Here is a 230,686-nt window from a genome sequence, read left to right as displayed (position 1 = left end):
GCGGCGGTGCGCACCGTAGCCGATTCGGAGATGGTCGTTTTCGCCAGTCCGACGTTCAAAGCCACCTACACCGGGTTGCTGAAGCTGTTCCTCGAACAGTTCGACGGCGGCACCGGATTGGCCGGTGTGCTCGGCGTCCCCGTAATGCTCGGCGCCGGGCCCGGGCACGCGCTCGCACCCGACCTGCTGCTCAAACCGGTCCTGGTCGAACTGGGCGCCACCGCCGCGCTGCCCGGCCTCTACCTCTCCGATCGCACCTTCCAGGAGGACGGCGCGATCGACCGCTACAGCGACCGGTGGCGCCCCGTCGCCCAGGCGCTGGCCACCGTGAAGGCGACCGATCATGCATGAGCTCTTCGAATCTCCCGCCGACGGCAGCGGCCTACGCCGCGCCTTCGCCAACTTCCCGAGTGGTGTGGTCGCCGTCTGCGCCGATATCGACGGCGCCCCACACGGTCTCGCGGTGAGCACCTTCGTGCCGGTCTCCCTCGATCCGCCACTGGTGTCGTTCTGCGTGCAGAACTCGTCCTCGACCTGGCCGAAACTCGCCGCCGCGGGACATCTCGGCTTGAGCCTGCTCGGCACCGACCAGCAGGACGCCGCCCGCTCGCTCGGTGCCCGCAACGGCGACCGTTTCCGCGGCACCGCACTACATCGCGGCACCGGTGAGGCGGTCTTCATCGACGGGGCGTCGGCGTGGATCGAAGGGGTGCCGGAGGCGGAGGTGCCCGCGGGCGATCACGCGGTCGTCATCCTGCGCATCCACCGCATCGCCACCCGCACCGACGTCGACCCGCTCGTTTTCCACGGCAGCAGGTTCCGTCGATTGCATGCCGAGGTCGACATCGCGTCGTGAGGTAGCCCGCCGGATGTGCGAGACTGGTGACACATTCGTTCGGAAGGGTCTGTCATGACCATGGGTATGGTTTTAGGGGACGGCTCCGCGCGCACGTCGACGCGGGAGCGCTAGCCACACCCACTCGCAGTAACTCCTCGTCGAGGTGCACTCCGTGCCCCTGACTGCCCGACCACGAGGAGTTGTCCGTGTCCACCGTGACCTGGACCGAAGCCGAGACCGTCCGATCCGCCCGCTGGCATTCCGAAAGTGCGACACCGGCACCCAGCCGCGTCCTGATCGCCGACGACCGGCTGCCCGCCGCCACCGCGTACCGGCTGGCCTGCGAAGGCACCGCACTGCTGTGGCGGGGCGACTATCACAATGGCCGCCAGCTGCTGCGGGCGATGGCGCGGCGTATCGATCGGAAAGTGCCTGCGCGCCAAGATGATCCGGCGGAGATGTTTCGCGCGCAGCGCCGGGCCCGCAACCAGCGCGCCCGGGTGCTCGGGAAGCTGCTCGTGCACCTCGAGCACGACCATGCGCTCGCGTTGCGCCGCGCCCCCGACGTCCGTGCGGCCTGTGACCAGGCGTACGGACCGGGCCGCGGGCCCGTGCTCGTCGCGCTCACCGAACTCCTCGGCGTGCTCAGTGCTGCGCAATGGCGCGAAAAGGGTGTCCCCATAACGGCTCTCGGTGACCGCATCCATCCGCACTACGGCGTGTTCGCGCCGGTCCGCGGTGAATATGTCGACCTCGTCGCCGGTGCGCCCCTACCGGCCGGTGCGGCGACTGCTTTCGATCTCGGCACGGGCACCGGCGTGCTGGCCGCGGTACTCGCGCGGCGCGGCATCCGGCGGGTCGTCGCCACCGACGACAACCCCCGCGCCCTGATCTGTGCCCGCGAGAACACGGACCGGCTGCGGCTCGCCGACACGGTCCACGTCACCGGGCCCACCCTTTATCCCGAAGGCCGCGCCGACCTGATCGTCTGCAATCCGCCGTGGCTGCCCGCCCGGCCCACCTCCGCCCTCGAGCGCGGCGTCTACGACGCGGACAGCGCGATGCTGCGCCAGTTCCTCGCAGGCCTGCCCGCCCACCTCACCCCTGGTGGGGAGGCCTGGCTCGTCCTCTCCGACCTCGCCGAACGGCTCGGCCTGCGCACCCGGCCCGAACTCCACGCCCACATCGCCGCCGCCGGTCTACACGTCCTCGACCGCCTCGACACCATCCCCCACCACCCCCGCACCCGCGACACCACCGACCCGCTACACACCGCCCGCACCACCGAAATCACCTCCCTCTGGCGCCTGGGCTGACCACCGCCGCGCACTTCCCGTCACCCCGCGCGCGTGTCAGTCGACCGACACGCGCGCGGGACACCGAAAGGTGCGCGGGGTGCTGAGAGGTGCGCGGGATGCCGAAACGCGCAGCGGGGTACTGAAAGGTGTGCGGGGCGCTGAAACGCGCGGCGGGACGTCGAGAAGTGAGCGGGATGCGCCGGACGCTGCGGCGCGGGAGGGCAGGGCGCGTGCACGCGGCCCGCGCCGCCAAGGTCAGCTAGCTCTGGCGCCTGGAGTCAGCACTGCCGCGCACTTTTCGTCACCCCGCGCGCGTGTCAGTCGACTGACACGCGCGCGGGACACCGAAAGGTGCGCGGGACACCGAAAGGTGCGCGGGACACCGAAAGGTGCGCGGGACACCGAAAGGTGCGCGGGACACCGAAAGGTGCGCGGGATGCAAGGGACGCTGCGGCGCGGGACGGCGGGGCGCGTGCACGCCGCGCGCGCCGTGGAGGTCAGCTTGCTCTGGCGCCTGGGTTCAGCGCTGCCGCGCACCTTTCGTCACGCCGCGCGCGTGTCAGTCGACCGACATGCGCGCGGGACGCAAAAAGGTGCGCGGGACACCGAAAGGTGCGCGGGGCGCTGTGCGCGTGCGGGGCGCCGAACCGCGGCGGATGTCGCGAGCAGGTTGCGGATGTTGTTGCATTGCCGCATCATCCGCGCTGTACGGGTTTGCTCACCGGGGGTGTGGAAATTATCCTCGGCAAGAACCGCACCGGGCCGGCACCTACCGTGGTGGAACTCCCGTGGCGGAGTATCTGATGAGGGTTGGTAAGGAGTGTGGCCACGATGTCGGCCGAGATGGTGAAGTGCCGAGGCTGCCACCACCAGTGGCCGTTGAGCGCGCACAACGTGTGCCACTGCGCGCAATGCCATCAAACGTTCGCCGACGAAGCGGCGGCCCTACGCCACCAGGACGTCTCTTACACCCGCCGCAAGCCCTACGTGCGCTGCCGCACCCCCGCCGAAGCGGGCCTGGTCGACGGTGCGCGAACCTACGCGGGCAAGCCCTACCTCTGCCTGGTCCCCGCCACCGAAACCCCCACCCCCTGAACAACATTCACCGCAGTGGACACCCCCGAAACGCAATCGGCTCCGACCTGAACTACCAGATCGGAGCCATGCTGAGCCGATGACGGGAATCGAACCCGCGCTGTCTGCTTGGGAAGCAGAAGTTCTACCATTGAACTACATCGGCGAAGCGGTGAACCGCTTGTCGAGACTCTAGCAGAGTCAGCGCGGGAGCGGGAAAAGTCCAGGCAGGAGTGTTTGACCTGCGGTGATGGGTAGGTACAACCGCCGGGCGGGAGGCCGAGACTGATCCGGGTTCGATCACTTTCGGCGGTCCTCGGTGGCGTTCAGGCGGCCTCGATCGGGTCGATTTTTCCCAGATTTTTCCCAACGAGGGAACCGAGCCCGTCGCGCCGCCGACGCCGGAACCAAGTGCTCGACTTCCGTGTGACGACCTCGCTTTGCAGCGGCGTCGCTGTGCGATAACCGGCCCCCATCAAGTCATGGGCGTGTCCTACGGGTGGGCGTGTCGCAGATTCTCGGCTGGACGGCATTTGCCTTGCGGCGCAACGGGTTCACTGGCTATGCTGCGGTTGACCTGCTGGCAGTCTTGCTGCAGGGCGTCGAGGGATGAGATCGGCGCGAATCCGGCAACAACAACCACCGTTGTGGTGATCCTTGCCGTCCCATTCCCAACCTATCCCTCGCATACGCCGACCACGGCGCACGCTGCGCCCGAGAGGTCATCATGACGCAGCACGACCCGATGGCCGAGCGCCGAGTACGGGCTGTCACGTCGGGCACCGACTGCCGGCGGAACCAGGTGCGGGAGCTGAGGTATCGGCACACAGTCGATCAGAGATGTGCGGCGGCGGGCGGGTTGAGCCGGGCTCCGGCGCGAGTCCACCTGCTGAGCAACCGATCATGAGCGCCGGGTTCGCAATGCAGCACCACCTGGAACCCCCTCGGTGTCGGCGAGGCGACGCCGGTGCCGGTGGAGACCAGCCCTGAGGGTTCCGCGAGTTCCTGATGAATGAAGTTCAGACTGTCGACGAACGCCTCCAATGCTGACTTGTCCTCGACCAAGACGGCGTCAGCGTTCCACACGGCAAGGGCGTATCCCTGCGTTCCTGGAGGAAGCCATTCGTCGAGATCTCTCATGCATTCGTCGAAAGCGGCCCAGTTCTGCCCGAAGTACCAGGGGAATTGGAACACTCGGCCGCAGCCGTTGTGTTGTCGAGTTGACGATCAGCCGTAGAAGACACCGAAATCCGCTACCCCCGCTTCTTTGGAAGCTCTGCTGCTACTGCGTCACCGGCGGGGGTGTTTTTCGGCCAATACAGATAGCCGTCGGACAGCTTCCGGCCTCACCGCAATTTCTCACGCGATTGATGGGGAAGCAGCCGTGTAAACCAGCCTGATGCTGGACTCCCAACTTTGAAACCCGGTTCTCGGTAGCACTTTGCCTTCCAACGTTGGTGGCACCTCGCCGATGCCGTCGACATTGCCGACATGAAAATAGGCTTGACCGCCCGAAATGGATATCAAGGAGCTTGGCATACAGGCAATCTCGATGCCATAACCTGCGGAAGAATTTACGCGCGGAACCGATCCCACAATGGTTCGGACCATTGGCCCGTGCATTTTTTCGGTTGATATTTTCAGGTCGAGATCTTGTTCGACAACAAGCAGCCCTGTGTTTCCTTCGTCAATCTGAAGCGCGGTGCGTAGGTCCAGAAGCAACCCGACCGATGAAATATGGGACATATAGCGAACATCTATAACGCATGCTTCCAGCAGTAGATCCTCGGTAGTGAGCGGATTCCATTGAATTTCTTCTGGGACACGGCCATGGTCGCCGGAAAGGAGCGATTCGAGTCGTACCACCCGAGCTTCATGATCGCTGGTCAACTGGGCCTACCTAGGTGGGAGTTCAATGTGGGCGTAAGGATCGGCATTTGAAACCGTTCGACCGGTCAAGGGATTTACAGTCTGGCCACTGTTGTTCATGTACACCACGTAACCATTAGGGTATTGATACTTTCCGGTACTGACAGGATCCATCACACGAATGGACGTTACCTTGGCGTCGAGTCCGGCCGTACCCTGCGGAATCGGGTACTCGATACCCTTACCTGTCGGCGTTGTTGTTCCTGTGGCCCCAGGCGGAACGGCTGGAATGGTTTCACCTTTGGGACCGGTTATCGTCGCAGGCTTCGGCGGCCCGCTGGGGCCTGGTCGAACCCGGGGGCCGTCACTGCGGCCACCGCCTCCCGTTCCGGGTGCCGGTCGTTGGAAGCCCCACATGGCCAGGCCGGCGGCCATGGCCGCGGCGGCACCGCTGCCTTTGGCGGGTGGGTCGGTGACTTGGTGGTAGCCGTTCTGGTCTTGGACGATCAGCGCGTAGGGCAGCCAGCCGTCTTTGTCTTTCGCGCCGGGGTCGTCCAGGCGTGGGTTGATGTAGGTGTAGGCGACGTACCAGTTGTGGTTGTCGCCCTCAGGGCCCGGCACGCGGGATAGGTACATCTGATCGTTGGGGTTACTCGGGAAGGTGATGCCGCCCTCGATCGTGGGTGGTAGCCCTTTGTCTTTCAGGCTCGGGTTGTCAGCGGTGACCTGAGGTTCGGGGAAGATGTGCACCGAGTTCGCGGTCCCCATGCTGGGGTCGCTCCAGCTCGGTGTGATGAAGCGGCCGTCGGCGTCGAATTCGACCACGGTGCCGTCGTTGAGGCTGTAACTGGTCCCTGTCTCGTCGCGCGCACGCCGACGCAGTCCTGCGCTCAGGAACGCGGTCAGTCCGGTCAGCAGTAGCGCCGGAACGCGGTTGTCACCTCGGCCGGTGTCCGTGCTGACCGGGGTGCCAGGTTGCGGGCGTTGCGGTGGTATGGCCGGAGGATTCAGGAGTCGTTGTTTGAGGTCGGCGAACTCCTGATCGGACAGCAGACCCTGCTCGTGGAGTCGGGCCGCGCGTTCGAGCTGAGAAACCAGGTCCTCACCTCCGGCTGCCGGAACCGGCAGCGGCGCTGGTTGACCGCCGTCGGCGGGCGCGGGCACCACGGGCAGAGTCGGGTTGTTCGGAGCCAGGGGATTCGCGGATCCAGGTGGGAGCCGGTTTCCGGGCAGGACGGGTGGGGTGAATCCGGGAACCGGCACGATCGGTGTGCCGTTGCCGGGCCCAGGGTCAGGCGGGATGACGCCACCGAGGGTAGGCCCGTAACCGCCGCCTTGGGGCTGGTTCGGCTGTCCCGGCAGCACCGGTGGCGCGGTGGTCGGTGCTTGACCGGGATCGGACATCCCAGGTGGCGGCGGTGGCGGCGGTTTGGGGACCGGGATGCACGGCCAGCCCGGATGCAGCTGCTGCCACTGCTCGCAGGGGATATCGGGTTGTGCGGCAACCGGATACGTCCACAACGCGCCGCACCCACCAGCCAGGGCGAGCAGTGCGGTGGCAGTCGCGGCCCGACGAAGCAGCCGGTCGCGGCGCACGGTCACCGACCGGTGCCGCGCTGGGTGCGCAATCGGTCCAGGAGTTGATCGAGCCCCCACCAGAACAGCCGTCCGGCGATGGACATATAGACGAAGAACCCCAGATACACCCAGACAGCGCCGTGCTGGTCAGCCCAGCCCGGTATCCGGTTCAGATACGCGAACGCGGTAATCAGCATCACCACGCCGACCACGATCGCTCCCAGCACACGCAGCGAATCGGTCGCACTGCCGCCGGCGAAGCCCTGACGATCTCGCGTGGTAGGAGCCGTGGTCATGTCGAACCCCCTTCGCCGAACCGATACCGGACCTGAACAAAGGCAGAGAGCATCAAACTCGCACAGCGTCACGCTGGCTATATGCGGAAGCTATCACATGGAAGGAGCTGGCCTTCGGCAAGTACCGTCGTCTGCCGCACGAGCAGTTCAGCGTGCGCGATGCTCAGAGATAGACCGGGTCGCCGTAGACCGAGAACGAGTCGGTACTCGTCGGTGTGGCGAGTGACACCGTGACCACCGAACGCACCGAAACCGGTCCGCCACAGGCGTCGACCTTCATCTCGGCCTCCCGCGTGGCGATCGAACCATAGGCGCCATTCAGTGATTTCGCGCCGAGAACCAACTGTGTGATGCCGCCGGGCTTGAGTGTCCCCGACACGCTCGGATTCACACCGGCGTTGCCGCCCACCAAGCCCGACGGATACTGCGACACCGTCACCACTCCGTTGACACCGACGTTGAGTCCCAACCCCGCGGTGAGACCGGTACTCACATCGATCTGGCACCCGAGTTGCAACCCGATCTGCACGGCCGCCGCGTTGACCGGCGCACGCCCCTCCCCCTCGATCGACACAGCGCCTTTCACGCTGTAGAAGCCCTCGCGTGTGTAGGCGGTGGCCGCCAAATTGGGCCAGCGGTCCAACTTTTCATCGGTTTTGAATACGTTGACGACCCATCCGTCATCAGTGGTGAACGACCCGAACTTGTCCGCCACCGGTTCCGCGGCCGCCACTCCGACGCCCAACAGCACCGCTGGCAAACCCATCACGAACGATAAGCAACCCAACAACGCCCAAACGCGCCTGAACACGAATCCGCCTCCTCGAAACCCCCAGTAGGAACAGCGAAACAAGAAACCTGGCCGACCCTAGACCAACCGACCCGACCATCGCACCGACACGCCCACGACCACACTCCTTCGACCACACCGGTCGAGTACGACGTTCGCTCTGACCGAACACCGCCTGGCCGTCCGCGCAGGTGGAGCTGGGCCGCCCTCGGCTGGCCACGGTACGACCTGCGCCGATCCCTGTGGCGCCAGAACTCGTGGTGCTCACACCGCCCGCAGCATTCCGCGCAGGACCACGTGCTGCGCGACAACCAGTTCGCCGGTGGGGCGGAAGCCGTCGTGCTCGGCGAGTGCGGCGCTGTGGTCGTTTGTGGCGATGACGAAGACGTCGACTCGGCTGGCCTCGATACGCGCGCGCACCAGTTGGGCGGTCACGCCTTTCGCGCGGGCGTGGGGCAGCGTTCCACCGCACGCCAGGTATAGGTGTGGATGCTTCGGGCGGAGGCCCTCGATCTGGCGGGAGGTGGCCAAGGCCCGTGGTGCCGTCCAGCCCAAAGCGCGGATCAAGCTGAGCGGCTTGGTCATTGGCGTAGCAACACCCGGTAGATCCCACAGGACGACGCTCACGATCCCGGTGTCGTCGGACGCGGTGTCGACAATCCCTTTACGTCGTCGCGCCTCCACCCGAGAGTGCCAGAAGTACGGCAACGCGCGCCGTCGGCGATCTGGATCCGGCCAGAAGAAGGTCATCAAGGGTTCGTCCGCGAACGCCTCCGCGAGAACTCGGGCTTCCGGTGTCACGGGATCAAGGCTACGGCTGTCGCGGGGACGGTTCCCGTCAGACGAGGGCTTGGCGGAGGGCGGTCAGCCAGGGGGTCCAACGCGGATCCGGCCCTACGGCGACGTCGGCGGTCATGTCGGTGCAGGTGTAGCCGACCGCGGTGCCGGAGGCGGGGTGGGCGAAGCCGATGCGGCCGCCGGTGCCGACGTGGCCGAAGGAGGTGGCGCCGAGCATGGGGTTGCCGGTTTGCGGGAGTTCGTAGCCGTTGGCGAAGCGGTGGGTGACGGGGAGGAGGTCGATGGGGGCCGGGTGGATGAGGTGGTCGGTGCCGGGGCGGCAGGCACGCTCGACGGTGGCGGGGGTGAGCAGCCGGATGCCGTCGACGGCGCCGATGGTGGCGGCGTACATGCGGGCCAGGGCGCGGGCGTTGCCGATGGCGTTGCCCGCCGGGACCTCGGCCGCGTGCCCGGCGCGGGTGTTGAGCAGTTCGATGCCGTCTTCGCGGGTCGCCACGGTGTCGAGAAGGTTGCGCACCAGGCGGGATTCGAGATCGATACCCATCCTGGCGAGCACGGCCGATACGTCGGCGGCCGACGGTGAGGGCGTGCGGGTGAACTGTGGAACAACCCGGGGCTCTTCGGTTTCCGGCAGACCGATCCACAGGCTCAACCCGAGCGGTTCGGCGATTTCGGCGGCGAGGAAGTCGCCGACGTTCTTTCCGCTGACCCGCCGCACCAGTTCGCCGGCCAGGAAACCCCAGGTGATGGCGTGGTAGTAGAACGCGGTTCCCGGTCGCCACAGCGGCGCCATCGTTTCGAGCGCGGACACGCACCGCGCCCAATCCGTGAAGTCCGCTGCGCGGATACCGGATTCGGGTTCGAAGCCGCACAGCCCGGCCCGGTGGGTGAGCAGGTCGGCGACCGTCACATCCGCTTTGCCGTTGGCGGCGAACTCCGGCCAGTACTCCCGGACCGGCGCCTCGAGGTCGAGCTGTCCACGTTCGACGAGCAGGTGCACGCAGGTTGCCGTCACCCCTTTCGAGGCCGACATCAACACCACCAGCGACTCTGCGTCCCAAGCTTTTCCGGTGATCGGATCGTGGCCGGCCCACAGGTCGACGACGACCCGGCCGTGACGATGGACACACAACTGCGCGGCACCCGCGTCTTTCTCGTGCGCCTGCCCGAATGCGACCCGAACGTCCTCGTATCCACGCTCGACGAACCCCTCGACCAACACCACAACTCCTCCTCGCGATCCGGCGGCACCGCCTGACCCGGTGAAAACCCTTCGGTGCCAGACAGTATTGGACGGCATGGCAGGCGCGGCGTCGTTCAGCCGGGGTTCACCAGCTGGACGTCTGGACGGACTGTTCGCGCGCGAGGTTGCTGGACACGATCTTGATACGGACTCTCGGGTTCTCGCGTTCTCTTTCTCGACCGACACCGAGCCGCGCCCTGGGCAACGAAAGCCGGGTCACGCGAACGGTATTCGCGCGCTACTGTCAGATCTCGACCGAGGAGTATTGACGTGACATCATCGCGGATCGATTCGAGGCACGGCTGGGCGGCGGGCAGGCCCGATACCCGCCCGGCTGCTACGGCGCAGCACGAGCGGTTGCGGCGGCCGCCGCGGTTACGCACGATTCGGCTGGGTCGGATGGAACTGACCTATGTGCCCGACGGCGCGGTCTTTCTGAAGCCGTCCGGGTGGTTGCCGGACGCCACCGCCCAGGACTGGGCCGCCTACGCCGACCATCTCGACGAGAACGGGCACCTGGTCGCGGGCATCGGCGCGCTGCTGGTGCGCTATCGCAGGCGCGCGCTGCTCATCGACGCGGGGATCGGCCCGGTCGTCATGCCGGACGAGCCGGACAACCCGATGACGGGTGCGACGCACGGCGGCGCGTTGCTGCGCAACCTGGCGCGGCTCGGCGTGGCCGGCCGGATCGACGCGGTCGCGTTCACCCACTTGCACACCGATCACTTCGGCTGGACGTTGTATCCGGGTCCGGGCGGTGTGCCGCCGTTCGGCACGGCCCGGTATCTGGTGAACGAGTCGGAGTGGGACTGGTGGCACGCCTTGCCGCCGGAATTGGTCGCGGCGCTGCCGGATTGGGCGCGCAACAGCATCACGACGCCGCAGATGCTGGCGACCATCACGGCCAGGGTGCAGCCGTTCGTGAACGGCGCGGAGGTGTTCCCCGGCGTGCGGGCACAGGAGATCCCCGGGCACACCGCGGGGCATACCGCGTTCGCGCTCAAGTCCATGGGCCGGCGCCTGGTGATGATCGGTGACGCGCTGCACAGTCCGGTGCAGGTGCGGCATCCGGAGTGGGCGTGTGGCTCGGATTTCGATCCCGCCGAAGGGATTCGCCGACGCCGGATGCTGGTCGACCGGCTAGCCTCCACCGGCGATCTGGCCTTCGGAATCCACTTCGCCGACGTGCCGTTCGGCCGGGTGCGCCGGGACGGGGACGGCCGCACCACCTGGATCCCGTACGGCTGACCGGTGTTTCGCGCCGGCGCGCACGGCATCGTGTTCGCGCGCTTCGAGATAGCGGTAGCCGCTGAAGGTCGCGATCACCAGCAGCGCGCCGATGGCCCACCCGCCGAGCACGTCGGTGGTCCAGTGCACGCCGAGGTAGATGCGGGAAAGACCCACCGCGGCAACGAAAGTGGCGGCCGCGATCGCCGCGATCCAGCGTGCGGCGCGGCGTCGCAGGCGGGGAATCAGCAGCACGGACACGATGCCGACGATCGCCATCGAACCGAGGCTGTGCCCGGACGGGTAGGCGAAGTTGGTCTTGACGACGACATGCAGGTCGACCGGCGGGCGCGGCCGGGCGATCAGGTTCTTGCCGCCGTCTACGAACAGCCAGGACAGCAGACCGGTCACGATGACCAGTCCGGCCGCGCGCCAGTACCCGAACCAGCCGAAGGCGATCACGGCGAGGGTGGCCAGTGTGGTCATCGCGACCGTGCCGCCGATATTGCTGACCGTGATCGCGATCGGGGTCAGTACGCCGTTGCGATGCGCGACCGCCCAGTCCGCGATATCCGGGTCGATCGAGGTGAGCCCGTCGCGGGCCACCACGTTGGCGGTGAGTCCGACGATGAACACGATGAGCAACCCGGCCACCACCGCGAGCGGCGGTACCCGGCGTCGAGTCGGGACGAGCGTGGGATTCGGGGTCACCTTTCCCAGGATGTCATTGCCATGCTGTGTATTCGCTGAGTACGAGAAAATCGGACAAAACGGACCAGCTCAGAACATGCTGTAGCCGCCGTCGATCAGCAGCGTGTCCCCCGTGTGATAAGCGCTGGCCGGGCTGGCCAGATACACCGCGACGGCCTCGAAATCGGTGGCCGTACCCCAGCGCTTGGCCGGGATCCGGGGCTGCACGCGCTCCCGGAAGCGATCCCAGGCGAACACGCCGTCCGTCATCGGCGTCTCCACCCAGCCCGGCAGCACCGAGTTCGCGCGGATGCCGTATTTGCCGAGCTCGACCGCGATCGAATTCATGATGGCGATCAGACCCGCCTTGCTCGCCGCATAGGACTGGCCGCGCGGCACACCCTGTTTGGCGGCCAGACTGGCGGTGCCCACCAGGCTGCCGCCCTCGCCCTGCGCGACCATCACCTTCGCCGCCTCGCGCAGCGTGACGAACGCGGCGTCGAGGTTGATCGAGGTGACCCGCCGGAATTCGGCGAGATCGGTCTCCAGGAACGGCAGACCACCTTGCGGTACACCGGCATTGGCGAAACAGGAGTCGATCCGGCCGAGTTCGTCCATTACCCTGGCCATCGTGTCGCGCACCTGCTGCTCGTCGCCGACATCGCAGGACAGGGTGAGCACCCGTCCGCCGTAACCGCGCAGGATCTCCGCGGCGTCGGCGTTGCGCTCGGTGTTGCGGCCGACGACGCACACGTCGGCGCCGGCTCGCGCGAGCCCGCGGGCGAAGCCGAGACCGATCCCGGAGTTGCCTCCGGTCACCACGGCCACGTGGCCGCTCAGGTCGAACAGTGCGGGCTCGGTCATCCGGTTCATCCCTTCGGTCACCGGCGGCGCCGGGCGCGACTGCCCGGTGCCGCCTCGAACGAGTGGAGGATATCGCCGCGGCCGCATCGATGTGCGGCTGAAGACCGGCGGCGAGCAGGCGCTACGCTGCTTGCCGTGCTGCTTTCCGATCGTGACATCCGTGCGGAGATCGCCGCTGGGCGTCTCGGCGTCGAGCCATTGCTGGAGACGCTGATCCAGCCGTCGAGTATCGACGTGCGCCTGGACGGGATGTTCCGGGTGTTCAACAACACCCGCTACACCCATATCGACCCGGCGCAGCAGCAGGACGAGCTGACCAGCCTGGTCGAACCGGCCGCAGGTGAACCCTTCGTGCTGCATCCCGGCGAGTTCGTGCTCGGCTCGACACTCGAGGTGTGCACGCTGCCCGACGACCTGGCCGGACGACTGGAGGGCAAGTCGAGTCTGGGCCGCCTCGGCCTGTTGACGCACTCGACCGCGGGTTTCATCGACCCCGGTTTCAGCGGACACATCACACTGGAACTCTCCAACGTGGCCAACCTGCCGATCACCCTGTGGCCCGGCATGAAAATCGGCCAACTCTGCCTGCTCCGCCTCACCAGCCCCGCCGAACACCCCTACGGCAGCGCCACCGCCGGCTCGAAATACCAAGGCCAGCGCGGCCCCACCCCCTCCCGCTCCTACCTAAACTTCCCCCTCCCCACCGCGGCGGAATCACGATAGTTCCCCTCACGCCAGTTGTTCTTCGGACAGCTCCGGGGCGCGGTGGCGGAAGTGGAGGCGGGTGGACGGGGGTGTCCAGAGTAGGGCGAAGACGATCAGGGAGAGGGTCCAGCCGGCCAGGAGGGCCAGGTGGGCGCCGGTGGTGGGGAACAGCACCCAGACCACGAATCGCCCGAGGAACTGGCCGCCGAGCAAGACGGTGATGGTGATGCGGGCCCAGTTGCGGCCGCGCAGGACGGGGAGCAGCAGGGCGGCGTAGAGCGGGGCGCTGATCAGATGGAACACGGTGCCGACGTGCCAGCTGAACGGTGAAAACACCAGGACGAGAACGTGATTGACGGCGTGTATGCCGATGCCGAGGGCGGCCAGACGCACGGTGAGCGGTGCGGACATCGCGGGAGTCCCTTCGCGGTGGAGGTGCGGGGAACGCTACGGTCCACGCGCGCCGCGGTATTGGACGAATAGGACATGGCTGTGTGCGACAGTGATCGGCGTGAACCAGGATTGGGAAGATCGGGTAGCGGCCGCGTGGACCACGATCGATGAGCACGACGCCGCCGACTTCCGGGCCGCGATCGACGCCCTGGTCGCCGAATTGCCGGACGCGCATCCGCGCGGGGCGTTCGAGCGGGCGTGTGCCTGGGATTCGACCGGCCACTCCGACCAGGCGGTGCCGCTGTACCGGGCGGCGTTGGCGGGCGGACTCGACGACTACCGGCGCAGGCGCGCCACGATCCAGCTGTCCAGTTCGCTGCGCAACATCGGTCATGCCGCGGAGGGTGTCGAGCTGCTGACCCGTGAACTCGACGCGCCGTCGGACGAGCTGGACGACGCCGTCCGCGCGTGCCTCGCCCTGTGCCTGTCCACCCTCGGCCGCGACCGAGAGGGACTGTCCCTGGTACTCGGCGCATTGGCCGCCCACCTGCCCCGCTACCAACGGTCCATGGCGAATTACGCTCGGCTGCTGGTAGAACCGGCGCAGTAGCGTTCAGCCGAGCAGACGTCCCGGCGCGGTACCCGCGAAGCGGCGGAAGTCGCGGATGAGATGTGATTGGTCGTAGTAGCCGAATTCGGCGGCGAGGCTGCTCATGTCGCGTTCGGGTCGGCTGGTCAGGGCGGTCAGGGCGGCGGAGAATCGGAGCAGGGAGCCGTAGTCCTTGGGCGGCAACCCGATCTGCTCGGCGAAGCGGCGCCGGAAATGCCGTTGGCTCCAGCCGCTTTCCGCCGCCAGCGTGGTGACCGGCCGGGTTCCGTTGGACCGGCGCAGTTCCCGTACTGCGTGCACGATCGCCCGGTCGGCGTGGTCGTCGCAGTCGCGGACGCGTCGGCGCAGGTAGTCGCCCAGTAGCGCGAATCGTGCCGGCCAGGTGCGGGATTCGGCGAGTCGCTCGGTCAGCTGCCGCACCGGCGGCCCGAGCAGTTCGGCGAGCGGGACCGCCTCGTTGCGTAATTCGTCGAGCGGCACACCGAGCAGCCGGCGCGCGCTCAGCGGATCGAGTTGCAGCTGGACGCTGCGCATCCGTCCGGCGTGCCCGGCGCTGCCCGCGCGGTCGTGCAAGCCGATGACCAGCGCGGTCGGGTCGAGACCGCGTCCCTCGAAGATCCCCTCCAGCGCGAAGACGAGTTTCACGGTGCCGCCGGGAATCTTCCTGCGGCGCACCGGGTTCGGTTCCAGCACGTCGAAACCGAAGCAGCGCAGCACGTCGAGGCCGGCGAACGCGGCGGGCGGCGCGGCCACCACCTGGTGCGCACGCACCTGGTAGGTCCCGCGCAGATCGCTCAGCCGATCACCGCCCATGTTCCGAGCCTACGACCCCGCGCGCACCGAAGCACCGGGTCGAGTCCGCCCCGCCGACTGCCAGAATTAAGGGGCGGACTCGACCCGGTTTGCGCCGGGCGGCAACGGGAACCGATCGCGGCGCGTGATCAGTCCCCGCCGCCCGCACCCACCGCCAGTGCCGTCGTGATGATGACGGATAACGGTGGGAGCGTGTCGCCGCGTCTCGGTGGGGATACCCAGAAGCACCCTTCCCGGGTCCACCGCCCGAGACCGGTCGGCAACATCACGGCACTACCTATGGCGGGGATGCCGATATCGAGACGATTGAGCACGTCCAATACCTGCACCCCCGGCCTGCTGTCCGGTTCGGCGAGGAAGCTCCACCGGATCTGCCTGGCCAGCATGGGCCCCCTGGTACCCTGCTGTTCCAGTGCGGCCCGGACCTTTTCGGCACGAGCGGTCGGCAAGTGGACGACGCAGACGCGGTTGGTGATCGGCAGCATGACGAAGCCGCCACGTTCGGTTACCGGTAGCCCGAACTCGTGCCGATAGAACGCCACCCAATCGTCGACAGTCCTGAGTTTCTCCACATTCACGGCGAACTCCTTGCCTCCCGCCTCAAGGTTCCAGGTAGGACCCCCGTTTCGGTATCGCCCGCACGCCCACTTTCCGCTGCCTTTCCGCTGCCTCTGGTACCAGCTCTGTTTCGTATGTAGCCGTGCCAACGAACCACTCGTACCCTGGGAGGAGTTCGTTCGGAAGGGATGACATCGTGGTCCGGCAATGGTCAGGTAAAGAGGCCCGTGCCCTTCGCGATGCCAAAAGGATGAGCATCAGGCAGTTCGCGGCTCATCTCGGGGTGCATGAACGCCTGGTCTCGAAGTGGGAGGCCGGTGGCGTCCGGGTGCACCCACGTCCGATCAACCAAGCCGCGCTCGATACCTCCCTGGCCAGGTCCGACGATGTTGTGCGGGCACGGTTTGCGGCAATGATCGATCAGCCGATGGCCGATCGACCGACCGCGCCCGGATTCGATGCGCCCGCCGATACCTCGGCGCGCGCCCAATATTCGAGCGACGCGGACCTTTTGGCTCTCATAGACGCCGGTGCGATGAGAGGGGATGCGTTAGCAGCGATTTCGGAGAGGGATCTCATCATGGCGGCTGCCCATGAGGCCAGCGAGCACGCCGGCCAGGCCGAGAGCACGAATGTGGGTGCGACCACGTTGGACCAGCTCGACGCCGATGTCAGACGCATCGCGAACGACTATGTGCACGTGCCACCGGTGCCGATGATGGTGGAGATGCTACGGGTGCGCCGCCGGGTGTACCGGCTGCTGGAAGGCCATCAGCGCCCCGCCGACACCAGTCATCTGTACCTGTTGGCGGGCACCCTCTCGGGTCTGCTCGCCAATGCGAGTACCGATCTGGGTTATTACGACGCGGCGGGTGAGCAGATCAGAGCCGCGTGGGCCTATTCGGAATTGTGCGGCCACAACGGTTTACGGGCCTGGACCCGGGGCATGCACGCGCTCATCGAGTATTGGTCGGAACGGCCGCGCCGCGGTGTGCTGCTGGCGCAGAGCGGCCAGGAATTCGCCGAATCCGCTACGGCGAAGGTGCGTTTGCTCAATATCGAGGCCAGAATCTGGTCGCGCCTGGGCAATTCGAACGATGCCGATCGCTGCATCCGGGCGGCCGACGACGCGCGTGAGGTCACCGAGACCGACACGCTGCACGACGAGGTCGGCGGCGTGTTCGGCTTCAACGACGCGAAGGCGCAGTACTACGCCGGCGCCACCTACATCCATCTCGGTCAGGCGACGCCCGCGCTGGCGGCCACCCAGCGCGCCATCGAGCTGTACTCGAACGGCCCGTCGGAGCAACGTTCCTATGGTGCCGAATCGCTGGCCCGGGTCGACTGTGCCGCGGCGCACCTGATCAACGGCAGTCTCGACGGCGCCGCCGAGGCGTTGCGGCCGGTGCTCGGGCTGGCCGAGGACAAGCGGATCGCGCAGCTGGAAGAGCGGTTGACCGGGGTGCGCCGGCGGATCGCGGGCCCGGACTTCCGGGACGCGGTCGGCGCGCGCTTCCTGGACGAGCGGATCGAGGAGTTCTGCGGCACGACGGCGGCGAAGGGGATACCTCCTGGCAACCCCGCTTCCTGAGGTGCTCGTCACAATCGCCCGCCCGGCGAGGGGTCGGTTCGCGTCGTCCCGGTGAAATACCGGCAATCGGCGCGAGCTGGACGTTTATCGGCTTGCGGTCACCTGGCACCATGGGACGGGTGAGCCCCAGTCATCTACCGCATCGCCCGCCGCGCGTACTCGAGCAGTCCACGAAGCTGCAGAACGTCGTCTACGAAATCCGTGGACCGGTACACGCGCAGGCGGCACGGCTGGAGGCGGAGGGGCATCGCATCCTCAAGCTCAATATCGGCAACCCGGCGCCGTTCGGTTTCGAGGCGCCGGATGTGATCATGCGCGACATCATCGCGTCGCTCCCGTATGCCCAGGGCTACTCCGAATCCAAGGGCATCACCTCGGCCCGGCGCGCGGTCGTCACCCGCTACGAACTGGTGCCCGGCTTCCCCGAACTGGACGTGGACGACGTCTACCTCGGCAACGGCGTCTCCGAGCTGATCACCATCACCATGCAGGCGCTGCTGGACAACGGCGACGAGGTGCTGATCCCGGCGCCGGACTATCCGCTGTGGACCGCGATGACCAGCCTGGCCGGCGGCACCCCGGTGCATTACCTGTGCGACGAGTCCAGCGGCTGGCAGCCCGATATCGCCGATATCGAATCGAAGATCACTGACAAGACCAAGGCGCTGCTGGTGATCAATCCGAATAATCCGACGGGTGCGGTGTATTCGGCGGAAATTCTGCAGCAGCTCGCCGATATAGCGCGCAAGCATCAATTGCTGCTGCTCGCCGACGAGATCTACGACAAGATCCTCTACGACGACGCCAAGCACGTTTCGATGGCCTCGGTAGCGCCGGATCTGCTGTGCCTGACCTTCAACGGCCTGTCCAAGGCGTACCGGGTGGCGGGCTATCGCTCCGGATGGCTGGCGATCACCGGCCCGAAGGAGCACGCGGCCGGTTTCCTGGAGGGGATCGACCTGCTCGCCTCGTCCCGCCTGTGCCCGAATGTGCCTGCGCAGCATGCGATTCAGGTGGCGCTCGGCGGTCATCAGAGTATCGAGGATCTGATCCTGCCCGGCGGGCGCCTGCTCGAGCAGCGCGATGTCGCGTGGGAGCGGCTCAACATGATTCCCGGTGTGTCCTGCGTGAAACCGAAGGGTGCGCTGTACGCGTTCCCCAGGCTGGACCCGAATGTGTATGAGATCCATGATGATTCGAAGCTGATCCTGGATCTGCTGCTGCAGGAGAAGATCCTGATGGTGCAGGGGACCGGTTTCAACTGGCCGAACCACGATCATCTGCGGATCGTCACGCTGCCGTGGGCCAGGGACCTCGCGGTCGCCATCGAGCGCTTCGGCAACTTCCTGTCCAGCTATCGCCAGTAGCTTGCTCGCCACCCTCCGGCAACGGGATCGCCCTGGTTTCGGCCCCTAAACATACCGAATGTATGAATACATGCGAGGTTTGGAGACTTCTCTAGCGCAAACGAAGTACTTTTGTGTACAGTAGGAATCGGCACTTTCGAGTGTCCGACCGAGTTGCCTACCCCCCTGGGTTAACTCGGTCTCGGGTTCGGCCGCCTACCCCCCTGGGCCGCCAGCCCTGTGGGCGGCGGAGACATCCCCCTGCTCTCCGCCGCCCCCTCCCGAACCTCTCCGCAAGTCAGCGGCATACCCCCTCGGCTGTTTCCGGTCGCAACTTGAAAATGAAATCCTTTAAGCTCTGCGCGTGACCGATCACCACCACCATCACCACGATCACTCCGGTCCCATCGCGATCGGCGACACCGCCGCCCGCGTGGTCATCGGACTGCTCACCGTCATCGGCATCGTGGTGCTGGCAGGCGCCTTCCTGCTCTGGCCGAGCAAACAGCACATCGACATCCCGCTGCCCATGCAGAACGCCGGCGGCGGCGCGGTGCAGACCGAGGCGGGCACGGTGGTCCTGCAAGACATCGGGCCGTGCGGCAGCGCCTCGATCGGCAAGGTCTTCGTGGAGCAGCCCGACGCCCCGCGCAACAACGCCTACACCTGTCAGCGCAGCCTGATCGAGATCGAATCCGGGCCGCACAAGGGCAACCGCACCCTGCTCGAAATCGCCCCTGGCCCTGGCCAACCCGATCTGCACGCCGGCGACAAGCTGCGCCTGGTGCGCCAGACCGACCCGAGCGGCACGCCGATGTACTCGTTCGAGGACTACGCGCGCGGGCTACCGCTGACGCTGATCGTCGTCGCCTTCGTCGTGGTGATCGTGGCGGTGGCGCGCTGGCGCGGCCTGCGCGCGCTGCTCGGTCTGGTGTTCGCGTTCGCGGTGCTGGTGCTGTTCATGCTGCCCGCGCTGCTGGACGGCAAGCCCGCCATCCCGGTCGCGCTGGTCGCCGGCGCCCTCATCCTCTACGCGGTGCTGTACCTGGCGCACGGGGTGAACCTGCGCACCAGCTCGGCCCTGCTCGGGACGCTCACCTCGATGATCGTCGCCGCGGTGCTGTCCTGGGTGGCGATCAAGATGACCAACCTCACCGGCCTGTCCGAGGAACAGAACACCAACGTCGCCACCTATATCGAACACGTCAGCATCACCGGGCTGCTGCTGGCCGGCTTCATCATCGGTTCGCTCGGCGTGCTGAACGACGTCACCATCACACAGGCCTCGGCGGCCTTCGAGCTGGCCGCCATCGACAAGGGCGCGTCGCGGCGGGAGGTCTTCACCGCGGCGATGCGGGTCGGCCGCGACCATATCGCCAGCACCGTGTACACGCTGGTGCTCGCCTACGCCGGCGGCGCGTTGCCGCTGCTGCTGTTGTTCAGCGTCGCGGGGCGATCCATCCGGGACGTGCTGACCGGCGACGCCGTGGCCATCGAGATCGCCCGCTCGTCCGTCGGCGGTATCGCCCTGGCCCTGTCCGTCCCGCTGACCACCGCCATCGCGGTGATGCTCGCTCGTCCGTTCGGCAGCCACGCGCCGGTCGAGCCGCCGCGCCGGGCCCGGCACGCGCGGAACTGAGGACGACGCGGCCAGGTGACGGGCTGAACCGCGGCGCATCCGGCCGGACTTCGAGACAGGCCTAGCGCGGCGGGGGCGGTGGGAAGGGGAAGACCTCGGGCGGGATCGTGGGCACCACGATCGGCGGAAGCCCCGGCACGACAATGGTGTTGGGGCCCGGGGCCGGTGGCGGCGGGGGCTCGGTGGTGGCCCGGCGCGGCGGCGGCGCGGCCACCGATTCCGCGGGCGTCTCCGAGGGTGTCGCGGGGGCGACGGCGATCTGCGGGTCGAGCGTGGTGGTGCGCGGCGACGTGGTCGTCGGCACGGTGGGTGATCCTTCGCTGTGCGAATCGCGTTGCAGTACTTGGGGACCGTAGCCCAGGCCCAGGCCGATCGCGGCGACCACCGCGAGCGCGCTGACGGTCAGCACCGCGCCGCTGATCTCGCGTTTACCGCGTTTCTTCGGGGGCGTCGATAACCAGGCCGGGGATAATTCGTCATCGAGCACCGCGCCGGCCGCCGCCGCCTCGGGCTGCACCGGCCGGGCGAGCAGCGCGGCACCGCGGGCCACCACGGTCTCCGGGCTCTGCGGCACGATCACCGGCACACCCATCCAGCGTTCGAGTACCTTGGCCACCAGCGGAATCCGGGCGCAGCCGCCGATCGCGAGCACGCCGTGCACGGGGCGGTCGGAGCGGGTGATCACGTCGCGCGCCATCCGCGCCGACGATTCGATCGCCAGCATGATCAGCGACTCGAAGTTCTCCTGTGCCAGTAACACCAGGCCCTGCTCGCTGGGGAGCGCGACCGCGGTGTTGGTGGATAGCTGTTCCTTGGCTTCGCGGCACAGCCCGTCCAGTGCGGCCAGGCCCGCCGCGTCCGGCGGATGCGCGATCCGGCCGGAGGCGATCTGCTGTTCGCGGATCAACGAGTCGAGGTAGTCGCCGCTGATATCGCTGGTGCGCTCGCTGTAGCGGATCTCCCGCGACTGGGTGTCCACCACGCTCACCGACAGACCCGAGCTGCCGAGGTCGTAGACGACCAGCGAGGAGATGCCGCGGATATCACCGGTGGACTGCGCGAATTCCAGCGCGGCGACCACCTCGGGGACGAGTTCGTAATTGGTCAGCTGCTGGCGGGCCATGGCCGCGCGCACCGCGCGGGCGTGCTGCTCGCTGCGGTAGGCGATCGCGGTGGCGGCGATGCCGGGCGTGGTCTCCAGCGTGACGCCGATGGCCTCGGCGGCCAGCTCCTCGACCGTCTGGCCGGCGACCGGAACGGTCTGCAGATCGAACGAATGCGGCTCGACGTGCCCGTGGGGGTTCGCGGTGTGTGGTCGCGCCATACGGACAGCGCCGGCCCCCACCGAAACTCCCAGTACCGAACTCATCAGCTGCCCATCTCGTTCACACTTCACGACATGCGAGCCAGCGCGAAGGCCCGCTCCCCGGACCATACCGTCGGCGAGCGTCTGTGGATACGGCAGGACCATGCCTACCGCCGCAGACCGCGCCGCCGCGACGCAACTCTACGGGGTACCCAGTCCGGCGTACACCCATCCGGCTTCTCGCCAAATGGCACGATTGAGACAATTCCTCCCGTCGATGATCGACCGGGACCGCACCACTCGCTCCAGATCGGCCGGACGCAATGAGGTGAACTCGTCCCATTCGGTGAGCACCAAGACTACATCGGCGCGTTCGCACGCTTCCGCAATCGAGGTGGCGTAGTTGAGCGTCGGGAACACCCGGCGCGAATTCTCCAGTGCTTTCGGGTCATACACGGTCACCACCGCGCCGTGCAGCTGGATCATGCCCGCCACATTCAGCGCCGGGGAATCCCGCACGTCATCGGATTCGGGTTTGAACGCGGCGCCCAGCACGGCCACGTTCGCGCCGAGCAGCGAACCGCCGCAGGCGCGGGCCGCCATGTCCACCACCTTGGTGCGGCGGCGCATGTTGATGTTGTCGACCTCGCGCAGGAACGCCACCGCGTGATCGGCGCCGAGCTCACCGGAGCGGGCCATGAACGCGCGGATGTCCTTCGGTAGGCAGCCGCCGCCGAAACCCAGTCCGGCATTGAGGAATCGGCGGCCGATGCGGGCGTCGTAGCCGAGCGCGTCGGCCAGCATCGTCACGTCGGCGCCGGTCGCCTCGCACACCTCGGAGACCGCGTTGATGAACGAAATCTTGGTCGCGAGAAAGGCGTTGGCCGAAACCTTCACCAATTCCGCGGTGGCCAGGTCGGTCAGCAGGAACGGCACCTCGGCGGTGATCAGATCCGCGTAGACCTCGCGCACCAGCTGCTCGACCCAGGCCGCGGCGTCGCGCTCCCGATCCACGCCCAGCACAAGGCGATCCGGGCGCAGCGTGTCCTTCACCGCGAAGCCTTCCCGGAGGAACTCGGGGTTCCACGCCACCTCGACCTCGGCGGAGGTGAGCGCGCGAGCCCTGGCCCCGAGCGCGGTCGCGGTGCCGACCGGCACGGTGGACTTGCCGATGATCACCGACGGACGCTCCAGCATCGGGACGAGCGTATCCACCACGGCGTGCACATATTTCAGGTCCGCGGCGTACTCACCCTTCTTCTGCGGCGTGCCCACACCGAGGAAGTGCACCTCCGAATGTGCCGCGGCTTCGGCGTAAGACGTGGTGAATCGCAACCTGCCCGCGTCGAGGTTGCGCCGCAGCACTTCCTCGAGGCCGGGTTCGTAGAACGGCACCACACCATCGGACAGCTTCGCGACCTTGCCCGGGTCGACGTCCACCCCGATCACGTCGTGCCCGAGTTCGGCCATGCACGCCGCGTGCGTGGCCCCGAGGTACCCGGTTCCGAAGACTGTGCATCGCATGATCGATTGATAAGCCTCCCCGGTGGCCACACCACGTCACCGAGGCAAGGGTCACGGCAACGGTAGGTGTACATGTGGCGACGCAGCCCGGGTTGGCCACCCTGACCTGCGACGACACGGCTAGCATCGACGGGATGCGACGCTTGCGGTGGGCCGTGCTCGGCCTGGTCGTCGCCGTGTCGGTCGTGGCGGCGCTGTGGCCGGTCTATGTCCGGCCGCGCACCGACACCCCCGTTCCCGCCGACGCGATCCTGGTCCTCGGCGGGGCGCACGACGGCCGCGAACAGCTGGCGCTGCGACTGGCTGCCGAAGGCTTCGCGCCCCGGGTCCTGATCTCGGATCCGTACGAGCACAGCACCCTGATCAATCGAATCTGCCACGGCAGCTACAGCTTCCAGGTGATCTGTTTCGATCCTGCGCCCCGCACCACCCGCGGCGAGGGCCGCTTTCTCGCGCGGATGGCGCGGGCCGGCGGTTGGCAGCGCGTCATCGTGGTCACCTTCACCCCGCACATCTCCCGGGCCCGCTACATCCTCGGCAAATGCTGGTCCGGCGAGCTGCTCTTCGTCGACCCCGAGCCCGCCCTCTCCGTTCCGCGCTGGGCGTGGGACTACGCCTATCAGTCGGCGGGCTACGTCCGGGCCTTCTTCGAGGATTGTGACGCCTAGCTGGGGTTTCATCGGGGATCAGCGCATGCTTCAGCTAATTGCTGGCAGGTGACATCAGTTTGCTACAGTGGCGGGACACACGTAGGTCCTGTCTCGTTTCGGCTCCGGCCGATGGCGACGCACTGGTGCACACCCTCCGGGAGGGCTGATGGAATTCGACTGGTCAGCGGCCGATCTGGCATTTCGGGACGAGGTGCGGGCGTTTCTCGACGCCGAACTGACACCGGAGTTGCGGCGCGCCGGACGATTGGCGACAAGCGTCTACCCCGATCACGAGGCCAGCATGCAATGGCAGCGGATCCTGCACGAGCGCGGCTGGGCGGCGCCCGCCTGGCCCGTCGAATACGGCGGGTGCGAATGGAGCCTCACGCAGCACTACATCTTCGCGCGGGAATCGACACTGGCGGGAGCGCCCGCGCTGTCCCCGATGGGGATCAAGATGGTGGCGCACGCGATCATCGCCTACGGGACCGCGGAACAGAAAGCGTTCTACCTGCCGCGCATTCTGACCGGCGAAGTCTTCTTCTGCCAAGGCTATTCGGAGCCGGAAGCGGGATCCGACCTCGCCGCGCTGACGATGGCGGCGGTCGAGGACGGCGACGACCTCGTCTGCACCGGCAGCAAGATCTGGACCACCCACGCCACCGAGGCGAATTGGATCTTCTGCCTGGTGCGCACCGCACGGACGGGAAAGAAGCAGCAGGGCATCACCTTTCTGCTGATCGATATGACCTCGCCCGGCATCGAGATCCGCCCGCTGGTGATGACCTCCGGCGAACAGGTGCAGAACCAGGTTTTCTTCGACAACGTCCGGGTACCGAAAAGCAATGTGCTCGGGCAGATCGACGACGGCTGGACCGTCGCCAAATATCTGCTCGTGCACGAACGAGGTGGTGCGATGGCGCCGTACCTGCAGGCGATGGCACAGGAAATCGGCATCGAAGCGGCGCAACAGCCAGGACCGGACGGCAATCCGCTGATCGATGATCCGGCATTCTCGGCGCGCCTGGCGGAGGCGCGGATTCGCACCGAGGTGCTCGAAATACTGGAGTACCGCACGATTTCGGCGATGGCGCGGGGCAAGAACCCGGGACCGGCCTCCTCCATGCTGAAGATCCTCGCCACCGAGCTGAGCCAGCAGCTGACCGAACTGGCCTTGACCGCCGCCGGTCCGCGCGCGCGGGTGTATCAACCGCATGCCACCAAACCCGGTGGGCCGATCGCCGAATTCACGCCGCCCGCGGACGGTTATCACAGCGGCAGCGAATGGCAGGCGGTCGCGCCGCTGCGCTACTTCAACGACCGGGCCGGCTCGATCTATGCGGGCAGCAACGAGATTCAGCGAAACATCCTCGCCAAAGCAGCATTGGGGCTCTGATGGACTTCACACTCACCGAGGAGCAGGAACTGCTCCGCACCGCCCTCGCCGGCTTCCTCGGCGCGCGCTATGACCTGGAAAAGAGCCGCACCGCGGTCAAATCCGGGCCGGGCTGGCAGCCCGCGATCTGGCGCGCGTTCGCCGACGAACTCGGCATCCTCGGCGCGATCCTGCCCGAGCGGGTCGACGGCATGGGTGGTGGGCCGGTCGAAATGATGGTCATCGCCGAGGAACTCGGCCGTGCGCTGGTCGTGGAGCCGTTCGTGGACACGATTGTCGTCGGCGCCGGACTGCTGAACCGCTCCGGTGGGGAACGCGCCGACGCGGTGCTGCGCCAGATCGCGGCGGGCGAGGCGCGCACGGCTTTCGCTGCGCTGGAACCGACTTCGGGCCAGACCCTGCACGATGTCAGCACCACCGCACGGCGTGATGGTGACTCGTGGGTGCTCGACGGCGCGAAGACCGTGGTGACCAGCGCACCGCTGGCCACGCACCTGCTGATCACCGCGCGCACCGCGGGCAATCGGCGCGATCAGCGCGGTATCTCGTTGTTCTGCATCGATTTCGATGCGGACAACCCGCCCGCCGGTATCGCGGTGCATCCGTACCGGACCATCGATGACCGAGTCGCCGCCGACCTCACGTTCACCGATTTCCGCGTGCCCGCCGACGCGTTGCTCGGCATCGAAGGCACCGCCTGGGTCGCGATCGAACCCACCGTCGACACCGCCATCGCGGCCATCGCCGCCGAAACCGTCGGCTGCCTGCGCACCGTGCTCGCCGACACCCTCGAATACGCCAAGCAGCGCAAGCAGTTCGGTCAGCCGATCGGCAGTTTCCAAGTGCTGCAACACCGCATGGTCGACATGTACATGGAACTCGAACAAGCCATTGCGGCCACCTATCTCGCGATCTACTCGCTCTCCGCCGAACCCCCGGCTCGCGCCCGCGCCGTCGCCGCAGCCAAGGTCACCGTGGCCCGCGCCGCCCGCTTCATCGGCCAGAACGCCGTCCAACTACACGGCGCCATGGGCATGACCGAAGAACTGGCCATCGGCCACTACTTCAAACGCCTCACCGCCATCCACCACGAATACGGCACCCCCGACCACCACCTCACCCGCTACGCCACCCTCACCCGCCCCTGAGCCGAATCAGGCGGTCGAACCTACGCATTCGATATCAGTTCGACCGCCTCATACATCCCGTACCGCGTCGAGAGGACCTCGAGCAGCTCCTCGACCGACTGCGGGGGATTACAGTGCCGACGCGAGAGTCCCTGTAGAGAAGTCAGCGCACGGGCCGGATCGACGGCACAGGTATTCGCGGCGAATTCCGCGGCGCCGATCACCTGCAGTCCCGCGGGTAGCAGGCCGCCCGGAAAGTGGCGCCGATTCTCGGTGACGATCGCTCCCGCCGCGCCGACCACGGCCGCGGCCACAACGTGCTCGTCATCGACGTCGGGGAGCCCGAACGAGCCCTCGAGCGGCTCCCACCCGCAGATGAGTGCGTCGTCGAACGCCGTCGTCATCCTCGCGACGAGCCTGGACGCCGTGGCCTGTGCAGTGTTCGGATCTTGGCCACGGCGAACGAGTTTACGAGCTTCGTGTCGTTCGAGTTCCTCGAGGATCGGACTGCTCCAGAGTGGCCGATAGAGGTTCTCCACAGCCAGCGAGAGCAGGAAGTCACGTTGCAGGCTCGGCCACAGTACGCAGGTGTCGAGCAGGGCGCCGAACATCAGCTGCGACGTTTTCGCGCAGCTTCCTTTCGGATCTCACGTAGCTCTGCCAGGACCGCTGCCGGATCTTCTTCGTCGTCCAGGCCGAGCGCGGTCGCGGCGAGTGCTTCGTACTGTCGGTGACGCCGCTGTTCTCGATAAGCCAGGACATCGGTGAGCAGTAGCCTGCGCCGGGATCCGGCGCGTTCCGCGGGGATCTTGTTCGCATCGATCAAGCGGACCACGGTCGGCCGGCTGACGCCGAGCAAGTCCGCGGCTTGCTGGGTGGTCAGGGTCATGCTTTGCGGCGCGACCGTCACTGCCTTCCCGTCGCGCAGCGCGGACACCACTTGAACCAGGACGCGGTGCAGGGACTCCGGCAGCTCTACTTGATCGTGCTCGTCGGCACCGACCAGCAGGTAACGCGGCCGTACCGTGTCGCCATGACGCGCCTCGTGCGCGGCCAGGAAACTGACCACGGGGGCCAGCTCCTCGGCTGGTTCGGGCAGGTATGTGTGCTGGCTCGAGGCCTCGGACGGCATGCTGCCACCTCCTTCGAACAAATCGTAACCTATTTCGAAACGTTCGAAAGATGAATTCGGGACCGCTCGCGTGCCGGGATCCCAAAAAGAATCGGCCCGGACGTGATGCACGTCCGGGCCGATCTTGTTGTTCAGTTGTTCAGTTCTTGCGTCCCGGGGCCTTGGCGCCGGACTTGAAGCCGAGGCCGCCTGGTTTGGCGGTGGGGGGTGTGGCTTCGCCGTTGCCGGTGCCGTTGGTGGGCTGGGGCGGCTCGGGGGTGGGGTCCTCGGCGGGGGATTCCGCGACGGGTTCGGGGTCGGCCGGGGGTGCCGGGTTGGCCGGGGTCGCGGGGGTGCCGGGGGTCTTGGGGCCGGGGCGCTTGAAGCCGGACTTCATGGCCAAACCCTTGGCGGGGATGGTCGGCTTGGTTTCGGTGGGTTCCGAAACCGGTTCGGCTGCGGGCGTTTCCGGGGTGGCCGGGGACTCGGCCGCCGGAGCGGGCGCGGGTGCGGCCGGTGCCTTCGCGCCCGGTGCTTTGGCGCCCGGTGCTTTGGCGCCCGGTGCTTTGGCGGCACCCTTCATGCCGAGTCCCTTGACCGGCTTCGGCGCGGGAGCCGGTGCGGCGGACTCGGTGGCGGATGCGGATTCGGCAGGGGCGGATTCGGTGGGAGCGGATTCCGCGGCCGGTGCCTTCGCGCCCGGCGCCTTGGCCGCGCCCTTCATGCCGAGTCCGCCGGGCTTCTTGGCGGGGCCCTTCATGGCGAGACCCTTGACCGGCGGTGCGGCGGTCTCCGCGGCCGACTCTTCCGCCGCGGGTTCGGCTTTCGCGCCCGGCGCCTTGGCCGCGCCCTTCATGCCGAGTCCACCCGGTTTCTTGGCGGGGCCCTTCATGGCCAGGCCCTTGACCGGCGGTGCCGCTTCCGCGGCGGTCTCCTCGGCCTTGGCTCCGGGCGCCTTGGCCGCGCCCTTCATGCCGAGGCCGCCGCCGGGTGCCTTCGCCGGGCCCTTCATCGCGAGTCCGCCGCCGGTCGGCGCGGCCTTGGCGGCCGGGGCCTGCTGCTCCGGTTCGGGTTCGGGCTCGGCGACCTCTTCCACCGCAGGCGCTTTCGGCTCCTGCACGACGGTGAGGTTCTCGGTGAGCCGGGCCGGGTCGACCCGGTCGATGGCGTCGAGCATGAGCTGGGCGACGTCGACGACCTCGACCCCTTCGCCTTCACCCTTTTCTTGCCGGGCGGTGACGCCGTCGGTGAGCATGACGCGGCAGAACGGGCAGCCGGTCGCGATCTTGCCCGGCGTCGCGCCACCGGCGCCGGTGAGGGTGTTGAGGCCTTCGTCCACGCGGTCGACGTTGATCCGCTTGCCGAGCTGCTCTTCCATCCACATGCGCGCGCCACCGGCGCCACAGCACATGGAACGTTCGCCGTGGCGCGGCATTTCGACCAGCGTGGAACCGGAGGCTTCCATCAGTTCGCGCGGCGCGTTGTAGACCTTGTTGTGCCTGCCCAGGTAGCAGGGGTCGTGGTAGGTGACGTTCTGCGACACCGAGGCGACCGGGATCAGCTGCTTCTGCCGCACCAGGCGGTTCAGCAGCTGGGTGTGGTGCACCACCTCGTAGGTGCCACCCACCTGCGGGTACTCGTTGTTGAGCGCGTTGAAGCAGTGCGCACAGGTGACGACGATCTTCTTTTTCTGCTGTTCGACGCCCTCGAACACCGAGTTGAGCAGTTCGATGTTCTGCGCGGCCAACTGCTGGAACAGGAACTCGTTGCCCGCGCGGCGGGCCGAGTCACCGGTGCAGGTCTCGTCGGCGCCGAGCACCATGAACTTGACGCCCGCGGTGGCGAGCAGTTCGGCGACCGCCTTGGTGGTCTTCTTCGCGCGGTCTTCGTAGGCGCCCGCGCAACCGACCCAGAACAGGTAGTCGTACCCGTCGAAGCTGTCCGCGTCCTGGCCGAAGACCGGGATCTGGAAGTCCAGCTCGTTGATCCAGTTGAGCCGGTCCTTGGAGTTCTGGCCCCAGGGGTTGCCCTTGTTCTCCAGGTTCTTGAACAGGCCTGCGAGCTCGGACGGGAACTCCGATTCGATGAGCACCTGGTAGCGGCGCATGTCGATGATGTGGTCGACGTGTTCGATATCCACCGGGCACTGCTCGACGCACGCACCGCAGGTGGTGCACGACCACAGCACTTCGGGGTCGATGATGCCGTTGGCCTCGAGCTCGCCGACCAGCGGGCGTTCCGCCTCCGCCTTCGCCGCGTCGGAGATCTTCGCCAGCGCGGCCTCGTTCGGCGCGCCTTCGGCGTCGACCAGGCCGACCTCGTCGCCGCCCATGTCCTTGCGGCCACCGGCCAGCAGGTACGGCGCCTTGGCGTAACCGTGATCGCGCAGCGACATGATCAGCAGCTTGGGCGACAACGGCTTACCCGTGTTCCAGGCCGGGCACTGCGACTGGCAGCGGCCGCACTCGGTGCAGGTGGTGAAGTCGAGCCAGCCCTTCCAGGAGAAGTCCTCGATCCGGCCCGCGCCGAACGTGTCGTTGTCCGGGTCGGCGGTCTCCATGTCGATCGGCTTGCCCTTGGACATCATCGGCTTGACCGCGCCGAGCGCGACACCGCCGTCGTCCTCACGCTTGAAGTAGATGTTCGGGAACGCCGAGAAGCGGTGCCACGCCACGCCCCAGTTGAGGTTGCGGCCGACCAGGAACAGGAAGGTGCTGCCCGACATCAGTTTCACGAACGCGAACAGCGCGACCATCGTCGCGTTGGCCGGCAGCAGCTTGGCGACCTGCATGGTGAAGAAGTCGGTCCACGGGTTCGAGTGGCCGTAGACGGCGATCTTGCCCGCCTTGACCAGCACCATGCCGAGGCCCTCGATGAGCACGATGGTCTCGATGATGTAGGCGGGACCGAACCGCGAACCGCTGAACCGGGACAGCCGCTCGGGCAGGCGCGGGTGGTTCAGCTGGCGGATCACGATCAGCACCAGGATGCCGATCACGGTGCCGATGCCGAGGATCTCGTCGGCCAGGTGGTAGATCGCCCAGTTGCCGATGATCGGCCAGTGGAATTCGGGATCGAAGGTCTGCCCGTAGGCCTCGAAGAAGAGGATGAACCCGGCCAGGAAGCCGATCATCACCAGCCAGTGGGCCCAGCCGACGGTGCGGAACTTCACCATGCGCGTGTGCGCCAGGAATTCCACGATCATCGTCTTGAAGCGGGGGAAGAACGGTCGCCAGCGGTCCGGCGCGCTCTGGCCGATCATGATGGTGCGCGCGATGTTTCGAACGCCGCCGACGAACGAGGCCCAACACAATAGGCTGAGCGCCGTCCCAATCGTGCCCAGCGTCACTGTCAGGGCATTCATGTCGCGACCTTTCTCTAGAGAGGCAACACGAGCGGGGGCAGTTCGGCCGCCCCGGTTGGCTCGTATCCTAACCGGCGGTAAGTTACCCACCGGTAACAACCACTGTCTACCGTACGATCAGCACCTGAGCTATGCCCCATCTTCCTGGGGCTTGACGCAGAATTTACCTGTGATGAACGTCACAAAAGGGTTGCCAATCCAACTGCACGTTCGGGTGATCACCACCGTAAACGTCGAGCGAATCGGTTCTGTCGCTAAGGTCAGGCTTAGTCCGCAAGGCGCGTAATGCATCTCGCATCTGAGCGGCCGTTCGATTACGCTCACGACGTTCTGTCTGCTGTGCCCGTCTCCGCACTGCTCGGGGAGGATCCGGGGCGACCGCCCGGATTTGATGAAGAGCTCTCGCGTGACGCAGACCGGCCGGTAGACGACCTGATGATGGATTGGAAACTGAATGAACCTCCGCAGAACCACCGCGGGTGCCGCGTTGGTCATCGGCGCGATGACCATCGGTCTCGGGACCGCGCATGCCGAGCCTGTCGCCGCACCGGCCGACTCCGGCATCAACTACTCCGTCAAGCTGGTCGACAAGACGGTTGTCGCGTCGCTCAAGGGGGGCACCTTCTCGGTTACCGAGGAGAACGGAGCGACCGCCGAAGATCCCAAGCTCAGTGTTGCCAACGTGCGTGACGGTCAGGGCAACACCCTCGTTTCGTTCCCGCTCGAGGTCGACGTCGACGGCACCCTCGTCCCGGTCAAGACCGAGGTGAAGAAGGACGGCACCGTCCTCGAGATCACCCCGCAGAAGCCCGAGGGCCTCGTCGTCTCCGGCAAGCCGGTGGCCGCCCGCCCGTCCGTGGCGCAGGACATCGCCTCGCCGATCGAGAACCAGCGGGCGCAGAACGAGTTCGCCAGCAAGTTCGGCATCGCGACCGCGATCGGTGGCTTCATCGGCACCGCGATCGGCGCCGTCGTCGGCTTCTTCCTCGGCCTGCCGATCTTCGGTGTCGGCGGCCTGCTCGGCATCCCGGTGGGCGCCGGTATCGGCGGCATCCTGGGCACCATCATCGTCGGTGGCCCGGCGCTGGTCGCCGCGGGCCTCGAGCTGATCAACACCATTCAGGCGCCGGACGGCACCACCCAGTGGGCGGACAAGCCGCAGCCGGTGAAGTAAGTTCTTTCGGTTCCATCGACTCGGCCCGCTCTCTTCGGAGGGCGGGCCGAGTCGTCGTTTCAGGCGGGCAATTCCAGCGTGCCGCGCAACGACACCGTGCCCTTGGGCCGCCCGAACCGCCCGAAGGTCCGCTCCGCCATCTCGAACGAACCGTCCTCCCGCACCAGCAGCACCGTGCTCGCGCGGGTGCCGTGCACGCCGTCGGCGATGAACCGGGACGACAGCCTGCGCTCCATCCGCTTGGGCACGCCGGTGTCCGGCAGTTCCGCGTCCGTGGCGCGCGTGCGGTCCGCGAGCACCGCGAAGTAGCGGTCCATCGCGCCGGGTTCGGACGAGACCACGGCCCGCAGGTCGGCTACGCCGCTGCGTACTTTGGGCCAGATGGGCTGTGGGGCGGTCAAATCCATATCCTGTGGGTTCGGCCCTACCGAGCTGACGAACGGGGCGTTGGAGAGGCCGTGGAAGCCGGGCGTGAGTTCCTGCGGCGGCGCGGCGCTGCGGTTCGAATGCCACCACAGCGCGTCCAGGTCCGACACCACCAGGTTGTAGCCGTTGTAGTCGTCGGGCGCGGCCGCGACGTCGAGGACGTACTTCTCCGGGCCGGGAAAGTCGGCGCCGGCGCGCGGCTGCGCCGAGCCTCGCAGGAAATCCATCAGCAGCGCGCCGCGGGAACGAGCGTCGGCGCGCTCATTCTTCGGGTTGCGCACGTTGGTCACCGTCGCGAATCGGTTGGGGCGCAGCGGTTCCTGCTGATCCGGCGCGGCGACACCGAAGCCGAGCCAGGTGCCGGGCGGATCGCCTGCGGACTTGTTCTTCGCGCCGAGGTCGCGGCCCGCGAGCAGGCCGGGCAGCTCCGGCCACCAGCGCATGGACTCGGTCGGCCGGGTATAGAACTCGTCCCGGTTGGCCGCGACGATCAACCGATACTCCGGATGGGCACGCCAGCCGATCAACACCAAACACATGCAGTCCAGGATGCCGCAACGGTGCCGGGGACAGCACCGCCTTCGCCGCCGGAACGGGTCCGCAAGGCCAGTGGAAAGGTGCCCGGGACAGCGAAAAGGCCGGCCGCGCGAACGCGGCCGGCCTTTTCGCCGGGAAAACTAGTTGGTGCGCAGCTTCAGACCGGGGTTGTCCGAGAGCACCACGTGCACCGGCTGCGCGAACAGCTGCGGTGCGTTGCCGGTGAGGGCGCCGATCAGGTTGGGGATCTCGCAGATCGGGTAGTCGGCCACCGACGACGCGCTGGAGATGCCGAGCGCCAGACGGCCGGTCACGATCGGGCCGCCGCTGTCGCCGGGCAGCGCGCAGATGTTGGCCGAGAACGCCTGGGTCAGTTCGCGCTCGCCCACCTGCACGGTCTGGTCGACCGCGTTCACCACGCCGCAGCTGAAGCCGGTCCGCGAACCGGACTTGCAGACCGGCGCGCCGACGACCGGGGTCGCGACGCCTTCGATCCGGATGGACGCGGCACCGGGCACCCGGACCTCGTTGTTGCTGAAGCGATCCCGGGACTGGTCGGCGATCCGCACGATCGAGTAGTCCTGCTCGCCGAGCACCGACTTCTGGAACCGGCCGAGCTCGGTGCCGAGCCGGTCGCCGTTGAGCTCGTGGATCCGCGCGGCGTTGTCGTTGCCCGCCGACGGCAGATCCGGGTTGCAGTGGCCCGCCGTGACATTCACGATGTTGCCGTTGCGGTCGGTGCCGTTGAAGCCGAGCGAGCAGCGCAGCGAGGTGCGGCCCGCGACCGAGGCGTAGCCGTCGCCGCCGGCCAGCACACCGGTTCCGGCACCGGCGATTTCGCTCGCCTGCGGCAGCGTCGCCTGCTCACCGGCCACCGGCGGGGCCATCACGATGACCCGGGACGGATCGATGAAGTTCGGCATCGGCAGGCCGATCTTGTCGACGCGCACCGCGATGCTGTTGTTGACGGTGTCGACCACGACGCCGCGCACCAGCGAGGAGACCGCCTCGGGCTGGCCCTCCAGCCACCGCTCGAACGCGCTCTTCTCGCCACGCAGCGCGGTCTCGCTCTTGGCCACGTTGCGCACCTCGAAACCGGCTGACTGCGCGGCCTTTCGGGCTTCGTCGGCACCCGGCCCCTGCGCCAGCGCCACGACCGCCTTGCCGCCCTCGTCGAGCCACGAGCCGCCGAACACGGCGGGGTACTGCCGCTGGGCGGTGGTGGCGAACGCGGCGACCTGCTGGGCCACGTCGGCGCGGTGCAGGTACTCCTCCGGCGAGATCTTCAGATCACGGGCGATCGCGCTGACGAGCTCTGCGGGCAGATTCGGCGCGGGATCGGGTTGTGCAGACGCTACTGCCGTCGGTCCGAACAGCAGTATCGCCGCCGAAGCGGCGATCACTGATTTTCGGACCCGGGTCTGTCGCGCAGCTGATCGGAGATGACCTATACGTGGCAGGAGCATGCCCAGACTATATGGGCTCGAGCCCGCTATGCCTACTTATACCGAGCCTCGGGTTCGCACCGAGATGCCGCTACCGACGCCGCCGCCGGACGAGGCGTCGATATCGGCCAGGATCGGCCGGATCGGAATGCCGAGGCTGGCGGTGCCGCCGTACTGTGCCAGCGCGATATTGGCCTCGTTGCAATCGGGGGCCTCGGCCGCGTTGGAGCCGCTGGTGATGCCGAGGGCGAGCGTGCCGGACACGATCGCGCCGCCGCTGTCCCCGCCGAGGGTGCAGGCCGAGCTGGCGAAGCCGCGCACGACCTTGCTCTCGCCCTCCGCGGTGTAGAGCTGGGTCTCGACCCGGTCGGCCACCACGAAGCCACAGGTGAAGGTGGAGGACTGCCCGGTCTTGCACACCGGCGCGCCGGTGATCGGGTCGGCGGTGCCGGTGATCGACAGCGTGGTGCCATTCGCGCCGCGCACGGTCGGCTGGTCCATGCCGGCGCGGACGGCGCGCTCGTTCAGCTTGATCACCGAGTAGTCCAGTGCGCTCTGCCCGCCCAGCTTCGCCTGGACGAACGTACCGAGCTCGGGGCTGGCCGGGATGTCCTTGACGTTGGGGAAGTAGACGGTGGCCGTTTGGCTGTCCTTGCCGACGTTCGGATCGCAGTGTCCCGCACTGATGTTCAGCGCGTTGCCGGCCGCGTCGACGCTGTTGAAGCCGAACGAGCAGACGTCGACACCCTTGAGCGAGGCGTCGCTCAGCGGGATCGGAGCGCTGATGTAGGTGTCGCCACCCATCGGCCGCCGCTCCACCGCGCCGCCGCTGCCGGGCGAGAGGATGACCTTGACGTTGGCGATCAGGGTCGGCAGGTTCAGCAGGTGGCCCGCGGGGGTGTTGGCGACGCTGAGCACCAGCTGGCTGTTGAGGAAGTCGATGGCGACCGAGTTGATCGCCGTCGAGATCTCGCGCGGCAGGCTGGTGATCCACTGGTTCAGCTGCATCAGCGAGCCCTCCAGTCCGTCCGCGGAGACGGGGGCGAGCCTGGTCTGGTAGCCGTCGGCGGAGGCGATCTTGGCGGCGTCGAGCGAGGTGACCGCGACGATGGGCTTGCCGTCGGTGCCGATCCACGCGCCGGCGAACGACTCGGGACGCTCGGAGCGGAAGTCGCGGGCGTAGTCGCGCAGTTGCTGTGCGCGGGCGGCGCGGTCCAGGTATTCGGTCGGCGTCATCTTCAGGTCGCGCGCGATGGCCTGCGCCAGTTCGGGCGGCAGCGTATCGGCGGTGAGCTGCGCGGGGGTCGTCGGCGCCGCCGCGGCGGTGGTCGTGCCGAGCAAGGGAGCGAGGAAAACGGTCGAAGCGATAGCGACAGCTTTGACCGCGGCGCGGCGCGCCACCAACTTGCGCATGAAATCCCTTCGTGGCACACGAGTGCCAGCTAAATCCGCGGCAACGGGCCTGGAATCCGTTGGCTCACAGTCGTCCTCCAGCAACAGACCGAGCGCCGGGAATTCATCCGACAACACCGGTCAGCGCATCACTTTAAGGCACAAACCGGGGAAGGGCTCTACTAATCACCGACTGCCCGGTATCTGCAGGCCAGGGATGGACGGGATCTCCGGCAACGGCTGGAACGGCGAGGACTTCGACGGCTTCGGGCGCGTCGTCGGCGTCGGCGTGGTCGTCGGCGGTTCGGTGGTCGGCGGCGGGGGTGGCGGAGGCGGCGGCTCGCTCGTTTCCGGCGGTGTGGTCGCCGTGATGGTCACCGGCGGTTCGGTGGTCGGCGGAGTGGACGGCACGGTCGGGAAGTTGACCGGCGGCGCGGCCGGGGTCGGGCTCACCGTCACCTGATCGGATTTGGCGTCGCGCAGCGGCGGCACCGGAGTGTCGCTCTGCTCGCGGAACAGCACGGCCACCGCGAAGCCGCCGAGCACGAGCCCGATCAGCGCCGCCGCCCCGATCAGCAGCGGCAGCTGCTTGCGGTCCTTCTTCGGTTCCGGCTTTTTGGGCTCGGGTTGCTGTTCCGGCTCCGCGGCGTCCGCCGTCGGCAGCGGCTCGGCCAGCGGGATGGCCGCCGAATACGCCTGCGGCTGCGCCTCGGACGCGGGCACCGCCGGAATGATCACGGTGTCCACCGTCGAGTTCTCGGCGTGCGTCGGGTCGGGCGGCGTACTGCCCGCGGGCGTGGACAACACCGCGGCCAGCGCGGCGCGGGCCGCGTCGTAGGCGTACGTGCCGCCCGGCTCCGCGGTCCCCGCGCTCGGCAGCTCGGCCTCGCTGACCAGCAGCACCGAACGCAGTCCCAGGTAGTCCAGCGCGTCCCGCAGCGCCTGGATGTATTCGCGGGGCCAGTCGCCCGGATGCGTGGCGTAGAACTCGGCGGCGCCGTTGAGATACTCGGCCGTGAGGTTGATCAGGCAGAACAACGCGGTCGCGACGAGGTCTTCGGCCCGGTAGGCCTCACCGTCGTCGACCGCGAGACCGGCCGGATCGCCGACGGCGCGCACGAAACCGGTGATGGCGTGGGCGTTCCCGTCCGGCGGCGCTTCGCCGAGTGCGGCATCGCCGTCGTCGGACATGTACAGCACCGACTCGCGGACGATGAGCAGCGGCTCATCGCCGCTGTCGGTGACGATCGCCGCCGTGCACTCGTCCTCGGCGATGCGCAGGCCCACCCCTGTGGCCATCCTCAATACCTCGCTTCGGCGTCCGGCTGACGAATCCGCACTCTGTGCACCAGTGCTGGATCACACCAGCAGTGAGCCGTGTCCCATGGCACGGAGCATCGACAATAGCTCCGATCGGGACCGCGCACCGATCCGGCGTCGAATACGGGCGACATGATGCTCCACGGTCTTGGCGGAAATGTACAGACGTGCGCCGATCTCACGGTAGGTGAGGCCGAGTAACACCAGTTCGGCGACTTCGCGTTCGCGCTCGCTGAGGATCGCGGCCGGCTCCCCGATCGCCGGATCCGGGACGGGCGGCGTGCCCTCCCGCACCACGGGCTGCGGCGGCGCGACGCTCGGTTCCTGCGGCTTCGCGTCGGCGCGGACCGTGCGGGCCAGCTTGAGCAGCGCGGTGGCCGTGGCCGAATCGGCGGCGCCGAGCGCGGCCTCGCTGGCGAGGCGGGCGGCGTCCCAGGTCATACCGATCTCGCTCAGCCCGGCCACGGCCGTCGCCACCGGGGTCGCCGAGACCTGTCCGCGCAGCACGAGCACCCAGGTGCGGCCCGCGTCGGCGAGGATCGCGGCGTGCCGGTCGCCCGCCTCGGCGGCGGCCTTCAACGCCTTGGCGTGCGGCAGCAGTTCCTGCGGGTTCTCGTGCAGGATCGCGGCCTGCACGCCGTACCAGTGGAAGGCGTTCGCCCAGGGCGGTGGTTCGGCCACCCGGCGCAGCAGCGCGAGCGCGGCGTCGACCAGCGGCGCGATCCGGCGTTCGTCGCGTAACCGGATGCCCGCCAGCCACAGCTCACCGATCGGCAGCAGTGTGAGCAGATCGGCCTCGACGTCGTCGAACATCGGATGCGCGGCCTGCCAGGCCCGGGCCAGCGCGACGTGGTCGCCGGTGCGCCGGGCCAGGCCGACGGCGACACCGTGCGCGAGCAGCCGGTCGCGCGGGTCGAGCGAATCGTGTTCGAGCGTGGCGACGGTGGCCGCCGCGGCGCGTTCGTCGCCGCCCAGCATCGCCGTCCAGGCGGCGAGCACCTGCAGTTGATGGCAGCGCAGGCCGCTGGCCGTGGCGCGGCGCAGTGCGTCCCCCGCCCGGCGCGGCTCGCCCGTGCCGAGGCACAGCAGCGTCGCGATGGATACCGCGGTGCACGGGAGGAAGCGGTCGACGCCGGAGTCCGCGTGCGCGGCCTGCACGAGCGCGGAGACCGCCGCGGCGGAGCGATTCGCGGATCGCGGTGCTGCGTCCGGGGTTTCGTGCCCGGTCAGGGTGTCCGCGAGCGCGCCCGCGATCAAGCGGGCGTGCGCGGTGGCCTCGGTCGGCGGCCACTGGGTCGCCGAGGCGGACATCTCCGCCGCGCCCGCCACGTCACCCGCGAGCGCGAGCACGGTGGCGCCGACCGCCCAGTCCGCGCCGACCCGCTGCGCGCCGAGCCACGAATACAGTTGTGCCGCACGGGCAACCAGACCGCGCCGGGTCAGCACGGCGGCGCAGATCCGCACCGCGTCGGCGAGATCCGCGCCGGAGACGCCGGGGCGGGCGAGCACCGGCTCGGCCAGGCGCATGGCGGTCTCGCCATCTCCGTTGCGGCCCGCGGCCTCGGCCCAGCGCAGCGCGATGCGGTCCGGGTCGGCGCCGGTCGCCGCGGCCGCCGCGTAATAGCGCACCGCCTCCCGGCCCGCCTTTTCCGCCGCCGTGGTGAGGAATTCGGCCAGGCGCGGGTCGCGCACGCCCGATTCGGCCAGCAGCAGCGCGGTGTGGTCGCGCAGCAGGCCCGCGTCCAACCGCGCGCCGAGCAGCTTGCGCTGCACGCCGACGAACCGGCGATCGCCGAGCAGGGTGCGCAGCGGTCCGACCGCGGGCGTGAGCAGCAGGTCCGCGTCGGTGACCAGGGCGCTGGCCCGGGCCCGATCGATGAGGTGCTGCGCGACAGCGGGTTCCACGCCCAGCACCTCGGTGAGCTCGCTGGCGTCCAAGCCGGTGCCCGTGGTGGCGACGACGAGGGTCTCCAGCAGATCTGGCTCCAGGTTGTCCAGCAGAGCTCGGGCCCAGGCGGCGACGGCGGCGTCGACCGCGCCGATGCCCGCGTCCAGGCGGGCCGAGCAGGCGGCGGTCAGCGCGGCGACGACGCCACCGCGGATGCCGTCGGTCTGGCGGTGGATGTGCTGAGCCACCTGGCGCGGCACCATCATGCCGAGCTCCCGGGCGAACGGCGCGATATCGGTGACGCCGAGCGCGCGCAGTTCGACCACTCGGCCGCGCCGGGCGACGGTGTCGGCCAGGACGCGCAGGCGCGGATCGTGCGGACGCTGCTGGGTGGCCAGCACCACCGTGCGGGCCCCGGATTCGATGGCGGTGCAGAGGAAGTCGAGATCGGACCGGCTCAGCGTGTGTGCGTTGTCGATGACCAGCGCGGGGCGCGGCGCCGTGACCGTGCGGGCGCCCCCGAAACCGTTGCGCGCGACGGAGATCGGGTCCTCGGCCGGCGCGGCGGTCTCGGTCTCGTTGACCAGCGCGTCCTGTAGCGGGATGCCGCGAGCCCGCAGCCTGGTGCGAATCTCGTTGAGCAGGGTCGACTTACCGGTCTGCGAACGGCCGCGGATGAGATAGACGATCGGCTCCCGATCGGCGGTCTCCAGTTCCCGCAAGATCTCCCGTGCCGACGGGAGGGTGTCGAAGGCAATATCAGCCACCGTTTCCTCCGAGGATCTGGCCGGGCGCGCGCAGGACGGTGCCGACCGTGCCGCCGACCTGATCGACGGTGTCGTTCAGGACGCCCGTCGGCAGGCTCGGCACGGTGGGCGCGGTCGGCGGCTGTGGTTTCGGGCCGGGACCCGGTGCCGGCGCCGGGGCGGGCTGGGGTTGCGGGGCCGGTTGTGCCGCACCGGGTTCCGCGGGCGGCGCGGCGGGCTGGCCCGTAGCGGGCCGGCTGTCCACCACGGCCACCGTGGTCGCCGCCGGTGTGCCGGACTGCCCCGCTTCGGTTTTCGGGCGATTCGAGGTGGGGGACGCCGGATCCGCCACGGCGACCGGCGCATTCGGATCTGTGGGGTCGCCCGGCTGGGCGCCGGCGGTCGCGGCGATCTCGCCGGCGCGTGCGGGTGTGGAGGTATTCGTGGAAGCCGGATTCGATTGAATGCCGGTGCCGATCGCGACGGTGCCGGTGGCGAGCAGGCCGAGTACGACGACCGCGCCCGCGACGACGGCGAGCCGTCGCTTGCCGCTGCGCGGCCCGGCGGCCGTCGTCGGCAAGGGCGGCGCCGCCGAGGCGGAGGCGACCGCGGGCGTGGCCGAAAGTGCCACGGTGGGCAGCTCTTCGGTGTCCGACCCGATCGAGGCCGGTGGTGCGGCGGGCACCCGGGCCGCGGCGTCCGCCAGGTCCGCGGCCAGCAGTGCGGCACCACGTGCGCTGGTCTGCGCCGGTGCGGGCGCGGCCACCACCGGAAGCCCGAACTCGGACGAGATCAGTTCGGCGACCAGCGGTATCGCGCCGCCGCCACCGGTGAGCAGCACCCCGCCGATATCGCCGATCGCCAAACCGGCCCGGTGCACCGCGTCGCGGACCAGATCGGTCGAACGCTGCAGCGGCGCGCGGAGCAGATCCTCCAGCTCGCCACGGACCAGCCGCACATTGCTGCTGTGCGGGTCCGCCGGATTCACCCGCACCCGGACGACCGTGGCGGTATTTATCGACAGCTCTTCTTTCGCCGTTCGGCAGCGTTCGCGCAATGTTGCCAATTCGCGTTCCACCGCCGGGTCGAACGGATCCAAATCATTTGCGTCCGTAACGTTTGCCAGAACGTAGCGCATGGTGAGCAGATCGAATTCCGCACCGGCGATGTCCGTGCTCCGCAGCGGTGCGCCGAGCAAACCGGCGTGATCGCCGGTGCGCAACACCGAGACGGTGAGGCCGGTGGCGCCGAGGTCGTAGACGACTACCGCGCCGTCGGTGCGCGGACCGTGGCTCGCGGTGAGCCAGCGCAGCGCGGCAAGCGGTTCCGGGACCAGGGTCACCGCGTGCAGGCCGGCCCGATCGAAGGCGGCGCGCTGGATGTCGACGGTGTGCCCGGACCACCACGCCGGGTGGCAGGCCACGGTCGGGCCCGGCGCGCGCGACCCGGTGTCCATCTCGTCCATCAGGCACGTCACGGCGGCCGCGACGAGGTCGGCGGCCGAATGCGCGGTGCCGTCCTCGGCGAGCATGTCGACCGGATCGCCGACCCGGGCCAGGAATCCTTCGAGCAGGACCTCGCGGGAGTGTCGTCCGTCGCCGGCCGCGGTGGCGCCGAGGGCGGGCGGTGCGCCGGCGCTCAGTCGCAGCACGCTGGGGCACGTGCGCACGCTGTCGCTGTCCTCCCCCGCTGCCGCCACGGCGACCGAATTCGACGCTCCGACAGTGATGCCGAGCGCCACACGCTGTGTCATTCGTGAACCCCGTTCGAAAACTCTGTGGTCGGGTCTCGCTGCTGTGTAGTCCGGGTGCGAAAGGCAGTGCGGGCACGCCGATGCATCAGTTGTTTCGGTAGCTGGCGGTCCGCCGTTACCTGCGTGGGGGAACTCGCGGGGAAATTCCCCTAATGCCGAGGCCGCCCCTAACGGCCGCGCCGGGGGAGCAGTAGGGGTCGGCCCCGTTCCGCGTAACGAGTTGCGCCCCTAGCGTGAAATTCATTCCAACGACGCGGATCGTGAAGGTCCGCCAGCTCTCAGGAGATGTTTCCGATGACACCCAACGCGATTCTCGAGTTCATCCTGAATTTGCTTCGCGATCACGAGGCGGCGGTCGGCTACTGCGCCAACCCGACAGAGGCGCTGGTGGCCGCGGGTTTGCCTGCGGTGACACCGGAAGACATCGCCGCCGTCGCCCCGATGGTCGCCGAGTCGGCGCTGGTCGCCGGCGGTTCCCAGCTGTCCGCGATCGTGGCCGCGGGCGCTCAGACCGGTGTCGCCGCCGGGCTCGGCGCGGCGGGGGCGGTCGGTGCGGCCGCGGCCGCCAACGCGGGGCTGAACGTCGGCGCCGACCTCGGCCTCGATCTCGGCGGGCAGGTCGGAACCGGCATCGATATCGACGCCGGGTTGCACTCCGCGATCGACACCGGCGTGCAGATCGGCGCGAATATCGGCGCCGGGTTGCAGACCGGACTGGAGACGGCCGCGAACGTGGGCGCGGATCTGACCGGCGCCATCGGCGGCGCCCTCGGCGCGGGCGTGCAGGTCGGCGCCGACCTCGGCACCGGACTGCAAGGCGCGGTGAACAACGCGCTGCACCTCGGGACCGGGTTGGAGACGAGCCTGTCCACCGGTGTCGGCGGTGCGCTGGACGCGGTGGCCGGCCTGCAAGCAGGTGTGGGCAGCCAGCTGGGGACGGATTTGAACGCCGGATTGCAGGGCGCGGTGCACACCGCGTCCGATCTGTCCGCCGGTCTCGGCGGCACGGTGAACGCCGCGACCGGTCTCGGCGCGGATCTCGGCGCCGGGCTGTCGACCGGCTTGAACGGCGCGGTCGGCGCGGCCGGTGATCTGTCGGCCGGGCTGGACAGCACCGTTGACGCCGCGGCGAACCTGTCCACCGGACTGACCGGCAATGTATCCACAGCCCTTGGCGGCGTGGGGAATTCGGCTGCGCAGGTGAGCGCCGGCCTGGGGACGACTGTGGATGGTTTGGTGCATGCGGGTTCCGGCCTGGAGACCGGACTGTCCACCGGCCTCGACGGTGCGTTCGACGCCGGTGCCGAACTCGGTGCGGGCCTGGACACCGGAGTGGGCGGCACCGTCTCGGCCGCCCTTGGCGGCGTGGCGGATTCGGCCGCGCAAGTGAGCACGGGCCTGGGGACAACTGTGGATGGCGCGGTGCACGCCGGGGCGCAGGTGGGCTCCGGTCTGGAGACCGGCCTCGGCGCGGGCGCGGATCTCGGCGCCGGTCTGGAAACCGGTTTCGGCACGACGATCGGAGCGGCCGCAGAGGCGGGCGCCGGTCTCGGCGGCGGGCTTTCGGCCGGACTCGACAGTGCCGTGCAGGCGGGTGGGCAGGCGGGCTCCGGTCTCGAAACCGGTCTCGGCGCCGGGCTGGACGCGACTGCGCAGGCGACCACCGGTCTGGAGACCGGGCTGTCCACGGGCCTCGGCTCCGCCGCCGATCTCGGCGGCGAATTGTCCGGCAGTCTCGGTGGGGCGGTGGATACCGCTGCGGGACTGGGCGGTTCGCTGGATGCCGGTACGAATCTCGGTGGTTCGCTCGGCGGTGCCGTGGACGCGGGTGCGAATCTCGGTGGTTCGCTCGGCGGGGCTGTGGACTCGGGTGCGAACCTGGGTGGTTCGCTCGGCGGCACCGCACAGGGTGCGGTGGATTCGTCTGCGGGACTCGGCGGTTCGGTCGGTTCGACGGCGCACGGCACGGTGGACACGGCCGCGGGGATCGACGGAAGTGTCGGCTCCACGGCGAACACCTGGTCGTCGCTGGATGTGTCGAGCGCGTTCGGATCGGGGCTGGACAGCTCCACCGACAACGGTCTGTTCGCCGATACGCACGCGAACACGGATCTGACCGGCGCCGCGGGCGCGGATCTCGGCGGCGACGCACTGCTGCACTGATCGCGCACCCGCCGAAAACCGTTCCGCACCAATCGAAAGAGGTCCGTCCGCGATGGGGACGCCAACACCGAACGCCACACCACCGGCGGTACCGCTGCTCGCGGTACTCGGCGAAACCATCGCGGCGGCGCGGGCCGCGGGCCGCACCGATCTGGTGGGCACGCTCGAGGTGGCGGCCGATCGGGTCCGGGATCCGCGGCGGCGCATCATCGTGGCCGGACAGCTGGACCAGGGCAAGAGTCGGTTCGTGAACGCGCTGCTCAACCTGGATATCTGCCCGGTCGGTGACGACGTGACCACCACGTTCACCACGGTGCTCGCGCACGGTCCCGCACCGAGGGCGGAGCTGGTGCTCGCCGCCCCCGGCGGTGACGCGGGCGGCCCGGAAACCCGGGTCGCGGTGCCGATCGACGAAATCGGCGGACTCGCCGCGCGGTCGCCGCTCGCGCACGGACGCCGCATCCTGCGGTTGGAGCTCGAGGTGCCCAATCCGCTGCTGGCCGACGGTATCGTGCTGGTCGACACCCCGGGCGTGGGCGGACACGGAAGTTCTTACGCGGCAAGCGTCTTGGGCATGGTGCCCGCCGCCGACGCGGTGCTGGTGCTCTCCGACGCGTCAACCGAACTCACCGAGCCGGAACTCGCCTTCCTGCGGCAGGTCCGCGAACTGTGCCCCACGGTGGCGTTGCTGGTCACCAAGACCGACCTCTATCCGCACTGGCGACAGGTTTACCAGGCCGATCGCGGCCATCTGGCCAGGGCGGGTGTGGACGTGCCGATGATCGCGGTGTCGTCGTTGCTGCGTAGCCACGCGCTGCGGTTGCAGGACCAGCAGCTCGGCCTCGAATCCGGCTTCGGACCGCTCTATCAGTTCCTGCGTGAGCAGGTGGTGGCGCGCGACCAGCTCGCCACCCGGGCCGCGGTCGCCCGCGATATCCGTTCGGCGGCAGAGCATTTGGCCCTGGCGCTGGGCAGCGAGCTGGTCGCGGTGCGCGATCCGGCGCGCGGCGCCGCCGCGGTGCGCGAACTGCAGGCGGCACGTAACTCGGCGCAGGAGCTGCAGCGCCGCACCGCGGCGTGGCAGCAGACGCTGGCCGACGGGATCACCGACCTGGCCGGCGACGTGGACCACGATCTGCGAGATCGGTTGCGCGGCATCGCCAGAACCACCGAAGAGTGGATCGACGAGCACGATCCGGGCCGGCACTGGGACCGGATCGCCGAACATCTCACCGGCACCATCGACACCGCGATCGGCGACAACCTGCTGTGGACGCACGCGCGGGCGCTGCAACTCGCGAAACGGGTGGCCGAACACTTCACCGAGCTCGGCACGGTCGAACTCCCGGAGGTGCGCTCGGACGCCGCCGAGGGCACGCCCGCGAGCGCGGGCACCCTCGCGGATCTGGAACCCGATATCGGCTTCGGCAGCAAGCTGCTGGTCGGCATGCGCGGGTCCTATGGTGGCGTGCTGATGGTCGGCCTCGCCAGCACTTTCGCCGGACTCGCATTACTGAACCCGATCTCCATCGGCGCCGGACTCGTGGTGGGCGGCAAGGCGTTCCGGGACGACAAGCAGGCGCGCCTCGGTCGCCGCCGCAACGAGGCGAAGGTCGCGGTGCGCCGCTTCGTCGACGATGTCGCGTTCCAGACGGGCAAGGAGTCGAAGGACCGCCTGCACCGCATTCATCGAGCGCTGCGTGATCACTACGCGGGCATCGCCGACCGGAGCCTGCGGTCGATCGACGATTCGCTGCGCGCCGCGCAGGAGGCGGCGACCATGGCGAATGCCCGCCGAGCCGAACGCTGCACGGTGCTGGAACGTCAGCTCCGGGTGGTCGCCGAATTGAACAGATACGCGGAGGCGATGCAGGCCGCGCTGCCGGGCGCGCCCGTCGGTACGGTTGCCTCGTGACACGAGAGGTCGGCGCGGCACCGGGAATTGTGGCCGAGGCGCATCGTCTGGTCGGCGCCGCACGGGCGGCCCTCGCGAGCGAGCCGCGGCCGCGGGCCCTGCTCGCCGACTGTGCGCGGCGGCTCGATCAGCCGTTGCGCATCGCGCTGGCCGGATCGCTGAAGGCAGGAAAGTCCACGCTGCTCAATTCGCTTGTCGGGCAGGACATCGCGCCGACCGACGCGACCGAGTGCACCAGGGTGGTCACCTGGTACCGCTACGGTTCGACGCCGAGCGTGACGGCGCACGCGGGTGACGGCGCGCGCGCCAATGTGGTGGTGCGCCGTGGCAGCGGTACCCATGGACTGACCTTCGATCTGGACCGGTTGCGGTGGAACGCGCCGGCTCCGCGCGAAGTCGACCATCTCGAGGTCGAATGGCCCGCAGCGGCGCTGGCGCACACCACGATCATCGATACTCCGGGCACCTCGTCGCTGTCGCGGGAGGTGTCGCAGCGCACGGCTCGCTTGCTCACGCCCGGTGCGGAAACGGCGCCCGCCGCGGCGGGACCGGCGATCCCCGGCGCCGACGCGGTGGTCTACCTGCTCCGCAGGCTCGACGCGGCCGACGTCCACTTCTTGGAGCGGGTCGGCGCCGGAACCGGTGCGGCCTCGGGTGTTTCGGGACCGCTCGGCGTGGTCGGCGTGGTCTCCCGGGCCGACGAGATCGGGGCGGGCCGGATCGACGCCCTGCATTCGGCGCGCGATGTCGCCACTCGATTCGCGGGGGAGCTGGAGCGTACCGGCCTGTGCCAGGCGGTGATTCCGGTCGCGGGCCTGCTCGCCTTCGCGGCCGCGACACTGCGGCAACAGGAGTACGCCGCATTCGAAGCGCTCGCCGGTGTGCCGGTAGAGGAGCTGAGCGCGGCGCTGCTGTCCGCCGACCGCTTCGCCCGGTCCGATATCGCGCTGCCGGTGCTACCCGAGGCCCGAGCGCAGCTCGCGGAGCGGTTCGGGCTGTTCGGCATTCGGATGGCGGTCACCCTGGTGCGGCTCGGCGTGCGGGATTCGGCCACGCTGGCAGCGGAATTGACCGCGCGCAGCGGCGTGGACGAGTTGCGCTCGGTGCTCGACGTGCAATTCGGCCAGCGGGCAGACCAACTCAAGGCGCACTCGGCGCTCACCGCCCTCGCCCGGGTGCTCACCGCCTACCCGGGCAGCGAGGCCGACGCCTTGCTGCCGCGGGTGCGCACACTGCTCGCCGACGTGCACGGGTTCGCCGAGTTGCGGCTGCTCGGACGGCTGCGGACCGACGAATTGTCCTTGCCGCCCACCGATCTCGCGGAGCTGCACCGCCTGATCGGCGGCTCGGGCGTCGCGCCGCACCTGCGGCTCGGGCTGCCGGTCGACGCCGCTCCCGCCCTGCAACGCGAGCAAGCCATGGCCGCGGTCCGCAAATGGCGGGCGCGTGCCCGCCATCCGCTGGCTGACCAGTTCACGACGACGGCGTGCCTGACGGCGGCGCGCAGTGCCGAAGGAGCGCTCGGCGTCCTGTCCGGATAGGCCGGATCAGGCAGCGCGGCCGTGGATTTCGCGGCTCAATCCGTGACCTCCCGAATTGCCGCGGCCAGGTCGGCACCGGTGGGCGCGTGCTCGGGGTCGATCAGGCACTGGGCCGCCAGGCCGGTCAGCAGGATTTGATAAAAACCGCCGAGCGCCTGCGCTTTTCGCGGATCGGCTGCGTCGGCGTCGGCGTCGGCCAAGAGAGAGGCGAGACCGCTGCGGGCCTCGGCCATACGGGCCGCGAGCTGGTCCTTGGTCGTCGGATCGTGTCCGGCCTGGGCGATGGTGTCGAACGTGGCCGCCCAGAGGCCGCGATGGGTACCGATCGAGGCGATCACCGCGCTCCAGCTCGCCGCGAATCGATCCAGCGGCGCGCTGTCGGGCCGGCGTGCCTCGGTGAGCGCGCGCTCGAGTTCCACGCCCCACTCGCGGTTGGCTTCGGCGAGGGCCTCGTTCAACAGGGCCTCTTTGGAGCCGAAGTGGTAGCCGATCGCAGCCATGCTCACCCCGCCCGCGGCGGTCGTGATATCGCGCACGGTGGTGCGGGCGTAGCCCTTCTCGAGCAGGCAGCGGCGGGCGCCGGCCAGTAGATCCTCGCGATTTCCCATGCTCGTCAGGGTAGCGCAGACGCCTTAGGCATATGTCTTGTGCGTTTGCCTAAGACAAATGTACAGTTCTGTGCATGAGCAATCCCCAGCCGCCGCGCAATCGGAACGTCCTCATCTCCGGCGCGAGCATCGCCGGACCCGCGCTGGCCTTCTGGCTGAGTCGCTACGGTTTCGCGCCGACGATCGTCGAGCGCGCGCCCGCCCTGCGCACCGGCGGGCAGGCCATCGACGTGCTCGGGACCGGCACCGACGTGGTGCGGAAGATGGGTCTGCTGGACCAGGCGCTCGAGTCGAGCACCGGTAAACGCGGCACCTCCTACGTCGACGCGTCGGGCCGGTCCCGCGCCGATATCAGCAGCGAGATGTTCAACGGGGTCGGCGCGGACGGCGACACCGAGATCCAGCGTGGCGATCTGGCGCGGGTGCTCTACGACGCGACCCGCGACGATGTCGGATACCTGTTCGGGGACAGCATCACCGGGCTCACCGAGGATGCCGAGGGCGTGCACGTCACGTTCGCCCGGGCCGAGTCACGCACCTTCGATCTGGTGATCGGCGCCGACGGCGTGCACTCGAACACCCGCGCGCTGGTCTTCGGTCCGGAGCACGAATTCCTCCGGCACATGGGCTATTACCTCGCCATCTTCACCACCCCGAACCTGCTCGAGCTGGATCACTGGGAACAGGACTACAACGTGCCCGGCAAGATCGCGGGTAGTTACAGTGCTCGCGAAAACGCCGAAGCGAAAGCGGTTTTCGCGTTCGAGTCCGGTCCGCTCGACTACGACCACCGAGATGTCGCGCAGCAGAAGCGGATCCTCGCCGACACCTTCGCCGGGGTGGGCTGGGCGGTGCCGCGCCTGCTCGCCCACCTCGACGCCGCCACCGACTTCTATTTCGACGCGATGGCGCAGATCAAGATGGACACCTGGTCGAAGGGGCGGGTCGCGCTGGTCGGGGACGCGGGGTACTGCGCCGCGCCGCTGTCCGGTCAGGGCGCGAACCTGTCACTGGTCGGCGCCTATATCTTGGCCGGCGAACTCGCCGCCGCCCGCGGTGACCACACCGTCGCCTTCACCCGCTACCACCAGGAACTGCGACCGATGGTCGATGCCTGCCAGCGCTTCGCCGAAGGCGTCGGCAAATGGTATGCGCCACCCACCAATTCGATGATCCGCCTCCGCAACCTCAACGTCCGCCTCCTCCCGTACCTCCCCTGGCGTGCCCTCATCGGCGGCGCGCCCCAAAAAGTCGCCCGCACCATCCCCGCCAAGAACTACCGCCCCCACGAACTCGTCACGCCGCCGAGCTGACCGAGCCCGTCTGGTCAGGGGTGGGTGGCGGGGCTTTTGGGGTCGATGAGGATTTTGGCGTGGTGGTCGGGGGAGGCGAGGGTGGTGAAGGCGGCTTCGATGCCGTCTAGGCCGACGGTGCCGGTGATCAAGGGGGTGGGGTCTACTTTGCCGTCGGCGAGCAGGTGCAGGGTGTCGCGGAATTCGCCGGGGTCGTAGCCGAAGACGAAGTGCAGGGTGAGTTCTTTGTTGATGGCCATAGCGGGCTGGATGCGGTCGGCTTCCATGCAGACACCGACCACGACGATGCGGGAGCGCGGCGGCGCGGCGGCGAGCAGGCCGTCCAGAATTCCCGGCACGCCGACACATTCGAAGATGACCGGACCGGAAGGTCCCGCGTCGAACTTGTCCGCGAGTCGGAAGACGTACCACCAGGGCAGTTTCGGCACCCGGCGCAGCCGCTCCATGGTGTCGAAGCCGAGATCGAGGATGTCGGTGACGCCGCCGATGCGGCCGTGTCTCGGCGCCGCGGTCCACGGCGAGTCGACGGCCGGGTCGACGACGACGTCGGCGCCGCAGGCGCGCGCGAGATCCCGGCGCCGGGGCGAGAAGTCGCTGGCGATCACCGTGCGCACGCCCGCGGCCTTCAGCATGCAGATCACCGCGAGGCCGATCGGCCCGCAACCGATCACGAATGCGTTCTGCCCCTTGCCGACTCGGCCCTTGCGGACCGCGTGCCAGGCGACCGCCATCGGCTCGGTGAGCGCGGCGTGCTCGGCGGACAGCCCGTTCGGCACCGGCATCGTCATCGATTCCTGGACCACTACCTGTTCGGCGTAGCCGCCGGGCGCCGCGGCCGACAACCCGGTCAGCTCGGATTTCTTGCCGTGCCGCACGATCGGCAACGCCACCACGGGCGTGCCTGTCCGCCAGCGCTTCCGGCAGTCCGGCCCGTATTCGACCACCTCGCCGCTGAATTCGTGCCCGAGCACGACCCGCTGCGTCGATCGCATGAATCCGTCGTAGCCGGTGGCGTCGGCCAGGTCGGCCATGGCGTCGGCGTGCGCGCGGGCGTGCAGGTCCGAACCGCAGATGCCGCAGCGGGATACCTCGATCAGCAGCTGTCCGCGGCCCGGTACCGGCGTCGGCAGGTCGGTGACCTCGAACTTCGTCTCGGTGACGACGGCGGCGCGCATGGGCGGACTCCTCGGGTCGGCGGCGGGTCCACGCTACTGCGTCGCCCTGCCCTCAGGAAGGTTCAGCGGGCGGCGGTCAGTTCCTCTGCCGCGGCGGTGCGGCGGTCGTAGGCGTTGCGGGCCGCGATGATCTCGGGCTGATGGGTCTCGGTCCAGGTGACCAGCGCCTTGATGGTGGTGTGCAGGCTCGCGCCGAGCGGGGTCAGCGCGTAGTCCACCCGCGGCGGCACGGTGGGATAGACGGTGCGTTCGACGAGCCCGTCGCGCTCGAGGTGACGCAGCGTGCGGGTGAGCATTCGCTGGCTCACGCCGTCGATCTTGCGCTTCAGCTCGGTGAACCGCAGGCTCTGCTGATCCAGCAGCGCGATCACCAGCAGCGACCATTTGTCGGCGACGCGGTCGAGGATCTGGCGCACCTCGCAGTCGACGCGGGTGTCCCACTGGTAAACGTCGTAGTCGGCGTCGGTATCCCCGCAGTCCCCGGGTGACTTCAAAGTGCCGTCTTCCATGGTCGTCGATTCTGCCGGAAACTGGCTCTCGGTATCAAGAGGTAACCGACCCCACTGTGGGGAACCGAAATTGGGGAGTCGTGATGGTGAAAGCCAGAGCCGCCGAGGTCTTTACGGAGATGAACGGCCGCGCCTGGGGCGTGCTCGCGGTGCTGTGCGGCGCGATATTTCTGGAGGGCATCGACGTCGCGATGCTGAACGTGGCGTTGCCGTCGATCCGGGCCGAGCTCGGGCTGTCCACCGGCATGCTCAGCGGGGTGGTCTCGGCCTATGTGCTCGGCTACGGCGGTTTCGTCCTGCTGGGCGGCCGGGCCGCCGACCTGCTCGGCCGCAGGCGGATGTTCCTGTTCTGGTTGACCGTGTTCCTGGTCTTCTCCGGGCTCGGCGGTTTCGCCACCACCGGCTGGATGCTGTTGACCGCGCGCTTCGTCACCGGGGTGGCCGCGGCGTTCCTCGCTCCCGCCGGACTCTCGTTGATCACCACGAATTTCGCCGAGGGGCGGGTGCGTGACCGGGCGTTGGTGGTGTACGCCGGTATCGGCGCGGGCGGTTTCACGCTGGGCATGGTGGCCGGCGGCCTGCTGACCGCGCTCGGCTGGCGCTGGGTGTTCTTCGTGCCGGTCCTGGTCTCGGCGTTGCTGCTCGCCGCCGCGTATGTCCTGGTCCGGGATTCCGGTGTGCCGCAGCGGGTTCCCGGACTCGCGGGCTTCGACCTGCTCGGCGCGTTGAGCGTGACCGGCGCCATGCTGCTGCTCGTCTACGGCGTCGTCCGCCTGGAACATCTCGCGGACGGACCGCTGCTCACCGCGGCGGTCTTCGCGGCCGGGTTCGTGGCGCTGGCCCTGTTCGTCCGCAACGAACGCCGCGCGGCCGCACCGCTGGTCCGCCTCGGCGTCCTGCGCTCGGTGTCGCTGGTGCGCACGAATCTGGTGGCCGTGCTGTTCATGGGCGCCTTCATGGGCTTCCAGTTCGCGGCGACGCTGTACTTCCAGGAGCTGCGCGGCTGGTCCACGGTGCAGACCGGTCTGGCGATGGCGGTGCTCGGCCTGGACGCGATCGTCGCGCCGCTGCTGACGCCGTGGCTGGTACGGACGTTCGGTACCGGGCGGGTGATCTTCGGCGGCGTGGTGCTGGCAGCGCTAGCCTACCTGCTGTTCTTGCCGAGCGGACTGGACCGGGCCTACCTCGCCCTGCTGCCCACGCTGCTGTTGATCGCGCTGGCCTTCGCCCTCGTCTACGGTCCGCTCACCATCGCGGGCACCGATGACATCGACGAGGCGGAGCACGGTCTGGCGGGCGGATTGCTCTACACCGCGATCCAATTCGGTGTCGCCCTGGGCGTTTCCGTGGTGACCGCGGTGAATGTCGCCGCGGTGGACGCGGGCAAGGTCGGCATGGACGCGCTGCGCACCGCTTTGATCGTGCCGGTGATCGCCGCGGTCCTGGCGGGCGTGGTCGCCGCAACCGGCTTGCGTCGCAACGCAAAACCCGCGGTCGTGCCGAAACCGGAACAGCTCGTACACATCTGACGCGTCCGAAAGAACAGGCCGGAGTGGGTAACCCGCTCCGGCCTGCGCGCGTGCGCGCGACGGCGGCTCAGATCAGTACGCCGGGATTGAGGATGCCCGCCGGGTCGAGGGCCGATTTGGTCGCGCGCAGGGCGAGGGCGAACGGTTCCGGTCGCTGCCGGTCGTACCAGGGGCGATGATCGCGGCCCACCGCGTGGTGGTGCGTGATGGTGCCGCCCGCCGCCGAGAGCGCCTCGGAGACAGCGGCTTTGATGTCGTCCCACTGGGCGAGCGTGCTACCCCAGCGGCCTGCGGCGTAGACGCCGAAGTAGGGGGCGGGGCCATCCGGATAGACATGGGTGAACCGGCAGGTGAGCACGCCCGTGGCGCCGACGGCGCGGATCGCTTCGTTCGCCGCCGTCGTCACCGCGGCCTTCAGTTCCTCGAATGCGTCCCAGGTGCAGGCGGTTTCGAAGGTCTCGGTAATCATCGACTGGGCGGCGAGCGCGTCCCGCTGGTACGGCATGCGCAGGAACGACGAACGCCAGGTGTCCGCGGCCCCGGCTCCGTCGGTGTGCGCGTCGGAATCGGTGTAGCGCACCGGCTCCGGCAGCGTGCCGCCGTGCGCGCGGACGATATCGACGGCCCGCTCCATCCAGGGTCGGGTCGGGTGGTCCGCGGATTCGAAGCCGAGTACCAGCACCCCGCCCGCCGTCGCCGCGCCCGCGTTCAAGAACGCCTCGGCGGGGTCGAGCAGACGGCAGTTCGTCGGGTACAGCGCGGACTGCGCGATCGCGCGGGTCGCCGCGACCGCCTTGGTGTAGTCGTCGAAGTGCACGGAAGCCGTTGCGCGCCAACGCGGCCGGTCCTGCAATCGCAGCCAGGCCTCGGTGATCACGCCGAGGATGCCCTCGGAGCCGAGGAACAGCCGGTCGGGGGAGGGCCCGGCCCCGGACCCGGGCAACCTGCGCGATTCGCTGACGCCCGCGGGCGTCACCACCCGCATGGCTTCGACGAGATCATCGATGTGGGTGTAGAGCGTGGCGAAGTGCCCGCCGGCCCGGGTGGCGAGCCAGCCGCCGAGCGTGGAGAACTCGAACGACTGCGGGAAGTGCCGCAGCGTCAGATTCGCTTCGCGCAGTTGGTCTTCCAGGGCGGGGCCGAGCACTCCGGCCTGAATGCGGGCGGCTCGGCTGGTGTGATCGATCTCCAGCACCCGATCGAGCGCGCCGAGATCGAGGCTGACCGCACCGGCGAAATCGCCGTCCAGTCGCGGCTCCACGCCACCGACCACCGAGGTGCCGCCGCCGAACGGGATCACGGCGACGCCGGACCGGCTCGCCCAGTCGAGCACGTCGACGATATCGGCCTCGGTGCGCGGACGGACGACGAGGTCGGGCGGTGTGCCGATGTCGCCCATCAGGTTTCGCACCACATCGCGGAAGGCTTGGCCGTGTGCGTGTGCCGCGCGATCGGCCGGATCCGCCGACGCGAGGTCCGCGAGCGCATCGGGCACGGTGACCCGCGGCGCGGGCAGCGCGAGCGATTCGATCGAGGGCGGTTCGTGCGCGGTGAGGTCGGCGTCGGGCAGGATGGCCGCGACCCGCCGGGTCAGCGCCGCTCGCTCGGCCCCCTCGACCGCGTCCTCGACGTTGCCCCAGCCCCACCACGATCGCGTCTTCGCCGACACCCCGACTCCTTCCCGCCGGGCTCGGGCCCGTCGCGCGGCTATTGCACCACGGATGCGCGCCCGGGGCAGTCGCCGTAGCTACCGGTAACCCCTGCTCAGGGTGGTGTCGTTATCGGTAAGTGCTGGTAGGCGGGGGTGCCGGGGACGAGAATGGCGGACGGACGAAATTCTTGCCGGGGTTCGGGAATGATCCGCGCCGGTCGTCCGTTGAGCTATTCGACAACGTTGAGTGCAACGGGCTCAAGTTTGAGTTGACCCGAGCGAAGATCGGGTGCAGGATTGAGCCGACCACGCTCAGCGTTGCTGGGATCGTGCTCCGTCAGGTGCTTGGGGCGAGGTCTCGCGGCACGAACGGTCCTGATGCGGACAGCCGGCCGCAGGGCGACAGCCCGCCCAGGCACCGACACCTGTAGGTACGTCAATAGGAGGAACCACAATGGCTCGTGCGGTCGGAATCGACCTCGGGACCACGAACTCGGTCGTCGCCGTTCTCGAAGGCGGAGAGCCGGTCGTCGTCGCCAACTCGGAAGGATCGCGCACCACCCCGTCGATCGTCGCGTTCGCGAAGAACGGCGAGGTGCTGGTCGGCCAGCCGGCGAAGAACCAGGCCGTCACCAACGTCGACCGCACCATTCGCTCGGTCAAGCGCCACATCGGCACCGACTGGAACGTCGAGATCGACGGCAAGAAGTACACCCCGCAGGAAATCAGCGCGCGCACCCTGATGAAGCTGAAGCGCGACGCGGAGGCCTACCTCGGTGAGGAGATCACCGACGCTGTCATCACCGTGCCGGCGTACTTCGAGGATGCCCAGCGTCAGGCCACCAAGGAAGCCGGTCAGATCGCCGGCCTGAACGTGCTGCGCATCGTCAACGAGCCCACCGCGGCCGCGCTCGCGTACGGCCTGGACAAGGGCGACAAGGAACAGACCATCCTGGTCTTCGACCTCGGTGGCGGCACCTTCGACGTCTCGCTGCTGGAAATCGGCGAGGGCGTCGTCGAGGTCCGCGCCACCTCCGGCGACAACCACCTCGGTGGTGACGACTGGGACGAGCGCGTCGTCTCCTGGCTGGTCGACAAGTTCAAGGCCAGCGCGGGCATCGACCTGACCAAGGACAAGATGGCCATGCAGCGCCTGCGTGAGGCCGCGGAGAAGGCCAAGATCGAGCTGAGCTCCTCGCAGAGCACCTCGATCAACCTGCCCTACATCACCGTCGACGCCGACAAGAACCCGCTGTTCCTCGACGAGCAGCTGACCCGCGCCGAGTTCCAGAAGATCACCTCGGACCTGCTCGACCGCACCCGCGCGCCGTTCCAGTCCGTGATCAAGGACGCGGGCATCAACGTGGCCGATATCGACCACGTCGTGCTCGTCGGTGGTTCCACCCGCATGCCCGCCGTCTCCGACCTGGTCAAGGAACTGACCGGAGGCCGCGAGCCGAACAAGGGCGTGAACCCGGACGAGGTCGTCGCCGTCGGCGCCGCCCTGCAGGCCGGCGTGCTCAAGGGTGAGGTCAAGGACGTCCTGCTGCTCGATGTCACCCCGCTGTCGCTGGGTATCGAGACCAAGGGCGGCGTGATGACCAAGCTCATCGAGCGCAACACCACCATCCCGACCAAGCGCTCGGAGACCTTCACCACGGCCGACGACAACCAGCCGTCGGTGCAGATCCAGGTGTTCCAGGGCGAGCGCGAGATCGCCTCGCACAACAAGCTGCTCGGTTCGTTCGAGCTGACCGGCATCCCGCCGGCCCCGCGCGGCGTGCCGCAGATCGAGGTCACCTTCGACATCGACGCCAACGGCATCGTGCACGTGACCGCGAAGGACAAGGGCACCGGCAAGGAGAACACGATCAAGATCCAGGACGGCTCCGGCCTGTCCAAGGAGGAGATCGACCGGATGGTCAAGGACGCCGAGGCGCACGCCGCCGAGGACAAGGCCCGCCGCGAGGAGGCCGAGACCCGCAACCAGGCCGAGTCGCTGGTGCACCAGACCGAGAAGTTCATCAAGGACAACGAGGACAAGGTCCCGGCCGAGATCAAGACCAAGGTCGAGGCGGCCATCGCCGAGGCGAACGAGGCGCTCAAGGGCACCGACATCGCCGCGGTCAAGGCGGCCGTGGAGAAGCTGGCGACCGAGTCGCAGGCGCTGGGCCAGGCGATCTACGAGGCGTCGGCCAACGAGTCCGCCGCGTCGAGCAACGGCGCCTCCGCGACCCAGGACGATGATCAGGTCGTGGACGCCGAGGTCGTGGACGAGCCGGTCGACACGGAGAAGAAGTGACCAACGGCAAGCATTCGGAGCAGCGCGACACCGAGCAAGAGCCGGTCACCTTCGTGGACAACCGCAAGATCGATCCGGAGACCGGTGAGATTCGTGAGCCCGCGGCGGAGCCCGCCGCGGGCCCCGGGCCCGAGGACGGGAACGGGACGGCGGCGGAGGCTCCGGCCGAGGCCGCCGGCGGTGAACTCGCCGAACGCACGGCCGATCTGCAGCGGCTGACCGCGGAGTACGCCAACTACCGGCGCCGCGTCGAACGCGATCGCAAGACCGCGATCGATGCCGCCAAGGCCGCCGTGGTCACCGAATTGCTCGGCGTGCTCGACGATCTCGATCGAGCCCGGGCACACGGCGACCTCGATGCCGGACCGCTCAAGTCGGTGGCCGACAAGCTGGCCGCCGCCCTGCAGAAGCAGGGCCTCGAGGAATTCGGTTCGGCGGGTGAGCCGTTCGACCCGACCCTGCACGAGGCCGTGCAGCACGAGGGTTCCGGGCACGAACCGGTGATCGGGCTGGTCATGCGCAAGGGCTATCGGTTCGGCGACCGGGTGCTTCGGCACGCGCTCGTCGGGGTAACCGATGCGGTGGCCGAGCAGACCGGGTCTGCGCAGACAGAGGCATCGGATGCTGATGCCGGTGCGAACAAACAATAACGGCGCGGCGCGCCGCAACCCCAGGACTGTGAGAGGAGGAGATATCCGGTGAGTCAACGGGAGTGGATCGAAAAGGACTTCTACAAGGAGCTGGGTGTCTCCTCCAGCGCCTCACAGGACGAGATCAAGAAGGCGTACCGCAAGCTCGCTCGCGACTTGCATCCGGATGCCAACCCCGGCGACAGCAAGGCCGAGGAACGGTTCAAGACCGTCAGCGAAGCGCATGCGGTGCTGTCGGATCCGGCGAAGCGCAAAGAGTACGACGACACCCGGAAGTTGTTCGCGGGTGGCGGATATCCGCGCGGCGGCGGGTTCACCCCCGGTGCGGGTGGCGGCTTCTCGCAGGACTTCAACATCGGTGACATCTTCGGCAACGCGAACGCGGGCGACGGTGGCCTCGGTGACCTGCTGGGCGGCCTGTTCAACCGGGGCGGCACGCGGACCGCGAGCCGCCCGCGCCGCGGGGCCGACGTGGAGACCGAGACGACCCTCGGTTTCCGGGAGGCCGCGCAGGGCGTCACCGTTCCGCTGCGGATGACCAGTCCGTCGCCGTGCACCACCTGTCACGGCAGCGGTGCCAAGCCGGGCACCAGCCCTCGGGTCTGCCCGCACTGCAACGGAACCGGCATCATCAGCCGCAACCAGGGCGCCTTCGGTTTCAGCGAGCCGTGCGATGACTGCCGGGGCACCGGCTCGATCATCGACGACCCGTGCGTCGACTGCCATGGCAGCGGCATCCAGAACCGGACTCGGACCATCACGGTGCGGATCCCGCCGGGTGTCAGTGACGGCCAGCGGATTCGGCTCGCCGGTCAGGGCGAGGCCGGGTTGCGCGGCGCGCCGTCGGGCGATCTGTTCGTCAGCGTGCACGTCAGCCAGGACAAGGTCTTCGGCCGCAACGGCGACGACCTGACCCTGGTGTTGCCGGTCAGTTACAACGAATTGGTGCTCGGCACAACGGTTTCCGTGCCGACACTGGAGGGGCGCGTCGGTGTCAAGGTGCCGCCCGGCACCGCGGACGGCCGCATCCTACGGGTGCGCGGCCGGGGCGTGCCCAAGCGCGGCGGCGGCGCCGGTGACCTGCTGGTCACCGTCAAGGTCGCGGTGCCGCAGAAGTTGGATGACAACGCGGCCGAGGCGCTGCGGCGCTACGCGGACGCGGAAAAGGCCAGCGGATTCGATCCACGGGCAGGATGGGCAGGTGCTTGATGTCCAATGATCCGAAGCGGGCGTCCGGTGGGGCGTCACGAGCCGAGTTCTTCATGATCTCGGTGGCGGCTCAACTGGCGGGCATGCACGCGCAGACGCTGCGCACCTATGACCGACTGGGACTGGTTACGCCACAACGTACTTCGGGTGGCGGGCGACGCTACTCGACCAGGGACGTCGAACTGCTGCGCGAGGTGCAGCGGTTGTCCCAGGACGAGGGCGTCAACCTGGCGGGCATCAAGCGCATCATCGAGCTCACCAATCAGGTCGAGGAACTGCAACAGCGCGTCGCCGAGCTGGCGGCCGAGCTGGATCGGCTGCGGGCGGGCTACCGGCCCGATCTCTCGCCGCCGCAACGCAGTACCGCGCTGGTGGTGTGGCAGCCCCGTAATCGTCGCGGAAGCTAGATCTCGCGCAACAACGCTGAATACGGCTGGCTAACCATCGGGCCCCTTGTCCCGGCACACAATTCGTGTTCCGAGGTCAGGGGGCCCGACGGCGTTGCGGGAGCATCGTTCGCAAGGTTTGCCAAAGGTAAGCCGAGAGCCGGTGTGCGGCAGCGCTTCGCGTATTCGATCCGCGCGGTCCTGCTCCGCGCCGAATTTCGCCGCCGACCCCCGCGGTCCCGCCGTGCCCGGTGTCTGCTCGGGTGACCAACGGACTGTCCAGAAGTTGCCGCGTGATCGCTCCAGGCCCGAGTTTTTCAAAGTGGGCCTTGCAAATTCAGTGTGTCTGTGACCGATTTCACCTGTTTTTACGGTCTTTCAGTCTGTTTGCTCGGCGTTTCACGCTGCGGATCCTCGTTTCAGGGGAATTACACGCTTGATGTTTAAACGGAGGATTCCGTAGCTGGCAAACCTCGCATACACTCCTTGGCAACGGCTGCTGACGAGTGTCCCGCAGCACCTCACTCGCCGGCACAGCTTTGTGTTCGAGTGCGAAATGGGGTTGTGACACAAATGGATTCGCGGACTGTCGCTTTGATCAGAACGACGTTCAAGGCGGTTGCTGCGGAGGAAGGGGGGCAGGAGAAATTAGCGAGATCGTTCTATTCGATCCTCTTCACCGACTACCCCCAAGCCCGCGATTTCTTCCCGGCAGCCATGGACGCACAGCGTGATCGCCTTGTCAAGGCCATCGGCTACGCGCTGGACCGGCTCGAGGAGCCGAACAAGCTGTTGCCCTTCCTCGCCCAGCTCGGGCGCGACCATCGCAAATACGGTGTGCAGCGCGAGCATTACGCCGCGGTCGCCAACTCGCTGAAGACCGCGATGCGGCTCTACGCGGGCACCGAGATGTGGACCGACGAGGTGGACCGGGCCTGGGACGAAGGCCTGACGATCATCGGCGACACCATGATCGGCGCCGCGGAGAAGGAGACCACGCCGCCGGTCTGGACCGGTACCGTCGTGGAAAGCCGTGCGGTACTGCGTAATCTGTCCATCGTGCGGCTCCAGCTCGACCAGCCGATGCAATACGCCGCGGGCCAGTACATGAGCGTGCAGGTGCCGTCGCGGCCCCGGATGTGGCGCTATATGTCGCCCGCCGTGCCGGCAAATGCCAACGGCGAGATCGAATTCCACATTCGCAGCGTGCTCGGCGGCTGGGTCAGCTCGGCCATCGTCGGCCACACCGCGATCGGCGACAAGTGGCTGCTCGGCGCGCCGCTCGGCGGGCTCGGCATCCCGCGCAACGCGAAACGCAAGATGCTGATGGTCGGCTGCGGCACCGGTATCGCGCCGCTGCGCGCCCAGTTGATGGCGATGGCGCAGCGCCGGACCAACCCGAAGGTGCACCTGTTCGTCGGCGGCCACCATCCGTGCGACCTCTACGATCTCGACACGCTCAACAGCCTCGCCGTCGCGAACCGCTGGCTGACCGTGACGCCGGTGACCGAACACGAGGAAAACCCTTGGTGGTACCAGGATTCCGGCGCGCTGGCGCCGAACTGGACCGGTTTGGAGCCCCGGTTGACCGGACAGATCGGCAAGGTGGTCTCCGGCTACGGCGCCTGGGCCGACCGGGACGTGCAGATCGTCGGTTCACCCTCGATGGTGCAGACCACCAAGTTCCGCCTGATGGCCGCGGGGACGCTCACCAAGAACATCCGCCACGACCCGCTGTTCTGACCGGCCGTCCGGGATTTCGACCCCTCCCGTAATCCCGGACCGATCCGGAATCCGGCCGTGCCCAGTACCGCGGCCGGATTCCGGTCTCCCGGGCGCTCGGCGGGTGACAAACCCGAGCCGGGTTACAAACCCTCGAATTGGATGAGCTCCGGCGGAGTTCCGGTTTCCAGCAGGCGGTCGACGGTCGCGCTGACCATCCGCGGCGACCCGCAGACCAGCACCTGGTGATTCTCGAAGGCGCCGTGCGAGCCGACCACTTCGGCGAGCGTGCCGAACAGCATGTCGTCCGGCGGGAAGCCGATGTCGACGCGGCTGTGCTCGTACCACTCGTCCACCCAGCTCGGGTCGTCCGGGCTCTCCACCACGGGAATGACCGTGAGCCAAGGCAATTCATCGGCGAGCAGGTACAGCATGTCGGAGGCGTAGAGCTCACGCGGGGAGTGCCCGCCGAAGAACAGATAGGTGCGCGGCGGTTCCGGCGCGCGGGCCAGGTCCAGGATCTGCGCCCGCATCGGCGCGAGTCCGGTGCCGCCCGCGATCATCACCACCTCGTCGCCCTCGGGGTCGACCGTGAAACCGCCGAGGGGCGCCCGGATCTTCCATTCGTCGCCCGCTTTGGTGTCGGCCACGATGGAACCGCTGCACCAGCCGCCCGGCACGGTGCGCACGTGGAACTCCAGCTTGCCGTCCAGCGAGGGCGGCAGCGCCGGAGACAACCTGCGCCGCATGCTCGGTTGCTGCGGCACCGTCACCTCGACCGACTGCCCCGCGACGAACGGGACGAACTCGCCGATCAAGCGAATCACCGCCAGGTCGTGGCGGATTCGATGATGCCCGACCACCGTCGCGGTCCACTCGGGCGGCTGCGGTGCGCCGTTGCCACGCGCACCAGGGTCCCCCACCATTGGGGCCTCCTTCATCACACAGGATCGGAGCTGATGATGTGCTCCGGAGTACCGACCGCGATCAACGCCCGGCGGGTATCCGCGATCATCTTCGCCGATCCGGCGATCTGGATCTGCCGGTCCGCCCACGCGCCGAAGCTCGCGACCACCGCGCCCAGGTTACCGATCAACCGCCGATGCATGCCGTACGGCTCTTCCTGCGGCGGATGTGGATACCACCACGGATTGGTCTTCTGTTCGCAGACCGGCACGATGGTGAGCCACGGATTGCTCTGCGAGAGCTGCCACATGTTCTCCACGTCGTAGAGATCGCAGGGGTAGCGGCCGCCGATGAAGAAATGCACCCGCGGATTGATGCCCCGCTGGCCCATCTCGATCAGCTGGGCGCGCAGCGGCGCGATGCCGGTGCCCGCGCCGATCATCAGCACATCGCGGCCGCTTTCCCGATCCACGTGCAGGCCGCCGAGCGGACCGGCGATCTGCCAGCGGTCACCGACCCTGGTCTCGTTGACGATGGCGGGGCTCACCCAGCCGCCGCGGATCTTGCGGATGTGGAATTCGATCTCGCCGTACGGGTTCGCGGGAATCGCGGGCGAGAAATAGCGCCACATCTTGGGCCGCTGCGGCACCGTGAGCGGCACGTACTGACCGGCCTGATACGGAATCGGGCTCTCGGACTGCAATCGCACGATGGCCAGATCCTCGAGCACCCGCCGGTGCCCGACCACGGTCGCCTCCCAGAACGGCTGCGATTTGTCGGAATTCGCGCCGATCGCCATGGACGCCGAGATCAGGATCGTGATGTCGCGCCAGCCCTCCTCCAGGCCACGGTGCCAGGCGGCGCCGTTGTAGGCGCGGAAGGCGGACAGCAGCGCGCGGCCCGCCGCGTCGTAGTGCGCCGCGTCGACGCCGTACTTGCGGTGATCCCGCGCCAGCTGCTCGAGGAATTTCTGCGCCCGTCCCCAATCCTCCAGATGGTCGAGCACATACTGGATGGCCGTGACGATCCGCTTCGCCTGCATGTCCATCGCAGGCGGGAAGAGTTCACGCAGTTGCGGGTTCTCGGCGAACAAATGACCGTAGAACGCACTGACCAACCGCTCGGATCCGTTCGGCGCCTCTATCACCGAACGGAAGTTGGCGCGGACCAGCGCAGCCGAACGCGCATCCACGACGCGGTGTTTCCTTTCCCTCAGTTTCTGCCCGGGGACCTACCCGTAACCGGCTGTCCTCCGCGGACCAGTATCCCTGAATTCCCCGTGGTCGGGGCGGGTATGTCCCTGAAGCCCAGACCAAACGGTAACCGTCGGGCTAACGCCCGCTGTTACGGCCTTGATGCGGAAATCACATCATGACAGTCGCGGCTTGTCGGGAGCGCGCTGCCGCCGTCGAGGGTACTCAGATCGCGAGGACGGTTTTGCCGCGGGCACCGGTGGCGCCGAGCACACTCACCCCGTCGGCGAGGGGGATGGTCGCGTCGATCGGCACCACTACGTCACCTTCGGCGACCCGGTCCAGCAAACGGGCCAATTCCGCTGCGCCGCCGCTGGATTGGAGGTTGCCGCCGCGCAGTCCCTTGGCCCGCAGCGCGTTCTCGTCGGTGGACCAGATGGTGGAGTACACCGCGCCGCCGGGACGCACGAGGCCGAGCAGGTAGGCCAGCGCCGCGGGCGGGCTCACCAGGTCGTAGAGCACGTCGATGCCGTCGGGGTGCGCGGCGCCGACCTGCGCGCCGATCGAGCCCGCGGCGTAGTCGACGGTCTCGGCCGCGCCCAGCCGGGTCATCTGGTCCGCGACCACGGCGCGGGCGGTGGCGATCACCTGCGCCCCCGCCATGTTCGCCAGCTGGACCAGGAAGGAGCCCACCCCGCCGGTGGCGCCGACGATGAGCACTGTCTGGCCCGGTTCGATCCCGGTCGCGTCGACCAGGTCCTGTGCGGTGACGCCCGCGGTAGGCACCGCGGCGGCCGTCGCGGTCGGCACGCCGTCGGGGATGGGCACCAGGATGCCGCTCTCCGGAATCACCGCGAACTCGGCGAAGCTGCCGTGCCCCGCGGGCGGCGTCAGGAACTTGCCCACCACCCGGTCACCGACGGCGAAGCGGCTTACCCCGGGCCCGACGGTGGCGACGGTGCCCGCGCCGTCGACGCCGAGGATCATCGGAAAATCGTGGGGCATCTTGCCGTCCAGGATCCCGTCGGCCATTTTCGCGTCGAACGGGTTGACGCCCGCCGCCTCGAGCTGCACCCGGACGGTCCCCGGTCCCGGCTCGGGGACCGGCATGTCGACCAGCTCGGGTGTCGCTCCGAACTTCTGTACCACGATCGCGCGCATGCATTCGCTCCCTCGGTCGGGTGAAGAGTGATGCATCAACTAACGGCCAGGCTCATCGTATGCATCCATACCCCGCGGACACTGTGATTCATCGCATTGGCGGGTGTCGCGGCGTTCCGGTTCGAGCCGTCCCGCGGTCGGCTAGTAGTGGAGCGGTGGACACGTTCAATCCGACCAGCAAGACCGAAGCCGCCCTGACCACCGCGTTGCAGACGGCATTCGCCGCGGGTAATCCGGAGATCGCACCCGCGCACCTGTTGATCTCGATGCTCGATCACACCGACGGCGCGGTCGCCGCGCTGCTGCAGGCCGTCGGCGCCGACCCGATTGTCGTGCGCCGTGGCGCACAGGATCTCGCGGACCAGCTGCCGACCACCTCCGACGCGAGTGTCGTCCCGCAGCTCGGTCGCGACGCGCTCGCGGTGTGCACTGCGGCGCGCCGGGCCGCGACCGAGTCGGGGGTGGCGCACGTGTCGACCGAGCACGTCGTGCTCGGTCTGGTGGCAAGCGATACGGCGGAGGCGGGACTGCTCGCGGCACACGGCGTCACCGCGGAGACGCTGCATGCCGTGCTGCCTGCCGAACCGAGCGGCGCGATCGCCGATGCGGATCCGGCGAACAGCCGCTGGGCGCTGCGCGAGTACACCACCGATCTCACCGAGCTGGCCCGAGGCGGCGAACTCGACCCGGTCGTCGGGCGATACGCCGAAATCCGGCAGCTGGCCCTGATATCGAGCCTGCGCGGCAGAAAGGCCGCGGTGCTCGTCGGCGCGGACGGCGTCGGCAAGACGTCGATCATCGCGGGCCTCGCGCAGCGGATCGTGGCGGGCGAGGCGCCGGACCTGTTGCGCGACAACCTCGTCATCGCCCTCGATCTGCTCGCGATGGTGGCCGGGGCACGCGGTTTCGGCGAGTTCGAACAGCGGCTCACCGCGGTGCTGGACGGCATCGAGGACCGGGCCGGACGCGCTGTCGTCGTGATCGATGAACTGCCTACGCTCGCCACGGTGGCCGACGCATACGCGACGACCGTCACCACGGTGCTCGCGCCCGTACTCGCGCGTCCGGCGCTGCGCCTCGTCGGTACGGCGACGCCCGAGCGGTACGCCCGGCTCGTCGCGCACGACAGCGCGCTGACCCGGGTCTTCCAGCAGGTCGAGGTGCGGGAGCCGAGCCAGGCGGACGCCGTCGCCATGCTGTGCGGCGTCCGGCCGCGCTACGAGGCGCACCATCAAGTGCGGATCACCGACTACGCGGTACAGGCCGCCGTGGTGCTCGCCGACCGCCATCTGCCCGGGCCGTTGCCGGACAAGGCAATTCAGCTGATCGACGTGGCTGCCGCGCGGCTGCGCATGGCGACGCTCGATCGGCCGGTCGACGTCGACGAGCTCCAGGACACGATCCGCCGCCTCGAAACCGAACAGACGGCGCTGAAGCAAGAGCCGGCCGAGCAGGTTGCCGAGCGTTCGAGCCGGCTGCGGTCCGAACTCGCGACCGCTCGTGCCCGGCTTTCCCAGCTGCTGACCGAATGGCGGGATCGGCAGCGGACCGTCGATCGAGTGATGGACCTGCAGGACGACCTGAACCGGATCACCGGGAGATGGCTGGAGGAGGACCGCATCGTCGATCGTGACCTCGCGCAGCAATTGGCCGACGCCCGGACCGACTACGAGCGCGCCGAACGCGCCGGTGATTTCGGCCGGGCGTCCGAGCTGCGCTACCGCACGATCCCGCACCTGGAGCGGCGAGTAGTCGAACGAGCGGAATCTGCCGGAGCACCCCTGGCGGTATCCGTCGGACAGATCGAGGACTGGCATATCGCTGCCGTGGTCTCGGAGTGGGCGGGTCTCCCGGTCGACCGGTTGAACCTGAGCTGACCGCCCGGCATCGATCCGGCGCGGGCGGCGCGATTCGTCCTGTTCGCCCGCGTCCCGGCGTACCGTTTCACCGCACGGGAAAACAACTGAACTTGAGCGGAACAGACTCAACCTTTCCGACGTTGGACGTTAGGAACGGCACGGAGCCGTGCGAAGGGTTTCGTGCGGATCAGGCTCCGGAGCCGCCACATCGACTAGCAGGAAGGTGACTTGTGGACTCGTTCAATCCCACCACCAAAACTCAGGCGGCCCTGACCGCCGCACTGCAGGCGGCCTCCGCTGCGGGCAACCCGGAGATTCGTCCGGCCCATTTGCTGGTGGCGTTGCTGGATCAGACCGACGGCATCGCCGCCCCGCTGCTGAAGGCCGTCGGCGTCGACCCGGCGTCGGTCCGGCGCGAGGCCCAGGACATCGTGGAGCGGCTGCCCAAGGCGAGCGGCGCCACCACCACACCGCAACTCGGCCGCGAGGCGCTGGCCGCGATCACCGCCGCCCAGCACCTGGCCACCGAGCTGGGCGACGAGTACGTCTCCACCGAGCACGTCATGGTCGGCCTGGCCAAGGGCGATTCCGACGTGACGATGCTGCTCGTGAAGTACGGCGCGAGCGCCGACGCGCTGCGCGAGGCGTTCACCACCGTGCGCGGCAGTGCGCGGGTGACCAGCCCGGAACCCGAAGGCAGTTACCAGGCGCTGGAGAAGTACTCCACCGACCTCACCGCGGCCGCCGAGGAGGGCAAGCTCGACCCGGTGATCGGGCGAGACGCCGAAATCCGCCGCGTGGTACAGGTTTTGAGCCGTCGCACCAAGAACAACCCGGTGCTCATCGGCGAGCCGGGTGTCGGCAAGACCGCCATCGTCGAGGGTCTCGCGCAGCGCATCGTCGCCGGTGACGTGCCGGAGTCGTTGCGCGGCAAGTCCGTCGTCTCGCTGGATCTCGGCGCGATGGTCGCCGGCGCCAAGTATCGCGGCGAGTTCGAGGAACGGCTCAAGGCGGTGCTCGAGGACATCAAAAACAGTGCGGGACAGATCATCACGTTCATCGATGAACTGCACACCATCGTCGGCGCCGGCGCGACGGGCGAGTCCGCGATGGACGCGGGCAACATGATCAAGCCGATGCTGGCCCGCGGTGAACTGCGCCTGGTCGGCGCGACCACGCTGGACGAGTACCGCAAGCACATCGAGAAGGACGCCGCCTTGGAGCGCCGCTTCCAGCAGGTGCTGGTCGGGGAGCCGTCGGTGGAGGACACCATCGGCATCCTGCGCGGGCTCAAGGAGCGTTACGAGAACCACCACGGCGTGCGGATCACCGACTCCGCGCTGGTCGCCGCGGCCAGCCTCAGCGACCGCTACATCACCTCGCGCTTCCTGCCGGACAAGGCGATCGACCTGGTCGACGAGTCCGCGTCCCGGCTGAAGATGGAAATCGATTCCCGCCCAGTGGAAATCGATCAGATCGAGCGCGCGGTGCGCCGGCTCGAGATCGAGGAACTCGCGCTGACCAAGGAGACCGACGAGGCCTCCAAGCAGCGCCTGGAGAAGCTGCGTTCCGAATTGGCCGATGCCCGTGAGGAACTCAACCAGCTGACCACCCGCTGGCAGAACGAGAAGAAGGCGATCGATCAGGTCCAGGTGCTGAAGAAGGAACTGGAGGTGCTGCGCGGCGAGGAGGAGCGCGCCGACCGCGAGGGCGACCTGGAGAAGGTGTCCAAGCTGCGCTACAAGGACATTCCGGAGCTGGAATCGCAACTGGCCGAGGCCGAACGCACGTCGAAGACCGCGGGCGACGGCGACGTGATGCTGAAAGAGGAAGTGGGCCCGGACGATATCGCCGAGGTGGTCGCCGCCTGGACCGGTATCCCGGTGGGCCGGCTGCTCGAAGGCGAGACGCAGAAGCTGCTGCGGATGGAGCAGGAGCTGGGCAAGCGCGTGGTCGGCCAGACCGAGGCGGTGCAGGCGGTATCGGACGCGGTGCGCCGGGCGCGCGCCGGAGTCGCGGACCCGAACCGGCCGACCGGCTCGTTCATGTTCGTCGGGCCCACCGGCGTCGGTAAGACGGAGCTGGCGAAAGCGTTGGCGGACTTCCTGTTCGACGACGAACGCGCCATGGTCCGGATCGACATGAGCGAATACAGCGAGAAGCACGCGGTGGCTCGCCTGGTCGGCGCGCCGCCCGGATACGTCGGTTACGACCAGGGCGGTCAGCTGACCGAGGCGGTGCGGCGCAGGCCGTACACGGTGGTGCTGTTCGACGAGATCGAGAAGGCGCACCCGGACGTGTTCGACATCCTGCTCGCCGTGCTCGACGAGGGACGGCTCACCGACGGCCAGGGCCGCACGGTGGACTTCCGCAACACCATCCTGATCCTGACCTCGAACCTCGGTGCGGGCGGCGAACGCGAGTTCGTGATGAACGCGGTGCGTTCGGCGTTCAAGCCGGAGTTCCTCAACCGCCTCGACGACGTGGTGATGTTCCACGCGCTCGACGAGGAACAGCTCGAGCACATCGTCGACATCCAGCTCGAGCAGCTGCAGAAGCGGCTCGCGCAGCGCAGGCTGAAGCTGGACGTGAGCGATTCGGCCCGGTTCTGGCTGGCAGTGCGTGGTTACGACCCGGTCTACGGTGCGCGGCCGCTGCGCAGGCTGGTGCAGCAGGCCATCGGCGACACGCTCGCCAAGGAGCTGCTCTCGGGTGAGGTCGCCGACGGCGACACCGTGAAGGTGACCGTCACGCCGGACGGTGACGGGCTCATCGTCGGCAAGTAAGGCATCACGGCGCCATCGGTCCGGTCGGACCGATGGCGCCGTGACGCTGTTATCCGGGCGCAGTCCGAATTCCTGTCGCGCATGACCCCGGCGCGGGCCCGGTAACGCCTAACCTGGAGTCCATGACCAACCCGAACGATCCGTGGGGACAGCGGCCGGAGGATGCGCCGACCGAGCACCTGGCGGGCAAGTCCGGGTTCGAGCAGCCGCTGCACACCACGGAGTATTCCGAGGCGTACGGGTCCGGCGCGCCCTCGGCGTATCCGGCGACCGAGCAGTTCGAGCCGTGGTCACCGCCCCCACCGAACGCAACCCGCGAATTCCCGCCCGCCGACAACCAGTGGGGCGGCTACGAGAGCACCTACGGAAACCAGTGGGCCGCAGCGCCGGTGGACGCGCCGCCGGGCGGTCCGGTCCCGCCCGGTCTCGGCATGCCGCCGGAGCCGCCGAAGCGCAACACCGGTCTGTGGATCGCGTTGGGTCTCGCGGTGGTGCTGCTGGTCGGTGTCGCCGGCGTGGTCGCGGGTGTCGTGCTGAGCGGCAAGGACTCCGATTCGTCCACGGCCGCGAACACCTCGGCCCTGCCGACCGCCAACCGGACGCCGGTGACGCCCCGCACCGGGCAACCCAATCCGACCGTGCTGCCGAGCCTGCCCGGGCTGCCCGGCATCGATGCGCTCGGCACCACCATGGGCACCATCACCGCCAACGACGGCGGCACCCTCACGGTCAGCACGCTGACCAACGCCACGGTCACCGTGCGTACCGATGCGAACACCCAGGTGATCTCGGTGTCCGGCACCAAGGTCTCCGACCTGCCCAAAGGCGATATCGTCCTGATCCAGGGCGATAAGGGCGCCGACGGGACGATCCACGCCAAGGTCATCATCAGCACGTCGCTTCCCGGAGGCCCGAGATGAACCGGCTCGCTTTCACACGCTCGGCGCGCGGCCGAGAACAGACCGCCTCCGGCCGCTTCCATTAGGCTGGACGGCGATGACGGCAATGTGGTTCGGCTTGGCGGCGATCGCACTCGTGGGTGCGATCGTGCTGCTGTATTTCGATCGGATCCAGCGGCAGCGGACCGGTCACGCGCGGCAGGTCTGGGCGAAATCCCAGGGCTACACGTATGTGTCGGTGGAGCCGGCGCTCCCCTCGACGTGGCGGCGCGGTGCGCTGGCCAAACTGGGCTACCTGTCCGCGGTGGACGTGGTGTCCGGCATTCGCAAGGGCGAGAAGTTCGTGCTCTTCGATCTGGAGGACGCCGCGACGCTGATCGCGGTGCGGCGCCAGATCGGTTCGGATATCGACGTGGACATGCGGCTCAAGACGGCCTCGCCGCCCAAGGACGCCGACCTCGAACTGCTCGGCGCGATCGGCGACCGGGTGGTCTTCGCGACCAACCCCGAAATCGCCAGGCACGCAGTCGATCAGCGGATGGTCGCGTTCATCGAGACGCTGCCCGACACCGTGCAGATGCTGTGGAGCGAAGGCAACTGGACGCTGGGCATGCTGTCGGTGGGCACCTCCTCGCGCGAATGGGAGACCTCGATCGACGCGGTGCTGCGCCTGTCCGGCCTGCTGCACGTACTGCCGCCGGTGAGCGAGCCGCGCTTCGACAGCGGTGATCACGATCCGGGCCGGCCGCGGCCGCGGGGCCGAGCCCGCGACGAGGAACTCGACGACGAACTGGACGAGCCCGTGGGCGCCGCCCGCGTGCAGCCGCCGCGGCTGCGCAAGGACGAGGACTACGACGAGCCGCCTTTCGTCGAACAGGACTACGACGGGGACTTCGACGAGCGCGCCCCGCTGTCCGCGCCGAACGAACCGGAACCGCCGCGCCGCCCTTCGCTCGCCGTCGTGCCGGACGCGCGCGCCCGGGTCCGGGAAGAACCACGGGTCCGCGAAGAGCCGCGCTTGCGCGAGGAGCCCGAGGCCGCCGACGACTGGTCGCCCGCACCACGCGACACCTGGTCGCCCGCGCCGCGCGACGAGCACGCGGACAACGACTGGGCCGACGAGCAGCCCGACCGCCGCCAGGTTCCGCGCGAGGACGATCGTGCGGCCGAACCGCCGGGTGGGCCGTTCCACCCCGGGTTCCGTCCGTACCAGGGACCTGTGCCGCAGTGACCGGCCGTGTCGGCAGGGTGACCGCCGTCCGACCGACCGAGCACCGATGACCGAACACCCCGTGCCGCCGCGCCTGCCCGGCGCGAGCAGGCCCGTGGCGTTGATCACCGGACCCACCTCGGGTATCGGGCACGGCTACGCGATGCGCCTGGCCTCGCTCGGCTATGACCTGGTGCTCGTCGCCCGGGACGAACAGCGCCTGGTGACCCTCGCCAACGCGCTGCAGCACCGGTTCGGCACCCGGTGCGAGGTGCTCGTCACCGACCTGACCAGTCCGGCGGCCCGGGAGCGGGTGGCGGCCCGGTTGCGGGCCGGCGTCGAATTCCTGGTCAACAACGCCGGATTCGCGCATGCCGAGCCTTTCTGGGCGCTCCCGCCCGAGGAACTGCAGGCCGAAGTGGACGTCAACGTCACCGCGGTGGTGCAATTCACCCGGGCCGCGTTGCCCGCGATGATCGCGGCGGCGAACGGCTCGGTGATCAATCTGGCCAGTGTGGCCGGGGTGATCCCCGGACGTGGATCGACGTATTCGGCGGCCAAGGCCTACGTCGTATCCTTCACGGAAGGGTTGGCAGGTGGACTGGCCGGAACGGGTGTCCGGGTCCAGGCCCTGTGCCCGGGATTCGTGCGCACCGAATTCCACGAGCGAGCCGGCATCGATAAGTCGTCGCTGCCGAAAGCCTGGTGGCTCAGCGTCGACCAGGTGGTTGCCGGTTCCCTGCGTGATCTGGAGAAAGGCCGGGTACTGAGTGTGCCCGGCATGCAGTACAAAGCGCTCACCACCGTCGCCGGAATGATCCCGCGAAACCTGGCGGCCCGACTGAATCGCGGCTTGTTCAACGCACGCGGAAGGACTTAGGAATGATCGACGAGGCAACCACCAACGAGTCGGCGCTGGGCACCACCGCCGGTTCCGACCGAGATAGATTGGCCGCGCTGGTGCGCGAGCTGGCCGTGGTGCACGGCAGGGTCACCCTGTCGTCGGGCAAGGAGGCCGACTACTACGTCGACCTGCGCCGGGCGACGTTGCACCACGACGCGGGACCGCTGATCGGCAAGCTGCTACGCGAATTGGTGGCCGACTGGGACTTCGACGCCGTCGGCGGACTGACCATGGGCGCCGACCCGGTCGCGTTCGCGGTCATGCATGCGCCGGGCCGGCCGATCGACGCGTTCGTGGTGCGCAAGGCCGCCAAGGCGCACGGCATGCAGCGCCAGATCGAGGGCCCCGACATCGTCGGCAAGCGGGTGCTGGTCGTCGAGGACACGACCACCACCGGAAACTCCCCGCTCACGGCCGTGCGCGCGCTGCGCGACGCGGGCGCGACGGTGGTCGGCGTCGCCACCGTGGTGGACCGGGAAACCGGGGCTGATCAGGTGATCGCCGCCGAGGGCCTGGAGTACCGCTCCATCCTCGGATTGAAGGATCTGGCGCTGAGCTAGCCTGGACAGCGGTCTAGTTCTGCAAAGGTGAAGGGTCATCTTCAGTGGTGAGCATTGCAATCAACAAGAATCGCGACAACGTTGCGATGCTCGGTATCGGCGCCTATCGGCCGGAGCGCATTGTCAGCAATGCGGACGTGTGCGAGGTGCTGGACTCCAATCCTGAGTGGATCTACGACCGCACCGGCATTCGCAACCGCCGCTGGATCAGCGGTGACGAGACGCTGCGGTCGATCGCGGCCGCGGCGGGCGAACGCGCGCTGGTGAACAGCGGGATCGATCGCTCGAAGATCGGCGCGCTGATTCTCGCGACGTCGAGCTGGCTCATGCTCACCCCGCACGGCGCCCCGTCCATTGCGCATGACCTGGGGATCAACGGCATCCCGGCGTTCGACCTGACCTCCGGCTGCGGCGGTTTCGGCTACGGACTCGGGGTCGCGGCCGATCTGATCCGGGCGGGTTCGGCCGACTACGTGCTGCTGATCGGCGCCGAGACGATGACGGTCGGACTGGACCCGACCGACCGCGGCACCGCGATGATCTTCGGCGACGGCGCGGGCGCGGTGGTGATCGGGCCGAGTGAGGAGAACGGCATCTCGCCGACCGTGTGGGGCAGCGACGGCGAGAACGCCGCCGCGATCGCCCAGGACGTGAACTTCCTCGACTACATGGAGAAGGCCCAGGCGATGCAGGGCACCGATCCGGCGGTAGAGCCGATCGGCCGGATGTCGCTGCGGATGGAGGGCCCGCGCGTATTCCGTTGGGCCGCCGTCACTTTGCCGCGCGCACTGTCCACCGCGCTGGAGGTGTCCGGGGTGGCCAAGGAGGACATCGAGGTGTTCATCCCGCACCAGGCCAACGCGCGGATCAACGAGTTGATGAAGAAGAATCTGGGCCTGGCCGACGATATCCCGATGGCCAACGACATCGAGAACACCGGCAACACCTCGGCCGCGTCCATCCCGCTGGCCATGGAGGAGATGCTGGTCACCGGCAAGGCGAAGGGCGGTCAGCTGGCGCTGCTGCTCGGGTTCGGCGCCGGCCTGAGCTACGCGGGGCAGGTCGTCACCCTGCCGCCGAAGCCGGTCGAGCCGAGCTTCTGAGCCATGCGAAAGTTCCGGGCCGGGTTCCTGGCCGCGGCCGCGGTCACCGTCTACGGTGCGGTGACCGGCCGTGAACGGGCGCAGTGGCTCGCGAAGCCACTGCTGATGCCGCTGCTGGCGGCAGACGTCGCCACGAGCGACGTGGCGCTCGACAAGACCGATCGCACCGTCCTGCTCGGTGCGCTCGGCGCCGCGACACTGGGCGACATCCTGCTCATCGATCCGGACGACGACCGGCGCCTGATCGCCGGGGCGTCGTCGTTCGCGGTGATGCAGGCCGGGTACACCGCGCTGTGGTTGCGCAAGGGCGCCCGGCCGCGGGCCGTCATCGCCGGACCGCGATTGGCGGCCTGGCTCGGTGCGGCCGCGTTGTTACGGGCCAAGGCGCCCACCGTGGCGTTGCCGCTCACCGCCTACGGCGCGACATTGGGCACCGCGGGTGTGCTCGCCTCCGATCCGGCCCTGGCCCGGGACGCGAAAAACGTTGCGGGCGTGAACATCCCCAATGCCGATCCGCGCAGCAGGCTGGCGCTCGGCGCGCTGCTGTTCACCGTCTCCGACGGGCTCATCGTGGCGCGCAAGCTGTTCGCGCGCGGCGAGCGCAGCCGCCGGATCACCGAGGGCGTCATTCTCACGACCTATGCCGCCGCCCAGTTCCTGCTCGCCGATCCGGACGCGCACGCCTGAACCGCCCGCTCACAGCACGACGATGATCCGGTCCCGGTTGGCCGGGTCGACCCGGATCGAAATGGTCTCGCCGACCGCGAGTTTCGGCTTGTCCGCCGGGGTGACATCGAAAACTATGGTGCCCCGGTAGGTTTCGGATCCGGGCACGGTGAGTTCCAGGTCCAGTTCGGTGAGCTCGCTGTGATGGTCGGTGGGCCGCAACGGATGCACGCCGTGCACGGTCGCCCAGCCCTCCAGCCCGTGCCGCCAGAGTCGCCGATCCGCCTTGGACGGGCGGGCCGCCAGCATCATCCCGATGCCGAGGCAGGTGCCGAAAAGCCCGACCAGCGCCACGATCTGGTACGGCAGCGTGCCGGGCGGCGTGTGGTGGACCAGCCACCCGAGCCACAGGCCGAGCAACACGAGGTAACCGGCGGTGACTCCGAGCACCGTGCGCAAGATTCGCCCGTGGTCCATACCAGCCTCCACCCCGACTGTCCGGCTTCCAGGATAGGCCCGCACTGGTGCTGACATGCGCGGATCGGGCTCGATAGGGGCGGCCGCGGTAAGGGGTTCAGCCCTTGAGGCGCAGTACCGCGAGCACGCGGCGGTGGTGGGTGTCCGACGGCGGCAGATCGAGTTTGGTGAAGATGTTGCCGATGTGCTTCTCCACCGCGCGTTCTGTGACGGTGAGGCTGGTCGCGATGGCGTTGTTGGACAGGCCCTGCGCCATCAGTTCGAGCACCTCGCGCTCGCGCGGTGTCAGGCGGGTCAGCGAATCCTGCTGTTTCGAGGCGCCCATCAGTTGGCTCACCACCTCTGGATCGAGTGCGGTGCCGCCGGTGGCGACGCGGTGCAGGGCGTCGACGAAATCGCGGACATCGGCGACCCGGTCCTTGAGCAGATAACCGACGCCGCTCGCGCCGCCGGCCAGCAGCTCGGTGGCGTAGCGGGTTTCCACCCACTGGGAGAAGACGAGCACTCCGGTCATCGGATATTTGCGGCGCAACTCGATGGCGGCGAGCAGGCCCTCGTCGGTGAAGCTGGGCGGCATCCGCACATCCACCACGGCGACGTCGGGGTTGTGCGTGCCGACCACGTCGCTCAGCGTCGTCGCGTCGCCGACCATCGCGACCACCTGGTGGCCGCGTTCGGTCAGCAAGCCGGCGAGTCCGTCGCGCAGGATCGCGCTGTCCTCGGCGATCACGATGCGCAGTGACTCCGTCATCGTGAGCCTTCCTTCGGTAGCAGGATCGTGATCACGGTCGGGCCGCCGGTGGGGCTCTGCACGGTCAGCGACCCGTCGACCGTGCGTGCCCGCGCGGCCAAGCCGGAAAGCCCACTGCCCGCGGCGAGTTGACCTTCGGCCGGTTGCAGCACGCCGCCGATGCCGTTGTCCCGCACGGTGATCGCGATGGTGTGCGCGTCGTTCGGCAGCACCGACACCCAGGCACGGGTCGCGGTGGCGTGCCGGACCACGTTGGTGAGCAGCTCCGCGACGGAGAAGTAGGCGATCGCCTCGACCGCCGGGTTGGGCCGCTCGGGCAGGTGCACCCGCAGTTCGGTCGGCACCGAGCAGCGCGCGGTGAGCGTTTCCAGCGCCGGCCCGAGGCCGAGTTCCAGTGCGGGCGGATGGATTCCGCGCACCAGCTCGCGCAGCTCGGTCAGCGCCTCCTTGGACGATGCGTGCGCGTCGGCGATCAGATCGCGTGGATCACCGCCGGCCTCGAGCCGGTCCTCGGCCCGGCCGAGCGCCATGGCGATGGTGACCAGCCGGGCCTGGGTGCCGTCGTGCAGGTCGCGCTCCAGCCGGCGCAGGGTGGCGGTGGAATCGTCGACCGCGGCCTGCCTGCCCTGCTGCAGCTCGGTGATCCGCTGATCGCGCGCGGTCGCGGTCAACAGGGCCATGGCCAGCAGCCGGTGCAGCCAGCAGAGCGCGCGCAGCAGCCAGGGCAGCGCGAAGCAGCCGAGGACGCCGAGCGCGGCGAAGCCGAGCACCCGGGGCCAGGTGTCGATGTAGAAATCGCCGAACTGGGCGAACGAATGATGTTCCACGCCATCGGCATCGACGTTGATCGGATCGAAGAGCACCCACAGGATCGGCGAGACCGCGACGAACACCGTCATCGCGACCACGATGAGCGCTAGGTATCCGACCACGACGCCGAGCACCGCCTGCGCGATGAGGAACAGCGTGGCGCGCCAGCTGGCCAGATCGGTGAAGGCGCTCTTGAGGAAGCCGACGAGTCCCGGCGTCGGCGCGAACGTCGGCGGCGGCGTCAGCGGCGTGCCGAGCAGGTCCTTGACCAGCGCCCGGTAGATCCGGCCCCAGAAGCGGCCGCCGAGCAGGACCAGCGCGAGGATGGGCAGGCCGATGACGGTGAAGGAGATCAGCAATCCGCCGCCCCACGCCGCGTACAGGTAGACCACGGCGATGCAGCCGAGCACGAACGCGGTGAAGACGTAGACGAGTTCTTTCCAGAATCGCGCCTGGAACGGCGCGCGAAGGACGGCACGAAACGCCTGCTCGGCCGTCGACCGGGTTTTACCGGGCATCGGGTCGAGCACCAGCGTGGGTTCGGCGTGTGTCTCGGTCATGGCTCCATGGTTGTCGGCGCGGCGTCGCGATTCGATGGAGCTGTCCGCCGGATGTGTGGTGTAGCCAGCTACACCCACTACCATCCTGCTGATGAGCTACCCGCCGCAGCAGCCGCCATACGGCTATCCAGCCTACGGGGCCTACGGTCCGCCGCCGGATCACCCGCAGGCCACCACGATCCTGATCCTCGGCATTCTCGGTCTGGTCTTCTGCCAGATCCTCGGCCCGGTGGCCTGGGTGATGGGCAAGCGGGCGCTCAACGAGATCGATGCCTCCGGCGGCGCGATGGGCGGCCGGTCCAACGTCATGGTCGGCTATGTCTGCGGCATCATCTCCTCGGTGCTGATCATTCTCGGCATCCTGTTCGTCGTGCTGTTCGTGGTGCTGGGCCTGCTCGGCGTCTGGGCGGGGTCGAGCACCAGCTACTGAGCCGGGCGTTTCGCGGGTCGGGCCCGGAATTAGCATCGGCGGAGTGAATCACGCAGTGCCGGACGCGGCGGAGCAGGACCCACCGGGGCCCACCGAATGGGGCGAGCACCCGCACGGTGTCGGGCCGTGGTCCGACGAGCACGCCGAGCCGCCGCCGGAGGACCCCCGGTTCGACGCCGAGTTGCTGGCGGCGGGTGATCGCCGCAACGTGGTCGACGCCTACCGCTACTGGTCGCGCGAGGCGATCGTCGCCGATATCGACCGGCGCAGGCATCCGTTCCACGTGGCGATCGAGAACTTCGGGCACGACGCGAATATCGGCACGGTGGTGCGCACGGCCAATGCCTTCGCGGCCGCGGCGGTGCACATCGTCGGGCGCAAACGCTGGAATCGGCGCGGCGCCATGGTCACCGACCGCTACCAGCACATCGAGCACCACGAGTCGGTGGCCGAGCTGCTGGCGTACGCGGCCCGCACCGGGCTGACCGTGGTGGCCGTGGATAACGTCCCCGGGTCGATCCCGTTGGAGACGGCCGAACTGCCCCGGGACTGCCTGCTGCTGTTCGGTCAGGAGGGCCCCGGCGTCACGGCCGACGCGAAAGCGGCCGCGGCCATGACCGTTTCGATCGCCCAGTTCGGGTCGACGCGCAGCATCAACGCGGGCGTGGCCGCGGGGATCGCCATGCACGCGTGGATCCGGCGGCATGCCGATCTCGCCGACGCGTGGTGAGTCGTGGCATATAGCCCAGACCTGAGAATTCGGCGGATATTTCGCGCGCTGTGTCATTCGAGCATCGTCTTTGTAACAAATCGGGCGCGTAAAAGCGTTCCAAACTGGCACCATTGACGCATGACCACGCGGAAGGCCGAGGACCCGCAGCATGCGACAGCACGGTCGCTGGGTGAGCGCTCGCGGGCGAACCGGGATGCGGTCGCGACCGCCGCGGTCTGGTCCGAGCGCGCCGATATGGCCGAATCCGCGATCATCTCCCGGCATCTGCGCGCGCTGTGGGCGCTACCCGGCACGCAATTGGGCGTGGTCGGCTGGCCCGCGACCAAGCGTGAACGCGCGTTCGGGTCCTGGCACTACTGGTGGCAGGCGCATCTGATCGACTGCGCGGTGGACGCCGCGAACCGCACGCCGACCCCGGTGCGCCGCAAGCGGATTGCCGCGATCGCGCGCTCGCACCGGATCCGCAATCTCACCGGCTGGACCAACCGGTACTACGACGACATGGCCTGGCTGGCCATCGCCCTGGAACGCGCGGAACGGATCGCGGGCGTCACCGAGGCGCGCAGCGGGCTGCTCGCGCTGGAGAAGCCGCTGTACGAGGGCTGGAATCCGGAGGTCGGCGGCGGTCTGCCGTGGCGGATCGGCTCGGACTACTACAACGCGCCCGCCAACGGCCCGGCCGCGATCGCGCTGCTGCGGCTCGGGCGGCAGCTGCGCGCCCAGGAGATGGCCGACTGGCTGGACGAGACGCTGCGCGATCCGGAATCCGGGCTGATCCTCGACGGCATCCATCTGCCCGCCGGCGAGATCGAACGTCCGGTGTTCACCTACTGCCAGGGCGTGGTGCTCGGCGTGGAAACCGAGCTCGCCGTGCACACCGGCGAGGCGCGGCATATCGAGCGCGTGCATCGGCTGCTCGGCGCGGTCGAGGAGCACATGACGACCCGCGGCGTGATCAACGGCGGCGGTGGCGGTGACGGCGGTCTGTTCAACGGGATCCTGGCCCGCTATCTCGCGCTGGTCGCGCTGATGCTGCCCGGCGAGGACGAGGCGCGGGCGGCCGACCGGCGGGCCGCGGCGGCGATCGTGCGGGCCTCCGCGACGGCGGCGTGGGCGAACCGGCTCCAGGTCGAGGGCGAGCCGCTGTTCGGCCACGATTGGAGCCGGCCGGCGACGCTGCCCGGCGGTACCGCCGGGGCCGGTCACTTCACCCCGGGCGGTTCGGTCACCGCGTCCCGGGTGCCCGAACGCGATCTGTCCGTGCAGCTTTCGGGCTGGATGTTGATGGAGGCCGCCTACCAGGTCAGCGCGGCCGGTCTGTAGACCGGCCGCCGCTGTTCGTGGCGGCCGGGTACGTCAGCTCTCGGCTTCGACGACCCGGATCGGCACGGTCTCGAAGTCGAAATCCTCGGCGGGCTTGGCCATTTCCTGCCGATAGTGCCGAATGCCGAGCGCGGTGCCCACGATCAGGCCGAGCACCAGCGTGCCGATCACGATCGGCATCAACCACGGCACCCGATCGAGGAAGCTGCCCGCGTAGTAGCCGATCAGCAGCAGCACCGGCGCCCAGATGATCGCGCCGATCGTGCTCGCGATGGTGAACTTGCGATGATCCATCCCGGCCGCGCCCGCGACCGTCGGGCACAGCGTGCGCACCCACGGAATCCAGCGAGCGACGAGCACCGCGACGAAGCCGTGCCGCTGCAGCAGTTCGGTGACCCGCTGCAGATTCCTGGTGTTGATGTAGCGCCCGTTCTTGCGGGCCACCAGGTGGTGCCCGGTGCGCTGGCCGATGACGTAACCGACCTGATTGCCCGCGATGGCCGCGAGCATCGTGCCGACCGACAGCGCCCACACCTGGGTCTCGCCGGAGGCGTGCGAGGCCATCACCACGCCGGCCGTGATCAGCATGGAGTCGCCGGGCAGGAACAGCCCGAGAATCACCGCGCATTCGAGGAAGACGAAGGTCAGTACCACCGTCCAGACGAGCGCTGGGCCCGCTGACATCAGCGGATCGAAATTGCCCACTGCTAGGGGCGAGGACGCCACGAACACGCGCTCAGCGGGTCGGCTCGCTCGTCGAAACGGTCAGCTCGGCTTCGGGAGCGGCCACCGGCGCCCCGCCGCCACGATTGAGCAGCCGCTTCGCCACCGCGAAGACGCCGGGCAGGATCGAGACGAACACGATGAGCAGGAAGATGGCCTCGACGTGGTCGCGGATGAAGGCGATGTTGCCGAGGAAGTAGCCGCACACCGTCACGCCGCCGCCCCACAGGATCGCGCCGACGATGTCGAAGGCGACGAACTTGCGGTAATCCATCTTGGACACACCGGCCAGCACCGGCATGAACGTGCGCACGATCGGCACGAACCTGGCCAGGATGATGGTCTTGGGCCCGTGCTTCTCGAAGAACTCGTGCGTCTCGGTGACGTAGTGCTTCTTGAAGAACCGGGTGTCCTCCTTGTGGAACAGCGCGGGTCCGATGCCGCGGCCGATCCAGTACCCGGACTGGTCGCCGGCGAAGGCGACGAGGGTCACCAGCGGCAGCAGCCACCAGATCGAGACCGGCGGATTCGACTGCGCGGCCAGCAGGCCGCCGGTGAACAGCAGCGAATCGCCGGGCAGGATCGGGAAGAGCAGGCCGGTCTCGATGAAGACGATCGCCAGAATGGCGGGAAGCACCGCGTTCTTCAGCCACGTCTCCGTGAGCAGGTGCATCGGGTCGAGCAACTGGGTCAATGCGATGTTGCTCGTCACCGATTCTGTCGCTGCCAGCAGAATCACGCGGTCTCCTGTTCTGGGTACGGCCGGCCTGATCGCTCACCCTCGCATCGGGAGCCGCCAGCGCAATTACCGGCACCACAGTACCGGGTTCGGCTGAGAATGCCCGTGCTGTGCGCGAAACTACCGGCTGGTCACCTGATGGTTCCGCGGTGACCACGGCACGGCCACCTGTGGGTCCGGCGGCGGTACGCGGTGGCGACGGCCCGCGGGATCTTCGTCTGCCTCCCTGGATACCAGGCGAAACCCCGCTGTCCTAGGGTGGTGGCTGACAAAATAGGTCTTTGCCGCAACAACACGGAGGTCTTACTGTGCCCATCGCGACTCCGGAGGTCTACGCCGAGATGCTCGGTCGGGCCAAAGCGCACTCCTTCGCCTTCCCGGCCATCAACTGCACGTCGTCGGAGACGATCAACGCGGCCATCAAGGGCTTCGCCGACGCGGGCAGCGACGGCATCATCCAGTTCTCCACCGGCGGTGCGGAATTCGGCTCCGGCCAGGGTGTGAAGGACATGGTGACCGGTGCGGTCGCGCTGGCCGAGTTCGCGCACGTGGTTGCCGCGAAGTACGACGTCACCATCGCGCTGCACACCGACCACTGCCCGAAGGACAAGCTGGACGGGTTCGTCCGGCCGCTCATCGCGATCTCCCAGGAACGGGTGAAGAACGGGCAGCACCCGCTGTTCCAGTCGCACATGTGGGACGGCTCCGCGATCCCGATCGACGAGAACCTGGAAATCGCCAAGGAGCTGCTCAAGGCCTGTGCCCAGGCCAATATCATCCTCGAGGTCGAGATCGGCGTCGTCGGCGGTGAAGAGGACGGCGTCGAGGCCGAGATCAACGACAAGCTCTACACCTCGCCCGAGGACTTCGAGAAGACCATCGACGCGCTCGGCGCGGGCGAGAACGGCAAGTACCTGCTCGCCGCGACCTTCGGCAACGTGCACGGCGTGTACAAGCCGGGCAACGTGGTGCTCAAGCCCGAGGTGCTGGCCGAGGGTCAGCGGGTCGCCGCGGCCAAGCTCGCGCTCGGCAAGGACGCGCAGCCGTTCGATTTCGTCTTCCACGGCGGCTCCGGCTCGCTGAAGTCCGAGATCGAGGATTCGCTGCGCTACGGCGTGGTGAAGATGAACGTCGACACCGACACCCAGTACGCGTTCACCCGTCCGGTCACCGGCCACATGTTCAGCAACTACGACGGTGTGCTGAAGATCGACGGCGAGGTCGGCAACAAGAAGGTGTACGACCCGCGCAGCTACCTGAAGAACGCGGAAACCTCGATGGCAGCGCGTGTCACCGAGGCATGCAATGATCTGAAGTCCGCGGGAAGGTCGATCAGCGCCTGACCCGATCATCAACCCACCGGGGGCTCGACAGCTCATGTGTCTGGATGTGCGCGTGCTCGGGCCCGTCCGGTTGCTCGTCGGCGGTGAGCCGGTGGCGGTCGGCGGGCCCAAGCCGCGGGCGTTGCTCGCCGCGCTCACTGTGAATCGACGGCGCGCGGTCTCTTCGGCCGCGCTGGCCGACATGGTGTGGAACGAGGATCCACCCGATTCGTACGCGGCGAGCCTGCAGGTATTCGTCTCGAATATTCGTAAAGCCCTGCGTAATTCGGGTGTGGACCCGGCGCAGGTGTTGCGCACGGAATCCTCGGGCTATCGGCTCGAAGTGGCCGAGACCGCATGCGATCTCGGCCGTTTCGAGACGGCACGGGAGGCGGGCAGCCGCGCGGCCGCGCTCGGCGATCACGCCGGCGCCGCGCAGCTGTTCGGCGCCGCGCAGCGTGAGTGGAGCGGCCGCGCGCTGGCCGATCTCACCGGGCTGCAATTCGCCGACGGCTTCGCCACCGCGATGGAGGAGGAGCGGCTGGCGGTCGCTTCCGCGCGGATCGACGCCGAAATCGCCCTCGGGCGTGCGTCATCGGTGATCGGTGAGCTGGTCGCGATGACCACCGAGCATCCGCTGCGCGAGCCGCTGTGGGGTCAGCTGATCACCGCGCTGTACCTGTCCGGTCGGCAAGCCGACGCACTGGACGCGTGCCGCCGGGTGCGGACCGTCCTTGCCGACGAGCTCGGCATCGACCCCGGCCCCGCGCTGACCGAGCTGGAACAGCGGGTGCTACGGCAGGAGCCGCTGAGCACCGTCGAGTTGCGGCAGGCCGAGCGGATGGCCGCGGCGATGACCGAGACGGTCACCGAGGCGCCGCGCGCGGTGCGCAGCGGGCAGTTACGGCTGCCCGACGGCCGGGTGGTCTCGATTGCCCAGGGCGGCTTGCGGATCGGCCGGATGACCGACAACGACCTGGTCCTCGACGACCCCAAGGCCAGCAGGTATCACGCGCACATCATGCCGAGCCGGGCCGGGCTGCTGATCAAGGACCTGCATTCGGCCAACGGCGTCTACGTCAACGACGATCCGATCGAGAACGGCGCGCTGCTGGCCGACGGCGATCAGATCCGGATCGGCGCGACCATGCTGACTTTTCAAGCCGCGCAATAGCACCGGCTACTCGTTGCAGGCGATGCCGTCGTTGTCCTGATCGAGGTAGGCGTTGTAGCCGCGTTCCCCGCGGTACAGCGGGCCCGCGCCTTCGGCCCGGACCTGGTCGCAGTTGGTGTAGATCCGGCGCTTCTTCTTGTCCTTGCCGGCGTCTTCCGGATCGTCCTTGGGCAGCGAATCCGGCCGGGCGGCACTGGCGATGGTGGGCGCGGTCGCGGCGGCGGCGGTCGGCGGCACCAGCGTGAGTGCGCCGACCATCAGACACGCGGCGCCGAGCGCGGGAGCCACGCGGCGTACTACTGAATTTCTCACGCCTCCATCCTGCGCCGAAATCGCGTAGTTGTGGGGTGCGAATTTTTCAGACCGCGTGGGCTCTAACTGAAACGGACCTCGGCGATCGCGCGCCCGAAGAGCTTTCGCTCCTCCGAGGTGCCGCCGAGCACGATCGTGGCGGTGCGGGTGCGCGGGTCGAGTGCTTTGATCCGGCCGGTGAACTCGACCGTGCTCGCCGCGTTCGGGGCGACCGGGACGAAGCCGGCGAACCGCACGCTGAATTTCTCGATGGCCGTGGGGTCGCCGAGCCAGGCGGTCAGGTAGCCGCTCGCCAAACCCATCGTCAGCATGCCGTGCGCGACGACGGTGGGCAGGCCCACCAGCTCGGCGGCGTGATCGCTGAAATGGATGGGGTTGGCGTCGCCGGACACTCCCGCGTAGTTGGCCAGGTCGCCGCGGGTCAGCCGGAAGATCCCGGGCTCGAGCTGATCGCCGACCGAGAGCCGGTCGAACTCGGGCAGCGTGTGCACCGGCGCGGGCACCCGATCGGGCGCGGGGCCGGGCAGCGCGCCCGTGCCGAGCGGGATCAGCGCCGAGCCTTCGGCCGATGCGCCTCCCGCGCTGGGGAATTCGACGACCTGACCGTGCATCATGATGTTGTCCACCACGTCGGCCACGCTCGGATCCACGTCGACGCCGCGGCGGGCCACGATCGTGGTGGACCCGATCAAGGCCAGCTCGCCGTGCTGGTTGACCAGGGCCGAACGCACCACGACGAAATCGTTGTCGCCGAACTGGCGGATGGATTCGATCAGGATCTCGCTGCTCAGCCGGTCGCCCGCCTGGATCGGCCGATAGGCCTGGAAAACCTGATCGGTCTGCAGGATCTGGGACAGGTCGTATTCGGTGAGCACCGATTCGAGCAGGGAACGAGTGCCGGCCGAACCGATCACCGAGGCGAAAGTCGGTGGCGCGATGACGTTCTCGTGACCCAGTCGCAGCGCATCGGATTCCTGCTGATGTGCGCCGTGGTGGTTCTGCACCGCCCGCGCGAATTCGCGGATCTTTTCCCGGCCGACCTCGTAGTGATCGCGTACCCGGAACCGCTGTCCGGACAGTGTTGCCGTCTGCTGCGTGCCATCGGTTTCTAGCGAAAGCGTTTGTTCCCTGACCATGATGCGGACACGCTACTAATGAACCGGACCCGTGACCAGCTGTGTGTGAGCAGCGCTACCGTCGATCGATATGGAATTGCTATCGAGTTTGCCGGTTCTTCATTTGCGCCGCGGGTCCGAGGTGTGCGTCACATCCGGACAGTAATTCGATATAGCTATAAAAGATTTCGGCGTCTCGATTGCTCCTGTGAGGAACAACCGAGACGCCGAACGGAGTCGACGACGATTCCGAGTCGCCGCTACTGCGGGCTCGTCGGCGGATCGCAGACCTTCCAGCCGCCGTCGGTGTCCTGCAGATCGAACGTGCGGGCCGAGCGTTTGGCCGGATCCGCCTCCGTATAGACGGTCGCCTGGGCGATCGCCGTCTTGTCGGTGATCCGGATGGCGTCGATGCCGTCGATCACCGGGATATTGCGCCGATCCATCGACAACTGATGCACGCCGGCGAACTGATCGGCGGGAATGCCCTGGTAAAAGTCGTGCAGTGGGCCACACGTGGTGCTGCGCAGTGCGTTCAGATCACCCTTTTTCAGCGCCTGCGTGTAATCGGTGATCGCGGCGCGCACCTTCTCCTCCGCCGAATTACCGCCCGAACCCGTGATCAACACCACGGCCACGCCGATCAGCACCACCACCAGCACGGCGGCACCCGCCACCGCCAGCAGCCAGCGCTTGGAGCGGCCCGCCTGCGGGGTGGACTCCGGGGCGGCGGGTGCCTGCCCGGCGGGCGTGATCCGCTGCGGTTGCGCGATCGGCCGCGGTTGCGGTGGACGCGGACCGGCCAGCGATTGCGCGGGCAACGTCGGCTGGATATCCGCGGGCGACGGGGCCGAACCCGGACGCTGCTGCGGGGGAGCAGGCCGGGCATCCTCGATCGGTGCCGGACCGCTCTGCGGCGGTGCCGAAGGTCCTTGCGGGCCCGGCTGTTTCGGCCCGGCCGCCGGACGCGGGGTGCTCGGCGGTTTGCTGATCGGAACGCGCCCGGGGCCCGGCGCCACCCGATCGGTGCCCGCCTGCTTCGGTGCGTCAGGCCGCTGGACCGGCAGCGCAACGGTTTTCGCGTCATCCGGTTTGATCACCGGCATGGCGACCGTCACGTCCTCGGACGCAGGCGGATTCTGGCCCCCATCCTTCGCCGTCGACGCCGTCTGCATCCTGACGGTCTCGTCCTCCGCCCCCGCCCCCGCGTCCGCAGGAGGCACAGGCTGCTGCACCCGCATCACCGTCGTCGGCGCATCATCCGAACCCGCAGACGGCTCCGGAGCGCCCGCTCCCGGAACACCCTGCGCCGAAGCAGCCGGCGCCCCACCCTGCCCCGCCGGACCGCCTTGCGCCGGAGCGGCTTTTGCCCCGCCCGGCGTTGCGGGAGTGCCTTGCGCCGGAGCGGCTTTTGCCCCGCCCTGCGTCGCCGGAGTGCCTTGCGCCGGAGTGGCTCCGCCCTGCCCCGTCGGAGCACCTTGCGCCGGGGCGGCCGCTGCCCCGCCCTGCGTTGCCGACGTGCCTTGCGTCGCAGCGGCTCCGCCCTGCCCCGTCGGAGCACCTTGCGTAGGAGTAGCTTGTCCGCCACCCGGCGCCGCCGGAGTCGCAGCGGCACCGCCCTGCGTCGACAGAGTGCCTTGCGCCGGCGCAGGTTTTGCGCCACCTTGCCCCGTCGGAGTGCTTTGCGCCTGGGCGGCTTCTTCCCCGCCCTGCGTCGCTGAAGTGCCCTGCGCCGGAGTGGCTTTTGCCTCACCCTGCGCCGCTGTCCCGCCACCGAACCAGGGACTGCGCTTCTGCTGCGCCCCCTCTTGATCCCCCCTGCGAATCTCCTCGGTTTCCGCCGCGGCGCTTCCCGCCGCCTCCGCACTCGACTGCCCCGGCGCCGCCTGCCGGACGCCCGGCTGCGTAGCCGCTGCCGCAGCACCGGCCTGCGCTACCGCACCTTTGGCATCACCCTGCCGCCCGGTTTGGATCGGTGCGCCAGGAACTGTGGGCTCCGCCGCTGCCGCGCCTGTGGTGCCTGCCGTGCCTGTGGTGCCTGCCGCGCCTGTGGTGCCTGCCGCGCCTGCGGTGCCTGCGGGGCCGCCAGGTTGCGCAGCTGCTCCCGAGGTACTCGCCTGCGCTGCCGGACCTTTCGCGTCGCCGGGCTGCCCGCTCCGCGCCGACGCGGCCTGGGCCGCAGCGCCTTTCGTGTCACCGGACGACGCGGGCGCGGCGTCGGCTCCGGCGGGCCGTCCGGTTCCGGGTGCACCTGCCGGGCTACCAGATGTGCCTACCGGGGCACTGGCGGCACCGGCCTGTGCGCTCGCAGCTGCTGCACCGGAGCCCGCGCCTGGGTGGGCCGGATCAGACTGTGCTGCAGCATCTTTCGTGCCGCCAGGCAGTGTCGATGCGCTGTCGGTACCCGCACCCTGGCCAGGCCGCTGCGAACCTGCCGGTCCCGTCTGTGCTGGTGCGGTGTTCGCGACTGATCCGGGCTGGTCGGCGGCCGTGCTCGGCTGATCTGCGCGTTTCATCGCGACCGTTTCGGCCTCGGCAGCCTTGGGTGCGTCTGGTGTTCCCGCTGGGCTGCCCGGCTGTCCCGTCGCGGCGGCCGCGCCCGGTGCTGCTGCGGGCCTGTCCTGCCGTGCGATCACCTCGGTTTCGGCGGTGCCGCTGTTCGGTGCGCTGCTCTGTTGGTTTCCTGCGGCTTTCGGCGTACCCGGCACGGTGGGGTCGGCGGTGCCCGAGCCGCTTTGCCCACCTTGACTTGCCGACCCGCTGCCGTGACCGGATTTGTCCGTAGTGGCGGACTGTGCCGTGGCGGGAGTCGTCGACCCGCTCGGCGCGGACTGCCCGGGCGTGCTGATCGTCGGCGCGCCCGAACCGGGCCGACCTGTGGCGGGGGTGCCCGCGCCCGGCCGGGCTGCGCTGGTGGCCGCACTGCTCGACGCGGCGGGGTCCTGCGTGCCGGGGCGCGGTGTCGCAGCGCCCGGAGTACCGGAGGTCGGGGTCGCGCCCGGCGCAGTGCCGGGGTTTTGCGTGCCACGCGACGCCGAACCGGTGCCTTGGGCATTCGGCGTGGGCGCGCCCTGTTCGGTGCCGCCGTCACCCGCGGCGGGGATCGGGCGGGTCGCGCCGGCGTCGGCCGGGCGGTCTCCGCTGTTCGCGCTCGGGTTGCTCGCCGTGTCGGCGCCGGGGCGTGCGTCGGGTCCGGCCGGGGTTGCCGGGTCGGCGCTCTCCCGCGCCGGGTTCTTGTTGTCGTTCGGGTCGGACACGCACTACCCCTCGGTCAGGCGGAACATCTTGAACTCGACGGCCAGCTTAACGGCCAGGGTCCGGCGAAGTCCGACTTCAGACCCCGCACGGCGGCAGGGAATGCGGCGGTACGCGTCACCGGCGAATATCGCGTCGGTGCACAATGAACCGCATGACCTCGTTCGGTGATCTGCTAGGCCCGCAACCGGTACTCCTCCCCGAAATCTCCGACGCGGAAGACGCGTTGCTCGAAGGCACCGATCCGGTGCGTGTCGCCGCCGACCATCCGGCGGCCTCGATCGCCTGGGCCTATCTGGCCGAGGCCGCGCTCACCAGGGGTGAAGCCCAGGACGAGCCGATCAATCACGACATCGTCGCCGCCTACGCGTTCGCCCGCACCGGCTACCACCGCGGCCTCGACCTGTTGCGGCGTAATGGCTGGAAGGGTTTCGGCCCGGTGCCGTGGAGCCACGAGCCCAACCGCGGCTTCCTGCGCAGCGTCGGCGCGCTGGCCCGCGCGGCCAAGGTGGTCGGTGAGACCGAGGAGTACGCGCGCTGCCTGGACCTGCTCGAAGATTGCGATCCCCGCGCGGCGGCTGAGCTGGGCCTGGACTGAATTGTCCCTGCTCGACTTCAAACCGCGCGTGGATGTCGCGCGTACGAGCACGATGGACCGGCTGCGCGCTTCCTGGGCCCGGCTGCGCCTGTCCGCGCTGCCGATCGTGCAGTGCGCCGTCGGCGCGGCCCTGGCCTGGTTCATCGCGCGGGAGATCGTCGGCCACCCGCAGCCGTTCTTCGCGCCGACGGCGGCCGTGGTCTCGATCGGCATCTCGTTCGGCGCCCGGTTGCGGCGTTCGGTGGAGCTGGTGGTCGGCGTCGCGGTCGGCATCGGCATCGGCGACCTGTTCATCACCAACGCCGGGACCGGCGTGTGGCAGATCGCGCTGGTGGTCGCGGTCGCCATGGCGGCGGCGGTGTTTCTGGACGGCGGCTCGATCATCACCATGCAGGCCGCGGGTTCTGCGGTGCTGGTCGCCACCCTGCTGCCGCCGTCGGCGGGCGGCGGCTTCTCCCGGATGATCGACGCGCTGGTCGGCGGTCTGGTGGGCGTGGTTGTGGTGGCGTCGATTCCGCTGCATCCGGTGCGGCGCGCCCGCGAGCAGGCCGCGGAAATCCTTGGCGTGATGGGCAAGTCGCTCACCGAGTGCGGCGACGGCCTGCTGGCGCAGGACCCGGACAAGCTGCGGTCGGCGCTGGCCGCGGTCCGTGCGACGCAACCGCAGATCGACGCGTTGCGCGCCACGTTGGAGGGCGGCCGGGAGATCAGCCGAATCTCGCCGCTGTACTGGAACTCTCGCGCCCGCCTCGAACGCATCAAGGCCACCGCCGATCCACTCGACAACGCGGTGCGCAACACCAGGGTGCTGTTGCGCCGTTCGCTGACGCTGGTCCAGGACGACGAGATCCTCGATCCCCGGTTGATCGACGAGGTCGAAAGGCTCGGCCAGGCAGTCGATGTGGTGCGCCGGATGATGCTCGCCGACCCGGGGGAACAGCCCGATCAGGCGGAGGGCGCCCGGGTGCTGCGCTCGGTCGCCAAGGAGGCGCGCCCGGAACTCGTTGAGGGTGCCGGTCTTTCGGCGCACGTGGTGTTCGCGCAGGTGCGTTCGATCGTGGTCGACCTCATGCAGGTGTGCGGGATGAAGCGCATCTCGGCGATGGCGCTGCTCCCCCCGACCGTCCCCAAGCCGTGGGTGGTCCCCGAGGACTGAGCCGGCTACGTAGCCGGCGCCGCGTGCGAGTGCTCCGGCCGCCGGTGTGCGGGGGCTCGATGATGATCTTTGGGTAGTGCGCTACTCGTGTTCCGGCGGAGGCCGCGCCCTACCTTGATCATGAGACCGCAACGAAGCGAGGGGTGTTGCGGTCGCACACTTCGCACATCAGCGAACCACCCCGCCGGCCATGGGTGTGGTGGCCGGGCGGGTAGGGGTGGATTCGCCCGCTGCGAAGAGCAGAGCCGTCCGGTCAGGGGAGGTCAGGCCGGGCGGCCCTGTGTGCGTTCAGGATTCCCCGACCGCGGAGACCCGCGGCGGTGCCGGGCGCAGCGTGAACCGGCGCCGGTCGAAGTCCCAGAATCGATAGATCGGCCACTGCACGGTGTGCGTGAGCCAGGCGCCGACGATGATCGCGCGATGCAGCGGCAGCACCTGGTATCCCTGCTCGGCGATGGTGCGCAAGCCGGTCAGCTGGAAATGCCACCATTCCCGCGGGTTGGTCCGGCGGCGCCGGGCCGAGGTCGCGGCCCGCATGCTCTTCAGCTGGTCGATCCGAAATCCGCGTTTGGTCAGGCACAGCGCGAGATCCAGGTCCTCGGCCACGTCGGCGCGGGTGGTGGTGTCCGCGCCGACCTGCAGCCAGGCCGCCCGGCGGATGGCCATGTTCGGACCGTGCAGATTGCCGACCCGGCCGCCGAGCTTGCCGCGCCGATCCTGTAGGTAGTAGCCGAGTTTCAAGAAGAAGCCGACCGGTGAGTCGTGATAGGTGGTGATCCCGGTGACCGCGGCGGTGTCGGGGTGTGCGCTCAGATGCGCGCGGACCACCTCGCCCCAGTCCGCGTCGACCAGGGTGTCGGCATCGGTCCTGGCCAGGAAATCGCCACGGGCCCGGTCGAATCCGGCGTTGCGCGCGGCCGGGATGCCGGGCGTGGTCTCCTCGATGAGCGCGACCTCGGGATGGGTTCGCGCGTAGTCGTGCACGATGCGGCGGGTGTCGTCGGTGCTCCCGTTGTCGACGACGATGATCTCGTCGACGGCGTCCTGGCGGACCAGGCGATCGAGGGTGCGCTCGATCCGGGTTGCCTCGTTCAGGGCCGGGATGATGACGGAAAGCACCGTCGCCGAGGGGTTGTCGGTCATGCTGGTGTGCTCCAACGTGTGCTGAGGGCAGCGTGCGCGCCGACCGGTGGGCCGGGATCACGCTCGTACAGGGCGCACGTACGCGCCCGGGTCGACTGGCCGGGGGTTACCCGATTCGGCCCGGGGCGATCATCGAAATCCGCTCTAAGTCCAGAAGCGGGTCAGGTAGCTGCCGTAGCGCGACCAGTCGGCGGGCACGCCGGACACCTCGAACAGCGCGTACACCGCGTCGAAGAAGACACCGTTGATCGCGGGCGTGAACAGCAGCGCGAACAGGATCAGCATGCCGAACGGCTTGAACTGATCGAGCGAGCGGCGGGTCTGATAGCTCAGCGACGGTTCGAGAATCCCGTAGCCGTCCAGACCGGGCAGCGGAATCAGGTTCAGCAGGGTCGCGGTGATCTGCAGGAACGCGAGGAAGCTCAACCCGAACCACAGCGCGGGATGCGAACTCGCACTGCCGAACAGCTGCACGACCACCAGCAGCAGCACCGCGCACAGCGCGTTCACCGCGGGGCCCGCGCCACTGATGAGCCGCTGGGTGCGCGGGGCGAAATTGTGGGTGTGCACGTAGACCGCGCCGCCGGGCAGGCCGATGCCGCCCAGCGCGATGAACACCATCGGCAGCACGATCGACAGCAGCGGATGGCTGTACTTCAGCGGGTTCAACGTGAGATAGCCGCGCAGTTCGACCTCGCGGTCCCCGGCCCGCCACGCCGTGAATGCGTGCGCGAATTCGTGCAGGCACAGCGTGATCACCCAGCCGAACACGACCAGCACGAACACCCCGGCCTTGGCTCGGGTGGAGTCCAGCGGGGCGTCCCAGGCGAGCACGCCGCCGACGATCGTGATGACGACGACCAGCAGGAAGATCGGGCTCGGGCGCACCGCGCGCGAGCGCCGTTCGGCGAAGAACGCGGACGTCATCGGACCAGCAGCCAGGGCTCGTGGTGCCGGTAGAAACTGGACCGCGGCACCGTGCGGTCGCTGCGGATACCGTCCCGGGTCACCACCGCGCCCGGGGTGCCGAGCTGGGCGGCGCGACCTTCGGCCCAGCGGCGCTTGCGCATGCCCTTCTGCACGGTGGCCCGGACCCCGGGCTGGTGCAGCGTCGGCGAGATCAGCATGGCGGTGACCTTGCCGGAGAACAGCTGGAAGTCGTCCACGTAGGCCTCGCCCTCGAGCTTCTCCTCGCCCGGGCCGGTGATCTTGGCGCGGCCGATCAGCACCTTGCCGGTGTCGTCGCGGATGAGCGGCACCTCGGTCGCGCGACCGTCGATGGCCCGTTTGGCGGCGGCGTTGCCGGTGCCGGTCTGGTAGGCGCGGGAACCGTAGGTCTTGTCCACCGGCACGTAGCCGATCTCGACGTGCAGTCGTTCGGTGCGCATCAGGTGGGTCAGCACCGCGGCGAGCGCGGCGTCGTCACCGAGCACGATCAGCCGCGGGAGGCTATCGGCGGCGAGCACCGGAAGCAACTCGTCGATCTCTGCGGTATCGGGAATGGCGGCCGTCGAACTGGTCGGCAGCGCCGCGAGGGCGATAGGTACCGGTGCGCCGTCGCAACGGAGAACGTGGGTACTCAAACTGCCGTACACCCTCCTCGGTTCGAGCCGACGTCGTCGGACCAACGGGTGCAACCTTAGCCCTGCCCGGCATCGGCCACACGGTTGTCGAGCCTACGACGAGATCCGGTCCCACGCTGTTGACGACGCGTCGACTAGACTGTGCTCCCGGCCACCGCCTCGATACGGCAGGTAGCTGCAACACCGGCGAATACCGCCCGGTCGGCTCTGCCGACTGCCATCTGCCCGGGTGTTGCAAGTCGAACCGTAGGAGACACGACCATGCCGGCAATCGTCCTGATCGGCGCCCAGTGGGGCGACGAAGGTAAGGGCAAAGCGACCGATCTACTCGGTGGCCGGGTGCAATGGGTGGTCCGATACCAGGGTGGCAACAATGCGGGCCACACCGTGGTGCTGCCCAATGGCGACAATTTCGCGCTGCACCTGATCCCCTCCGGCATCCTGACTCCCGGCGTGACGAATGTCATCGGCAACGGCGTCGTCATCGACCCGGGCGTGCTCCTCGACGAACTCGCCGGACTGGAAGAGCGCGGGGTCGACACCTCCGGGCTGCTGCTCTCCGCCGACGCGCACCTGATCATGCCGTATCACGTGGCCATCGATAAGGTCACCGAACGCTTCCTCGGCAACAAGAAGATCGGCACCACCGGCCGCGGCATCGGCCCCTGCTACCAGGACAAGGTGGCCCGCGTCGGGGTGCGCGTCGCCGACGTGCTGGACGAGAAGATCCTCACCCAGAAGGTCGAGGCCGCGCTGGAGTTCAAGAACCAGGTGCTGGTCAAGATCTACAACCGCCGCGCACTCGACCCGCAGCAGGTGGTCGACGAGGTGCTCGCGCAGGCCGAAAGCTTCAAGCACCGGATCGCCGACACCCGGCTGAAGCTCAATGTGGCCTTGGAGCGCGGCGAGACCGTGCTGCTCGAAGGTTCGCAGGGCACCCTGCTCGACGTGGATCACGGCACCTACCCGTACGTCACGTCGTCCAACCCGACCTCGGGCGGCGCGGCGGTCGGCGCGGGCGTCGGGCCGAACAAGATCAGCACGGTGCTCGGCATCCTCAAGTGCTACACCACCCGGGTCGGCTCCGGCCCGTTCCCGACCGAGCTGTTCGACGAGTCCGGCACCTACCTGGCCAAGACCGGCGGCGAGGTCGGCGTGACCACCGGACGCGCCCGGCGCTGCGGCTGGTTCGACGCGGTGATCGCGCGCTACGCGACCCGGGTCAACGGCATCACCGACTACTTCCTCACCAAGCTCGATGTGCTGTCCAGCCTGGAGACGGTGCCGATCTGCGTCGCCTACGACGTGGACGGCGAGCGGGTCGAGCAGATGCCGACCACGCAGACCGAGTTCCACCACGCGAAGCCGATCTACGAGGAGGTGCCCGGCTGGTGGGAGGACATCTCGGGGGCGCGGACCTTCGAGGAACTGCCCGCCAACGCGCAGGCGTACGTGCTGCGGCTGGAGGAGCTGTCCGGGGCGCGGATCTCCTGCATCGGCGTCGGGCCGGGTCGCGATCAGACGATCGTCCGGCACGACGTCCTGGGCTGATCGGGGCGGCTCTCGCCGTGACCTAAACGGCCGCCGTTCAAAGGGTTTGGCGGACCGGTGCGTCCACTTCACTGCCGCGCGACCGCCGCGGTGAGACGCAGCGTAATAGCTGCAGGGCTTCGATCATGAACCTCTGGCAACTACAGTAAGAGCTATGGCTCGGAACTGGCCGATGATCGAGCGCGAGACCGAGTTCGAGGCGATCCGCGCGGCCCTCACCGGCAGGGCGCATGTCGGCGCGGTCCTCACCGGTGATGCCGGTGTCGGGAAAACCACGCTGGCCAGGCAGGCGACCGCGGCGGTCGGCGGCAACATCCGCTGGGTGGCGGGCACCGAATCGGCGCGCAGCATTCCGTTGGGGGTGTTCGCGCACATGGTCGGCGTTTATACGGCGCACGATCCGGTCACGTTCATGTCCGCCGCGCGCGAAGCCTTGCTCGCGGACGGGCACACCATCATCGGCGTCGACGACGCCCACCTGCTCGACCAACTGTCGGCCACCCTGCTGCTGCAGCTGGCCATCGACAAGGCGGCGCACATCGTGGCCACGGTGCGCAGCGGGGTGCAGGTGCCCGACGCGGTCACCTCGCTGTGGAAAGACGGTCACCTGCTGCGCATCGACCTGAATCCGTTCAGCCAGCGTCAGAGTGTGGACCTGGTCGAATCGATGCTGGGCGGGCAGCTGGAAGGCTTCACCGCCAACCTGATGTGGGAGTCCTCCGGCGGAAACGCGCTGTTCCTGCGGCATTTGGTCGAGGGCGCGCTCGAGGCGGGTTCGCTGCGTCAGGTGAACGGCGTCTGGCAGCTGCGCGGCCGGGCCGCGGTCACCTCGGAACTGGCTGCGCTGCTGGAAGATCGGGTCGAGCAACTGCCCGACGACGTGCTGCACGTCCTGGAACTGCTCACCTTCTGCGAGCCGATCGACCTCGACGTGCTGTCCGAACTGGCCGGCGAGGAAGCGGTGGAGGCCGCCGAAACCCGGGGCGTGATCCGGGTCGTGCAGAATTCGCACCAGCTGATCGTGCGGTACAACCATCCACTCTTCGGTGAGGTGATCCGGCGCAGGCTCGGCATCGCCTCGGCGCGGCGGTTGCGCGGACGGCTGTACTCCTCGCTGAAGGAGCGGCCGATCAATTCCGCCGCCGATCGCATCCGGCTCGCCGAATTGGCTTTGGACAGCGACAAATCCGCCGACCTCGAATTGTTCGAGGCGGCCGCCGCCGACGCCATCGGCTTGGCGAACCTGCCGCTCGGCGAGCGCTTCGCCCGGGCCGCGGTGGAACGGCGCGGCGGGGTCGAGTCCGCCGATCTGCTCGCGCGGGCGCTGCTGTGGCAGGGACATCGGATCGAAGCCGAACGCATGCTGGCCAGCTTCGACCCCGACGAGCTCAGTGAGGTGCAGCTGGTCCGGTGGGGCAGCACCCGGGTGGCGAACCTGTTGTGGGCCATGGGCGATGCCGATCTCGCCGACGAGGTGCTCACGCTGGTCCGCGGCAAGGCCAAGCATCCGAAGAACGTGGCGCTGCTCGACGGACTCGCCTCCGCCTGCGCGGTGAACGAGAACCGGATCGATACCGCGATCGCGGAGGCGGAGCGGGCGATCAACGTCAAAGGCGCACCGGCCTGGGCGGTCTGGTGGGCCTCCTTCGGCGGCAGCCTGGCCTTGGCGCTGATGGGCAAAGGCGATGCGGCGCAACAGTACGCGGTCCGCGGGCACGAGGTGGAGACCGAGATCGACGGTCTCAACCGCTTCATGTCCACCCATGCCGAGGTGCTCGGTCTGGTGTTGACCGGACAGCTCGACGCCGCTCGCCGTTGCGCCGCAGACTATTTCGGCTATTCCGCACCGGGACAGTACCTGGCGTGGGGGATGTCGAAGATCTTGCAGGGCACCGTCGACGTGGCGCAGGGGCACTTCCCGGACGGCATCGAGAACCTGGAACAGGCGTTGGCCGCGCTCGCCGCGGAAGGCGCGGCGGCCTGGATGTTCCCGGCGAGAATCCGTCTCGCCGAGGCGTATTCGGCGCTCGGCCGGGCGAGCGAGGCCGCCGAGGCGATCGCCGAGGCCACCGCCCGCGGCGGCAGGCACAGTGCCGTGTACGAGCCGCAGCTCGAAGTCGCCCGCGCCTGGCACGCGGCCGCGGAAGGCACCGTCACCCCGGCCATCCGGCTCGCCATGGGGGCGGCCGACGCCGCCGCCCGCTCCAATCAGCACGGCATCGAGGCCATGGCGCTGCATGCCGCGGCCCGCTTCGGAGAGCATGCCGCCGCAGGCCGATTGGCGGATCTGGCGGCCATGGTGGACGGCAAGCTGGTGCAGGTGCAAGCCAGGCACGCGGTCGCCCTCGCGGCGCACGATGGACCCGGATTGGACGCTGCCGCAGTGGAATTCGAACGGCTCGGGGCTTTGCTCTCCGCCGCCGACGCCTCGGCGCAGGCCGCGTCGGCGCACGAACGCGCCGGGGATCGTCGTCGCCTGCTCGAGTCCGCCGCCACCGCGAACCGGCTCGCGGCGGCCTGCGGTGGGGCGAGCACCCCCGCACTGCGGCAGGCGGCCCAACCGCTGCCGCTCACCGCCCGCGAACGCGAGATCGCGAACCTCGTCGCGGCCGGCCTGTCCAACCGCCAGATCGCCGACCGCCTCACCGTTTCCGTCCGCACCGTCGAAGGCCACCTCTACCGCGCCTGCATCAAGATGGACGTCACCGACCGCGAATCCCTCGGCGCTCTGATGCGCGGCGAATCCACCCCCTGAGCCGAGCCCGCTGCTGGGCAGTGCGTATGGCCGGAGCCGTGCGGATGCTGTGCCGTGTGCCAGCGCTGCGCGGGCGCGAGAGGGCCGGAGCCGTGCGGATGCTGTGCCGTGTGCCAGCGCTGCGCGGGCGCGAGAGGGCCGGAGCCGTACGGATGCTGTGGCCGTGGTGCCGGGTCGGCGCGGGCGTGGGTGGGCAGGACCCATACGTATGCTGTGCCGGGCGGCGCGGGCGTGGGTGGGCTTGAGCTGTGGGAAGTTACGCGTGGTGCCGGGCCGGAGCGGGCGCGGGTGGCCGGTGCGGAAGCCTATGCCGTGGTGAGGAATTCGCCTGCGGGTGGGGCGAGCAGGCGGATGTTGGGGTTGTGGCTGAGACCGGGGATCTCGGTGAACTCGGCGTCGGGGAGGACGGCGGCGATGGCGCGGGCGCCGGTGCGGAGCAGCGCATCGCTTTTCGCGCCCGCGATGACCAGGGTCTGGGCTTTGACGCCGGACCAGTCCTCGGTGCGCAGTGGCTCGCCGCGCATGAACTCACGCATGACGGCCCAGTCGTAGGCGGTCGAGTGGGCGGTGGCGCGCAGGTCGCGCCAGAACGGGGTCCAGCGCATGAGGGCGACGAAGCCGCGCGGAATGCCCATCGCCTTGGTCATGTAGAAGCGCACCGTCTCGGACCGCTTATCGGCGGCGATCAATTCGTGCAGGGTGGTCTCGAGGTCGGCGGCGGGCACGAAGTTCTCGTGATCGACCACGAACGGCGGCTCGAAGGCGACGACCTTGGTGATCCCCGGGATCTGTCCGGACCCCGCGGCCCGCAACGCCAGCCCCGCCCCGGAGGACCAGCCGAACAGCATGGCCGACCCGCCCGCGACGGCCACCAGCGCGGCGAGGTCGTCGATCTCGTGCCGGACGTCGTACCCGGCGGCCTGGTCGGTGCTGTCGCCGCGACCGCGCCGGTCGTAGTTCAGGACGGTCAACCCGTACTGCTTGTGCAGCGTCTCGGCCAGCGCCACCATCTTGGGGAACTTCCGGTAGCCGAACGCGCCGCCGACCAGGATCACGGTTCCGGCGACGCCGTCGAGCCGGTCGTAGGCGAGCACGGTGCCGTCGGCGGAGGTCACTGTCTGCACAGCAGTCTCACTTTCGAAGAGGTGACCGGCCGCGGGTCGATGCGGCCTGTACTCGTGTAGACGGGGTGGGCGCAGGGAATTCATCGCGGCCTTCGACCGGCCACGGCGGCGCTCAGAACAGCGTCGGCTCGCCGAAGCCCGGGGTGCGTTCGATTTCCAGCAGATGCTGTTTGGTGCTGACGCCGCCGGGGGCGGAGAACCCGGTGAGCGCGTTGTCCGCGGCGAGCACCCGGTGGCACGGGATGATGAGGGGAATCGGGTTGCGGCCCAAGGCTTGTCCGACGGCCTGCGCGCCACCGGGCTGCCCGATGCGGTGCGCGACCTGCCCGTAGGTGAGGGTGCGCCCGGGGTCGATGGCGCGGGTGACCTCGAGCACGGCCCGGTTGAACTCGGGAATCCCGCTGAGGTCCACCGGAATCCAGCGCAGGTCGTCGAGTTCGCCGGCGAGGTGGGCGCGCACGCCCGCGACGGCTTCGGCGATCACGCCGGTGGGGGTCTCTTCGCGGACCTCGTCGTCCGGCAGGCCGGCGCGGCGGCGCGTGATGCGCGCACGGGTCGCGGCCGGGCTTGCTTCGGGGAGCTGGAACCGGATCACGGCCGTACCGCTCCAGGCGATGGCGCAGATGCCGATCGCGGTGTCGAAGAGGGTTGCCTCGGCGGACAGGCAACGCGGGTCGCTCATGTAGTCAGTGTGCACCGTGCCACCGACAGGTCCAGTAGGACAAGGCCAGTTTTATTCAACTGGCCTTCCTGTCGAAGGTGGTCGGGTGCCCACCGCTCCGGTGCCGGGTGGGGGTCTCGGACCGGACCGAGGTCAGCTTCCGCTCGGTGCGTCCCAGTTCGGCGACGGTTTCCGGCGCGACCGGGCGGACCGGTTCGGTGGGGGTTTCCGGTGTGTCGTTGCGCCCGTAGATCGCGGCGAGATCGGCGTAGCGCCGCTGCTCGTCATAGTAGGACTGCGAGTGCGCGCCCAGCCTGCGCAGCGCCGAGCGCATCATCAGCGGATTGGGTTTGCCGATGTAGTACGGGTCGCGACCGGTGGCGCGGGTGATCAACGCGGCCACCGAACCGGTCGCGGGCAGCGAGCCGTCCCGCGACGGACCGGTCGGGTCCGGGTTGGTCGCGATGAAGCTCGCGCCGCGCTCGACCAACCGGATGGCGGTGGTGATCGCCTCGAACGAGTAGTTGCGGGTCTCGCCGAGCACCACATAGTCGGGCTCGATCTCGGTGAGCACGTACCCGATCTCGTGCAGCGCGGTGGTGAGACCGGATTCGCCGACCACGTACGCGGTGCCGTTCGGGCGCTGCTCGTTCAGGAACGTCGCGGTGGCCAGCGCCGAGGTCCAGATCGATTCCTCCGGGATGTCGAGCCCGGTCTGGCGCAGCCTGGCCTGCAGGTCACGCGGCGTGCGAATGGAGTTGTTGGTCAGCACCAGGAACGGGGTCTCGTTGGCGCGCAGCTCGGCGAGGAACTCGTCGGCGCCGGGCACCAGCTGGTCCTCGTGCACCAGGACACCGTCCATGTCGGTGAGATAGGACAGGATCGGTTCATCAGTCACCAGACAATTGTCCGCTAACGGACGCGCAATCGGGGGCAACTCCGGGTCGATGCGACCCTTCGCACAACCGGGCCCCGCGCTGACTATGGTCGAAGTCGGCCGTCGAGGCGCGCCGGACGCACTCGGACGATCACCGCCGCGCGGGAACGTCCGCGGGCGGGTGGCGGTTGTAGCGAGACATGACCGCAGCGCGCCTGCGGCCGACGACGGTGCGCGGGAATGCCCGCGCACAGGTGTGCAGCGAAGCGACAGGAGTGGCGCACATGGGTGAACTCAAGCTCGGATACAAAGCCTCGGCAGAACAGTTCGGACCACGGGAACTGGTGGAGATCGCGGTACTCGCCGAGGAGCACGGCCTCGACAGTGCCTCGGTGAGCGACCATTTCCAGCCGTGGCGGCACAAGGGCGGCCACGCGCCGTTCTCGCTGGCCTGGATGGCCGCGGTCGGCGAGCGTACGAAGCGGATCCAGCTCGGCACCTCGGTGCTCACCCCCACCTTCCGCTACAACCCGGCGGTGATCGCGCAGGCCTTCGCGACCATGGGCTGCCTCTACCCCGAGCGGGTCATGCTCGGCGTCGGCACCGGCGAGGCGCTCAACGAGATCGCCACCGGCTACAAGGGTGACTGGCCGGACTTCAAGGAACGTTTCGCGCGCCTGCGCGAAGCCGTCGAACTCATGCGCGCGCTGTGGACCGGCGACCGCGTCGACTTCCAGGGCGAGTACTACAACACCGTCGGCGCGTCCATCTACGACGTGCCGAAGGGCGGCATCCCCGTCTACGTCGCGGCGGGCGGCCCGCTGGTGGCCCGGTACGCGGGTCGCGCCGGTGACGGTTTCATCTGTACCTCCGGCAAGGGTATGGACCTCTACACCGACAAGCTCATGCCCGCCGTCGCGGAGGGCGCCGCCAAGGCAGGCCGCACCGTCGACGACATCGATCGGATGATCGAGATCAAGATCTCCTACGACACCGATCCCGAACTGGCGCTGGAGAACACCCGCTTCTGGGCGCCGCTCAGCCTCACCCCCGAACAGAAGCACAGCATCACCGACCCGATCGAGATGGAGGCCGCCGCCGACGCCCTCCCGATCGAGCAGATCGCCAAGCGCTGGATCGTCGCCAGCGACCCCGACCAGGCCGTCGACCTGATCAAGCCCTACCTCGACGCGGGCCTCAACCACCTGGTCTTCCACGCCCCCGGCCACGACCAGCGCCGCTTCCTCGACCTGTTCCAGCGCGACCTGGCGCCGCGCCTGCGCGCTCTCGCCTAGCTGGTCCTGCCCGCACAGACTTTCCACGCGCCGCACAGCAGATACAGCTGCTGTGCGGCGCGTGGATCATCTGTGGACTCTGCGAGATCCGCTCGTGACGTGGTTATCCACAGGCGCGAGTTGTGCACATTTCGGGGTTCGGCGGTGGTGCGCGGAGCACATGGGGGCCGATCATCGCGGTATGGATCTGCCCTTGCCTCTGGCCCGCCGGGACGCACTCGCCGCCGGGTTCACCGATCGGGAGTTGCACGGCATCGGCTGGCAGCGAGTTCGGCGCGGTTCGTATACCGCGTCCGCGTCAACGCTCGCTCCTTCTGCCGAGCACCGGCACCTATTGCTGACGCAGGCAGTTGCCGCGGTATCGAGCGACGAAGCGATTGTCAGCCACGTCTCGGCGGCGCTTGCGCACGGATTGCCCTGCTGGGCAATACCATTGACGCGTGCGCACCTCATCCGGGCCCGTTCGAACGGCGGTCGGGTGACCAGGCAGGTCGCACTGCATTCGATGCAGATCGAACCGGACGAGATCGTCCAGGTCGGTGCCTTGCGGGTTACCAGCGTTGCCCGCACGGTCATCGATCTTGCCCGCACCATTCCGTTCGAGCAGGCCGTTGTCGTCGGCGACGGGGCACTCCACTCCGGGAAGACAACCTGCGACGAACTCCGCGCGCAGATCGCGCGCGTCGCGGGACGGCAGGGGAATCCGGCAGCGCGGCGGGTGGTGGCATTCCTCGACGGCCGTTCCGAAAGCGTCGGCGAATCGCGCAGTCGAGTCGCGCTGCGTGCGGCCCGTTATCCGGAACCCGAGCTGCAAGCGCACATCACTCGCGACGACGTAGCCGTCGCGCGGGTGGATTTCTTGTTCCCCGAGTTCGGTGTCATCGGCGAATTCGACGGCCTGGTGAAGTACCGTGCCGACCTGGCCGGTCATCGCCCGCCAGCGGAGGTGGTGATCGCGGAAAAGGCTCGCGAAGACGCGTTGCGCGCGCTCGGCTGGCTAGTCGTTCGCTGGACCTGGGGTGAGCTCGACAACCCACGACCATGGCTGGCCCGGCTGGCCCGCGCCGCCGAGATCGCCCGCCGGATACCGCGAAGCGGGAGCTGGGTTCCGGCGGACGTGGTGTAGCCACAGAGTTTCTCCATGCCGCACAGCCGTTGTATCTGCTGTGCGGTGACCGGAAACTCTGTGGTCTACGCCCGGCGGAGGGCGAAAATGCGGAGGTCGCGGGTGGTGCGGTCGCGGTAGGCGGCGTAGGCGGCGGCTACGTCGACGAAGCGGCGGAAGATGGCGTCCTTCTCGGCGGGGTCGACGACGGGGGTTGCGGTGACAGGGATGCGTTCGCCGGCGATGGCGACCGTCGCGGTGGGGGTGGCCAGCAGGTTCGCGGTCCAGGCGGGGTGGTGCTGCTGGCCGAAGTTGCTGCCGATCACATAGAGCACGTCGCCGTCGTGCACGTAGAGCAGCGGCTGAGTGCGTGGCGCGCCGGACTTGCGGCCGATGGTGGTCAGCAGGATCACCGGTGCACCGATCGGGCCGAGCACGGTGTACTTGGCGTCGGTGCGTTCGAGTATCGCGCGGTCCAGCGGAGTGAGCTTGCGGACGCACCAGGAACCCGGTTTGGTCGCGGCGAATTTGCTTGCTACCCGGGACAGTCCGCTGTCCCGCGAACCCCACTCCCGATGCGGGAACTGCTCAACCATGCCCGGACTATATCGGTCCGCCCCCATCCGTCGCGCCCTGCGTGAGCCGTCACCGGACGTGCGTTGTCTGCTGCCGCTCGCTGCGCAATGTGAGACGGTCATCCGCTGGGCCTTGCACGCGATGTTGCCGAGCAGCGGGCTTACTGCGCCACGCGCGGACCGCTGCGAGGTGAGTCGGCCGCGGCCCACTTGCTGTGCCGTGCGTTGGCGGTCACCGGAGGCCGTGGACATCCGTGGGCCATGCCGGAGGCGTCGGCGAATAGTGGCCACTTACCGCGCCAGGGTTGTGCTGGGGGCGGCGTCCTTTGCTGTGTCATGCGCGAGGTGGCGCCAGGTAGCGGCTCCTTGCCACGCCAGGCGTGAGTGGTGGCCGGTGTGAGTTAGGTGCCGTCATGCGTCAGGGCCGTGCACGAGGTGTTGCCGAGCAGCGGGCCGCTTACCGCGCCAGGCGCGGACCATCGCGGCCACTCGCCGTGCCATGCGCGAGACGTTGCTTGCGCGAGCGGCCCGTGCGGTGCGGGGCAGGCGCCGCTTCCCGTTCGGCCGCCGCGCGAGGGCCGGGCTGGTCGCCGGGTTGTCCGATTCGGTCCAGTTCGTGATGACGGTCTCGCGACGCAGCAGAGATAGCGGCGGGTTCACTAAGCTCTGGGCATGGCCGATCACGCTCCATCCACCGTGTACATCGCCTCGCCGGAGGGGGACACCGGGAAGTCGACGGTGGCCCTCGGGGTGTTGCAGATGCTGTGCGCGACCACCGCGCGGGTCGGGGTGTTCCGGCCGATCACGCGGTCGACCACCGAACCGGACTACATCCTGGAGCTGCTGCTCGAGCACAGCACCGCCGATATCGACTACGCGCAGGCGATCGGTGTCACCTACGAGCAGGTGCACGCCGACCCGGACGCCGCGATCAGCGAGATCGTGATGCGCTTCCACGAGGTGGCGAAGGTCTGCGACGCGGTGGTGGTGGTCGGCAGCGACTACACCGACGTGGCCAGTCCCAGCGAGCTGCGCTTCAACGCGCGGATCGCGGTGAACCTCGGCGCGGGCATGCTGCTGGTGGTGCGCGGCTCGGGCCGCACACCCGCCGAGGTGAAGCATCTGGCCGAGCTGTGCGCCAACGAGCTGGCCCTGGAGCACGCGCAACTGGTCGCGATCGTGGCCAATCGCTGCGATCCGGAGCAACTCGATGAAGTGCGTTCCGCGCTGGGCGGTTTCGCGGTGCCCTCGTGGACGCTGCCCGAGGTGCCGCTGCTGATCTCGCCGACGATGGCCGAGCTGTGTAGCGCCATCGACGGCGAAATGTACAGCGGCGACCAGGAATTGCTGCAGCGAGAGGCGTTGAAGATCATGGTCGGCGGCATGACCGCCGAACACATCCTGGAGCGGCTCACCGACGGTGTGGTGGTGATCGCGCCCGGCGATCGCTCCGACGTGCTGCTCAGTGTCGTGAACGCGCATGAGGCGGAAGGCTTTCCGTCCCTGTCGGGCATCATCATGAACGGCGGCATGCTGCCTCATCCCGCGGTGGCCCGGCTGATGACCGGCCTGAAGCCGAAGCTGCCGATCCTCACCACCGAACTCGGCACCTACGACACCGCCAGCGCGGCCTACCGCACCCGCGGCCGGATGTCGGCGGGCAGTCCGCGCAAGGTGGACACCGCGCTCGCGCTGATGGAGGAGCATGTCGACGCCGCGGAGTTGTTGCGGCGCATCGAGGTTCCGATCACCAACGTGGTGACCCCGCAGATGTTCGAATACCAGCTCATCGAGCGAGCCCGCGGCGACCGCAAGCGGATCGTGCTGCCCGAGGGCGACGACGACCGCATTCTGCGTGCGGCGGGCCGGGTGCTGCAGCGCAAGATCGCCGATCTGGTCATTCTCGGTGACGAGCAGTCGGTCCGGGCGCGCGCCGCGGAACTGGGCGTGGACATCTCGGCCGCGCAGGTGCTCGATCCGCGTACCTCCGGGCACCTGGACGAGTTCGCCAAGGAATACACCGAATTGCGCAAGCACAAGGGCATGACGGTCGAGCGGGCGCGCGAAACCATGTCCGACATCTCGTATTTCGGCACCATGATGGTTTACAAGGGGATCGCCGACGGCATGGTCTCCGGCGCCGCGCACACCACGGCGCACACCATCCGGCCCTCGTTCGAGATCATCAAGACCGTGCCCGGGGTGTCCACGGTGTCGAGCGTGTTCCTGATGTGCCTGGCCGATCGGGTCCTCGCCTACGGCGACTGCGCGGTGGTACCGGACCCGTCCTCGGAGCAGCTGGCCGATATCGCGATCTCCTCGGCGGGCACGGCGGCCCGGTTCGGCATCGACCCGCGGATCGCGATGCTGTCCTATTCGACCGGTGAGTCCGGCAGCGGCGCCGACGTGGACAAGGTGCGGGTGGCCACCAAACTGGTCCGCGAGCGCGCGCCGCAGTTGCCGGTGGAGGGGCCGATCCAGTACGACGCCGCGATCGAGCCGACGGTCGCCACCACCAAACTGCCGGACTCCGAGGTGGCCGGGCGCGCAACGGTGTTCGTGTTTCCCGACCTCAATACCGGTAACAACACCTATAAGGCGGTGCAGCGCAGCGCGGGCGCCATCGCGATCGGCCCGGTACTGCAGGGCCTGCGCAAGCCGGTCAACGACCTGTCCCGCGGCGCACTGGTCGCCGACATCGTCAACACGGTGGCGATCACCGCGATCCAGGCGCAAGGGGACTGAGATGTGTCTCGTCGGCCACAGCCGGTGCCCGCTATGGAACAGGCGTGCGGCGGCGGTGGTTGCCGAGGGAGTGCGGAGCACCCGCGGAACATAGGAGGACCGATGAGTACACCTGCCGACGACCTGGTGCTGGTGATCAATTCCGGCTCGTCGTCCATCAAATATCAACTCCTGGACCCGGAGTCGAGCGCGGTGACCGCGTCCGGCATGGTCGAGCGGATCGGCGAGGAGAACGGCGGGATCGAGCATCACGCCGACGGCGAGACCACCGAGCACCGCGGTCCGATCGCTGATCACACCGCCGGATTGCGCCTGGTCTTCGAGATGTTCGCCGATACCGGACACGACCTGGCCGAGGCGGGCGTGCGGGCGGTCGGGCACCGGGTGGTGCACGGCGGTGAGGTGTTCTATCGGCCGACATTGATCGATGACAAGGTGGTAGCGGCGATCTCGAAGCTGTCTTCGCTTGCCCCGCTGCACAATCCGGCGAACGTGGCCGGTATCGAGAGCGCGCGCACGCTGCTGCCCGGTGTGCCGCAGGTCGCGGTGTTCGACACCGCGTTCTTCCACGGCCTGCCCGACGCCGCCAAGACCTACGCGATCGACGCGAAAGTCGCTGCCGCGCATGGTATCCGCAAGTACGGGTTCCATGGCACCTCGCACGAGTACGTGTCCGGGCAGGTCGCCGAGCTGCTCGGCCGCGATTCGGCGGAGCTGAACCAGATCGTGTTCCATCTGGGCAACGGCGCATCGGCCTCGGCGATCCGTGGCGGCCGTCCGGTCGACACCACGATGGGTCTGACCCCGCTGGAGGGCCTGGTGATGGGGACCAGGTCCGGTGACCTCGATCCCGGCATCGTCGCGCACCTGGTGCGTTCGGCGGAAATGGATATCGATCAGATCGACACCCTGCTCAACCGGGATTCCGGCATCAAGGGTCTGTCGGGGGTCAACGACTTCCGCGAATTGCAACGCCTCATCGACAGCGGGGACAGCGCCGCGCGCCTCGCCTACGACGTCTACATTCACCGGCTGCGCCGTTACCTCGGCGCCTACCTGGTCGATCTGGGCGGCGTCGACGCGATCACCTTCACCGCGGGCGTCGGCGAGAACAGCCCGCAGGTGCGCGCGGACGCGCTGGCGGGCCTGTCCCGCTTCGGCATCGAGGTCGATACGGCCGCGAATACCGCGAAAGACCGTACGGCGCGGCGTATCTCACCGCCGGATGCCGAGGTGGCGGTACTGGTCGTGCCGACGAACGAAGAGTTGGCGATCGCCCGCGCGGCGCACGGCGTCGCCGAGGCAGAAGCGCCGCGCTAGCCGAATTGACTTGCCGGTGTCCTGTTTTCGGCTCGCGTGGCAGCCGATATGCCGCGGCGAGCGCCCGGTCGGGAGGGAAGACCGACCGGGCCGGATCCGCCGCTCGGCGCAGCCGGCCCACCGGACGCATCGTCCGCCGCGACACGGGCCGGAGGGCAGTCCGGTGCCGTGTGTCGGGTCCGCGAGGGCATCGGGTCCCGGGAGGGTTGCGGCGGATCGGCGCCCGGCAGGCCGGATGAACCTGATCCGCGGCTGACTCTGCCGGACACAGTGTGAGTTTTTCGTGAGAGTGCGGCTCACACCCAGGTTTTGGCGCGGATCGAGTTCGCCAGGTCGACGAGTGCGTAGCGGTGGTTGCGGCCCGGTGCGCTGCGGGCGAGGGCGCGCAGGCCTGCCTCGGTGCCCATCCGCAGGTCGCGCTCGGTGAACGGAGCGCCGAAGAGCGTGGCGTCCGCTCGTTTCGGCGTGTTGCCCGCCTGCAGCCAGGCCAGTGCCGCACCGAGCACGAGCACGCGCATCTGAACTGCGCGACCCTCGCCGGCGGGCAGGCTCGACACTCGCGACGCCGAGATGTGCAGGGTGGCCTCGTCCAGCTCGGCCACCGGGGCGGCGGTGAGCAGCAACAGCACCGCGGTCATCCGTGCGGTGGTGAAATGCCGTGAGGCGGCGGGCACTTCGTCGAGCGCGTGCACGGCCTCGGTCACCCGGTCGGCCGCGGCCAGCTGCCTGGCCAGCCCGAAGGCGGCGCTCACCACCGCGCGGTCGGTGCGCCACACGGTGTCGTAGAACTTCTCGGCGTAGCGTCGCCATTGCTCGGGATCCGGCGAATCCCACTGCTGCAGTATCAATTCCGCGGTAGCAGCCAGGGCCAGTTTGGGCCCGATCTCGCCGGGCAGCACCCGCAGCACCTCGTCGAAGCTGGCAAACGCCGGCTCATAGGCCAGGTCGAGTAGTTGCGCCAGACCGCGATACCAGTCGACCCGCCAATCGTTCTCGGGTAATCGGGCGAGCAGGGGCAGCACGGCCGCCGACTCGCCGAGGTCCAGCCGCACCCGGGCCTCGGCCAGCGTCAGCTCCAGATCCAAAGTCTCCGGGACATTGCCGGGATCGGACTCGGCGCGGGCGCGGGCGGTGCGCAACGCTTCGAGCGACTGTTCCGGCTCGGGATGCACCGTCGAGGCGAGCAGCGGTGCCGACGGGTCGGCCGAATCGAGCAGCGGAGTGGGCAGTGCCGCAACGACTTCGCGCGCCTCGAGCTGTTTGCTGCGACCCTGGCCGTCGGCGTAGGCGTCGGTCTGGCTGATCACTTCCTCGGTGCCGAAACTGCCGCGCTGCGGGCCGAACACCGTCGACAGCTGCGGATGCTCGGTATCGGTGTCCAGCGCCAGAATTTCCCGCAGCACCCCGGACAGCTGTGCCGACATCGCGCGGGCGGACGGGAAGCGGCGCTCGGGATCGGGATCGGTGGCGCAGAGCAGCAGGCGGTGGAAGAACTCGTAGCGCTCGAGCAGGGGATGGTCGGCGGGGTCGGGGATGCCGTCGAGGTAGCGCCCCTGCTCCATCGGCATCTCCAGGGTCAGCACGGCCAGGGTGCGCCCGACGGTATAGATGTCCGAGGCGACGGTGGGCCCGGTCTTGGCGATCTCGGGTGCCTGGAATCCCCTGGTGCCGTACAGGTTTCCGTACGACTCGATCGTGGCGACGGCACCGAGGTCGATCAGCTTGACCTGGTCCTCGGTCACCATGATGTTGTCCGGTTTGAGGTCGTTGTAGGTCAGCCCGATGTTGTGCAGATAGTCCAGCGCGGGCAGGATTTCGAGCAGGTACGCGATCGCCTCGGCGACCGGCATCCGATGCGGCCGCGCATAGGAGTTGAGAATGTCGCGCAGGGAGCGCCCGCCGACGTACTCCATCACGATGTAGCCGATCGGCGCGCCGTCGTCGTCGGTGTGCTCGACGAAGTTGTGGATCTTCACGATGCTGGGATGGGCCACCTCGGCGAGGAATTGGCGTTCGGCGACGGCCACGGCCTGCGCTTCCGCGTCGCCGGCGTGCAGCAGGCCCTTGAGCACCACCCAGCGATCGCTGACGTTGCGGTCGATCGCCAGGTAGATCCAGCCGAGCCCGCCGTGCGCGATACAGCCCTGCACCTCGTACTGGCCGGACACCATGTCGCCCTCGTGCAGCGACGGCCGGAAATCATAAGGAGCGGAACAGGTTTCGCAGGTTCCGGCGGTGACCGCGGGGCGGGTCGCACTGGCCCGGCCGACGGGGCTGCCACAGCGCCAGCAGAACCGCCTGCCCTCCGACACCACCGGGTCGGTGAGCACCGCGGCCCGCGGGTCAGCGGGGGTGACCGATTGGATGGGCACCAGCCCGCCGCCGAGCCTGCGCACCGTCGGCCGCGAGCGCGCGGTCCGGAAGCTGCGGCCGGAGGTGCGCATGGTCGCGGCCGAACCCGGCTCTGAATTGGGCCGTTCCACGCCGACCACGGTTTCCGCGGCCGCGGCGGACTTGGCCGGACGGCTCTCGGCCCTGGCCAATTCGGTGTGCGGCGGCTCGGCGGCCGGGTTCGCCGCGGGGGCAACCGGTTTCGGCGTGCGGTTCGAGTACACCGTCATATCGGACGAAGCGGTCGAACCGCCCGGAGCGGCGGCGCTTTCGTCCGCGTCGAGGGAAGGATCGTCGGAGTCGTTCATCGGCGGTCAGTCCAGGTAGTTCGGTGCGGGCGGACCGGGCGACGGGCCGAGGACGGACAACCACTGGCGGTAGAAGCGATCCCAGGTCCCGTCGTTGCGGATGCGCTCCAGGGTGCCGTTCACGAACCGCACCAGATCGTCGTCGCCCTTGGGGATGCCGATGCCGTAGGGCTCCACGCTGATCTTGTCGCCGACCACCTGCGTGTATGGGTCCTGTGCGGCCAATCCGGCGAGGATGGAGTCGTCGGTGGTCACCGCGTCGACCTGGCCCTGCTGCAGCACGACCAGGCAGTCGGCCCAGTTGGGCACGGTGAGAATGGTGGCGGCGGGCTGCTGCACCCGGATGCGATCCAGCGACGTGGTGCCGCGCACCACGCACACCCGCTTGCCCGCGAGGTCGCCGACGCCGTTGATCCCGGAGTTCTTGAACGCGAGCACCCGCTGGTAGGAGTGCAGATAGACGGTGGAGAAGGTCACCCGCTGCCGCCGCTCGCAGGTGATCGTCATGGTCTTGGCCACGATGTCCACATCGTGGCTCTGCAAGGCGATTTCCCGGTCGGCGGAGCCGAGCATCCGGTACTCGACCAGGTCCGGGCTGCCGAGCAGATCGCGCGCGACCTCGCGGGCGATATCGGAGTCGAAGCCGACAATGGACCCGGTGATCGGGTCGCGGAAGCTGAAAAGGTTACTGCCCGCGTCCAATCCGACGAGCAGGCGACCCCGGGCCCGGATCGCGTCGATGCTCGGACCGCGCGCCCCGGCAGCCGCGCCGGTGGGGCGCAGGCTCAATGTCGGGTCGCCGCATTGCGGCGCCTTATCCGAGGAGAACGGCGAATCCGTCAGCACCGGAATGGCTTTGGCCGGATACGGCGGCTCGGTGTATTTGGTCGTGTTGGTCGGCAGCGGTGCGGCGGATTGGCTCGTACAACCGCCGAGCAGTGCGACAGCGGCGAGTGTGGCGGCGAGCAGGCCGCGGCCGGGTCTCATCGGTACTCCCGTAATCGAGGCCAGAGGCCGATTCCGACGCAGCCCGCGGCCACGATGCCGAGCAGCAACGCCCCGGGACCCATGAAGTCGAGCACCCACGCGGCGCGGAATATCTTGTCCCGTAACGTATTACGCGTCTTGTCGATGCCCTTTTCCAGTGCGCTGTCCAGCGCCTCGACCTGCGCCGCGGCGTCGGCCGCGCCCGGGCCGGTCGCCACACTCGCCGCACCGTTGAAGTCGCCGCGGGCCAGGGTGTCGTTCATCCGCTGGTGCGCCACCCGCCAACGGGACAGCGCCGGAACGGCATTGCGCACGTCCTCGGCGGCGGGCGCGGAACTCGGATATCCGCCGAGCAGATCGGCGAGGCGGGCGATGTTCGCGTCGAAGGTGCGGTCGTAGTCGCCGGTGGCATCGCGGCGGGCCAGTTTCAGTGTCTCCGCGGAGCGGGCCTGCTGGGCCAGGATCCGGCTCTCGGTGAGCCGGGAGGCGGGTACCGCGCCGTCGTCGCGGGCACGGATCATCGAGGTGGCCGAGATCGCGCCCGCGACCACGGTCCACACCAGCAGCACGACCACCGCCGCCGAGGCGAGCAGCAGCCCGGGGTTGAGCACCCGGCGCCAGCGCTTCGCGAGATCGAACTGCGCCCATACCAACGCCGCCAGCGCGAGGATCAGCAGCACGATCGCGGTCCACGGTGGGCGGACATGATTGCGCTGGGCCTCGGTCACCGCCGCCGAACGCCGGTTCTGTAGTTCCTCGGCCATCGGCAGCACATCGGTCTGCATCTGGTTGGACGCTTCGCTCAGATACGCGCCGCCGACCGGGTAACCGCTGCGATTGTTGGTCCGCGCGGTCTCGATGACGCCCGTGTACACCGGCAACCGGGTGGCAATTCCGATCCGGAGGTTCGTGTCGGTCGTGTCGGCCACGCCCGTCCCGGCGCCCCGGGTGTGGCCGGTCTGCGCGACCAGTTCCGCAGCCGCCTCACCGATGGCCTGGGTATAGCGATCGCGCACCGTCTGCGGCTCCAGCCCGCCCGCGATGAACGCGGTGCTCGCGGCCGCGTCGGCGATGGACAGCGAGGTGTAGAGGCGGTGTGCGGAGTAGGAATCCGGTTCGGTGTCGTCGAGCAGGACATTGAGCGCCTGCTGGCGCTCGCCCACGGTCGCGCCGGTCACCCAGCCCGCGGCCACGCACAATCCGATGAGCAGCAGCCCGATCGCGATCAACCGGCCGGGCGAGGAGCGGGCGAACAGTCGCAGCCGGGCGGGGTCGAACTGTTCGCGCACGAGCGCGACCCGCAGTGCCGCCGGACTGTCCGCAGCGGCCGGCTCGGCGATCGGCGACGGTCGTAGTGCCGTCGTTGTCTGCCCGGTTCGAGCCATGTCCACCTCCTCAGTCTGGGCCGTATTCGCGGATTTCTCGACGGCGCCACCGGCCGGTCGATCGCTCCGCGTGTGCTGGTGCGGAGTTTATTGTGGTCGTAGTGACGCCGTGGCGTGTGAAATACCCCTGGTTGGCAGTCAGCGGTAGGTCCGGGGACGGCTGGATGAAGATGGGTACGAGATGCGTGGTGACGGTGACGGGTGGTCGCGGGGGCCCGACGGATTGAAACATTGGGGCCGCTTCGGCGCCGCGGGGCTGCTGCTGCGCGCGCCGCTCACCGACGGCGGCTCGGCGGTGCTGATGCAGCATCGGGCGGCGTGGAGTCATCAGGGCGGCACGTGGGCACTGCCCGGCGGCGCCCGAGACAGTCACGAGACCCCGGTGCATGCCGCGGTGCGCGAGGCCTGGGAGGAAGCGGGCATCAATCCCGCCGATGTCCGGGTGCGCGGCGAGCGGGTGACCGCGGCCGCGCAGAGCGGCTGGACCTACACGACGGTGATCGCCGACGCTGGCCGCACGCTGCCGACCAGCCGCAACCGCGAGAGTGCCGAACTCGCCTGGATTCCGGAGGCCGAGGTCGAAGCGCGGCTGCTGCATCCGGGCTTCGCCGCCGCCTGGCCCGGCCTGCGCGCCGCGCCGGCCCGGGTCTGCCTCGACGAACTCGACGAGGACCGGGCCGTCGCCGCGGCGCTGCCGCGCACCGTCGACCTCGCCGCCCGCGGCTTCTTCTGGCTGCACACCGATCCCGACGGCCCCGGTGACTGCGCGCGCATCACCGACGCCCCGTCCGACGCCACGGCGGCGGGTACCGTGCTCTCGCTCACCAGGGGCCAAGTGCTCTCCTGAGGGTGCCGAGCATCGAAACTGCCACCGTCGCACGCTGTTCGAACGGTCAGGCGTTCGCGAGGAGCGCGGTCTTCAGCGCTCGGGCCGCCGATTGCGGATCGTCTGCCGCGGTGATCGCACGAACCACCACGATGCGGGTCGCGCCCGCGCCGAGCACCTCCGGCAAGTTGTGCGCGTCGATGCCGCCGATCGCGAACCACGGCCGGGTCGGGTGGGCGTCGGAGGTGGAACGGACCAGGTCGATGCCTGCGGCCTGGCGGCCAGGCTTGGTCGGTGTCGCGTACACCGGGCCGGTGCAGAAGTAATCGATGTGCTCGTCGATCGCGGCGAGACCGGCCTGCGCGCGGTTGTGCGTGGAGCGTCCGATCACCACGTCCTGGCCCAGGATGCGACGGGCGTACCAGGGCGGCAGGTCGCCCTGCCCGAGGTGCAGGATGTCGGCGCCCGCGGCCAGCGCGATATCGGCGCGATCGTTCACCGCGACCAGCGCGCCGTGCCTGCGGGCCGCGGCCTTCAGTTCGGCCAGCGCGCCGAGTTCGGCCCGCGCCTCCAGCGGGCCGAACTTCGCCTCGCCGGGCGAACCTTTGTCGCGGAGCTGGATGATGTCGACCCCACCCGCGAGCGCGGCTTCGGCGAACTTGGCGAGGTCGCCTTTCTCCCGCCGGGCGTCGGTACAGAGATAGAGCCGAGCGGTGGCCAAGCGCTCCCTGGGCGATGCGGGTCGATTGGGGTGGGACGGTTGCACGCCTTCGACCGTAGCCGCGCTACCGTGGGGAAGCGAACGGCGGCACGAGCGCCGGGCCCGCCGGCCGCTCGCGCGGTGGCCGCGCACGGCGGCCCGCCGGGGCTCGGGCGCGGGTGACCAGGAAGGCGCCCGGAACGTCGCCGACCAGATACAAAGGCAGGTGGAACGGATGCGGACGCTGGCCGTCGTCGGTGGCGGCGTCATCGGACTCGGCGTGGCCTGGCGGGCCGCCGAGGCCGGCTGGTCGGTCACCCTGTGCGATCCTGCCGTCGGATCCGGGGCCTCCTGGGTGGCGGGCGGGATGCTCGCCCCGCTGTCGGAAGGCTGGCCGGGCGAGGACCGGGTGCTCGATTTCGGCGCCGCCGCACTGGCCCGCTGGCCCGAGTTCGCCGCCCGGATCGAGGCCGCGACCGGGGTGGCGGTCCTGGTGGCCGATGCGACCCTGACCGTCGCGCTCGACGCGGCCGATCTCGCGGACCTGCGCACGGTGGCCGACTGGGTCGGCGGCCGCGGCCACGACCTGCGGCTGCTGGATCGCGCGGGCGTCCGCGCGCTGGAGCCGTCCCTGGCGCGCACGGTCCGTGCCGGACTGCACGCGCCCGCCGAGCCCGCGATCGACAATCGACGGCTCGTGGCCGGATTGCGCCAGGCGGCCGAGGCGGCCGGGGTCCGGATCCGCGCCGAGCGGGTCGACTCGCTCGACGCCCTCGACCACGATCAGATCGTGCTCGCCGCCGGTGCCGCCTCGGCCCGGCTGTGGCCCGCGCTGCCGGTCCGCCCGGTCAAGGGCGAGATCCTGCGGCTGCGGCAGCGGCCCGGTGTGGCGCCCGCGCCGCAGCGGGTGATCCGGGCCAGGGTGCACGGCCGGGCGGTGTACCTGGTCCCGCGCGCCGACGGAATCGTGGTCGGCGCAACCCAATACGAGGCGGGTTTCGACACGACGGTGACCGTCGCCGGGGTCCGCGACCTGATCGCCGACGCCGAGGCGATATTCCCGAGCATCGGCGAATACGAGCTGGCCGAGGCGAGCGCAGGCGCGCGCCCCGGCACACCGGACAACCTGCCGCTGCTCGGCAGGCTGACCGACCGGATCATCGCGGCCACCGGCCACGGCCGCAACGGCATGCTGACCATGCCGCTGACCGTGGACGCGGTGCTCGCCCAGCTCGCCGGAACCCCGTTGCCCGAGGCGGAACACGCCGACCCGCAACGCTTTTCGACGGCCCACCCGCCGTCCTTGTCATCCGCAGGAGGAGTTCGATGACTTCGACATCCGTCCCCATCGGCGTCACCGTGAACGGTACCGATCACGAGTTCGCCGACACCCTCACCGTGCGTGAGTTGCTGAGCCGCCTCGAGCTGCCCTGTCAGGGCATCGCGCTCGCGGTGGACGGCGCGGTGTTCCCCAAGTCCCGCTGGGACGAACCGGTCGGGCGGGGCTGGCAGATCGAGGTGCTCACGGCGGTCCAGGGTGGCTGAGGCGCACGCTCCGCTGCGAATCGCGGACCGCGAGTTCGGTTCCCGGCTCATCATGGGTACCGGCGGGGCGGACAACCTCGCGGTGCTGGAGGAGGCGCTGATCGCCTCGGGCACCGAACTGACCACCGTCGCCATGCGCCGGGTGGATGCCGCGGGCGGCACCGGCGTGCTGGACCTGTTGAAGCGCTTGGACATTCAGCCGCTGCCCAATACGGCCGGTTGCCGCACGGCGGCCGAGGCCGTGCTCACCGCGCAACTGGCCCGGGAGGCGCTCGGCACCGACTGGGTGAAGCTCGAGGTGGTCGCCGACGAGCGCACCCTGCTGCCCGATCCGGTCGAATTGCTCACCGCCGCCGAACAATTGGTCGACGACGGCTTCACCGTGCTGCCCTACACGAGCGACGACCCGATCCTGGCGCGCCGGCTGGAGGAGGCGGGCTGCGTCGCGGTGATGCCGCTCGGTGCGCCGATCGGCACCGGCCTGGGCATCGGCAACCCGCACAACATCGAGATGATCGTCGCCGAGGCGAAGGTCCCGGTCATCCTGGACGCGGGCATCGGCACCGCGAGCGACGCCGCGCTCGCCATGGAACTCGGCTGCTCGGCGGTGCTGCTGGCGACCGCGGTGACCCGGGCGCGTCAACCGGAGTTGATGGCCGAGGCGATGGCCGCCGCGGTGCGGGCCGGATACCTGGCCAGGCAGGCGGGCCGGATCCCCAAGCGGTTCTGGGCGCAGGCTTCGTCACCCGCGCTCTGACCAGGACCTATCCCTGAAGGATGACCCCCGTTGCGCGATCGTCAGGGGTCCGTCAGGGTGTGGGTATCAGCTCGTCAGGGTGTGGATCATCCTCGAGGATGATCGAAATCGACACCTTCTAGTGACGCGCGTCGCCCGATTTTCGGGAATGCTGGTCGTCATGATCGAGCTGAGAGGGCTGACCAAGCACTACGGGCAGACCGTCGCGGTTCAGGATCTCTCCTTCACCGTTCGACCCGGACAGGTGACGGGGTTCCTGGGCCCGAACGGCGCCGGTAAGTCGACGACGATGCGAATGATCCTCGGGCTGGACAAGCCCACCGCGGGGACCGCGCACATCTTGGGCAAGCCGTACCGTGAACTGGACCATCCGCTGCGCACCGTCGGCGCGCTGCTCGATGCCAAGTGGGTGCATCCGAACCGTTCGGCGCGCGCCCACCTCGAGTGGATGGCCGCCTCCAACGACATCCCGAAGTCGCGGGTGGAGGAGGTGCTGCGACTGGTCGGCCTGTCCGAGGTGGCGGGCAAGACCGCGGGCGGTTTCTCGCTCGGCATGTCGCAGCGGCTCGGCCTGGCCGGCGCGCTGCTCGGCGACCCGCAGGTGCTCCTGTTCGACGAGCCGGTCAACGGCCTCGACCCGGAGGGCATCCTGTGGATCCGCCGGTTCATGCAGCGCCTGGCCGCCGAGGGCCGCACCGTGCTGGTCTCCAGCCACCTGCTCTCGGAGATGGCGCAGACCGCCGAACATCTCGTGGTGATCGGGCGCGGACAGCTGATCTCCGACACCACCACACAGGAATTCATCGAGCGCGCCTCCGAACAGTCGGTGCGCGTGCGCAGCCCGCAGCTTGACCAGTTGCGCAGCCTGCTCACCTCCAACGGCATGACCGTGCGCGAGGACGGCAGCGGCCAGGACGGGCCCGCGCTCGTCGTGGCGGGAGTGGCCAGCGACGCGGTCGGCAAGCTGGCCGGCGCGAACGACATCACACTGTTCGAGCTCGCGCCGCAGCGCGCCTCCCTGGAGGAAGCGTTTATGCGGATGACCGGCGGCGCGGTGCAGTACCACGGCGAAGGCCTCGACCAGGCGATGGGAGGTGCGCTCTGATGGGCGTGCTGGCAGCAGAACGAATCAAGCTCACCTCGACCAGGTCGCCCTGGTGGTGCTCGGCGGTCGTCGTCGCACTCGGTCTCGGCCTCGCCGCGCTGTTCTCCCTGGTGGTCAAGTCCTCCGGGGACGAGCCCGCGCAGGGCACGCCGAACCTGGACGTGAGCACCGCGACCTCGGGTGTCGTCGGGTTCGGCGTGATGGTGCTGATGATCATGGCCGCGTTGACCGTGACCAGCGAGTACCGTTTCGGCGTCATCCGGACCACCTTCCAGGCGGTGCCCAATCGCACCAAGGTGCTGCTGACCAAGACCGCGCTGGTCGGCGTCTTCAGCGCCGTGCTCACCACGATCCTGGCCTTCCTCGCCGTCGGCGTGGCCAAGGCGATCGCGGGCTCGGCCTCGAACGCCGATCTGGCCCTGGACGGACAGTGGCGGGCGGTCTACGGGATCCCCATCTACGCCTTCCTCATGATCGCGGTCGCGATCGGCGTGGGTGTGCTGGTCCGGCAGTCCGCGGCCGCGATCTCGCTGATCGTGCTCTGGTCGCTGCTGATCGAGCCGCTGCTCGGGGCGTTCGGCAGCTTCGGGCGCAACGTGGGTCCGTTCCTGCCGTTCCAGAACGCCAGCCACTTCCTGAGCGTCTCGGATTCCGGCGCCAACTGGCACTGGGGTCCGTGGGGCAGCCTGCTCTACTTCGCCGCCTTCACGGCGATCGTTTACGGCGCCGCACTGGTCCTGGTGAACCAGCGCGACGCCTGACCACGAACTACCCGAGTCGCCCTCCCTCGCCACTCGGGTTGGGGCGCCGACCTTGTCGGGAGGTCCGCGCGCCCAGGCACCGCCCGCCACTGCCCGGTGGACGGTGTGATCATCGGCCCGGTGCGAATCCCCTTCGTGCCGGGCCGATGATGTTTCGGCCGAGGGCATTATGGCCGGTCGGCGGGCCCTGTGAACATCGCGGAAACTGTGAATCGCGTCGCTTCAGCGGGGGCGGATCCGCGAGTACAGTTCGAACCAGCAACCAGCTCGTTATCCATCGGCGGCCCCAATGTCGTGCCCGCTGCGTCCGTCGGGAGGTAGCAAGGTGGCCATGATCAGCGATCCACCAGCCGCGGGACGGCTGAGATACCCTCTGCACGTGAGCGAAACACCTTCCGGCGGTGCTGCGCCCGGGTCGGATTCGGAGGGCGAGAATGCCCTTCCGCCCGAGGTCGTCATCCCGCTGGTACCCGCGGACGCGGACGGGCCGATCCGCCGGTCCCGCGCGGGGCTGCGCAAAGGTCAGCTTTCCACGCTGATGAACGCGGCGAACAACCGGAAAGATCTCATCGGCGTGCTCCGCAAAGCGCGTGAGCAGCTGCCCGGTGACCCTTCTTTCGGTGACCCGCTGTCGGTTTCGGGCCCCGGTGGCGCGCGGGCCGTCGCGCGCGCCGCGGACAAGCTGGTCGGCGACACCCCCAGCGCGGCCAGGGAGATCGGCTTCGGCGCGTTGCAGGTCTGGCAGGCGATGCTGGAGCGCGTCGGCCGCGGCAAAGGTAACCAAGAGATAACCGTCATGTTCACCGATCTGGTGGCGTTCTCCAATTGGTCGCTCTCCGCGGGCGACGAGGCGACCCTGGAGTTGCTCCGCCGCGTGGCCAAGGCCATCGAGCCGCCGATCGCCGAGCGTGGCGGTCAGGTGGTCAAGCGGATGGGTGACGGCGTCATGGCGGTGTTCCCGTCCGCCGAGCGCGCGGTGCGCGCCGCGATCAACGCCAAACGCAACCTGGCCGACGTGAAGGTGCGGGACTACCGCCCGCAGATGCGGATCGGCCTGCATACCGGCTCGCCGCGGGAAATCGGCGGCGACTGGCTGGGTGTGGACGTCACCATCGCGGCCCGGGTGATGGAGGCGGGCGGCAACGGCAACACGATGCTGTCCGAGGCGACGTTGCAGTCGCTGAAGCCGGAGACGCTCGCGGAACTGGGTTACGCCGTGAAGCCGTATCGCCGTAGCTTCTTCGCCGCGCCGCTCAGCGGTGTCCCCGAGGACCTGCGCATCTTCCGGCTGTCCGAGAACTGAGTCAGGACCCGATCCACCAGGTGATGCCGCCCGCCGCGGCGAGTACCGCGCAGACCCCGAGTGCGATCGACAGCGGTCGCGCGGTCTTCCACGTCGTATACGCCCCGCCGAGCAGGAATCCGGCCAGGGCGATCAAGAGAATCACGGTGACATCAGTAGACACGGGGCCCATTGTGCTCTGTCCTGATGACTCGCTTTCCACGCGCTTCCCGCGGTGATCTGACCCACAGCCGATTAACAAGCACGCGCGCTTGCTTTTTTCTGTGTGCGGTGTGATGCTGAACCCCGGAACGCGGACTTCACGGGTGCGGCACGCGGCTGCGCCCTGCCGGTCCGGCACCGCAGAGGAGGCATACCCGCTGATGAGTACGCTGGCCGTGAATCCGGAGGTCCTCCGGATCGGCAACTGTTCCGGCTTCTACGGCGATCGGTTCAGCGCGATGCGCGAGATGCTCGAAGGTGGGCAGCTCGACGTGCTCACCGGGGACTACCTCGCCGAGTTGACCATGCTGATCCTCGGCCGGGACCGGATGAAGGACCCGAGCCTCGGTTATGCCAAGACCTTCGTCAAACAGCTCGAGGACTGCCTCGGGCTGGCGTTGGAACGTAATGTGCAGATCGTCGCCAACGCGGGCGGTCTGAATCCCGCCGGCCTCGCGGAGCGCCTGCGCAAGGTGGCCGCGGACCTCGGTCTCGACGCCAAGATCGCTTACGTCGAAGGCGACGATTTGGTCGGTCGCGCAAGCGAACTCGGCCTCGGCTCCCCGCTCACCGCCAACGCCTACCTCGGCGCCTGGGGCATCGTCGAATGTCTGCACGCCGGCGCCGATATCGTGGTGACCGGCCGGGTCACCGACGCGTCGGTGGTCGTCGGCCCGGCCGCCGCCCACTTCGGCTGGGGCCGAACCGATTACGACCAGCTGGCGGGTGCGGTGGTGGCCGGGCACGTGATCGAGTGCAGCACCCAGGCCACCGGCGGCAACTTCGCCTTCTTCACCGAACTCGCCGATCTCGGCCGGCCCGGCTTCCCGATCGCCGAAATCCGCAGGGACGGCAGCAGTGTCATCACCAAGCACGCGGGCACCGGCGGTGCGGTCACGGTCGACACGGTCGCGGCGCAGCTGATGTACGAGATCCAGGGCGCGCGCTATGCCGGGCCGGATGTCACCTCCCGGCTGGACACGGTGCGACTCGCCGCCGACGGCCCCGATCGGGTACTGATCAGCGGTGTCGCCGGCGAGGCCCCGCCCGACACGCTGAAGGTCTCGCTGAACACCCTGGGCGGCTTCCGCAACGAGATGGCCTTCATCCTCACCGGGCTCGATATCGAGGCGAAAGCCGAACTGGCACAGCGGCAACTGGAGTCCTGGCTGCCGACCAAGCCCGCGGAGCTGGACTGGACACTGGCCCGCCTGGATCGGCCCGACGCCGACACCGAGGAGCAGGCCAGCGCGCTGCTGCGCTGCGTGGTGCGCGACGCCGACCCGAACAAGGTGGGCCGGGCCTTCTCCAGCGTCGCCGTCGAGTTGGCGCTGGCCAGCTATCCGGGGTGCAGCTTCACCACGTTGCCCGGCAACGGTTCGCCTTACGGTGTGTATACGCCGGGCTACGTCGCGGCCACCGAGGTGCCGCACGTCGCGGTGCTGCCGGATGGTTCGCGCACCGAGATCGCGCCCGCCGCGGACACCCTGGTGCTGGCCGAGGTGAGCGAGCCCGCGCTGCCGGAACCGTTGGTGGGCAGAGAGACTCGACGCGTTCCCCTCGGCAGCATCGCGCTGGCGCGCAGCGGCGACAAAGGTGGCAACGCCAATGTCGGCGTCTGGGTACGCACCGAGGACCAATGGCGTTGGCTGGTGCACACACTCACGGTCGATCGGGTGAAAGAGCTGCTGCCCGAAGCCGCCGCGCTGACCGTGACCCGGCACGTGCTGCCCAATCTGCGCGCGGTCAACTTCATCATCGAGGGACTGCTCGGACAGGGCGTCGCCTATCAGGCCCGATTCGACCCACAGGCCAAAGGACTCGGCGAATGGCTGCGGTCCCGTCATCTCGACATCCCCTTGGAGTTGTTATGAGCTGGAATACGCCGGAGCGGCGCGAATTGCGCGCCACGGTGCGCAGTTTCGCGGAGCGTGACGTCCTGCCCTATCTGGACGAGTGGGAGCGCGACGGGGAGATCCCGCGTGAGCTGCACAAGAAGGCGGGTGCGCTGGGTCTGCTCGGCATCCAATTCCCGGAATCCGCCGGCGGTGCCGGCGGTGACGGCATCGACGCGATGATCGTCTGCGAGGAACTGCACCAGGCCGGGGCCTCGGGTGGCTTGTTCGCCTCGTTGTTCACCTGCGGTATCGCGGTGCCGCACATGATCGCCGCGGGCAATCCCGACCAGATCGAGCGGTGGGTGCGCCCGACGCTGGCGGGGGAGAAGATCGGTTCGCTGGCCATCACCGAGCCCGGCGGCGGTTCCGATGTCGGTCACCTCACCACCACCGCGCGCCGCGACGGCGATCACTACATCGTCAACGGAGCCAAGACCTACATCACCTCGGCCTGCCGCGCCGACTACGTGGTCACCGCCGTCCGCACGGGTGGGCCCGGCTCGCAAGGGATTTCGCTGCTGGTGGTGGAGAAGGGCACACCGGGCTTCACCGTGAGCCGCAAGCTGGACAAGATGGGCTGGCGCGCCTCCGACACCGCCGAACTGTCCTACGTGGACGTCCGGGTGCCCGCCGAGAACCTGGTCGGCGCGGAGAACTCCGGCTTCTTCCAGATCGCGGGCGCGTTCGTCAGCGAGCGGGTCGGCCTTGCGGTGCAGGCGTATTCGAGCGCGCAGCGCTGTCTCGATCTCACTTTGGAGTGGGTGCGCAGCCGGGAAACCTTCGGGCGCCCGCTGATCAGCAGGCAGGCCGTGCAGAACACGGTTACCGAGATGGCGCGGCGCATCGATGTCGCCCGCGTCTACACCCGGGATGTGGCCCAGCGCAGCGCGAACGGCGAGACCGACCTGATCGCCGAGGTCTGCTTCGCCAAGAACACCGCCGTCGAGGCGGGCGAATGGGTGGCCAACCAGGCGGTCCAGCTGTTCGGCGGCCTCGGCTACATGCGCGAATCCGAGATCGAACGCCAATACCGCGATATGCGCATCCTCGGCATCGGCGGTGGCACCACCGAAATCCTGACCGGCCTTGCCGCCAAACGATTGGGGTACCAGTCTTGACCACCCTGCGCAGCACGTTGGATACCGCGTCGCCGGATTACGCGGCCGCGGCGGAAGCCATGACCGCCAAACTCACCGAGGTGGAGGGGGAGTTCGCCAAGGCGATCGCGGGTGGCGGGCCGGAGAAGCTGGCTCGGCATCGCAAGCGCGGCAAGCTGACCGCGCGCGAGCGGATCGAGCTGCTCGTCGACGAGGACTCGCCGTTCCTGGAGCTGTGCCCGCTGGCGGGGTGGGGCAGCGAGTTCCACGTCGGCGCGAGCACCATCGCGGGCATCGGGATCGTGGAGGGCGTCGAATGCATGATCGTCGCGCCCGACCCGACCGTGCGCGGCGGCACGTCCAACCCGTGGACACTGCGAAAGACGTTGCGGATCAACGACATCGTGCGGGAGAACCGGTTGCCGGTGATCTCGCTGGTGGAGTCCGGCGGCGCGGACCTGCCGACGCAGAAGGAAGTCTTCGTGCCCGGCGGTCGCATGTTCCGCGACCTCACCCGCGCCTCGGCGGCCGGAATCCCTACCATCGCACTGGTTTTCGGTAACTCGACCGCGGGCGGGGCCTACATCCCCGGCATGTCCGATCACGTGGTGATGATCAAGGAGCGCTCCAAGGTGTTCCTCGGCGGCCCACCGCTGGTCAAGATGGCGACCGGGGAGGAGTCCGACGACGAATCGCTCGGCGGTGCCGATATGCACGCCCGCGTCTCGGGTCTGGCCGACTACTACGCGATCGACGAGCAGGACGCGATCCGGCTCGGCCGCGCCATCGTCCGCAGGCTGAACTGGCGCAAGCAGGGCCCGGCCCCGCGCCCGGCGGTGCTCGAGCCGCGGTACGACCCCGAGGATCTGCTCGGCATCGTGCCCTCGGATCTGAAGATCCCGTTCGACCCGCGCGAGGTGATCGCGCGCATCGTGGACGGCTCCGATTTCGACGAGTTCAAACCGCTGTACGGCAGCAGCCTGGTCACCGGCTGGGCGGAGCTGCACGGCTATCCGATCGGCATCCTGGCCAACGCGCGGGGCGTGCTGTTCTCCGAGGAATCGCAGAAGGCCACCCAGTTCATCCAGCTGGCGAACAAGTCCGACACGCCACTGCTGTTCCTGCACAACACCACCGGCTACATGGTCGGCAAGGAGTACGAGCAGAAGGGCATCATCAAGCACGGCGCGATGATGATCAACGCGGTCTCCAATTCGACGGTGCCGCATATCTCGGTGCTGATGGGCGCCTCCTACGGCGCCGGGCACTACGGCATGTGCGGGCGCGCCTACGACCCGCGGTTCGTTTTCGCCTGGCCCAGTGCGAAATCCGCCGTGATGGGCGGCGCGCAGCTGGCCGGCGTCATCTCGATCGTGGGCCGGGCCGCGGCCGAGGCCAAGGGCCAGCCGTTCAACGAGGAGGCCGACGCCGGGATGCGCGCCATGGTCGAGGCGCAGATCGAGGCCGAGTCGCTGGCCATGTTCATGTCCGGTCGGCTCTACGACGACGGCGTCATCGATCCGCGCGATACCCGCACCGTGTTGGGAATGTCCTTGTCGGCCATTCACAATGCCCCGATCAAGGGCGCCGACGGCTTCGGCGTCTTCCGAATGTGAGGGATCAGATGCCAATCTCGAGTGTCCTGGTTGCCAATCGGGGTGAGATCGCCCGCCGCGTGTTCGCCACCTGCCGGCGTACCGGTCTGAGCACCGTCGCGGTCTATTCGGACGCCGACGCGGCCGCCCCGCATGTGGCGGAGGCGGATTCGGCGGTCCGGCTGCCCGGCAACACACCGGCCGAAACCTACCTGCGCGGTGATCTGATCATCGCGGCGGCGCTGTCCGCGGGCGCCGACGCCGTGCACCCCGGATACGGATTCCTGTCCGAGAACGCCGATTTCGCGAAGGCGGTGCTCGCGGCCGGGCTGACTTGGATCGGCCCGCCGGTCGAGGCGATCGAGCAGATGGGCTCCAAGGTCGCCTCGAAGAAGATGATGGACGCCGCGGGCGTCCCCGTGCTCGCCGAGCTGGACCCGGCCGAGGTCACCGCGGACCACCTGCCGGTCCTGATCAAGGCGTCCGCGGGCGGCGGCGGGCGCGGCATGCGCGTGGTCCGCAGTCTGGCCGAGTTGACCCCGCAGCTCGAAGGGGCGCGGCGCGAGGCCGAGTCGGCCTTCGGCGATCCGACGGTGTTCTGCGAGCGGTACCTCGAAACCGGCAGGCATATCGAGGTGCAGGTGATGGCCGATACGCACGGCACCATCTGGGCGGTCGGCGAGCGCGAATGCTCCATCCAGCGCAGGCATCAGAAGGTCGTCGAGGAGGCGCCCTCGCCGCTGGTCGAGCGCACCGAAGGGATGCGCGAACGGCTGTTCGAGGCGGCGCGGCTGGCCGCGGGCGCGATCGGCTACACCGGCGCGGGCACGGTGGAATTCCTCGCCGACGAGCGCGGCGAATTCTTCTTCCTCGAGATGAATACCCGGCTGCAGGTGGAGCATCCGGTCACCGAGTGCACCACCGGCCTGGATCTGGTTCGCCTGCAACTCGACGTGGCCGACGGTGCCGCGCTGCCGTCGGAACCGCCTGCGATGCACGGGCATTCGATCGAGGTCCGGCTCTATGCCGAGGATCCGGCGCAGGACTGGCAGCCGCAGAGCGGTACCGTGCACCGGCTCGACATCCCGCTGGTGCGTACCGAATTCGATCTGCTCGACCGGCCGGGTATCCGGCTGGACACCGGTGTGGTGGACGGTTCGGTCGTCGGCGTGCACTACGACCCGATGCTGGCCAAGGTCATCTCCTACGCCGAAACCCGCGACGAGGCGGCGCGGCTGCTGGCGACCGCACTGCACCGGGCGCAGATCCACGGCCTGGTGACCAACCGCGACCTGCTGGTCCGGGTGCTGCGCCACCCGGCCTTCCTCGCCGGTGACACCGATACCGCGTTCTTCGGCACGCACGGATTGGACACGCTGGCAGCGCCTTTGGTGTCCGCAGCCGACGAGGCGCTGTCGCTGGTCGCGGCCGCGCTCGCCGACGCCGCGGCGAACCGCGCCGCCGCGCGGGCCGGCGGCGGACTGCCCAGCGGCTGGCGCAACCTGCCGTCGCAGTCGACGCACAAGCTGTTCGAGAGCCGTACCAGCGGCACACACGATATCGGCTACCGCTACACCCGCGGGGTGGTCGCGGTGGACGGCTACGAGGGGCTCGAACTCGTCGAGTCGGGCGCCGACCGCGTGGTGCTCGCGGTGCCGGGCGAAAGAGGCCCGGTCCGTCGGCATTTCGCCGTCGCCCGGTACGGCGATCTGGTGTGCGTGGACTCGCCGCTCGGGCCGGTCAGCGCGCGCAGACTGCCGCGTTTCAGCGATCCGGCCGACCAGGTGGCCACCGGCTCCCTGCTCGCCCCCATGCCCGGCAGCGTGATCCGGCTCGGCGCCGAGGTCGGCAGCCGGGTCGAACAGGGTCAGCCCATCCTGTGGCTGGAGGCGATGAAGATGGAGCACACCATCGCCGCCCCCGCCGCCGGCGTGCTCAGCGCCGTCAACGTCACCGTCGGCCAGCAGGTCGACGTGGGCGCCGTCCTTGCCGTCGTCGATCCCGCCGAGAGCAACGAAAACCAGGAGTCGTGAATGAGTTTCGTCGAGACTGAAGAACAGCAGGCGCTACGGACGGCTGTTGCCGCGCTGGCCGCGAAGTACAACTATCGCGACTACGTGCTGCCGAAAGCTCGCGCCAACGAGCCGCTCACCGAATTGTGGGACGAGGCAGGCAAACTCGGCTTCCTCGGGGTGAATCTGCCGGAGGAGTACGGCGGCGGTGGCGCGGGACTCTACGAGCTGGCGCTGGTGATGGAGGAGCTGTCCGCGCAGGGCGCGGGACTGCTCCTGATGGTGGTCTCCCCGGCCATCTGCGGCACCATCATCACCAAGTACGGCACCGACGAGCAGAAGCAGACCTGGCTGCCCAAACTCGGTGACGGCAGCGGCAAAATGGTGTTCGGCATCACCGAGCCGGACGCGGGTTCCAATTCGCACCAGATCACCACCACCGCGCGCCGCGACGGCGAGGAGTGGATCCTCAACGGCCGCAAGATCTTCATCTCCGGGGTGGATCAGGCCGAGGCCGTGCTGATCGTGTCGCGCACCGAGGATCACAAGACCGGCAAGCTCAAGCCCGCGCTGTTCATCGTGCCGACCGATGCCGAAGGCTTCCACAAGACGCCGCAGGAAATGGACATCATCGAGCCGGATCATCAGTTCACGCTGTTCCTCGATGACGTGCGGCTGCCGGCGAACGCGCTGGTGGGCAAGGAGGACGCCGCGCTGATGCAGTTGTTCGCCGGTCTCAATCCGGAGCGGGTGATGGGTGCCGCGATGGCGATCGGCCTGGGTCGCTACGCCATCGATCGTGCGGTGGAGTACGCCAAGGAGCGCACGGTGTGGAAGACGCCGATCGGTGCGCACCAAGGCATCTCGCATCCGCTGGCGCAGGTGAAGATCGAGCTGGAGCTGGCCAAGCTGATGATGCGCAAGGCCGCCACGCTCTACGACCTCGGCGACGAGATGGGTGCCGCCGAGGCGGCGAACATGGCGAAATACGCTGCGGCCGAGGCGAGTATCAAGGCGCTGGATCAGGCCATCCAGACCCACGGCGGCGCGGGCCTGACCAAGGAGTACGGCCTGGCCGCGATGCTGGCCGCCGCGCGCATCGGCCGGATCGCCCCGGTCAGCCGGGAAATGGTGCTGAACTTCGTCGCGCAGTACTCGCTCGGCCTGCCCAAGTCCTACTGACCACGTCCGCCCGCCGGGGTGCCGAGCGCGGTACCCCGGCGGGGCGACAGGAGACTCGATGACCGAGACATCCACCGCGCCCTACGTCCGCTACGACGTCGCGGACGGTTTCGCGACGCTCACGCTGGATTCGCCGCACAACCGCAACGCGCTGTCGTCGAAGTTGGTGGCCGAACTCTTGCAGGGCCTCGATGCGGCCGCGGCCGACGACAAGGTGCGCGGCATCGTCCTGGCCCACACCGGCAACACGTTCTGTGCGGGCGCCGACCTGTCCGAGGCCAGTAACGCCGATCCGGCGGTGGCCGCCGACGAGCGCACCCGCGTGATGATCGGCGTGCTGCGCCGTCTCATCGCCACGCCCAAGCCGGTGATCGCGCAGATCGACGGCAACGTGCGAGCCGGCGGGATGGGCATCGTCGCGGCCTGCGATATCGCGGTGGCCGGGCCGACGAGCAGTTTCGCACTCACCGAGGTGCGCATCGGGCTGGCCCCGTTCATGATTTCGCTCACCCTGCTGCCGCGCCTGAGCTCGCGTGCGGCGTCGCGCTACTTCCTGACCGGGGAGAAGTTCGATGCCGCGGTGGCCGAGCAGATCGGGTTGATCAGCACCGCCGCGGCCGATCCGGTGGCCGAGGTGGCGCGTCTGCGCGCAGAGCTGCGCAAAGGCTCGCCGCAGGGGCTGGCCGAGAGCAAGCGGCTGGTCAACGCGGCCATGCTGGCCGAGTTCGACACCTCGGCCGAGGAACTCGCGCAACGTTCGGCGAGCTTCTTCGGCACCCCCGAGGTGCACGAGGGCATGCTGGCCTTCCTGCAGCGCCGTCCCGCGAGCTGGGCAGAATAGCCCTCATGGCGACACCCCACGAACCCAAGCAGGACCGCAGCCGAGCCACCCGGCAGCGCCTGCTGGAGGCGACCATCGACTGCCTGGCCGAAACGGGCTGGGCGGCGGCGACGGTCGCGGTGGTCGCCGAGCGGGCGGGGGTGTCCCGGGGCGCGGCCCAGCATCACTTCCCCACCAGGGAGGACCTGATCACCGCCGCGCTCGAGTACATGTTCGACACCCGGACCCAGCAGGCCAAGGACGAGGCGGTGGCCATGGCCGAGGTGGCCAGCGGGGTCGGTCGCACCGAGGCGGTGGTCGCCGGGCTGGTCGAGTCGTACACCAGCCCGCTGTTCAAGGCGGCGTTGCAGGTGTGGACGCACGCGGCCGCCGATCCGGCGCTGCGGGAGCGAATCGTCCCGCTGGAAGCCAAGTTCGGCCGGATCTCGCACCGGCGCGCGGTGGAGGCGCTCGGGGTGGACGACTCCGATCCGGTCACCCATCACCTGGTGCAGGCCACGCTGGACATGGCGCGCGGGCTCGGCCTGGCCGACGTGCTCACCGACGACTCCGCGCGGCGCAAGGACATCGTGCAGCAGTGGGCGGCGACGCTGCACGAGGCGCTGCACGCCCGAGGCTGAGATCAGTTGTCCGCCTGCGGTTCCCGGGGCTCGGCGGGCGATGCTTCGGTCGGGTCGCCAGCTGGGCGAACGTGCTCGAACCATCGAGCCGCCTCTTCGGCGGTGAGCGCCCGCTCCAGCACGAGATCCGCGGGTACGAACGGGAAGTAGCGGCCCGCGGGCCAGTGGCGCTCGTACGGCGGCGGATCGAGCACCAGCACCCGGGCCCCGCCGAGCACCGGGATATCCGCGGGCGTGCCCTCGTTCCATATCCAATCACCTTCGGGTGCAACGAGATTGAACGCGCCGACGGTGGGCGCCTGCCCCTCGGCGTCGCGGCACATCGCCGCCGCCTCGGCCGACGGGCGCGCGCCGGGCAGGTGCTGATCACCGAGCAGCACGTCGGCGAGCAGGGTGTGCAACTGGAAGTTGTCGGCGATCCCGGTCATCCGCAGCAGGTAGCCGGTGCGGGTCTCGCGGTGCAGGGCCACCAGGGGTTCGTCGTCGAGCAGCGCCAGCATGTAGGCCAGCTCCTTGAACCAGCGCCCCGAGAGCTCGGCGAGGTCGCCGTGGCGCTGCGCCAGGATCTGACAACCCTCGGGCCCGAACAACTTTCGCACCCGCTGATGCTGCAGCATCGCCAGCGCGGGCGAGACCCACTGGGACAGCGTCCACCACCCCATCAGCGGCTCCAGCCCGAACCGGTCGAGCCACGTGTAGTCGGCGTCGGTCGTGTCCGGGTCGGGCGGCTCGGTGCCCATGCCGTCGCGCCACTGCTCGGCGAATTGCCGGGCGTAGCCGAGGGATTTGGCCAGATTGGCGAGGATCACGGGCGCGCACTCCACCGCGTCGTCCGCGGTGGTCACGTACGCGCCCACCATGTTCGCGATCTGTGGCCGCGCCCCGGGCGGCACATGGTCGAGCAGAGGGGCGAGCGCTTTGCAGCCGCGCACGATGATCTCGGCGCCCGCCCCGTCCAGCGAGGCCATGAGTTCCTCTTGCGCGAGCCGGGTCTGCTCGGGTTCGCGCGCCGACAGCGCCTGCATGAAAGCGCCGACGGCAGTGAAGAAACGGTCGTCGCCCGAACTCATGACACCACCTCGCCGGCGCTCGGTTCCGTCGGGCGTGCGGCGCGCTGCCGCCCGGTTGGTTCACTGCGTTCGTTCACGGCTGCACGCTATTGACTGCCACGGTGCCTTGTCGACCCCCATAGTCAGGGGCAACGCCGTGTGTTTCACCGGCTTTCGCGGGTCTGTGCGGCCGGGTACCGGTGCGTGCCGAGCGCGGTCGTCGGCGCACCTGAACTGATCCGCGCGCAACCGTCCTTGCTTGCCTTAGGGTCTGGCGTATGGACAGTGCGGAGTACGGCGGGCTGGAGCAAACCCTCGGTCAGCCGATTGCCGGTAGCGCGCCCGCCGAATGGGGCTTCCAGAACCGTACCGACCTGCTCACCCTGGCCGACGGCGACCGGATGGTCCTGCAGCGCTACCGCGATCCCGACGATGCCGAGCGCAGGTTGCGGATCATGCACACGCTGCTGGAGCCCGCCGCCAAACGGGGCATCACCATCCCGCGCATCCGCCGCTTCGATCTCGACGCCGATCCCGCCTGGATCGTCTTCGACGCGCTGCCCGGCGTGCCCGTCCCGGCCAGCGCCGCGATCGGTCCGGACAGTGCCCGTTTCCCGGCCATCGCGCGGGAGATGGGCCTGCTGCTCGCGGCGTTTCGCCGCCTGCCCACCGCGGGCCTGCAACTCGACGACCTCTGGGCCACCCCGACCCGGCTCGTCCAGCAGGCGAGCGGCTGGGCCGCCCGGCTCGAACCCGAGCTGTCCGGCCCGCAGCGCGCGAACCTGGACCAGGTTCTGAAGGCCTATCCCGCGCTGTTCGCCGAGCGCCGCACGGTGCTCGCGCACGGCGATTTCACCCCGGTCAATATCCTCACCGACGGCGAAACCATCACGGGCCTGCTCGATTTCGAGTCCGTCCGGCTCGCCGACCCGCTCTTCGATCCCGCGTGGTGGGCCTGGTCGGTCGGTTTCGCGGGCGCCGAGGTGCTGGCACCCGCCTGGCCCGGATTCCTCGAGGCCGCGAAATTCGACCCCGCCGAACCCGAGCTGGCCGAGCGCGTGCGCGCCCTGCAGATCCTGCGGATGCTCGAATTGCTCACCACCCAGAGCGATCTCAGCCCGAAGATCCGAGATGCGGTGTACGGCAAGCTGGTCGCCGAGCTGTAGCGCGTTTACTGCGCCGGGTCGGTGGCAGCCAGCCATTCGGCGAAGGTCGGGCCTGCGAGGGTGGCGTGTGCGCCGGCCAGCAGTCCGCCGTTCTCGAAAGTCTCGCGATCCGGGTTGGCCGGGTCGCTGGACTCGATGATCCGAGCGGGCGCACCGCGCCGGGCGGCGAGCAGCCGGGCCGCGCCCGCCATGGTCTCGGGCCGCGGGCCCGCGATCTCGGGGATCGGTGCCCCGGCCGTCTCGGGCGCGGGAGCGACCGCCAGATCCACCAGCGCTTCGGCGACGGTGCGCGCGGCGACCAACTGGGTGCGCATGTTCGCGAGGTAAGCGACATCACCCTGGGTGCCCCACTGGGTCATCACCTCGACCAGCTCGTGGAATTGGGCGGCGCGCAGAATCTGCACCGGCAGTGGCCCCGCGGCGAGCGCGCGCTCGTGCGCCAGCTTGGCCGCGTTGTATCCGCCGGTGGCGTTGTCGATGCCGATGATGGAGACGACCACCAGCCGCTCGACTCCGGCCTGCCGGCCCGCCTCGTGCAGGTTTCGCGCTGCGGCGGTGAAGAACTCGGTCGCGATGTCCTTGTCCGCAGACGGCGTGCTGGACGCGTCGATGACCACCTGCACGCCGGCCAGCGCCGCGGCGAGCCCCGCCCCGGTCTCGATGTCCACGCCGTCTTTCCGGGAAAAGGCCACCACCTCATGGCCCTGCTCGTTCAGCACGTCCACCACGTGCCGTCCCAGCCGACCCGTCGCCCCGGCCACCGCGATCTTCTTCGTCATCGTTGCACTCCTCTGTGTTGCTGCGCGTTCTGCCGCGTTCACAGAGAGGACGAACCAGCCCATCCGAGTGTGACATCGGGTCGGCATGCGCGGATCCGCACCGGGCGGGGGACCGGTGCGGATCGGGCGGACTAGCGGGTGACGGTGAGGTCGTACAGGGTTACGCCGTCCACCTCGGTGGCGGTGTAGTTGTCCTTGACCCACTGCGTGATCTGATTGCTGGTGGATTGTCCGCCGTCGCCGGGGCCGCCTTCGCGTTCGCCGCGATTGCTGCCGAGGAAATAGTGGATCTTCCCTTCTGCCACATACTGTTTGAACTGATCGAGGGTGGGTGAGGGGTCACTGCCGTTGAAGCCGCCGATGGGCATCACCGGTAGTTCGGTGGCGAGCTGGAAGCCCGCCGCGCTGTTGGAGCCGATGGCGGCCGCCACCCAGGTGTAGGTGCTGCCGTTCTGCTCCAGCAGGGCGACGACCTTGTCGCTGGGTTTGCTCGCGCCGAGCAGTCCGCCCGCCGGGCCGCCCGGCATTTCGCGGCCCTGACCAGTTGCCGGTGCGGGGCCGTCCGGCATGCCCTGACGTCCGGGACCTTGCCCGCCGGCACCGTTCGGCATCCGGCCACCGGGCATGCCCTCACCCCACGGACCGGGACCGAACATCCCGAAACGGCCGACGTTCGGGCCCGCCGACGGGATCGAGCCCTCGTGCGCGGTCGCGATGGTGTCGACCGCGTACGCGGCCGGCCCGGCCAGACCGGTGAACGCGATGGTGAGCGCGGAGACGACGGCCAGCTTGCGCCGCGCGGGCACGAGCGCGACGAGCGTCGCGAGGATGCCGGCGACGAGCACGGTCCAACGCAGCCAGGGCTGCCAGTGGACGCTGCGAGACAACAGCATCCATGCCGTCGCGGTGGTCAGCCCGACCGCGAGTGCGAGCATCAGCCGCACCTGCAGTCGCTGCCGTTCCCGCCACAGCAGTACCGCGCCCGCACCGGCCAGCGCCGCCACCGCGGGCGCCAGTGCCACCGTGTAGTACTGGTGGAAGATCCCGGCCATGAAGCTGAAGGTCAGTCCGGTCGCCAATAACCAACCGCCCCACAGGATCAGCCCGGCCCGCTGCCGATCGGTCCGGGCAGCCTTGCCGCGCAACAGGATTCCGGCCACGAGGGCGACCAGCGCGGCGGGGATCAGCCACGCGATCTGACCGCCCTGCGCGGGCTCGAACATCCGGGTGATGCCGGGGCTGCCCCACATGCCGCCGCCACCGGTCGGCAGGTCGGCGCCACCCATGCCGACGCTGCCGCGCTCGTTGCCGTTCAGCCTGCCGAGCCCGTTGTAGCCGAGGGTGAGTTCGAGAATCGAATTGTTCTGTGACCCACCGATCCACGGCCGCGACGAGGCGGGCCACAGCTCGACGGCCAGCAGCCACCAGCCCGCGGCCGCCACCATGGCGGCCCCGGCGGCCAGCAGTTGCAGCACCCGCTTGCCGAGTTTCGGCGGTCCGGCGATCAGGTAGGTCAGCGCGAGCGGCGGCACCACCAGCAGCACCTGTAACTGCTTGGTGAGAAAACCGAACCCGACGAACACGCCGGTGAGCACCAGCCAGCGCCATCGGCCGTCCTCCACCGCACGGGTGATCGCCCACGCGGCGGCCACCATCAGGAACACCAGCAGCGCGTCCGGATTGTTGAACCGGAACATCAGCGCGGCAACGGGAGTCACCGCGAGCGCCAGCCCGGCGAGCAGACCGGCGGCGGGGCCGAACGGCCTGCGCACGGTCGCCCAGACCAGGGCGACACTCGCCACGCCGAGCAGCACCTCCGGTACCAGGATGCTCCAGCTGTTCAGGCCGAAGGCGCGCACCGACAGCTCCATCAACCACAGCGACGCGGGCGGTTTGTCCACGGTGATCGAGTTCGCCGCATCCGAGGAGCCGAAGAAGAACGCCTTCCAGGACACCGAACCGGCTTGTACCGCAGCGGAATAGAACGAGTTGGCCCAGCCATTGGCGCTCAGGTTGCACAGGTAGGCGATGCCCGTGCCGAGCAGTAGTGCGGCCAACGCCGGTAATTCCCAGCGGTTCCCGCGCTTCTTCGGAGGTTGCTCGGGTGCCGCGGTCGGCGGCGCCAGCGTCGCCGTCATCGTGTTCCCCCCTCGACCGTCGCGCCGGGTGCGTCGCTCGTCTCGGGCCGCACCGTCACCGCTGTCCGGGACGCGCGGTCGGGTGTGTTCCGGAAGACCCAGCGCAACCCGACGAAGCGCAGAATGGTCGCCACCAGGTTCGCCACGACGAGCACGAACAACTCCAGATGCACCGGCGCGTCCGGCGCCCAATGGTGCAGCGTGAACAGCGACCCGCTGGTCAGGGCCAGCCCGATGCCGAAGATCACCAGTCCCTGGAACTGATGCGAGACCACACCGGTCGACCCGCGCACGCCGAACGTGAAGGCCCGGTTGGCCGCGGTGTTCGCGACGGCGGTGATCAGCAGTGCGAGGAAGTTGGCCACCTGCGCGCCGGTAAACGATTGCAGCGCAACGTAAAGCAGGAGATAGGCGAGCGTGCTGAGTACGCCGACGATGGCGAAGCGCACCAGCTGGCCGACCATGCCGAGCGGCACGCCGGGCACCAGTGGCTCGCGTCCCACCGCGCGGCGCAGCTCGTCCATCGGCAGCGCGCCGGTGGCCAGGGCCCGGCCGAGCCGGCCGATGCCGAGCAGATCCTTGCGCGCGGTGTCCAGGATGTCGACCCGGCTGTCCGGGTCGTCGATCCAGTCCACCGGCACCTCGTGGATGCGCAATCCGGCCCGCTCGGCGAGCACCAGCAATTCGGTGTCGAAGAACCATTCACCGTCGCGCACCAGCGGCAGCAGCCGGCGCGCCACCTCGGTGCGCATCGCCTTGAAACCGCACTGTGCGTCCGAAAAGTGTGCTTGCAGTGACGCTTTCAGTAATAGGTTGTAGCAGCGCGAGATGAATTCCCGCTTCGGTCCGCGCACCACCCGCGACGACGCGCTCAGCCGGGTGCCGATCGCCAGATCGGAATGCCCGGTGATCAGCGGCGCGACCAGCGGCAGCAACGCGTTGAGATCGGTGGACAGGTCGACGTCCATGTACGCGACCACCTGGGCGTCGGAGTGTTCCCACACCGCGCGCAGCGCCCGCCCTCGGCCCTTGGCGTCCAGGTGCACCACCCGCACGCCGTCCAGCTCGTCCGCGAGCAGGCGCGCCACCTCGAGGGTGGCGTCGGTGCTCGCGTTGTCGGCGACCGTGATCCGCGCCGTGAAGGGGAACCCCTCGCGCAGATACGCGTGCAGCCTGCGCACACAGACGCCGAGGTCGGTTTCTTCGTTGTAGACCGGGATCACCACATCGAGCACGGGTGTCCCGCTTTTCTCGGCTCTTTCCGCAGCCGCGACGGTCACAGTCTCGGTCATGGTGACCACCCTCGACGGTCACGCTGCCACGGAGCTGGGCCTCAGCTGTGAGGTTGCTGGGGGCTGGAAGCGGTACGCGACCCACTCGGCGTAGCGTACGGTCGAAGTATCGGGGCCGTTCAGGTCCTGCGAGCAAAGGACCACGCTTGTCCGACAAGTCTCCGCGCAGCTCGATGTCGAAGAAATCCGGAAAGTCGCTCAAGGAGAAGCGAGCCGACAAGAAGTCGAAGGCCGCCGCTGATCCGACCATCCTCGACCCGAAGAAGCGTTGATCGCCCGCTGAGCGAGGCCGTCCGATATCCTCGCTCAGCGATCCGTCCGACTCCGCCGCAGGGTGCGCCCGAACGATGTCGGCCCAGGTCAGATGAGTGCCCGCGCTTCGTTTGCGGGCACCTGCGACGCACCTCGACCACGTAGCAACCCCAGTGCCGCCACCGCACCGAGCAACGCGACCGCACCGCTCACCGCCAGGGTCGCTTGCACGCCCGCCGCGGCCGCGATCCGGATCGCCTCGTCGAGGGCCGCCTGCGTCTGCACGGGTGCCAGGTGCACCAGCGTCGCGGACTGCCCGCCCGCCACCGCCCGCGCCGCGACCTGCGGCTCCGGTACGTCGTGCGCGGCGAGCACGTCGCCTGCGCGCGCCGTGAACACGCTGCCGAGCGTCGCTATCCCGAAGGTGAAACTGAGCTGCTGCGCGGTATTGAGTGAGCCCGTCGCCATGCCCGCCCGCTGCCACGGCACCGCCGCCATGGCCGCCGAACTCAGTGTGGCGGTGGCCAGGCCGACGCCGAGACCGACCACCAGGAATCCGGGAAGCAATGCGACCCAACCGGATTCGCCGTCCACCAGCAGCGCGCCGAGGACACCGCCGAGTCCGGTCGCGCCAAGCCCGCCCGCGATGATCGGACCGCGACGCTCGCCGTGCAGGAACCGGCCGATGCTGCCGGAAACCAGAAAAGCCATGACCGACAACGGAAGTCCGACCGCCCCGGCCTGGACCGCGCTGAGCCCGAGCACCGACTGCAACCAGATCTGGGAGTACATCAGCGCGCCGAAAGCGCCGAAGAACAACGCGCCCGCGGCGATCAGCACGCCGAGGAACGAGCGGTCCCGCAGCAATGCCAGGTCGAGCATCGGTTGCGCCGAGACCCGTTCGACCATCAGGAACACGGCCAGCGCCGCCGCGCCGAGCAGCAGCAAGCCCCAGGCGAGCGGGTCGGACCAGCCGTGCGCACCGGCTCGGATCAGCGCGTAGGTGGCCGCCGCCGCGCTGACGGTGAACGTCGCCATGCCTGGCAGGTCGACGCGGCCGCGCTGGGCCCGTTCCGGTTCGGTGAGCACCCAGCCGGTGAGCGCGATGGCCACCGCGCTCACCGGCAGGTTGACGAAGAAGATCCACCGCCAGGACGCGAGGTCGGTGAGCAGCCCGCCGATGATCGGCCCGATGGCGCTGGACGCGCCCGCGACCGAACCCCAGACGCCGTAGGCGACGCCTCGGTCCCGCCCGTCGTACGCGTCGTTCAACAGCGCGAAGGTGGTGCACGCCATGGCGGTCGCGCCGACGCCCTGTGCCACGCGCGCCGCCACCAGCACGGCCGGATTCGGCGCGATCCCGCAGAGCAGGGAGGCGGCGGCGAAGACGATCGAGCCGATCAGGTAGGTGCGCCGGTGCCTGGCCAGGTCCGCGATCGAGCCCGCCCCGAGCATCAGCGCCGCCATCGCGAGGGCGTAGCCGTCGACGACCCATTGCAGTGCGCTGAACGATGCGTCCAGGTCGTTTCGTATGTCCGGTAGCGCGACGTTCACGATGGTGACGTCGATCAGCAGCATGAAGGTGCCCAGACACACCGTCAGCAGCGGCAGCCATTTCCGCAAAGCCGTTGTCCTCTCTGGGGTTTCGGGGGGAGGTGAGACGGCGTCGAGTATTCGCAGCGAGCCGATGTCCGGTCGCCTCGTCGCGGAGGGGGCGTAGATTTCCTCCTTGTGGCCGCGCCGTTGGTAGAAAAAAGTGCCCTCATGGACGAGATGGACGCGCAGATCGTGCACGCGCTCCAGTTCGATCCCCGGGTTCCGTTCAATCGGCTGGCCGCCGAGCTCGGCGTCGCCGAACAGACCGTCGCCCGCCGCTACCGCCGGTTGCGGCGGGACGGGGTGGTGCGGGTGATCGGTGCCGTCGACCCCCGCGCGCTCGGCGAGAACGACTGGATCATCCGGGTGCGCTGCCGTCCGGACGGCGCCCGGCAGGTGGCGGAGGCGCTGGCGCGCCGCGACGACGCGGCCTGGGTGAGCATCGCCGCGGCGGGGGCCGAGGTGTCGTTCTCGCTGCACCCGCGCAGCGCGCAGGAACGGGACGAACTGCTGGTCCAGCGGTTGCAGCGGTCCGCGCCGGTGCACGACATCACGGCCGCGATGGTATTGCACCGATTCGTCGGTCCGGATGTGATCGATTGGCGCGGCAGGCAATTCGCCCGGAGCGCGGCCGACGCCGCCGATGCGGAAGACCTCGACGCCGACCTGCGGTTACGTGCGGAGGATCTCGCCCTGGTCGAGCTGTTGTCCAGGGACGGGCGCACCGGCTACTCGGCGCTGGCCCGGGCCACCGGCCTGACGACCGGGCGGGTGATGCGCCGGATCGCCGCCCTGCAGGCGGCGAACATTCTCTACTTCGATCTCGATATCGCCCCTGCCGCACTGGGCCCGAGCCTGTCGGCCTTCCTGTGGTTGCGCGTCGCGCCCGCGCGGCTCGACGCCGTCGGCCGCGCCCTCATCGAGCATCCCGAAACCGATTATGCGGCAGCGGTTACCGGGCCGTTCAACCTCTACGCGGTGCTCACCGCGGCGACCGCCGATGACCTGTACCGCTATGTCACGACGAAGATGGCGGCCCTGGACGGTGTGCACAGTTTCGAGCTCACCCCGGTGCTGGAGCGCTGCAAACAGGCGGGTGCCCGGATCACGGCGGGCCTGCTCACGCCACCGGCCCCGGTGCCGCCCCGCGTGCCGCGGAACCGAAGGGCTACAACGTGATTCCGCACCGCTCGGCGGCCCAGTAGGTATGGCGGACTCGCAGGTCCTCGCGGGCCGAGCACACTCGGCACCGGGTCGAAGGCGCTGGCAGCCACGCCGATCGGCACGCGGACGCTGGATGCCACGGACGATGATGTTCGCAGTCGCGCCCGGGTTGGTCCCGCGGCTCGAGCGAGGTCGACGCACCGACGATGGCATCGGTACCGCTGGTAGCAGGTAGCATCCGGAATCGTGATGCGCAGCGGGCGAAAACTGGACGAGGTGCCGCGCAAGCGCGTCGACGCTCGCACGGAGCGGTGGCGCGAACACCGGCTGAAGGTGCGCGCGGAGTTCGTGGACGCCGCCTTCCGCGCGCTGGACAAGTTCGGTCCGGACGTCAGCATGGGCGACATCGCCAAGGAGGCGGGCGCCGCGAAACCCAAGCTGTACCGGCATTTCGAGGACAAGACCGATCTCTACAACGCGATCGTCGACCGGGTCCGCGACATGCTGTGGGAGCAGATCCTCGCCAGTTTCGACCTGACCAACGATTCGGCGCGCGAACTCGTGCGCCGGGGCGCCGCGGAGTATGTGCTCGTGGTGTCGGAGCACCCGAACGTCTTCCGGTTCATGCTGCACAGCCATTTCGCGCAGCAGTCCGACGATTCCGAACGGGCGTTGCAATCGGCCCGGCAGTCGGCCAAGCGCGCCGCCGATCTGTTCGCCGGGCTGCTCGCGGAGAAGTCGGTCGAGGTCGACGGGGTGGAATTGGTCATCTATTCGATCTTCGGCGCGGTCGCCTCGGCCACCGATTGGTGGCTCGGCGCGAATCGGCTGTCGACCCAGGCCATGCCGATCGAAAAGTTCGTCGCCTATCTCGCGGAAACCATTTCCGCGCTGACCGAAGCGAATGCCCGGCTCAACGGCATCGCCATCGACGCCGATCTGCCCCTGCATCTCGCATTCGCGAGCGAATAAGGTCCGTCGCAACCACGCGAACCACGGTGTTCTCGCTGAACCGCTTCGTCGAGGTCAGCTGCGTTTGCGACACCCTTATTGTCGCAGCACCCACCGACAGGAATGGGGTCAGTCGGAGTGCAGACGCCAGAGCGGCGACACCGGTCCGTGGCCCGCGCCGAGGTCGTAGGACGCGGCGAGGCAGCGGTAGGTCCACTCCTTGGCGAACTCCACGGCCTCGGGCACCGAGTAGCCGTTGGCCAGCGCGCAGGCGATCGCGGCCGCCAGGGTGTCGCCACCGCCGTGATCGTTGCCGGTGCTGATCCGCGGCGCGGTGAACTCCAGGAAGTCGGCGCCGTCGAACAGCAGGTCGGTGCTGTATTCGGACGAGCGCAGGTGCCCGCCCTTCACGATCGCCCACTGCGGGCCCAGCTTGTGCAGCGCCACCGCGGCCTGCCGGGCCGTGGCGTCGTCGGTCACCTCGATGCCGGTGATCAGCCGCACCTCGTCGAGGTTCGGGGTGACCACCGTGGCCAGCGGAATCAGCGTGTTGCGCACCGCGTCCAGCGCTTCCTCGTGCAGCAGCGGATCGCCGTGCATGGAGGCCGCGACCGGATCGACGATCAGCGGGATGGTGCCGTTGCGGCCGATGCCCACCTCGGCGCAGACCGCCGCGACGGCGTCGATGATCGCGGTCGAGGCCAGCATGCCGGTCTTGACCGCGCCGATCCCGATATCGGTCGCCACGGCGCGCACCTGGCCGGCCACGATATGCGGCGGGATCTCGTGGAAGTCGCTGACTCCCACCGAGTTCTGCACGGTCACCGCCGCGACCGCCACGCAGGCGTGCACGCCGCACAGTGCCATGGTGCGGGTATCGGCTTGGATCCCGGCGCCGCCGCCGGAGTCGGTGCCCGCGATGGTGAGCACCCGGACGGGAGTCTCGCCCCCGGGGGTCAGTGGCAACAGCTTCACGAGACAAACCCTACGGCCGCCGGGGCGGGTCGTGGTGACCAACCGGCCACCCGGCACGGATATCTCAAATGAAAACCATTATCATTAAGCGATGACCACCTCACCCCAGCCCGACCTGCTTCCCGTCACCGTGTTGTCCGGCTTCCTCGGTGCGGGCAAGACCACGCTGCTCAACCACATCCTCGCCAACCGGGAAGGCCGCCGGGTGGCGGTCATCGTCAACGACATGAGTGAGGTCAACATCGACGCGGCGCTCGTCGCGGGGCAAGGGCATATGCGCCGCGCGGCGGAGCCGGTCGACGCGGGGTGGGGGTCGGGCGACGGGTGGGCCCGCACCGAGGAGAAACTGGTCGAGCTGACCAACGGGTGCATCTGCTGCACCCTGCGCGAGGACCTCATCGAGGCGGTGGGCCGGCTCGCCCGCGAAGGCCGGTTCGATCAGCTCGTCATCGAATCCACGGGCATCTCCGAACCGATGCCGGTGGCCGCGACCTTCGACTGGGAATTCGAGGACGGTTTCAAGCTCGGCGATATCGCGCGGCTGGACACCATGGTGACCGTGGTCGACGCGTCCACCTTCCTGCCCGAGGTGGCCCGCGGACAGGCGCTGGCCGACCGGAATCTGCAAGCGGGCGAGGGCGACGCGCGCACCATCGCCGACCTGCTGGTCGATCAGGTGGAATTCGCCGACGTGCTGCTGGTGAACAAGACCGACCTGGTCGGCGACGCCACGGTCGGACGGGTGGAAGCGACGGTGCGCAAACTCAATCCGCGCGCGCACGTGCTGCGGACGAGCAACGGTGTCGTCGCGCTGGACGAGGTGCTCGGGACCGGCCGCTACAACCCGGTGGTCGCGGCCGAGTCCGACGGCTGGGCGGAGGAACTCGCGGGTGGGCACACACCCGAGACCGAGGAGTACGGCATCCGCAGCCTGACCTATACCGCCGACCGCCCGTTTCATCCGCAGCGGCTGTCCGCGGCGCTGGGCGCACTGCGAGGATTGTTGCGCAGCAAGGGTTTCTGCTGGATCGCCAGTCGCCCGACACTGGCCGCCATCTGGTCCCAGGCCGGGCCCAACCTGGTCTTCGAGCCCGCGGCGTGGTGGTCGTCGCTGGAGGTGCCCGCGGGACAGGAGATCGTCTTCATCGGCGTCGATCTGGATCGTGAGCGGGTGCGCGCGCTACTGGACGATGCCCTGCTCGATGATGCGGAATTCGCTGCGGGACCGGCGGTTTGGGCGAGCTATCCCGATCCGTTCCCGGCCTGGGGCGCACTGCACGAACATCTGTGAACGACGGCGACCCACGCCCGGTGCGGGGCGTGGGTCGCGGGGCCGGCTGCGGCAGCGGGGCCGCGGCATGGTGGCCGGACCTCAGTTGGAGATGCCGGGGGCCTGGCGCAGATAGGTGGTGTCGGTGAGCTGCTCGAGCATGAAGGCGGCGATATCGGCGCGGGCGATCTTCAGCGACAGTCCGCGCTCGTCGGCCGGGAACCCGCGCCGGAAGGCGCCGGTGCGCGGGCCGTCGGTGAAGGCGCTCGGCCGCACGATGGTCCAGTCCAGGTCGCTGGCCCGCACGTAGGCCTCCTGCTGCACGTGATCGGCGAAGGCCTGGCGCAGCAGCAGCCCGAACATGACGTACTTCCAGAGGAAGTTCAGGTTGGCTTTGCTGTCGCCGACGCCGAGCGTGGTCTGCACGATCAGCCGCTTCACCCCGGTCCGGTTCATCGCCTCGAGCACCGCGCGGGTGCCCTCGGCGCGGATCACACCCTTGCGGCCCGCGCCGAGCGAGACCAGCACCGCGTCCTGGCCGGCCACCGCTCGCTGCACCGAATGTGAGTCCAGCACATCACCTTCCACGATATCGAGCCGCTCGTGCCGCTGCGTGAGGCCGGCCGCGCTCCGGGTGAACGCGGTGACCTGATGTCCCTCGGCGAGTGCCTGCTCGACGACCAGCCGACCGACGGTGCTGGTGGCTCCGAAGACTGCGATTTTCATGGTTTTCTCTTCCTGTCGAAAGCTGTTGTGCTGTTGCTGGATCAAGTACAACAGCGCACAGCGAGACGAACCATGGCTGGGAATCTCGATGACATAAGAGACAGTCTCAGGACCGATGCGCTCAGCGATACTGCGCGAAGAACCCGGCGATCTCGCCCGACATCAGCTCGGGGGCGACATGGTGCAGGTAGTGCGTGTACACGTCGTGGGTCTTCCAGGACACGATATTGCTGTGATCGCGCTCGGCGAAGCGCCGGATGCCGTGGAAATCCCCCTTCGAACCGGACAGCGACAGCGGCACCGTGATCGGCTCGGCGTTGTGCTCGGCCCGCGCCTTCTCGAAGTAGTGCCGGATCGCGGAACCCGCTGTGCCGGTGAGCCAATGGATCGCGATGTTGGTGAGCACGAACTCGTCGTCCAGATCCGGGCCGAGCAGCTGGCTGTTCCAGCCGACCAGCCCGGCCGGTGAATCCATCAGCGCGTGCGCCAGCGTCTGCGGCTGCTGGGACTGCAGGATGTTGAACCCCATCTTGTTCTTGGCGAACCAGTCCAGCGTGGCCAGCGACTGCGCCTCGTCCTCGGTGAGATCGGCCAACTCGGCCGGGTCGCCGGACGGGAACGAGTAGACCTGGGAAACCTGCACGGCGACAACGTGTTCGGGGTCGACACGACCGAGTTCGGGGGAGATCTGGGCGCCGCCGTCGTTGCCGACCGCGCCGTACTTGTCGTATCCGAGGCGCCGCATCAGCTCGGCCCACGCCTTGGCGATCCGGGTGTCGTGCCAGCCGGCCGCCGTGGTCGGTCCGGAGAACCCGTAGCCCGGTACCGAGGGGATCACCAGATCGAAGCCGGCGGCGGTGAGCGGCTCGATGACGCCGAGGAATTCGACGAAGGTGCCCGGCCAGCCGTGGCTGAGGATCAGTGGAAAAGCGTTGTCCTGCTTCGACTTCACGTGCAGGAAGTGGATGTTCTGGCCATCGATCTCGGTGGTGAACTGCGGGTAGGCGTTCAGCTTCGCCTCGACCGCGCGCCAGTCGAACCCGTCGCGCCAGTAGTTCACCAGGTGGCGGACCCGCTCGACGCTCACCCCGTAGGTCTCGCCCGAGCCGGGGATCTGGTCGGCCCACCGGGTGCGGGCCAGTCGGGCCTGCAGGTCGTCCAGCTCGGCCTGGTCGATGTTGATGCGGAAGGGGGTGATGGCGGTCATCTGATCTCCTAGTGAAACGGAATGCTCTGTTCTGTTTGAACCGTAACAGAACGGATCATTCCGTTTCAAGTGTTATCCTGAAATCATGCCGAAAACATCCGATACCCCAGCTCAGAAGGGCTTGCCCGGGCGCAAGGCGCAGGCCGCCCGCAACGACGGGATCATCCTGGCGGCCGCGCGTGCGGTGTTCCTGGCCGATGCCAACGCGCCGATCGCGGCCGTCGCCGAACGCGCGGGCGTGGGGATCAGCGCGCTGTATCGCCGCTACCCGAGCAAAGAGGTGCTGCTGCGCACGCTGTGCCACGAGGGCCTGCGCCGGTACAACCTGGAAGCCGATGCGGCGCTGGAAGATCCGGACGGCTGGCAGGCGCTGGTCGGCTTCCTGGAGCGGGTCGTCGACGCCGATGTGCACTCGCTGACCGTGCATCTCGCGGGTACCTTCACCCCGGACGAATCGATGCTGCCCGACGTGCTGCACGCGGGTGAGGTGAACACCGAACTGGTGCGTCGCGCCCGTGGCACCGGAAAGCTGCGTCCCGATGTCACCGCCGAGGATCTGGGCCTGGTCCTCGAATCGTGCGCCGCCATTTCGATGCCCGATCCGGCGCGTACCGCGCAGTTGCGCCGCCGGGTGCTCGCCATGCTGATCGCGGGTCTGACCGTCGAGGGTGACCTGCCGGGCCCGCCACCGGCGCCGGGCGAGTTCGCCTGGCGCTGGGAACGGCGGTGAACCGCCGCACGAGACCGGTGAGTTCCGCCCCCCGGCTCGGTCTGCACTGGTAGGAATACCGCACCAGGCTGCGAAAGGACCCGCCATGAACTGGACGCTCGAGGTCGTGATCGTTCCCGTATCGGACGTCGACCGAGCCAAGGAATTCTACGAGCAGAAACTCGGATTCGTCGTGGACCACGACACGGCGTTCGGCGACGAGATGCGCATGGTCCAGCTCACGCCGCCGGGCTCCGGCTGCTCCATCGTGATCGGCTCGGGTTCCTTCACGACGATGGCACCCGGCTCGCTGCAAGGCTTGCAGCTGGTGGTCCCCGATATCCGGAAAGCCCACGCCGAGTTGACCGCTCGCGGCGTCGAGGTCGGCGAGGTGCAGGTGCTCGGCGAGAACCCGCGGCCGATGCCCGACCCGCTCGACAATGTCGGCTTCGTGTTCTTCACCGACCCGGACGGCAACGGCTGGGCCGTGCAGCAGATCTCCAGCCGCGCCTGAACTCTAGCCGCGCGGCGCCAGCAACAGCGTCTGGGTGCTGCGTCCGAGTGGGCCTTTCTCGTCGTACAGCGCGGATTCGGCGAGGCCGATGCCGTGCGGCTGCGGGTAGGTGGCCGCATCGAGGCACACCCATTCCCCCGCGGGCTGGCGATGCAGTGTGACGGTCAGGTCGGTGTTGATGAACAGGTACGCCGACCAGTCCAGTACGGAGCTGACGCCATTGCCCGAATCGGCGGCGGCCAGCGCGCGTTCCAGCGGACTCGGGTCGGTGCCCGCGACGATCGGGTACTTCAGCCGGATCCAGCAGATCGCCGGGCCGGGGTCGACGAAAGACCCTGTGATGAAACGGTATTCGATACCGGTGTGGAACCCGACCGGCTGATCGGAGGGGAAGGGCTCCGGAGTGGCGTGCGCCGGACCGGGACGCAGGCCCTGCGGCAGGATCCGTTCGGGCAGTTCGAGTTCCGGCTCGGCGCGTTTGAATCGCCACGCGTTGGCCTGCAGCATCGGACCGCGTTCGGTTGACAGCGTCGCTTCGATCAACTCGACGCTGCGGCCGGGTCGCGCGACGCGGGTCCGGACGGTCAGCGGCTCGAGCGGTACCGGGCCGAGAATCTCCACCGAGACCCGGCCGACCTGGAAGCCTTCGCGCGGCTCGCACCGCTCGATCGCGTGGCCGAGCAGGGCGGACGGCGGACCGGCGTGCTGCGCGTCCGGTGACCAGGGGCCGCGGGTCAGTTCGGTCGAGACGAACCGCTGCGGATCATCCGGATCGGGCACGTAGAAGGCGTCGCTCACGTCGTTGTCCGTCCTTCGGTTCGGCGGCATTGCTGGTTGTGCGTCGTCAACCGTTGTACAACGGCCGCCGCGCACCCGGGATTCCGGGCTCCGCCCGCCCGCCCGCCCGACCGCCTAGACCCGGCCGAAGGCCAGCGCGACGTTGTGCCCGCCGAACCCGAACGAATTGTTCAGCGCGTACTCGATCCGCTGGGCGCGCGGCGCGCCGGCCACGATATCCAGGTCGATCGCCGGGTCCTGGTGGTCGAGATTCAGGGTGGGCGGGACGATCTGATCCCGCAGCGTCAACAGGGTGACCAGCGATTCCAGCGCGCCGACCGCGCCGATCGAGTGGCCGAGTGCGGATTTGGGCGCATAGACCGAGGCCGCGGGGGCGACCGCGGCGATCGCGTTGGCCTCGGAGGCGTCGCCGATCGAGGTCGAGGTCGCGTGGGCATTGATGTGCTGGATGTCCGAAGCCTGCAGTCCCGCCGTCTGGATCGCCTTGCGCATCGCGCGGGCCGCGCCCACGCCCTCGGGTTCGGAAGCCACGATATGGAAGGAGTCGGAGGTGATGCCCGCACCGAGCACGCGCCCGTGGATCTCGGCGCCGCGCGCCCGTGCGTGCCGCTCCGATTCGAGCACCAGCAGCGCGCCCGCCTCACCGAAGACGAACCCGTCCCGGTCCCGGTCGAACGGCCGGGACGCCCGTTGCGGTTCGTCGTTGCGAGTGCTCATCGCGCGCATGATGGCGAAGCTGGCGATCGGCACCTCGTGGATATGCCCCTCCACTCCGCCCGCCACCACTACGTCGGCCTCGCCGGTCCGGATCAGGCGCCACGCGTTCGCGATCGCTTCCGAACCGGATGAGCAGGCCGATACGGGAGCGAAAACGCCTGCCTTGGCGCCGATTTCGAGGCCGACCGTGGCGGCGGGGCCGTTCGGCATCACCATCGGCACCGACAGCGGCGGCACCTTCCGGTAGCCGCCGCCGCGCATCGCGTCGACCGCGCCGATGAGCGCGTCCGCGCCGCCGAGCCCGGTGCCGATCGCGACGGCCAGCCGCTCGCCGTCCACCTCGGGCGCGCCCGCGCTGCGCCACACCGCGCGGCCCAGCACCAGGGCCAGTTGTTCGACGTAGGACAGTCGCCGCTGCTCGACCCTGGTCAGGTGGGCGCCGGGCGGTGTCGTCAACTTGCCGCCGATGCGCACCGGCAGGTCGTAATCGCGCACGAAATCGTCGGTCAGCTCGCCGATCCCGCTGTGCCCGAGCAGCAACTCGGACCAGGTCGTGTCCATGTCGCCGGCCAGCGAGGTGGTGGCCGCGTAGCCGGTGACGACGACGGAGTCCCGAGTTTCTGAAGCGATCGTTACAGTCACGATGTCATGAATACCTGTAGCAATCGCTACAGTCAACCCATGGCCCGGCCTCTGGATCACGTCAAACGTGCCGAACTGCTCGCCGCGGTGGTGCGCTACATCGCCGATCACGGTCTCGTCGACCTGTCCCTGCGGCCGCTCGCCGCCGAACTCGGCACCAGCTCGCGGATGCTGATCTACTACTTCGCCACCAAGGAAGAACTGCTGGTACAGGCCCTGGCGACGCAGCGGCCCGACCTCGTGGCGCTGTTCGCCGAGGTTGCCGACACGGCCGCGCTCCGCGCCCGGCTCTGGGATTTCTGGCAGACGAACGCCGCCGGGGCGGGTCGGATCAGTGTCCGGGTGATGTTGCAGGTGCTCGGCGCGGCCTGCGCGGCGCAGAGTCCCTATGCCGAGTACGCGAACGCGGCGATCGCGACCTTCGTCGCCGCCCTGGCCGACGGGCTGCGCGGTCTCGGGACGGTCGACGATCCGGAATTGGTTGCCACACTGCTTGTTTCGGGGCTGCGCGGCATTCTGCAAGACCGCCTCGTCACCGGCGACATCGACCGCACGGACCGCGCCGCGCGCCTGCTGATCGAACAGTCGCTCCCGCTGTCCTGAACCGGTGCCCGCGCGCACCACGGCGCGGTCACTCGCTGTTGCCGGAGGTCGGTGCTCGCAGGGCGGTGATCGCGGTGCCGAGTCGCAGTCGTACCGACCGGCCTTGCGTGCTCCGGTTAAGCTGGTCGGGCACCGTCAGGGTGCGACCGGTCCGCGGGAAGGGCACAGCCCACCTGATGTTGCGACGCTCGACGCACCCCCTCTTTTCCGGCCTGAGCCGCGGACACCAGGCGCTGACGGAAAGGAGGCCATCGTGCCCGTCCAACGTTTGTGCGACAACCCCGACCTCGAACATCTGCGCAAGCAGGCGAAAGCGCTGCGCAAAGCCGCCGAGGCGGGCGATCCCGCGGCGCTCGCGCTGTTCGCCGAGTTCCACCCGGATCCGGCCGCGCCGGTGAAACTGGCCGGGGCCCAGCTGGTCACGGCCCGGCGCTACGGTTTCGCGAGCTGGCCGAAGCTGAAGCAGCACATCGACGTCGTCGCGCACTACAGCCGTTCGCCGCACCAGGTCGAGACCCGCGCCGACCTGCCCGGGGAGTTTCTCCGGCTGGCCTGCCTCACCTACGGTGGCGACGCCCCCGCCCGAGTCGCGGCGGCGGAGGCTCTGCGCGGACGAGCGGCCGAGGCGAACGTCTACACCATGGCCGCCGGCGGTTCTTACGACGCGCTGCGCGCGCTGCTCGCCGCACAACCCGCGTCGGCCCGCGCGGACGGCGGGCCGTTCGACTGGCCGCCGCTGGTCTACCTCTGCTATGCCCGCCTCGCCGTGCCGGGGCGGGCCGTCGATACGGCGCGACTGCTGCTCGAACACGGGGCCGATCCGAACGCGGGCTTCCTCTGGGACGGGTTGCCCTCCCCCTTCACCGCTTTGACCGGGGCGCTGGGCGGCGGGGAGGAGGACCAGCCGAGGCATCCGCAGGGTCTGGCGCTGGCCCGGCTCCTGCTCGAGGCGGGTGCGAACGCCAACGACAGCCAGGCGCTGTACAACCTGGGACTCGCCGGGTCCTGGTCCGACGACACCGCGCACCTGGAGCTACTGCTGGAATTCGGCCTCGGCACGGGCGACGGCGGACCCTGGAAAGCACGGCTCGGACCGACCCTCGCCACGCCCGCGCAGCTGTTGCGTGACGAATTGGCGACCGCCGCCTTGCGCGGCGGGCCGCGGCGCACCCGATTGCTGCTCGACCACGGCGCCGAAATCGACGGCCGCGGTGCGCATCCGGCGTTCGGCGGCCGGACGCCCTACGAACTGGCCATGCTGAACGGACACCGCGAAGTGGCTGAAATGCTCAGGGCCGCAGGCGCTTCTGGCGTGCTCGACGCGCAGGACCAATTCGTCGCCGCCTGCCTGCGGGGCGACCGTGCCGCCGCGACGGCGGCGCCGGAACTGCTGGCCCGAGCCCTCGCCGACACTCCCGATCTGATCAATCGGGCTGCCGAGCACGGCCATCGCGCGGCGGTCCGGCTGCTCGTCGACCTCGGCTTCGACGTCAACCATCGGCGGCGCAGCACCCCGCTGCACGAGGCGGCGTGGAACGACGACGTGCCGATGGCCGAAACCCTTGTCGCCCTCGGGGCGGACCCCACGCTCGAGGACCTCGACCACGAGGCCACCCCGCTGGAGTTCGCCGAGTACGGCCAAAAAGAGTCTGCCGCAACATATCTGCGTACGCTGGCGGACCCGCCGACGGGCAATGATTGAGCTGGGACCCGGTGCTCCGGAGCGGTTCGAGTTACGCGACCAGACGGAGCCAAGCGGCCGCCAGGGCGGCGTGCCCGGCGGGGGTCGGGTGCACGCCGTCGGCGGCCCAGTACTCCGGGCCGGTCCGTGCGCCGAGTTCGGCGAACATGCCGTCGGCGGCGAGCAATCGTGCGTCGTAGGCGCGGGCGAGTTCGCGGACGACCTGGATCTTCGGGTCCAGGTCGACCCGCCACTTCCGGCGTACGGCGGCGTCGAGCCGCACGTGGCCTTTGTCGACGACGCCGCTGATCGCCAGCAGGAACGGCTCGATGAGAATCAGCCGCGCCCCCGCTTCGGCGAGCGGGGCGAGTAGCCGGTCGTACCCGGCGGCGAAGTCCTCCGCTGAGATCAGGTAGCCGTCGGGGTCGAGCGAGTGCCAGCCGACCTCGTTGATGCCCGCGAGGACGGACACCACATCGGGGTGCCGGTCGAGTACTTCGGCCTGCCAGTCGGTTTCGAGATCGGTGACCTTGGCTCCGGCCGCCGCCGTGTTCAGCCAGCGCACCGGCCGATCGGGGTGTCGCAGACCCCATTCGCCCGCGATGCGTAGCGGGTAGCCGTAGCCCAGACCGTCCGCGCTGTCGTCGCGCCGGGCGTCGGTGATCGAATCGCCGGTGAACAGCACCGTGTCGCCCGAGCGCAGGGTGATCGTCATGTGAACTCCTGAAAACTTTTGGGGTAGATCATGATTCGCGTGAGTTCACGCGGCGCTGAACCAGTGCGCGGCGGCGGACTCGAATGCCACGGCGTCGCGTTCGCCCGCCCACGCCACGAATCCGTCGGGGCGGATCAGTACTGCACCGACGCCGAGATCGTCGCGGGGCGTCGCGGCCACGTATCGAATCCGGTTCGATCAGGCGGCAATTGCCGTGCGCAGGCTCGGATCGGCACCGAAGTCGAGCAGGACGCCGCGTCCGTCATGGGTCAGGTCGCCCAAACGAGTGTCGTCGTCGAACCTGAAATCCGGTGCGCTGCGGCCGATCATCGGGTGGGTGCCGCCGAGGTCGTAGCGAATCGAGGCGCCCGAACTGCGTGCGAAACCGTAGGTCGTGCCGTCGGCGGTCGCGAGCAGATCCTGGATCACGCCGCGGAGCGCGCCGGCGATCGGGCCGGGTCGCAGGATCGCCGCCTGAGCGCGGGACCAGTCGAGCACTGCGGCTCCGATCGGATGCCGTTCCGTGGTGTAGGTGTCGAGCAGTCCTGTCGGTGCGGCGCCGTGCACGGTCGCCGCGAGCTTCCAGCCCAGATTCATCGCGTCGCCGATGCCGAGGTTGAGGCCCTGCCCGCCGAGCGGGGAGTGGATGTGCGCGGCGTCGCCTGCGAGCAGCACCCGCCCCTGCCGGTAGGTCGTCGCCTGCATCGCCCGATCGGTGAAGCTGGAGGCGAAGTGGACCGCGTCCAGCGTGACGTCGGTGCCGGAGACGCGGCGCAGCACTTCTTGCAGATGTTCGCGGGTCAGCCGCTGCGTGCGGTCGAACGCGCCGCCGTCGAAATCCATCATGCCGATGTGCCCGTTCGCGGCCAGCCGGAGATACACGCCCGTCTCCGTGCGGTTGATGATCCCCTCGTCCAACCGCTCCGCGTCGGCGATATCGGCGAGCGCGACGTAGCCGGTGAATTGTGGCTCGGTGACCGCGAATTCGAAACCCGCCAGCTTGCGCACCACACTGCGCCCGCCGTCGCAGCCGACCGCCCAGCGCGCGGCGTAGGTGCGCGCCCCGGCGTGCACGAGCACTTGCTCGTCGTTCTGTGCGATGGCGGAAACCGCTGTGCCACGCTGGATCTGCACACCGAGCGCGACGGCCCGCTCGGTCAGCACCGACTCGAGCGCGGCGAGGGTCACCATCATCGAGTGCAGCGCCGGGCTGGGCAGGTAGTAAGGCAGGTCCGCGAACTCGACCCGGGCCGCCTCGAGGACCAGGCCCGCGAAATGGCCGATATGGCGCGGTGTCAGATCTTCGTCGAAGCCCGTGCGGAGGTCGTCGGGCGCGCCGGTGGCTTTCCGCAGCGCGGGCAGCAGCCCGCGGCGATAGAAGGCCTCGGCCGAAGCGGCGGAAAGGCCCCGGCGGTCGAGTGGTTCGGCCCGCCACGGCGAGCCCGGGTCCGGTTCCCGCTCGAGCACCAGTACCGAACAGTGCGCCAGACCCAGCTCGCAGGCGAGCAGGAGGCCGACCGGGCCCGCTCCCACGATCACGACATCGAATTCGTCCATGCCTCGATGGTTTTCGAGCGCTCTTGCACCGCGCTGACGCAGAACTTGCGGCGCGCCTACGGGGTAAGTTCTCCCGCCGCCGGAAAAATCGGTTGGCCGTCCACCGCGACCGCTGCTACGTTTCCGGTGACCGTGCAAGTCCGAGGAGGTGGTACCCGTGAACGCAGTATCTACATGGGTGCTCCCCGCTGGGGTCACGGTCGGGCGATAGGTCGTCCGGGAGCGCCGCTGAACGCACTCCCGAAAGGCACGACCATGCACTTCACTTCCGAACAGCGCTTCGACGACGGCGTCCTCGAACGCGCCTTCACCCTCGGCGAGATCCCCGGCATCCTGTGGACGCCCGCAACCGCATCCGCCTCCGCGCCTGTGCCACTGATCCTGGTCGGGCACCCGGGCGGGCTGCCCGGCATGTACCCCCGGCTGGTGGGCCGGGCCCGGCACGCCGCGGCCGACGGCTACGCCTCGGTCACCATCGAACTCCCCGGCGGCGGCGACCGGCCTCGCTCGGCCGCCGCCGAGCAGGCCCGCGCCGACCTGCGGCGAGCCATCGAAGCGGGCGGTCCGGTCGACGACGAGATCGTCGCCCGGCTGATCCTCCCGCTGGTGGAACAAGCCGTCCCGGAATGGCAAGCCACCATGGATGCCGCTCTCGCGCTGCCCGAGATCGACGGACCGGTCGGGTACTCGGGCGGGCCGATCGGCATCGGCATCCGGTTGGCGCGGGTCGACCCGCGGATCGCGGCGGCCCTGCTGTTCGCCGGAAGTTTCGTGCCGCGCAGCATGTTCGAGGAAGCCGGGCAGGTCACCATCCCGCTGCTGGTACTGCTGCAATGGGACGACGAAGGCAACGATCGGCAGCTGGCGCTGGATCTGTTCGACGCCTTCGGCACCAAGGAGAAGACGCTGCACGCCAATATGGGCGGACACACCGGAGTCCCGCACTTCGAAGGTGACTCGGGCAGCAGGTTTTTCGCGCGGCATCTGAAGTAGGGGCCGCACCGGCAAGGGGACCAACCCTGGAACACCCTTGCCGGCAACGCCGGAAACGATCGGCAGGCTCGAGCCTGCCGATCGTTCTCGGTCTCAGTGCGAGATCATCGGGTGAGCAGCGAGCGCAGCCCGGTGATGGTGTCGCGGCGCTCGTAGGCGATCCAGGCGAAGATCGCCGACAGCACCAGCGGGAAGGGCGCGTACGTCGGCATATCCGTCAGGAAGACGTTGGTGGCGGCGGCCAGCAGGGTGAGGATGGACAGACCGGCCGCGGCAAGCCCGCTCAGGTAGCGCACGAGCAGGCCGATACCGCCGGCGACTTCGCAGACGCCGATGAAGTACATGAGCCACGGCGAGCCGAGACCGGCTTCCCGCATGGCCACCGTGTTCTCCTCGGGAACCATGTTCAGCAGCTTCGGCAGGCCCGAGGCCACGATGAAGAACAGGCCCAGCACGATCTGCAGTCCCCACAGGACGCGGTTGCGGACCTTGCCGGGGCGGACGGTGGTGGTGGCGGCGGTGGCGGAGATGGCGGTCATGGTCTTTCCTTCTGGGTTGGTCGCGCTGTCGGGTAGCGCGTTCACCTGAGAAGACGGGGACCCCGAAAAGAATTAATCGGTCGCGTCCCAAGATTTTCTGCCGGGTTGTTGGGGGTCTTGGTTCGGGGCCATCGCTGCCACCGGCTTGCGCATACGTATACGTCTACATATATTGGTGGTGTTGCTCGTCTCGGAGTTCTCGAAGATGTACTAGCGCAAGAGGAATGGCCATGACTGAATCGCTCTATTCCGTAACCACGATGCCCTCGCAGCGGCGTCCCGGCTGCCCGTTCGACCCGCCGACCGAGCTGCTCGAGGCTCATCGACACGGCCCGATCAGCCGCTATACCTTCCCCGGCGGCGAACCGGGCTGGCTGGTCACCGGATACGACCTGGTCAGGACGATTTTGGCGGATCCCCGGTTCAGTTCGCGCAAGGAGCTCATGCGGCACCCGACCATCGACTATTCGGGTTTCGAGTTCCCGACCGCGGCCCCCGGTGAGTTCCTGCTCATGGACGAGCCGCAGCACGGGCGCTATCGGAAACCGCTGGTGGCCAAGTTCACCGCTCGGCGCATGCGGCTGCTCACCGAACGCATCGAGCAGATCACCGCCGACCACCTCGATGCCATGGAAAAGGCCGGGCCGCCAACGGATCTGGTCGCCGCGTTCGCCAAACCCATTCCCGCCATGATGATTTGTGAACTGCTCGGCGTGCCCTATGCGGACCGGGACTCGTTCCAGGACAACGTCGAGTCGTTCATGAACGGCGAGACAAGCGATGAGGACCAGATAACGGCGGTCACCGCGACCTACGACTACCTCACCGGCCTGGTGGCCGCCAAGCGCGCGAAACCCACCGACGACATTCTCAGCGACCTCACCGACAGCGATCTGACCGACGAGGAACTGCGGGGGATGGCCCTCATCCTGCTGGCGGCCGGATTCGACACCACCGCGAACATGCTGGCGCTGGGCACTTTCGCGCTGCTGCGCCATCCCGGGCAGCTCGCCGCACTGCGCGCCGATCCCTCGCTCACCGACCAGGCCGTGGAAGAGCTGTTGCGGTATCTCAGCGTCGCCAAGACCTTTATGCGCACTGCGCTGGAGGATGTCGAGGTGGGCGGTCAGACAATCGAAGCGGGGCAGGTGATCATCGCCTCGTACCACACTGCCAATCGCGACCCCGAGCACTTCGCCGACCCGCACTCGCTCGATCTGCACCGACCGGCCACGGCGCACCTGGCTTTCGGCCACGGCTCCCACCTGTGCCTGGGGGCGCAACTCGCCCGGGTCGAAATGCGCGTCGCGTTCCCCGCCCTGATGAACAGATTCCCGACCCTGCGTCTGGCCGTACCCGCCGAAGAAGTCGCTTTGCGTCCGGAGACCGCCGATATCTACGGAGTCAAGAGCCTCCCCGTCGCCTGGGACGTTTGACGTCGGCTCCATTCCGCCGGGGACGACCTCGGCGAACAGCCGTGCACCCCGGGCGATCGTCCACCTCCGCGCGACGAGATCCACACTGTCCATGGGTTTCTCGCGTCTGTCAGGACGGCGCACGAGCTGGGCCGGCCTGGGAGGCGGGCCGGCTCAGCGGTCGACTGTACCGGTGAGGCCGCCGATCCGGGTACCGGCATGGTCGGCGGCGGTGACCGTGCAGAGGATGCCGTCGTTCGGGACCATCCAGTAGTCGAGATGGCTGTTCTTGGAAAGGATTTCGCTCAGGCGCTGTTTGCAGAAGCCCCAGGCGTCCAGGCCCCCGGACGGGTGCCGAGGGAGAGCGCCGAACTCTGCCCTGAGGATCACTTCGCCGTAGTGCGGCTCGGAACACGACTTCAGGTGTACCGCTTCGTCGAAACGAGCGCTGTAGTCCCAGCAGTCGCCGACCTGGAGATACGTATGATCCCGCGACCCGCCGTCGTTGTAGTACAGCCCTACCGCAACGACCACGAAGAGGAGTGCGGCGCCGAATGCGGCGACAGCGATCCGATTACGCACGTCGAGATCTCCAGTTGTCCACTACGCCAACCGCAATGGCGTGTGTACCAGTCGTATCACAGAACGGCGCACCGGCGCACAGTCGATTTCACCCTGCGGGTCTGTCGCGGAGGACGGCGGTCAGCAGGGCCGCGGCCGCGGCGATGGCCGCGGTAACGGCGAACGCGGTGCCGTACGCGTGCGCGAGCTGCGATGCGGTGGGTTGGCCGGAGTCGCCGGTCGCGGTGGTGATGGCGAGTAGTCCGGCCAGCCCCAGCGCACCGCCGATTTGGCGGGTGGTGTTGATCAGCCCGCCGGCCAACCCGGTGTGTTCGGCGAGGACGCCGGTGGTGGCGCGGGCGGTCAGCAGGACGAACGCGATGCCTTGTCCGGTGCCGATGAGTAGCGACGGGGCAGCGATGTCGGTCAGGAATCGTCCGTCGACGGGGGTGCGCGCAAGCCAGGCCAGCCCGGCCGCGAGCAGTGCCAGTGCGGTGGTCAGCAGGGCGCGGGTATTGAGATATCGAGTCAGTCTCGGGGTGATCGTGGAGGCGGCTGTGATCATGATCGCCAGCGGCAGTTGGGTGAGGCCGGCTCGGATCGGTGTGTAGCCGAGCACCTTCTGCTGATAGAGCGGGAGGAAGAAGAACAGTCCCAGCCACACCGCGCCGAGCAGTGTCATGACGATGTTCGCGGTCAGTATCCCGCTGATGCGCAGGAGCGCGGGCGCGATGAGCGGCTGCGCTAGCTTCCGCTGTGATCCGGCGAAGAGGATGAGCAGTAATACCGCCGCGATCAGTGGGACGGTGACGCGGGGCGCGGTCCAGCCGTACTGTCCGCCGACCGAGAGCGCGTAGGTGAGTGCGGCGAGGCCGCCGGTCACGAATGCCGCGCCCCACAGGTCGATCCGGCCGCCCGCCGGAAGGTCGGCGGGCACCAGCCATATCGTGGCGGCCAGCACCGCGATCGCTACCGGTGCGCCGATGAGAAACACCGCGCGCCAGCCGAAGACGCCGGACAAGAGGCCGCCCGACAGCACCCCGGCGACGCCGCCGATGCCCGATACCGCGCCCCACACCCCGATGGCCCGCGCGCGGCCCGCGCCTGCGGGAAACAAGGTCAGCACCAAGGCGAGTGCGGTCGGGGCGAGCAGTGCCGCGCCCACCCCCTGTCCGACTCTCGCCGCGAGCAGGACCGCGGCGGTGGGGGCGAGCCCCGCCGCGATCGAGGTGGCCGCGAAAATCGCTGTGCCGGTGAGAAATACCCGCCGCCGTCCGAATACGTCGCCGATTCGACCGCCCAGAATCAGCAGGGCCCCGAAGACGAGTACGTAGCCGTTGACGACCCAGGAGAGCCCGACCGGTGACAGTTCGAGCCCGTGTCCGATGTCCGGCAGGGCGATATTGACGATCGAGGTGGTCAGCACGACCAGGAACTGCGCGGTGGCCAGGACGGTGAGCCCGATCCATGCCCGAGTCGACGCCGTGGGGGTTCGGGTGACGGAGTACATGATCAGTCCGCGATCCAGGAGCCGTGGATACCGCCGGGCACGTGCCGGGGCAGCTCGACGGCCGCGACCGGCGGCGCGGTGAAGTCGCGAGCGTCGAGGATCAGCAGCTCCGACGCCTTGCCTGCGCGGTCGCCGACCAGCGTGAGCAGGTAGCCGTCGTCTTCGCCGGTGGCATCGGCGGCGGGGACGAAAACGGCTTCCCCGGGGATGCGGCCCGCACCGGTCGGGGCCAGCACGCGTGCGCCGGTATCGTTGTCGTACTTGATGATTCCGACGCCGTCATATCCGGAGCCGGGGTAGGCGACCGCGTAGCTGTAGCGGTTGCGGCGCCCGAGGTAGTCGAGGTTGATGGTCGGGAACTCGGTGACCAGCGAGTCCATCATTTCCTCGCGTGCGGTGCCCTGCCCCGGATCGAGGACCCAGCGGTACTGCAGAGCCCCGGCGACCGGGTCGGTCTGGTATCCGGGTGCGCCGGTCCACCACTTCCACGATGTCTCCCAGGCCGACCGATCCAGCCGGGGGCCTTCCACGACGACCCGCCCGGCCTCGTCCTCGTAGGCATTCGAAACATGCAGCATCGCACCGGGTTCCACGTCGAACCAGCGCACCGGGCCGGTGCCGGTGCGGGGCAGGATACCCATGCGCGCCTGGTAGGCGTCGTCCCACCGGTAAGGGATGCCGGAGGTTTCGGCGGGGTTGAACGTCACCGACAGGTCCAGCCACACCGCGTAGTGCTCGGTGATCGCGAAGTCGTGCATCAGCGACGGGCCCGCCCCCTCGACCACCTGCTGGTGGCGGATGTCGCCGTCGGCCGAGGCGATGTAGTAGATCAGATGCGGCGCGACGGGGGAATAGGCGAAGAAATGCAGTTCACCGGTGACCGGGTCCACCTTCGGGTGCGCGGTCATCGCGGTTTTCAGCTTGCCGCCGAAGTCGTAGGCGCCCACCGTATCCAGCTCCGGGGTCACCTCGAACGGCAGGTTCGACTCCTGCAGCGCCAGGATGCGGCCGGCGTGCTCGATGATGTGGGTGCCCGCCACGCTGGCGGTCAAATCGATGCTGCCGTCCTCGCGAATATAGGGCGCACCGACGAGGGCGGGCGTCTTCACCCACCGGTTGCGATACCACTCGGCCTGACCGTCACGCAGCCGCAGGCCATGCAGCATGCCCGCGCCCTTGAACCAATGTTTCGGGGTGTCACCGGGTTTCGGGTTGTGACCGTTGCGGAAGTAGCGGCCGTTCAGTTCGGTGGGGATGGTCCCGCGCACCGTCAGGTTGTGCGCGGTCACCTCGTCCGGCACGGGCTGGTAGTGGCCGGTCAGATAGGGCTTGGCCAGTGTGGTGTCGCTGTTCATCGGATTACCTCGTGATGTGCTCGAGCGGCAGCGACGCGTTCCGAGAACGCGTCCATACCAGGGGTTTTCGTCGTCCGGTCGCCGAACTATCCGGCAGTGCCCTCGATGTGCGCCTTCAGCAGTTCCAGTCCGGGCTGGACCTGCGCCGGGTCCTCGACCGGGTGTGGGCCGGGCGGCTCGGTGTCGGGGATCAGCCGCTGAAAAACCCTGCAGAACAAGGTCGTTCCGTCGCCGAGGTCGAAGGTGGTGAAGGTGGCGATGGCGTGCATCGCCGGTGCCGGGGTGCCGTCGTCGAGGATGTCGCGGCCGACCACGGTCCAGAGTTTGCCGGGAACCCGCGCCACCACGGTGTATTCCTTCGGCTTCTCGTTCAATTCCGGAAAGATGTACTCGAGCAGCACATCCCCGAGTTCGGCGGGGACTCCTTCGGTGCCGCGTCGCACCTCGGTTCCCGATGCGAACGGCAGCCACTTCGGCAGATTCGACCAGGTCGTCGCCCAGTCGTAGACGACTTGCGCGGGACGTTCGACGACGATGCGGTTCTCGACGAACCGGATGTTCAGGTTGTCCGGGATCTGCGGTACGTACAGGTCAGACATGTCTCTCCTGAGTAGGTAGGCCGCTATCCGGCGTGGTGGGCGCCGGTCATCAGGGCGGCGAGGTCTTCGGGGTGCAGGAACGACGGCGGTGGTGGCGGGCCCCAGCTGAACAGGCCCTGGGCGCCTTCGAAGACTTCCGGGGTCCAGAGTTGGTCGTCGATGATCGAGTCCATGTCGGAGTAGTACTCGGAGAAGTTGCCCGCGGGATCTTTGAGGTACCAGAAGAAGTTCGAGCCCGCGTGGTGGCGTCCGAGTCCCCAGATGTGTCGTTCCGGATGACCCTCGAGCATGGCGGTGGCGCCGCGGCCGACATCGTCGATGTCGTCGAGCTGCCACGAAGTGTGGTGCAGGAAGTTGACCGGCGCGTTGAGCACCAGCACGTTGTGGTGATCGGTCGAACAGCGCAGGAACGCGCCTTCGCCCTTGATCTCGTCGGAGAGCTTGAAACCCAGACCGTCGACGAAGAAGCGGCGAGTGGCCGCGTAGTCCACCGAGCCCAGGACCGCGTGGCCGAGCTTGCGCGGACGGATCGGATCCGCGCGCAGTACACCGGGGGCGCGGGTGCCCTGGCGTTCGATACGGCCGGGCCCGTTGTACGGGGTCGCCGGTGTGACGGCCTGGGTTATGCGGTTCGAAATCCGAACTGCGGCCCGGAAATTGGCGACCGGCTCGGTGGTGGTCACGGAGTCGGCGGTGCGTTCCACCGGCAGGCCGAGCTTGTGCAGACGGGCGGCGACCACGTCGAGATCGCCGGAATCGTCTGCACCGATGACGATTTCGGCCAGCCGTCGAGACGATGCGCGGATGAGCCGGAGCTGGTCGCCGCCGTCGCGGGTGGACAGCCAGCCGTCCGGTCGGGGTACGAGCCCGAATTCGGTGTAGTAGTCGCGGGTCGCGGCCGGATCGGGTACGCCGATGGTGACCGACGACAGTCGGTGTAAGGCCATTGTGTCTCCAGGGGATTCGGTGTGCTCTTACTGCCCGGCGACGATCAGGTGGCGCATCTCGCCGACACCGCGCACGTAACTGACCAGTTCGTCGCCGGGCGCGAGGTACCGCTGCGGGGTGCGGCCGAACCCTACGCCGGCGGGGGTGCCGGTGAAGAGGACGTCGCCGGGCAGCAGCGGCGTGATCGCCGAGAGCCGCGCGATCAGCTCGGGCACCGGGAAGATCATGTCGGACGTCCGGCCCTTCTGCATCTGCTCACCGTTGATCAGGCAGCCCAGTTCCAGATCGTCGGGGTCGTCGAACTCGTCCGGGGTGACCAGCACCGGACCGATCGGCCCGAAGCCCGGAAAGGACTTACCCATGCTGAACTGCGCCGCCGGGCCGACCCGCTGCCGGACGCGTTCGGAAATGTCCTGTCCCACAGTGACTCCCGCGACGTATTGCCACGCGTCCGCGGCGGCGACGTGATGTGCCCGGCGGCCGAGCACCACAACCAGTTCGACCTCCCAGTCCACCTTGCCCGGCACCAGCGTGACCGTTCCGTAGGGATCAGCCAGCGAGGTCACGAACTTGGTGAATACCGGTGGCTCCTCGGGCACCCCGAGCGACGACTCCGCGGCGTGCTCGGCGTAATTGAGGCCGATGGCGAACAGCTGCCGGGGATTTCGGGCCGGATTGCCGAATTCCGTCGCCGGAAAGTCCGATAGCTGGGTGCCCTCGGCAGTGACGGTGGAGCAGAACTCGAGCAGTTCGTCCCAGTGCTCGTAGGCGTCCTGGGTATTGGGACCGAACCACCCACCGCTGGCGCGGGCGATGTCGATGACGGTGTCGGACGCGGTGATCAGCGACAGCCGATCCGAAATGGTGGCGAAACGCATGGTGCGGACTCCTGAACAAAAGAGGTGAACGGTTCGGCAGGATCAACGAGGCGTCGGCGCGGGATCGCCGTGCGTGGTCGCGGACCGGTAGTCGGTGTAGGTGTAGGGGTTGTCGAGGACTTTGGTCTCGGGGATCTCCGGGTTCATGCCCGCGCGCCAAGCCTGTTCTCCGAGTTCGGCGCGCAGGTAGTCGACCGTCGCCTGCGCCGCACGACGCGCACCGGCCAGGTCGACACCGACCAGCCGGTGGTCGCGTTTCACGATCCGGCCGTCGACCAGGACCGTGTCGACGTCAGCCCGCTGCGCGTGCAGGACGACGTGTCCGTGCGGGTTGAGCAGCGGCGCCATCGCCGGTGAAGCGTCGTTGCGGACGAGCACGAGGTCGGCCTTCTTGCCGACCTGCACGCTGCCGATCTGGTCGTCGCGCCCGATCGCTCGTGCGCCGCCCCGGGTTGCCCACTCGACGACCTGCTCGGCATGCAGCGAGGCATGGGTGACGGTCTCACCCCGCGCGTGCGCCGCCTGATGCTCGGCCGCGCGGTCGGCGCCCAGCGTCGTGCGCATGGCGGAGAACAGGTCGCCGCTGCAGAGCACACAGCTGTCCAGCGACAGCGACACGGGAATTCCGTGCGCGCGCAGGGCGGCCGTGGCGGGATAACCCTGCCCGGCACTCTGCTCGCTCTCCGTGGACACCGACACCGAGCCGCCGCTCGCCGCGATGCGGTCGTAGGAGTCCGCCGACAGCGTCGAGGCGTGCACGTACACCGTCCTGGCCTCGGCGTAGCCGTGCTCGTGGATCAGTCGCACGGCGTCGTCGCCGGTCGCGCCCCAGACTCCGGCGTGCGTGGTCACGGCCAAATCCAACTCGCGGGCGACCTCGAATGCCTGCTGCTCGGGAAAGCTCGGATCGCCGGTGACGTCGAAGGCGATCTGGAAGCCCTCGAGATCGCCGGCGCGACGGTCGAAGAACTTGCGGAACTCCGGTGTGCCCGTCCAGTTCGCGGGCGCGTCCTGGATGTTGCCGTAGGCCAGCACGAACCTGCCCGGTACCGCGGCGAGCGCGTCGACCGCCGCGTCGGCATGGTCGATCGTCTGCAGGCCGTGCGACCAGTCCACACAGGTGGTGACCCCGGCGTCGAGCGCCTCCAGCGCGCCGAGGAGGTTCCCGGCGTAGATGTCCTCGGGCCGGAACTTCGTGCCCCAGTTCAGGTAGTACCAGACGAAGTACTGCGTGAGTGTCCAGTCCGCACCGTAGCCACGGGTCGTGGTCTGCCACATGTGCCGGTGCGTGTCGACCATCCCGGGCATGACGATGCCGCCGCGGGCGTCGATCTCGTCGGTGCCGTCGGGAACGACGAGATCGACGCCGATGGCGGCGATCCGGCCGTCGACCACGAGCACGTCATGGCCTTCGAGGACGGTGCGGGCGGAATCCATGGTGAGGACGGTCCCGCCGCGCAACACGGACGGACGGTCAACGGTGTGCGAGTGCATGGCAACTCCTCGAATAGCGCTGCTCGGCAACGGTTTCCGGCTCGTACGGCCGAACTGCCGATGGTTTCGAAACTAGCCGCAAACTTTCGAAAGTTCAAGAGTTATTCGTAAACTGCTAGAGTGGGGTCATGGCGAAGAGTGGCGGGACGACCCGCACCGACGGCATCCACCAGGCGTTGCGTGCCGACATCCTCGGCGGTCGGCTAGTGCCCGGCGCACGGCTCAAGTTCCCGGACCTGGCCGACCGCTACCAGGTGAGCGTCGGTGCCACCCGCGAAGTGCTGACCCGGTTGGTCGCCGAGGGACTGGTGGTGGCGAAACCGCATCAGGGCTACCAGGTCCGGCCGCTGTCCCATCAGGATCTGGCCGAGCTGACGCAGGCGCGGGCGGAGATCGAATCCCTGGTTCTGCGGCTATCGGTGTCCGAGGGTGATATGCGCTGGGAGGCGGATGCTGTTGCGGCACACCACCTTATGGAACGCGCACCCTACCGGGACCCGGCCGATCCGGACCGCCTGACCGACGAATGGTCGCAAGCCCACGCCGCCTTCCATCACGCCCTGCTGACGGGCTGCCCCAACCGGCGGCTGCTCGACACGGCGCAGTCACTACGCCAGGAAGCCGAGCTGTACCGGCAGTGGTCGGTGTCCCTGGGCGACGAACCCGACCGCGACGTCGCCGCCGAACATCGGGCACTGCTCGACGCCGCCCTCGCCCGCGACGCCGACCACGCACAGCAGCTACTGCGCGACCACATCACGCACACCACGCGACTACTGATCAGCTGCGCACCCGACCAGCCGAACCGATAGTCAATCGAAATGGCTTGTGTCCCAACGGCCTAGCGCCGACCGAACGCCCACGCCGCCATGAGCGGAAACTCTTCGCGCCAGAACGCGTCGCCGTGCGCTCCGACCCGCTCGCTCAACACGACATCTGCTCCCGCGTCACGCAGCGCGTCCGCCCACCGAGTCGCGTTCTGGCGGAAGAACGGCTCCAGGGTGCCGGCGACGAGGTACGTGCGCGGAAGCGGACTCGGCATGACGGCAGGCGGTCGATATCCTCCGCCGGGGGAGGCGCACCAGATGGTGCCGTAGACATCTGGATGTCGCAGCCCCAAGGCCAATGCCAGCTCACCGCCGGCCGACACACCGCACACCGCGGTGCGCTCGGCGGGCAGGGCCACCCCGAACCGCGATCGCAACCATCGGCTGACGTCTTCGCCGAAGAACCGCTCATGTGCCGAGAATCGCTCGGGATCGAAGCCCGGCGAATATTCGTGGAGCCGCCGCGTCTCGTCGGCCGCGCGGTGTACCCCGACGATCACCGTGGCCGGCACGTCCGCGGCCGCCAGATCAACGCCCCACTGCGCAATCGACGCACCGTCACCGGCGAACACGACCGCCTCCGGCCGATCCGCCGGAACATAGACCGTCACCCGACGCCCGCCGTCATAGTCGAAGGTCTCGGTGACCAGTTCACCAGCGATGGACATCCTCGAAACTGTAGCGCCACGCGCGCGGGCGAGGGCGTGTTGTGCGACCGGCGGCAGAGTCCCCTGAACCTGCGGATCCTGCGAGTCATAGGGACGCTGGATCGAGCTAGGTGTCGACCGTGCGCGCGGGGTGTGTGGTGGCGTGCAGGCTGCTCAGTAGTGCGAGGGCGTGGGCGCTGGGTGTGGCGGGTTCGGCGTGGTAGATGATCAGTTGCTGGCCGGGGGCGCTGCGCACGTCGAAGGCCTGGTAGGTGAGGGTGAGTGGGCCGACGTCGGGGTGTACGAGGTGTTTGGGTTCGCGGGTCTTGCCGCGCACCTGGTGGGTGTCCCACAAGGTGCGGAAGTGCGCGCTGCCTTCGCTGAGTTCGGTCACCAGGCGGCGCAGGGCAGGGTCGTGGGGGTTGCGGCCCGCGGCTACTCGCAGGTTGGCCACGGTGGCCTGTGCTGTCCAGTCCCAGTGGGCGTAGAACTGTTGTCCTGCCGGGTCGAGGAAGGTCATGCGGGCGAGGTTGTCCACCGCGCGGAACGGGGAGAACAGGGCGTCGGCTAGGGCGTTGGTGGCCAGGACGTCCAGGATGGGGTTGAGCACGAAGGCGGGGGTGTGCGGGTAGCCGTCCATGAGTTGGCGCAGGTCGGGGCTCACGGTCTGCGGTACCGGTGTGGGTGTGCGGTCCGGTGCGGCGCCGGCCAGCCGGAACAGGTGCTCGCGGGCGTCGGAGTCGAGATCCAGTGCGCGGCACAGGGCGTCGAGCACTTGCGGTGACGGGTGGGTTTCGCGGCCTTGCTCCAGGCGGGTGTAATAGTCGGCGTTCACGCCGGCGAGTACGGCGACTTCTTCGCGGCGGAGTCCGGTCACCTTGCGTCGTCCGGAGTAGAGCACACCCGCGTCTTCGGGTGTCCGTTGCGCGCGACGCGCTCGCAGGAACGCACCCAGCTCACCACTGACCATGGCTTCAGGGTAGGTCGCGGTCGGCGCGGTCGGGTGGGTGCGGCACACCCAGCCACCACGCGTCCTGCCAACTTTTTCCGTCGTTGCCGACGCTGGTCGGTATGACAAGCGATATCGACGTGGTCGGCATGTGGGTCACCGCGGACGGGCATATCCGGCAGGAACTGCGCGCCGATGGGCGCTACGACGAAGCGCGCGGCGAACGGCGCAGCGCCTACACCGGTCGCTACACGGTGACCGGGACTCACCTCGACTACGTGGACGACACCGGCTTCACGGCGACGGGCGACATTCGTGACGGCGTGCTGTACCACGAGCATCTCGTCCTTCATCGTGAGTCCGCCGACGCTCACCACCGGCAGGTTCGGCGATGAGCGTGCCTGTCGCCGACCGTGCACTGGAGGGCAAGGTCGCGCTGGTCACCGGCGCCGCCCGCGGGGTCGGCGCGGCCACGGTCGCCTGGCTGCACGCCCGCGGCGCGCAAGTGCTCGCCACCGACCTCCGACCCGAGGTGCACGAGCTCACCGACCGGTTCGACCGGGTGTCCACTCTGGTAGGCGACGTGTCCCGGGAGGACACCGCGGTGCGCTCGGTGGCAGCGGTGATCGATCGGTTCGGCAGCGTGGACATCCTGGTCTGCAACGCCGGTCGATCAGTGAACAAACCGATCGTCGAGACCACAGCGGCCGACTGGGACGAGCTGATGTCGATCAACGCCCGCGGGGCGTTCCTGCACGCCCGGGAAGCATTTCGGGTGATGTGCGCACACGGCGGTGGCGCGATCGTCACCGTCGGCTCGTTCGCGTGCACCGTCGGACTGGCCGAAGCCGCGGCCTACTGCGCGTCCAAAGGAGCGCTGGCGCAGTTGACCAAGGTGCTCGCGCTGGAGGGTGCTCCGCACGGCATCCGCGCCAACGTCGTCGCGCCCGGTGTCATCGAGACCGACATGCTCGACAACTTCCGGGCCGACAGCCGGGAGTATCTGCGGTCCTTCGGCGCCGCCCACCCCCTGGGCCGCGTCGCCCAGCCCGAGGAGATCGCCGAGGTGATCGGTTTCCTGGCCTCTCCCCGGGCCGGTTTCATCACCGGCGCGGTCGTGGCCGCTGACGGCGGCTACACCACAGCCTGAGTCTCGACACACAACGAAAGAGAGCACATCATGCCTGGACGGCTCGCCGACAAGGTCGCGTTGATCACCGGCGCGACCGGTGGCATCGGACATGCCACCGCGGAACTGTTCGCCCGCGAAGGCGCCCGCTTGGTCGTCACCGATATAGCCCAGGACGCCACGCAGGCGCTCACCGCGCGCCTGGCAGCCACCGGCGCCGACGTGCTGGCCGCCGGGTTGGACGTCTCCGCACCCGAAAACTGGAGCGAGGTCATCGAGCTGACTCGGCAGCGCTTCGGGCGGCTCGACGTCCTGGTCAACATCGCCGGCATCGTGGACTGGCCCGGTATCGAGGACACCACGCAGGACTCATGGGAACGCGTGATCGCGGTCAACCAGACCGGCACCTGGCTCGGGATGAAGACCGCCATGCCCTTGCTGTGCGCCTCCGGCAACGCCTCGATCATCAACACCTCCTCGGTGCTCGGTCTGGTGGGCAGCGGAGCCGCCGCCGCGTACCAGGCGTCCAAGGGAGCGGTGCGGCTGCTGACCAAGACCGCCGCTGTCGAGTACGCGACCCGTGGCGTCCGGGTCAACTCGGTGCACCCCGGGGTCATCGCCACCCCGATGATCCAGGGTCTGCTCGACGAGCAGGGCGACCAGCAGCCCGACATCGTGCGCACCCCCATGCGCCGCGCGGGTGACCCCGCCGAGGTCGCTCCCACGATGCTCTTCCTGGCCAGCGACGAATCCTCGTTCATCACCGGAACCGAACTCGTCGTCGACGGCGGACTCACCGCATACTGACGACGCTTCGACGCCCGTGGCGGGTGCTACTTGCCCTTGGAGCCGCTGGCGGACAGCGATTCCAGCAGGCAGCTCCAGTGCGCCGCGCCGCCGGGGCAGCCCGGGGAGGCCACCTCCTCCGCCTGCTCGGCGGACTGCAGCGGGAGTCCGGCGGCGGAGGCCGGGATCGCGGTCGCCAAGGGTGCCATCAGGAGTACACCGGCGAGCAGGCCGACACGAAGCTTGGTGCGCATCACAGTTTCCTTTCGGGCGGCCGGGGAGGGGTTCGGCCATCGCAGCGAAGCTACCGAGACAACCGTTCCGCCCGACAGACCTCGAAAGCCCTGCCCCCGAAAACGGGGCGGCGCAGCGGCTTACGCCGTTACGCCCGATCCCGGCGCGACCGCGACGGGAGTCGATGAGCGGAAGATGCCTACTCGCGAGTCATCTCGAACGTATGTTCGATACACTGGGGTGGTGGATGCGGCCGAGAGCGAGGGGCTATGCGCGATGTGTCGTCCGGGCTGATGAAGCTGCTGGTCAACGAAGTGGGGGTGCGGCATGGGCTGGTGCTCGAGGAGTCCGCGGGGGAATTCGTGCTGTCCGGGGGTGCCGGGTACCGGGTGGTGCTGCCGCACACCCGGCTGGACCGGCTGGTCGCCCGGGTGCCGCGGCAACTGTGGGCGACGCTGATCGGGGATCGGCTGGACGTGCAACTCGCGGATCTGGCGGCGGGGCATCTCGAGGTGTCGCGGCTGGCGGCGGTGCGGCCGCGGTTGCGCACCCGGTTGTGTTCGGCGCGCACGAGCGGATTGATCAACGATGTGCGCAGGCTGGTCGCGCCCGGCCTGTTGCAGCGGGTGCTCATCGACTACGGCGAGCTCATGGTGCCGGTGACCTATGCGGCCGCGCAGCGTTGGGGCGCAAGAGAATCCGACCTGTTCGCGATCGCCGAGCGCAACACCCGCGCGGAGGGCGGACTGGATCTGATGGCCGCCGAGGTCGACGGCATGGACGACGTGGATCTCCAGATGATTTACGGCGCTTCGGACTTCGTCACCGCGCACGTGCGCTGGCTGGACGACTATCCGGTGGTCGGGCCGTGGGGCGCGCTGCTGGTGCTGCCCGGCCACACCCATGTGCTGGTCCATCCGATCACCGGCCCGACGGTGTTCGCGGGCACCAGCCTGCTCGCCCAGTTGCTCGTCGCGGGCGAGGCCGACGCGCGGCCGATCAGCCGCGCGATCTACTGGTGGCGCAATCGGATCACCGTCGATATCGCCGCCACCATCCGCGGCAGCGGTGACTGGATGGAGGTGGTCCCCGCCGACCACCTGGCATCCCTGCTCGAGGTCATGCGCCGGGACTGACCGCCCGTACACCCCGCGACGAATCGAGAGGCGTACGGGCGCAGCAGATTACGAGACGACCGGCAGGTACACCGCGTTGCCGTGATCGATGAACTCGGCGGACTTCTCCGCCATGCCCGCTTCGATCGCCTCCACGTCGGTCAGCTGGTTGCGCGCGGCGTACTCGCGCACATCCGCGGAGATGCGCATCGAGCAGAACTTCGGCCCGCACATCGAGCAGAAGTGCGCGGTCTTGGCCGGCTCGGCGGGCAGGGTCTCGTCGTGGTACTCCCGGGCGGTGTCCGGATCCAGTGACAGCGCGAACTGGTCGCGCCAGCGGAATTCGAAACGCGCCTTGGACAATTCGTCGTCGCGCTGCTGTGCGTGCGGATGCCCCTTGGCCAGATCGGCGCTGTGCGCGGCGATCTTGTAGGTGATCACGCCGACCTTGACGTCGTCCCGGTTCGGCAGCCCGAGATGCTCCTTCGGCGTGACGTAGCAGAGCATCGCGGTGCCCGCCTGCGCGATGATCGCGGCGCCGATGGCCGAGGTGATGTGGTCGTAGGCGGGCGCGATATCGGTGGCTAGCGGACCGAGGGTGTAGAACGGCGCCTCCTCGCAGAGTTCCTCTTCGAGCCGCACGTTCTCCACGATCTTGTGCATCGGCACGTGGCCCGGGCCCTCGATCATCACCTGTACGCCATGGGATTTCGCGATCTTCGTCAGCTCGCCGAGGGTGCGCAGCTCGGCGAACTGCGCCTCGTCGTTGGCGTCGGCGATGGACCCGGGCCGCAGGCCGTCGCCGAGGGAGAAGGTCACATCGTATTTCGCGAGGATCTCGCACAGTTCCGCGAAGTTGGTGTACAGGAACGATTCCTGATGATGCGCCAGACACCAGGCGGCCATGATGGATCCGCCGCGGGAGACGATGCCGGTGACCCGCTTGGCGGTCAGCGGCACATAACGCAGCAGCACGCCCGCGTGCACGGTCATGTAGTCCACGCCCTGCTCGCACTGCTCGATCACGGTGTCGCGGTAGATCTCCCAGGTGAGCTTGGTCGGATCGCCGTTCACCTTCTCCAGCGCCTGATAGATCGGCACGGTGCCGACCGGCACCGGCGAATTACGCAGGATCCACTCGCGGGTCTCGTGGATGTTCTTGCCGGTGGACAGGTCCATGATGGTGTCGGCGCCCCAGCGGGTGGCCCACACCATCTTCTCGACCTCCTCGGCGATGGACGACGAGACGGCCGAGTTGCCGATGTTCGCGTTGATCTTCACCAGGAACTTCTTGCCGATGATCGTCGGTTCGAGTTCCGGATGCCGGTGGTTGGCCGGAATGACGGCGCGCCCCGCGGCGACCTCGTCGCGCACCAGCTCGGGGGACACGCCCTCGCGGGCCGCGATGAAGCGCATCTCCGGCGTGACGATGCCCTGCCTGGCCCAGGCCAGCTGGGTCGGCGGCCCGTCTACCTCGGGCTTGTCCCAGGTGTCGCGCAGCTTGGGCAGACCCGCTTCCAGATCGATCTCCGCGGCGTCGTCGGTGTACGGCCCCGAGGTGTCGTAGAGGTCGAAATGCTCGCTGTTGGTCAGGTTCACCCGGCGCACCGGAATCCGCAGCCCGTCGACCTCGGTGTAGTGCTTGACACTGCCTTCGATCGGTCCGGTGGTGACCGATTCCACGGTCTCGGACCCATTCTTGGATGCAGCAGTTGCCATGATTTTCCTCCCTACGCCGGCATTACCCGGTCAGGTTCATACGGTCGACGGCCCTAGCCGTCCTCTCAGCCCGCTGGTGCGAGCCCCCGTTGGCGTGTGAAATTTTCCAGCACGACAGTACCCGGCATCCCGGGACCTGCGCCCGATGATCGCCAGGATTGTCCGAGTCCGCAGCGGTGGCGACCATCGCGCGCCGGTGTGTTCCGCCGAGCGGCCGACCCGGAACACAGACCTGCCCTCGACCGTGGCTCCGGTCGAGGGCAGGTGGTGCGCGTACGCCGGGTCAGCGTTCGCGCGGGCCGATCGGGAATCCCAGCGCGCCGAAGGTGGCGTTCAGGTTGATCTCGATCTGGGTCAGCAGGGCGTTGAAGTCGGCGAGCATGGACACGACGTTCTCGGTGCGGCAGCCGAACTGATCGGGTGCGTTCGGCGCGAGCCGTCCCTTCAGCCAGTTGAGCGTGTCGGCCATGCCGAGCGAGGGCAGGGTCAGATGCTCGCTGAGATGGTCTCGCTTGTAGATCACCGAAGCACCTCCGGCGCACCACTGCTCGCTCAACCGGTCGTTGGTCCACACCGGCACGGCCTCGTCGAACACGCCCTGGTACAGGAAGATCGGCGCGGTCGGGATGTTGCGGCCGAGCACGGTCGCCTCGAACACCTCCTTGATCTCGGGGACCGCGAGGAACTCCGGGATCGAGATGGTCAGCATGCGGCCGTAGTCGACGAACATCTGGGTGAGCGCGTTGCGCGGAAGGCATTGCCGCTCAGTGCGATCCATCAGCACCCGGCCCTCCGGCGTCAAGTACCGGTCCGCGGCCTCCTTGAACTTGGGGTACGCCTTGCGCAGCGACGAGATGCCGATGCCGATCAGACTGGAGAACATCGACCCGTTGACGTGCAGCAGCGACACCACGTCCGAGGTCGGCGCGCCCAGCGCGATGCCCTTCACGTTCAGCTCGGGCGCATAGGTCGGCTGCATTTCCGCCGCCCACCCCGAGCCCATCCCGCCGCCGGAGTAACCCCACAGTGCGACAGGCGTATTCGCGCCGTCCAGGCCGAGCGGCTCGAATCGCTGAGCGGCGCGGACACCGTCCAGGGTCATGTAGCCGGGTTCCTTGGCGACGGCGAGATGCCCGTCGAGGCCCTCGTAGTCGGGGATCGAGATCGCCCAGCCCTGGCTGATCAGGGCGGCGATGGCGATCAGCTCGCTCTGTGAGTGCACGCCCTCGATCCCGGCCAGGCCCGAACCCTGTTGCAGCACAAAGGAAGGCGAGCAGTCGAGGCTCGCGCTGTCGTAGTAGAACTGGAGCGAGACCAGCGGCCGGTGCCGGTTCGGGTCCGCGCCCGCGGGCAGGATCACCGTGGTGACGGCGACGGTGGGTTGTTCGTCGAGATCGGTGGTCCGATAGAGCAACTGCCAGGAACGCACGTTCAGCGGCAGCACGGTCAGCGCGGCCAGGCGCACCTCACGGGACCGCAGGATGGTGCCCGGCTCCTCGGCTCGGAAACCTTCTGGTGGTTGGTAGAACGAATCTTCGTGCGGGAGTGGCATCGCCGCGGCCGGCGCGGGTCTGACGCCCCCGGCCAGCAGCACCGTGGTCACGGCGATCGCCATGGTCACCAGCACCGCCATCGCCCGTCTTCCGGTGTGTACTCGGCCGGTCGGATCCCCTTTGATCACTGACACGTGCGTGTCCTTCCTCATCAGCGTGACAGCGATTACAGCATGAGACCGTGTTATCAACAAGAACCCTTTCTAAACAGTGCCGAGCTATGGTCGAGGGATGACCCGCAGCAAATCCGCCGCGCGGCCTGCCCCGAGTCCGGCGCGCCGCCGGATCCGTGGACTCGACGCCGAACAGCGCAGCGCCCAGCGGCGCAGTCAGCTGCTCGATGCGGCCACCGAACTGTTTGCCGAGCACAGCTATTCGGGAACATCGATCGAGCAGATCTGCCAGCGCGCCTACGTCGGAACCAAGGGGTTCTACGACCACTTCGACAGCAAGGAAGCGTGCTACCTCGCGTTGCTCGAACAGCTCACCGCGCAGATCCAGCAACGTGCGGCCGCGGGCGCGGCAGCGGCGGCGGATCTGGGCTGGCCGGAGCGCGCGGCGGCGGTGGTCGACGCGTTCGTGCACGCGATCGCGGACGACCCGCGGCTGGCGAAGGTGACTTTCGGTGAGGCGGGCGGGATCTCACCGACGGTGGAGAAGATGCGGCGCAGCAACCGGCGGTGGGCGGCGGCCTTCCTGGATCGGGAGTGGGCGGGCGAGCCCGCCGACGACCCGGCGGTCCAGCGTGCCCGGCTCGCGCTGGCGCTGGCCGCGATCGGCGGCATGTTCGAACTGGTCGCGGACTGGCTGCACCATCACGACGACGGCGAGGCCCCGGACGGCGCCGAGACCCTCAGCACGGATCTCACCGCGTTCCTGACCGTGCTGCACGCCGGCCGCGGAGCCGTTGCGGCCGAATAGGTTCGGACAGACCGCGAGCCGGGCCGATGGGTATCGGCCCGGCTCGTGCTCACCGTGGGCGGGCGGGCAGGATGCGTCCGGTGACCTCGCCGAGGCCGATGCGCCGGTCGGCCGGTCCCGGTGCGGTCGCGGTGATGCGCACCTCGTCGCCGTCCTCCAGGAAGGTGCGTCGCTGACCGTTCACCAGCACGGGTTCCTTACCGCCCCAGGACAGTTCGATGAACGATCCGCGCTGATCCGGTTCCGGTCCCGAGATGGTGCCGGAGGCGTACAGGTCGCCGGTTCGGGTGGCCGCGCCGTTCGCGGTGAGGTGCGCCAACATCTGCGCGGGTGACCAATACATGCGTGAGAACGGCGGATGCGTGACAGCCTGCCCGTTCCACGACACCGTCAGGTCGATGTCGAGACCCCACGGTTCCTTGTCCTGGAGATAGGGCAGCGGTTGCGGGGACTGCTCCGGCGTCGGCACCCGGGCGGCCTCCAGCGCCGCGAGCGGCGTGACCCACGGCGAGATCGAGGTCGCGAACGACTTGCCGAGGAAGGGGCCGAGCGGCTGATACTCCCAGGCTTGGATATCGCGCGCGGACCAGTCGTTGACCAGCGCGACGCCGAACACCCGCTCGGCGAACTCGCCGGTCTCCACCGGCGCGCCGAGCTCGGAGCCGACGCCGACCAGGAAGCCGAGCTCGGCCTCGATGTCCAGCCGCTGGGACGGGCCGAAATCTGGTGTGCCGGAATCGGTCCGGCGCTGCCCGCTGGGCCGGATCACCTCGGTGCCGGACACCACGACGGTGCCCGCGCGACCGTGGTAGCCGACCGGCAGGTGCCGCCAGTTCGGCAGCAGCGGTTCGCTGTCGGGGCGGAACAGCCTGCCGAGGTTGGTCGCGTGGTCGATGCTGGCGTAGAAGTCGACATAGTCGCCGATCGGGACGGGCAGGCCGAGGCGCACGTCGGCCAGTGCGTGCACCGCGGCACTGTCGATCTCGGTGTCGACGAGTTCGCGTACCCGCTCGCGCACCTCGCGCCAGCGCTGCGGTCCCTGCGCCATGAGCGCGGCCAGGCTCGGCCCGGCGAACTCCGGATCACCCAGTGCCGCAGCGAGATCGACAACGGAATCGCCGATGCGGGTGCCCACCCGATAGTTCTGGCCCGCCGGGGCGAACACGCCGTAGGGCAGGTTGTCCACGCCGAACAGGGAATCGGCGGGTACTTCGAGTCGAGTCCTCACTGCGGCCCCCGTCCCGACCAGGTCCACGCGTACGCCGGGTCTTCGCAGGCGAGAGCGCCCTCACCGAGTTCGAGCGGGCGGAAGGTGTCGACCATGACGGCGAGCTCGTCGAAGTATTCGAGTCCGATGCTGCGTTCGTAGGCGCCGGGTTGCGGGCCGTGCGCGTACCCGCCGGGGTGCACCGACACCGAGCCCTGCCCGATCCCGGATCCCTTGCGCGCCTCGTAGTTTCCGCCGCAGTAGAACATGATCTCGTCGGAGTCCACGTTGGAGTGGTAGTACGGCACCGGAATCGAGAGCGGGTGATAGTCGACCTTGCGGGGCACGAAGTTGCACACCACGAAGTTGATCCCCTCGAAGGCCTGATGCGCGGGCGGCGGCTGGTGCACGCGGCCGGTGATCGGCTCGAAATCGCTGATGTTGAAGGTGATCGGGTACAGGCAGCCGTCCCAGCCGACCACGTCGAACGGGTGATCGGCGTACACCATGCGGGTGCCCACGACCTGCCCGCCGGCCCGGTGCTTGACCAGCACCTCCACGTCTTTGCCGGTGGCGGTGAGGGTTTCGGCCGGGCCGTGCAGGTCGCGCTCGCAGTAGGGCGCGTGCTCGAGCAGCTGGCCGAACTTCGAGAGGTAGCGCTTCGGCGGGGTGATGTGGCTGGCCGCCTCGATCACATAGGCGCGCAACGGCTCCGGGCCGGAGGGCAGCCAGCGATGGGTGGTCGCACGCGGAATGAGCACCTGATCGCCCTGCCGGGCGAAGACGGCCCCGAACACCGTCTCCACCACCGCGGAGCCGGATTCCACGTAGACCAGTTCGTCACCGATCGCGTTGCGGTACAGCGGCGAACCACCCTTGGCGACGACATAGGAAATGCGCACGTCGGCGTTGCCGAGGATCAGCCTGCGGCCGGTGACCACATCGGTGCGGGCGTGGCTGTCGTCCGGGAACAAGTCGTGCAGCTTCAGATGCCGATGGCGCAGTGGATGATTCGGCGTCGTCGACTGATCGGGCAGTTCCCACACCGTCGAGTCGACGATCGCGGGCGGCAGCCCGCGGTGGTACAGCAGGGACGAGTCGCCGGAGAAGCCCTCCTCGCCCATCAGCTCCTCGTAGTAGAGCTGTCCCTGCTCGTCTCGATGTTGGGTATGCCGCTTCGGCGGCACTGCTCCTACCTGTCGATAGAACGCCATGACCGCACCTCCTGCCTGGCTTGTGGCCTGGTTTTAGTTTGGTCACCATCGTAGTGACGGCGGCTCGGCCGCCGTGGCGGAATTCAGCCCCGACAGCGCGAATTCTGTCGGAACATTCGAGGATCAGCGGGCATTTCGTCTAGCTGTTCCGTGCGTAGCTGGCTATTTGTCAGGCAGCGGCGCTAGGCATGCCGCAGGGCGCGGTACACCGCGGCGCCGACGAAGGCGCCGAGATCCTGTGGCGTCCATCCGTCCTGGTCGGCGAGTAGCGTGCGGACCGCGCCCTCGCCCGCCGACACCCACTGCTCGACCAGGACCGGCAGCTTGCGCTCGGCGTCCTCGGTGCCCCAGGCTCGCAGCGTCGGGCGCAGCAACGTGGTGCAGCGTTCGACCGCGAGCACACGGCCGCGGCCGAACGAATCCGCAACGGCGGGATCAGGATTGCCGTAGAGCAGCCGCCAGGCGTCGGGGCGGACGGCGGCTTTCTCCAGCAGCGCGCGGAAGCCCTCGATGAACACCGTCTCGCCCGCGTCCACCGCGCGGGGCGGCAGGACTTCGAGAACGCCGTCGATCAGGTAGCTCTCTTCGCGCTGGATGAGCGCCTCGATCAGCTCGACGCGATCGGCGAAGCAGGCATAGACCACCGGACGGGTCACGCCCATCCGGTCGGCGACGGCGGCCATGGTGACGGCCGCGATACCGTCCTGCACCGCGATCGCCAACGCGGTGTCCAGGACCTGCGGTCTGCGGCGTTCCGGACCGAGGTGCGGCGCCCGCTGGCGTGGCTGCCGCACCGCCGAATCGCTACCCATGCGGACCAAGATAGCAGCGGCCGAACCCGAATTCCCGCTGGTACCGCGCCTGAAGATCAATTTCCTACATGGACGAACAAAAATGCTACAGTCGCGAATGAAGTCGGTGGGATCGCACCCCGCCGCTACCGCCACGCCCGAGGAGTCTCCGATGACCGCGACCCTGTTCAACCCGAAGACCTGCGAGTTCGCCGAGTTCGACGCGACCACCAGGCGACTGCTGCGCGCGACCGTCGACTGGTTCGAAGGCCGGGGCAAGGCGGTGCTCAAGCAGGAGGACCGGGACCGGGTCTGGTACGCCGAGTTCCTCGATTTCGTGAAGCGCGAAGGCGTCTTCGCGACCTTCCTCACACCGGCGGCCGAGGCCGACGGCGACCCGGACAAGCGCTGGGACACCGGGCGCATCGCGATGATGAGCAAGATCCTCGGCTTCTATTCGATGCAGTACTGGTACGTCTGGCAGGTCAGCATCCTCGGCCTCGGCCCGATCTGGCAGAGCGGCAACGCGGCGGCCAAGCGGCGGGCCGCGGCCCTGCTGGATTCCGGCGAGATCTTCGCGTTCGGCCTCTCCGAGAAGGAGCACGGCGCCGACGTCTACTCCACCGGCATGGTCGTGACGCCCCAGGCGGGCGGCGGCTTCCTGGCCACCGGCGGCAAGCACTACATCGGCAACGGTAATCAGGCCGCGCTCGTCTCGGTGTTCGGGCGGCGCTCGGACAAGCCGATCATCGACAGTTCGAAAGCGCTGGACAGCAAGCCTACCGACGCCGATTACGAGGGGTATCTGTTCTTCCTCGCCGACAGCGCGCACGAGAACTATCACCTGCGCGGCAACGTGGTGGACGGCCAGATGTACGTGGCCGCTTTCGATCTCGAGAACTACCCGGTGGCCGAGGAAGACATCCTGCATCGCGGCGAAGCGGCCTTCCACGCGGCGATGAACACCGTGAACGTCGGCAAGTTCAACCTCGGTTTCGGCGCCGTCGGTGCGTGCGAACACGCCTACTACGAGGCCATCACGCACGCCGAGAACCGAATCCTGTTCGGGCACAGGGTGACCGAGTTCCCACAGGTGCAGGCGCTGATGACCGACTCGTACGCGCGCCTGATCGCGATGAAGCTCTACAGCGAGCGGGCCATCGACTACATGCGCTCGGCTTCCCCGCAGGATCGGCGCTACCTGCTGTTCAACGCGATCGAGAAGATGACCGTGACCCGGCAGGGACAGCGGATCATCGAAGACCTCGCGGATGTGATCGCGGCGCGCGGCTTCGAGAAGGACATGTACTTCCCGATGGCGATGCTCGGCCTGTTCGGCCTGCCGCGTCTGGAGGGCACCGTGCACGTGAACATGGCGCTGTCGCTGAAGTTCATGGCCAACTACATGTTCCATCCGGCGGACGCCGGCCTGGCCGCGCTGCGCCTGCTGCCCGGCGCCGGTGCCGTGCCACAGGGGGCGGTGCGCGCGGTCTCCGGCGCGCTGAGCTGGTCGAGCCGCAAGCTGGCCCCGCGCGCGGGCGGCGCGGTGCCGCGATTGCGCGCCGAATTCGACGGTGCCGCTTACGCTCCCGTGCCGACCCGGCGGGACGCGGCCGACGACGAGTTCCTGTTCCGGCAGGGGCCCAGCAGCGGCCTGGGGCGGATCCGGTTCGAGGATTGGCGGCAAGTCTTCGAAAAGTTCACCCACATCCCGAATGTCGCGGTGTTCCTGGAGCAGGCGCGCGCCTTCCAGACCCTGCTCGCGGCCGCGGAGCCGACGGCGGCGCAGCAGCGCGACGTGGACTTCCTGTTCGCGATCGGCGAGCTGTTCACCGCGCTGCCCTACGCGCAACTGATTCTCGAGCAGGCCGAGATCGAGGGCACCGATGCGGACGTGCTCGACCAGATCTTCGACAACTTCGTGCGCGAGTTCGCCAAGCACGCGCTGACCTTGCACACCAAGCCCGCGGCTACCAAGGCGCAACAGACGCGCGCGCTGGATCTGGTCCGGCGGCCGATCGCCGATCGGGCCCGCTTCGAGCGGGTGTTCGCGCAGGCCAGGGCGCTGTCCGGGACCTATGAAATGAACCCATAACTATGCCGTACCTGCGGTAACAGTAAATGCTACACTGGTGAATGAAATGTTTCGGTTACGACCGAGCCGTCGTGCAAAGGAGCAAGACGATGACCACGCACGCCACCCGCCCGCAATTCGACGCACCGGCGCGGACCATCCGTGAGGTCGACTACGGCTTCTTCGGGCCGGACTCGCCGACCTGGAAGGTGTGGACCAACGCCACCGCCGTGATCGGCTTCCAGCGCTCGGTCGTGCTCGAACATTTCGATCCCGCGCTCACCGCCGCGGTCGCCGACGTCAAGGGCATCTACACCGACCCGCGCGGCCGGCTCGACCACACCTTCGCGTACTTCCTCATCGCGGCCGTCGCCGACAGCCGCATGGCGATCGAGGCCTCCGAACACCTGATGAAGGTGCACGCGCAGGCCACCGGCATCGAGCCGATCACCGGAAAGCGTTACAGCGCAAACAATCCCGATTCCCAGCTGTGGATTCACGTCACCGGCTGGCATTCGGTGCTCAAATGCTACGAGGTGTACGGACCCGGTCCGCTGAGTCCCGCTGAGGAGCAGCGCTATTGGGCCGAATGCGTGATCGCGGCCGAATTGCAGACCTGCAAGCTGTCCGACGTGCCGCGCTCGCGGGCGCAGGTGCGCGAATACTTCGCGGCGATGCGGCCCGAACTCTGCACCTCCGAACGTGCCCACCAGGGCATGCACTACCTGCTGCACACCCCGCGTGATCGCGGCGTCAAGCTCTGGGCGGGCAGCCGCCTCGTCGCCCCGGCCGCCATCGCCACCCTCCCGAAATGGATGCGCACCACCGGCGGTTTCGACCACCCCGCCGTCGTCGACCGCGGCTACCGCCTCCCCATGCGCGCCGCCATCAAAGCCCTGAGCAACGAGAAGGCCAAACAGGCCGTCCTCGGAAACTTCCTGGGCCCCATGACGGCCCGCCTCTACGCCGAACACCTCGCCGCAGGCACCCCCGCCACCCCCGCCACCGTCACCCCCGCCCAAGCCCGCGCCCGCTACGGCCACACCAACCGCGCCTCCGCCGGGTGAGGGCTCGTCGAAATATGTCGTGACCTCGATGGATTCGCTGGAGCCGGTAAAGTCGTCGTAGTTGTCGGTGCCTACCGATATCGTTCAGCTATGACCGCAGTCGAGGAGTCTCGCATGGCCACTGAGTCTCTAATGACCACCGAGGAGTTCGAAGAACTTGCTCGAGCGGCTGACCGCATAGCAGAGGGCGTGCGACTCGAGTTCATCGACGGACAACTGGGGGTCAAGGCAATGCCGGACGGGGACCACGCTCGGATCATTCAGTGGCTGATCCGCACTTTCATGATGTTCCGTCCTGAGCTGTTCATGACACCCGAGCAGGGACTCAAGATTGATCGGTACCGGAAGGGCCGCGCTCGCCCGGACGGTGCTCTGGCAGACGCTGAGGCTTTCGTCGGGCAAGGCGAGTGGGCAGATCCCGACCCTGTCCTCATGGCTGTCGAAGTGACCTCGGACGATCAGGACACCGAGCGCCGTGACCGCCGGGAGAAGCCGCGTGCCTATGCCGAGACGGGCATACCGGTCTATCTCCTGATCGATCGAGAGTCCTGCGAGGTGACTGTCCACAGCATTCCTCGCCAAGGCCGTTATGAGCAGGTCTTGACGGTGCCGTTCGGTGCCACGGTGAAGATTCCCGATCCGGTGAGCGTCGAACTCGACACCGAGCCCCTTAAGGACTGGGTGCGCTGATCGGCGATGCTCAGTCGGTGAAGTCGGCTATGACGGGGGCGTGGTCGCTGGCGCCCTTGCCTTTTCGTTCTTCGCGGTCGACCATCGCGTCGGTTGCGGTGGAGGCGAGGGCGGGGGAGGCGAGGATGAAATCGATGCGCATGCCCTCTTTGCGGGGGAAGCGGAGTTGGGTGTAGTCCCAGTAGGTGTAGACGCCGGGGCCGGGGGCGAAGGGGCGCATGACGTCGGCGAAGCCGGTGTCGAGGAAGGATTGGAAGGCGTCGCGCTCGGGCTGCGAGGTGTGCGTCTTGTGCGCGAAGAACTCGGGTGACCAGACGTCGTCGTCGGTGGGGGCGATGTTCCAGTCACCGACCAGCGCGATCTTGGCCTGCGGGTTTTCTGCGAGCCAGCGTTCGCCGTTGGCCCGCAGCGCCGCAAGCCATTCCAGCTTGTAGGTGTAGTGCGGGTCCTGCAGGGCGCGTCCGTTGGGCACGTACAGGCTCCACACCCGCACCCCGCCGCAGGTCGCGCCGAGCGCCCGCGACTCGATGACCGGGGCGCTGATCAGCGACTCACCGGCCTCCTTGTCGAACCCCGGCTGATCCGGGAACGCGGGCTCGACCTCGGTGAGCCCGACCCGCGACACGATGGCCACACCGTTCCACTGGTTGATGCCCAAATGGGCGACCTCGTAGCCGAGTTCGTCGAACCGCTCGAACGGGAACTGATCGTCGCGGCACTTCGTCTCCTGAATGGCCAGGACGTCGATGTCCTGGCGGTCCAGAAACTCCGCTACCCGGTCGAGCCGGGAGCGGATCGAGTTGACGTTCCACGTGGCGAGGCGCACGAATGCCTTTCCGCTGGCGAGCCCGGGTGCGGGGCTCGATGTACTGGGGGTCTGATTCCGTTCTACCGCAGCGCCGGCGAACCGGCGAGAGCGGTCGGTGCGGCGTAGCGATACGTGTGGTGTTCGAGGAAGCCGAGCTCGCGGTACAGCGCGATCGCGGCGCTGTTGCCCGCCTCGACCTGAAGGTACGCGTGCGTCGCGCCGCGGCTGTGCCCCCAGCGGATCAGCTCGGCGCACACCAGGGAACCGAGGCCCTTGCGCCGATGCTCGGCGGCCACCGCCACACAGGTGAGCCCGATCCAGCCGCGCCCGTCCGGCGCGGTGGTCAGGGCGCCGCGCCCGATCGCGATGGGGGTCGGCACGCCGAGCGAGGCGAACCCGAGTTCGCCGTCGCGTACCGCGGTCAGCACGCCGAGGTCCGGCAGTGGCGCCGAAAGCCGTTGCGGCGTGGGCGCTTCGCCGTCGCGGCGGTTCAGCTCCTGCCAGGCCACGTCCGGGGTGGCCGCCACCCGCACCATCGAAGGCCCTTGGGGCAGCACGAAATTCTCGATATCGATGGCCATCATGACCGTCTCGCGCCAGCTGTTCCAGCCCGGCGGAATGGGCGCGAGCCGGTCCGGCAGCGCGAGCAGCAGCGGCAGGCCGCGCTCGGCGTACCAGGCGGCGATCCGGTGCAGCGTGTCCGCGGTCAGCCCTGCGGGTTCGGCGGAACTACCGAGCGGCACAGCGGAATTGGCACGACTGGTGAAGCCGTTGCCCGCCCGTGCCAGCCACCCGTCGATCCACGCGTGTTCGATCCCGGGCCAGGCGTCGGCGGCCGCGGCCTCCAGCGCCCGGATCTCCTTGGTGCGAATCGGCCTCGGGCCCAACGCCTTCAGTGCGACCACCCGGTCCGGCGTCACCGCGACGAGCTGTCCGTCGACGCCGCGCACGGTCGGCGGATCCAGCGAGACCAGCTCGCCGATCACATCGGTGAGCGGCTGGGGATACCCGGCGGGCAGCCGGTAGCGCAGGACGACGCGACGGCCGAGCGGGATGTCGGGGAGTCCGCCGCCGTCAGTCGTCATGGCCGAACGGATCCGGCACCGTACCGGGGATCCAGCTGAGTCCCGGTGTGCCCCAACCGTTGCGCTTGATCGCCTTCTTCGCCGCGCGTGCGTTGCGCCCGATCAGCACGTCGACGTACAGGAAGCCGTCGAGGTGCCCCACCTCGTGCTGCAGCATGCGCGCGAAGAAGTTCTCGCCCTCGATCTCGACCGGATTGCCGTGCTCGTCGGTGCCGGTGACCTTGGCCCAGGTGGCGCGGCCGGTCGGATACTGCTCGCCAGGGACGGACAGGCAGCCTTCCTCGTCGTCGTCCGGGTCGGGCATGGTCTCGGGGATGGCCGAGGTCTCCAGCACGGGGTTGATCACCGCGCCGCGGCGCCGGGTGGCGGTGCCGTCGGCCTGAACATCGGGGCAGTCGTAGACGAACAGCCGCAGCGGCACGCCCACCTGGTTGGCCGCGAGCCCGACGCCGTGCGCGGCGTCGAGGGTCTCGTACATGTCCGCGATCAGCTCGGCCAGTTCCTCCGGTGACTGGGTGACCTTCTCGGTCGGGTTGTGCAGAACCGGGTCGCCGACGATCACGATCGGGAGGATAGCCATGGGACCAATTATTGCCGCGCCCGCTGGTCGGCGATGGTCGGGGGCGGTGATCGGCGCCGCGACGCGCCTACTCGCAGGTAGCGAACACGCCGCGCCGTAGACCCGGTGATCCTGGTGTCTCGTGGTTGAATGATCCGCGACGTACAAGCACCATTTTTCGTCTGGTGGTAACTCGGCGAGGGAGCAAGATGGACGGCGCAGCGGCACGGAATCTTTCCGCGATCCAGGGCGACCCTTCCGCGAGCGACGATGTCACGGCAGCGGAATCGACCGGCGACAGCGACGGTTTGAGCCGTCGCGAACACGACATCCTGGCTTTCGAGCGCCAGTGGTGGAAGTACGCGGGGGCGAAGGAAGAAGCGATCAAGGAGCTGTTCGGCATGTCGCCGACCAGGTACTACCAGGTGCTCAACGCGGTGGTCGACCGGCCCGAGGCGCTCGCCGTGGATCCGATGCTGGTCAAGCGGCTGCGCAGGCTGCGGGCGAGCAGGCAGAAAGCCAGGGCCGCGCGACGGCTCGGTTTCCAGGTATGACCGGACTAGGCTCGAGTAGGTGAGCTACCCGAATCCCACCTCCGGTGGGCCGCCATTGCGAGCGTTGGCGATGGTGTTGATCGCACTGGCCATCGTGTTCGGTGGACTCGGCGCGATGTCGCTGTCGAAATCGGATGCCGACAGCTCGAGCAGCGGTCCGTCGGAATCCACTACCGCGACCGCGGCCCCGCAGATGCCGGCGAGCACCACGGTCGACAAGACCACGCCCGCCCCTTCGTCCGCGGCCGCGAGCAGCACGCCGGCGACGAGCACCACCACCACCCCGCCGACGACCACCGCGCCGACCACGACCGGTTCCGCGGCGGCCAAGGCGGTACCGGTGCGGGTGCTGAACAACAGCATGATCGCCGGTCTGGCCGCCAAGACCGCGGGTCAGCTCACCGCCGACGGCTGGTCGGTGGTCGAGACGGGCAACTATCCCGGCGCAAATGTCCCGAAAACGACCGTGTACTACGGCAATTCACCGGCCGACAAGGATGCCGCGCTGGCCATCGCCGACGAACTCGGCGTCACGGCGGAACCGAAGTCGAGCGGTTTGGGCGAGTCGTCCCCAGGTGTCACCGTCATCGTTACGGGTAACTGATACCTGCGACCTGCCGCTATCCGGGCCTGTCGCTGGACGACACGACCGGCGTGGCATCATCTTGTCCGGTAACGAACGTGTCCACCCAGCTTTACTCGTAAACTTTCGGTACTCGTAAAGGAGTTCCCCGATGGCCCCGTCCACAACTCGTCGCCCGTCTTGGCGGACTGTGACCCCGGTGCTCGCGGTCGCGGTCCTGGGCCTCGCAGGCTGCACGAACAGCCAGGAGTCGAGTGACGTCAAGGGAACGACCCCGCCGGTCTGGAGTGGCGCGGCGGCCCCGCCCGCGAGCGAGTTCGGCAAGGAAACCGGTACCGCCGAGGCGAACACGGGCGTGAAGGTCGACCTGAAGGACGCCGCGGGCGCCTCGGTCGGCACGGCGAACTTCGTCAAGGACGGCAACCACCTGCAGGTCACCGTCGAGGCGCACGGTCTGCGCCCCGGCTTCCACGGCCTGCACGTGCACCAGATCGGCAAGTGCGAGCCCAACTCGGTGGCCCCGACCGGTGGCCCGGCCGGCGACTTCCTCTCCGCCGGTGGGCATCTGCAGGTCGGCAGCGCGAACACGCACCCGGCCAGCGGCGACCTGACCTCGCTCGAGGTCCGTTCCGACGGCACGGCCAAGCTGGTCACCACCACCGATGCGGTGACTCTCGACGATCTGAAGAACAAGGCGTTGATGATCCACGCCGATGCCGACAATTTCGGCAACATCCCGAACCGTTATGTCCGGCCCGACGGCGTTGCCGGGCCGGATGACACGACGCTAGCGACAGGTGACGCGGGCGGCCGCGTCGCCTGCGGTGTAATCCAGTAGCGCAGGAGCCGATATGGCCGGGGCAGGCAGAGAACACGTTCCCTTCCATGGTTCGCCCCGGCCCACGATAGGCATCGAGTGGGAGATCGCGCTCGTCGACAAGGTGAGCCGGGATCTGTCGAATACCGCTGCGGCGGTGTTCGATTCGGTGGGTGACCTACGTGCGCACGACGGCACGCCACAGATCACCAAGGAGTTGTTGCGCAATACCGTCGAACTCGTCACCGGGGTGCACGACACCGTCGGTGCGGCGGTCGACGATCTGCGCGGCACGATGGACACGGTGCGGCGCGCGGCCGACGCGCAGGGCGTCGACTTGTTCTGTGCCGGAACGCATCCGTTCGCGCAGTGGTCGGCGCAGCAGCTGACCCGCTCGGAGCACTACGACGAGCTGATCGAGCGCACCCAGTGGTGGGGCCGCCAGATGATGATCTGGGGCGTGCACGTGCACGTCGGAGTCTCGCACCGGGAGAAGGTCTTTCCGATCCTGAACTCGCTGCTGCTGCACTACCCGCACCTGCTGGCGCTGTCCGCCTCCTCGCCGATGTGGGCGGGCTCGGACACCGGCTACGCCAGCAACCGGACGCTGATGTTCCAGCAGCTACCCACCGCGGGTCTGCCGTTCCAGTTCGAGAATTGGCGCCAGTTCGAGCATTTCGTGCACGACCAGTTCAAAACCGGTGTGTTCGAACAGCTCGGCGGCATGCACTGGGACATCAGGCCCGCGCCGAAATGGGGCACCATCGAGGTCCGGGTATGCGACGGCGTCTCGACCCGCGCCGAACTGGCTGCGATGGCGTCCATGATCCACTGCCTGATCGTCGATCTGGATCGACGGCTCGAAGAGGGCGAGACCCTGCCCACGCTGCCGCCGTGGCACGTGCAGGAGAACAAATGGCGCGCCGCCCGCTACGGGCTGGACGCGATCGTCATCGTGGACGACAAGAGCAATGAGCGATTGGTCACCGACGACGTGACCGCGCTACTGAACCGGTTGGAGCCGACGGCCAAACGGCTCGGCTGCGCCGACGAACTCGCGCTGGTCGCCGAGATCCCCGAGCGCGGTGCGTCCTATCAGCGCCAACGCAAGGTCGCCGCGGCCGCGCAGGGCGACCTCATCGCGGTAGTGGACGCGCTGGTCAAGGAGCTGGACCAGTAATTTCCGGTCGGTACCGGTTGCCCAGTGTTCAAACGGCAAGTGGGATGGCGTTCATCCCGCGTTTACTATGGTCGACGTGCTTGTCGAAGATCCGGGACCCAGAACAGGAAGTACGGCTACGCGATTGCGTGTGCCGTCGCCTCGGGTCTGGGTCGCGGCGGCCGTCGCCGCGGTGCCGGTGCTGCTCATCGCGCTGCAGGGCGTGGCGATGTGGCAGGGCTTCGAAGGTCCGCTGGGCAGCCTGTGGCACGACTACGCCGGCACGCCGAAATCCATGTCCGTGCCGTGGGCCGGATTGATCCTCGCGCTGGTCGGTCTCTCCGGTCGGCGGCGGCTGATCGTGCTCGGCGCCGCCGTCGGCATCGACGTGGTGTGGGCGAGCATCCGGCTGCTGGCGGGCGAACCGTTCGCGATCGGCAACGGGCCGGTGCTCGTGCTCACCGCGCTGGCGGTGTTCGCGTGGCTGCGCTGGGACGGCGCCGACCGGCGCAACGCGCTGCACGCGGCGGCGCTCGGTGCGCTGCTGATTTTGGCCACCAAGGTCGGCGACGTGTGGCTGCACGTCACCGTGCTGAGCAGGCCGACGGTGCTCGACGAATACGTGTTGCTGGCCGATCACGCGCTCGGCGATCCGTCCTGGGTGATGGGCCGGGTGCTGGACGTGCTGGGGCCCGCGGTGTACGCGGTGCTGCACTGGGTGTACATCGAGTTGCCGGTCGCGGCGATCGTGGTCGCGGTGTGGCAGCTGCGCCGGGTGGCCACGAGCGGGCGCTGGCCGAGTCACTATCTGGTGCGCACGTTTCTGGTGCTCGGGCTGGTCGGCCCGGTCATCTACGTGATCTTCCCCGTGGTGGGACCGATGTTCGCGTTCGGGCCGGACGGGCACGGGCTGCAACTGGGCAACTTCTGGCCGGGCGTGGTGCCGCCGCTGGACCGCAGTCCGATGCCGATGCCCTTCGACGCGGCGACCCCGCGCAACTGCATGCCGTCCATGCACACGGCCTGGGCGCTGTCGGTCTTCCTGCACACCCGCCGCGATACCGACGGCGGCCCCGCGCCGGCCTGGCTGCGCTGGGGCGGCACCTTCTGGCTGCTGGCCACGCTCACCGCGACCCTCGGTTTCGGCTACCACTACGGCGTCGACCTGGTGGCCGGCGCGGTGCTCTGCCTGACCGTGGAATCGGCGCTGCGCGATCCCGAACGCGGCTGGGGCTGGTTCCGCATCCGCCTCGTCGGCGGCGGCCTCGCCGTCCTGGCCACCCTGCTGCTGTCCTACCGTTTCCTACCGGTCTCGATGGCCGAATACCCCGTCCTCGCAGGCACCGTCGTCCTCGCCCTGCTCGCCGGCCTCGCCGCCGCCTTCCACGCCACCTGGTTCGCCAACCGCCGCCAAACCACCCCCAAAGAACTCGAAACCCTCACCCGCTGAGCCGTTTCCGGCCGCGATGGTCAGTCGATTTCGTTGCCCAGTTCGTTGACGGTGAGCAGGCCGTCGCGGTGGCGTTGTTCGCGGTAGGCGGTGCGGCCGATGAGGTGGGCTACTACGGGGGCGGTGAGCAGGGTGAAGAGGCCGACGAGGACCAGGGCCCAGACGTTGCCGTGGCCGTAGAGTTCGATGGCCGCGCCCGCGAGGACCAGGATGAGGCCGACCACCTGGGGTTTGGTGGCAGCGTGCATGCGGGTGAGGGTGTCGGGGAAGCGCACGATCGCGATGGCCGCGGTGAGCGCGAGGGTGGCGCCGAACAGGATCAGCGCGGCGGACAGCCACTGCCACAGGGTCATCGGCCGGCTCCGGGGGTCGGGTGCGTGCGGGTCACTGGTCGTCCCGGACGCGGAAGCGGGATACGGCGGCGGAGCCGAGGAAACCGACCAGGGCCAGCGCGATGATTGCGGGCAGCAGGGTGGTGTCCTGACTGTAGGCCGCCCAGACGGCGAGGCCGGACGCGGCGATCGCCATCAGCGAGTCGATGCCGACCACCCGGTCCAGCGTGCTCGGTCCGGCGAGAATGCGATAGCTGGTGAGCACGGCGGCGGCGGTCAGCATCACCCCTGCCACGATGGCGACGACGGTCACGGGAGCACCTCCGGGGGCGTTGCGCTGGAACGCCATTCGGCATGGCGCTCGAACGACGAGATGAGCAGTTTCTCCAGGCGCCGGGTGGTCCGGTAGAACTTGTCCACCGCTTCGTCGCTGCTGACGTCGAGCACGTGGACGTAGACCACGCAGCGCCGCCGGTCGATCTCGAGCACCATGGTGCCCGGGATCAAATTCAGCAGGTCCACGCACAGCACCAGCACCAGATCGGATTTGGTGCTCAGATAGACCCGCAGCACCCCGGAGACCGGCGGCGCGGCCGGGCGAATCGCGAACCAGGCCACCTGCACACTCGACTCGATCGCGTAATACGAAGCGACGAACACCAATTGGAGCAGCGACAGCGGATGCAACCGCCCGCCCACCGGCACCCGGGGCAGCGGCAGCGCCACCATGATCAGCGCGCCGACCGCGATCCCCGCCAGCAGATTGGCCACGCTGAGATCGCCCCACAGCGCGATCCACACCACCGTGAGCCAGCTCAGCACGCCGACGCGCACCGCGCCCTCGCGGCTCACCCCGCGCTGCCATCGCTGCGTGGTCATCGGCTTCCTCCCGGCGCGGCGGGCAGCGAATCACCCAGCACCGCGGTGATATACACGCCTGGATCGCCGAGATCCGCGGCGGCGCGGTCGGCGATGCGCAGCATCGGGCCCGCGAGCACCGTCAGGCTGAGGCTCACCGCGACCAGGGCCGCGGTGGAGGCGACCATCGACAGCGGCATCCGGCCGGGGTCGGTGCGTTCGTCGTACAGCACATCGGTCGATTCCTCGATCAGCGTCGGCGTATTCGCCGCGGACAGGTGGCCTTCCGGCGCCTCCGCGCGCGGCCGCCAGAACGCTTTGCTCCACACCCGCGCGACGGTGTACAGCGTGAGCAGGCTGGTCAGCACCGACCCGCCGACGAGCACCCAGGCCAGCACACTGCCGTCCTGCGCGCCCGCCTGCAGCAGCGCCACCTTGCCGATGAATCCCGAGAACGGGGGAATACCACCGAGATTCAGGGCCGGGATCAGGAACAGCACGGCGAGCACCGGGCTGGCCGCGGCCAGCCCGCCGAGTCTGCGCAACGACGTCGAGCCCGCCTGCCGCTCGATCAGGCCGACCACCAGGAACAACGCCGTCTGCACCAGAATGTGGTGCGCCACATAGAAAACCGCGCCGGCCAGGCCGGCCACACTGGCCAGTCCCACGCCGAACACCATGTAGCCGATGTGGCTGACCAGTGTGAACGACAGCAGCCTGCGGAGATCGCTCTGCGCGATCGCGCCGAAGATGCCGATCAGCATGGTGAGCAGTCCGCACACCAGCAGGATGGCCTCGAATTCGCCGCCGGGGAACAGGAGCGAATGCGTCCGGATGATCGCGTACACACCGACTTTGGTGAGCAAACCGGCGAACACCGCGGTCACCGGTGCGGGCGCAGTGGGGTAGGAGTCGGGTAGCCAGCTCGACAGCGGGAACACCGCCGCCTTGATCCCGAACGACACCAGCAGCACCGCGTAGACGGCCGTGCGGATGCCCTCCGGCACCGCGCCGATCCGCTCCGCCAGCTGGGCCAGGTTCAACGTACCGGTGGCCGCGTAGGTCATGCCGATGCCGGTCAGGAAGATCAGCGAGGCGAGCATCGAGACCATCACGTACGACACGCCGGCGCGGATGCGGGCCGCGGTGCCGCCCACGGTCAGCAGCACGAACGAGGCGGCGAGCAGGATCTCGAAGCCGACGAACAGGTTGAACAGATCACCGGCCAGGAAGGCGGCCGAGACGCCGCCGGTGAGCACCAGGTAGGTGGGGCGGTAGATCGAGGTCGGCTGGCGCTGGTCGCCGTCGCGGATGTTCTGTCCCGCACCGTAGACCGCGACGGCGAGCAGCACGATGGACGAGACGAGCAGCATCGACGCGGACAGCCGATCCGCCACCAAGGTGATGCCGATCGGCGTCTCCCAGTTGCCGACCTGCACCGCGGTGGTGCCGTGGCGGTCGGTCAGATACAGCAGGAAAGCGCAGATGACCACCACGGCGGTGAGCGCGCTCAACATGATCACGCGTTGCGTGCGCGGGCTGCGGCCGAAGACCAGCGTGCCCGCGGCCGCGAGCAGCGGCACCAACACGGGCAGCGGCATCAGGGTGCGCAGCAGGTCGGGGGAGAGGCTCAATCTTCCGGGTCCTCTCGCTCGCGCCTGCGGGCCACGTCCACGTCGTCCGGATCGTTCTCGACGTCGTCGGTGGTGGTCAACGTGAAGGAGCGGTAGGCGAGGGCGAGCACGAACGCCGCGATCCCCATGGTGATGACGATGGCGGTGAGCACCATCGCCTGAGCCAGCGGATCGGCGGTGTCGCGGTGGGTGGTATCGGTCTGGCCCTGGATCGGTGCGCGCCCGTCCCGCCCGGCCAGCGTGATGATCAGCAGGTTCACCGCGTTGCCGAACAGGATCATGCCGAGCAGCATCTTCGACACCGCGCGTTCGAGGATGAGATAGACCCCGCACGCGACCAGCACGCCGATCACGATCAGCAGGGTGAGATTCGCCGTCATGACGCGGGGCCTCCCTTCGCCGTGGCGGTTTCGCTGGTGGCCAGCTCGCTGTCGAGGCGGGCGCCGAGGCTGCGCAGCACGTCGAGCACCAGGCCGACGACGATCAGGTAGACGCCGAGATCGAAGAACAGCGCGGTCACCAGTTTGATGTGGCCGAGCACCGGCAGCGTCACCTCGAAGATCGCGGAGGACAGCGGCGGCGCGCCGAAAAACAGTGAGGCGCCTGCGGTTCCGGCCGCCAGGGTGAGGCCGGCGCCGAGCAGATGGCCCGCGTCGACGGGCAGCGCCTCGCCGAGCTCGTAGCGCCCGCCTGCCAGATAGCGCAGCGTCAGCGCGAGCCCGGCGGTGAGACCGCCCGCGAACCCGCCGCCGGGCGCGTTGTGCCCGGAGAAGAAGAAATACACCGACAGCACCATGATGGTCGGGAACACCAGGCGGGTGGTGATCTGCATGACCATCGACCGGTCCGCGCGATCGACCAGCCGTCCGGCGGGCAGCCAGCTCACCAGATCCGGGTCGTAGTGCGGCGAATCGGCGGCGCGCGGCGCGCTGCCGAAGCGACGGCTGCGGAACACCAGGGAGGCCACGCCGGTGGCCGCGACCACCAGCACCGAGATCTCGCCGAGGGTGTCCCACGCGCGGATATCGACGAGCAGCACGTTGACGGCGTTCTTGCCGCCGCCGAATTGGTATGCGGCGTCGGGGATCCGGTGCCAGATCGGTTCGGCGGTGCGGGCCGCGGTGGCGAACGCGCCGAAGATCGTGACGGCCGTGCCGACCAGCGCCGCCAGGATCGCGCGGCGGGCCTTGAACGCGGTCGCCTTGCCCTCCTCGATCTCGGCGGGGAAGGCGCGCAACACGAGTACGAAGATCACCAGGGTCAGCGTCTCGACCAGGAATTGGGTGAGCGCCAGGTCGGGCGCGCCGTGCAGCGCGAAGATCACGCCGCACCCGTAACCGGTGACGCCGACCACCAGCACGCCGGCCAGCCGGTTGCGCAGCACGGTGGCGCCGAGCGCCATCGCGATCATGATGCCGCCGATCACCGCCTGTAACGGCGAATCCCACAGGCGCAGTTCGACTCCGGTGCGGGTACCGACGGCGAGCAGGACCGCGGGCAGGATGATCAAGGTGCTGAGGATCGTCGCCTGGCTCAGCGGCAGCGAGCCGCGCTGCACCGCGCCGGTCATCCGCAGCGACAGCCGATCCATCGCGCGCAGCGTGGCGTCGTAGGCGCGGTCGGCGTTGCCCAGGCGCGGGTGCGCCGGGTCGCGCAGCCGGTCGCGCAGCTGGAACAGCGCGACACCGCCCGCGATCACCAGCACGGTCAGCAGCAGTGCGAGATTCACGCCGTGCCAGAGCGCCAGGTGCGAAAGCAGTTCCTCCGGTAGCGTTTTCGCGTAGGGGCTCAACAGCCGGTCCAACCCGGGCGCGGCCAGGCCCGCGACCAGGCTCGCCACCGCGAGGATCGCGGGCGCGGCCAGGAACAGCGCGCCGGGCGCGTGCCAGTTTTCTTGGTGATCCGGCTTGTCGTCGGTCGCGGTGCCGGACGCGTCGAGGTATTCGGTGACGCGGCGAGCCCGGTGCGCGCCGTGCGGGGTCGGCTGTCCCGGCTTGTCCGCGAAGGCGCCCCAGACGAAGCGGATGCTGTAGCCGACGGTCAGCATCGAGCCGAGCACCACGCCGACGGCGAGCGCCACCCTGGCCGGTTCGGCGAGGTTGTCCGCGTCCAGGATCGCGCCGAGCGCGCTCTCCTTCCCGACGAACCCGACCAGCGGCGGCAGGCCCGCCATGCTCAACGCGGCGAGCACTGCGATGCCACAGAGCACCGGGGCCTTGCGGCCGAGCCCGGAGAGCCGGCGCAGGTCCCTGGTGCCCGCGCTGTGATCGATGATGCCGACCACCATGAACAGGCAGGCTTTGAACAGCGCGTGCGCCACGATCAGCGCGACACCGGCCAGCGCCGCCGCCGGGGTGCCGATGCCGACCAGCACGATCAGGAAGCCGAGCTGGCTCACCGTGCCGAACGCGAGCACCAGTTTCAGGTCGGTCACCTCCATCGCGCGCAACCCGGCGAGCAGCATCGAGGCCACGCCGAGGGTGAGCACGAGCGGATGCCAGACCGGATTGTCCGCGAACACCGGGGCCAGCCGCGCCACCAGGTACACACCGGCTTTCACCATGGCCGCGGCGTGCAGGTACGCGCTGACCGGCGTCGGCGCCGCCATCGCGCCGGGCAACCAGAAGTGCAGCGGCACCACGGCGGACTTGCTGAGCGCGCCGACCAGGATCAGCACCAGCGCCACGTGCACCGCGAGACCGCTCGGCGGGTCGGTCCGGGCCAGCAGCTCGGAGAGCAGGTAGCTGCCGCTCGCCTCGCCGAGCACGATCAGGCCGACGAGCATCGCCAGCCCGCCCGCGGCGGTCACCAGGAGGGCTTGGATCGCGGCCCGCCTGCTGTTCGCCTGTTCGGCGTTGTGGCCGACGAGCAGGAACGACAGCACGGTCGTCACTTCCCAGAAGACGAACAGCAGCAGCATGTTGTCGCTCGTCACGAGCCCGAACATGGCCCCGGCGAAGCCGACCAGTTCGGCGGCGAACACCCCGAGCCGCGGCTCGTCGTCCTCGAAATATCGGGCGCAGTAGACCAGGATCAGGGCGCCGATGCCCAGTACCAGCACGGCCATGATCGCGGCGAGCGAATCGAAGCGCAGGTCGATGTTCATCGCGATGCTCGGCGCCCAGGCGAGCCGAACCTGCTGTGTGCTACCCCAATTCGCGATCACCCAGCCCAGACAGCCGAGCGGCACGAGTGCCAGCACGTAGAAAGCGTTGCGCCCCAGTGCCTTCACCCACAACGGTGCGACGAGCGCGGCGGCGGTGAGGGCGAGCAGGATTGCGAGCAAACTGCACTCCGTCCGGTAGGGGCGGCGGGGTCGTGCGGGACAATCCTACTTGGAGCCTGGGACTTTCTGCTCCCCGCCGGGTATGGCGTCGGCCATCCGGCGCTGGTCAGGCTATATATCCGCTAACGCCGCATCGGGCGTCGATCCGCTCGCCCGCGGCCGCCCGCGGGGCCGCAATCGGTACAGCACGGCGAGTCCGACCGCGCTGCCGAGTGCGATCGCCAGGGCGGCGCGGCCCGGCGTGCTGTTGTAGTCGGACGCCTCGGGCGTGTGCCAGGCCTTGTCGGTATCCGGCAGGGCGGTCACCACCGACGGCAGATAGAGAGCCGAGAGCGCCAGCACGCCGCTCGGCGCGTAGCGCGGTCGCGCGGTGGCGCAGCAGTAGCCGGCGGTGAGCGCGAGGACCGCGCTGCTCGCGGTGAACAGCAGCCAGTTCGCGTCCGGCGGGGTCAGTACGGCGAACCCGGCGATCCCGGCGATCAACGTGACGGCCAGCGTCATCGACGGCATCCGGACGCCCGCGAGGAGGCCGATGGCGGTGAGCGCGACCATGCCCCACACACTCCAGCCCGGCCGGGGCACGTAGCCGAACGCGTCCGCGGCCGCGGTCAAAGCGACCGCGAGATAGACGGCCGCGCCGTCGCGGCCGGGCAGCAGCATGGCCGCCACGGTGGCCGCGGCGATCGTCGCGGCGGCGGCCAGCCCGATGTCGACCGCGTGATCGATGGCGGGCGCGTTGCTGAACTGCTTGGTCAGCCATTCGGTGACAGCGAGGATCACCAGCGCGAGCACCAGCGCCGCGAGGATCGGCGTGATCGGCAGTTCGATCGCCGGCCGCGGTGGCTGGTCGACGGTGGCCGACCAGTTGCGCATGGTGCTGAAGACGAGCAGCACCAGCAGCACGGCGATCAGCCAGCGCGGCGGGGTTTCCAGCACCGCGTAGGGATCGAGGTCGATGTTCAGCAGGTCCGAGAGATCGCTGAACACGAAGAAGCCGGCGCCGCCGAGCGCCAGACCCGCCGCGGGCAGCGCTCGGCGCAGCACCGCGGCACCGAGTGCGCCGAGCACGACCCCGGCGCACACCGAGTCGATGTAGTTCTGCGTGGTCAGCATGTCGGCGGAGGAAACCTGTTCCCCCGCAATGTGGTTGACCAGCTGCGTGACCGCGCCGAGCAGGGCGGTCAGCCACGCGGTGGCCGGGCGGGCGGCGGTGCACACGATCACCGCGACGGCGACCGCGACGATCACACCGATGGCGGCGCCGCGCGGCACGCTGTTGATCAGGTTGGTGATCCGGTAGGGCGTGCTGTCGCGGACCGTGCTGAAGGTGACCGGCAGGAACAGCGTCACACCCGCGACCGCGGCTCCGAAGAAGACCGTGACCGCGTCGAACGCATCACCCATCCGCCGCACCTGCCGAACATACCTGCGCCCACCGGGCCGACCTGTGATTGCCGTCACTTTGCCGGGGTATGTCGAGCAGAAAATAACGGCAGAAAGGCCCTGTTTACGGCGCGTTTGCCCGCCGATCGCCCACGGCTACAGGTAGCGCCCCTCGCTGCTGGTCGGCTGCCCACGGTTCTCCGCGTACCGGCGCAACGATTCGACCTGGAGCGGGTCCAGCGACGGCCGGACCACGGTCCGCGCCGCGGCCACGTCGGCGGCGGTGACGTCGGCGGCCTCGACATCGCGGCGCATCGCCGCCAGCGCCGCCTCGCGCAGCAGCGCGGCGCAGTCGGCCGCGGAGAACCCGTCGAGGGTGCGGGCCAGCGTGGGCAGATCGACATCACCGGCGAGCGGCACCGAGCGACCCGCCGTCCGCAGGATCGCCAGCCGGGCCGCGCTGTCCGGCGGCGGCACGAAGACCAGCCGCTCCAGCCGTCCCGGTCGCAGCAGCGCCGGATCGATCAGCTCGGGCCGGTTCGTCGCGCCGAGCACCACGACATCGCGCAGCGGTTCCACCCCGTCCAGCTCGGTGAGCAGCGCGGCCACCACCCGATCGCCGACACCGGAATCGCTGCTCTGCCCGCGGCGCGGGGCGAGCGCGTCGACCTCGTCGAGGAAGATCAGCGACGGCGCGGAATCGCGGGCGCGCTGGAACAATTCGCGCACCGCGCGCTCGGACGAACCGACCCACTTGTCCATCAGTTCGGCGCCCTTGACGGTGTGCACGCTGAGCTGACCGGTGCTCGCCAGCGCGCGCACCAGGAAGGTCTTGCCGCAGCCGGGCGGACCGTAGAGCAGCACGCCGCGCGGCGGGTCGATGCCCAGGCGCGCGAACGAATCCGGATGCCGCAGTGGCCACAACACGGTTTCGGTCAGCGCCTGCTTGGTCTCGGCCATATCGCCGACCTCGTCCAGGGTGAGGCTGCCGATGGCGGGTTCGTCCAGGCCGGAACGCGACAGCGGGCGGATCACGGTCAGCGCGTCGAGCAGATCCGGTTGGGTCAGCTGCGGATCGGTGTGTTCCTTGCTCGCCCGCGACGCCGCGCGCAACGCCGCCTCCCGGCACAGGGCGGCCAGATCGGAGACCACGAAACCCGGTGTGCGCGCGGCGATATCGTCGAGGCGCAACTCGGCGACAGGTACCTGGCGCAGCAACTGCTCCAGCAGCGACTTGCGCACCGCGGCGGTGGGCAGCGCCAACGCGAGTTCGCGGTCGCAGAGATCGGGCGCGCGCAGCCGGGCATCGACATCGGCGGGATGGGCGGTGGTGGCCAGGAAGGCGACGCACGGTTCGGCGACCGCGGCCCGCAGCTGATCCAGGATGAGCGTGGCGACCGGCTCGGCCTGCGCGGGCAGCAGCGCGTCGATATCGGTGATCAACAGGATCCCGCCCTGCCCCGAACATGCGTCGGCGACGGCCTCGGCGACCTCGCGTAACCGGGTGCCGCTCTCGGCCGCGCCGATGGTCGGTCCGTCGAGTTCGACGATGCGCCGCGGCGCGGTGACCGCGCGCGCCAGCGTCGCCTTGCCGACGCCCGCGGGACCGGTGATCAAGACGCCGAGATGTGGTGTGGCGCCGAGGGTTTTGAGCAGCTCCGGTTCGTCGAGGGCCAGGCTCAGCCACTCGGTGAGCTTGGTCGCCTGACTGTGCGCCCCCGCGAGATCCTTGACCGTGATCCGCGGTGCGGTGTCGCGCACCGCGCCGTGCCTGCCCGCCGGCGCACCGTTCACGGCGGCGGCGCCGTCGAAGGCGGCGGCCTCGGTCGCGGCCTGGGCGGCGGTGCCCGCGGGGACGGGCTCCCCGGCCGCGGCCCGATCGGCGGCGTTACGTGCCGCGACCACTCCCGCGCCCCACACCACCGCGGTGTTCGGCTGCACGCTGACCGGTCCGCGCGGATCGGTGGCGGTGACGGTGAGCAACTCGGTGGTCCAGGCGATACCGAAGGTACGCGAAAGTGCTTGTGAGGCAGCGGCGGAACTGATGTCGGGGCCCAGATCGCGCGGCAGCAGCGAGACCGCGTCGCCGACGGTGACCACCTTGCCGAGCAGTGCTTGGCGCAAGGTGGCCGCGGGGATGGTCCGGGTCGCCTGCACCGAGCCGCTCACCGAGATCTGCTTCGCCCCGTACACGGTGACCGGCGCGACGACCACGGTCGCGTTCTCCCGCAGCCCGGCATTGGACAGCGTCACGTCGTCGAGCAACGCGACGCCGGCCGGCGTGCCCGCGGGCGCGACGCCGACCACCGCGGCCGTGCGCCGCGAGCCGACCAGCGCGATACCGTCCCACTCCCGCAGACCGAGCGCGGCCAGCGCCTCGGGATGCAGTCGCACCACGCCGCGCCGGGCATCGGCCGCGGACGGATTCCATCGAGCGGTGAGCGCTAGTTCTGCCACCGTGCCATTCTGCCGCGCCGGAGCGAGGCCGTGGCCGGACTAGTTGTTCTTCGCGACGATCCCGGCGGCGACCGCGACCGGGGTCTCGGCCACGCTGCCGGACAGGCAGACCAGCTTCGCGGTGCCGAGCGCGACATTCGGGCTGCCCGCGAACGTGCTGTCCGGGTGCTGCGCGAGCAGCTGATCGATCAGCGCCTTCTCCGCTTCGTTGTCCAGCTTCTTGAACTCGGCGCAGGTGGTCTTCGACGGGTCGGCCGTCGCGCCGGGCGCGGCGGCCGGGGCACTGCTCGGCGTCGCGGTGCTGCTCGCCGCGGCCGGTGCGCTGCTGCTCGGCCGCGCGGTGTCGCTGGAATCGGTCGAGGACTGGCCGCAGCCGGCCAGCACCGAAGCCAGCGTCCCGGCGGCGAGGACGATGGCGGATGTTCGCTTCATACCGTGCTTTCCCCGATGGGTTGCTGTGGGATCGGCACGCCGCCTGCGGTCATCGCTGAACCGAGCCCGCGGCGTGCTCGGTGCAGCGTACCGGTTTGCGCGGGATCAGTGGATGTGCGCCCGCCAGTCCGCGGGCACCCTGCCGCGCGGACCCGGGGCGTTCTGCTCGGCGGGGTGACTGGTCGGCGGCGCGAGTTCGGGTCCGTCGCCATACATTTCCTCGGTCCGGAAGTTCCAGTACCAGTCCTCGCCCGGTTCGAAGCTCTGAATGAACGGGTGGCCGGTGTCTTTCGCGTGCTTGCTCGCGTGCTGCTCCGGGGAGGTGTCACAACAACCGATGTGCCCGCACTGCGCGCACCGGCGCAGATGCACCCACCAGCCTTGCGCCTGTTCGCATTCCACGCACCCGGTGCCGCTCGGTGCCACTGCCGGGTCGATGCCGTCCAGTTCCTGTGTCATCGTTGCTCTCCTGCGGTCGGTGCGTTCGCTTCGTCGGTGGGATTGTCCGCGCTGCGGTTCAGCGGCAACCACACCGTGAACCGCGTGTCGCCGGGTTCGGAGTCGACCTGGATATCGCCGTCGTGTTTGTTCACCACGATCCGGAACGAGATGTCGAGCCCGAGGCCGGTGCCCTCGCCCATCGGCTTGGTGGTGAAGAACGGTTCGAAGATCCGGCTGCGCACCTCTTCCGGGATACCGGGCCCGGTATCGCCGATTTCGATGACGGCGCAGTCGTTTTCGTGCCGGGTACGGATGGTGAGCGTGCCCCGGCCCTGCATGGCGTACACCGCGTTGTCGATCAGGTTGGTCCACACCTGATTCAATTCCGCGGCGTAGCAAGGCACTTCGGGCAGCGCGCGGTCGTACTCCTTGACCACCTCGACACCGTCGCCGATCTTGCGGCTCAGCATCACCAGCGTGCTGTCGAGCAGATCGTGGATGTCCACCACCTGGAACGGCGCCCGGTCCATCTGCGAGTACTGCTTGGCCGCGTTCACCAGCGACGAGATCCGGGTGGTCGAGTCTGCGATCTCGTTCATCATCAGCTCGGTCTCGATGGTGTAGTTCAACCAGCGGATCGCGCCCTGGAACACCTGGTCGGTGCAGCCCTCCAGGGTGCCGGCCACCCGCTCGAGCCAGTCCACGTCGAAGCCGGCCTGCACGAAGTTCGGCGCCAGGTTCCAGCCGTCGATGATGCCGTGCTCGTCGAGCCATTCGCCGAGCACGTCCTCGCGGTCGGCGGCCTCCATCGGGGTCAGCTCGGGCGCCTTGGCCACCTGCGCCGCCGCCTCCTCCTGCAACCGCACCAGCGCGCCGAGGGACGCGGTGTCGAACTTGCCGTCGGCCATCATGGCCAGCTTGTGCCGCATGCCCGCGACCCGTTCGCGCAGGCCGGAGGTGGCCCGCACCGCGGCCGCCGCCGGATTGTTCAGCTCGTGGGTCAGGCCCGCCGACAGCGAGCCGAGGGCGAGCAGCCGCTCGCGCTGGCCGACCCGGGCGTTGGCGTTGCGGTTGCCGAAGAACACGCCCTCGAGCAGGTGCACCGCCATCGGGAACCAGGCCTGCATCATCTGCGCGAAGATCGCGGCGTCCAGCACGTAGAACCGGGACGGCCGGGTCACCGACATCGAGCTGTTGTAGGTCTGCTCGACCTTGTCGCCGAGGTAGGCGCTCCAGGCGCCCGCGTAGGAGCCGTGGTGCTGGGTGCGCACCAGCTCGATCTCCGTGCCGCCGGACAGCTTGGTCAGCACGACCTCGCCGTCCATCAGCACGTAGAAACAGGTGGCCGGGTCGCCCTCGCGGAAGACCAGCCCGGGCTCGATCGTCTCGACCCGCCCGTCCCGGCACAGCCAGTCCAGCTGCTCGTCGTTCAATTTCTCGAACAGGAACAGTGTGCGGAGTTCCGCGGGATCGCAGACCAGGCGGCTGCTGCGATCCGCGGTGTTGTTCGAATTCATCTGCCAGCCTCCTGTTTACGCGAGATACCGGTGCACGAGCATCACGGCCATCGCGCCCTCGCCGACCGCCGATGCGACGCGCTTGGCCGAATCGGCGTGCACGTCGCCTGCCACGAACACGCCGGGCACGCTCGTCTCCAAATGATGTGGTGGCCTGGGCAGTTCCCAGCCCGCCGGGCGCGCGCCGTCGATCATCAGGTCGGGCCCGGCCAGCACGAATCCGGCCGTGTCCCGCTTGACCGTGCCGTCGAGCCACTCGGTTTGCGGTGCGGCGCCGATGAACAGGAACAGCCGCTCGGCCTCGGCCTTCTCCTCGTTGCCGGAGACGTTGTCGCGCAGCACGATCTGTTGCAGATGGTCGTCGCCGTCGGCGGCGCTCACCTCGGTGTTGGTGTGCACCTTGATATTCGGGATCTGCGCGATCTGCTGGACCAGGTAGTGCGACATGGACTTGCCCAGCGAGTCCGCGCGCACCACCAGATGCACCGTCTTCGCGTTGCGGGACAGGAACACCGCGGCCTGACCCGCGGAGTTCGCGCCGCCCACGATGTAGACGTCGCGATCGGCGCATTCGGCGGCCTCGGTCATCGCCGAGCCGTAGTACACGCCGCGCCCGGTGAACTCGTCGACGCCGGGCGCCGGGTGCCTGCGGTAGTCCACGCCGGTCGCGATGATCACCGTATGCGCGCACAGCCTGCCGCCGTCGGCGAAGCGCACCGTGCGCGCCGAACCGTTCACCTCCAGCCCGACCACCTCGCGGGTGGTGATCACCTCGGCGCCGAACTTCGCCGCCTGGCGGCGGGCCCGATCGGCCAGCTGAGCGCCCGAGACGCCGTCCGGGAAGCCGAGGTAGTTCTCGATGCGCGAACTCTGCCCGGCCTGTCCGCCGGTCGCCGTGCGCTCCACCAGGACCGTGCGCAGGCCTTCGGAGGCGCCGTACACGGCGGCGCCCAGCCCGGCCGGGCCGCCGCCGACCACGATCAGATCGTAGAAATCGCCGGTCGCGTTGACGGTGAGCCCGACGTTCTCCGCGAGCACGCTGTCCGACGGCTGGACCAGCGCGTCGCCGCCCGCCGTGATCACCACGGGACAGCGTTCGGGATCGGCGCCCGCGGCCTCGAGCAGTCGCGCGCCCTCCGGCTCGTCGGCCAGATACCACCGATAGGGCAACTGGTTGCGGGCCAGGAACTCGCGCACCTCGGAGGAGCGCGGCGACCAGCGGTTGCCGACCACTTTGGTCTCGGTCACCGGCCGGTGCTCGCTGCTGCGCCAGGCGTCGAGCAGCCCGTCCAGCACCGGATACAGCTTCTCCTCCGGCGGATCCCACGGCTTGAGCAGATAGTGATCCAGGTCGACCACATTGATGGCGTTGATCGCGGCGCTGGTGTCGGCGTACGCGGTCAGCAATACGCGGCGGGCATACGGGTGCAGGTCCATGGCCTGCTCGAGGAATTCGATGCCGTCCATGCCCGGCATCCGGTAATCGGCGATCAAGACCGCGACCGGCTGGCCGCGCAATTTCATCTCACGCAACGCCTCGAGCGCCTGCGCGCCCGATTCCGCGCGCAGAATCCGGTATTCGGCCCCATAGCGGCGGCGCAGGTCGCGGACAACCGCGCGGGAAACGCCGGGATCATCGTCGACGCTCAGGATGGCCGGTTTCGTGGCAGCGGGTGAAGTCACCTATCGAGTATGGACGGTCGTGCAAAACGGGGTGTCAACGTTCGCTCGAGGCGGACGTGCGGGCGGTCAGAGCAGGTGGTGCCGGATGAGGTCGAGTTCATCGTTGGTCAGCAGGCGTTCGAGATTCTCCGGCGAAGGGCCGCGGGCGGTGCCGCCTTCGGTCTCGCCGCCGGGCAGCAGCGGAACATGATCCGCATGTCGACGATGTAAGAGAGAGCGCAGTTTCACGGCCGATCACCTCACGTTGGACGGGAAAGCTCGAGGCTGTGTCGTTGCTTCGTCTATCCCGCATTGTGCGCTCGGCATTACCGAAGTCGGCGCGCAACATGCTGAATGTGATCCAACTGTCTTCTGATTAAAATACGTATAAACCAGGAAACAGGTTCGGCCAGGTATCCACCGGCCCGTCCGTTCGGAACCGGAGGCACCGTTGCCACAGAATCTCGAAGCCGCCATTGACATTTCCGCCCCGCCGGAGCAGGTGTGGTCGGTCGTCGCGGACCTGAAGCGGATGCCCGAGTTCAGCCCGCAGCTGGTGCGGATAGTGCCGCTCGGCGCGACCAAGAAGGGCACCTGGACGCTGCACCTGAATACCGACGGCAAGCAGTATTGGCCGACCACCGGACGCATAGTGCGTTTCGAACCGAACCAGGTGTTCGCCTTTCGGATCAACGAGAATCGCTCGATCTGGAGTTACACGCTCGAGCCGACCGCGACGGGCACCCGGCTGGTGGAGCGCCGCGATATGTCGCACGGCACCACCTGGTTGTCGCGCAAGTTGATCGCCACCAAGCTCGGCGGCGAAGTGCCGTTCGAGCAGGCACTGGTCCGTGGCATGACCGAAACCCTGGAGCAGATCAAGGCCGCGGTCGAGGCGCAGCGCTGACGACTTCGCGCGCGCAGAGCTGCCGATGTCCGGCCGTTCACCCACGGCGAGACCACCCGAGTGCGTATGTTGCCGGAGTATGCGACGAATGACGCAGTGCGCGGCCGCCGTCGCCGCGAGCGCCGTGTTGATGACGGGCTGCGGTAAGGACGAGTCCGGCCCCGCACGCGACGTCACCGTCGTCGGCACCGGCCAGGTGCGGGGCGCCCCGGACATCCTGAACGCCGACCTCGGCGTGGAACTCAGCGCGGACAAGGTCTCGGCCGCCATCGCCAAGGCGAACGAGAAGGCCAAGGCGATGACCGACGCCATGGTCGAAGCCGGGGTGACCCGCGAGGACGTGCGCACCACCGACGTCTCCATCCAGCCGCAGTACGCGGCCGGATCCGACAGCACGGTGATCGGCTACCGCGCCGGAAATTCGGTCCGGGTGGTCGTGCGCGAGCTGACCAAGGCCTCGGGTGTGCTCGACGCGGCGATCGCCGCGGGCGGCAACGAAACCCGGTTACGCGGGGTGTCTTTCGCGATCGACGACAACTCGCAGCTGCTCGCCGACGCCCGTGCCCGCGCGTTCGCCGACGCGAAGGCCAGGGCCGAGCAGTACGCGGTGCTCGCCGGGGTGCAGCTGACCGGGGTGATCACCATCAGCGAGGCGAGCAACCGCGACGAGAGCCCCAAGTACTCCACCCGGGACGCGGCACCGCAATCGGTCCCACTGGAACCGGGCACGCAGACGGTGACGTTCACGGTGAAGGTCACCTGGGGACTGCGTTGATCAAAGCCTGGCGGCTGCGTTGATCAAAGCCTGGCGGCTGCGTTGATCAAAGCCTGGCGGCAGCGCTGATCAACGCCTGGCGGCAGCGCCGACGAAGGCCTGGTGGCTGCGCTGAACGAACTAGGCGGCTGTGTCAGGCGGTGGCGTCCGCGGTGACGGGTTCGGCCGCGGCGGGGATCGGTGCGGCGGGCGCGGCGAACGGGGGCAGCGTCACGACCTGTGCCGCGTAGGACAGCCCGGCGCCGAAGGCGATGAGCAGCGCGGTGTCGCCCGGCTGTGACTGGCCCTTGCGCAGCAGCGATTCCATCGCGAGCGGGATGGACGCGGCCGAGGTGTTGCCGGTCTCCTCGATATCGTTGGCCAGCGCGCAGTTCTCCGGCAGCTTCAGCACCCGGGCCATGATCTCGATGATCCGGCCGTTGGCCTGGTGCGGAATCATCGCGTTCAGGTCGTCGGTGGACAGCCCGGCGCGGTCGACGGCGTCGCGGCACACCTTCTCCAGCGAGTGCGCGGCCCAGCGGAACACCGCGGTGCCCTCCATCGCGAGGTAGGGACGCACCGCGTCGGTGCCCTTCTCCTCGATCTCGCGGAAGAACTCGACCCAGTCCTTGTCCTGCCGGATCGCGTGACTCTGGGTACCGTCCGAGCCCCACACCGTGGGGCCGATGCCGGGCACGTCGGAGGGGCCGACGATGACGGCGCCCGCGCCGTCGGCGAACAGGAAGGCGGTGGAGCGGTCGGTGGGGTTGATGGTGTCGGTCAGCTTCTCCACGCCGATCACCAGCACGTGGGCGGCGGTGCCGCCGCGGACGAGGTCGGAGGCCAGCGCGAGGGCGTGGCAGAAGCCGGCGCAACCCGCGGAGACGTCGAAGGCGGCCGAGCCGTTCATGCCCAGTTCGGTGGCGATCCGGGGCGCGGCGGCGGGGGTGAGCAGCAGATGCGTCGAGGTCGCGACGATCACGCAGTCGACCTGGTCGACGTCGAGGCCCGAGGATTCGAGTGCGCCGCGGGCGGCCGCGACGCTCATGCTCTGTACGGTTTCCGATTCGTTCGCGAAGCGCCGGGTCTTGATCCCGGACCGGGTCTGGATCCACTCGTCGCTCGAGTTGATCGGGCCCGCCACCTCGTCGTTGGTCACGACTCGAACTGGGCGGTATACGCCGAGCCCGAGGATCGCCGTGTGCTCTGCCCCGGTGGTTTGGGCGATTCGAGCAGCCATGTGCGTCTCCTATGTACCTGCGGCACCGCCGCCGGGTTGTCCTCGAAGCCTCGAATTGGAACCCTCATCAGCCACGCCCTACGGAACCGTAGACATGAGGCGACCTCATATTAGCCCGAGAATCGCCGTTTTGTCGTGCGTATTCTCACAAGCCCCGGGTATACCCTCGAAGCACGCCAAAAGCTCCAGCGGCGTGAAACCCAACTATGTGCGGGCCGCCCTGCACGATGGACGGTCGGCGCGGATTGCGAGGACACCATGCTCGGTCTCGGGATTATCGGGTGGATCATCATCGGCGGTCTTGCCGGGTGGATTGCCAGCAAGATCATGAAGACCGATGCCCAACAGGGCATCCTGCTGAACATCGTGGTGGGCATCGTGGGTGGCCTACTCGGTGGGTTCCTGCTGAAGGTGCTCGGCGTTGACGTCGAAGGCGGTGGCCTCTGGTTCAGCTTCTTCACCTGCCTCGGTGGCGCGGTGATTCTGCTGTTCCTCGTGGGTTTGGTCACCGGACGCAAAGTCCGTAGCTGACAGCCGTGCCACAGGCTCCTTTCCCGTAAGGTGTGAACGCTTGCGCCGGTCCTATCGTTGAAGGCGCAATCCGACTGCATCTAGCACGAAAGAGGAGCCTGTGGCCCGCCGTCCCACGCCGCCCGGCACGCCTGAACGCACCGGAGTCGGCCACGTCGCCGACCTGGTCCGCAATGCGATTCCCCCGTTGCATCCCGCCGGGCTTCCGTTTGTCGCCGCCCCGCTCGCCGTCGCCGTCGTCGGCGGTAAGCGCAAGTGGGTGCGCCGGACGGGACTGCTGGCCGCGGCCGCGTGTGCGACGTTCTTCCGGCATCCGAACCGGGTGCCGCCGAACCGTCCCGGCGTGGTGGTCGCACCGGCCGACGGCGAGATCGCGCTCGTCGATTCCGCCGCTCCCCCCGCGGAACTGGGTTTGGGGGACCAGCCGCTGCCCCGGGTGAGCATCTTCCTGTCCGTGCTCGACGTGCATGTGCAGCGCACTCCGGTGTCCGGTGTGGTGCGCACTGTCCTGCACCAGCAAGGCCAGTTCCGTTCCGCCGATCTGCCCGAGGCCAGCGCGGTGAACGAGCGCAACAGCATGGTGCTCGACACCGCGAACGGCGAGCAGGTGGTCGTGGTGCAGATCGCGGGCCTGCTCGCGCGCCGGATCGTCTGCGACGCCCAGGTGGGCGACGTGCTGACGATCGGTGACACCTACGGCCTGATCCGCTTCGGTTCCCGGGTGGACACCTACTTCCCGGCGGGCACCGAACTGCTCGTCGAGCCGGGACAGCGCACCATCGGCGGCGAGACCGTCCTCGCGGTGCTCGGGTCCGCGTCCACCAGCGGTTCATGATGGAGGCGGCTGCTCCGACCCAGCGACGGCGGCGCCGCTCCATCCGGTTGCTGCCGAGCGTGGTGACCATTCTCGCGTTGTGCTCGGGCTTGTCCGCGGTGAAGTTCGGCCTGGACAACCAGCTCGACATCGCGCTCGCGATGATCGGCGCCGCCGCCGTGCTGGACACCCTCGACGGGCGGCTGGCCCGCATGCTCGACGCCACCACCAAGATCGGCGCCGAGCTGGACTCGCTGTCCGACGCCATCTCGTTCGGCGTCGCGCCCGCGCTCGTGCTCTATGTCACGCTGCTGCACACCGAGACCGCGGGCTGGATCATCGCGCTGCTGTTCGCGGTGAGCATCGTGCTGCGCCTGGCCCGGTTCAACACGCTGCTCGACGACGACACCCGGCCGGAGTGGGAGCGGGAGTACTTCGTCGGGGTGCCCGCCCCGGCGGCGGCGCTCATCGCCATGGTGCCGGTCGCGCTGTCGGTGCAGTTCGGTGACGGGTGGTGGCTCGGCTTCTCCGCGGTCGCCGTGTGGACCGTGCTCGCCGCGGCGCTGGCCGTGAGCACCGTGCCGACGCTGGCGATGAAGTCGGTGTCGGTGGCCCCGCAGGCCGCCGCGGGACTGCTGGTGCTGGTGGCGCTGGCCGCGGCGCTGCTGGTGACCTATCCGACCGTGCTGCTGCTGATCCTGGTCGCGCTGTACCTGGGCCATATCCCGTTCGCGTGGCATTCGCAGCGCTGGGTCGCCGCGCGCCCGGAGACCTGGCAGCACAAGCCCGCCGAGCGGCGCGCGCAACGCCGGGCGCAGCGGCGTCCGGTGATCCGCCGCCCGGCGATCCGGGGTTCCACCGCGCGCCTGCGGCTGCGCAGGCCCGGCGCCAAAGAGCGCGATATCGACGATCTCACCCGCTGACCGAACCCCTGGAAGTCCGGCCTCTTAAGGGCCGGGTTTCTCAACACTGGGATTTCTTAAGGACTTGGCAAGTCCGACCGAGAAGGCTCCCGGTATGGACACTCTTGCGACGGCCGGCGGCATGGGCTTCGGAGGGTTCGGCATCGGCGGGTTCGGCGCGGCCCGCTTCGGCCTGAAGCGTTTGCTCGGCATCGAGCCCTCGTCCGGCGCGATGCGGGGACGCCTGTCCGCGCGGGGGAGCGGTACGGTCGTACCGAACGGCCGGACGCGGAGGAAGGTGGCGATGGAGCCGGACGGGTTGCGCGAATTCGTGGAGCACCGCCCGCGCTTGTTCGCGCTGGCCTACCGGATGCTCGGCTCGGCCGCGGAGGCCGAGGACGCCGTGCAGGAGACGTATCTGCGCTGGGACGCCGCCGAGCGGTCCGAGATCCGTTCCGCGGAAGCGTGGTTGACCACGGTGCTGGTGAATCAATGTCGCACCTGGCTGGTTTCGGCGCGGGCGCGCCGGGAGACCTACGTCGGCCCTTGGATTCCCGAACCCGTGCCGACCGCGCGCGGCGAACTCGGCCCGCTGGAAACCGTGGAAGAGCGGGAACTGGTTTCGCTGGCGCTGCTCACCGCGATGGAGCGTTTGACGCCGGTCGAGCGGGCGGTGTTCGTGCTGCGCGAGGCCTTCGGGTACGCGCACCGCGAGATCGCGGACATGCTCACCATCACAGAGGCCAACTCGCAGCAGATCTTTCGCCGCGCCGGGCTGCGGGTGCGGGAGGACCGGGCGCGGTTCGACGTCCCCTCCGCGTACGCGGGCGAGCTGATCAGCCGGTTCGTGCAGGCGGCCCGCAACGGGGACGTGGCGTCGCTGGAACAGCTGCTCACCGCCGACGTGATCGCGACCGCCGACGGCGGCGGCGAGGTCACCGCGGCGCGCAGGCAGATCGTCGGCGCGAACAACGTGGCGCGCTATCTCTGCGGTTTGCTGCGCTGGGCGGTGCCCGGCATGGAGGTGCACATCGAGGAGATCAACGGTGCGCCCGCCGTGGTCGCCCGGGTCGAGGGTGCGCCGCTGATGGTCGCGGGCGTGGAATTGATCGGCGGTGCGATCGCCACGCTGCGGCTGATCGTCAACCCGCACAAGCTGCGGTATCTCGCGGCGCCCGCGTCCTGAGCGGGGCGTGACGCGCTTCACGTGCGTCTTTGTCATGGATCGTGGCGCTGTTCGGTCTGGTTGGTGTCGGCCGATCGAAAGGAAGTCACACCATGACCGGACAGCATCGGATCGTCGTCCTCGGTGCCGGATACGCGGGGCTGGCGGCAGCCCGGCGGCTCGCACGCAAGGCACGCGGAGCCGAGATCACCGTCGTCGACCCGCGCCAGCACTTCGTAGAGCGGGTTCGCTTGCACCAGCAGGCCGCAGGGCAACGCATTTCGGCCTGGGACATCAGAGAGCTGCTGGCGCGCAAGGAGATCGGTTTCGTCCGTGCCCGCGCCACCGCCATCGACCCCGCGGGCAAGCGGGTATTCCTCGATACCGGAACCGAACTCGGCTACGACACGCTGGTGTACGCGCTGGGCAGCGTCGCCGATCTGGACGGTGTGCCCGGGGTGGCCGAGCACGCCTATTCGGTGGCGACACCGGAGGACGCGGACCGGTTCGTGGCGCCGGACGGGACCGTCGTCGTGGTCGGTGGCGGTTCCACCGGCATCGAATTGGCCGCGGAACTGGGCGAGTCCCGGCCGGAGGTGCGCGTGCTGCTGCTCGGTTCGGAGGCGCCCGGTGCGTGGCTCTCGCCGCGGGCGCAGGCGCACATCCGGCGGGTGCTCGAGCGTCTCGGTGTCGAGATCCGTTCGGACGCAAAGGTGATCGAGGTGACCGAGCAGGGCGTGCGGCTCGCCGACGGCACCCTGCTCGAGGCCGCCGCGACCGTGTGGACGGCCGGTTTCCGCGTGCCCGACCTCGCGCAACGGTCCGGCATCGCCGTCGACGGCATGGGCCGGGTACACACCGATGCCACGCTGCGGTCGATCTCGCATCCGGAGATCTACGCGGCCGGGGACTGCGCCGTGATGGCCGGGCCCGGAGACCGCGCGCTGCGGATGGCCTGCGCGACCGCGCTGCCCGCCGGCCGGCAGGTCGCCGACGCCATCGCCGCGCGCCTGCGTGGTGCGCAACCGCGTCCGCTGCGGTTTCGCTACGTCGGTCAGGCCATGAGCCTGGGCCGGCGCAACGGCATCATCCAATCGCTGCACGCCGACGATTCACCGGCCGGCTTCATCCTGACCGGCCGGACCGCAGCGTGGGTGAAGGAGCGCGTGGTGCGCGGGGCGGCACGCCAGACCCGTCCTTGACCGAAACGAGCCGCGGCAGCGGGGTTTCCGGCGGCGGTTCGGTGCTACCGCACCGCTGACCGGCGACCGAGACTTCGTCAACTCAGGGTTGACGATATGGCATCGTCAACTTATCGTTGACGCATGACCTCACCAACGCCTCGCCTCGACGATCTGATCGACGGCATCAAGAAGGCCCGCCCCGACAATGTGCTCGACCAGCTGTCCGACGCCGTGGTCGTCGGCGACCACCTCGGCGAGGTGGCCGATCACCTGATCGGCCACTTCGTGGACCAGGCCCGCCGCGCCGGCGCCTCGTGGACCGATATCGGCGGCAGCATGGGCGTCACCAAGCAGGCCGCGCAGAAACGGTTCGTGCCCAAGGGGCCCGCCGACGCCGCACAGATGGATCCCAACGCCGGGTTCGCGCGCTTCACGCCCCGCGCCCGGGCGATCGTGGTGGCGGCGCAGGAGTCCGCCCGCGACGCGGGCAACGACCAGATCACCGTCGCACACCTGCTGCTCGGTCTGCTGTCCGAGCCGGAAGGCCTTGCGGTGAAAGAGATTCTCACCCAGGGCGTCGATCCCGCGGAGCTGAAGGTCGCGGCGACCGCCGCGCTGCCCGCGCGCGCGGACAAGTTGCCCGCGCTCATTCCGTTCGACGCCGAAGCCAAGAAGGCGCTCGAGCTGACCTTCCGCGAGGCACTTCGCCTCGGGCACAACTACATCGGCACCGAGCATGTCCTGCTCGCGCTGCTCGAACAGGAGAACGGCACCGGACTCCTGGCCGGGGCCGGGCTCGACAAGGCCGAGGTCGAGGCGCACCTGGTGGAGGTGCTGTCGGTGATAGCGGCCGGAAAACAATGAGCCGCGGACGGCCGGGTAGCGCTGCGGTGGCGGCGGCCGTCTTGTTCGCCGTCGGCGCCTGGCCGACCGGCCGTGCCGCGGTGCGGCGCCGGATTCGGTGCGCGCAGTGGGGTTTTCGTGCGGTGCGGTCCGGTCGGTCGCGGCGGCGCCGGGCCATCCGCACCGCCCGGGCGCGGGGCGCGCCGTACCGTGCCGCTTCGTCCGGTCTGTCGCGGGCGGCCTGAGCTACGCCCGCCCGCGTAACCCGCCGCCCCAACGCGGCCAGCGCGCTTGGGGTTTCGGTTCGGAGATCAGCGAGCCGCGGCCGGTGTCGGTGACGAACAGCGGTAGGTGCGGGGCGAGTTGGTCGAGCACCGCGCGCGTGTTGCCGCCCTGCGCGGCGCGGTACTCCGGCATCGTCAACCCCACTATCTGCAGGAATCGCATACTGCCGTGCGGGGTTTCGATGGTGCCCAGTTCGGGATCGGCAGTGAAGCCGACGGCGTGGATGCCGGAGTCGGGCTGGTCGGCGGCGATCGGGCCGTTCGCTTTGATGGTGTGCCCGGGCTCGAACCACTTGCCGGACTGGAAGACATAGCGCGCCAGGTTCTGCAGGAAGTTCGCGGGCCAGGCGGGCGGCTCGGTGTCGGCGGCCGCGCGCATCAGCCGGAAGGTGAGCTCGAAACCCCAGCCGGACTCCGCCGGGTTGTCCCATTCCTTCTCGTACAGCTCGGTCATGCCGTAACTGATGTAGTGCCAGTGCGGCACCGGCTCGGTGCGCGAATAGGCACTGATCCCGTCGAGCGGATCCGGCCCGCCGAGTGACCAGCGGTGATCGGTGGCCCAATGGAAAGGTTCGGTAGCGCCGTACAGCGGCTGCAATGCGTCGTCGATGGCCTTCCAGCCGGGTGCTTCACTCACACCGCCACCCTAAGTCCGCCGAGCCGACCGGCGCTGAGCGGATTGTGCTGCCGGGCAGCCGGTGCCGCGCGGCCGGAGCCAGGCCATGTCCCGAAGTCCCCTCCGGCGCCGGACTTTCGAGACGGGTCCTAGGGCACGTTGCGGGCGAGTTCGTCGAGCCAGGCCGCTGCCGACGCGTCGCTCGGCGCGCGCCAATCGCCGCGCGGGGACAGCGAGCCACCGGAACCGACTTTCGGCGCGTTGGGCAGGGTCGAGCGTTTGAACTGGCTGGTCTGCACGAATCGGCGCAGGAACTCGGCGAGCCAATGCTTGACGGCGGGCAGGTCGTAGGCGTTGCGCTGCTCGACGGGAACCAGATCGGGCCAGCTGCCTCGGCTCGGGTCCGACCACGCGTGCCTGGCGAGGTAGGCGATACGGCTCGGCCGATAACCGAAGCGCAGCAGGTAGTAGAGGTGGAAGTCCTGCAACTCGTACGGCCCGACGGTGGCTTCGGAGCTCTGGCTCGGCGCCGCACTGTCGCCGGCGTGTGGGGTGCCGGGCACCAACTCCGGTGAGATCTCGGTCCGCAGAATGGATCCGAGCACCTCGCCCGCCGCGGGCCCGAACTCCCCGGTCTCCACCGACCACGCGATCAGATATTTGATCAGCGTTTTCGGCACCGAGGCGTTCACGCTGTAGTGCGCCATGTGGTCGCCGACGCCGAAAGTGCACCAGCCGAGGGCGAGTTCGCTGAGATCACCGGTGCCGAGCACCAGTGCGCCGTGCTGGTTCGCCAGCCGGAACAGGTGCGAGGTGCGCTCGCCCGCCTGCACGTTCTCGTAGGTGACGTCGTACTGCGGCACCCCGTCGGCAGCCGGGTGCCCGAGGTCGCGCAGCATCTGCGTAGCCGAGGGCCGGATGTCGATTTCGCGCGCGGTGACCCCGAGCACGTCCATCAGCCGGTGTGCGTCGGTGCGGGTCCGGGTGCTCGTCGCGAAGCCAGGCATGGTGTAGGCCAGGACATTCGCCCGGGGCAGGCCGAGCCGATCCATGGTCTTCGCCGCGACGATGAGCGCCAGCGTGGAGTCCAGCCCGCCGGATACACCGATCACCACGCGCTCCGTGCCGGTGGCCCGCAGCCGGGTGCTCAGGCCCGCCACCTGGATCTGCTGGACCTCCGCGCACCGTTCGTTGCGGACCGCCGGATCGGCGGGAACGTAAGGGAAGCGTTCGATTTCGCGGCGCAGCGGCACGGCGGCGCGCGGGATCGGCAAGCTCACCTCGATGCGCCGCACCCGCGCCAGCCGCTCGCGGTGATCGTGCACATTGTCGGCAAAGCTGGTGGTGCGCAGCCGATCAGCGGCCAGCCGTCGCAGGTCGAGATCGGCGGTGACCAGCTGCGGCCGGTCGGCGAAGCGGTCGCCCTCGGCGAGCAGGTCGCCGTTCTCGCATACCAGGGCTTGGCCGTCCCAGGCCAGATCCGTCGTCGATTCGCCCTGTCCCGCAGCGGAATACAGGTAGGCGGCCAGGTAGCGCGCAGAATGCGAGGTGCAGAGCGCACGTCGGTAATCGGCCTTACCGATGACGATATTGCTCGCGGACAGATTGACCAGTACGGTCGCGCCCGCCAATGCGGCATAACCGCTGGGCGGCAACGGAACCCAGCCGTCTTCGCAGATCTCGAGATGAAAAACGAAACCCGCGAGATTGTTCGCCGTGAACAACAGATCCGCGCCGAACGGCACCCGCTGACCGGCGATGGTGATGTGCGTGTCGAGATTTTCCCGGGCCGCGGCGAATTGCCGTTTCTCGTAGAACTCCCGGTAATTCGGGAGATAGCTCTTCGGTACCGCGCCGAGCACCGCGCCCGCGCATATCGCGATCGCGCAATTGAACAGCCGCCCCTGGCTGCGCACCGGCGCGCCGACCACGAGCACGGTGGCCAGCTGCGCGCTCGCGGCGACCACCCGGGCCAGTGCCGCCTGCACCGCGTCGTCCAGCGCGTCCTGGTGGAACAGGTCGTCCGCGGTGTAGCAGGACAGCCCCAGCTCGGGGAATACGGTCAGCACCGCGCCGTCGGCCGCGGCCTGCTCGGCCAGGTGCAGGGTCTGCGCCACGTTGTCCGCCGGATCGGCGACCCGCACCCGCGGCACCGCCACCGCCACCCGCGCGAAGTCGTGCCGGTAGAGCGAATCGAAGGGCAGGTCGTGCACTGCCGTCCCCCTTAGCGGAGAATATCGAAAATGATCATGATTCCCTTCTGCAATCTACGCCGCCCCGCGGCCCGCTAAGCTATAGCAATGGCGGATGAAACGGATTCCGACCTAATCGCGGGGGAACGACGCGCGGATCTGCTGCGTGCGCTTTCTTATGTGTCCACGGAGTCGCAGCCGGACGGCAGTTATGTCGTCAACGGCGACCTCCCCCCCGACGTGGCGCCCCCTTTTATCAGGGCGATCATGCGGGTCGAAGCGGAGTTGTTGTTGCACGACGCGGAGCTGGTCACGGTGGAGGGCGGTGAGCCGCGCACGCCGGAGGAACGCCGGACCGACGCCTTCGTGGCGCTGGTGCTGCGCGTCGACGACCGCGCCTGAGCCGAGCGAACCGACCTTGCACTCGGCACCCCCGAGTGCTAGAAATGGCTTTGGCACTCTCTACCGGTGAGTGCCAGGTCGGGACGGTGAGACCGGGTTCCATCGACACCCTCGGTCGTCCGTCGCGGGCACCGAACCTGGCCAGCGTAATGGGGCGATCCAACCTGCGGTCGTCCTGTGTGTCAGCCATATACATGGAGGATCTCAACAACGCCATGGCCAAGACAATTGCGTACGACGAAGAGGCCCGTCGCGGTCTCGAGCGGGGCCTCAATGCCCTCGCTGACGCGGTCAAGGTGACGCTGGGGCCGAAGGGTCGCAACGTTGTCCTGGAGAAGAAGTGGGGCGCCCCCACGATCACCAACGATGGTGTGTCCATCGCCAAGGAGATCGAGCTGGAGGACCCGTACGAGAAGATCGGCGCCGAGCTGGTCAAGGAAGTCGCCAAGAAGACCGACGACGTCGCGGGCGACGGCACCACCACCGCCACCGTGCTCGCCCAGGCGCTCGTGCGTGAGGGCCTGCGCAACGTCGCGGCCGGCGCCAACCCCCTCGGCCTGAAGCGCGGCATCGAGAAGGCCGTCGAGGCCGTCACCGCCAAGCTGCTCGACACCGCCAAGGAGATCGATACCAAGGAGCAGATCGCTGCTACCGCCGGTATCTCCGCGGGCGACTCGTCCATCGGTGAGCTCATCGCCGAAGCCATGGACAAGGTCGGCAAGGAAGGCGTCATCACCGTCGAGGAGAGCAACACCTTCGGGCTCCAGCTGGAGCTCACCGAGGGCATGCGCTTCGACAAGGGCTACATCTCGGGTTACTTCGTCACCGACCCGGAGCGTCAGGAAGCGGTCCTCGAGGATCCGTACATCCTGCTGGTCGGCTCGAAGGTCTCGACCGTCAAGGACCTGCTGCCGCTGCTGGAGAAGGTCATCCAGGCCGGCAAGCCGCTGCTGATCATCGCCGAGGACGTCGAGGGCGAGGCCCTGTCCACCCTGGTGGTCAACAAGATCCGTGGCACCTTCAAGTCCGTGGCCGTCAAGGCGCCGGGCTTCGGTGACCGCCGCAAGGCGCAGCTCGCCGACATCGGCATCCTGACCGGTGGCGAGGTCATCACCGAAGAGGTCGGCCTCTCGCTGGAGACCGCCGGCATCGAGCTGCTGGGCCAGGCCCGCAAGGTCGTCATCACCAAGGACGAGACCACCATCGTCGAGGGTGCGGGCGACGCGGAGGCCATCAAGGGCCGCGTGGCGCAGATCCGTGCCGAGATCGAGAACTCGGATTCGGATTACGACAGGGAGAAGCTGCAGGAGCGTCTGGCCAAGCTGGCCGGCGGTGTTGCGGTGATCAAGGCCGGTGCCGCGACCGAGGTCGAGCTCAAGGAGCGCAAGCACCGCATCGAAGATGCCGTGCGTAACGCGAAGGCCGCCGTCGAAGAGGGCATCGTCGCCGGTGGTGGCGTTGCGCTGCTGCAGTCGGCGCCCGCGCTCGACGATCTGACCCTGACCGGTGACGAGGCGACCGGTGCGAACATCGTGCGTGTCGCGCTGTCGGCGCCGCTGAAGCAGATCGCCTTCAACGCCGGCCTCGAGCCGGGCGTTGTCGCCGAGAAGGTTTCGAACCTCCCGGCGGGCCACGGCCTGAACGCCGACTCGGGCGCCTACGAGGACCTGCTGGCCGCCGGCGTTGCCGACCCGGTCAAGGTCACCCGCTCGGCGCTGCAGAACGCGGCGTCCATCGCGGCGCTGTTCCTCACCACCGAGGCCGTCGTCGCCGACAAGCCGGAGAAGGCCGCCGCTCCCGCGGGCGACCCGACCGGTGGCATGGGCGGCATGGACTTCTGAGTCCTGCCTTCCGGCAACACCTTCAGAAAAACCGAAAGCCGGTCCACCCTCGGGTGGGCCGGCTTTCGGCTTGTCGCGGCGTCCCTTCCGCTTACTCCGTGACCTACTATACAGGTAAGCCTAACCTTAATTCCAGCCGGGTGTAACTACAGGGTCAGATCCCGGATACCGCGAGCACGGCGAACGGCTCCGGCGTACCCGGGCCCATCGGGCCGCCCTTGTCGAATTGCGAGGAGACGACCAGAATCCGGTCGTCCACCCGCACCAATGTGGTTGGCAGGGCCAGGGATTCGTCGGTGAAGCGCGCGTCCAGGGTGGCGGTGGTCCCGTCGTCGGCGAGCGTCCAGCGCGAGATCGTCGCGGCCGTGTTCTGCACCGCCCACAGCGTGTGGTCGTGCAGGTCCAGCCCGTCGCCGAAGGTCAGCTCGCCGCCGCGCAGCGCGACCTTGCGGATCTGGCCGATTGCGTTGGGGGTGAGGTCGATTCGGAACAACTCGCCCGCGTGCATATCGACGGCCAGCAGATAGCGACCGGCGGGGTCGGCCACGATGCCGTTCAGGGTGAAGTCGCTCGGCGCGTGCGGCGCCATCGCCGGGTTCAAGTCGAAGTGTGCGGTCAGCTCGGCACGTCCGCCGTCCGCGGCGGTCGCGCTGACCTGATCGGCGGTGACGCGATAGACGACGCCGCGGCTGGAATCGGTCAAATAGGCCGTGCCGTCCGGCGTGACGGCGAGGTCGTTGACGAATCTCGGCGCGGTTCCGGCGACATCGAAGCGGGCGATCGGCGCGCGAGTCGCGGTGTCGTACACGGTGACTCCGGCGGTCGAGTCGGTCACCCACAGTCGTCCCGCCTGGTCGACTTTCAAGCCGTTGGCGGTCTTGCGGCCGTCGGCTCCCTCGGGGAGGAAGACCTCGGCCGTTGCGGCACCGGGGGTGGCCCGGTAGATCGCGCCGGTGGTGTACGAGCCGACGTAGGTGTCGCCGGTGCGCGGGTCGGCGGCGATGCCCTCGGGGTAGGCGTGCTCGCTCGGTAGCGCGTAGGCGGTGCTGATCCGGGTGGCCTGCGCGGCCGGAGTGGGTGGCGCGGCGTCCTCGGTGCCGCAGGCCGCGAGCAGACCGCAGGCCAGGGCGATGGCCAGGGTCGACCGGCGGCGTCGGGTCGGGTGCTGCATGGTTAAGCCTCTCATTGAAGAATGAATACGAAGCTAGATTAGAGTTCGTCAAGGGTCTAATGATCAGATGGGCGGATACGATCGGGTGATGACGTCCCTGCCCTCCACCGAGCGCATCGGCTCGTACGTGAAGCGCGCCGAACAGGCGCTGCAAACGGCGAAGCATGCCGCCTTGAAGCCGGCGGGCGTCACGGTGCCCCAGTACGCGGCCCTGCTGCACCTCGATGAGAACCCCGGCATCTCGGCCGCGGCGCTGGCCCGGCTCTGCGGCGTCACCCCGCCCACGATGAACACCGTGCTGTCCAATCTGCAGGATCGCGGTCTCATCGAGCGGACCCCGCACGCGTGGCACAAGAACATCCTGGAAACCAGGTTGACCGAGGCGGGCACCGCGGTGATGCGGGACGCCGACGCCCGCGCCGTCCGAGTCGAGCGTGCCGTCGCCGCCGGTTTCACCGACGCCGAACGCGCCACTCTGCAAGACCTGCTGACCCGCTGTGCCGACCTGTTCGACTCGGTCCAGTCCGAAACTCCGTCCGCCACAAAGGGTTGACCGGTCGGCGCTTGTCCGGGCCGCCGGAGAGCCGAACGTTCGGTGGTGGGGATCGCTTGTGGCTCTTGGCGTTCGGTCAATTCGGAGCGTATTCGCAGATGGGATGAATCCGACATAACCAGCGGACCAGTTCGCTTTATGAATAATTCTATGAATTCCCGTCAAAATCGCCCACGCGTGCTGTGACCGAACTGTTAGAACTGTTTTGGCAAACATTCAGTGACAAGACAGCTGTCCGCAATCCGCAGAAGTATCGGATGGTCTGAAAAACTGTTGTCCGTGCTCGGGAGGATTCCGTTAAGAGTCGCCCGGCCCAGTTTTCGTAGGACGACATTGTGTGCGCAACGAACCTGCCAACTCTGGGCAAACGCCCGGTCAGGCCATGGTTGAAACGAACAGCCCGATCCATGTCGAGCGCTTCTGGCGCTTCTGTATTGTCTGCCCCAATGTCACAGGATGCGAATACGGGTCGAATGTATGCCGGGCAACCCGTCGAGGACCGGCAACGTCAGCGGCGTGCGCGTTTTCTGGAATCAGGCCTGACGGTCTTCGCGCGCGACGGCTACGCCAATAGTTCGGTCGGCGCCATCTGTAAGGACGCCGGACTCTCCTCACGACAGTTCTACGAGGAGTTCACCGGCCGCGAGTCCCTACTACTAGAGCTCTACGAGCAGATCGACCGCGAATCGCGCGACGCGGTCGCCAAGGCGCTGGAGGCGAAGACCGACGCGAGCGTGCTCGAGATCATCGACGCGTCCGTGCGCGCCTACGTCGAATCCATCGGCGCCGATCCGCGCAAGGCCCGCGTCGCCTTGGTCGAGGTGGTCGGCGCCGGCCCCAAGGTGGAGAAGTTCCGGTTGGAGCTGCGCCGGGTGTGGGGCTCGCTGCTGGCCGGCGCCGCGGAGGACGCGGCCCTGCAGGGGGAGATCCCGACCGGCGACTACGAGATGCGCGTGCTGGCGGTGATCGGCGCGGTCAACTACGTGGTGGATTCGTGGAGCGGTTCGGACCCGCGCCCGCCGCTCGACGACGTGATCAGGGTGCTGAGCAGGGTGATCATGGGAGCCGTCCGGGCTTGAGCGGGTCGCGGCGCGGTAGCGTGCCCGGCATGGAAACGGTCCCGATCCAGATGCCGGACGGCAGCACGGTGCCGGTCCGGCTGATTCCGGCCTCGGGCGCGCACCGGCACCCGGTCACACCGGACGCCCCGCGTCCGGTGCTGGTGGTCGTGCCCGGCCTCGGGGTGCCCGGCGAGTACTACGACGGGTTCGCCCTCGGTCTGTCCCGGCGCGGTTTCGACGTGGCCATCGGCGAGTTGCGCGGCAACGGCGCGAGCACGCCGAAGCCGAGCGCCGCGAGCACCTACGGCTACCACGAGCTGGTCTCGGTCGACTTCCCGGCGATCTTCCAGGTGGTGCGCGACCGGTTCCCGGCGAGCACGCCGTACCTGCTCGGGCACAGCATGGGTGGTCAGCTCGCCGTGCTGTACGCCTCGCGGATCCGCGGGCGGCTCGGCGGGCTGATCCTGATCGCCTCCGGCACGCCGTATCACCGTGGCTACCGGGGACTTTCGGGTCCGGGCATGCTCGTCGGCACCGCGGCGGTCTCGTTGACCGCGAACCTGGCGGGCTTCTGGCCGGGCGACCGGATCTCGATGGGCTTCGGCAGGCAGTCCAAGGTGTTGATCTCGGACTGGGCCAGGCTCGCCCGCACCGGCCGGTTCGTGCCGGTCGGGGCCGATATCGACTACGAGGAGCGGATCGCCCGGCTGAAGCTGCCGGTGCTCTCGATCACCATGACCGGCGACGAGCTGACCCCGCCGGGCTCGGCCGAGCATCTGCTGGCGAAGCTGCCCAAGGCCGACGTGACCACCTGGCGCGCGCCGGAACCGTTGGGGCACAACGGCTGGATCCGCGATTACACCGGCACGGTCGATCAGATCGAGAAGTGGTTGCGCGATCGTCAGTGATGCCTGCGCGGTGTCTCGACATACCGGGCGAACCCGTCGAGCATCGCGTCGACCCCGATATCGAAGTGATCGGCCGGTGAAATGTCCTCGGCCGCATCGGGTTCCGCGCGCACCGCGGCGATGGTATAGCTGAGCAGGTGGCCGAGCACGTATTCGCGCAGGCACTTGGTCAGCTGTGTCGCGACGCGCGCCGGAAACCCGGCCCCCTGCAGGTGTTCCACCAGCCAGCTGCCGGTCTCCAGCGCGGACTCGTTGCGCACCGGCCGGGTCGCGAAGACCGGCACCGCATTCGGGTGCCGGCGCAGCGTGGAGCGCAACCGGTGGGTGTAGGCGCGCATGAGCTCGCGCCAAGGTTCCTGCCAGGGCAGCGAGGCCATGTCCAGCTCGTTGAACATGGTCGCGGCGACGGCGTCGAACAGGTCCTGCTGATCGGCGAAGTGCCGGTAGGCCGCCATCGGGTCGGCGCCGAGTGCGGCGCCGAGTTTGCGCATGGAGAAGCCGTCGACGCCGGTCTCGTCGATGAGCCGCAGCGCGACCACGGCGATGTGGTCGCGGTTCAGCGCGACCCGCCGCGACGGCTCGGCGCGGCTCGCGCTGCGGCGTATCGGCTTTCCGGCGGCGTTCTCGCCCTGCACGACTGCTCCTCCCGGGCCGGGTCTACGGCGTAGACGGTCCCACTACACCGTAGGCCCGGGTGGTCGAATCGGCCGCTATTTGCCGCGTTCGATCAGCATCTGCGTGAAGAACTCGTAGATCAGGCCGGCCTGGAAGGCGGACTGCTTGTTGTCCGCCGCGCCGCCGTGGCCGCCCTCGATGTTCTCGTGGTACCAGAATTCGTGCCCCTGCTCCTCGAGCAGCGCGGCCATCTTGCGGGCGTGACCGGGGTGCACGCGATCGTCGCGGGTGGAGGTGGTGAGCAGGATCGGCGGGTAGGCCACGTCCGCGCGGGCGTTCTGGTACGGCGAGTACTTGCTGATGTACTCCCATTCCTCGGGCTTGTCCGGGTCGCCGTACTCGGCGATCCAGGAGGCGCCCGCGAGCAGCAGGTGGTAGCGCTTCATGTCCAGCAGCGGTACCTGGCAGACGATCGCGCCGAACAGCTCCGGATAGCGGGTCAGCATCACGCCCATCAGCAGGCCGCCGTTGCTGCCGCCCACCGCGCCGAGCTGGTCGGCGGTCGTGATGCCGCGGGCGACAAGGTCTTTCGCGATCGCCGCGAAATCCTCGTACACCTTGTGCCGGTTCGCCTTCTGCACCGAGGTGTGCCACTGCGGACCGTATTCGCCGCCGCCGCGGATGTTCGTCATCACCCAGGTGCCGCCGCGTTCCAGCCAGCCCATGCCGGACGCGCCGCTGTAGGCGGGCGTACGGGAGACCTCGAAGCCGCCGTAGCCGGACATCACCGTCGGGCCGGGCACGCCCTTGCGGTCCCGATGCCGGATCACGAAGTACGGCACCGCGGTGCCGTCCGCAGAGGTCGCGAAGAACTGCTCGGTCTCGATGCCCTCGGCGTCGAAGAAGCCGGGCTCCTGTTTGAGCTGGGTGGTCTGCCCGCCGACCGAACTGGCCAGCAGCGTGGCGGGCGTGGTGAAACCACTGGTGGTCAGCATGAATTCGTCGCCGCCCTCGAGCGGGTCGAGATTCAGCACGCTGGTCGTCGCCATCGGCGGGGTGTCGGCCAGCGACTCCCGGCGCCAGCCGTCGGCGCCCGGCGTCACCACGTACAGCTTGGTCTGCACGTCTTCCAGGGTGATCAGCAGCAGGTGGTGCTCGGTCCAGCCGTAGCCGTGCAGCGAGGTGTGCGCGTCCGGTGTGAAGATCACCTCGAAATCCCTTGCCCCGGCGAGGAATTGCTCGAAGTCGGTGGCCAGCAGCGCGCCCGCGGGATAGCTCCGGCCGCCGACCTCCCACGGCGACTTCAACCGGACGAGCAGCCAGTCCTTGTACCAGGATTCGCTGGCGTCGGTCGGAGTATCCAGGAGAGTCAGCGCGCCGTCGGCGCCGACCAGGTACACCTCTTCGTTGAAGAAATCGGTGGCCCGGCCGACGAAATGCCGTTCGTAGCCAGGGGTTCGGTCGTAACCCGCCGAGACCGCGACGTCTTCGGCCGCGCCCTCGAACACGGTCTCCGCCGCCGCCAGCTCGGTACCGCGCCGCCAGCGCTTGGCGATGCGCGGATAGCCGGAGTCGGTGAGCGAGCCGGGACCGAAATCGGTGCCGATGTACACCGAATCCAGGTCGATCCAGCGCATCTCGGATTTCGCCTCGGGCAGGAAGAACCCCCCGTCTTCGGGGGCGATGAACACCCTTGCCGCGAGGTCGAATTCGCGCACCACCTTGGCGTCCGCGCCGCCGCGGGACAGGCTGATCAGTGCCCGGGACTGCTCGGGCCGCAGCACCGCGGCGCCGCCCCAGACCCAGTTCTCCTCCTCCGCGGCGGCCAGCGCGTCCAGGTCGATCAGCACGTCCCAGTCCGGCGACTCCTTGGCGTATTCGCCGAACGTCGTGCGCCGCCACAGGCCGCGCGGGTGCTCGGCATCGCGCCAGAAGTTGTAGAGCCAGCGGCCGCGCCGTCCCGGATAGGCGATCTTGGTGTCCGTATCGAGCATGTCCAGGATGCGGTGCTCGAGTTCGCTGAACCGGGCGGAGGAGGCGAATCGCTCGACGACGACGTCGTTGTGCGCCCGCGCCCAATCGAGGGCTCGCTCGTCGGTCACTTCTTCGAGCCAGAGGTAAGGATCGGTCACGTTCTGCTCAACGCCGCTCATCCCCACATTGTTGCCGAGCGTCGCGGATCGGCACGTGGGGGTTACCACAAGTGTGCTACATCCACCACGACGCGCGAGCCGTCACCGGGACCTTCGAGAGTGAACACCCGCACCGGCAAGCGGGCGCGCACACCGAGACCGACGGTGGTCTGGCCCTCGAACGAGCCGGCCCACGCGACCTGACGGAACGTGCGATAGCCGGTCACGTCGGCCAGCTCGGCTCGGTGCGCCGGCTGGTAGGTGGCGTGCCCCGCGTCGTTGTAGGCGGGCGCGAGCACGACGACGTTCAGGAACGCGCCGCCGCGCAGCGCTACCGGCGTACCCGATCCGTCCGCGCGGACCCGGTCGACGTAGCCGACCCGATACCCCGGCACCGGGCCGGCCAGGTCGATGACCAGCCGGTCGAAGCATTCGTGGCGGCCGGTGCGCAGGCCGGTGACCGGCGCGGTGGACATCGCGGGATTCGTTTTGTCGAGCGAACCCCACACCAGTCCGCAGTAGGAGGGAGTCGCGGTAGCCGCGCCGGGCACGATCCAGAGACCGGCGCACAGCGCGACGGAGGCGATCAGGAGAAACAAGCGACGCATGTCGCACCGCCTTCAGGCAGTAAGAATGGAGCACTCGGTGAATCGGGCGAATTGGACACGCTGTTACCGCGCGCGGCGCTGACCTGGGTCAAGGCGGATTGCACCGACTCGGCCCCAAGCGCCACCGTGGGTTTGCCCGTGGCCATGACCGCCGCGGCGCCGGCAGTAGGATCGCAGCTCCGAGGCCGGTCCGATCAGGAGGTTCGCGGTTGCCGCACTTTCTCTGGGAGCAGCACTGCTGTCTGCCGCTGCTGCCGTCGGCGCGGATCGCGGATCTGGCGCGCTATCCGTCCGGTTCGTATCTGTCGGTGAACGTCGGCTATTCGGCGCAGTCGACCGCTGATTCGCTGGCACTGATCCGGCAGTTCCGCGCGGAAGCGGCCGCCGACGGCCGATTCCGGTTGGTGCACAAGCACTCTGACATCGGCGACCCGGAAACCCGCGCGCTGGCCTTCGATCTGGAGGACTCGGGCCCGCTCGGCGGTGACCTGGACAACGTGGCGCGGTTCTACGAGTTGGGTGTGCGTTCGCTGCTGCCCACCTACAACCATGCCAACGCGGCCGGGTGCGGGTGTCTCGACACCGAGGACACCGGGCTCACCGCCTACGGCCGAGATCTGGTGCGCGCGCTCAACGACACCGGCATGTTCGTCGACGGTTCGCACTGTTCCCGGCGCACCGCGCTGGATCTGGCCACGCATTCGCAGGCGCCGGTGATCTACAGCCACTCCAATTTCGCCGCGCTGTGGGAGCATCCGCGCAATATCACCGACGAGCAGGCGAAGGCCTGTGCCGCCACCGGCGGGGTGATCGGACTGAACGGCGTCGGAATCTTTCTGGGACACAACGGGATCGATGCGGCGGGCGCGCGGATCGAAGCGCTGGCCGACCAGGTCGAGCACGGTGCCGCACTGGTCGGCATCGAGCACATCGGGATCGGATCGGACTATTCCTTCGACGCCGCGGATTTCAACGACATGCTCGCGCAGCATCCCGAGGCGTTCTCCGAGTCCTACACGAAATGGGGTCCGCTGCAGTGGGTTCCGCCGGAGGACCTGCTCGGCCTGGGTACGGTGCCCGGCCTGGACGAGGTACTCGCCCGGCGCGGCTTCAGCGCCGCCGATCGTGCGGCGGTGTTCGGTGGCAACTTCTCCCGCGTCGCGGCACAGGTCTGGCGGGACTAGTCGCGAGCGCGGGACCAGCCGGAAGCGCAGTCCCGAAACAGGTGTGGCGCGACCATACCGGTCGCGCCACGTAACCCGTTCGCGCTCAGCCAAGCCGCACCAGCATCTTGCCGGTGTTGGCGCCGGACAGCACGCCGAGGAAGGCGGCCGGGGCCTGCTCCAGTCCCTCGTAGACGGTTTCGGTGGTGCGCAGGGTGCCGTCGGCCAGCCAGCCCGCGGCCTTGCCGATGTACTCGCCGAAGATCGGGAAGTAGCTGTTGACCAGCATGCCGCGCAGCGAAACCTCCTTGGTGGCAGCCTTGTACAGGTCCGGACCCGGCGCGTCGGTGCTGCCGTTGTATCCGCTGATCGCACCGACCAGTGCGATCCGGCCCTTCGGCCGCATCGCCTCGACCGCGACGCGCAGGTGTTCGCCGCCCACGCTGTCGAGGTAGACGTCGATGCCCTCGGGCGCCGCCGCGGCCAGCTGCCCGGCCAGGTCACCGGCCCGGTAGTCGAGCGCGGCGTCGAAGCCGAATTCGTCGAGCAGCAACCGGGTCTTGGCCGGGCCGCCCGCGGAGCCGATCACCTTCGCCGCGCCGAGCGCCCGGGCGATCTGGCCCGCGACACTGCCGACCGCGCCTGCGGCGGCCGAGATGAACACGGTGTCACCGGGATTCACCTGCGCCACATCGGTGAGCGCGGCGTACGCGGTGAGACCGGTGGTGCCGAGGGCGCCGAGGTAGTGGTGGTCGGCCGCGAGCGTGGGGTCGATCGGGGTGGCCACGGCCGCGTCCAGTACGGCGTACTCTCGCCAGCCCGCGAAGTGGGACACGGTGCTGCCCACCGGAATTCCCGGGGCCGTGGAGGCGACGACCTCGCCGACCGCGGATCCTTCCAAAGCCTCGCCCAGCTGGAACGGCGCGATGTAGGACGGCCGGTCGTCCATCCGGCCCCGCATGTACGGGTCCACCGACATCCAGGTGTTGCGCACCAGGATCTGTCCCTCGGCCAGCGCCGGAATCGGCTGGTCCACCAGCGCGAAATTCGCGGCGGTCGGTGCGCCGGTCGGTCGCGCCGCCAACTGGATCTCGCGCGAGGTCCGCGGCAGGTTGATCTGGGTGGTGCCGGTGGCCTCGGTGGTCTGCGTGCTCATTGCTCTGCCTCTGCTTCGGTGACTCTCGCGGACCCCTTCGATCCGGTACGGCCAACGCTATGAGCTGCGCGTCTTCGGCCCCAGGTCCGCACACGCCACGCACCGGTCCAAATGCGACAGGTCGGGGATCAGCCGGTTGTGAGGCGCGACGGGGAGGTGCCGCTCCAGCGGTGCACTGCTTTGCGCAGCGCCCGATCGTCGGTGAAGCCGAGCCGGTCGGCGACCGCCGCGGTGGTCAGATGTCCTTCGGCCAGTAGCGCTTTCGCCTGTTCGTAGCGGACCCGGTCGTATTCGGCTCGCCAGCTGGTGCCGTGTTCGGCGAGCTGCCGCTGCAGAGTGCGCGGACTGACCGCGAGGCGCCGGGCGACGGTCGTGAGCGCCGCGTCACCGGCCGTGAGGGCGGCGCCCAGCGCGACGCGGAAGGCTTCCAGCGGACCGGGGATGGTGCGCGCGGTGGCCAGAACCAGGTCGGCGTGGCTGCGCAGCAGCTCGGCCAACATCGGGTCGGCGCGCGGTAGTGCGGCGGTGGCGTCGGCGGCGGTGAAAGTGATGGTGTCGGCGGGCGCGTCGAACTCGATGCGGTGCGTGCCGAAGGCTTCCACCAGCACGGCGTGGTCGGCCGGCGCGGCGCGGCTGAAGGCGACCCGCTCGGGCACCACCGGCCTGCCGGTGGCTTCGCGAGCGCGCCGCAGGTAGTAGGCGAGCACGTACTCGTTGACGGCCGCCACCACCGCCGGATCGCCCGCGGTGGTGCGGAAGCCGACGGTGAGCGCGCCGTCGTGGGTGAGGTCGAAGCCTTCGGCGGCCGCGGTCACCAACCGGTGATACGGCTGTGCGGCGAGCAGCGCGTCGGTGAGCGTCGGCCCGTTCGTGACGAGATAGTCCCAGGTGGTGAGCGTGCCGAGCGGCGCGGCGGCGACCACCGCGAGCCCGGCCCCCGGCTCCGGATGGGCCTGCGCGAGCAGCTCCCACAGCCGGATCAGCGAGTGCAGCGGTATGCGATTGAGCTCGCCCGACAGCGCCGCGTCGTCGACCCCGTGGATCGCCGCGAGCCGGTCCGCGCCGACGCCGAACCGCAGCGCGGTGTCGCGGACCAGCCGGATCAGATGTGTCGAGGCCGTGCCGTCGATCGGCGAGGCCGGGGGCAGCGCCGGGTGGTTGCCCGGCGAACCCGCTGCCGGTTCGCCGACGGTGAACCGGCGGTCGGTGGCCGACTCCGGCGTGATCTCGTCCGCCGATCGTCCCGCTGCCACCGGGCAACACTAGCGAGCCGGACCGCTCGGTCTCGATCCGATCCGCTCCGCGACCGCCGGGATGTGGCCCACGGCGCATTGTTGTGGGGGACCGGTGGGCCAACTCGCGGCGACAGAGTTAGGCTCGGTGGCGTGACTTCCCATTACGACGTTGTCGTTCTCGGTGCCGGTCCTGGCGGTTACGTCGCCGCCATCCGCGCGGCACAGTTAGGCCTCCGTACCGCGATCGTCGAGCAAAAGTACTGGGGCGGTGTGTGCCTGAACGTCGGCTGCATCCCTTCCAAGGCGCTGCTGCGTAACGCCGAACTCGCACACATCTTCACCAAGGAAGCCAAGACCTTCGGGATCTCGGGCGAGGTGGACTTCGACTTCGGTGTGGCGTTCGATCGCAGCCGCAAGGTGGCGGACGGCCGGGTCAAGGGCGTCCACTTCCTGATGAAGAAGAACAAGATCGACGAGTTCGACGGCAAGGGCACCTTCACCGACGCGAACACCCTGTCGGTCGAGCTGTCGAAGGGCGGCACCGAGACCGTCACGTTCGACAACGTGATCATCGCGACCGGCACCGTCACCAAGCTGCTGCCGGGCACCCAGCTCAGCGCCAACGTGGTCACCTACGAGGAGCAGATCCTCACCCGCGACCTGCCCGGCTCGATCCTGATCGTCGGCGCGGGCGCCATCGGCATGGAGTTCGCCTACGTCCTGAAGAACTACGGCGTGGACGTGCGCATCGTCGAGTTCCTCGACCGCGCGCTGCCGAACGAGGACGCCGACGTCTCCAAGGAGATCACCAAGCAGTACAAGAAGCTCGGCATCACCATCACCACCGGTGCGGCCGTGCAGTCCATCGATGACGACGGCTCGAAGGTCACCGTCTCGATCAAGGACAACAAGTCCGGCAACGTGGAGACGGTCACCGTCGACAAGGTGCTGCAGGCCGTCGGCTTCGCGCCCCGGGTCGAGGGCTACGGCCTCGAGGCGGCGGGTGTGCAGCTCACCGACCGCGGCGCCATCGCGATCGACGACTACATGCGCACCAATGTGGATCACATCTACGCCATCGGCGATGTCACCGCCAAGCTGCAGCTCGCGCACGTCGCGGAGGCGCAGGGCGTGGTCGCGGCCGAGACCATCGCGGGCGCGGACACCGTCACCCTGGGCGATTACCGGATGATGCCGCGCGCCACCTTCTGTCAGCCGCAGGTCGCCAGCTTCGGCCTGACCGAACAGCAGGCCCGCGACGAGGGCTACGACGTGAAGGTCGCGACCTTCCCGTTCACCGCCAACGGCAAGGCGCACGGCCTCGCCGATCCGACCGGTTTCGTCAAGCTCGTCGCCGACAGCAAGTACGGCGAACTGCTCGGCGGCCACCTGATCGGCCCGGACGTCTCGGAGTTGCTGCCCGAGCTGACCCTGGCGCAGAAGTGGGATCTCACGGTCAACGAGCTGACCCGCAACGTGCACACGCACCCGACGCTCAGCGAAGCCCTGCAGGAGGCCTTCCACGGCCTCGCCGGGCACATGATCAACTTCTGAGCCGCGCCCGGAAGCGGTGGCGTCCTGCGGGACGCCACCGCTTTTGCGTGCCACGGCCCCTTGCGTGACATCGTCGGCAAGTCCGTGCGCGCCAAGCGAAATCGTGCGCCGCGCTCTGGTGGACCTCCCGCGGGTTTGCTAGACAGCAATGATGCGGAAGTGGCTCATCGGTGGTGCGCTGGTCCTTGTCGTGCTGCTGGTACTGGCGGTCGGCGGGTACTACTTGATGAACTCGCGCAGTTTCCAATTGGCCGGGCGGTTGGTGAACCGGGTCGACACTGCCGACAAAGTAGTGGCGCTGACCCTGGACGACGGCCCGACCGAACGCACCCCCGAGGTACTGAAAACCCTTGCGGACGCCCAGATTCCGGCCACCTTCTATCTGGTGGGCGGCGACCTCGCGGCCCGTCCCGACTACGGCAGGGCGATCGCCGCGGCCGGCCACGAGATCGGCAACCACAGCTACCACCACCGCCGCATGGTCTTCACCTCCGCCGATACCGTCCGCGACGAGATCGAGCGCACCGACGCCGAAATCGCGAAAACCGGCTACCAGGGCGAGGTCACGTTCCGGCCGCCGTACGGCAAGAAGCTCTGGTCGCTGCCGAAGTACCTGTCCGATCACGACCGCACGACGGTGACCTGGGATGTGGAACCGGCCACGGGAGAAGCCGACACCAGCGACGGGATCGCCGCGCAGACGGTGCGCGAGGTGCGGCCCGGCTCGATCATCATCCTGCACGTCATGCATCGGTGGGCGGGTCCGGCGCTGGCTGCCATACCGCGCATCGTCAGCGAACTCCGTGCCGCGGGTTATCGATTCGTCACGGTCTCGGAGCTGCTGCGGCACTGATCAGAGCATGCCGTACGCGTGCGTCGGGGTGAGCAGGGCGAGCGCGCGGCGATCCGCGACCATGGCCCGGCGGTAGTCGTCCCAGTCGGGATGTTCGCCATTGGCGGCGCGGTAGTAGTCGACCAGGGCCTCCACCGTCTCGTCGTGCGGGTCGGCGGCCACGGGCGTCACCGAGGCGATGGCCTCGACGACGGCGTAGGCGAAGAAGTCCTCGCGGGTCACGTGGATGGCGGCCCACGGCTCGCGGACCAGATTGTGGTACTTGGCGCGGTCGGCGGTGAGCGAGATCCGGATGCGGCCGTCCGAGCCGATCACGTGCAGCACGTTGGACAGCTGCGGCCGGCCGTTGCGGCGAATCGTGGTCAGCACCGACCTGCGGTGGTTGCGGGCGAAGTCGACTGCTTGGGCGAGTTCCATACCGGTAGCAACCGGCGGTGATCCAGGTCTCTTCCCCGGCTCACTGACGGTGGTAGGCCGCCTGCGCCTCGTGCACCCGTGGCATGTTCTGCTCGACCACCAGGATCAGGGCCTCCAGCCGGTCCGCGACGTCGGCGCCGAGCTCGGTGAGCGTGTATTCCACTCGCGGCGGGATGGTTTCGTGCACCTCCCGATGCACCATGCCGTCGCGCTCGAGCGCCTGCAGGGTCTGCGACAGCATGCGCTCGCTGACGCCCTCGACGCGGCGGCGCAGCGCGCTGAACCGGTACGGTCCGTCGCGCAGCGCGACCAGCGCGAGGATGCCCCAGCGACTCGCCACATTCTGCAAAACCGGCCGTGACGTGCAGTTCTTCGCGAAAACGTCGGCTTCGAGGGTCGGATCGTCCAGTTCCGGCGACTCGGTGCGCGCCATCTCGCCGGAAAATCCTGTGCTCATGAACCCAATAGTACCCAACGCGCGGATAGTGGTGTATGAATGTGTAGTACTTACTATTAGTTAGCACTAACAACTCGTACGTATCTCTGGAGGTAAGTCATGACCGTTGCCGTCACCGGTGCCAGCGGGCACCTGGGCCGTCTCGTCGTCGAGTCCCTGCTCCGCGCGGGCGTCGCGCCGATCATCGCGATCGTGCGTGACCCGCAGCGGGTGGCCGATCTGGCCGAACAGGGCGTGCAGGTGCGCGCGGCGAGCTACGACGATGCCGAGGCGCTCGACCGCGCGCTGGCCGGCGTCGAGCGGGTGCTGCTCGTCTCCGGCAACGAATTCGGCGCCCGAGTAGCCCAGCACACCAATGTCATTCGTGCCGCAGAGCGGGCGGGCGTGCAACTGCTCGCCTACACCAGCCATTCCGCTGGGCGCCGACAACCCGCTCATCCTGGCGCAGGAGCATATCGGCACGGAGGCGGTGCTCGCCGAATCGACTGTCCCGCACGCGATTCTGCGCAACAGCTGGTACTGGGAAAACTATCTGGGCGGCCTCGCGCACACCGTCGAATCGGGTGTGCTGCACGGCGCGGCGGGCACGGGCCGGGTCTCGGGCGCGGCCCGTGCCGACTATGCCGAGGCGGCCGCGAAGGTGCTCACCACCGAGGGGCACGAGGGGCAGGTCTACGAACTCGGCGGGGACGAGCACCTCACCTATGCCGAACTGGCCCAGGTGATTTCGCAGGCTGCGGGTAAGCCGGTCCGCTACGAGAATCTCACCGAAGCGCAGTACCTCGCCGCCCTGGTGCAGGCGGGCATACCCGAGCAGCACGCGAAGGTGCTCGCCGACGCGGATTCCGGTATCACCGCGGGTGTGCTCGATGTCACCAGCGGTCATTTGCAGAAGCTGCTCGGGCGGTCCTTGACCCCCGCGGTCGAGGTCTTCCGCGCCGCGCTCGCCTGATCAAGGCGTTCTTTTCGCCACTGTCGCAGCGGCATTCGGCCTCGGGCGGTGAGCTCTCCGGAGGGAGGGCTCACCGCCCGCGCTATGCGCTCATACCCATTGCACGAGTTGCAGGATGATGCCGTTCGGGTCGCGCATCTGGAAGTAGCGCTCGCCCCATTCCTCGGTCTCGATCGGCGTCGCGATCGGCACGCCCTCGCCTTGCAGCCGGGCGTACTCGGCGTCGATGTCGTCCACCTCGAACACGACGAGCAGCCCTTCGCCCGCGCTGCCCGCGATGCTCGCCGGTTTGAACGATTTCAGGCCGGTGCGCAGGTAGATGACGTTCAGGCCGGCGTCGGGTCGCTCCAGGGAGACGAAGCCGTCGGCGGACATCTTCTCGGTGAACCCGAGGTGCTCGATGAGGAATTCCGCCGAAGTGCGCGGGTCGGCGACGTTGAGGGAGATGGCGGAAGCGGTGATGTGCAAGGGGTCCTCCTCGGGCTCACGATTAACTCTATACTAAGTACGTTGTACTTTGTAGAAGAATTCCCGGCGGGTCGCACTATGACCCGCGTCACGCCGATACGATCGAACCGACCAGGGCGAGGAGGCAGGGTGGCAGACGGCGCGACACGAGGCCGCGGCAAGCAGGACCGCAGCAGCGCAGGCGATCCCGTGCGCACGCTGGAGCTGCTGTGGCGGGTGCCCGGGACGCCGGTGCGCGGTCCGAAACAGCGCAGCAGCGTCGATGCCGTGGTCGACGCGGCCATCACGATCGCCGACACCGCGGGTATCGAGGCGCTCACCATGCGCGCGGTCGCGACCGAACTCGGCATGACGCCGATGGCGACCTACACCTATGTGCCCGGCAAGGCCGAACTACTCGACCTCATGGTCGACCAGGTCTATGGCGCGATGGCACGGCCGGACCTGACCGAATTGCCTTGGCGCGCAAGGGTCACCGCGATAGCGGACGAGAATCGCGCACTGCTCACCCGGCATCCGTGGCTGGCCTATCTGCCCACCACCCGGCCGCCGCTGGGCCCCGGCCAAGCCGCCAAATACGACCACGAACTGCGCGCCTTCGAGGGACTCGGCCTCGACGACGTCACGATGGACGCCTCGCTCACCTTCGTCCTCGGCTTCGTGAACTCCGTGGCGCGCATCGCGATCGACACCGCCCGCGCCGCCGCCGACAGCGACATGTCCGACCCCCAGTGGTGGGATCGCGTCGCCCCCGTCCTCGCCCAACTCGTCGACCCGTCCCGCTACCCGGTGGGTTCCCGCGTCGGCACCACCGCAGGCCAAGCCCACGACTCCGCCTACAGCGCCGACCACGCCTACGATTTCGGTCTTGCCCGCATCCTCGACAGCCTCGCCCCACTCATCGAAAACCGCTGACGGCAAACGTTTCCTGCCTCGGCGGCCGAAGGGTTCAGACTCCGTCGCGTTGGATGCGGAGGGCGGTAATGGTGGCGGCGAGGCCTTCGTATTGGTTTGTGAGGAGGACGATTTCGATGAGGCTGCGTTCGTCGTAGTGGGTGGCGAGGGCGGACCAGTGGGTGTCGTCGAGGTCGCGGGTTTGCACCAGCTGGTCGACGGCGGCGATTAAGGCGCGGTGCTTGTCGGACCAGCCAGGGGCGTCCGGGCCGGTGCGCAGCCGGTCCAGGATCTCCGAAGTCACGCCCGCTTTTTTGCCGAGGCGGATGTGGTGGTCCATTTCGTACTCGCACGCACGCAGGTGTGCGACCCGGATGATCACCAGCTCCGATTCGTGCCGGGGCAGCCTGCCGCCCGGCATGAGCTTGCCCGAATAGTGCAGCCAGCCGCGAAACAGCCCCTTGGTGCGGCCGAGGGTGCTGAACAGGTGCGCGTCTTCGGTGCCCGCGGCCCGGGACAGGGCCCGCCAGACCACCCAGTTGACCGGCCCGAGTTCCCGTAGCCGTCCGGGCGAAATACGTGGTCGCAGCGCTGAAACCATGGTCGGTCGGCACCTCCGCGTGATCGGTGAGCGGCCGCGCGGTGCCCGGCCGATGCGTCAGCCTACCGGCGAGTTCGCCGCGGATCGAGGTCTGCGCGCCCCGGCCGGACGGGTTCGGTGCCGAATTGCCCGCGCACCCTGGGGATTACCCGGTTACGATCGGATTCGTGGGCAGCTGGGCAGCGTGTGGGGGGCAGCCGCAGCGCGCCGTGCCTTCGACCGCGGGCCGTCGGCGCAGTGTATGCGGCGGCGCGCGGCAGTAGCCCGGAAGACGCGGAGAGGCGGACGAGCTCGACATGCTGGTGAGGGTCAGGCCCGGGGCGCAGCTCTCCGGTGCCGAACAAGAGTTCGTCGAATGCCTGCGGTCCTATCCGTCGCCCGCCCTCGCGATGGTCGATCTACAGGTCGCCGAGCGGCAGATCGACGCGGTGGTCTGGACGCCGCGCGGGCTCACCGTGCTCGAGGTCAGAGGCTTCCAGCGCAGGCAGAGCGGCATTCTCAGTATCTCCGCCGACGGTCCGTGGAAGATCAGCGACGCCGACGCCGACCTGGACGAACAGCCAGGCCGCCCGTCCGACCGGCTGGAGAACGGCATGGTCGCGGTGAAGCACACGCTGGAGCGGGCGCTGCTCGACGCGGGACACGTTTGCGGCGCCGTGGTTTTGGTGCCGTTCCGCGGCGCGGTGGTCCGGCCGTCGCGCACCAATCTGCGCCCCGGCCTCGACGTGGTGGTCGGCAATGTCTCCGACGCCACCGAACTGCGCATCTATCTCGAAGGTTTCTCCGCCGGGCCGCGGCGCTGGACCGCCGACCGGGTGATCGGCGACTGCAACGCGCTCGGCCTCGGCGAGCTCACTCCGTCGCGCGCGGAACTGATCGACGCGGGCTTCGAACAGGTGGCCCAGGAATCGCCGAGCGTCATCGCGCGCCCACCCAAGCCGCGGGTCGAGCCGACTCCGGGTGTCGCGACCAAGCGACAGTCGTACGCGGGGTGGGGCGTCGTCGCGCTGGCGCTCGCCGGGATGGTCGTCGTGCTCGGCGTGATCGCGAACTCGCTGGTGCACGACTCGTCGCACCCGCAGACCGAGACCAGCACCACGAGCCCGACGCCGTCCCCGCCGCCGCATCGCCCGACGTCGTGCTACCCGTTCCAGCCGGACTGCTGATCCGGCCGACTCCGCGCGATCGCACCGGAAGCCGCTGGTGACTTCCGTTGTGGTTACCGTCTGGTGAACCCTTGGGCACCTGCACCGTGCTTACGGTTGCGTAGCGTCGCCGCGGTACGGCACGCTGCGTTTGTACAACGTCAGAACGGCCGAACCGTGGGAGGACCGTCGTGGGTCACTACAAGGCGAACGTGCGAGACATCGAGTTCAACCTGTTCGAGGTGTTCGGGCTGGACAAACTCCTCGACACCGGTGCTTACGGTGATCTGGACTCCGACACCGTGCGCGAGATCCTGGCCGAGGTGAAGCGGCTGGCCGAGGGGCCGATCGCGGAATCCTTCGCGGCCGCCGATCGCGATCCGGTGGTCTTCGATCCGGCCACCCATTCCATCTCGGTGCCGGACGCGCTGCGCAAGACCGTCACGGCCGTGCACGAGGCCGACTGGAGCAGGCTCGGGCTGCCCGAGGGCATGGGCGGCACGCCCGCGCCCGCCGCGGTGGTCTGGGCGGTGCAGGAGATGATCAACTGCGCCAACCCGTCGGCGAGCTTCTTCAACATGGGCCCGGTGATGGCCTCGGTGCTCTACAACGTCGGCACCGAACAGCAGCAGCACTGGGCCACCACCGGATACGAGCGCGGGTGGCAGGGCACCATGGTGCTCACCGAGCCGGACGCCGGCTCCGACGTCGGCGCGGGTCGCACCAAGGCGATCGAGCAACCCGACGGCACCTGGCATATCGAGGGTGTCAAGCGGTTCATCTCCGGCGGCGACGTCGGCGACACCGCCGAGAACGTCTTCCACCTGGTTCTCGCCCGTCCGGAAGGGGCGGGTCCGGGCACCAAGGGCCTGTCGCTGTTCTACGTGCCGAAGTTCCTGTTCGATCCCGAGACGCTCGAGCTCGGCTCCCGTAACGGCGTGTACGCGACCAATGTCGAACACAAGATGGGCCTGAAGTCCTCGCCCACCTGCGAGCTCACCTTCGGCGGCGACGTGCCCGCGGTCGGCTGGCTGGTCGGCGACGTGCACAACGGCATCGCGCAGATGTTCCAGGTGATCGAGAACGCGCGCATGATGGTCGGCATCAAGTCCTCCGGCACGCTGTCCACCGGTTACCTGAACGCGCTCGACTACGCCAAGCAGCGCGTCCAGGGTGCGGATCTCACTCAGATGACCGACAAGGCCGCGCCGCGCGTGACCATCACCCACCACCCGGACGTGCGGCGCTCGCTGGCCCTGCAGAAGGCCTACGCCGAAGGCTTGCGCGCGGTCTACCTGTACACCGCCGCG

The 230,686-nt window shown here is 68.7% G+C and carries 210 protein-coding genes, 1 tRNA gene, 2 pseudogenes and 1 riboswitch (2 of these 214 only partly in view); of the genes and pseudogenes, 104 read left to right on the top strand and 109 right to left on the bottom strand.

The genetic code is table 11. The features are described 5' to 3' along the window. From O3I_RS40615 to O3I_RS40600, 4 genes are all read left to right on the top strand, one after another. Positions 1-351 carry the 3' portion of an NADPH-dependent FMN reductase gene (locus O3I_RS40615; RefSeq protein ID WP_041563184.1) on the top strand. 162 nt of this gene lie to the left of the window's left edge, so only the last 351 of its 513 coding nucleotides appear in the window; the start codon falls outside the window, past its left edge; its stop codon occupies positions 349-351. Next, positions 344-856 carry a flavin reductase family protein gene (locus O3I_RS40610; protein ID WP_014988892.1) on the top strand — a complete coding sequence of 171 codons (513 nt, stop codon included), beginning with the start codon at positions 344-346 and terminating at the stop codon, positions 854-856. The genes O3I_RS40615 and O3I_RS40610 overlap by 8 nt, the downstream gene beginning before the upstream one ends. A 182-nt stretch (positions 857-1,038) precedes the next feature. Then, positions 1,039-2,154: a methyltransferase gene (locus tag O3I_RS40605; protein ID WP_424769562.1), complete on the top strand. Its 1,116-nt coding sequence runs from the start codon at positions 1,039-1,041 to the stop codon at positions 2,152-2,154. 813 nt (positions 2,155-2,967) lie between these two features. After that, a complete protein-coding gene (locus tag O3I_RS40600) occupies positions 2,968-3,231 on the top strand; it encodes a hypothetical protein (protein ID WP_014988890.1) in 264 nt (87 codons plus the stop codon). Between the two features lie 74 nt (positions 3,232-3,305). Here the strand turns inward: O3I_RS40600 and O3I_RS40595 are convergent. The 8 genes and pseudogenes from O3I_RS40595 to O3I_RS40565 all read right to left on the bottom strand — a co-directional run bounded on the left by O3I_RS40595 (position 3,306) and on the right by O3I_RS40565 (position 9,766). Beyond that, positions 3,306-3,376 (bottom strand) — tRNA-Gly (locus tag O3I_RS40595). A 668-nt stretch (positions 3,377-4,044) separates the two neighbouring features. Beyond that, a pseudogene (locus tag O3I_RS43260) lies at positions 4,045-4,410 on the bottom strand (barstar family protein); the annotation flags it as partial. Between the two features lie 159 nt (positions 4,411-4,569). Further along, complete coding sequence (locus O3I_RS45255; RefSeq protein WP_141691726.1) at positions 4,570-5,100, bottom strand: hypothetical protein; 531 nt, start codon at positions 5,098-5,100, stop codon at positions 4,570-4,572. Positions 5,101-5,106: 6 nt separating this feature from the next. After that, positions 5,107-6,243 carry an SHOCT domain-containing protein gene (locus O3I_RS40585; protein ID WP_141691725.1) on the bottom strand — a complete coding sequence of 379 codons (1,137 nt, stop codon included), beginning with the start codon at positions 6,241-6,243 and terminating at the stop codon, positions 5,107-5,109. 434 nt (positions 6,244-6,677) lie between these two features. Then, a complete protein-coding gene (locus O3I_RS40580) occupies positions 6,678-6,953 on the bottom strand; it encodes a hypothetical protein (RefSeq protein WP_014988887.1) in 276 nt (91 codons plus the stop codon). Positions 6,954-7,116: 163 nt separating this feature from the next. Further along, positions 7,117-7,764, bottom strand: coding sequence for an MspA family porin (locus O3I_RS40575; protein ID WP_237748212.1), 648 nt, complete (start codon positions 7,762-7,764; stop codon positions 7,117-7,119). A gap of 243 nt (positions 7,765-8,007) precedes the next feature. Beyond that, on the bottom strand, positions 8,008-8,544 hold the full coding sequence (locus O3I_RS44625) for a hypothetical protein (RefSeq protein ID WP_086006255.1): 537 nt from the start codon (positions 8,542-8,544) through the stop codon (positions 8,008-8,010). A gap of 37 nt (positions 8,545-8,581) precedes the next feature. Next, positions 8,582-9,766 carry a serine hydrolase domain-containing protein gene (locus O3I_RS40565; protein ID WP_014988884.1) on the bottom strand — a complete coding sequence of 395 codons (1,185 nt, stop codon included), beginning with the start codon at positions 9,764-9,766 and terminating at the stop codon, positions 8,582-8,584. A 288-nt stretch (positions 9,767-10,054) separates the two neighbouring features. On the opposite strand from O3I_RS40565, the gene O3I_RS40560 reads away from it, so the two are divergent. After that, positions 10,055-11,032 carry an MBL fold metallo-hydrolase gene (locus O3I_RS40560; protein WP_216226489.1) on the top strand — a complete coding sequence of 326 codons (978 nt, stop codon included), beginning with the start codon at positions 10,055-10,057 and terminating at the stop codon, positions 11,030-11,032. Here the strand turns inward: O3I_RS40560 and O3I_RS43250 are convergent. Then, positions 10,925-11,722 carry a phosphatase PAP2 family protein gene (locus O3I_RS43250; RefSeq protein WP_014988882.1) on the bottom strand — a complete coding sequence of 266 codons (798 nt, stop codon included), beginning with the start codon at positions 11,720-11,722 and terminating at the stop codon, positions 10,925-10,927. The genes O3I_RS40560 and O3I_RS43250 overlap by 108 nt on opposite strands. Positions 11,723-11,791: 69 nt before the next feature. Next, positions 11,792-12,565 (bottom strand): SDR family NAD(P)-dependent oxidoreductase, encoded by a 774-nt coding sequence (locus O3I_RS40550; RefSeq protein ID WP_041564950.1) that lies wholly within the window; start codon positions 12,563-12,565, stop codon positions 11,792-11,794. 135 nt (positions 12,566-12,700) lie between these two features. Here O3I_RS40550 and dcd point away from each other — a divergent pair, with 135 nt between their 5' ends. Continuing rightward, positions 12,701-13,288 (top strand): dCTP deaminase, encoded by a 588-nt coding sequence (gene dcd / locus O3I_RS40545; RefSeq protein WP_014988880.1) that lies wholly within the window; start codon positions 12,701-12,703, stop codon positions 13,286-13,288. A gap of 6 nt (positions 13,289-13,294) precedes the next feature. On the opposite strand, the gene O3I_RS40540 is transcribed toward dcd, so the two are convergent. Next, positions 13,295-13,681: a hypothetical protein gene (locus O3I_RS40540; RefSeq protein WP_014988879.1), complete on the bottom strand. Its 387-nt coding sequence runs from the start codon at positions 13,679-13,681 to the stop codon at positions 13,295-13,297. Positions 13,682-13,781: 100 nt separating this feature from the next. Here O3I_RS40540 and O3I_RS40535 point away from each other — a divergent pair, with 100 nt between their 5' ends. Continuing rightward, a complete protein-coding gene (locus O3I_RS40535) occupies positions 13,782-14,273 on the top strand; it encodes a tetratricopeptide repeat protein (RefSeq protein ID WP_202804911.1) in 492 nt (163 codons plus the stop codon). 3 nt (positions 14,274-14,276) lie between these two features. Here O3I_RS40535 and O3I_RS40530 read toward each other — a convergent pair whose 3' ends face one another. Both O3I_RS40530 and O3I_RS40525 read right to left on the bottom strand, forming a co-directional pair. Further along, positions 14,277-15,086 carry an AraC family transcriptional regulator gene (locus O3I_RS40530; RefSeq protein ID WP_014988877.1) on the bottom strand — a complete coding sequence of 270 codons (810 nt, stop codon included), beginning with the start codon at positions 15,084-15,086 and terminating at the stop codon, positions 14,277-14,279. Between the two features lie 128 nt (positions 15,087-15,214). Continuing rightward, complete coding sequence (locus O3I_RS40525; RefSeq protein WP_014988876.1) at positions 15,215-15,664, bottom strand: hypothetical protein; 450 nt, start codon at positions 15,662-15,664, stop codon at positions 15,215-15,217. 560 nt (positions 15,665-16,224) lie between these two features. On the opposite strand from O3I_RS40525, the gene O3I_RS40520 reads away from it, so the two are divergent. From O3I_RS40520 to O3I_RS40510, 3 genes are all read left to right on the top strand, one after another. Continuing rightward, a complete protein-coding gene (locus tag O3I_RS40520) occupies positions 16,225-17,235 on the top strand; it encodes an XRE family transcriptional regulator (RefSeq protein ID WP_237748211.1) in 1,011 nt (336 codons plus the stop codon). 110 nt (positions 17,236-17,345) lie between these two features. Next, positions 17,346-18,602: a pyridoxal phosphate-dependent aminotransferase gene (locus O3I_RS40515; RefSeq protein ID WP_014988874.1), complete on the top strand. Its 1,257-nt coding sequence runs from the start codon at positions 17,346-17,348 to the stop codon at positions 18,600-18,602. Positions 18,603-18,945: 343 nt separating this feature from the next. Continuing rightward, positions 18,946-20,220, top strand: a complete 1,275-nt coding sequence (locus O3I_RS40510) for a YibE/F family protein (RefSeq protein WP_014988873.1) — start codon at positions 18,946-18,948, stop codon at positions 20,218-20,220. A gap of 61 nt (positions 20,221-20,281) precedes the next feature. On the opposite strand, the gene O3I_RS40505 is transcribed toward O3I_RS40510, so the two are convergent. Next, positions 20,282-21,589: an Hsp70 family protein gene (locus O3I_RS40505; RefSeq protein ID WP_167829207.1), complete on the bottom strand. Its 1,308-nt coding sequence runs from the start codon at positions 21,587-21,589 to the stop codon at positions 20,282-20,284. 138 nt (positions 21,590-21,727) lie between these two features. Then, positions 21,728-23,050 carry a UDP-glucose dehydrogenase family protein gene (locus O3I_RS40500; RefSeq protein WP_014988871.1) on the bottom strand — a complete coding sequence of 441 codons (1,323 nt, stop codon included), beginning with the start codon at positions 23,048-23,050 and terminating at the stop codon, positions 21,728-21,730. Positions 23,051-23,184: 134 nt separating this feature from the next. Between O3I_RS40500 and O3I_RS40495 the strand changes: the two genes are divergently transcribed. The 3 genes from O3I_RS40495 to O3I_RS40485 all read left to right on the top strand — a co-directional run bounded on the left by O3I_RS40495 (position 23,185) and on the right by O3I_RS40485 (position 26,244). Continuing rightward, entirely contained in the window at positions 23,185-23,718 is a 534-nt protein-coding gene (locus tag O3I_RS40495) for a YdcF family protein (RefSeq protein WP_051067095.1), read from the top strand. 148 nt (positions 23,719-23,866) lie between these two features. Next, entirely contained in the window at positions 23,867-25,096 is a 1,230-nt protein-coding gene (locus O3I_RS40490) for an acyl-CoA dehydrogenase family protein (protein ID WP_014988869.1), read from the top strand. Continuing rightward, positions 25,096-26,244, top strand: a complete 1,149-nt coding sequence (locus tag O3I_RS40485; protein ID WP_014988868.1) for an acyl-CoA dehydrogenase family protein — start codon at positions 25,096-25,098, stop codon at positions 26,242-26,244. The genes O3I_RS40490 and O3I_RS40485 overlap by 1 nt, the downstream gene beginning before the upstream one ends. 20 nt (positions 26,245-26,264) lie before the next feature. Here the strand turns inward: O3I_RS40485 and O3I_RS40480 are convergent, their stop codons facing one another. The 3 genes from O3I_RS40480 to O3I_RS40470 form a co-directional block, all read right to left on the bottom strand. Beyond that, positions 26,265-26,834, bottom strand: a complete 570-nt coding sequence (locus tag O3I_RS40480) for a PIN domain-containing protein (RefSeq protein WP_014988867.1) — start codon at positions 26,832-26,834, stop codon at positions 26,265-26,267. Next, positions 26,834-27,355 carry a helix-turn-helix domain-containing protein gene (locus O3I_RS40475; protein ID WP_014988866.1) on the bottom strand — a complete coding sequence of 174 codons (522 nt, stop codon included), beginning with the start codon at positions 27,353-27,355 and terminating at the stop codon, positions 26,834-26,836. Before O3I_RS40475 ends, O3I_RS40480 begins: the two co-directional genes overlap by 1 nt. 139 nt (positions 27,356-27,494) lie before the next feature. Further along, on the bottom strand, positions 27,495-30,698 hold the full coding sequence (locus O3I_RS40470; protein ID WP_014988865.1) for a (Fe-S)-binding protein: 3,204 nt from the start codon (positions 30,696-30,698) through the stop codon (positions 27,495-27,497). A 454-nt stretch (positions 30,699-31,152) separates the two neighbouring features. Here O3I_RS40470 and O3I_RS40465 point away from each other — a divergent pair, with 454 nt between their 5' ends. Further along, positions 31,153-31,872 (top strand): hypothetical protein, encoded by a 720-nt coding sequence (locus O3I_RS40465; RefSeq protein ID WP_014988864.1) that lies wholly within the window; start codon positions 31,153-31,155, stop codon positions 31,870-31,872. 59 nt (positions 31,873-31,931) lie between these two features. Here the strand turns inward: O3I_RS40465 and O3I_RS40460 are convergent, their stop codons facing one another. The 6 genes from O3I_RS40460 to O3I_RS46925 all read right to left on the bottom strand — a co-directional run bounded on the left by O3I_RS40460 (position 31,932) and on the right by O3I_RS46925 (position 41,379). After that, positions 31,932-32,837, bottom strand: a complete 906-nt coding sequence (locus tag O3I_RS40460; protein ID WP_014988863.1) for an NRDE family protein — start codon at positions 32,835-32,837, stop codon at positions 31,932-31,934. A gap of 138 nt (positions 32,838-32,975) precedes the next feature. Then, the gene (locus tag O3I_RS40455) at positions 32,976-34,238 is read right to left on the bottom strand and encodes a S1 family peptidase (protein WP_014988862.1); all 1,263 of its coding nucleotides are present in this window, start codon (positions 34,236-34,238) and stop codon (positions 32,976-32,978) included. 99 nt (positions 34,239-34,337) lie between these two features. Next, complete coding sequence (locus O3I_RS40450) at positions 34,338-35,693, bottom strand: S1 family peptidase (RefSeq protein ID WP_014988861.1); 1,356 nt, start codon at positions 35,691-35,693, stop codon at positions 34,338-34,340. 165 nt (positions 35,694-35,858) lie between these two features. Continuing rightward, on the bottom strand, positions 35,859-36,971 hold the full coding sequence (locus tag O3I_RS40445; protein WP_041563182.1) for a hypothetical protein: 1,113 nt from the start codon (positions 36,969-36,971) through the stop codon (positions 35,859-35,861). A 60-nt stretch (positions 36,972-37,031) separates the two neighbouring features. Beyond that, on the bottom strand, positions 37,032-39,647 hold the full coding sequence (locus O3I_RS40440; RefSeq protein ID WP_014988859.1) for a LuxR C-terminal-related transcriptional regulator: 2,616 nt from the start codon (positions 39,645-39,647) through the stop codon (positions 37,032-37,034). Next, positions 39,640-41,379 (bottom strand): Hsp70 family protein, encoded by a 1,740-nt coding sequence (locus O3I_RS46925; protein WP_041563181.1) that lies wholly within the window; start codon positions 41,377-41,379, stop codon positions 39,640-39,642. The genes O3I_RS40440 and O3I_RS46925 overlap by 8 nt, the downstream gene beginning before the upstream one ends. Before the next feature lie 294 nt (positions 41,380-41,673). On the opposite strand from O3I_RS46925, the gene O3I_RS40430 reads away from it, so the two are divergent. From O3I_RS40430 to O3I_RS40420, 3 genes are read left to right on the top strand one after another with little or no spacing between them, the layout of a single operon-like run. Beyond that, the gene (locus O3I_RS40430) at positions 41,674-43,542 is read left to right on the top strand and encodes an IniB N-terminal domain-containing protein (protein WP_014988857.1); all 1,869 of its coding nucleotides are present in this window, start codon (positions 41,674-41,676) and stop codon (positions 43,540-43,542) included. 52 nt (positions 43,543-43,594) lie between these two features. Beyond that, a complete protein-coding gene (locus tag O3I_RS40425) occupies positions 43,595-45,457 on the top strand; it encodes a dynamin family protein (protein ID WP_014988856.1) in 1,863 nt (620 codons plus the stop codon). Beyond that, complete coding sequence (locus O3I_RS40420; RefSeq protein WP_051066853.1) at positions 45,454-46,998, top strand: dynamin family protein; 1,545 nt, start codon at positions 45,454-45,456, stop codon at positions 46,996-46,998. The genes O3I_RS40425 and O3I_RS40420 overlap by 4 nt, the downstream gene beginning before the upstream one ends. 35 nt (positions 46,999-47,033) lie before the next feature. On the opposite strand, the gene O3I_RS46920 is transcribed toward O3I_RS40420, so the two are convergent. Then, the gene (locus O3I_RS46920; RefSeq protein WP_014988854.1) at positions 47,034-47,606 is read right to left on the bottom strand and encodes a TetR/AcrR family transcriptional regulator; all 573 of its coding nucleotides are present in this window, start codon (positions 47,604-47,606) and stop codon (positions 47,034-47,036) included. Between the two features lie 74 nt (positions 47,607-47,680). Here O3I_RS46920 and O3I_RS40410 point away from each other — a divergent pair, with 74 nt between their 5' ends. Then, positions 47,681-48,919, top strand: coding sequence for an FAD-dependent monooxygenase (locus O3I_RS40410; protein WP_014988853.1), 1,239 nt, complete (start codon positions 47,681-47,683; stop codon positions 48,917-48,919). A gap of 14 nt (positions 48,920-48,933) precedes the next feature. Here O3I_RS40410 and O3I_RS40405 read toward each other — a convergent pair whose 3' ends face one another. Beyond that, positions 48,934-50,094 carry a zinc-binding dehydrogenase gene (locus O3I_RS40405; protein ID WP_014988852.1) on the bottom strand — a complete coding sequence of 387 codons (1,161 nt, stop codon included), beginning with the start codon at positions 50,092-50,094 and terminating at the stop codon, positions 48,934-48,936. 62 nt (positions 50,095-50,156) lie between these two features. Beyond that, complete coding sequence (locus O3I_RS40400) at positions 50,157-50,603, bottom strand: winged helix-turn-helix transcriptional regulator (protein ID WP_014988851.1); 447 nt, start codon at positions 50,601-50,603, stop codon at positions 50,157-50,159. A gap of 83 nt (positions 50,604-50,686) precedes the next feature. On the opposite strand from O3I_RS40400, the gene O3I_RS40395 reads away from it, so the two are divergent. Continuing rightward, positions 50,687-52,132 carry an MFS transporter gene (locus tag O3I_RS40395; protein ID WP_202804910.1) on the top strand — a complete coding sequence of 482 codons (1,446 nt, stop codon included), beginning with the start codon at positions 50,687-50,689 and terminating at the stop codon, positions 52,130-52,132. Between the two features lie 67 nt (positions 52,133-52,199). Here the strand turns inward: O3I_RS40395 and O3I_RS40390 are convergent, their stop codons facing one another. After that, positions 52,200-53,801 carry an FAD-binding oxidoreductase gene (locus tag O3I_RS40390; RefSeq protein WP_014988849.1) on the bottom strand — a complete coding sequence of 534 codons (1,602 nt, stop codon included), beginning with the start codon at positions 53,799-53,801 and terminating at the stop codon, positions 52,200-52,202. 436 nt (positions 53,802-54,237) lie between these two features. On the opposite strand from O3I_RS40390, the gene dnaK reads away from it, so the two are divergent. The 5 genes from dnaK (at position 54,238) to O3I_RS40360 (ending at position 60,073) form a co-directional block, all read left to right on the top strand. Then, positions 54,238-56,085: a molecular chaperone DnaK gene (gene dnaK / locus O3I_RS40380; RefSeq protein ID WP_014988848.1), complete on the top strand. Its 1,848-nt coding sequence runs from the start codon at positions 54,238-54,240 to the stop codon at positions 56,083-56,085. Beyond that, positions 56,082-56,735, top strand: coding sequence for a nucleotide exchange factor GrpE (gene grpE / locus O3I_RS40375; RefSeq protein ID WP_014988847.1), 654 nt, complete (start codon positions 56,082-56,084; stop codon positions 56,733-56,735). The genes dnaK and grpE overlap by 4 nt, the downstream gene beginning before the upstream one ends. 48 nt (positions 56,736-56,783) lie before the next feature. Then, entirely contained in the window at positions 56,784-57,944 is a 1,161-nt protein-coding gene (dnaJ, locus tag O3I_RS40370) for a molecular chaperone DnaJ (protein WP_014988846.1), read from the top strand. Next, positions 57,944-58,351, top strand: a complete 408-nt coding sequence (locus O3I_RS40365; RefSeq protein WP_014988845.1) for a heat shock protein transcriptional repressor HspR — start codon at positions 57,944-57,946, stop codon at positions 58,349-58,351. Before dnaJ ends, O3I_RS40365 begins: the two co-directional genes overlap by 1 nt. 552 nt (positions 58,352-58,903) lie before the next feature. Further along, complete coding sequence (locus O3I_RS40360; protein WP_014988844.1) at positions 58,904-60,073, top strand: FAD-binding oxidoreductase; 1,170 nt, start codon at positions 58,904-58,906, stop codon at positions 60,071-60,073. Positions 60,074-60,195: 122 nt separating this feature from the next. Here the strand turns inward: O3I_RS40360 and O3I_RS40355 are convergent, their stop codons facing one another. The 3 genes from O3I_RS40355 to O3I_RS40345 form a co-directional block, all read right to left on the bottom strand. Beyond that, entirely contained in the window at positions 60,196-60,978 is a 783-nt protein-coding gene (locus tag O3I_RS40355) for an FAD-binding oxidoreductase (protein WP_014988843.1), read from the bottom strand. A gap of 14 nt (positions 60,979-60,992) precedes the next feature. After that, positions 60,993-62,150 (bottom strand): FAD-binding oxidoreductase, encoded by a 1,158-nt coding sequence (locus O3I_RS40350; RefSeq protein ID WP_014988842.1) that lies wholly within the window; start codon positions 62,148-62,150, stop codon positions 60,993-60,995. A gap of 226 nt (positions 62,151-62,376) precedes the next feature. Continuing rightward, positions 62,377-63,312 carry an NADP-dependent oxidoreductase gene (locus O3I_RS40345; protein WP_014988841.1) on the bottom strand — a complete coding sequence of 312 codons (936 nt, stop codon included), beginning with the start codon at positions 63,310-63,312 and terminating at the stop codon, positions 62,377-62,379. A gap of 155 nt (positions 63,313-63,467) precedes the next feature. Here O3I_RS40345 and O3I_RS40340 point away from each other — a divergent pair, with 155 nt between their 5' ends. From O3I_RS40340 to O3I_RS40305, 8 genes are all read left to right on the top strand, one after another. Further along, positions 63,468-65,189 (top strand): Clp protease N-terminal domain-containing protein, encoded by a 1,722-nt coding sequence (locus O3I_RS40340; RefSeq protein ID WP_014988840.1) that lies wholly within the window; start codon positions 63,468-63,470, stop codon positions 65,187-65,189. Positions 65,190-65,401: 212 nt separating this feature from the next. After that, positions 65,402-67,957 (top strand): ATP-dependent chaperone ClpB, encoded by a 2,556-nt coding sequence (gene clpB, locus O3I_RS40335; RefSeq protein ID WP_014988839.1) that lies wholly within the window; start codon positions 65,402-65,404, stop codon positions 67,955-67,957. Between the two features lie 122 nt (positions 67,958-68,079). Continuing rightward, entirely contained in the window at positions 68,080-68,877 is a 798-nt protein-coding gene (locus tag O3I_RS40330) for a DUF5666 domain-containing protein (protein ID WP_014988838.1), read from the top strand. Between the two features lie 76 nt (positions 68,878-68,953). Continuing rightward, entirely contained in the window at positions 68,954-70,087 is a 1,134-nt protein-coding gene (locus tag O3I_RS40325; protein WP_141691723.1) for a hypothetical protein, read from the top strand. A gap of 46 nt (positions 70,088-70,133) precedes the next feature. Further along, positions 70,134-70,946 (top strand): SDR family NAD(P)-dependent oxidoreductase, encoded by an 813-nt coding sequence (locus O3I_RS40320; protein ID WP_014988836.1) that lies wholly within the window; start codon positions 70,134-70,136, stop codon positions 70,944-70,946. A gap of 2 nt (positions 70,947-70,948) precedes the next feature. Beyond that, positions 70,949-71,530, top strand: a complete 582-nt coding sequence (pyrE, locus tag O3I_RS40315) for an orotate phosphoribosyltransferase (RefSeq protein WP_014988835.1) — start codon at positions 70,949-70,951, stop codon at positions 71,528-71,530. Positions 71,531-71,574: 44 nt separating this feature from the next. Next, a complete protein-coding gene (locus tag O3I_RS40310; protein WP_014988834.1) occupies positions 71,575-72,633 on the top strand; it encodes a beta-ketoacyl-ACP synthase 3 in 1,059 nt (352 codons plus the stop codon). Positions 72,634-72,636: 3 nt separating this feature from the next. Beyond that, positions 72,637-73,320, top strand: a complete 684-nt coding sequence (locus tag O3I_RS40305) for a lysoplasmalogenase family protein (RefSeq protein WP_014988833.1) — start codon at positions 72,637-72,639, stop codon at positions 73,318-73,320. Positions 73,321-73,329: 9 nt separating this feature from the next. On the opposite strand, the gene O3I_RS40300 is transcribed toward O3I_RS40305, so the two are convergent. The 3 genes from O3I_RS40300 to O3I_RS40290 form a co-directional block, all read right to left on the bottom strand. Then, on the bottom strand, positions 73,330-73,776 hold the full coding sequence (locus O3I_RS40300; protein WP_014988832.1) for a DUF3592 domain-containing protein: 447 nt from the start codon (positions 73,774-73,776) through the stop codon (positions 73,330-73,332). Between the two features lie 97 nt (positions 73,777-73,873). Beyond that, a complete protein-coding gene (locus O3I_RS40295) occupies positions 73,874-74,527 on the bottom strand; it encodes a LuxR C-terminal-related transcriptional regulator (RefSeq protein ID WP_014988831.1) in 654 nt (217 codons plus the stop codon). After that, positions 74,524-75,897, bottom strand: coding sequence for a sensor histidine kinase (locus O3I_RS40290; protein WP_041563177.1), 1,374 nt, complete (start codon positions 75,895-75,897; stop codon positions 74,524-74,526). The genes O3I_RS40295 and O3I_RS40290 overlap by 4 nt, the downstream gene beginning before the upstream one ends. A 91-nt stretch (positions 75,898-75,988) precedes the next feature. Between O3I_RS40290 and O3I_RS40285 the strand changes: the two genes are divergently transcribed. From O3I_RS40285 to O3I_RS40275, 3 genes are all read left to right on the top strand, one after another. After that, positions 75,989-76,327, top strand: coding sequence for a DUF4190 domain-containing protein (locus tag O3I_RS40285; RefSeq protein ID WP_014988829.1), 339 nt, complete (start codon positions 75,989-75,991; stop codon positions 76,325-76,327). Positions 76,328-76,370: 43 nt separating this feature from the next. After that, entirely contained in the window at positions 76,371-77,057 is a 687-nt protein-coding gene (locus O3I_RS40280; RefSeq protein WP_014988828.1) for a TrmH family RNA methyltransferase, read from the top strand. Positions 77,058-77,294: 237 nt separating this feature from the next. Continuing rightward, a complete protein-coding gene (locus tag O3I_RS40275) occupies positions 77,295-78,383 on the top strand; it encodes a glycoside hydrolase family 76 protein (RefSeq protein WP_029901446.1) in 1,089 nt (362 codons plus the stop codon). Positions 78,384-78,416: 33 nt separating this feature from the next. On the opposite strand, the gene O3I_RS40270 is transcribed toward O3I_RS40275, so the two are convergent. Together O3I_RS40270 and O3I_RS40265 are read right to left on the bottom strand one after the other, a co-directional pair. Beyond that, positions 78,417-79,067 carry a DedA family protein gene (locus O3I_RS40270; protein WP_042258773.1) on the bottom strand — a complete coding sequence of 217 codons (651 nt, stop codon included), beginning with the start codon at positions 79,065-79,067 and terminating at the stop codon, positions 78,417-78,419. 52 nt (positions 79,068-79,119) lie between these two features. Continuing rightward, entirely contained in the window at positions 79,120-79,779 is a 660-nt protein-coding gene (locus tag O3I_RS40265) for a DedA family protein (protein ID WP_081594367.1), read from the bottom strand. A 374-nt stretch (positions 79,780-80,153) separates the two neighbouring features. Between O3I_RS40265 and fbaA the strand changes: the two genes are divergently transcribed. Then, entirely contained in the window at positions 80,154-81,188 is a 1,035-nt protein-coding gene (fbaA, locus tag O3I_RS40260) for a class II fructose-bisphosphate aldolase (RefSeq protein WP_014988824.1), read from the top strand. A 34-nt stretch (positions 81,189-81,222) separates the two neighbouring features. Next, positions 81,223-82,341, top strand: a complete 1,119-nt coding sequence (locus O3I_RS40255) for a BTAD domain-containing putative transcriptional regulator (RefSeq protein ID WP_014988823.1) — start codon at positions 81,223-81,225, stop codon at positions 82,339-82,341. Positions 82,342-82,347: 6 nt separating this feature from the next. On the opposite strand, the gene O3I_RS40250 is transcribed toward O3I_RS40255, so the two are convergent. From O3I_RS40250 to O3I_RS40240, 3 genes are all read right to left on the bottom strand, one after another. Beyond that, positions 82,348-82,653 carry an excalibur calcium-binding domain-containing protein gene (locus tag O3I_RS40250; RefSeq protein WP_237748210.1) on the bottom strand — a complete coding sequence of 102 codons (306 nt, stop codon included), beginning with the start codon at positions 82,651-82,653 and terminating at the stop codon, positions 82,348-82,350. Positions 82,654-82,715: 62 nt separating this feature from the next. Next, complete coding sequence (locus O3I_RS40245; RefSeq protein WP_014988821.1) at positions 82,716-83,789, bottom strand: fused (3R)-hydroxyacyl-ACP dehydratase subunits HadA/HadB; 1,074 nt, start codon at positions 83,787-83,789, stop codon at positions 82,716-82,718. A 239-nt stretch (positions 83,790-84,028) separates the two neighbouring features. Continuing rightward, on the bottom strand, positions 84,029-85,003 hold the full coding sequence (locus O3I_RS40240) for a hypothetical protein (protein WP_237748209.1): 975 nt from the start codon (positions 85,001-85,003) through the stop codon (positions 84,029-84,031). A 2,174-nt stretch (positions 85,004-87,177) separates the two neighbouring features. Between O3I_RS40240 and O3I_RS40235 the strand changes: the two genes are divergently transcribed. Together O3I_RS40235 and O3I_RS40230 are read left to right on the top strand one after the other, a co-directional pair. Beyond that, positions 87,178-87,621: a DUF3151 domain-containing protein gene (locus O3I_RS40235; RefSeq protein WP_014988818.1), complete on the top strand. Its 444-nt coding sequence runs from the start codon at positions 87,178-87,180 to the stop codon at positions 87,619-87,621. Between the two features lie 52 nt (positions 87,622-87,673). Further along, positions 87,674-88,777 carry an FUSC family protein gene (locus tag O3I_RS40230; RefSeq protein ID WP_086006321.1) on the top strand — a complete coding sequence of 368 codons (1,104 nt, stop codon included), beginning with the start codon at positions 87,674-87,676 and terminating at the stop codon, positions 88,775-88,777. A 288-nt stretch (positions 88,778-89,065) separates the two neighbouring features. Here the strand turns inward: O3I_RS40230 and O3I_RS40225 are convergent, their stop codons facing one another. The 3 genes from O3I_RS40225 to O3I_RS40215 all read right to left on the bottom strand — a co-directional run bounded on the left by O3I_RS40225 (position 89,066) and on the right by O3I_RS40215 (position 91,503). Next, positions 89,066-89,920, bottom strand: a complete 855-nt coding sequence (locus O3I_RS40225; protein ID WP_014988816.1) for a glycosyltransferase — start codon at positions 89,918-89,920, stop codon at positions 89,066-89,068. Between the two features lie 144 nt (positions 89,921-90,064). Beyond that, positions 90,065-90,847 carry a site-2 protease family protein gene (locus O3I_RS40220; RefSeq protein WP_014988815.1) on the bottom strand — a complete coding sequence of 261 codons (783 nt, stop codon included), beginning with the start codon at positions 90,845-90,847 and terminating at the stop codon, positions 90,065-90,067. After that, positions 90,844-91,503, bottom strand: a complete 660-nt coding sequence (locus O3I_RS40215) for a hypothetical protein (RefSeq protein WP_014988814.1) — start codon at positions 91,501-91,503, stop codon at positions 90,844-90,846. The genes O3I_RS40220 and O3I_RS40215 overlap by 4 nt, the downstream gene beginning before the upstream one ends. A gap of 261 nt (positions 91,504-91,764) precedes the next feature. Here O3I_RS40215 and O3I_RS40210 point away from each other — a divergent pair, with 261 nt between their 5' ends. Continuing rightward, complete coding sequence (locus O3I_RS40210; RefSeq protein ID WP_014988813.1) at positions 91,765-93,054, top strand: adenylosuccinate synthase; 1,290 nt, start codon at positions 91,765-91,767, stop codon at positions 93,052-93,054. A gap of 154 nt (positions 93,055-93,208) precedes the next feature. Beyond that, positions 93,209-95,809: a helix-turn-helix transcriptional regulator gene (locus tag O3I_RS40205; protein WP_041563174.1), complete on the top strand. Its 2,601-nt coding sequence runs from the start codon at positions 93,209-93,211 to the stop codon at positions 95,807-95,809. Positions 95,810-96,114: 305 nt separating this feature from the next. Here the strand turns inward: O3I_RS40205 and O3I_RS40200 are convergent, their stop codons facing one another. From O3I_RS40200 to O3I_RS40190, 3 genes are all read right to left on the bottom strand, one after another. After that, positions 96,115-96,933: an alpha/beta fold hydrolase gene (locus tag O3I_RS40200; RefSeq protein WP_014988811.1), complete on the bottom strand. Its 819-nt coding sequence runs from the start codon at positions 96,931-96,933 to the stop codon at positions 96,115-96,117. 112 nt (positions 96,934-97,045) lie between these two features. Then, on the bottom strand, positions 97,046-97,615 hold the full coding sequence (locus O3I_RS40195; RefSeq protein ID WP_014988810.1) for a methylated-DNA--[protein]-cysteine S-methyltransferase: 570 nt from the start codon (positions 97,613-97,615) through the stop codon (positions 97,046-97,048). A gap of 55 nt (positions 97,616-97,670) precedes the next feature. Continuing rightward, positions 97,671-98,456, bottom strand: coding sequence for an HAD-IIA family hydrolase (locus O3I_RS40190; protein WP_237748434.1), 786 nt, complete (start codon positions 98,454-98,456; stop codon positions 97,671-97,673). 299 nt (positions 98,457-98,755) lie between these two features. Here O3I_RS40190 and fgd point away from each other — a divergent pair, with 299 nt between their 5' ends. Further along, positions 98,756-99,766: a glucose-6-phosphate dehydrogenase (coenzyme-F420) gene (gene fgd, locus O3I_RS40185; protein WP_014988808.1), complete on the top strand. Its 1,011-nt coding sequence runs from the start codon at positions 98,756-98,758 to the stop codon at positions 99,764-99,766. Positions 99,767-99,947: 181 nt separating this feature from the next. Further along, positions 99,948-100,892, top strand: coding sequence for a hypothetical protein (locus O3I_RS43245; RefSeq protein WP_063632408.1), 945 nt, complete (start codon positions 99,948-99,950; stop codon positions 100,890-100,892). Between the two features lie 65 nt (positions 100,893-100,957). On the opposite strand, the gene O3I_RS40175 is transcribed toward O3I_RS43245, so the two are convergent. Further along, complete coding sequence (locus tag O3I_RS40175) at positions 100,958-101,467, bottom strand: nitroreductase/quinone reductase family protein (protein WP_014988806.1); 510 nt, start codon at positions 101,465-101,467, stop codon at positions 100,958-100,960. A 651-nt stretch (positions 101,468-102,118) separates the two neighbouring features. Here O3I_RS40175 and pta point away from each other — a divergent pair. After that, positions 102,119-104,191: a phosphate acetyltransferase gene (gene pta, locus O3I_RS40170; protein WP_014988805.1), complete on the top strand. Its 2,073-nt coding sequence runs from the start codon at positions 102,119-102,121 to the stop codon at positions 104,189-104,191. A 102-nt stretch (positions 104,192-104,293) separates the two neighbouring features. Continuing rightward, on the top strand, positions 104,294-105,511 hold the full coding sequence (locus O3I_RS40165; protein ID WP_014988804.1) for an acetate kinase: 1,218 nt from the start codon (positions 104,294-104,296) through the stop codon (positions 105,509-105,511). Between the two features lie 296 nt (positions 105,512-105,807). Here O3I_RS40165 and O3I_RS40160 read toward each other — a convergent pair whose 3' ends face one another. The 3 genes from O3I_RS40160 to O3I_RS40150 all read right to left on the bottom strand — a co-directional run bounded on the left by O3I_RS40160 (position 105,808) and on the right by O3I_RS40150 (position 110,582). Continuing rightward, positions 105,808-108,132 carry a serine/threonine-protein kinase PknG gene (locus tag O3I_RS40160; RefSeq protein WP_141691736.1) on the bottom strand — a complete coding sequence of 775 codons (2,325 nt, stop codon included), beginning with the start codon at positions 108,130-108,132 and terminating at the stop codon, positions 105,808-105,810. Between the two features lie 84 nt (positions 108,133-108,216). Continuing rightward, complete coding sequence (locus O3I_RS40155; RefSeq protein ID WP_014988802.1) at positions 108,217-109,197, bottom strand: glutamate ABC transporter substrate-binding protein; 981 nt, start codon at positions 109,195-109,197, stop codon at positions 108,217-108,219. After that, positions 109,194-110,582, bottom strand: coding sequence for a hypothetical protein (locus O3I_RS40150; RefSeq protein ID WP_014988801.1), 1,389 nt, complete (start codon positions 110,580-110,582; stop codon positions 109,194-109,196). The genes O3I_RS40155 and O3I_RS40150 overlap by 4 nt, the downstream gene beginning before the upstream one ends. 181 nt (positions 110,583-110,763) lie before the next feature. Here O3I_RS40150 and O3I_RS40145 point away from each other — a divergent pair, with 181 nt between their 5' ends. Beyond that, positions 110,764-111,429: an NUDIX hydrolase gene (locus O3I_RS40145; protein WP_014988800.1), complete on the top strand. Its 666-nt coding sequence runs from the start codon at positions 110,764-110,766 to the stop codon at positions 111,427-111,429. Between the two features lie 46 nt (positions 111,430-111,475). On the opposite strand, the gene thiE is transcribed toward O3I_RS40145, so the two are convergent. Beyond that, complete coding sequence (gene thiE, locus O3I_RS40140) at positions 111,476-112,174, bottom strand: thiamine phosphate synthase (protein WP_029893276.1); 699 nt, start codon at positions 112,172-112,174, stop codon at positions 111,476-111,478. Between the two features lie 169 nt (positions 112,175-112,343). Between thiE and thiO the strand changes: the two genes are divergently transcribed. The 6 genes from thiO to O3I_RS40110 all read left to right on the top strand — a co-directional run bounded on the left by thiO (position 112,344) and on the right by O3I_RS40110 (position 117,579). Further along, positions 112,344-113,438: a glycine oxidase ThiO gene (gene thiO, locus O3I_RS40135; RefSeq protein WP_014988798.1), complete on the top strand. Its 1,095-nt coding sequence runs from the start codon at positions 112,344-112,346 to the stop codon at positions 113,436-113,438. Then, positions 113,435-113,653, top strand: coding sequence for a sulfur carrier protein ThiS (thiS, locus tag O3I_RS40130; protein ID WP_014988797.1), 219 nt, complete (start codon positions 113,435-113,437; stop codon positions 113,651-113,653). Before thiO ends, thiS begins: the two co-directional genes overlap by 4 nt. Further along, a complete protein-coding gene (locus O3I_RS40125) occupies positions 113,646-114,410 on the top strand; it encodes a thiazole synthase (RefSeq protein ID WP_014988796.1) in 765 nt (254 codons plus the stop codon). The genes thiS and O3I_RS40125 overlap by 8 nt, the downstream gene beginning before the upstream one ends. Before the next feature lie 160 nt (positions 114,411-114,570). Further along, the gene (locus tag O3I_RS40120; RefSeq protein WP_014988795.1) at positions 114,571-115,515 is read left to right on the top strand and encodes an ABC transporter ATP-binding protein; all 945 of its coding nucleotides are present in this window, start codon (positions 114,571-114,573) and stop codon (positions 115,513-115,515) included. Further along, positions 115,515-116,276 (top strand): ABC transporter permease, encoded by a 762-nt coding sequence (locus tag O3I_RS40115; protein WP_014988794.1) that lies wholly within the window; start codon positions 115,515-115,517, stop codon positions 116,274-116,276. Before O3I_RS40120 ends, O3I_RS40115 begins: the two co-directional genes overlap by 1 nt. Positions 116,277-116,814: 538 nt before the next feature. Then, the gene (locus O3I_RS40110; RefSeq protein ID WP_041564935.1) at positions 116,815-117,579 is read left to right on the top strand and encodes an adenylate/guanylate cyclase domain-containing protein; all 765 of its coding nucleotides are present in this window, start codon (positions 116,815-116,817) and stop codon (positions 117,577-117,579) included. 1 nt (position 117,580) lies between these two features. On the opposite strand, the gene O3I_RS45865 is transcribed toward O3I_RS40110, so the two are convergent. After that, entirely contained in the window at positions 117,581-117,742 is a 162-nt protein-coding gene (locus O3I_RS45865; protein WP_167829206.1) for a hypothetical protein, read from the bottom strand. Positions 117,743-117,941: 199 nt separating this feature from the next. Here O3I_RS45865 and O3I_RS40105 point away from each other — a divergent pair, with 199 nt between their 5' ends. The 7 genes from O3I_RS40105 to O3I_RS40075 are packed head-to-tail and all read left to right on the top strand — an operon-like array spanning position 117,942 to position 127,025. Then, positions 117,942-119,654: an acyclic terpene utilization AtuA family protein gene (locus tag O3I_RS40105; RefSeq protein ID WP_014988791.1), complete on the top strand. Its 1,713-nt coding sequence runs from the start codon at positions 117,942-117,944 to the stop codon at positions 119,652-119,654. Beyond that, positions 119,651-120,796: an acyl-CoA dehydrogenase family protein gene (locus O3I_RS40100; RefSeq protein ID WP_014988790.1), complete on the top strand. Its 1,146-nt coding sequence runs from the start codon at positions 119,651-119,653 to the stop codon at positions 120,794-120,796. Before O3I_RS40105 ends, O3I_RS40100 begins: the two co-directional genes overlap by 4 nt. Next, positions 120,793-122,391: an acyl-CoA carboxylase subunit beta gene (locus tag O3I_RS40095; RefSeq protein WP_014988789.1), complete on the top strand. Its 1,599-nt coding sequence runs from the start codon at positions 120,793-120,795 to the stop codon at positions 122,389-122,391. The genes O3I_RS40100 and O3I_RS40095 overlap by 4 nt, the downstream gene beginning before the upstream one ends. 8 nt (positions 122,392-122,399) lie before the next feature. Beyond that, positions 122,400-124,403, top strand: a complete 2,004-nt coding sequence (locus O3I_RS40090) for an acetyl/propionyl/methylcrotonyl-CoA carboxylase subunit alpha (RefSeq protein WP_014988788.1) — start codon at positions 122,400-122,402, stop codon at positions 124,401-124,403. Continuing rightward, the gene (locus O3I_RS40085; protein ID WP_014988787.1) at positions 124,404-125,564 is read left to right on the top strand and encodes an acyl-CoA dehydrogenase family protein; all 1,161 of its coding nucleotides are present in this window, start codon (positions 124,404-124,406) and stop codon (positions 125,562-125,564) included. 58 nt (positions 125,565-125,622) lie between these two features. Further along, the gene (locus O3I_RS40080; protein WP_014988786.1) at positions 125,623-126,405 is read left to right on the top strand and encodes an enoyl-CoA hydratase family protein; all 783 of its coding nucleotides are present in this window, start codon (positions 125,623-125,625) and stop codon (positions 126,403-126,405) included. A gap of 5 nt (positions 126,406-126,410) precedes the next feature. Further along, complete coding sequence (locus tag O3I_RS40075) at positions 126,411-127,025, top strand: TetR/AcrR family transcriptional regulator (protein ID WP_014988785.1); 615 nt, start codon at positions 126,411-126,413, stop codon at positions 127,023-127,025. A gap of 2 nt (positions 127,026-127,027) precedes the next feature. Here the strand turns inward: O3I_RS40075 and O3I_RS40070 are convergent, their stop codons facing one another. Next, positions 127,028-128,095, bottom strand: a complete 1,068-nt coding sequence (locus O3I_RS40070) for a hypothetical protein (RefSeq protein WP_014988784.1) — start codon at positions 128,093-128,095, stop codon at positions 127,028-127,030. A gap of 257 nt (positions 128,096-128,352) precedes the next feature. Here O3I_RS40070 and O3I_RS40065 point away from each other — a divergent pair, with 257 nt between their 5' ends. Beyond that, positions 128,353-129,240 carry an aminoglycoside phosphotransferase family protein gene (locus O3I_RS40065; protein WP_014988783.1) on the top strand — a complete coding sequence of 296 codons (888 nt, stop codon included), beginning with the start codon at positions 128,353-128,355 and terminating at the stop codon, positions 129,238-129,240. A gap of 5 nt (positions 129,241-129,245) precedes the next feature. Here O3I_RS40065 and O3I_RS40060 read toward each other — a convergent pair whose 3' ends face one another. The 3 genes from O3I_RS40060 to O3I_RS40050 all read right to left on the bottom strand — a co-directional run bounded on the left by O3I_RS40060 (position 129,246) and on the right by O3I_RS40050 (position 133,449). Continuing rightward, a complete protein-coding gene (locus O3I_RS40060; RefSeq protein WP_014988782.1) occupies positions 129,246-130,019 on the bottom strand; it encodes an SDR family oxidoreductase in 774 nt (257 codons plus the stop codon). Between the two features lie 131 nt (positions 130,020-130,150). After that, positions 130,151-132,157, bottom strand: coding sequence for a glycosyltransferase family 39 protein (locus O3I_RS40055; protein WP_014988781.1), 2,007 nt, complete (start codon positions 132,155-132,157; stop codon positions 130,151-130,153). Next, on the bottom strand, positions 132,154-133,449 hold the full coding sequence (locus O3I_RS40050; RefSeq protein WP_051067094.1) for a bifunctional glycosyltransferase family 2/GtrA family protein: 1,296 nt from the start codon (positions 133,447-133,449) through the stop codon (positions 132,154-132,156). The genes O3I_RS40055 and O3I_RS40050 overlap by 4 nt, the downstream gene beginning before the upstream one ends. A 146-nt stretch (positions 133,450-133,595) precedes the next feature. On the opposite strand from O3I_RS40050, the gene O3I_RS46915 reads away from it, so the two are divergent. Continuing rightward, a complete protein-coding gene (locus tag O3I_RS46915) occupies positions 133,596-133,721 on the top strand; it encodes a hypothetical protein (protein ID WP_272944284.1) in 126 nt (41 codons plus the stop codon). Between the two features lie 88 nt (positions 133,722-133,809). On the opposite strand, the gene O3I_RS40045 is transcribed toward O3I_RS46915, so the two are convergent. Further along, a complete protein-coding gene (locus tag O3I_RS40045; RefSeq protein ID WP_014988779.1) occupies positions 133,810-135,324 on the bottom strand; it encodes an MFS transporter in 1,515 nt (504 codons plus the stop codon). Positions 135,325-135,465: 141 nt separating this feature from the next. Here O3I_RS40045 and O3I_RS40040 point away from each other — a divergent pair, with 141 nt between their 5' ends. Both O3I_RS40040 and O3I_RS40035 read left to right on the top strand, forming a co-directional pair. Next, the gene (locus tag O3I_RS40040) at positions 135,466-136,476 is read left to right on the top strand and encodes an Lrp/AsnC family transcriptional regulator (RefSeq protein WP_014988778.1); all 1,011 of its coding nucleotides are present in this window, start codon (positions 135,466-135,468) and stop codon (positions 136,474-136,476) included. 234 nt (positions 136,477-136,710) lie between these two features. Then, on the top strand, positions 136,711-137,433 hold the full coding sequence (locus O3I_RS40035; RefSeq protein WP_014988777.1) for a TetR/AcrR family transcriptional regulator: 723 nt from the start codon (positions 136,711-136,713) through the stop codon (positions 137,431-137,433). 108 nt (positions 137,434-137,541) lie between these two features. On the opposite strand, the gene thiD is transcribed toward O3I_RS40035, so the two are convergent. Next, positions 137,542-138,387 (bottom strand): bifunctional hydroxymethylpyrimidine kinase/phosphomethylpyrimidine kinase, encoded by an 846-nt coding sequence (gene thiD, locus O3I_RS40030; protein ID WP_014988776.1) that lies wholly within the window; start codon positions 138,385-138,387, stop codon positions 137,542-137,544. A gap of 91 nt (positions 138,388-138,478) precedes the next feature. Here thiD and O3I_RS40025 point away from each other — a divergent pair, with 91 nt between their 5' ends. Further along, positions 138,479-139,678: a GTP-binding protein gene (locus O3I_RS40025; RefSeq protein ID WP_014988775.1), complete on the top strand. Its 1,200-nt coding sequence runs from the start codon at positions 138,479-138,481 to the stop codon at positions 139,676-139,678. Positions 139,679-139,759: 81 nt separating this feature from the next. Here O3I_RS40025 and O3I_RS40020 read toward each other — a convergent pair whose 3' ends face one another. Next, positions 139,760-140,383 (bottom strand): NAD(P)-dependent oxidoreductase, encoded by a 624-nt coding sequence (locus tag O3I_RS40020; protein WP_014988774.1) that lies wholly within the window; start codon positions 140,381-140,383, stop codon positions 139,760-139,762. 121 nt (positions 140,384-140,504) lie between these two features. Then, complete coding sequence (locus O3I_RS40015; RefSeq protein ID WP_014988773.1) at positions 140,505-141,590, bottom strand: epoxide hydrolase family protein; 1,086 nt, start codon at positions 141,588-141,590, stop codon at positions 140,505-140,507. A gap of 85 nt (positions 141,591-141,675) precedes the next feature. Here O3I_RS40015 and O3I_RS40010 point away from each other — a divergent pair, with 85 nt between their 5' ends. Next, positions 141,676-142,320, top strand: coding sequence for a TetR/AcrR family transcriptional regulator (locus tag O3I_RS40010; protein ID WP_041563172.1), 645 nt, complete (start codon positions 141,676-141,678; stop codon positions 142,318-142,320). A gap of 85 nt (positions 142,321-142,405) precedes the next feature. Then, positions 142,406-142,813 (top strand): VOC family protein, encoded by a 408-nt coding sequence (locus tag O3I_RS40005; RefSeq protein WP_014988771.1) that lies wholly within the window; start codon positions 142,406-142,408, stop codon positions 142,811-142,813. A 3-nt stretch (positions 142,814-142,816) separates the two neighbouring features. Here O3I_RS40005 and O3I_RS40000 read toward each other — a convergent pair whose 3' ends face one another. Both O3I_RS40000 and O3I_RS39995 read right to left on the bottom strand, forming a co-directional pair. Beyond that, on the bottom strand, positions 142,817-143,611 hold the full coding sequence (locus tag O3I_RS40000) for a thioesterase family protein (protein ID WP_041563171.1): 795 nt from the start codon (positions 143,609-143,611) through the stop codon (positions 142,817-142,819). Positions 143,612-143,725: 114 nt separating this feature from the next. Further along, a complete protein-coding gene (locus tag O3I_RS39995) occupies positions 143,726-144,970 on the bottom strand; it encodes a KasA/KasB family beta-ketoacyl-ACP synthase (protein WP_014988769.1) in 1,245 nt (414 codons plus the stop codon). 39 nt (positions 144,971-145,009) lie between these two features. On the opposite strand from O3I_RS39995, the gene O3I_RS39990 reads away from it, so the two are divergent. Together O3I_RS39990 and O3I_RS39985 are read left to right on the top strand one after the other, a co-directional pair. Beyond that, the gene (locus tag O3I_RS39990) at positions 145,010-145,573 is read left to right on the top strand and encodes a TetR/AcrR family transcriptional regulator (protein ID WP_014988768.1); all 564 of its coding nucleotides are present in this window, start codon (positions 145,010-145,012) and stop codon (positions 145,571-145,573) included. A gap of 253 nt (positions 145,574-145,826) precedes the next feature. After that, complete coding sequence (locus tag O3I_RS39985) at positions 145,827-147,275, top strand: ankyrin repeat domain-containing protein (RefSeq protein WP_041563170.1); 1,449 nt, start codon at positions 145,827-145,829, stop codon at positions 147,273-147,275. 31 nt (positions 147,276-147,306) lie between these two features. Here the strand turns inward: O3I_RS39985 and O3I_RS39980 are convergent, their stop codons facing one another. Genes O3I_RS39980 through O3I_RS39975 form a run of 3 tightly spaced genes read right to left on the bottom strand, consistent with a single transcriptional unit; the run spans position 147,307 to position 149,526 of the window. After that, positions 147,307-147,969, bottom strand: a complete 663-nt coding sequence (locus O3I_RS39980) for a GDSL-type esterase/lipase family protein (RefSeq protein WP_014988766.1) — start codon at positions 147,967-147,969, stop codon at positions 147,307-147,309. Between the two features lie 45 nt (positions 147,970-148,014). Then, positions 148,015-148,158 (bottom strand): hypothetical protein, encoded by a 144-nt coding sequence (locus O3I_RS46910; protein ID WP_337587896.1) that lies wholly within the window; start codon positions 148,156-148,158, stop codon positions 148,015-148,017. A 9-nt stretch (positions 148,159-148,167) separates the two neighbouring features. Next, the gene (locus O3I_RS39975; protein ID WP_202804909.1) at positions 148,168-149,526 is read right to left on the bottom strand and encodes an FAD-dependent monooxygenase; all 1,359 of its coding nucleotides are present in this window, start codon (positions 149,524-149,526) and stop codon (positions 148,168-148,170) included. 255 nt (positions 149,527-149,781) lie between these two features. Between O3I_RS39975 and O3I_RS39970 the strand changes: the two genes are divergently transcribed. Beyond that, positions 149,782-150,519, top strand: a complete 738-nt coding sequence (locus O3I_RS39970) for a dienelactone hydrolase family protein (RefSeq protein WP_014988765.1) — start codon at positions 149,782-149,784, stop codon at positions 150,517-150,519. Positions 150,520-150,623: 104 nt separating this feature from the next. Here O3I_RS39970 and O3I_RS39965 read toward each other — a convergent pair whose 3' ends face one another. After that, positions 150,624-151,058 carry a DoxX family protein gene (locus O3I_RS39965; protein ID WP_014988764.1) on the bottom strand — a complete coding sequence of 145 codons (435 nt, stop codon included), beginning with the start codon at positions 151,056-151,058 and terminating at the stop codon, positions 150,624-150,626. A gap of 224 nt (positions 151,059-151,282) precedes the next feature. On the opposite strand from O3I_RS39965, the gene O3I_RS39960 reads away from it, so the two are divergent. Then, the gene (locus O3I_RS39960) at positions 151,283-152,494 is read left to right on the top strand and encodes a cytochrome P450 (protein WP_014988763.1); all 1,212 of its coding nucleotides are present in this window, start codon (positions 151,283-151,285) and stop codon (positions 152,492-152,494) included. Between the two features lie 153 nt (positions 152,495-152,647). Here O3I_RS39960 and O3I_RS39955 read toward each other — a convergent pair whose 3' ends face one another. From O3I_RS39955 to O3I_RS39925, 7 genes are all read right to left on the bottom strand, one after another. Continuing rightward, positions 152,648-153,055, bottom strand: coding sequence for a hypothetical protein (locus tag O3I_RS39955; protein WP_014988762.1), 408 nt, complete (start codon positions 153,053-153,055; stop codon positions 152,648-152,650). An 88-nt stretch (positions 153,056-153,143) separates the two neighbouring features. Further along, the gene (locus tag O3I_RS39950) at positions 153,144-154,544 is read right to left on the bottom strand and encodes an MFS transporter (protein WP_014988761.1); all 1,401 of its coding nucleotides are present in this window, start codon (positions 154,542-154,544) and stop codon (positions 153,144-153,146) included. A gap of 2 nt (positions 154,545-154,546) precedes the next feature. After that, entirely contained in the window at positions 154,547-155,899 is a 1,353-nt protein-coding gene (locus tag O3I_RS39945; protein ID WP_014988760.1) for a carotenoid oxygenase family protein, read from the bottom strand. Positions 155,900-155,985: 86 nt separating this feature from the next. After that, positions 155,986-156,498 (bottom strand): SRPBCC family protein, encoded by a 513-nt coding sequence (locus O3I_RS39940; protein ID WP_014988759.1) that lies wholly within the window; start codon positions 156,496-156,498, stop codon positions 155,986-155,988. A gap of 23 nt (positions 156,499-156,521) precedes the next feature. Beyond that, on the bottom strand, positions 156,522-157,445 hold the full coding sequence (locus O3I_RS39935; RefSeq protein ID WP_014988758.1) for a VOC family protein: 924 nt from the start codon (positions 157,443-157,445) through the stop codon (positions 156,522-156,524). A gap of 27 nt (positions 157,446-157,472) precedes the next feature. Beyond that, positions 157,473-158,324, bottom strand: coding sequence for a fumarylacetoacetate hydrolase family protein (locus O3I_RS39930; RefSeq protein WP_014988757.1), 852 nt, complete (start codon positions 158,322-158,324; stop codon positions 157,473-157,475). Positions 158,325-158,366: 42 nt separating this feature from the next. Beyond that, the gene (locus O3I_RS39925; protein WP_014988756.1) at positions 158,367-159,818 is read right to left on the bottom strand and encodes an amidohydrolase family protein; all 1,452 of its coding nucleotides are present in this window, start codon (positions 159,816-159,818) and stop codon (positions 158,367-158,369) included. A 128-nt stretch (positions 159,819-159,946) separates the two neighbouring features. Between O3I_RS39925 and O3I_RS39920 the strand changes: the two genes are divergently transcribed. Continuing rightward, positions 159,947-160,630: a GntR family transcriptional regulator gene (locus O3I_RS39920; RefSeq protein ID WP_014988755.1), complete on the top strand. Its 684-nt coding sequence runs from the start codon at positions 159,947-159,949 to the stop codon at positions 160,628-160,630. Positions 160,631-160,659: 29 nt separating this feature from the next. Here the strand turns inward: O3I_RS39920 and O3I_RS39915 are convergent, their stop codons facing one another. Both O3I_RS39915 and O3I_RS39910 read right to left on the bottom strand, forming a co-directional pair. Then, a complete protein-coding gene (locus tag O3I_RS39915) occupies positions 160,660-161,313 on the bottom strand; it encodes an alpha/beta hydrolase (RefSeq protein WP_014988754.1) in 654 nt (217 codons plus the stop codon). 106 nt (positions 161,314-161,419) lie between these two features. Next, complete coding sequence (locus O3I_RS39910; RefSeq protein WP_041564932.1) at positions 161,420-162,262, bottom strand: helix-turn-helix transcriptional regulator; 843 nt, start codon at positions 162,260-162,262, stop codon at positions 161,420-161,422. Between the two features lie 101 nt (positions 162,263-162,363). On the opposite strand from O3I_RS39910, the gene O3I_RS39905 reads away from it, so the two are divergent. Genes O3I_RS39905 through O3I_RS39895 form a run of 3 tightly spaced genes read left to right on the top strand, consistent with a single transcriptional unit; the run spans position 162,364 to position 164,177 of the window. Further along, positions 162,364-162,636 carry an Atu4866 domain-containing protein gene (locus O3I_RS39905; protein WP_014988752.1) on the top strand — a complete coding sequence of 91 codons (273 nt, stop codon included), beginning with the start codon at positions 162,364-162,366 and terminating at the stop codon, positions 162,634-162,636. Next, complete coding sequence (locus O3I_RS39900; protein ID WP_014988751.1) at positions 162,633-163,391, top strand: SDR family NAD(P)-dependent oxidoreductase; 759 nt, start codon at positions 162,633-162,635, stop codon at positions 163,389-163,391. The genes O3I_RS39905 and O3I_RS39900 overlap by 4 nt, the downstream gene beginning before the upstream one ends. A 30-nt stretch (positions 163,392-163,421) precedes the next feature. After that, on the top strand, positions 163,422-164,177 hold the full coding sequence (locus O3I_RS39895; protein ID WP_014988750.1) for an SDR family NAD(P)-dependent oxidoreductase: 756 nt from the start codon (positions 163,422-163,424) through the stop codon (positions 164,175-164,177). 26 nt (positions 164,178-164,203) lie between these two features. Here the strand turns inward: O3I_RS39895 and O3I_RS39890 are convergent, their stop codons facing one another. Beyond that, positions 164,204-164,410, bottom strand: coding sequence for a hypothetical protein (locus tag O3I_RS39890; protein WP_014988749.1), 207 nt, complete (start codon positions 164,408-164,410; stop codon positions 164,204-164,206). A gap of 249 nt (positions 164,411-164,659) precedes the next feature. On the opposite strand from O3I_RS39890, the gene O3I_RS39885 reads away from it, so the two are divergent. Continuing rightward, on the top strand, positions 164,660-165,526 hold the full coding sequence (locus tag O3I_RS39885) for a hypothetical protein (protein WP_014988748.1): 867 nt from the start codon (positions 164,660-164,662) through the stop codon (positions 165,524-165,526). A gap of 48 nt (positions 165,527-165,574) precedes the next feature. Here O3I_RS39885 and thiC read toward each other — a convergent pair whose 3' ends face one another. Continuing rightward, positions 165,575-167,224, bottom strand: a complete 1,650-nt coding sequence (gene thiC, locus O3I_RS39880; protein WP_041563168.1) for a phosphomethylpyrimidine synthase ThiC — start codon at positions 167,222-167,224, stop codon at positions 165,575-165,577. Continuing rightward, positions 167,216-167,324: riboswitch (TPP riboswitch) on the bottom strand. (Overlaps the previous gene by 9 nt.) A gap of 183 nt (positions 167,325-167,507) precedes the next feature. Beyond that, a complete protein-coding gene (locus O3I_RS39875; protein WP_167829205.1) occupies positions 167,508-168,911 on the bottom strand; it encodes a lipase family protein in 1,404 nt (467 codons plus the stop codon). A gap of 97 nt (positions 168,912-169,008) precedes the next feature. Between O3I_RS39875 and O3I_RS39870 the strand changes: the two genes are divergently transcribed. After that, on the top strand, positions 169,009-169,698 hold the full coding sequence (locus O3I_RS39870; protein ID WP_014988745.1) for a TetR/AcrR family transcriptional regulator: 690 nt from the start codon (positions 169,009-169,011) through the stop codon (positions 169,696-169,698). 49 nt (positions 169,699-169,747) lie between these two features. On the opposite strand, the gene fahA is transcribed toward O3I_RS39870, so the two are convergent. The 3 genes from fahA to O3I_RS39855 form a co-directional block, all read right to left on the bottom strand. Then, complete coding sequence (gene fahA / locus O3I_RS39865; protein ID WP_041564929.1) at positions 169,748-170,926, bottom strand: fumarylacetoacetase; 1,179 nt, start codon at positions 170,924-170,926, stop codon at positions 169,748-169,750. After that, positions 170,923-172,119 carry a homogentisate 1,2-dioxygenase gene (locus O3I_RS39860; protein ID WP_014988743.1) on the bottom strand — a complete coding sequence of 399 codons (1,197 nt, stop codon included), beginning with the start codon at positions 172,117-172,119 and terminating at the stop codon, positions 170,923-170,925. Before O3I_RS39860 ends, fahA begins: the two co-directional genes overlap by 4 nt. A gap of 182 nt (positions 172,120-172,301) precedes the next feature. After that, positions 172,302-172,931 (bottom strand): TetR/AcrR family transcriptional regulator, encoded by a 630-nt coding sequence (locus O3I_RS39855; RefSeq protein WP_014988742.1) that lies wholly within the window; start codon positions 172,929-172,931, stop codon positions 172,302-172,304. Positions 172,932-173,082: 151 nt separating this feature from the next. Here O3I_RS39855 and O3I_RS39850 point away from each other — a divergent pair, with 151 nt between their 5' ends. The 3 genes from O3I_RS39850 to O3I_RS39840 all read left to right on the top strand — a co-directional run bounded on the left by O3I_RS39850 (position 173,083) and on the right by O3I_RS39840 (position 176,741). Further along, the gene (locus O3I_RS39850; RefSeq protein ID WP_014988741.1) at positions 173,083-175,005 is read left to right on the top strand and encodes an acyl-CoA dehydrogenase family protein; all 1,923 of its coding nucleotides are present in this window, start codon (positions 173,083-173,085) and stop codon (positions 175,003-175,005) included. Between the two features lie 89 nt (positions 175,006-175,094). Next, positions 175,095-176,051 carry an oxygenase MpaB family protein gene (locus tag O3I_RS39845; protein WP_014988740.1) on the top strand — a complete coding sequence of 319 codons (957 nt, stop codon included), beginning with the start codon at positions 175,095-175,097 and terminating at the stop codon, positions 176,049-176,051. A 90-nt stretch (positions 176,052-176,141) separates the two neighbouring features. After that, positions 176,142-176,741, top strand: a complete 600-nt coding sequence (locus O3I_RS39840) for a Uma2 family endonuclease (protein WP_014988739.1) — start codon at positions 176,142-176,144, stop codon at positions 176,739-176,741. 10 nt (positions 176,742-176,751) lie between these two features. Here the strand turns inward: O3I_RS39840 and O3I_RS39835 are convergent, their stop codons facing one another. The 3 genes from O3I_RS39835 to O3I_RS39825 form a co-directional block, all read right to left on the bottom strand. Continuing rightward, positions 176,752-177,567, bottom strand: coding sequence for an exodeoxyribonuclease III (locus O3I_RS39835; RefSeq protein WP_014988738.1), 816 nt, complete (start codon positions 177,565-177,567; stop codon positions 176,752-176,754). A gap of 62 nt (positions 177,568-177,629) precedes the next feature. Further along, positions 177,630-178,634, bottom strand: coding sequence for an N-acetylglutamate synthase, CG3035 family (locus tag O3I_RS39830; RefSeq protein ID WP_014988737.1), 1,005 nt, complete (start codon positions 178,632-178,634; stop codon positions 177,630-177,632). Next, complete coding sequence (locus O3I_RS39825; protein ID WP_014988736.1) at positions 178,624-179,214, bottom strand: peptide deformylase; 591 nt, start codon at positions 179,212-179,214, stop codon at positions 178,624-178,626. Before O3I_RS39825 ends, O3I_RS39830 begins: the two co-directional genes overlap by 11 nt. 188 nt (positions 179,215-179,402) lie before the next feature. Here O3I_RS39825 and O3I_RS39820 point away from each other — a divergent pair, with 188 nt between their 5' ends. The 5 genes from O3I_RS39820 (at position 179,403) to O3I_RS39800 (ending at position 183,756) form a co-directional block, all read left to right on the top strand. Continuing rightward, positions 179,403-179,747 carry a DUF3263 domain-containing protein gene (locus tag O3I_RS39820; protein WP_014988735.1) on the top strand — a complete coding sequence of 115 codons (345 nt, stop codon included), beginning with the start codon at positions 179,403-179,405 and terminating at the stop codon, positions 179,745-179,747. Between the two features lie 19 nt (positions 179,748-179,766). After that, positions 179,767-180,351, top strand: coding sequence for a LytR C-terminal domain-containing protein (locus O3I_RS39815; protein WP_041563167.1), 585 nt, complete (start codon positions 179,767-179,769; stop codon positions 180,349-180,351). 130 nt (positions 180,352-180,481) lie between these two features. Beyond that, positions 180,482-181,168: a superoxide dismutase[Cu-Zn] gene (sodC, locus tag O3I_RS39810; RefSeq protein ID WP_029893174.1), complete on the top strand. Its 687-nt coding sequence runs from the start codon at positions 180,482-180,484 to the stop codon at positions 181,166-181,168. Between the two features lie 13 nt (positions 181,169-181,181). Beyond that, entirely contained in the window at positions 181,182-182,327 is a 1,146-nt protein-coding gene (locus O3I_RS39805) for a glutamate--cysteine ligase (RefSeq protein WP_014988731.1), read from the top strand. A 67-nt stretch (positions 182,328-182,394) separates the two neighbouring features. Next, the gene (locus tag O3I_RS39800; RefSeq protein ID WP_081594249.1) at positions 182,395-183,756 is read left to right on the top strand and encodes a phosphatase PAP2 family protein; all 1,362 of its coding nucleotides are present in this window, start codon (positions 182,395-182,397) and stop codon (positions 183,754-183,756) included. Between the two features lie 20 nt (positions 183,757-183,776). Here O3I_RS39800 and mnhG read toward each other — a convergent pair whose 3' ends face one another. From mnhG to O3I_RS45860, 13 genes are all read right to left on the bottom strand, one after another. Further along, positions 183,777-184,109 carry a monovalent cation/H(+) antiporter subunit G gene (gene mnhG, locus O3I_RS39795; RefSeq protein WP_014988729.1) on the bottom strand — a complete coding sequence of 111 codons (333 nt, stop codon included), beginning with the start codon at positions 184,107-184,109 and terminating at the stop codon, positions 183,777-183,779. A 31-nt stretch (positions 184,110-184,140) separates the two neighbouring features. Further along, entirely contained in the window at positions 184,141-184,401 is a 261-nt protein-coding gene (locus O3I_RS39790) for a monovalent cation/H+ antiporter complex subunit F (protein WP_014988728.1), read from the bottom strand. Further along, positions 184,398-184,940: a Na+/H+ antiporter subunit E gene (locus O3I_RS39785; protein ID WP_041564925.1), complete on the bottom strand. Its 543-nt coding sequence runs from the start codon at positions 184,938-184,940 to the stop codon at positions 184,398-184,400. The genes O3I_RS39790 and O3I_RS39785 overlap by 4 nt, the downstream gene beginning before the upstream one ends. A gap of 23 nt (positions 184,941-184,963) precedes the next feature. Next, positions 184,964-186,580 (bottom strand): Na+/H+ antiporter subunit D, encoded by a 1,617-nt coding sequence (locus O3I_RS39780; RefSeq protein ID WP_014988726.1) that lies wholly within the window; start codon positions 186,578-186,580, stop codon positions 184,964-184,966. After that, positions 186,577-186,960, bottom strand: coding sequence for a Na(+)/H(+) antiporter subunit C (locus tag O3I_RS39775; RefSeq protein WP_014988725.1), 384 nt, complete (start codon positions 186,958-186,960; stop codon positions 186,577-186,579). The genes O3I_RS39780 and O3I_RS39775 overlap by 4 nt, the downstream gene beginning before the upstream one ends. Then, on the bottom strand, positions 186,957-189,866 hold the full coding sequence (locus O3I_RS39770; RefSeq protein ID WP_014988724.1) for a Na+/H+ antiporter subunit A: 2,910 nt from the start codon (positions 189,864-189,866) through the stop codon (positions 186,957-186,959). The genes O3I_RS39775 and O3I_RS39770 overlap by 4 nt, the downstream gene beginning before the upstream one ends. 111 nt (positions 189,867-189,977) lie before the next feature. Next, entirely contained in the window at positions 189,978-191,270 is a 1,293-nt protein-coding gene (locus O3I_RS39765) for a hypothetical protein (RefSeq protein ID WP_014988723.1), read from the bottom strand. Between the two features lie 135 nt (positions 191,271-191,405). After that, positions 191,406-193,706, bottom strand: coding sequence for an AAA family ATPase (locus O3I_RS39760; RefSeq protein WP_014988722.1), 2,301 nt, complete (start codon positions 193,704-193,706; stop codon positions 191,406-191,408). 39 nt (positions 193,707-193,745) lie between these two features. After that, positions 193,746-194,138 (bottom strand): hypothetical protein, encoded by a 393-nt coding sequence (locus tag O3I_RS39755; protein WP_014988721.1) that lies wholly within the window; start codon positions 194,136-194,138, stop codon positions 193,746-193,748. Between the two features lie 105 nt (positions 194,139-194,243). Next, positions 194,244-194,597 (bottom strand): UBP-type zinc finger domain-containing protein, encoded by a 354-nt coding sequence (locus tag O3I_RS39750; protein ID WP_014988720.1) that lies wholly within the window; start codon positions 194,595-194,597, stop codon positions 194,244-194,246. Then, the gene (locus O3I_RS39745; protein ID WP_014988719.1) at positions 194,594-196,096 is read right to left on the bottom strand and encodes an ATP-binding protein; all 1,503 of its coding nucleotides are present in this window, start codon (positions 196,094-196,096) and stop codon (positions 194,594-194,596) included. Before O3I_RS39745 ends, O3I_RS39750 begins: the two co-directional genes overlap by 4 nt. Positions 196,097-196,111: 15 nt before the next feature. Next, on the bottom strand, positions 196,112-197,779 hold the full coding sequence (locus O3I_RS39740) for an FAD-dependent oxidoreductase (protein WP_014988718.1): 1,668 nt from the start codon (positions 197,777-197,779) through the stop codon (positions 196,112-196,114). A gap of 66 nt (positions 197,780-197,845) precedes the next feature. Then, entirely contained in the window at positions 197,846-198,007 is a 162-nt protein-coding gene (locus O3I_RS45860) for a hypothetical protein (RefSeq protein WP_156055098.1), read from the bottom strand. A 202-nt stretch (positions 198,008-198,209) separates the two neighbouring features. Between O3I_RS45860 and O3I_RS39735 the strand changes: the two genes are divergently transcribed. Together O3I_RS39735 and O3I_RS39730 are read left to right on the top strand one after the other, a co-directional pair. Further along, positions 198,210-198,665, top strand: a complete 456-nt coding sequence (locus O3I_RS39735) for an SRPBCC family protein (protein WP_014988717.1) — start codon at positions 198,210-198,212, stop codon at positions 198,663-198,665. An 88-nt stretch (positions 198,666-198,753) separates the two neighbouring features. Further along, positions 198,754-199,440 (top strand): SIMPL domain-containing protein, encoded by a 687-nt coding sequence (locus O3I_RS39730; RefSeq protein WP_014988716.1) that lies wholly within the window; start codon positions 198,754-198,756, stop codon positions 199,438-199,440. A 133-nt stretch (positions 199,441-199,573) separates the two neighbouring features. Here O3I_RS39730 and O3I_RS39725 read toward each other — a convergent pair whose 3' ends face one another. Beyond that, positions 199,574-200,659, bottom strand: coding sequence for a beta-ketoacyl-ACP synthase III (locus O3I_RS39725; protein ID WP_051066848.1), 1,086 nt, complete (start codon positions 200,657-200,659; stop codon positions 199,574-199,576). A 258-nt stretch (positions 200,660-200,917) separates the two neighbouring features. Here O3I_RS39725 and O3I_RS39720 point away from each other — a divergent pair, with 258 nt between their 5' ends. The 6 genes from O3I_RS39720 (at position 200,918) to O3I_RS39695 (ending at position 206,119) form a co-directional block, all read left to right on the top strand. Then, positions 200,918-201,190 carry a GlsB/YeaQ/YmgE family stress response membrane protein gene (locus tag O3I_RS39720; RefSeq protein ID WP_014988714.1) on the top strand — a complete coding sequence of 91 codons (273 nt, stop codon included), beginning with the start codon at positions 200,918-200,920 and terminating at the stop codon, positions 201,188-201,190. Between the two features lie 100 nt (positions 201,191-201,290). After that, positions 201,291-202,025, top strand: a complete 735-nt coding sequence (locus O3I_RS39715; RefSeq protein ID WP_014988713.1) for a phosphatidylserine decarboxylase — start codon at positions 201,291-201,293, stop codon at positions 202,023-202,025. Further along, the gene (locus O3I_RS39710) at positions 202,025-202,927 is read left to right on the top strand and encodes a CDP-alcohol phosphatidyltransferase family protein (RefSeq protein WP_014988712.1); all 903 of its coding nucleotides are present in this window, start codon (positions 202,025-202,027) and stop codon (positions 202,925-202,927) included. Before O3I_RS39715 ends, O3I_RS39710 begins: the two co-directional genes overlap by 1 nt. Positions 202,928-203,210: 283 nt before the next feature. Then, positions 203,211-204,092, top strand: a complete 882-nt coding sequence (locus O3I_RS39705; RefSeq protein WP_041564922.1) for an RNA polymerase sigma-70 factor — start codon at positions 203,211-203,213, stop codon at positions 204,090-204,092. 92 nt (positions 204,093-204,184) lie between these two features. Beyond that, positions 204,185-205,273 carry an NAD(P)/FAD-dependent oxidoreductase gene (locus O3I_RS39700; protein ID WP_014988710.1) on the top strand — a complete coding sequence of 363 codons (1,089 nt, stop codon included), beginning with the start codon at positions 204,185-204,187 and terminating at the stop codon, positions 205,271-205,273. A gap of 123 nt (positions 205,274-205,396) precedes the next feature. Further along, positions 205,397-206,119, top strand: a complete 723-nt coding sequence (locus O3I_RS39695; protein ID WP_014988709.1) for a Clp protease N-terminal domain-containing protein — start codon at positions 205,397-205,399, stop codon at positions 206,117-206,119. A gap of 225 nt (positions 206,120-206,344) precedes the next feature. On the opposite strand, the gene O3I_RS39685 is transcribed toward O3I_RS39695, so the two are convergent. Continuing rightward, entirely contained in the window at positions 206,345-207,019 is a 675-nt protein-coding gene (locus O3I_RS39685; RefSeq protein ID WP_014988707.1) for a suppressor of fused domain protein, read from the bottom strand. A 128-nt stretch (positions 207,020-207,147) separates the two neighbouring features. Then, the gene (locus O3I_RS39680; protein ID WP_014988706.1) at positions 207,148-209,211 is read right to left on the bottom strand and encodes an NAD(+) synthase; all 2,064 of its coding nucleotides are present in this window, start codon (positions 209,209-209,211) and stop codon (positions 207,148-207,150) included. Positions 209,212-209,298: 87 nt separating this feature from the next. On the opposite strand from O3I_RS39680, the gene O3I_RS39675 reads away from it, so the two are divergent. Then, on the top strand, positions 209,299-209,592 hold the full coding sequence (locus O3I_RS39675; protein ID WP_014988705.1) for a hypothetical protein: 294 nt from the start codon (positions 209,299-209,301) through the stop codon (positions 209,590-209,592). Between the two features lie 215 nt (positions 209,593-209,807). Beyond that, positions 209,808-211,433: a chaperonin GroEL gene (gene groL / locus O3I_RS39670; protein WP_014988704.1), complete on the top strand. Its 1,626-nt coding sequence runs from the start codon at positions 209,808-209,810 to the stop codon at positions 211,431-211,433. 154 nt (positions 211,434-211,587) lie between these two features. Here the strand turns inward: groL and O3I_RS39665 are convergent, their stop codons facing one another. Continuing rightward, positions 211,588-212,604 carry an SMP-30/gluconolactonase/LRE family protein gene (locus tag O3I_RS39665; protein WP_014988703.1) on the bottom strand — a complete coding sequence of 339 codons (1,017 nt, stop codon included), beginning with the start codon at positions 212,602-212,604 and terminating at the stop codon, positions 211,588-211,590. An 88-nt stretch (positions 212,605-212,692) separates the two neighbouring features. Here O3I_RS39665 and O3I_RS39660 point away from each other — a divergent pair, with 88 nt between their 5' ends. From O3I_RS39660 to O3I_RS39650, 3 genes are all read left to right on the top strand, one after another. Continuing rightward, positions 212,693-213,157 (top strand): MarR family winged helix-turn-helix transcriptional regulator, encoded by a 465-nt coding sequence (locus O3I_RS39660; protein WP_171904454.1) that lies wholly within the window; start codon positions 212,693-212,695, stop codon positions 213,155-213,157. A 446-nt stretch (positions 213,158-213,603) separates the two neighbouring features. After that, positions 213,604-214,236 carry a TetR/AcrR family transcriptional regulator gene (locus tag O3I_RS39655; RefSeq protein WP_226887144.1) on the top strand — a complete coding sequence of 211 codons (633 nt, stop codon included), beginning with the start codon at positions 213,604-213,606 and terminating at the stop codon, positions 214,234-214,236. Positions 214,237-214,265: 29 nt separating this feature from the next. Further along, the gene (locus O3I_RS39650; protein WP_014988700.1) at positions 214,266-215,126 is read left to right on the top strand and encodes an alpha/beta fold hydrolase; all 861 of its coding nucleotides are present in this window, start codon (positions 214,266-214,268) and stop codon (positions 215,124-215,126) included. On the opposite strand, the gene O3I_RS43240 is transcribed toward O3I_RS39650, so the two are convergent. From O3I_RS43240 to O3I_RS39635, 3 genes are all read right to left on the bottom strand, one after another. Beyond that, positions 215,120-215,761 carry a TetR/AcrR family transcriptional regulator C-terminal domain-containing protein gene (locus O3I_RS43240; protein WP_014988699.1) on the bottom strand — a complete coding sequence of 214 codons (642 nt, stop codon included), beginning with the start codon at positions 215,759-215,761 and terminating at the stop codon, positions 215,120-215,122. The two genes, O3I_RS39650 and O3I_RS43240, sit on opposite strands and share 7 nt — an antisense overlap. 75 nt (positions 215,762-215,836) lie before the next feature. Then, positions 215,837-217,894, bottom strand: coding sequence for a prolyl oligopeptidase family serine peptidase (locus O3I_RS39640; RefSeq protein ID WP_014988698.1), 2,058 nt, complete (start codon positions 217,892-217,894; stop codon positions 215,837-215,839). A gap of 41 nt (positions 217,895-217,935) precedes the next feature. Further along, the gene (locus O3I_RS39635; RefSeq protein ID WP_014988697.1) at positions 217,936-218,481 is read right to left on the bottom strand and encodes an AMIN-like domain-containing (lipo)protein; all 546 of its coding nucleotides are present in this window, start codon (positions 218,479-218,481) and stop codon (positions 217,936-217,938) included. 209 nt (positions 218,482-218,690) lie between these two features. On the opposite strand from O3I_RS39635, the gene O3I_RS39630 reads away from it, so the two are divergent. Continuing rightward, positions 218,691-219,665, top strand: coding sequence for a dipeptidase (locus O3I_RS39630; RefSeq protein WP_014988696.1), 975 nt, complete (start codon positions 218,691-218,693; stop codon positions 219,663-219,665). 85 nt (positions 219,666-219,750) lie between these two features. On the opposite strand, the gene O3I_RS39625 is transcribed toward O3I_RS39630, so the two are convergent. Continuing rightward, positions 219,751-220,800, bottom strand: a complete 1,050-nt coding sequence (locus tag O3I_RS39625) for an NADP-dependent oxidoreductase (protein WP_014988695.1) — start codon at positions 220,798-220,800, stop codon at positions 219,751-219,753. A gap of 128 nt (positions 220,801-220,928) precedes the next feature. Continuing rightward, positions 220,929-222,053, bottom strand: coding sequence for an AraC family transcriptional regulator (locus O3I_RS39620; protein ID WP_014988694.1), 1,125 nt, complete (start codon positions 222,051-222,053; stop codon positions 220,929-220,931). 132 nt (positions 222,054-222,185) lie between these two features. Between O3I_RS39620 and lpdA the strand changes: the two genes are divergently transcribed. Both lpdA and O3I_RS39610 read left to right on the top strand, forming a co-directional pair. Then, positions 222,186-223,589, top strand: a complete 1,404-nt coding sequence (lpdA, locus tag O3I_RS39615) for a dihydrolipoyl dehydrogenase (RefSeq protein ID WP_014988693.1) — start codon at positions 222,186-222,188, stop codon at positions 223,587-223,589. A 148-nt stretch (positions 223,590-223,737) separates the two neighbouring features. Further along, positions 223,738-224,442: a polysaccharide deacetylase family protein gene (locus O3I_RS39610; protein ID WP_014988692.1), complete on the top strand. Its 705-nt coding sequence runs from the start codon at positions 223,738-223,740 to the stop codon at positions 224,440-224,442. On the opposite strand, the gene O3I_RS39605 is transcribed toward O3I_RS39610, so the two are convergent. Further along, positions 224,443-224,859: a PPOX class F420-dependent oxidoreductase gene (locus O3I_RS39605; protein WP_014988691.1), complete on the bottom strand. Its 417-nt coding sequence runs from the start codon at positions 224,857-224,859 to the stop codon at positions 224,443-224,445. 40 nt (positions 224,860-224,899) lie between these two features. Continuing rightward, positions 224,900-225,316, bottom strand: coding sequence for a winged helix-turn-helix transcriptional regulator (locus tag O3I_RS39600; protein WP_237748208.1), 417 nt, complete (start codon positions 225,314-225,316; stop codon positions 224,900-224,902). A 99-nt stretch (positions 225,317-225,415) separates the two neighbouring features. Here O3I_RS39600 and O3I_RS39595 point away from each other — a divergent pair. Next, positions 225,416-226,268, top strand: a pseudogene (locus O3I_RS39595) (SDR family oxidoreductase). A gap of 90 nt (positions 226,269-226,358) precedes the next feature. On the opposite strand, the gene O3I_RS39590 reads toward O3I_RS39595, so the two are convergent. Then, positions 226,359-226,736: a VOC family protein gene (locus tag O3I_RS39590; RefSeq protein WP_014988687.1), complete on the bottom strand. Its 378-nt coding sequence runs from the start codon at positions 226,734-226,736 to the stop codon at positions 226,359-226,361. Positions 226,737-226,865: 129 nt separating this feature from the next. Here O3I_RS39590 and O3I_RS39585 point away from each other — a divergent pair, with 129 nt between their 5' ends. Continuing rightward, a complete protein-coding gene (locus O3I_RS39585) occupies positions 226,866-227,651 on the top strand; it encodes a TetR/AcrR family transcriptional regulator (protein ID WP_014988686.1) in 786 nt (261 codons plus the stop codon). 34 nt (positions 227,652-227,685) lie between these two features. Here the strand turns inward: O3I_RS39585 and O3I_RS39580 are convergent, their stop codons facing one another. After that, entirely contained in the window at positions 227,686-228,219 is a 534-nt protein-coding gene (locus O3I_RS39580) for a carboxymuconolactone decarboxylase family protein (protein ID WP_081594365.1), read from the bottom strand. A 308-nt stretch (positions 228,220-228,527) separates the two neighbouring features. On the opposite strand from O3I_RS39580, the gene O3I_RS39575 reads away from it, so the two are divergent. Continuing rightward, a complete protein-coding gene (locus O3I_RS39575) occupies positions 228,528-229,397 on the top strand; it encodes an NERD domain-containing protein (RefSeq protein ID WP_014988684.1) in 870 nt (289 codons plus the stop codon). Between the two features lie 170 nt (positions 229,398-229,567). Then, positions 229,568-230,686, top strand: the 5' portion of a protein-coding gene (locus O3I_RS39570; RefSeq protein WP_014988683.1) for an acyl-CoA dehydrogenase. 708 nt of this gene lie beyond the right edge of the window; 1,119 of the gene's 1,827 nt are visible here — the first part of the coding sequence; the start codon lies at positions 229,568-229,570; its stop codon lies off the right edge, out of view.

Source organism: Nocardia brasiliensis ATCC 700358 (genome assembly GCF_000250675.2).
Lineage (GTDB): Bacteria > Actinomycetota > Actinomycetes > Mycobacteriales > Mycobacteriaceae > Nocardia > Nocardia brasiliensis_B.
Note: the sequence above shows the minus strand (reverse complement) of the source record. Positions and strands in the feature narration are given on the sequence as shown.

Coding starts and splice junctions, on each gene's coding strand:
- O3I_RS39725 (WP_051066848.1), bottom strand. CDS start 200,659: ATGGCTGCTCGAATCGCCCAAACCACCGGGGCAGAGCACACGGCGATC.
- O3I_RS40425 (WP_014988856.1), top strand. CDS start 43,595: ATGGGGACGCCAACACCGAACGCCACACCACCGGCGGTACCGCTGCTC.
- O3I_RS40110 (WP_041564935.1), top strand. CDS start 116,815: ATGAACGCGGCGAACAACCGGAAAGATCTCATCGGCGTGCTCCGCAAA.
- O3I_RS39850 (WP_014988741.1), top strand. CDS start 173,083: ATGACCGCGACCCTGTTCAACCCGAAGACCTGCGAGTTCGCCGAGTTC.
- O3I_RS40210 (WP_014988813.1), top strand. CDS start 91,765: ATGCCGGCAATCGTCCTGATCGGCGCCCAGTGGGGCGACGAAGGTAAG.
- groL (WP_014988704.1), top strand. CDS start 209,808: ATGGCCAAGACAATTGCGTACGACGAAGAGGCCCGTCGCGGTCTCGAG.
- O3I_RS39635 (WP_014988697.1), bottom strand. CDS start 218,481: ATGCGTCGCTTGTTTCTCCTGATCGCCTCCGTCGCGCTGTGCGCCGGT.
- O3I_RS39610 (WP_014988692.1), top strand. CDS start 223,738: ATGATGCGGAAGTGGCTCATCGGTGGTGCGCTGGTCCTTGTCGTGCTG.
- O3I_RS40090 (WP_014988788.1), top strand. CDS start 122,400: ATGCCAATCTCGAGTGTCCTGGTTGCCAATCGGGGTGAGATCGCCCGC.
- O3I_RS40145 (WP_014988800.1), top strand. CDS start 110,764: ATGCGTGGTGACGGTGACGGGTGGTCGCGGGGGCCCGACGGATTGAAA.
- O3I_RS40530 (WP_014988877.1), bottom strand. CDS start 15,086: ATGGGCGGTGATCGGCTGAGCGATCTGCGCGGGACCTACCAGGTGCGT.
- mnhG (WP_014988729.1), bottom strand. CDS start 184,109: ATGACCCTGTGGCAGTGGCTGTCCGCCGCGCTGATCCTGTTCGGCGCC.
- O3I_RS39660 (WP_171904454.1), top strand. CDS start 212,693: ATGACGTCCCTGCCCTCCACCGAGCGCATCGGCTCGTACGTGAAGCGC.
- O3I_RS40255 (WP_014988823.1), top strand. CDS start 81,223: ATGTGTCTGGATGTGCGCGTGCTCGGGCCCGTCCGGTTGCTCGTCGGC.
- O3I_RS40040 (WP_014988778.1), top strand. CDS start 135,466: ATGGACGAGATGGACGCGCAGATCGTGCACGCGCTCCAGTTCGATCCC.
- O3I_RS40065 (WP_014988783.1), top strand. CDS start 128,353: ATGGACAGTGCGGAGTACGGCGGGCTGGAGCAAACCCTCGGTCAGCCG.
- O3I_RS40115 (WP_014988794.1), top strand. CDS start 115,515: ATGGGCGTGCTGGCAGCAGAACGAATCAAGCTCACCTCGACCAGGTCG.
- O3I_RS40150 (WP_014988801.1), bottom strand. CDS start 110,582: ATGGCTCGAACCGGGCAGACAACGACGGCACTACGACCGTCGCCGATC.
- O3I_RS40490 (WP_014988869.1), top strand. CDS start 23,867: ATGGAATTCGACTGGTCAGCGGCCGATCTGGCATTTCGGGACGAGGTG.
- O3I_RS39720 (WP_014988714.1), top strand. CDS start 200,918: ATGCTCGGTCTCGGGATTATCGGGTGGATCATCATCGGCGGTCTTGCC.
- O3I_RS40445 (WP_041563182.1), bottom strand. CDS start 36,971: ATGGCCACAGGGGTGGGCCTGCGCATCGCCGAGGACGAGTGCACGGCG.
- O3I_RS46925 (WP_041563181.1), bottom strand. CDS start 41,379: ATGACACAGCGTGTGGCGCTCGGCATCACTGTCGGAGCGTCGAATTCG.
- O3I_RS40205 (WP_041563174.1), top strand. CDS start 93,209: ATGGCTCGGAACTGGCCGATGATCGAGCGCGAGACCGAGTTCGAGGCG.
- O3I_RS40475 (WP_014988866.1), bottom strand. CDS start 27,355: ATGCCGTCCGAGGCCTCGAGCCAGCACACATACCTGCCCGAACCAGCC.
- O3I_RS40580 (WP_014988887.1), bottom strand. CDS start 6,953: ATGACCACGGCTCCTACCACGCGAGATCGTCAGGGCTTCGCCGGCGGC.
- O3I_RS40495 (WP_051067095.1), top strand. CDS start 23,185: ATGCGACGCTTGCGGTGGGCCGTGCTCGGCCTGGTCGTCGCCGTGTCG.
- O3I_RS40195 (WP_014988810.1), bottom strand. CDS start 97,615: ATGAGCGACCCGCGTTGCCTGTCCGCCGAGGCAACCCTCTTCGACACC.
- O3I_RS40325 (WP_141691723.1), top strand. CDS start 68,954: ATGACGGCAATGTGGTTCGGCTTGGCGGCGATCGCACTCGTGGGTGCG.
- thiO (WP_014988798.1), top strand. CDS start 112,344: ATGCGGACGCTGGCCGTCGTCGGTGGCGGCGTCATCGGACTCGGCGTG.
- O3I_RS39890 (WP_014988749.1), bottom strand. CDS start 164,410: ATGCGCACCAAGCTTCGTGTCGGCCTGCTCGCCGGTGTACTCCTGATG.
- O3I_RS39885 (WP_014988748.1), top strand. CDS start 164,660: ATGCGCGATGTGTCGTCCGGGCTGATGAAGCTGCTGGTCAACGAAGTG.
- O3I_RS39665 (WP_014988703.1), bottom strand. CDS start 212,604: ATGCAGCACCCGACCCGACGCCGCCGGTCGACCCTGGCCATCGCCCTG.
- O3I_RS39915 (WP_014988754.1), bottom strand. CDS start 161,313: ATGTCCATCGCTGGTGAACTGGTCACCGAGACCTTCGACTATGACGGC.
- O3I_RS39930 (WP_014988757.1), bottom strand. CDS start 158,324: ATGCGTTTCGCCACCATTTCGGATCGGCTGTCGCTGATCACCGCGTCC.
- O3I_RS39625 (WP_014988695.1), bottom strand. CDS start 220,800: ATGAGCACGCAGACCACCGAGGCCACCGGCACCACCCAGATCAACCTG.
- O3I_RS40505 (WP_167829207.1), bottom strand. CDS start 21,589: ATGAGTTCGGTACTGGGAGTTTCGGTGGGGGCCGGCGCTGTCCGTATG.
- O3I_RS40600 (WP_014988890.1), top strand. CDS start 2,968: ATGTCGGCCGAGATGGTGAAGTGCCGAGGCTGCCACCACCAGTGGCCG.
- O3I_RS40035 (WP_014988777.1), top strand. CDS start 136,711: ATGCGCAGCGGGCGAAAACTGGACGAGGTGCCGCGCAAGCGCGTCGAC.
- O3I_RS40290 (WP_041563177.1), bottom strand. CDS start 75,897: ATGACCGAGACACACGCCGAACCCACGCTGGTGCTCGACCCGATGCCC.
- O3I_RS40100 (WP_014988790.1), top strand. CDS start 119,651: ATGAGCTGGAATACGCCGGAGCGGCGCGAATTGCGCGCCACGGTGCGC.
- O3I_RS39750 (WP_014988720.1), bottom strand. CDS start 194,597: ATGACACAGGAACTGGACGGCATCGACCCGGCAGTGGCACCGAGCGGC.
- O3I_RS40610 (WP_014988892.1), top strand. CDS start 344: ATGCATGAGCTCTTCGAATCTCCCGCCGACGGCAGCGGCCTACGCCGC.
- O3I_RS39695 (WP_014988709.1), top strand. CDS start 205,397: ATGACCTCACCAACGCCTCGCCTCGACGATCTGATCGACGGCATCAAG.
- O3I_RS40160 (WP_141691736.1), bottom strand. CDS start 108,132: ATGACGGTGTACTCGAACCGCACGCCGAAACCGGTTGCCCCCGCGGCG.
- O3I_RS40360 (WP_014988844.1), top strand. CDS start 58,904: ATGGATTCGCGGACTGTCGCTTTGATCAGAACGACGTTCAAGGCGGTT.
- O3I_RS40275 (WP_029901446.1), top strand. CDS start 77,295: ATGGCCGAATCCGCGATCATCTCCCGGCATCTGCGCGCGCTGTGGGCG.
- O3I_RS40225 (WP_014988816.1), bottom strand. CDS start 89,920: ATGACCGACAACCCCTCGGCGACGGTGCTTTCCGTCATCATCCCGGCC.
- O3I_RS39935 (WP_014988758.1), bottom strand. CDS start 157,445: ATGGCCTTACACCGACTGTCGTCGGTCACCATCGGCGTACCCGATCCG.
- O3I_RS40550 (WP_041564950.1), bottom strand. CDS start 12,565: ATGACCGAGCCCGCACTGTTCGACCTGAGCGGCCACGTGGCCGTGGTG.
- O3I_RS39900 (WP_014988751.1), top strand. CDS start 162,633: ATGAGCGTGCCTGTCGCCGACCGTGCACTGGAGGGCAAGGTCGCGCTG.
- O3I_RS40075 (WP_014988785.1), top strand. CDS start 126,411: ATGGCGACACCCCACGAACCCAAGCAGGACCGCAGCCGAGCCACCCGG.
- O3I_RS40465 (WP_014988864.1), top strand. CDS start 31,153: ATGAACCTCCGCAGAACCACCGCGGGTGCCGCGTTGGTCATCGGCGCG.
- O3I_RS40010 (WP_041563172.1), top strand. CDS start 141,676: ATGCCGAAAACATCCGATACCCCAGCTCAGAAGGGCTTGCCCGGGCGC.
- O3I_RS40265 (WP_081594367.1), bottom strand. CDS start 79,779: ATGCACCTGCTCACGGAGACGTGGCTGAAGAACGCGGTGCTTCCCGCC.
- O3I_RS39990 (WP_014988768.1), top strand. CDS start 145,010: ATGGCCCGGCCTCTGGATCACGTCAAACGTGCCGAACTGCTCGCCGCG.
- O3I_RS40405 (WP_014988852.1), bottom strand. CDS start 50,094: ATGCGCGCCGCCGTCGTCACCGAGACGAAGTTCGAGGTCACCGACCTG.
- pta (WP_014988805.1), top strand. CDS start 102,119: ATGGCCGATCACGCTCCATCCACCGTGTACATCGCCTCGCCGGAGGGG.
- O3I_RS39905 (WP_014988752.1), top strand. CDS start 162,364: ATGACAAGCGATATCGACGTGGTCGGCATGTGGGTCACCGCGGACGGG.
- O3I_RS40105 (WP_014988791.1), top strand. CDS start 117,942: ATGAGTACGCTGGCCGTGAATCCGGAGGTCCTCCGGATCGGCAACTGT.
- O3I_RS39940 (WP_014988759.1), bottom strand. CDS start 156,498: ATGTCTGACCTGTACGTACCGCAGATCCCGGACAACCTGAACATCCGG.
- O3I_RS39745 (WP_014988719.1), bottom strand. CDS start 196,096: ATGAATTCGAACAACACCGCGGATCGCAGCAGCCGCCTGGTCTGCGAT.
- O3I_RS39700 (WP_014988710.1), top strand. CDS start 204,185: ATGACCGGACAGCATCGGATCGTCGTCCTCGGTGCCGGATACGCGGGG.
- O3I_RS40085 (WP_014988787.1), top strand. CDS start 124,404: ATGAGTTTCGTCGAGACTGAAGAACAGCAGGCGCTACGGACGGCTGTT.
- O3I_RS40355 (WP_014988843.1), bottom strand. CDS start 60,978: ATGGTGGGGGACCCTGGTGCGCGTGGCAACGGCGCACCGCAGCCGCCC.
- O3I_RS39800 (WP_081594249.1), top strand. CDS start 182,395: ATGGTCGACGTGCTTGTCGAAGATCCGGGACCCAGAACAGGAAGTACG.
- O3I_RS40190 (WP_237748434.1), bottom strand. CDS start 98,456: ATGGACGGTGTCCTGGTGCACGAGGACCAGCTGGTGCCCGGCGCCGAC.
- O3I_RS39920 (WP_014988755.1), top strand. CDS start 159,947: ATGGCGAAGAGTGGCGGGACGACCCGCACCGACGGCATCCACCAGGCG.
- O3I_RS39855 (WP_014988742.1), bottom strand. CDS start 172,931: ATGGGTAGCGATTCGGCGGTGCGGCAGCCACGCCAGCGGGCGCCGCAC.
- O3I_RS43245 (WP_063632408.1), top strand. CDS start 99,948: ATGGATCTGCCCTTGCCTCTGGCCCGCCGGGACGCACTCGCCGCCGGG.
- O3I_RS40060 (WP_014988782.1), bottom strand. CDS start 130,019: ATGACGAAGAAGATCGCGGTGGCCGGGGCGACGGGTCGGCTGGGACGG.
- O3I_RS40220 (WP_014988815.1), bottom strand. CDS start 90,847: ATGACGTCCGCGTTCTTCGCCGAACGGCGCTCGCGCGCGGTGCGCCCG.
- O3I_RS39965 (WP_014988764.1), bottom strand. CDS start 151,058: ATGACCGCCATCTCCGCCACCGCCGCCACCACCACCGTCCGCCCCGGC.
- O3I_RS39980 (WP_014988766.1), bottom strand. CDS start 147,969: ATGACGATCACCCTGCGCTCGGGCGACACGGTGCTGTTCACCGGCGAT.
- O3I_RS40330 (WP_014988838.1), top strand. CDS start 68,080: ATGACCAACCCGAACGATCCGTGGGGACAGCGGCCGGAGGATGCGCCG.
- O3I_RS40285 (WP_014988829.1), top strand. CDS start 75,989: ATGAGCTACCCGCCGCAGCAGCCGCCATACGGCTATCCAGCCTACGGG.
- O3I_RS39600 (WP_237748208.1), bottom strand. CDS start 225,316: ATGAGCACAGGATTTTCCGGCGAGATGGCGCGCACCGAGTCGCCGGAA.
- O3I_RS39575 (WP_014988684.1), top strand. CDS start 228,528: ATGCTGGTGAGGGTCAGGCCCGGGGCGCAGCTCTCCGGTGCCGAACAA.
- O3I_RS39640 (WP_014988698.1), bottom strand. CDS start 217,894: ATGAGCGGCGTTGAGCAGAACGTGACCGATCCTTACCTCTGGCTCGAA.
- O3I_RS40070 (WP_014988784.1), bottom strand. CDS start 128,095: ATGAGTTCGGGCGACGACCGTTTCTTCACTGCCGTCGGCGCTTTCATG.
- O3I_RS40245 (WP_014988821.1), bottom strand. CDS start 83,789: ATGGTCAGGGAACAAACGCTTTCGCTAGAAACCGATGGCACGCAGCAG.
- O3I_RS40025 (WP_014988775.1), top strand. CDS start 138,479: ATGACCACCTCACCCCAGCCCGACCTGCTTCCCGTCACCGTGTTGTCC.
- O3I_RS39970 (WP_014988765.1), top strand. CDS start 149,782: ATGCACTTCACTTCCGAACAGCGCTTCGACGACGGCGTCCTCGAACGC.
- pyrE (WP_014988835.1), top strand. CDS start 70,949: ATGATCGACGAGGCAACCACCAACGAGTCGGCGCTGGGCACCACCGCC.
- fgd (WP_014988808.1), top strand. CDS start 98,756: ATGGGTGAACTCAAGCTCGGATACAAAGCCTCGGCAGAACAGTTCGGA.
- O3I_RS40055 (WP_014988781.1), bottom strand. CDS start 132,157: ATGACGGCGACGCTGGCGCCGCCGACCGCGGCACCCGAGCAACCTCCG.
- O3I_RS40165 (WP_014988804.1), top strand. CDS start 104,294: ATGAGTACACCTGCCGACGACCTGGTGCTGGTGATCAATTCCGGCTCG.
- O3I_RS39730 (WP_014988716.1), top strand. CDS start 198,754: ATGACGCAGTGCGCGGCCGCCGTCGCCGCGAGCGCCGTGTTGATGACG.
- O3I_RS40470 (WP_014988865.1), bottom strand. CDS start 30,698: ATGAATGCCCTGACAGTGACGCTGGGCACGATTGGGACGGCGCTCAGC.
- O3I_RS39840 (WP_014988739.1), top strand. CDS start 176,142: ATGACCGCAGTCGAGGAGTCTCGCATGGCCACTGAGTCTCTAATGACC.
- O3I_RS39925 (WP_014988756.1), bottom strand. CDS start 159,818: ATGCACTCGCACACCGTTGACCGTCCGTCCGTGTTGCGCGGCGGGACC.
- O3I_RS40305 (WP_014988833.1), top strand. CDS start 72,637: ATGCGAAAGTTCCGGGCCGGGTTCCTGGCCGCGGCCGCGGTCACCGTC.
- O3I_RS40485 (WP_014988868.1), top strand. CDS start 25,096: ATGGACTTCACACTCACCGAGGAGCAGGAACTGCTCCGCACCGCCCTC.
- O3I_RS39755 (WP_014988721.1), bottom strand. CDS start 194,138: ATGAAGCGAACATCCGCCATCGTCCTCGCCGCCGGGACGCTGGCTTCG.
- O3I_RS40410 (WP_014988853.1), top strand. CDS start 47,681: ATGAGCAATCCCCAGCCGCCGCGCAATCGGAACGTCCTCATCTCCGGC.
- O3I_RS39870 (WP_014988745.1), top strand. CDS start 169,009: ATGACCCGCAGCAAATCCGCCGCGCGGCCTGCCCCGAGTCCGGCGCGC.
- O3I_RS39975 (WP_202804909.1), bottom strand. CDS start 149,526: ATGGACGAATTCGATGTCGTGATCGTGGGAGCGGGCCCGGTCGGCCTC.
- O3I_RS40230 (WP_086006321.1), top strand. CDS start 87,674: ATGGACCGGCTGCGCGCTTCCTGGGCCCGGCTGCGCCTGTCCGCGCTG.
- O3I_RS40500 (WP_014988871.1), bottom strand. CDS start 23,050: ATGCGATGCACAGTCTTCGGAACCGGGTACCTCGGGGCCACGCACGCG.
- O3I_RS40175 (WP_014988806.1), bottom strand. CDS start 101,467: ATGGTTGAGCAGTTCCCGCATCGGGAGTGGGGTTCGCGGGACAGCGGA.
- O3I_RS40015 (WP_014988773.1), bottom strand. CDS start 141,590: ATGACCGCCATCACCCCCTTCCGCATCAACATCGACCAGGCCGAGCTG.
- O3I_RS39805 (WP_014988731.1), top strand. CDS start 181,182: ATGGCCGGGGCAGGCAGAGAACACGTTCCCTTCCATGGTTCGCCCCGG.
- O3I_RS39775 (WP_014988725.1), bottom strand. CDS start 186,960: ATGACGGCGAATCTCACCCTGCTGATCGTGATCGGCGTGCTGGTCGCG.
- sodC (WP_029893174.1), top strand. CDS start 180,482: ATGGCCCCGTCCACAACTCGTCGCCCGTCTTGGCGGACTGTGACCCCG.
- O3I_RS39655 (WP_226887144.1), top strand. CDS start 213,604: ATGTCACAGGATGCGAATACGGGTCGAATGTATGCCGGGCAACCCGTC.
- O3I_RS40005 (WP_014988771.1), top strand. CDS start 142,406: ATGAACTGGACGCTCGAGGTCGTGATCGTTCCCGTATCGGACGTCGAC.
- thiC (WP_041563168.1), bottom strand. CDS start 167,224: ATGGCAACTGCTGCATCCAAGAATGGGTCCGAGACCGTGGAATCGGTC.
- O3I_RS40300 (WP_014988832.1), bottom strand. CDS start 73,776: ATGGACCACGGGCGAATCTTGCGCACGGTGCTCGGAGTCACCGCCGGT.
- O3I_RS40270 (WP_042258773.1), bottom strand. CDS start 79,067: ATGTCAGCGGGCCCAGCGCTCGTCTGGACGGTGGTACTGACCTTCGTC.
- O3I_RS39825 (WP_014988736.1), bottom strand. CDS start 179,214: ATGGCTATCCTCCCGATCGTGATCGTCGGCGACCCGGTTCTGCACAAC.
- O3I_RS39910 (WP_041564932.1), bottom strand. CDS start 162,262: ATGGTCAGTGGTGAGCTGGGTGCGTTCCTGCGAGCGCGTCGCGCGCAA.
- O3I_RS39945 (WP_014988760.1), bottom strand. CDS start 155,899: ATGAACAGCGACACCACACTGGCCAAGCCCTATCTGACCGGCCACTAC.
- O3I_RS40400 (WP_014988851.1), bottom strand. CDS start 50,603: ATGGAAGACGGCACTTTGAAGTCACCCGGGGACTGCGGGGATACCGAC.
- O3I_RS46920 (WP_014988854.1), bottom strand. CDS start 47,606: ATGGGAAATCGCGAGGATCTACTGGCCGGCGCCCGCCGCTGCCTGCTC.
- O3I_RS40345 (WP_014988841.1), bottom strand. CDS start 63,312: ATGCGCGCGATCGTGGTACAGAAGTTCGGAGCGACACCCGAGCTGGTC.
- O3I_RS40480 (WP_014988867.1), bottom strand. CDS start 26,834: ATGTTCGGCGCCCTGCTCGACACCTGCGTACTGTGGCCGAGCCTGCAA.
- O3I_RS39675 (WP_014988705.1), top strand. CDS start 209,299: ATGGCGGATGAAACGGATTCCGACCTAATCGCGGGGGAACGACGCGCG.
- O3I_RS39765 (WP_014988723.1), bottom strand. CDS start 191,270: ATGGGTGATGCGTTCGACGCGGTCACGGTCTTCTTCGGAGCCGCGGTC.
- O3I_RS40120 (WP_014988795.1), top strand. CDS start 114,571: ATGATCGAGCTGAGAGGGCTGACCAAGCACTACGGGCAGACCGTCGCG.
- O3I_RS39705 (WP_041564922.1), top strand. CDS start 203,211: ATGGAGCCGGACGGGTTGCGCGAATTCGTGGAGCACCGCCCGCGCTTG.
- dnaK (WP_014988848.1), top strand. CDS start 54,238: ATGGCTCGTGCGGTCGGAATCGACCTCGGGACCACGAACTCGGTCGTC.
- O3I_RS39860 (WP_014988743.1), bottom strand. CDS start 172,119: ATGGCGTTCTATCGACAGGTAGGAGCAGTGCCGCCGAAGCGGCATACC.
- O3I_RS39895 (WP_014988750.1), top strand. CDS start 163,422: ATGCCTGGACGGCTCGCCGACAAGGTCGCGTTGATCACCGGCGCGACC.
- O3I_RS40460 (WP_014988863.1), bottom strand. CDS start 32,837: ATGTGTTTGGTGTTGATCGGCTGGCGTGCCCATCCGGAGTATCGGTTG.
- O3I_RS39650 (WP_014988700.1), top strand. CDS start 214,266: ATGGAAACGGTCCCGATCCAGATGCCGGACGGCAGCACGGTGCCGGTC.
- O3I_RS40395 (WP_202804910.1), top strand. CDS start 50,687: ATGGTGAAAGCCAGAGCCGCCGAGGTCTTTACGGAGATGAACGGCCGC.
- O3I_RS40320 (WP_014988836.1), top strand. CDS start 70,134: ATGACCGAACACCCCGTGCCGCCGCGCCTGCCCGGCGCGAGCAGGCCC.
- O3I_RS40430 (WP_014988857.1), top strand. CDS start 41,674: ATGACACCCAACGCGATTCTCGAGTTCATCCTGAATTTGCTTCGCGAT.
- O3I_RS40520 (WP_237748211.1), top strand. CDS start 16,225: ATGGCGGCTGCCCATGAGGCCAGCGAGCACGCCGGCCAGGCCGAGAGC.
- O3I_RS39710 (WP_014988712.1), top strand. CDS start 202,025: ATGGAGGCGGCTGCTCCGACCCAGCGACGGCGGCGCCGCTCCATCCGG.
- O3I_RS40540 (WP_014988879.1), bottom strand. CDS start 13,681: ATGTCCGCACCGCTCACCGTGCGTCTGGCCGCCCTCGGCATCGGCATA.
- thiS (WP_014988797.1), top strand. CDS start 113,435: ATGACTTCGACATCCGTCCCCATCGGCGTCACCGTGAACGGTACCGAT.
- O3I_RS40295 (WP_014988831.1), bottom strand. CDS start 74,527: ATGACGGAGTCACTGCGCATCGTGATCGCCGAGGACAGCGCGATCCTG.
- O3I_RS40235 (WP_014988818.1), top strand. CDS start 87,178: ATGACCTCGTTCGGTGATCTGCTAGGCCCGCAACCGGTACTCCTCCCC.
- O3I_RS40080 (WP_014988786.1), top strand. CDS start 125,623: ATGACCGAGACATCCACCGCGCCCTACGTCCGCTACGACGTCGCGGAC.
- O3I_RS39605 (WP_014988691.1), bottom strand. CDS start 224,859: ATGGAACTCGCCCAAGCAGTCGACTTCGCCCGCAACCACCGCAGGTCG.
- O3I_RS40050 (WP_051067094.1), bottom strand. CDS start 133,449: ATGACCGAGACTGTGACCGTCGCGGCTGCGGAAAGAGCCGAGAAAAGC.
- O3I_RS39820 (WP_014988735.1), top strand. CDS start 179,403: ATGGACGGCGCAGCGGCACGGAATCTTTCCGCGATCCAGGGCGACCCT.
- O3I_RS39845 (WP_014988740.1), top strand. CDS start 175,095: ATGACCACGCACGCCACCCGCCCGCAATTCGACGCACCGGCGCGGACC.
- O3I_RS40155 (WP_014988802.1), bottom strand. CDS start 109,197: ATGAGACCCGGCCGCGGCCTGCTCGCCGCCACACTCGCCGCTGTCGCA.
- O3I_RS39830 (WP_014988737.1), bottom strand. CDS start 178,634: ATGACGACTGACGGCGGCGGACTCCCCGACATCCCGCTCGGCCGTCGC.
- O3I_RS39950 (WP_014988761.1), bottom strand. CDS start 154,544: ATGTACTCCGTCACCCGAACCCCCACGGCGTCGACTCGGGCATGGATC.
- O3I_RS40365 (WP_014988845.1), top strand. CDS start 57,944: ATGTCCAATGATCCGAAGCGGGCGTCCGGTGGGGCGTCACGAGCCGAG.
- O3I_RS40450 (WP_014988861.1), bottom strand. CDS start 35,693: ATGCGCAAGTTGGTGGCGCGCCGCGCCGCGGTCAAAGCTGTCGCTATC.
- O3I_RS39960 (WP_014988763.1), top strand. CDS start 151,283: ATGGCCATGACTGAATCGCTCTATTCCGTAACCACGATGCCCTCGCAG.
- O3I_RS40020 (WP_014988774.1), bottom strand. CDS start 140,383: ATGAAAATCGCAGTCTTCGGAGCCACCAGCACCGTCGGTCGGCTGGTC.
- O3I_RS40515 (WP_014988874.1), top strand. CDS start 17,346: ATGGGACGGGTGAGCCCCAGTCATCTACCGCATCGCCCGCCGCGCGTA.